We start from the raw sequence: 230,686 nt of genomic DNA, 5'->3' as shown, positions 1-230,686 counted from the left end.
TGTGTTTAGCATTTCTAATCTTTATAGTTCCTTCTGAAGTAAAGATATGACCATTACGAGCATTTCGTGAAGGCATCACACAGTCAAACATATCTACACCACGGTACACTGCTTCTACTAAATCTTTTGGAGTACCCACACCCATTAGGTATCTTGGCTTATCCTCCGGCATTTGATGAGCAGTATGATCTAATATTCTAATCATATCTTCTTTTGGCTCACCTACTGATAACCCACCAATAGCAAAACCATCAAAATCGATCTCCTTTAATGCTTTCAAAGACTCATCTCTTAAATGCTCATACATACCACCCTGGATAATACCAAATAATGCTGATGGATTATCGCCATGAGCGTCTTTTGATCTTTTTGCCCAACGCATTGATAGCTCCATAGAATCTTTAGCTTCTTTCTCAGTTGCTGGATATGGAGTACACTCATCAAAGCACATCACAATATCAGATCCTAGATCTCTTTGTACCTGCATAGATATCTCTGGTGATAAAAATACTTTTGAACCATTAATTGGTGACTTAAAAGTTACGCCCTCTTCAGTAAGCTTACGCATCTTACCTAAGCTAAATACCTGAAAGCCGCCAGAGTCAGTTAAAATAGGTTTATCCCAACCATTAAACCCATGTAAAGATCCATGCTTTTTGATAATTTCAGTACCTGGACGTAACCATAGATGAAAAGTATTACCTAGAATAATATCAGCACCCATCTCCTTTAACTCAACTGGAGACAGAGATTTTACTGCTCCATAAGTCCCTACTGGCATAAATGCAGGAGTTTGAATATCACCCCTGGGAAAGCTTATCTTTCCTCTTCTTGCTTTACCCTCTTTTTTGATTAAATCAAACTTCATCACAGTCATAAAATCAAACCTTTTGAAATAAAAATTGATAAATTAGTTTTTTTAAGCTATCAATCCTATAATAAAGCAGCAAAAATAGCTAGCCAAGATATTGCCTAGATAGTATTATCTCTTATAATAATTTAGATAATTTTTGAAAAAATAAAAATAGAGGATGTTTCATGAGTTTTTTAAACTTTAGTGTTCTAATATTCGCATATCTATTAGGATCAATAAATAGTGCGATTATAGTTTGTTATATTTTTAGATTACCATCACCAAGAAGTGTTGGCTCTGGCAACCCTGGTACAACAAATGTATTAAGAATTGGCGGTAAAGTTCCTGCTATTATCACATTAGCCTTTGATATTTTAAAAGGTTTAGTGCCTGTAGTTATTGCAAAAGTTCTGACAGGTAATGAATTTATCACAGCTTGTACTGCTTTATACGCTATTTTAGGCCATGTATTTCCTATATTTTTTGGTTTCAAAGGTGGTAAAGGGGTTGCAACACTTATTGGAACATTATTTGGCTTTAGCTGGATATTAGGTTTCATATTTGTAATAACTTGGGTTTGTGTAGCTGTAATAACTCGTTACTCTTCACTATCAGCATTATTAGCTACTGTTATAGCAAGTTTCTCTGTAATATTTACATCAGATTTTCAAACAGCTGCTCCTTTTTTAATTATAGCTATTATTATCCTTGTTAAACATAAAGGTAATATTCAAAGACTAATTAGTGGACAAGAGAGCAAAATTGGTGATAAAGCAAAGGCAAAAAATGATACAAATTAAAAATCTAAAAAAAGAATATCGCACAAATAATATTAGTAACCTTGTTCTTGATAATATTAATCTTGAAATAAAGCAAGGAGAAATATTTGGCATAATTGGTCATAGTGGCGCTGGCAAAAGTTCATTATTAAGATGCTTAAATTTACTTGAGCAACCTACTGATGGTTCTATCTTTATCGCAGATGAAAATATAACCAAAAAGAATCCCAAACAATTAAGAGCTTTTCGTAAAAAAGTATCAATGATATTTCAACATTTCAATTTATTATCATCACGAAATGTTTTTGAAAATATTGCTCTACCTCTTGAAATCCAAGGTATACCTAAAGCTGAAATAAAAAAAAGAGTTCATGAACTTTTAGATCTAGTTGAACTCCCAAATAAAGCTACAGCTTATCCTAAAGAACTTAGTGGTGGTCAAAAGCAAAAAGTAGCTATAGCTAGAGCCTTAGCTCTTGACCCTCTAGTACTTTTATCTGATGAAGCTACCTCTGCGCTAGATCCAACATCGACGAAACAAATATTAGCATTACTTAAGAGATTAAATAAAGAACTTGGTCTAACTATAGTTTTGATTACTCATGAAATGGATGTAGTCAGAAAAATATGTGACAGAGTCGCTATTATTGATAAAGGTCGTATTGCTGAAATGGGTAAAACTCTTGATATATTCTTAGATCCACAAGCAGCTGTAACAAAATCTTTTGTTGAAACTAGCATCCATACAAAAGTTCCTGACTTTATGGCTAAAAAGCTTCATGATAATCCATATAGTAATGATCATACATATCCAGTTGTACAGCTAACTTTTTATGGTGATAAAGGTAAGATGCCGATAATTGCTGAAATATCTCGCCAATTTAATGCTACAGCGAGCATTATTCAAGCAAATATTGAGACAATCCAAGAACAGATAGTTGGGATTGCAATTTGTCATATCACAGGCGAGCGCCAAGACTGGGAAAATGCTCTAAGATTTCTTTCAAACCAAGATGTTAATTTAAGGGTGCTAGGCTATGCAACAGCAGACAATATTTAGTTTACATGAGTTTAATCAGATAGCTATATCTACATGGGAAACTATTTTTATGGTTTTCATCGCCACTCTAGTAGCTGTTATAGGTGGTATATTATTAGGTATCTTGTTATATATTACACAAGATAGTAAAAATATCTTAGTTAAAGGATTTAATAAAGGCTTTAGTGCAGTAATTAATATTACTAGAAGTATTCCATATATTATCTTACTTATATTGCTATACCCTTTGACAAAATTAATAGTTGGTACAACTATTGGCACAACTGCATCGATAGTCCCTCTTGCTATAGCGGCTTTACCTTTCTATGCTCGTTTGACCGAATCTGCATTAAGAGAGGTTGACCACGGTTTAATTGAAGCTGCAAAAGCTATGGGAGCAACTAAAAGTCAGATTATATTTAAAGTATTGCTACCAGAGTCTAAAAGCCTTTTAATAGATGCAGCCTCTTTAACTTGTATCTCTTTGATAGGTTTCTCTGCTATGGCTGGTATTGTTGGCGGTGGTGGTCTTGGTGATCTTACATACTTTAAAGGATACAATTACGGTAACTATACATTGCTATTTGGTGGTGTAGTTATGCTAGTTATACTAGTACAACTAACACAGTCTTTTGGCAACTACTTGCTTGCAGCAAAAAAATTAACTTCTCTGTGGGTAATTTCAGCTATTTTATTAGTAGCTAGTGGTACTCAATTATATGTAAATGCAGCTGCAGCTATTAATCCTAATCAAATAACTGTTGGATATATAACGAGTCCTCCTCAAGATAAGATTATGGAGCTAAGTAAAAAGATTGCTAAAGAAAAATATGGTCTTGATGTTAAGTTAGTTTCATTTGGAGATTATAATATTCCAAATAGAGCTCTAAATGATAATGAGATTCAAGCAAATGCTTTCCAGCATATACCTTTCTTGAAAAATCAAGATAAGAAATTTGGTTACCATATAATATCTATAGGCAAAACTTTTCTTTACCCAATGGGCATATATTCGAAAAAATATAAGCATATTGACCAAATTCCAGATGGTGCTACTGTAGCAATACCTAACGACCCAACAAATCAAGGTCGTGCTCTAATGATATTAGAGGATGCTGGATTAATTAAGCTTAAAAAAGGAGTTACTTGGAAAGCTACTCCAGATAGTATAATCAGTAATCCTAAGCATCTAAAAATTATAGCTTTGCAAGCAGATCAAATCCCTAATAATCTAGGAGTTGTGGCTATAGGTGTTATAAATAACGACTATCTATCAAAAGCAGGACTTACACATAAAGATGCTTTATTTGTAGAACCTACTGACTCGCCATTTGCTAATATTATTGCAGCAAATGCGGACCAAAAGAATAATCCTAAGCTTAAAGAATATGTCAAGGCATTCCAAAGTCCTGCAGTTAAAAAACTAGCTGAAAAAGAATATCCAGATGGTGCAGCGATCGCTGCCTGGTAAAAATTAGAAATTATTATTTTATTATCTTATATTTATATGTTTTAATTATTCCTAAGCTATAAATAATAAACTTTATTAGTGATAAGTATAAATAAACAAATTGGCTGTATTTTCTTAATTATTGGTACTTCCCTAGGTGGTGGTATTCTCGCTATCCCTATGATTCTTTCATATTTTGGTATTTTCATAGGCTGTCTAATCATGTTTCTTATGTGGTTATTGATGACGTATTCAACTCTAGCTGTAGCAGAAGCATGTCTACATTTTGAAAAGGGAATTAGTTATTTAGGGCTTGCTCATAAACTTTTTAAAAAACCTGGGATTATTTTAGTATATATTTGTGCGTTTGGCATACTCTATGGCATGCTAGCAGCTTATATTTCTGCCATAGGCTCATCTTTTGAAAGCTTGTTAGATATTAATTATATATTTATAGAAATTGGCTTTGTAATTATTTTCGGTGGTTTTATCCTAAAGGGTACTGGGCATGCTGAATGGTTAAACCGAATTTTCTTAACCTTAAAACTTATAATAATATTATTTACAATTATTCAATTGTTTAAATCTATACAATTAGTAAACCTAGATAAATATGGTTTTAGTAATTTCAAAGAACTTATTATTGCACTACCAATACTCGCAACAACATTCTCAGCACATATAATAGTCCCCACTGTAGTAAATTATGTAGGTCCGTACCCTAAAGATATAAGAAGAATTATCATGGTAGCATCAATGATAATTTTACTAATTTATATTTGCTGGATTACTGCTATCTTTGGCAATATTGCGATCTATGGTGATAAAAATAGCTTCGCATCAATCCTTAGTGGCTCTTTAAGTTCTGAAGATAGCGTTACACAGCTTATCTACATCCTCAAAGCAAATATCAAATCTCCAGAGATAATTACATTAATATACGGCTTTATATCAATATCTGTAACTACAGCATTTATTACCCTTTCCTTGGCTCTAAAAGACCTAATTTTAGATAGGTTTAAGATGAATAGCCTTTCAAAAATAAATAAAAATATACTTCTTAGCTTTTTACTTTTTATCTTACCGATTATTTTAAACTATTACTTTAAAAAATTATTCCTAATAGCTTTATCAGTTGTAGGGCTTTTCTCTCTAATTATGCTTGTTTCTTGCCCTTTAAATATGGTTAGAATTTTACGTAACAAAGATTATAAACTTATATATTCTTCAATGAAAAATAAAACTCTAAATGCAATAGCTCTTATTATTGCTATAGTTATTATAATATTTCAACTTATAAGTTATCTCCTGTAGATATTCTTTTTGGTTGAAGAAAAATATAAAATATCAATTTAGATAAACACAAAGATTAAGGTGATAAATATGCAACATGCCCAAGGATTCTTAAAGAAAGTAAATGAAGCAAAAGCAAAAATACAAGAATGTACAGTTGATGATATTTATGAAATGAACCAAAACAATTCTCTTGATGGTATTTTGATAGATACTCGTGAAGAGTCTGAATTTGCAAATGGCTATATCCCAAATGCAATCCATATAAGTAAAGGAATTATCGAAAGTGCAATTGAATCTGCAATTCCAAATAAAAATCAAAAAATGTATTTTTATTGTGGTGGTGGTTTTAGATCTGCTTTAGTTGCTGAGACATTAAAAGAAATGGGATACGAAAATGTTGTCTCAGTTGATGGCGGCTGGAGAGGATGGAATGCAAAAGGTTATCCTACTAACTCGCCAAATGATGCCAGACCTGTTGAGTTTTTAAAACTTGTAAATAATGCAAAATCTCAAATCAAAGAATGCTCTGCTGGCGATTTATTTAATAAAATGAACTCGGATAACCTTGATGGTGTAATTTTCGATGTAAGAGAAGATTCTGAATTTAATAGATTCCATATTCAAGGAGCAACTCATCTAAGTAAAGGACAAATTGAAGTTAAAATTGAAAACCTAGTACCAAACAAAGATCAAAGAATATACTTATACTGTGGTAGTGGCTTCCGTTCAGCTTTAGCAGCTCATAGTTTACAACAAATGGGCTATACAGACGTTGTTTCTGTTGCTGGTGGTATTCAAGGTTGGTTAAACAATAACTACCCTATCACACAAGGCTAAGATATGTTTAGAATAGGTCATGGTTATGATGTCCATAAGTTTACAGATCAAAAGCAGAATATCATTATTGGTGGTATAGAAATACCCTACCATCTTGGCTTAGAAGCTCATTCTGATGGTGATGTACTTATTCATGCATTATGTGATGCTATACTTGGTGCTTTAGGACTTGGAGATATTGGAAGACACTTCCCTGATACAGATAGTCAATATAAAAATACTGATAGTAAATTCTTCCTAGCTGAAATAAAAAAAATGTTAGATGAAAAAAACTATCATGTTGGCAATATTGACTGCACAATAGTTGCTCAAGCTCCAAAGATGTTACCTCATATTGAGAATATGAAATCTTGTTTATCTAATATCTTAGATATAGAAATTAATCAAATAAATATCAAAGCAACTACTACTGAGAAACTCGGCTTTGTAGGTAGAAAAGAAGGCATAGCTACTCATGTGGTTTGTTTACTGCATAGAATTTAATTTTGCTTTCCATACATGATTTGGAAAATTATAATAGCTTTAAAACGTCACAAAAAAATAATTAATAACACCTATCTTTATCAATTTTTAATAAACTCAGTTAAAAATAGATCAGTTCAAAAGACTAACCCTAACTAATTTTTTGATAGAATTTATTATATGTTGATTTAATAACCTATCCAAAAATGGGATAAGAACTACTGGATATTATCTTAAATAGACAATTAAAGTGGTTTAATAAATATTTATGAAAGAGATGACTATGAAATTACAAAAAATTAGCAAAAGTTGCTACGCTATAATTAATGAAAAAAATAGGATGTGTGACGCAAACTCTGGCTTTATAAATCTAGGAGGAGGCGTACTAATAGATACTCAATCTGATACCAGACACGCTCAAATGATGATGGATCTACTATCTCCCATTTCAAAAGAACATCCAAAATTTATTGTCAATACTCATGAGGATTGTGATCATGTTTTCGGTAATCAATTATTTAGAAATTCTGAAATTATAGCCCACAAATCAGTTCCTGAAAGGATGAAACTAGTTGCCAATCCTGAGCATATGAAAGCTCCATTAGAAAATGATAAAAATAATCCAGGTCTCAAAGCAGTTCAAAAACAACTTGCCGAGGATTATAACTTTAATGATATAGAACTTGTTCTTCCAACAAAACTATTTGATAAGCAATATACTATAGATATTGAAGGAAATAATATAGAGCTTATCTATGTAGGACCTTGCCACCAAGTTGGAGATACTATAGTTTATTTTCCCAAAGAAAAAGTAGTTTTTGCTGGAGATGTTGTCTTTCAAAATAGCATCCCTGTTGGCTGGGTTGGCTCATATAAGAACTGGTTTAAATGTCTTGACTATATTATTTCATTAGACCCAGATGTTGTGGTTCCTGGTCATGGTCCAATTTGTAATAAGCAAGGAGTTTTAAATTTCAAAAATCTATTAAAACATATATTAACTGAATCAAAGAAATATTATGATCAAGGCATCTCATCAGTTGAGGCCGCTAAACATATCGATTTTAAAGAATATAAAGATTGGAAAGGTGCAAACAGAGCATATATGTGCATAGAAAGAGCATATCGAGAATTTAGTGAGATGCCTGAAGATACTCCTTGGAGCATTACTGAATTATTTGATATTTTTTATGATACTGCAAAAAGTAGAAATATTGATATAGAGTTTTAGTAGATATTAGGAAAAACTATGACAAGTAAATTATTAGGTGCTTGGTCACTTGAAAAAGTTTATGCTAAAGATGATAATAATCAAACCACATATCCTTTAGGTATTAAACCTAAAGGGTTATTGATTTATACAGAAAATAAAATGTCTGGAAGTGGTGAACTTAGTGAAGAACTACTAAATGATAAAGACTATTCTCTCAAGCCATTTTTCTACTATTCTGGCTATTATGAAATAAAGGATAATATAATAATTCATTACGTTGAACTATCAAATCAAATGGAATGGAAAAATAGAAAACTTATAAGATATTTTAAATTTATAAATTCTTCAACTGTTGAAATTAGATCTGAGGAAGTGCTAGGAAACACCAAATATACAATGATATTTACTTGGGTAAGATGTTGAAGGAATATTTAAGTCAGTTTTTCCAAATATTCAATAACATCTGGAACTTCTGCTTGACAGCACAAGATAGCTATATCATTATCATTAAGCTTATTAAGTATATATTTAACACCTTCAAGTTCACCATGAGAGATATATGTTTTTGAAGTATCAAAACCTTTATCATCTAAATCTTTACGAATTAGTAAAGGTAACTCCATCGGTTCAGCACCTCTTAAATACATCTCTGTTTCCTTTAGAACAATAAAGTCAACATCATGCTTGATAATAACATCATTAATATCTGATATCAGATTTTTACGATCACCAGTAGTACCTATCATTAGATAAGTTTTGCCACCTTTATAATACGCTTTCATCATATTTAACAAAGCGTCCATACCAGCTTCATTATGAGCATAATCAACTACAGCAACTTTATTATCCCACTCAAAGATATTTGATCGACCTCTGTTTACTTTTGTATCATTAGAGTAACTTCTAAGTGCATTAGCAACATCATCCAAATCAATACCTAACTTAAATGACAAGCAAATAGCAATCATAGCATTTTCTATATTATGCTTAGCAAAACCTTTTACTGTTAATGGTGCATCTGCTACCGGAATAATAGTTGTTTTTAAATCTCCATCAACCCAAATAAAATCGCCATTTTCAACAATACAAGCATAATCAGCTTTTGCTAAATAATACTCCATATCATGATCTTGAGGATTCTGAGTAACTACTATTTTGGCACAATCAAGAGTATCAAACCTTTCTTTCATATATGAGTTATCAAGATTGATAATTGCATGAGAACCCTCACCCATAGTACGAAAGACTATAGACTTAGCCTCAGCAAGCTCAGCAACAGTCTCAACACCATCTTCACCAAGGTGATCAGCAGAGACATTTGTAACTGCAGCAGCATCTACGAAAGTCTCAATTAATCCTCTCTTTAATAACCCACCTCTAGCAGACTCTAATAAGGCAACTTCTACTTTCTTATTTGTCAATACAAATTGGTGGCCTGTTGGACCAGAATAATCACCTTCATCAATTAGCTCATCATTTACTTTAACCCAGTCTGTAGAAGTATAACCTGTAACTTTACCAGCTACTCGACAAATATAATCAGTAAGTCTAACAGTAGTAGTTTTACCATTTGTACCTGTAACTATAACAGCGGGAATATCATAAATATCTTGCCATTTAATTTCATCAATTGAATCTTTAGTTAAATCAAATTCATAACAACCTGTACCAGAACCAATAAAAGCCTTATCTTTATCTCTAAAAGCATTAAAACCTTTTGATTTAGCAAGCTCATATAACTTACGATAAGTTAGATTCTTATCTTCATCAATAGCTGGAATAAGTTCTTTCTTAGCTTCTTCAATGGATTTAAATTGACCAGTTTCAAAACCTTCTCGAGCAGACAACCAAGCAAAATCTATAACATCACAGGCAGGCATTGTTATATCAACTGGAGCCGTAAAAGCAAATCTTACACCATTATTAAAAAACTTATGTGTAATTTTAATTTGCTCCCAACCTAAAGCTGGTAAAAACTTTTCTGCTTCTTGATAGAATAGCTTTGTTAATTCTTCTCTATTTTCTACCAAAGGAACATCCAAGACAGTTCCAGTTTCTTTAAAAAATAGATTAGGACCTACAAGCCTACGTGAATAACCTTCAGGAATCATATTATATTTCTCCATTTAACAGGCCCTAAATTAATCGTTGTCCTCTTCTTCATAAACAACTCTTATACCACTCTCATCAGCAATGATACCACCTTTGATAACTTCTGATATTTCATCTGATAAACTAGCATCTTGAGCTATTACAGACGCAGAGAACATTTCTTTCTTTTCAGGTTTGTCATCTTTATCAGCGTCTTCTTTATCTTTATTAAAGTAAATAATCTGCTTCCAAGTTCTTTTCAGCTTATCTGCAAAGATAACTACTAAATCACCCTCTTCAGCCATAGCTAAAGCAGCATCTACAGCTTCTTTCTCACTTTCTATAGTCTCGATATTATTTGCAGAAACTCCAGACTCAATCAAAGACTCTTTAAGGATTCTTGGCACTTCATCAGGGGCTCTGCCTCTCAAAGTATCATCTCTTTTACAGATAAAGTAATCATAATAAGGAGCTGCAGTAGCTGCTATTTCAACGATATCTTCATCTCTTCTATCGCCTGGTGAAGCTAACACACATATTTTCTTACCTGCAAATTCCATATTATCAACCATTTGGCTAACTAGTTTTATTGCAGCTGGATTATGTCCATAGTCCATTAATACCTTAAATGGATGTTCTTCAAACCAGTTCATACGACCAGGTGCTTGATAGAATGATGTAACAAATGTTCTTAGACCATCTCTAACATCATCTAAACTCATACCCATACTATATGAGATAGCTATAGAAAACATTGAGTTTTGAACATTGTGAATAGCTTTACCTTCCATTGTTGCTGGGATCAAGTGAGTCCATAATACAGGTATATGAATATGATTATCAAAAATTGTAATCATATCGCCATTAACACCCTTTTCAATAATACAAGCTTTACCACCTGCTCGGATATGTTGTTTAACTAAAGCATGTTCTGGGTTCATTGTTACATAGAATATATGCTTAGCTGTAACTTTTGCTGACATTTTTAATACATTAGGATCATCAGCATTTAAGATTGCTACATCTTTTGCCGCTTGCACAACGATACTCTTAACTTTTGCTAGATCATCTAAAGTGTTTACACCTTTTAGACCTAAGTGATCAGATGAAATATTTAAACAAGCACCTACATTACAGTAATCATAGCCCATACCACTTCTAAGCAAACCGCCTCTAGCTGTTTCTAAAATAGCCATCTCTACAGATGGGTCTTTTAAAACCATTTGAGCTGATGCTGGACCTGTAGTATCACCAGATACTGTAAGCTTACCATTTATATACACTCCATCAGTAGTCGTCAAACCAACAATTTTACCTGCATTTTTCCACATATGAGCAACCATACGTGAAGTTGTAGTCTTACCGTTTGTTCCTGTAATTGCAGCTATTGGTATTCTTGCATTACCAAACTCTTTTGGAATAAGCATATCGATAACTGCACCGGCAACATCTCTTGGCTTACCTTCACTAGGAGCCACATGCATTCTAAAGCCAGGAGCTGCGTTACATTCACAAATAGCACCGCCTATATCATGATATGATTGTGAGATATCATCAATAAGAAAATCTACACCACCAACATCAAGGCCTATCGCTTTAATGGCTCTTTCTGCCATATCTTTATTATCTGGATGTACGATATCTGTCACATCTATTGCAGTACCACCAGTTGATAGATTAGCTGTAGATCTTAGATAGAAAGTTTCACCATCTTCTAAAATTGTATTTTCATCATAGCCCGCAGCACTAAGTAATGTTTTAGCTTGATAATCAAGTTCAAGTTTTGTTAGAACTTTCTCATGCCCAACACCTCTACGAGGATCTTCATTAACAATATCTACAAGCTCAGCAATTGTATGCTTACCATCACCTACCACATGACCAGGGACCCTTTTAGCTACTGCTATTAATTTACCATCAACCACTAGCATTCTATGGTCAAATCCAGTTGCAAACTGCTCAATCAAAACATAGCGAGAAACTTTATTTGCTTCAACAAAAGCTTCTTTTATTTCTTCCATAGTTTTTAGGTTTATAGATATACCTCTACCATGATTGCCATCTAATGGTTTAACAACTAATGGAAAGCCTAAGATTTTAGCAGCACGTAATGCTCCTTCTTCTGATGTAACCATTCTTTGTTTTGGCATAGGAAGCCCTAAACCACTTAAAATAGTATTTGTTTGTTCTTTATCACATGATAAATCAACAGCAATACTTGTTGTTTTACCTGTAATTGTAGCTCTAATTCTTTGTTGATACTTACCATAACCAAACTGAACAAGCGAATGATCATTCAAGCGAATATATGGAATATCTCTTTTCTTAGCTGCCTCTACTAAAGAGCCTGTACTTGGACCAAACTCCTTACTTTGAGCAAATTTTATAAATCTAACTTTTTCATATTCAAAATCAAATTTATCATCATTAAAGCCAACTTCTTTCTTAAGGTTTTCTGGCAGCAAAGAAAGTAATAAATCTCTAGCTAATTCCATAGCTCTTAGACCTACGTCTCTTTGCTTATACTCATAAACCATATTATATTGACCAATTTCACCTGTTGATCTTGTACGACCATAAGTTACATCACTACCAGCTATACCTTGAAGCTCCAGGATAACGTGCTCCCAGATATGTCCCATCCAAGTGCCTTCATCTTCCCTAAGCCTACGCACAAAACCACCATGCTCTCTATAAGAACACCCATGCTCATAAATTCCAGGTAAACTTTCTAGGAGTCCATTAATGAAATCTTCACCTATTTTAGCCGAGGGCCACTCTTCTAAAATTCCAAGATCGATTTCATGTCTTATAACAGGAAAGTTTGCATAAATATTTGGACCAACATACACATTAGTAGCCAGTATCTTCATTCAGGTCTCCTTAGAGTTCAATATTACACACGTATACTATATACTTCATAATACATAAAAATTATTTCCAAAAATAGTTTGATTTCTATAAAACTTTAAATTTTAAGGATAACTTAAATGAAACATGATTTTGGCTTTATTGCGATTGGTGATGAAATTACTGATGGTGATATAACTAATACTAACTCAGGAATGTTTGCAAAACACCTCATTGCTAAAGATTTTAATATAGGGTTTCATATTTGTTGTAAAGATAATTCCCAAGATATTATTTCTAGCTTAACATTCTTGAAAGAGAACCATAAAAATATTATAACAATTGGTGGATTAGGACCTACAGAAGATGATTTAACAACTCAAACCATAGCAGATTTTTTTGGTGAAGAACTTATTTTAGATCAAAAATCATGGCAAAAACTAGAAAAAAGAATGCTAGAAAAATATGGCAAAATTACTCTAGGCACTGAAAAACAAGCAACTTTTCCTAAATCTGCAGAAATACTACCTAATAACAATGGTACTGCAAATGGATTTAAACTTAAATTTGATACTGATAGATATATCTATGTTTTTCCAGGTCCACCTAAAGAATGTATTCCTATGCTTGAAAGCTTAAACCTAATAAATAAACAACTTAATAAGAAAATCATTCGTAAAATATGGAATGTCCATAATATTGGTGAAAGTTTCTTAGCTGAGAAATTAGAGACTATAAAAAGTGAATACTCTTTTGTAACCTTTAAATATAGGATTACAGAATCATTTGTAGAACTAAAGTACTTTTATCCACAAGGATGTCCGTATAGTAATGAAATAATGAATAAGGTAGAAAAAATCTTAAAAGACTATCTAGGTTAGGTTTAACTGCTCTTTTTTATCTATAAACATCGCGTCAACATTCCAAGATAAAAGATTTTTAACTTCATCATCAGTATGTACAGAATAAACAAAAACTTTACCGAATCTTTTTTTAATATAAGCAACTCTATCTTTATTTAGACACTCATAATTTATTATTAAAGCAACATACTCATTTTTTACAAAATCTTTGTAAATTTCTGTGCTTAAATATTCAAAATCCCTATCCCAATCAGAAATCTCAAAAAGCTTACCTTTATGATATATGTGATCTTGTTCTAGGATGTTCATAATGACATTTGAAAAACTTGAAATCAATATCTTATCTTTTTGCTCTGGATATTCACTTAAAAGTTTTAAAGTAGCAAAAACTAAATTTGTTTTATATTTAAAACAAGTATTTGTAATTTTAAATTCTAAGTTAGTAAAAACATCGCTTTCTTTAGCCCAGTCAAGATACTCTTTAAGTGTAAGAATTTTGGATTTTTTACCAGTTATTGGGTGAGCTAGCTCTAGTTTTTGCAATTCTGCAATAGTCATTTGTGTAACATTCTTTGTACAATCTGTTAATCTTTGCGCTGTTTTATCATGAAATAAAAATAACACTCCATCAGCACTCATTTGTACATCAGTTTCAAACCATCTAAAGCCATAATCTTTAGCTTCTTTAAAAGATTCAATCGTATTTTCGATAAAATCAATATTATTTCCCCGATGAGAAATAAATTTATCAACTTTCATAAATTTTCACATAATTAATAACAATGGCGATTATACATCAAAGATAGTAATTTGATAAAAGATTTTTTATCCAAAATATTTGTTTTTTTAAAAAATATTTATCATGCTATAATTTTGGTAATAGTATATTTTATTTTGTATTAATGATTAACAACCCTCATATTGATAAGAAGTTAGCATCGTTATTATTGCATCGCAAACTTATAACAAAACAGCAACTTGAAGAAATTAGTTTAGACGTCTCCCTAGCTAAGGAAGGCTTTTTAAATTATGTCATAGATAATGAGTATGTTAACAGCAAAGATTTCATGATTGAGTCTGCTACTTTGCTACGTTTACAATATATTGATTTAACAGCTATTAATATAAAATTCATACCCCAAAACTTTTTTGATGTTGATTTTTGTAGAAAAAATCTTTGCTTACCTCTATATCTTATAAAAGATACCGTTTATGTAGCTGTAGCCAACCCCATAGAAAGCCAGCAAATACTAAAAAAACTTCGTAATAAATATGACTGCCCTTTCGTAGCTATTGTTGGCGAGCTTAATCATCTTAAAGAAAAAATTGAAGAGTATGAGCAGCACCTTAAAGATGAAGGACAAAAAGAAGATGACTCTAAGTTTAATGGGCAAATGGAAAATGCTGAGCTTGACATCGATTTTGTTGAAGAAGGTGAAAGAGAAGGTGATGCGATAATTGGTAGTGGCGAAGATGAAGAAGCTCCAATTATTAGATTTATTAACAATACAATTGTTGATGCTATTCAAAAAGGTGCTTCAGATATACACTTTGAACCATATGAGAAAAACTTTAGAATACGCTACAGGATAGACGGTCTTCTAATCGAAACTTTTAATACCACTAAAAATCTAGGACCAAAGGTTACCTCAAGACTTAAAATCATGTCAAGCTTGGATATTGCTGAAAAAAGAATTCCACAGGATGGTAAGTTTAAAATATCGTTATCGCGTGAAAAAGCAATTGACTTTCGTGTAAGTACATGTCCAATTAGTTTTGGTGAAAAAGTTGTGCTACGTATTATTGATTCTAGTTCAACACAAATACCTATTGAACAACTAGGTTTCTCTGAACATCAAAAACAAACTTACCTAAAGTATATTCAACAACCTCAAGGAATGGTTCTTGTGACTGGTCCAACAGGTTCTGGTAAAACAGTAACACTATATACCGGAATCAATATTCTAAATAAACCTGAAAAAAATATTTCAACTGCAGAAGATCCCGTTGAGCTTGTTGTGAAGGGAATTAATCAGGTTAACGTAATTAATAAACAGGGCTTAACTTTCGCAGCAGCTTTGAAATCTTTCCTTCGTCAAGATCCAGATATAATCATGGTTGGTGAGATTAGGGATATTGAGACTGGTTCTATAGCAATTAAAGCATCACAAACAGGTCACTTGGTTATGTCAACATTACATACAAACAGTGCTCCTGAGACACTAAACAGACTAGTGGATATGGGGCTACCTAGGTATAACATTGCAACATCTGTTACATTAATTATAGCACAACGTCTTACTCGTAAATTATGTCCCAAGTGCAAATTAAAAGATACTGAAACTGAGTTTTCTCTACTTGTTGAAGATAGTGGTTTAAATGATGAAATTATAAGAAAATGTTTTGAAACAACATTTGAAAAAGTAAAAAATGCTACAATATATAAACCAAACCCTAAAGGATGCCCTAGATGTTTTAAAGGATATAAAGGACGACTTGGTTTATATGAAGTAATGCCAGTATCAAGACAAATATCTAAAATGATTCTGGAAGATAAAAACACAATGGAAATCGCCCAACAAGCTCAAAAAGAGCACGTTGCTACAGTTAGACAATCCGCTCTTGTAAGGGTCGCAGAAGGATTAACTTCTATGGAAGAAGCATACCGTGTAAGTTAGAGGGAAAATATAACTATGCTATTTGGTAAAAATAATAAAGAAACAATTACAATTACATCTTGGAAATATAAAGCTAAACTTAAAAGTGGCAAAATTACTAAGGGTGAAATAGATGCTGATACAAAAGAAAAGGCCGAAATACAATTAAGACAAAAAGGCTATTCTAATATAAAGGTCAAAAAACTTCCTAAAGATCTATTACCAAAGAAAGTTTCTTATCAAGATATTACAGATATGACTAGACAACTTGCTACTATGACAAAAGCGGGTATCCCTATAATTAAATCATTTGAGGTTTTTATTATGGGAGTCAAAAAACATCCTCGCCTAAAAATCTTGGCTATGGAATTAAAACAAGCTATAGAAGGTGGGGAGTCCCTTTCAAAAGCTTTAGCTTATTTTCCAAAGATATTTGATAAACTATATATAGGTCTTATAACAGCTGGTGAGGAATCAGGAAACTTAGATCTAATGCTTAATAAAATTGCAGAACAAAGAGAAGCTCTACAAAGTATAAAAAAGAAAGTAAAAAAAGCCCTATCTTACCCTATTATAGTTTGTATAATTGCAGCTGGTGTGACAGGTATCTTATTAACATTCGCCGTACCAGCTTTCTCAGCGATGTTTATTAACTCTGGAAAACCTCTTCCTGCAATTACTCAGCTAACAGTAAATGCATCTAATTTCATGCAAGAATCTTGGTGGAAAATTATTTTATTTATATTTATTGCTGTTTCTGTATTTAAATCTCTAAAATTTAAATATCCTAAGATCCAAATTGCTCAAGATCATTTTATGCTTAAAATACCAATTGTTGGTGAAGTAATTTTTAAATCAGCTTTAGCAAGATTTGCTAGTACATTAGAAATTACTGTCCAATCAGGCATGAGCTTAACAAGAGCACTTGATATGGTAGCTCTTGCAACAGGGAACGCAAAATATGACCAAGCAGCTGTAGATATTAAAAAAAGTATTAGTGAAGGCGCTTCATTTAAAGAAGCTATTGTAGAAACAGGTAACTTCCCTTTTCTAGTAGAACAGATGGTAGCAGTTGGTGAAGAATCTGGTGCATTAGAAACAATGTTAGGCAACCTAAATAGAGTATATCAAGAAGAAGTTGATACTCTTGTAGGAAGTTTAAGCTCAATGTTAGAACCTATAATCATGATTGTATTAGGTGGTGTAGTAGGCTTCTTAGTTGTAAGTATGTATATGCCAATGTTCCAAATGGGTGACGCTATTTAGTAGATATAAACCCTTATATATAAATGATTTTATAATATTAATATTTATTTTTGTGTGTAAGGTTGTGATAAAGATAAAACTTTTCACAGATTTTTAAACGTATAGATAAGTATAAGTACCATATAAATAAAATATCTAAGCTTCATGCTTAAAATCTTTCATAAACTTACTTCACATATAATATACCCATGTACCCATGCTCACATGATTTGAAGATTTTATATTTTTATAAATCAAAAATAAATAAGAATTGATACTACAAGAGTTGCATCTAAAACTTTGCATTACCAGGTGTACGAGGGAAAGGAATAAGCTCACGGATGTTTGGTATGCCTGTTATATAGCCAAGTAGCCTTTCAAAACCTAAACCAAAGCCGCTATGAGGTATAGTTCCATAACGTCGTAGATCACGATACCAGCCAAGAGTACTAGCATCGATATTCATTTCTTCAATACGTTTATCTAGAACTTCTAAACGCTCTTCACGTTGACTTCCACCGATAATTTCACCTATTCCAGGTACAAGAACATCCATAGCAGCAACTGTCTTACCATCATCATTTAGGCGCATATAGAACGCTTTAATATCTTTTGGATAATTCATAATTACAACTGGAGCATTAAAATGTTTTTCACATAAGAATCTTTCATGTTCAGATTGTAAATCAACACCCCATTCTACAGGGTATTCAAACTTCTGACCTGATTTCTTTAAGATTTCTATAGCATCTGTATATTCAACCCTAACAAACCCTTTCTCTGTGACATTTTTTAGCTTATCTAATAATCCTTTTTGTACAAATTGATTAAAGAAATTTAAATCATCTTCACAGTTATTCATTACTTTTTGGATAACTGATTTAAGCATCTCTTCAGCTAAATTAGCATCATCATTAAGATCGGCAAAAGCTATCTCCGGCTCAATCATCCAAAACTCTGCCAAATGTCTACTAGTATTTGAATTCTCCGCACGGAATGTAGGACCAAAAGTATAAACTTTTGATAAAGAACAACAATAGCTTTCAACGTTTAACTGTCCTGATACAGTTAAAAAAGTTTCTCGTCCAAAAAAGTCTTCTTTAAAATCAACTTTACCTTGTTCATCAACTGGAGGGTTAAGGCTATCAAGAGTTGATACTCTAAAAAGTTCACCTGCACCTTCACAATCATTAGAAGTTAAAATTGGTGTATTTACCCAAAGGAAACCCTTCTCACATAAAAAGTTGTGTACAGCATTAGCTAGTTGACTTCTAACTCTTGCTACAGCACCTATAATATTTGTTCTAGTACGAAGATGGGCGACTTCACGTAAATGCTCCATAGTATGACGCTTTGGAGATACAGGATACGTTTCCGGATTTTCTACCCAACCATAAACCTCCACTTTTTGAGCTTGAATTTCAACACTTTGTCCTTTACCTTGCGAAGCGATTAATTCACCTGTAATAGCAACTGAACAGTCTTTTGTTAATTTTAGAACTTCTTCTGAATAGTTTTCAACAGAGTTTGGGACAATTGCCTGGATAGGATCAAAGCAAGAGCCATCATGAACAGCCACAAAAGAGAATCCTGCTTTAGAATCTCTTCGACTACGAACCCAACCTTTAACTGTAACAATTTGCCCAATTAAGTCACTAGAGTTAAATAACTCTTTGTTAGAATAATATTGTGCCATTTAGTTTTTAAAGAAATTATTTATAAGTGGACAAATTATATAACAAGCTTATATTTTTTTATAGACTTTAACATCATATAAAAACCAATATATTATGAATTATTTAAATGAAAATATAATAAATAATAATGTAGAATAAATAGAAATTAATTTAGAAATTTTTAGAAAGATTTAAAGAACTATTTATCTTCTTTTAAAGGTGCTGAAACACTAGCTTGAACGCGTTGATTACGAGCATCAGACTTTTTGATACCTTCTAAAGTATTAGTATAACCAAAACCTTTTGTTATTATCTTATTGCTATCTAAACCTAATTCTTTCATGTAATTAGAAACAGCCTCTGCTCTCTTTTCAGAAAGTTTTTGATTATATAATTCAAACTCTTGTCCTGTTTGACCTTGAGAAGCATATCCTTTAATAGTTACAGACGCTATATTCTTATTTTGCATATACTTAACAAAAGATGATATAGCATTTTTGCCTCTTTGATTTAAATTAGCACTATCGTAAGCAAACTTAGTATCTAAGTAAACTGTTACGTCATTACCATTTACAGTATAACAAGCAACACCATCTTTAGTTAAATTAAAGTTACCTTCACACTGCTTAATACCTTTTGGAAGCTCGTACTTAGTTTCATCTACTGTAGGTATCGCTGCTGCAGTCTCAGCCGCTGTTTTAGCACCATTATCTTGGATATTTGCTGTATCATTGTTTGGATTAGCTTTACCGCCAAAGAACCATGTTAGACCAGCACCAATTACGTTAGTTCCTGCTCTACCATTTTGTCCAGAAACATTAGGAGCCATTGTTTGTATATATCTATAATCAACACTTGCTTGAACATCTCTAGATAATTCAAACTTAAGACCTCCACCAGCATCCCAAGCTCCTGTAGCTTGACCAGCTAAGTTAGCCCAACCAGCACCACCAACCATATATGGTGTAAACATAGTACTATTACTAAAGTTAATAACACCTTCACCTAAGCCAGCAAAATCTCTACCTACTAATTGGAAGTACTGAACACCAAGGTATTTATTTATGTTATAACCAAGAGTAAAGTTAGCCGCTGCACCTGAAGGTGAATTAGGAGTTCCAGCAAGACCACTAGCCCCAACACCTAAATACCATTGACCAGTTCTGTCTTGAGGTCCCCAAGTATTATTTTCATTCGTCAAAGAACTATATGTATTTGCAAAAGGTTTGATGAAAGTATTTGATTCAAAGCCACTATCAGTAGTAGTTGAAGTAGCTGTAGATGTATCAGTCTTAGCTGAAGTATCCATGTTATCAGAGCTAGCTGCAAAAGACATTGTAGCTGTGCCTAATAGCACAGACGTAGCCATAACGATATTTCTTAGTTTCATCAAAAAACTCCCTTTAAAACTTATTTTATTCTTTATATTGAAATACTAGACCTGTGTATCTTACATTATCACAAAGTTTTTTCAAGCTTTTTTAAAGCAATTTTAAGAAACTAATTTATGATATTTTTCTAAAAGTTGTTCTTGAGTTTCTATTTTATCCGGGTCAGTAATTATACATCTAATAGGACAAACTTTAGTACATTGAGACTCTGGAAAATGTCCTACACACTCGGTACATTTATCAGGATCAATCTCATAATATTCTTCGCCTTGGAATATAGCTTCATTTGGGCACTCTGGCTCACAGATATCACAATTTATACAATCATCGGTAATTAATAAAGCCATAGTTTTAACCTTTGCTACTATATTTAGATTCTATTTCTTGGAACACGCATTGTGGTACAAACTCATCAACACGCTTATAATTATGCACGGCAACGGCTCTAACCAAAGTTGAAGATATGCACGAAAATTTTTCACTCGGAGTAAGAAATATTGTTTGAATATCACTATTTAATTTATTGTTCATACTCGACATCTGATATTCATAGTCAAAATCTGAAACTGCTCTTAGTCCTCTAACAATAGCGCAAGCATTATGCTTAACAGCTGTATCCACAAGTAAGCCTTCAAAACTAACCACTTTAACTCTTTGATTATTTTTAAAAACTTCTTTGATCATTTGCTCTCTGTGTTCTAAATCAAAAAGAGTATTTTTACCATATGCTGTTGAGACAGCAACAACTATTTCATCAAAAATATTTAAAGCTCTATCAACTAAATCGATATGGCCATTTGTTATAGGATCAAAAGTTCCAGGATAAATTGCTATCTTACTCATAATATAACTTAAAATAATCCTAACTCTAGCTTTGCTTCTTCAGTCATTAACTCTGAATTCCACGGCGGATCAAAAACCATGACTACATCAACTTTATCAACATTTGGTAACATTGCTACGCGTCTTTCAACATCAGTCATAAGAACTGGACCCATACCACAACCAGGAGCTGTTAGAGTCATATCTATAATAACATGAAAGTTACCATTTTCTAGCTTTCTGCTAACAACATTATAAATCAAACCAAGATCAACAATATTTACAGGTATTTCAGGATCATAAACTGTTTTCATTTGATCCCAAATAGCATCCATATTTATAGGATCTCCTGGTTTAATATTATATCCTTCAACAGGATATTTGACTACTTGCTTACCGATAGCATCGGCATCTTTACCATCTAAATGAAGTAGGTTACCATTTACATTTAGGGTAAAGCTACCTCCCTTATCTTGAGTTACTAAAGCTTCTTGCCCTGGCATAAGTTCTACCTCATTTCCAAAAGGTACAGCTATTGCTTTAACCTGCCTTCTAATTATAGTTACATCTGATGTTTTCATTTAAAATATTCCCTAAACTGTAAAACTCTCACCACACCCACAGCGAGCTGATTCATTTGGATTTGTATACTCTAGTTTATATAAACCAAAATCATGCTTAACATAGTCAATCTTTAGACCATTTAAAAAGTCCATAGACTTATTAGATACAAAAAATTTCAGACCATGTTGGTCAACTTCTGTTGTATTGTCAGGTTGCTTAGATACAAAATCAATATCATAAGCTAAACCTGAACAACCCATAATTTTTGTACCTACATATACCCCTATATTTGTAGAATCTTTAGCTAAATGCTTTTCAAAATGTTTAGCTGCTGCTTGAGTAACTTCTAAAATATTGTTATTAGGATCAAAAACTTCAACCATAAACTTAATCCTCTAAAATTAATTATTGTTTATTTTAATTGAGATATTACTTTTTTCAATGCTTTTATAAATAAGTCAATTTCTTCAAAAGTATTATACATCCCAAAAGACATACGTACTGTTGATGTTACCCCCATTCTATAAAGTAATGGATGAGCACAGTGTTTTCCAGTTCGCACACACATACCTTTAATTGCTAAAAGCTCACCAATATCGCCAGAGTTACATCCATCTACTACAAATGTAATGACACCAGCTTTATTTTGGGCTTCCCCAATTATTTTTAGACCATCGATTTTCTTTAATTGTTCAGTTGCATATTTTAAAAGATCTTGTTCATAACTAGCAATATTATCTATACCTACTGAATTCACATAATCTATAGCCTGACCGAAACCTATAGTTCCAACAATATCAGGAGTTCCTGCTTCAAATTTATATGGAGGTAAAGCAAAGGTTGTTTTATCAATCGTCACATCATCTACCATATCTCCACCATAATTATAAGGAGGAAGTTTTTTTAACAAATCATATTTACCATATAAAACTCCCACCCCAGTTGGTCCATATAGTTTATGGCTTGAAAATACAAAAAAATCACAATTTAGATCCTGAACATCGACCTTTGAATGTATTACTGCTTGAGCTCCATCAACAACAACTAATACATTAGGGTTTATATTTTTAACTTTTTCTATAATTTCTTTGATAGGGTTAATCGTCCCTAGCACATTTGAACACAAAGTTATCGCTAAAACTTTAGTCTTTTCAGTCACCAAAGATAGTAGATTTTTTACATCAAGTTCACCATTGTCATTAACTTTAGCTACTTTGAAATTTAGGCTCTTATCTTCACACAGCATTTGCCAAGGTACAAAATTAGCATGATGCTCCATTTCTGTAACTATAATTTCATCTCCTGGCGAAACTACAGATTTACTGATAGAACTAGCCAAAAGGTTAATAGCCTCAGTGGTACCTTTAGTTATCACGACTTCATCTGATGATTTAGCATTGATAAATTTCTGTACTTTCAAACGTACATTTTCATACTTATCACTAGCTTCTTGACTAAGTGAGTACACACCTCTGTGGACATTGGCATAATTAAACTTATAGGCTTCTGCAACAGCATCTATAACCACTTGTGGCTTTTGCGCTGATGCCCCAGTATCAAAAAAAACAATTGGCTTATCATTTATAGTTTGCTTTAGAAATGGAAAATCATTCCTAACTTTTTTTACATTATACATTCTTAAAATTGCCTATTTAATAATAAATCACCTAAATTATACTAAAATAGTATAATTTTGCCAGTGTTATAATATTTTGATTATTAAGAGATTGTTAAAATTAAAAATTACTAACTAACATACAGGAACATTTATAGCTAGTCCTCCTAGAGATGTTTCTTTATATTTACTACACATATCTAAGCCGGTCTCATACATTACCTTGATAACATAATCTAAGCCAACAAAACGCTTCTCACCACTATCTAAATGGGCAAGTTTAGCTGCATTTATAGCCTGAACAGCTCCCATAGCATTACGCTCAATACATGGAATCTGTACTAAACCGCCTATAGGATCACAAGTCAAGCCAAGATTATGCTCCATTCCTATCTCAGCTGCAGATTCTATAGAATCAATATCTCCACCAAGTAAAGCACAATACCCTGCTGCAGCCATAGAACAAGCAACACCAACCTCACCTTGGCAGCCAACCTCTGCAGCTGATATTGAAGCTCCCGATTTGTACAAAATACCAATTGCTGCACATACTAAAAGATACTTATTTACGACTTTCTCAAATTCACTTTGATTAATAATCTCGTGAGTTTGTAGATAATATTTAAGTACTGCTGGAATTACACCTGCAGCCCCATTTGTTGGCGCTGTAACAACCCTTTCACCACAAGCATTCTGCTCATTAACAGCTATTGCAAAAGCATTTAGATAATTAAAGTCCGTATTTACAGTATTATGCTCTTTTAATTTTTTGATCATACTAGGAGCTCTTTTTCTTACCTTAAGACCTCCTGGTAAAACAGCATCAGCGCTAGTTAAACCTTTTTCAATTGAAGTGTCCATTACACGCCAAATCTCTGCTAACTTTTCAAACGAGTCTTGTTCTCCATAAGCTGTTTTTTCATTTTCAAACATTATTTCATCAATGGTTTTATTATCTCTTTGACAAAGTTCTCTTAATTCAGCCATGCTTGCAAACTTGTATGGTTTATTACATGGGACTTCTGTAGGAATTTCATCTTTCTTAATTTGTTTTTTATCAACAATAAAACCTCCACCTATCGAAAAATACTCTTTCTCACAAAGTAACTCATCATTTTCAAATAAAGAAAAACGCATTCCATTAGCATGTTCTGGTAAAAACTCATCATAATGAAAAATTAAATCCTTATCATAATCAAAATCAACTTTGAACTCTTGATTAATCTGAAGTTGTTGGTGAGTTAAACAATTATTATATAGTTTTTTTGCTAACTCTATATCAACTGATTCAGGTAAAAAACCCATTACACCCAAAACAGCTGCATAATCAGTTTTATGACCCTTACCTGTCAAAGCTAATGAGCCAAACAAATCAATTTTTATGCGAGTTGTACTAGGTAATTTATCTTTATATAAATTAATAAAATCACATCCTGCACGCATTGGCCCAATTGTATGAGATGAAGACGGCCCAACCCCTATAGAAAAAAGTTCAAAAGTACTTTCCATAAAATCTCCTAAAAGATATAGCTTTTGAAAGCTGCAAAATAAGTTAATTATATCTCATTTTAATCTTTTTTCTCTGATTTTCCAATCAGGCATATAGCTTGCTATATAATTATAGAATTCTTTTGAATGATTAGGATGAGTCAAGTGAGCAATTTCATGAAGGACAACATACTCTATCGCTTCGATATCTCTTAAGATCAAGTTAAAATTCAGGTTAATAGTTTTTTTAATATAATTACAAGAACCCCAACGAGTTTTAGTTTTTTTTATAGTAACTCTTTGTATTTCTTGACCTGTTATTTTTAAAAATTTTGCCACAAGATTATTTAATATAATATCAGCCCTATCTTTATAAAACTCCTCTAATAGTTGTAACTTAAATTCTCTATTATCAATAACACTCGGATTTAATAAAAATTCGAAATAATCTTCATACTCACAAATCAAATTCTGCTTTGATGGTATTAGTTTTACAAGATATTCTCGACCTAAGAAATAAATATTAGAACCATCTTCTAATGGGTATTCAGTATAATCATACTTTCTATTAGCTGACAATCTTTTACTATGTTTTTCTATCCATGATTTTTTTGACTCAAGTAATGTAAAAATTTCTTTTTTAGCTACACCTTTAGGAGAGGTTACAGTAACCAAACCTTCTTTATTTAAAGAAATCTTTAGATTTTTGACATTTTTATAAACTATATCAACTTTGTAAGCCATTATTAGTCGAAATTATATGTTTGGTAAGAACCTAAAACCTTAAGAAAAGTACTCTTTTTAAGGACTTCTAATAAAGTTTTTTGAATATGTTCATCATCTTCAGAACCCTCAAAATCAACAAAAAACAAATAATCCCAAGCTCTGTCTCTAGATGGTCGTGACTCAATCTTTGTCAAATTAATATTATATTTACCAAAAATATTTAGAGTGTTAACTAAAGCATTTGGTTTCTCTTCAACAGAGAATATAAGTGTTGTTTTGTATTTATTACTATCTGAATTAACTGTAATTGGATCATAACCCATAAGAAAGAAACGCGTATAGTTAAAATGCTCATCTTCAAACTGATTTTGAAAAATTTTCAAGCCATAAGTTTCAGCAGCTAACTCACCTGCTATAGCAAGATGGTTTCTTTGCTTAGTTTCAAAAATATGCTTCGCTGCTCCTGCAGTATCAACGAAAGCTTCTGGAGTTAATTTCAATCGTTTCAAACTTTTGGTACATTGAGATAGAGCTTGAGGATGTGAAATCACACTCTTTATATCCGCGATCTGCGTATCTGGCAGTCCCATTAGACAGTGCTTAATCTTTAAGATCACTTCAGCCTTTACTTTTAGGCTACTTTTAATTAATTCATCATATGCTGGAACTACAGAGCCTCCTAAAGAATTTTCTATAGGGAGCATCACAAAATTTGATTTGCCTGCTATAGTATGTTCAATAGCATCTGAAAAAGAATGACAAGGTATAGTTTGAAAGTTTTTTATGCCCTGTTGATTTAGAAAACTAGTTATAGCCTGCTCAGAATATGCTCCATGCTCTCCTTGAAAAGAAACTTTAATCATAGAAATAGTTTAAGTAATTATTTAGTAGATAATAATACAGTTTTTTCAAAATTAATAAAATAGTAACATAAGCAACTGAATAGAGAAAAATATAGATTAATGAGCATTCTGTTGATGTAATGCTGAATCTATACCTTGTTGTATTTCATCTGCTGTCAAACAATAATGTTTAGCAATTATACAAGTGATAAAGCTAACAACTAATAAAACAGCTGCTGCTGAATAAAAGTCTAGAAGACCTATTCCACCAAAATCACTCAAATATGATACGATTGATACAGCGACAATATAGAACCAAAACCAAATAGATTGCTTAAAATGCCAAGAAATTTTTTCTGCTTTATCAGCGCCAAAGTTTCTATAAGCTCCAAGCATAAAAATAGCAATACAAATAGCTATACCTGACTTAGATACAATTCCCCAACCACTCCATAAAAAAACTAACGTTGATGAGAAAACTCCTAACAAAGATATTAAAAATACCGCTTTTAGTTTAAAAGGTCTCTCAATATCAGGTAGTCTATGCCTCATTGCTAGAGTTGAAGTTGCACCTGTCAAATACGTTAGAGATATCAAAGATGTTAAAAAGGTTGTCATTGTTTGCCAGCCAGGGAAAGGAGCAAACATTATCATAGCGATCAAGAAGTTAAGAATAATTGCATAAAGAGGCTTATTAGTAACCGGATTTAGCTTATTCAAAAGCTTAGGCATATAGCCATTTGACACCATTGCATTTAGAGAGTTTAAAGCTACACAGAAATATAACAGCCCTGCAACTAATGGAAAGAGTATAGCTCCAAAATATAAGAAGTACATAATCCATGTTTGACCTAAATTTTGGGCAATTAATGCAAATGCTCCAAAGCTAGAATTACCATTAGAGAATATATCCTGCATACCCCACTGATTATTATGCACATATTTAGATGCTATCATTACATAAGCAACTTGCAGGAATATAAAAATAAACAAACAAACAACTATTGTTCCTATAGTTGCAACTGGAATTGCTTTTGATGGATTTTTTGTATTACCAGCCATTTCAACGATAGTCTTAAAGCCTACGAAAGCATATCCAATACCACCTAAAGATATTGCTGAAAATACACCATTTATACCATAGGGCATAAATTCAAAATCCGGTTCAACTGCTTTTGAACTTAACTCAGGTAGAGAATAACATAATGCTAATAGAGCTCCTCCAATAATCATTGGAACAACAACTTTGAATAAGGTAATTATGTTATTAATCTTTACAAGCCATCTTAATGAGTAAAAATTAAAAGCACAGAATATCAATAACAAAACTACTGCTAAAGGCGTTCCATACCCTGATAATGCCCCTGTTTTAACATTTATTAGACTAGGATAAAAAACTGCTAAATATTGAATTACTGCTTGTACCTCGATAGGTGCTAAAACTAAATAAGAAATCCATGTAATCCAAGCAAAAATATAGCTTAATAAAGTACCATGAGTTATATGAGGGATTCTTGATGAAGAACCTTGAACTGGAACAATAGTACAGCTTTCTGCAAAAGTTAGTGCAATAAAAACCATCAAAACTGCGCCGATAATCCAAGATAATATTGAAGCAGGGCCAGCATACTCAGAAGTATATTGTGCTGAAAACATCCAGCCAGAACCCATAATAGTCCCTATACCTATTGCTATAAGGCTACCCACAGTTAGTTTATTCTTTGTCATAAAAGAGGATATTTTTTTATACTATAACTTTCAGTTTATGTCTGAGCAAATCAAAAGTAAAGACTTAATAATAAGTTGGCGCTAAGTTTCTTTTCTAATAATTCTTTGATTTAGCGTTGTTATAATATCATATTCTATTGTTTGTAATTTCTTAGCTACTGCTTTAGCGCTATTTTTTCTTTCAGGCTTATTTGATATTAACTCAACCTGATCTCCAACCTTTATATCTAAAGCATTATTCCCCAAAGATATTGCTAAAGCATCCATATTTATTCTACCTACTATCGGATAACTTTCACCTTGAGCATAAACAACACCTTTGTTTCCTAACTCTCGAGGGAAACCATCACCATAGCCAACTGGTAATATAGCTATATACTCACCTTTCCTGCCGCGATAGCTTATAGAATAACCGACCTCAAACATCTCATCTAACTTTATTAGTTTGACTATTTGAGTAACTAACTTAGCAACTGGCTGTATAGCTTTTAATTTTTCATCGACTCTAAATTCAGGCAAGAAACCATAGCTTAATATCCCTGGCCTTACCATATCAAAACCAATATCAGCCTGTCCTATACACCCATATGAATTAGCTAAATGACATATTATTTTGCTATTAACAGACTTTACAAACTCATGTATTTCTATAAATTTCTCTATTTGAATCTGATTATATGGGTTATCCTTTTCATCAGCGCATGCTAAATGGCTATACACTCCCTCAAGATCTATATATTTGGATGCTTGTACTCTTTCTACAATATCTGCAACATGTTCACAATTAATACCTAACATATTCATACCAGTATTAATAAAAATATGTACTTTCGCTTTTTTAGCGCTCTGTTTTGCATAATGCTCTATTTTATCAATATCTTTAAAGCGATGAACACTAATCCTGATTTCTCGATCTATTAACTCTTTAAGATAACAATCTTCAATAACTCCAAAAATTAATATAGGCTTATTTGCAGAAACCTCATAGACACCTAAAGCTTCACTAGCACATGCAGTGGCATAAAAATCAACAATATTTTGAGTATTTTTAACTACAAGTTGTAAATCATGACCGTAAGCATTAGCTTTGACAGGTAAACATAGTTTTGTTTGTGTATATGCTCTTATTATAGAAATATTATTTCTCAGTGTAGCTATATCTAACTCAAGAAAATTTACATCCATAAAAAATCACCTAAATATTAAATATCTGCTGCATATTATTTATAAAATTAGTTAACTCTAAACCTGCTAAAAAGTTTTGTAGGTGCTTTCCACAGCTCCCATCATATATCATAATGATAAAACTAAAAATAACCAGATCTAGCAAAGATATCTGATCATTTAAACAATACTTTTTAGAGCCTACAAAATCAGCTATTGCTTTTAAATTCTCTTCGGCTTTTGAATAAATTTCATCATTCGTCAGATTAACCACTCCTGCAGCCTTTAACTGGCGCAAAATATTTCTTTTTGCTACTGGATAAATTATGCTAGCCATAGCTTTAGGTAAATTTGTAGATTCTATAAAATCTTTTTTCCAGGTAGAATTATTTTTATCAGCCCAACGACTATATACGCCAACCCAATATAAACTATCTTCGCATAATCTAATAAAAGCTGTCGAAATAGCTTTTTGCTCTAAGTCCAAGTGACTATCTATATTAACTTGGCTTTGTTGTTCAAGCATTTTAATTATAAGATTACTATCAGCAAACTTCTTACCCATAGTTTCTATATAAGGCATTTTTCCTGTTGGAGATTTATTAAACTCCAAATTAAAGTGATTTTTATAGTTAATATCCATAGCTTTAAAATAAAGCTCTAATTTTAAACAGAAAGGACTACAACTGTAGCTTTTATCTTTTAAAGGAGGTAACTGGTGTAAATGAATCATATATGTTCCTAATTATCAAAATCTATAATATTATTTGCTGGCTTTTGTGGTGAATCATACTGTTCTGATATAATGTTTTCTTTAACAATATCTGCTTTTTCAAAATTTGATATAACAATTTCATCAAGTCTACCATTCTTAATAACTATATACCCTCTATATCTCTCATCAGAGGTTGCTGTATTGTAGTCAAACGAATACACTCTATAAAAAACCATCCTTTTACTTTCAAATCTCACAGTAATTTTACGTAAACATACTGTATCATCTAATAAATCTAGATTATGCTTTTGTGATGAACGCTCAGCCACACCTATAGCATATTCTTTGTTTTTCATAAAATTACGCCATGCAAAAAAACATATTGCTAAAAAAATTATTGTATATAAAGCTACCGACATACTATTTAAGTTAAAATATCAATTAATAGGTTATTATATGGTAAAATCTACCCGTTATAAAATATAAGAACTAAGATACTTTGAAAAATTTAAAATATTTTTACGGATCAATTATAGTAACTGCCATAGGCATAGTTCTTGGAGAAAGTCTATATCCATCGATACCACTAGTAACAACATATACTATACTAGTTTTAGCAGCACTAGAAATATCTCTAAGTTTTGACAATGCTATTATAAATGCTAAAGTCCTTGGCCAAATGCCTAAAAAATGGCAAAAAATATTTATTTTTATAGGATTACCTATAGCTGTATTTGGTATGCGCTTAGTATTTCCAATTTTATTAGTGAAATTAACTAGCGGCATTAACTTTATAGATGTTATACACCTTGCTTTAAATGATCCTGCAAAATATCAAAAAATACTAGAACACTCGATGTCATATATATGTAGTTTTGGTGGTAGTTTTTTACTTATGGTATTTTTAAATTTTTTCCTTAGTGAAAATGAGGGACATCACTGGATTCCTCTAATTGAGAATAATAAGTTAATTAGAAAAATTCGTGAATACAATGGTGGTTACATTTTCTTTGCTATAGTAATTGGCCTTATTGTTATTTATAGTACGGGCCCTGCTCACCAAGGTGATTTAGCTATAGCATATCTTTTAGGAATAATTATCCACGAAAGTTTAGGCTTACTTAACTCGTTCTTTGATTCAGCTAAAATAGATACCTTAAATGTAGCTCGTAATGGTTTAATGGGCTTTATTTATTTAGAAATAATAGATGCTTCTTTCAGCTTTGATGGTGTTGTTGGAGCATTTGCAATTACTACAAATATTATAATAATAATGATAGGACTAGGTATTGGTGCTATGTTTGTTAGATCTTTGACTATACTTTTTGTTGAGAAGAAAACACTAGCTAAATATATATATCTTGAACATGGTGCTCATTATGCAATTGGTTTTTTAGCAGCAATACTATTATTAAAAATATTTATTCATATTCCAGAGTGGTTTAGTGGTTCTGTAGGTATTTTAATATTAGCAGTATCATTCATACACTCAACTATCACTAATAAAAACTTAAAAGATTAAATCTTTTAATTGTCCGATATCTTTAGCTATACTATTAGCAACCTCAATAACTTTTTGTCTAGTTACATGCTCTGTATATGCTATAAACTTATTAGCAAAATCAGCCTCATATAATTGATAATCAGTATAACCATCTCCTACTGCAATAACTTCACCTTTAATTAAGCTTTTAGCATTCTCAAACGCGTTTAATTTAGAATCACAAGCACCATTAGAGTTATCAAGAGATACAAAGCTACCGTTGTCATCCCAGTTAATCTCAACCGCAAAGATATTTTGCCTAGCAATTCCTAGATAGTCAGCAAAAGGCTCTATACTCTCTGTTAGCCCTCCGCTAAATATCCAAATCTGATAACCTTTATGTTTCAATGTATCAACTAGCTCTGACATTCCCTGAGTTAGTAGATTTGGACAATATTTATCTGCAAAATCTCTTATACTCTGTTTAGTTGGGCTTGCTATAGCTAACCTTCTTTCTAGAGATTCTCTAAAATCAAGATCTCCTTGCATACCTAAATTTGTGATATTTTCAATTTCTAGTAGTTTCTCTGGAGAGTCTTTTAATAGAGGTTCTAAAATTAGCTCTAGTGATTCTTTTTTTATTAAAGTCGAGTCAAAATCAAATATTATATTTTTCATAAAATTTCTACTTTAGATAAATTCCATGTAGTGCTGGAGGAATTTGGATTGGTAAATATGCTTTATATATTAGACTTAAATCAGTTGCATTTAAATAGGCAATATAACTTAGCTTTTTACTACTATCGATTATATTTACAAAAATTAAACCATCATCTTCGCTCTTTGCCCCAGGATTGGCAATAAAAACAGGTTCTGAAACATAATCATCACCAAAATCATACTCAGAAATACTATTATTATGTAAGTCTATTTTTATTATACTATTAAAGAACTCGGCTTGATCTTTACGGTTTGCCAAATACATAAACTGATAATTTTTAGTCAGAAATTTTTCATTAATTCTCGCAAATTCAGCGTTTCTATCTGCAATTTTTACTTTTTCAGCTAAATTATTTTCAAGGTCTATAATCACCCTACTAATCTGCATTTCAAGCTTACAATCATCGTTATTTATATTTTCAAAATAAAACTTTTTGTAAGGCTCTAAGTTATCTGTATACTCTATAAAATCTAGATGAATCTTTTGATCTTTCTCAAAAGCATTTGCACTATGCAACATAACAAAACTAGGAGCATCAATAAGTTTTGTTTCATGTGTATTTCTATTTACTATTAGCAACTGACACTTTGCATTGTTATCATGAGATATAACTTCTGAAATTGGTTTAGATAGAAAGTCTATTGGATTAGCTCTTAAAGGACCTAAATATAGCACAACGTAATTTTTTGTTAAAAACAAAGTATGATTATAAATAAACTGTTGATTAGAAAACTGGTGTAATATCTCTCTTTCACAACTATCTTTTGAGACTTTATAAAGGCTATATTTACAATCTTTAGAAATATCAACGACGAAATTAAACTGCTCTTTTGTAACTGGATCAACCTGAGGATGTGCGCAACTAAACTGTCCTTTAAGTCCATCAGTAAATTTAAACTCTTCTAATGTCTGAAGATTTTCTCTATCAAACTCAAGCATTGTAGTAACTTCACTAGTAGCTAGTAATTTATTTTTTAAATTAAGAATATTTACATTAAAACTTGGTTTTTCAATTTGTAAACCAAAAATTGTCTTTATTATTGCAGCTATTTTACTAAACTTTGATGGAACCATTGTACCAAACTCATCATATTTCATTCTGCCTTTTTTTGCAGCAAAATATTGCTCTGATTCTAAGTACTTATTTGAAAAGCAAATATCTTTTCCATTACTATCAAATCTATATAACATCGCTAAACCATCAAACCAGTGATTTAACTTCATCTTCCCATATTCAAACTTAGCAGGTCCAATCCGTAACACTTGTCCACTAAACCAACTTGGCAAATTTGATATTTCAGGCTTTAATACATGGTTTAAGAATTCTTGATTGACACTAGTAAAAGCTGAGGATAATTTACTCATTGTTACTCACAAACAAAACATTATATATATTTATTATACCTTTAGTTATTAATTAAGTAAGGTTTATATGATCAAGAGAGCTAAATATCAAAGGAGATTTTTTAACAGGTTAAAAACTATTAAGTTTGTTATTTTTCCAAGAGAGAACCTTATTCATACCAAATGCTTTGTTTAATTTTGGTATAGCATCTTTTAAATACTCCAAAGCTTTCTCTTTATCTTGTTTACTTGATTTCGGATTTTCTAATATCTGAGCATTTTTAATAGCTGCAGCTATAGTACCTTTACGAATAAATACTCCATTAAAAGTATCCCCATCAATTCCGTCTTTTAACATCTTTTCAGGTGTTGCATAATTACTTTCTTTCATTATAACTCCTTACATATTTATAAGCGTGTGATATTTTTTAGCTCACTTAATAGATCAAATACAATAAAATAATCTTACTAAAATTAAGTTTTGCAATTCTTATATATTTAATTTCAATCATATAATTTATTAATTTATTTTTAAACTACTTACTCTAGCAACACTTTGAATTAAAATTTACTTTTTTTCTATACAAAAATTGCTTATTATTAAGCATTCTTATTAAATCTATAGAATCCTAAAGATGCAAAGATCTTCCAAAAAACCCCTGGTTTCTATAAAAAACCTATCTAAACAATTTGATGATGGGCATCTAGCAGTTGACTCTGTCAACCTGGAGGTTTATCCAAAGGAGTTTTTTTCGCTACTTGGAGGTTCAGGTAGCGGGAAAAGTACCCTTCTAAGAATGTTAGCAGGTTTTGAAAAACCAACTGATGGTAAAATTATTATCGATGGTGTAGATATGTCAAATACACCTCCATACAAAAGACCTGTAAACATGATGTTTCAGTCATATGCATTATTTCCTCATATGAATATAAAGCAAAATATCATGTTTGGACTGAAACAGGAAAAATCTCTAAGTAAAGAAGATATCGAGAAAGCTACTGATAGAGCTCTTAAAATTATCAAAATGGATCATCTATCCAAAAGAAAGCCTCATCAATTATCTGGTGGCCAACGCCAACGTGTTGCTTTAGCTAGATGTTTAGCAAAAAGACCTAAGCTAATATTACTTGATGAACCACTATCAGCCCTAGATAAGAATCTACGTGATCAAATGCAATTTGAACTTGTTGATATTCAAGAACAAACAGGAAGTACCTTTATAATGGTAACTCATGATCAAGAAGAAGCTATGACAATGTCTACTCGAATAGGAATTATGTCTGAAGGATGGCTAGAGCAAGTTAGTACTCCTTCTGAAATATATGAATTCCCTAAAAGTAAATTTGTTGCTAACTTTATTGGTAAAAGTACTATATTTGAAGGTCGTGTCGAAGAAGTAGGTAGGACTCGCAGTGTTATAACCTCAGAACAAGCTGGGACATCTTTTGTATTAAATAGGAATATAGAAGCTATTGAAGATCAAGAAATCTGGGTTGGTTTAAGACCAGAGAAAATAGTTATAAGTAAAGAAAGACCAAGTGACTATGACCCTCAAAATCCTGTAAACTGTATTAAAGGTGTAGTTGAGGATATCGCTTATATGGGTGGACTATCAACTTACCATGTAAGAACTACAAATGGTTATATAGTAAAATCTACGGATTTTAATATAGAGAGAAATGCTGATCACCCTTCTTGGGATGATGAAGTATATCTTACTTGGGAATCCGAAAACATAATGGTGCTGTACTCATAATGCAAAACTTAGAAAAAAGCTTTAGACATACAATAGTCTATCTAATACCCTTTGTATGGTTTGTAGTCTTTTTGCTTGTGCCATTTTTATTTGTAATTGGTATGAGCTTTACTTTACCTTCAGATGGGACTCCTCCAGTAACATCTTTATTAGAGTATAAGCAAACGACCCTACATTTCACACTATATCTAAGTAATTATATTGAACTAGCCCATTACAATTTAGTATTTATATCTTTACTTAAATCTTTTAAAGTTGCGTTTATAACAACAGCTTTATGTATTTTAATTGGCTACCCTATGGCATTAGCCCTATCAAGAGCTAAAAAAAATACACAACTTTTTTTCCTAGTATTGATAGTTATACCGTATTGGACTTCTTTCTTACTTAGAACTTATGCATGGGTAACTCTACTTGGTAACCATACTTTTAATAAATTTTTAATGAGCTTGGGTCTTCCTAGTATGGCATTACTTTATAATGACTTTTCAATGTATCTTGGTATGGTATATTGCTACTTACCATTCTTAGTATTGCCTCTATATAGCACTTTAATAAAGATTGACCCAAGCTTGTATGATGCAGCTGAAGATTTAGGTTCTAAACCTATTAACTCATTCTTTAAAATCACATTACCTCTATCTATGCCTGGACTAATTGCTGGAAGCTTACTAATATTTATCCCTGCAATTGGTGAAGTTGTTGTACCTCAGATTATGGGCGGCATGGGCTCTCTAATGATTGGTAATGTTATTTGGGAAGAGTTCTTTACATCTAACAATTGGGGAATGGCTGCAGCAATATCTGTAGTGTTAATAGTTGTTTTAGTATTACCTATTTTATGGATGCAACGTATCCAAACAAAAAGAACTTTTGTATAGAGGAGAATAAACAATGAAAAAATTTACATTTAGTAATATCATGCTTATTGTAGGTTTAATATTTTTATATATCCCTCTTGTAATATTAATTATCTTCTCATTTAGTAACTCACAAATAATCAATCTATGGGGTGGTTTTACTTTTAACTGGTATCATGAAGTAATACATGATGAAGATATTATTAATGCAACATTTACCAGTTTAAAAATAGCAATTATTACTTCTATTGTTTCAACATTACTTGGAACAATAGTTGCATACGCTATGACTAGATTTAGATTTTTCAGATCTAGAACTTTCTTATATGGCCTTGTTGCAACTCCTTTAGTACTTCCTGATATTATTTTAGGTGTTGCTTTATTATTGATGTTTTCAACATTACAACACCTAATTGGTTGGCCTCATGAACGTGGAACAATGACTGTTGTAATAGCTCATGTAACTATGTGTACAGCATATGTAACAATAGTTATGCAATCAAGAATAGCCAGTGTAGATATTTCCTTAGAAGAAGCTGCTTTAGATTTAGGTGCTGGACCTATTAAGACTTTTTTCTCAATTACCCTACCTCAGCTACTTCCAGCTCTTATCACATCAATGCTATTGACATTTACTTTGTCTATTGATGATCTTGTTGTTACAGAGTTTGTTGCAGGAAGCGATAATCCTACTCTACCTATGTATATTTATTCTACTGTTAAAAATGGTCCTACACCTGAAATAAATGCCCTAGCAACGATCATGATTAGTATAATCGTAATAGGTGTTCTAGCAGGTATGTTTATATCAATGAGGTTTCAAAAGAAGAAAAACTAAAGTATAAGATTACTCAAAAATCATTATCACAATAGATAATATAAGCAATAAACCTAGGACTAAATTAAATACTTTCAGATGCTTTTCATCACTCAAAATTCTTTTTACAAGATTTCCTCCAAACAACCAGAAACCTGTACAAAAAAATGAAACAATCATATAAATAATTGATATAACAACTACTTGAAAAAATAAACTTATATTATTGCTAATAACTGTATAAGTAGATATAACTCCAATAGCCATAACCCAGGCTTTTGGATTTACCCATTGAAATAATGCAGCCTGTTTAAAGTTTAGTGGTTTACTATTTTTTTCATCACTATAACTTGATGATGAAATTATCTTCAAAGCTAACCAAATCATATATACTGCGCCTATAACTTTTATGACTAAATGCAATTTTGGATAGCTTGCGAAGATAGATTCTAAACCAAGTCCTATAACAAATACCATAAAAGGAAATCCTAAACATATCCCTAAATAATGAAAAAACGTCCTTCTTATACCAAATTTTATTGATGATATTAATAACATCAAATTGTTTGGTCCAGGTGTAACTGTTGAAGAAACACAAAATAGAACTAAAGGTAAATAAAAACTCATGAAAAATACTTTTAATTAAAGATACTATTATATCTAAAAGATATAAAATAATAGCTATTTTTTATAGTAAATTCTATTGAAAATAAATATTTGTAATTTATTACTTACTAAGAAATTATTTGATTTATAAGATAGATGAATTATGAAATTTATTATTCGTCGATTGAAACAAACTTACGACTTAATGCACCACCAGTATGGAACTTAACAGTACCATCTTTAAGAGCAAATAAAGTATGATCTTTACCACAACCTACGTTTACACCTGGATGAGTCTTTGTACCTCTTTGACGCAGAATGATTGTACCTGCTTTAACAAATTCACCACCATATCTTTTAACACCTAAATACTTAGGGTTTGAATCTCTTCCGTTTCTAGTACTACCACCAGCTTTCTTATGAGCCATTTGTATACTCCTTAAATATTCTTAATAAAATTATAAACTAATAGATGAAACTTTTACCGCTGTAAAATACTGACGGTGACCTTGTTGCTTCATGCTGTGCTTACGACGACGGAACTTCATAATTTTTACTTTCTTGTTACGTCCTTGTTCTACAACTTCAGCTACAACTTTAGCACCTTCTACAACAGGAGCGCCGATTTTAACTTCGCCTTCTGCAGTTTGTCCCATTAAAACTGTATCAAATTCTACTTTTTCACCAATACCAAGATCGAATTTTTCAAGCTTAACTACTTCGCCTTCTTTTACTTTGTATTGCTTACCGCCATTTTTAATTATCGCGTACATTTACTAACTCCATTTATTAGATTTTAAATCCTCAGAACTGCCTATTATTTTTATTAGTAGACTTCTGACTTTTTGTTATTATTTCAACGTGCCTAGACAAAACTAGACATCATATTATAACAAAAATTAACATAATGACAAATACTAGATCTAACTTTTTGATGCTTTATTGAGAAAAACATAAATCAAAATCGCACCAACTAAAACAACTATAGCCACCATATATAAAGCTAAAGATATAGATGCTGTAGTATCAATAATATATCCAACTAAATATGGTGTTACAAAACCTGACAAATTACCTACTGAGTTAATTATAGCTATTGCTATCGCTGCTGCCATACCACTTAATATTGCTGCTGGCAAACTCCAAAATAATGGAATTAATGTCAATATCCCTGCTGTTGCTAATGACATAAAGACTAATGATAAATAGGTATTACCACCAAATAGTCCTATGCCAACAAAGCCTACAGCTGCCATCACACTTACTCCAATTAAATGATATTTCCTTTCTTTAAAATAATCAGAACTTGCTCCCACAACAATCATAACAATCACTGCAAAAATATATGGTATCGCAGATATCACACCAATCATAAAAATATTTGTTATTCCAGAATCTTCAATTAAAGTTGGTAAATAAAAACTAATGGCATATAAGCCGGTAATCCCGCAGAAATAAATTAATGATAACCACCAAACTCGAATATCTAAAAAGATGGCTGACTTCTTATATTGTAAATGTGTTGAACGATCTTTTTCTAATTGTTTATGCAGATAATCTCTATCTTGTTGAGTTAGCCACTTTGCTTTATCTATTGAGCTTAAAATTCTTGGCGCCATTAAACCAAGTATAATAGTCGGAATTCCCTCGATTAAAAATAACATTCTCCAGCCATCATAATGATGTTGATTAAAGATATCCATTATAAAACCAGAGATTGGTCCACCAAATATTCCTGAAAAAGCTGTTGCACTGAAGAAAATAGCTGTTACCTTAGCTCTCTTACGCGAAGGATACCACTCTGATAAATAGTAAATAACACCAGGAAAGAACCCTGCTTCTGCCAGACCTAATGTAAACCTTAGAACATAATATTGTGTGGCTGAGTTAATAAACATAGTACAAGCTGACAGTATCCCCCAAACTACCATCAAAAAGCCTAACCATCGACTTGGTCCAATCTTAACTAGAAGATAATTACTAGGAACCTCAAAGATAAAGTACCCGATAAAGAATATTCCTGCACCAAAGCCATAGACTGTTTCTGAAAGTGATAAATCAGAGATCATCTGTATTTTAGCAAATGAAACATTAACTCTATCTAAATAAGCTAATGTATAGCAAATAAGAAGGAAAGGAACAATTCGCCAACTGACTTTTTTATAAATATTATCGTTCATAATGTAAGAAACTTAATTCTAATAATAACTTTAATTATATGAAATAATTAGCAAAATAAAATACAATTGTTTTTTAAGACCTATAAACATTACAAAGATAAACCCTTATGAAAATTGTAATTGCGCCTGACTCTTTTAAAGAATCATTATCAGCTATTAAAGTCTGTGATGCTATAGAAAGAGGTTTTAAAAAAACATTTCCTAAAGCTACATATATTAAAACTCCTGTTGCAGATGGTGGTGAAGGTTCACTTGATGCGATAAGACAAAATCTATCATTAGCACAAAATATTAGTATAAAAGTAAAAGCACATCTTGGTAATATAATTACAGCTAATTACCTAATAAATAAAGATACTGCAATTATAGAGTTAGCCCAATGTTGTGGCTTAAATTTATATCCGCAAAATCAAAGAGATCCTCTCAGCGCGAATACTTATGGCTTCGGCCAAATTATTAAAGATGCTTTAGATAAGGGGATTAGGAAATTCATACTAACTCTCGGTGGTAGTGGAACTAATGATGCTGGTATTGGTTTATTACAAGCATTAGGAGCAGAGTTTTTAAATGATAACAATGACATTATCACACACTGTTGCCCAAATAACTTATCTGATATAAAAAATATTAATCTGAGCAATTTTGATAATCGAATTAAAGACTGTAGTTTTAAAATAGCTTGCGATGTAAATAATGTGTTATTTGGAAAAACTGGAGCAACACACACTTTTGGTAAACAAAAAGGCATTACTGATGATCAATTAAATAAAGTAGATGAAAAAATAAAAACTTTTGCCGACCTTTGTAATAATAATCTAAATAAAAGTTGTGAAAATGTTCCAGGTGTTGGAGCTGCTGGAGGAGTTGGTTTTGCTTTAGCAACTTTTTTAAATGCTGAGCTAGTTTCAGGTGCTGAGCTAATTTTAGATACTATCGAATTTGATAAGCACTTAAATAATGTTGATATCGTCATTGTTGGTGAAGGTAAAATGGATAAGCAAAGCTTATGTGGCAAGATCCCTATTACAGTTGCTCAAAAAGCTAAAAGTCAGAGCGTCAAAAAAGTAATTGCAATAGTTGGTAGTTATGAACTCAAAGATACTGATTTAAATAACTCTGCTATAGATGCTATATTTTCATGTATAACTCACTATACAGATTTAAAAACTATCCTTGCTCATGCCGCTGAAAATATCGAACAAACCGCAAATAATATTGCAAAACTTCTAATTTGAATATGAATAGCACCAGCAACTTACTAAATGATCATTTACTAAACCTGCTGCTTGCATATAAGCATAAATAATTATTGGACCAACAAAACTCATACCTCGTTTTTTTAGATCTTTTGAAATTCTCTCACTAATAGCTGTAGATGTTGGTACATCTTTGTGAGATTGCCAACTATTTTTTATAGGCTTATGACTCACAAATGACCATAAATAATTACTAAAACTAGCAAATTCCTTTTGAATTTTAAGAAATATTTGAGCATTCTTTCTAGCAGAGTAAATCTTTAATTTATTACGAATAACTCCTGGGTTTGAGCGTAAAGATTCTAATTCAGAATCTGACATCCTTGCAACTTTAATGGGATCAAAGTTATAAAAAGCTTGCCGATAACCTTGTCTTTTCTTCAAGATAGTTTCCCAATTTAAACCAGCTTGAGCTCCTTCAAGTATAAGAAGTTCAAAAAGTTCTCTATCATCATGTTTGGGAACACCCCATTCATTATCGTGATATTCAGCATAGATTTCTTGACCTTGTTTATTACCAAAACAACGACTTTTGACTTCCAAAACATATTCTTAATTTAAAGTAACCATACTTAAATTATAAGTCATTTTTAAATAAAAAAATTACAAAATTTTACAAGTGAGCAACATCTTAGTTACATTTGTTGATTATCTTATATAGTTAGAAATTTAGTAACTATTAATAAAATATTTGCTGTGTAAATATCTATCTAAAACTAAATTTATCAAATAAAATGCAGGTGCTTAAGATTTTTACATTAAATCAACAACATAGGAAAATATAAATGTTTACCCGACAAAAGCTTTTTTTATCTAGCTTTATGCTTACGCTTACCTACACAATTACGTTTGCTATGGAAGACCCTAAAGTAGAGCCTAAAGCTCAGCCTAAACCGGCTGAAACTAAATCTACTCCTGTTAAAGTAGAACCTAAAGCTCAGCCTAAACCGGCTGAAACTAAACCTACTCCTGTTAAAGTAGAGCCTAAAGCTCAGCCTAAACCGGCTGAAACTAAACCTACTCCTGTTAAAGTAGAGCCTAAAGCTCAGCCTAAACCGGCTGAAACTAAACCTACTCCTGTTAAAGTAGAGCCTAAAGCTCAGCCTAAACCGGCTGAAACTAAACCTACTCCTGTTAAAGTAGAGCCTAAAGCTCAGCCTAAACCGGCTGAAACTAAACCTACTCCTGTTAAAGTAGAGCCTAAAGCTCAGCCTAAACCGGCTGAAACTAAATCTACTCCTGTTAAAGTAGAACCTAAAGCTCAGCCTAAACCGGCTGAAACTAAACCTACTCCTGTTAAAGTAGAACCTAAAGCTCAGCCTAAACCGGCTGAAACTAAACCTACTCCTGTTAAAGTAGAGCCTAAAGCTCAGCCTAAAACTACTGAAACTAAACCTACTCCTGTTAAAGTAGAGCCTAAAGCTCAGCCTAAACCGGCTGAAACTAAACCTACTCCTGTTAAAGTAGAGCCTAAAGCTCAGCCTAAACCGGCTGAAACTAAACCTACTCCTGTTAAAGTAGAGCCTAAAGCTCAGCCTAAACCGGCTGAAACTAAACCTACTCCTGTTAAAGTAGAGCCTAAAGCTCAGCCTAAACCGGCTGAAACTAAGCCTAATCCTGCTAAAGTAGAGCCTAAAGCTCAAGTTATTAGTACAGTAGAACCTGAAAAATTAGAATTTAAAGTTAGGCCAACTGATAATAGTCAAGTACAAAATTTTCTAATGGATGGAAAACCTAGTTATATTTCAGAAAATATTAGCTCTCCCCAAGATTATTCTTGGACACAAGAGACTGGAGTGCAAAATATTTTTAGTGCAAATGTTCCACTAATCTCGACTTATGATCCTAATTTTGGAACATTGTGGCCAGCACTCTCTCTTCAAACAAGAGTTGATAATACACTTTTATATTTTGTAGTTCAGCAAAAGTTTGATATAGCTTTAAAGGAAAGTATAAATATTCATAATGCAATTTTTGATGAGAAATATTATCTCAAAAAATATCCAAATATAGCAAAAGCAGTAAGCGAAGGTAAAATTACTGATGGATTTACTCACTATAAAGAATATGGGATAAAAGAAGGAAAAAGTCCAAATGAAAATTTCGAAAAAGCTAAATCAGATAACGTTACTGTAAAATATCATCCTTTGATTGCTGATGGTATAAAAACAGGGACAGGCAAACCAAACAACAAAATATTAAAAGGTAAATTCGATCTTAAAACCCCTGCAGGAGATAGCCTTATAGGTGGTCCTAGAGATATGGCGATAAATGCACATGATAATCGTTGGTCTGGTCCAGAGAATGATGAAGCTTTAAGAAAAATGATTTCTAGTCACAGCTCTCCAGAAAACTCAGTAGTTATTTCTGAATTTAAAGCTAATAATGACAAGGGAAATGCTAGTTTCATTGACCCAGCTAATTTAAATGCTTCAAAAATAATAACTTCACACGTAATTTTGAAAGAAAGTGATTTTAATATTTTTTTAACCGATATGGATAGGTTTGGCATTACTAAAGACAGTCACTTCCTAGAAAAATACTTATTTCATGAAGAAAAGATCGATGCTGTTTGTCAAGGATTAGAACTATATAGAAAAGAAATTACTAATATAAAAAAACCTCTCAAAGCGCCAGAAGCAACTAAGCTAGAGATTCAACAAACTAAAAAACCAACTAAAATAGAAACTCAAGTGAAAAAGTCAGATAAGCCATCTACGTTAGGACAAGAAAGTAAAGCTAAAAGCCATGATTTAATGGCTAGTGCTGACAAATCATCTATAGATAGTAAACTTGAAAGCATTGATCATTTATCACAAAAATCAAAGAAAATTGATGATAAAGGAAGTATCAAAAAGCTAACTCCAATTGAAATAAATCAAAGCTCTAGTTTAGTATTAAGCAGTCCAATGACAGTTACACAACCAATAAGCTCATTAGGAAAAACAAGCATAGATAACCCCGTCAAAACTTCTCAAATCAGTCCCAAAGAGGTTAAAGGTAGTCCGGTGAAGTTAGACGATAAAGTTAAAACCTTCAAATAGATCAGGTATAAAGCATGAATAAAAAAACCAGTATTATCTTTATTGGCTTAATTTGTATACTATCTATTTTTTTGTATACTAAAAAATCACATCATACTATAACTACAAAAAACAAAGGAATTTTAAAAAATAAATTACCAATAGTTGTTGAGGTCGAAAACCTTAAAGAACAAGACTCATATAATGAATTGAATTTATTTGGAAAAACTAGTGCTTATCAAGTTTTTACTGTAAGAGCTAAATCATCAGGGGTAGTTCATAATGTTACTTTTTCTTTAGGCTCTTTTGTAAAAAAAGGAGATTTATTATTATCTTTTGACACGGAATTAATTGACTCCAGAATTCAAATCCAAAAAGAAATATATGAAACTAAATATAAACAAGCTGAAGCAATGAGAAAGCTTGTAGAAAAAGGTGCTGCCAGTAATTTTGAATATAGTAAATTTAGATTGGACTATCTCAATAATAAACAAGAATATTACGAACGTTTAGATGAAAAGGAAAAAAGTTATATATTATCACCCACAAATGGCATAGTAGAATCTAAATATGTCTCAGAAGGCGAATATATAACTGATAAAGATAAGATTGCTACTATAGATAATATTGACAAAATTAGAATATCTTTTGATATGGAAGAGGATGATTATAGAAAGTTTAAAAAGAGTAAAGAAGCTACCATTCAAGCATATGTTCAATCAATAGATAAATTAATTGATGTAAATGCTTTTGAATCTTCTGAAATCTCAAGAGATGGTAGCCATTCAATACATATTGAAGGTGTGATACCTAATGATGATAGAGAATTACTTCCTGGTTTATTTGTCAAGATTAGAGTATTGTTTTCAGATAAAAATAAAATGATATTAGTTCCTAAACAAGCTGTAGTTATGGATGATGATCAATATTTTGTCTACAAATATAACAATGGTACTGCAGAGAAAGTTTTTGTAGAAGTACGTAAAATTTATAATGACTACTTACAAATATCATCTTCATTAGATAAGAATGATAAGGTTATTATTGCTAGTAGTAGAAAATTATATCCAAATGCTAAAGTGAGTTTAGAAAAGTGATTAAGATTTCAAGACTACTACAACATGGAAGTATTTTCTTTGTAATAAATCTTATCATATGCTTACTTGGTGTATATTGTTATTCAAAATTAGAAATCAAACTGACTCCTGAATTACCAGTATCAAGCATATATGTGACTATTGATAATCCAGGAGTAAAAGCTCAGCTTATTGAAAAAGAAATAACAAAGCCAATGGAAGAAATTTTATCTACTATAAACGGTCTTGAATCAATCAGTTCGTTTAGTGAAATTGGCGAAAGTAAAATAGAATTAAATATTAAGCCAGGTAAACCTATCCAAAACTCTATTAATGATGTTAGGGACTTAATTTCTAAAAATAAAAATATATTACCTTATGGTATTAAAGAACCTATAGTCTCAACTGATAGTTTTTCATCTAACCCAATCATGTATATATCTATATATTCTAATAATGGAAAAGAAATATCGAACTCTCAGATTCTTGATATAAAGCAAAAATTGAAATATGTAGATGGTTTCTCCAGAGCCATCGTGTTTGGAAACAAAGAAAAAACTCTTTATGTTAGTGCTTTAATAGATAAGATATTTAAATATGACATATCTGTTGATCAGTTAGTAGCTGAGATATTACAAGCGAACTCTAGCTTTTCTGGGGGAAAAATATCTAACGATTATAAAACTGAATATATTTCTTTTAACAAGTTTGTCAATCTCGTAGAGGATTTTGATAATATCGAAGTCAACAGTAACGGAGTAGCAGTCAAACTAAAAAATATAGCAAAAGTAGAGCTTAAAGACAAAGAAGAAACCAGCCTTGCTTATAGTAATGAAAACAAAGTTGTTTTACTAGGACTAGTTGTTAAGAATAGTTTTAATCCCGTTTCTTTCTCAAAAAATATAAATAAATTTATCAAAAACTACTCAAAAACAAATAGTAATATAAAGTTTAATGTAGTTATCGATGATAGTAGTGAAATATCAAAAGCCTTTAGCGATACTACTCATACTTTGATAGAGACGATTATATTAGTATCAATAATAGTATATTTGCTAATTGGTTCTTTGCGCTATTCATCAATAGTCATACTTGCTATACCTGTATCTTTATCAGGTAGTTTTATAGCACTTTATCTATTTGGTTATACGATTAATAATGTTACTATGCTCGCGATAATATTAGCTATTGGTCTGGTTGTTGATGATTCAATAGTTATTTTAGAAAATGCGGAATACTACTATAACAAGAATAATGATGCACTTGCGAGTATACGCCAAGCTATCAAAAATCTATTTATTTCGATATTAATCTTAATGTTGACATTAACTGTCATCTATATTCCATGTATTTTTATGGAAGGAGAAATAGGAAGGATTTTACAAGAGTTTGCTTTAACTATCGTATCCTCAATGTTTATATCATTTCTAGTAGCATTTACTTTAACTCCTGTACTTTTTCTAAAATCAGCAAAAGTAACTAACCATAATTTTGTAACTAACTTTATTAACATACTCTTTAAAAAAATAACTAAATCATATGTAAAAACTTTGATCAAAATCATAAGAAAACCATTTTTCTTTATAATCATGATTATTGTTATTACACTTTTAGGGTTCTATTTTGCAAAAACAAACTCAAGAGTTGAAATTGAGCCATTTGAAAAGAAAGATATGATTATTATAGAGAATACTTTCTCACCAAATACCAGTTTAAAATACATTCATACTTATATGCAAAAAGTATTCAATACTATAAAATCAGACTCTAATATCAAATCTTCTTTAATGATTGAAGAATCTCCAGTTGCAAAAATCTGGTTAACCCTAAATGATCGGTCAGTTTCTGTAGAAACTCTTGAGAGCATAAATGATAAATTAGCTAAAATCGCAGTTGGAGGAGATATTTCAGCTAGAATTGCTCAAAGTAAAAATGCTGGAAACGCATTAGGTTTTTATGAATTAGATTTTTATATTAACAATTCAAAATCTACAAAAAATCTTCAAACAGTCGCATCTATTATTAACGAAAAAATGACTAATACTTTTGATGATTTTTACACAATTTCTCCAGGAATCGTTCAAGATATTGGCGTAAATTGCAATAAAAATAAACTATTAAAATATGGAATAACTGAAAAAAGTTTTGCTGATGCCTTAGATATATTTCTTAATCAACGCAAAATAGAGGTTTTTGAAAAAGGAAATAATATTTATGATATTATATTTAGACTGGATGATAGTGACTCAAAAGATTTAGCGAAAATAGAATCCATTAGTATAAAAAATCAAAATGATGGTGAAAACGTACAACTTAGACAAGTTTGTAATGTTTTTAAATCAAATGCTCCTAGTAGTATTTTTAGGTTTAATGAGCAATTTTCTTTAAATGCACATGCAATTACTAAGACAAATGTTGATATAAAGCAAGCCATCGACTTTATCGAGGAAATAAATGATAATTTACCTGATGACTCAAGTATTTCATATTCTGAAAAAACGAAAACTTTAATAGAGTTATCAGAATTTTTTATCTTATTTATATCAGTTGCTCTAATAGGTCTTTATTTATTAATGTATGCTAGATTTAATAGTTTATTTATGCCTTTTATAATCTTAGGCAGCCTACCAGTTTGTATAAGTTTTAGCTTATGGGGACTATATTTAATAGCTGGTAGTTTCAATATTTATACAATTCTATCTTTAGTTACGCTAATGGGTTTAATGACAAAGCATTGTGTTTTATTATGTAGTGCTATAGATAGCCGCGAAAAATCTGGAAGTAATCTTATAAACTTTATAATAAACGGTTCAAAGTCTAGAATTAGAGCTATTATGATAACTTCATCAGCTATGTCAATAGGACTAGCATCTTTATTTTTTGATAGTGGTAACTATGCTAATAGTAGATTTCAAATTGCAACAGTTTTAGTTACAGGAATAGTTTTTGGTTCTATTGTAATCTTATATTCTTGTCCAGTATTATACTTTTTGCTTAAAAAGATTCAGATAACCATCGACCATTTATACAAGAAGTTTAAGGATTCTAATAAATATTAGTTAGATAAAAGTAAAGGCTTACCCTAAGCACTTTCATTATTCTTAGGCACCCATAGCTCAGCTAATTGTGAGGAGTCTACTTGTGTAGTAACTTGGTTACTACCATCTACACTACCACCATCAATATCTTCATCAATTGATGTATTTGCTACCAATATCTCAGCCATCTTATTTGCATTTGCTGCTAATTGCATCTGAAACTCATCATTAGTATCTATAATAAGCGAATCATTATTAAATTGTGATTCAAAGTAGTCATCTACAATCAATGATGATAATTGATCATGAAAATTAATCTCAAGATCATTATCTGATCTTGAAAACAATATATCATCTTTTGAAATATCATTTAACTTTAGAGTATCTGTAGAGCCATCACCTGCTAGATTAATAGTATCATTACCATCTCCAGTTGAATAATTATAAATATCTGAACCTGCCCCTCCAGCTAAGACATCATCTCCTTGACCACCAGAGATAACATCATCGCCTTCATTACCTGTAATAATATTATCTCTAGTATTACCTACTAGAGTATCATTATTAGCAGTACCTATTTTGATATCTGATTTACTTAAGATATCTCCATTTGCAAATTCAAACTTATCTACAAACGATCTATACCATGTACTTGAAGCATAGAAATTATTAATCCTCATTCCTTGTGTAGGATTTCCTTGAATTGTAACTGAAAGATTATTACCCTGTTTTTCAAAACTTAGATCTGATTTTTTAATTCCATTTCCAAACAGAACTTTATGATCAAAATTAACATAATTACCAGAAATTTTATCTCTTTGAATTACATCAAAACCATCGCCAAGATTATATTTGTAAGTACTTTTACTAGTACCTAAGCTTGTAAATATTGTATCGTTTCCTTTACCACCCTCTACATAATCATCTGATGACCAACTTCCTGTATAAATAATATCATTTCCTAAGCCTCCATATATTCTATCATCCCCATAACTACCATCTAAAGTATCATTGCCTTCTCCACCAAATAGTACATCATTTCCGTGACCTCCATCTAGATGATCTTCACCCTTTCCTCCATCTAAAATATCATTTCCTCTTTCTCCATACAAAGCGTCATTGCCTTCTTCATCACACAAAATATCATTCCCTTCTCCACCATAGAGAATATCTGACCCTTGACCTCCATCTAAAGTATCATTACCTCTGCGACCATATAAACTATCATCTCCACCATTACCTGTTAAGCTCTCACTTTGATCACTTCCTGATAATACATCTGCATTATCACTACCTTCTATATCAAAGTTAAATACTCCTGATGATCTTGTTAATACGCTACCATCCGTAAACTCAAAACTCTCTACTAATGATTTATATTTATTATTTGTTGAATAAAAGTTTTCTACTCTTATCCCTTGGCTAGAATCACCTTTGATCATCACTATAAGATTATTACCTGATTTTTCAAATTTAATATCTGATTGAGATATACTTTCACCAAATTCTATTTTATGATCTATATGGACTCCATAATATGAATTACTTTCTCGCTTAATTACATCAAAACCATCGCCTAAGTTATATCTATATGTATTTCCTTTTGTTCCATAACCTGAGATTATAATATCATTACCTTGTCCACCTTCTACTTCACTTGTTCCACCTTGACCAGTGTTTATAGTATCATCCCCCGATCCTCCATAGAGCTTATCATTACCAAAGCCACCATATAAATTATCATCGCCTTCTCCACCATATAAGATATCACTCTCACTTCCTCCATCAAGATTATCGTTACCAGCCCCTCCATATAAGATATCCTGCTCTGAACCTCCATTTAAATAATCATCACCTATTCCACCATCTAAAATATCATTACCTTTTTGACCATATAAACTATCATCTCCACCATCACCTGTTAAGCTCTCACTTTGATCACTTCCTGATAATACATCTGCATTATCACTACCTTCTAGAGCAAAGTTAAATACTCCTGATGATCTTGTTAATACACTACCATCCGCAAACTCAAAACTTTCTACTAATGATTTATATTTATTATTTGTTGAATAAAAGTTTTCTACTCTTATCCCTTGGCTAGAATCACCTTTGATCATTACTATAAGATTATTACCTGATTTTTCAAATTTAATATCTGATTGAGATATACTTTCACCAAATTCTATTTTATGATCTATATGGACTCCATAATATGAATTACTTTCTCGCTTAATTACATCAAAACCATCTCCTAAATCATATTTATATACAACATTCTTACTTGAGTATGATGAGTAAATTGAATCATCTCCTTTTCCTCCCTCAACCTCAATATGACTCCCTCTTCCTGTGCTTATAGTATCGTTACCCTCTCCACCATATAACTTATCGCTACCATTTAAGCCTCCGCTTAGATAATCATCTCCTAATCCACCATATAGAATATCATCTCCTTTTCCTCCATCTATATGATCATCTCCTAATCCACCGTATATAGCCTCTGCAGAATCTGTACCTACTAATTCATCAATATCATCTGTACCTATAATTACACGTTTACCATTAAGCTCGTAATTAAGTGAATTTATTGCAGCTATTTCTTCTAATGTGAAATTATCACCATTCATAACATTAGAACTGTTCCAGTTGTCATTAAGTAGAGTATAATTTTCTACTTGGATAACTTTATCTAAAAAGCTTAACCCATTAGATGGATCTGCTTTAATTTTATTAATAATAGTCTCACTGATGCCATCAAAATTAAGTGCTACTTCTCCTGTATCATCTAGCTCAAATGATATATTTTCTAGTAAAAAAGGTTGTACTTCAGTCAAGACACTATTTGTTTGGACTAAATCTTTAATTGAATTTAATGCACTAACATATCCTTGATTAATAACTGTTGTTCTACCATTATCTGCTAACCTATGAAAATCCCAATCATTTAAATTAACAGTATTGCCTTTTACAACAGTAGCTCCACCATCAGCAAAATCAAATACTTCTTCACCAGTTTGAACATATATGCCATAACTATCACCATTATCTCTAATGTTATACTCTAAAATTCTACTACCATTCAGAGCCTCTAGAATCGCTGTTTGTTCTATTACATTTCTAACTCTATCAGATATTCCTACATTTATCTGTGTGCCATCATCTAATGTTACTCCATCTAATATATCTAAAGATGTCTCAAAGTTTTGTGATGTCCTTGCCCATTCAAGCAATACTTCATGAATAGCACTATCTGTAACTGGCGTATCACCTGAGTATAATCCTGTAAGTAGCTCTTTAAGATCTGGTGATAGGCTAGCTGCTTCATGCAAGCTTCTCAAAGCTCCTTGACCTGCCACGTTGATTGAGTTTTGTAACTCTTGGGAAGTTTCTAATACATCTTCAAATTTACTATAGAATTTATTCTCAGCAAAATCCATTGCTCCTACTGCTGTAGTTCCACCATCTGTGTTAGTAGCTGTAGATGTCTTACGTAAGATACCACCCTCAACATTTTGATTTACAGTCTTAGCATTTAGATCAATACTATCTATACCAGCATCAGCTAGACTTGTTAGCTCTCCTTCATCAGTAACACCATCCTGGTCTTTATCTTGCCATACCTTAACTTCTTCATAGGCTGTATCACTACTATCAAAAACATTGTTGTTATTGGAATCTAAGTCATTCAATGCATCAAAGCCATCTACTGCTTTAGTGCCATCTGACTTTATAGTGTTATCACCGAACAATTCCCTACCACTATCAATAGTACCTGAACCATCTATATCTCTAACAAGTAAACCATCATCTGCGTTGACCCACCCAGTTCCAGTTGCTTGGCCGTCGTTATCATGATCGAATAGTACATCACCATTGGCTGATGTGGTCTCAAGTTTGCCGTCTCGGTCGAGATCGACTACTAATGGGTCACCATAACGTTGAGTGGCTGCTTGTTGGAATTTACTTAAAACTAATTCATCAATAGATTGAATACCCATAGAATCTGTAGCTTCTGAGCCTAATACATTATCAAAAACATCACTGTTTTTAAGGGAATCTACAAACTGAGCTTTTTCTTCTGTAGTAGGTAATTTATTTACACTATTTACTATAGCGTTAATTAAAGATTCTCCTTGATGTCCGCCAACTGAAGCTAACATCATATCATTAGCAAGATCAATACTTTGATAATTTGATGCTACATAACCATAGTCATCTAAGTTACCTAGCATATTCTGTAAACCTTGCTTTTCTAATGTAGCTGCTTCTATAAGCTTATATGGATTAGTATTATCTGCCAGGCCTGTATCATTTAATGTCTTAAGCCATATATTTTCAACACTACTATTATTAGCTAATAAGCCTTCTTGACTCTCTATAACATTATCTAAAAGTGTTAATCTATCTGCTAATACTGCCTCATCTAGATTACCATTTGAGTTAAGGTATTTATTATTTTCTGGATTAAATGTACTTTGATTCGCTGTAACCAAATTAGCCATAGCATGCTTATCATTACTAGAAGTATAGATTGTCACAGGGTCAACAAGTTGATTTGTAAATAATATATCTGAAACTGGATCTCCAGCTACACTATAAATATGTGTTTTTGATTTAAGAACATCTATTTGATCTTTATTTAAACCTTCTGTTGCTGAACTTGCAAATCCTGGAGGGTTAAAAGCATAAGTTTCACCCAAAGTTAATCCATCTGTTAGATAAATAACTTTCTCTAAAGCAATTGCAATTGCCCCACCTTGAGAATGGCCTGTTGTTGAGATTTCATTTAAAGTAGGCTGATTCTTCCTAGCATCTATTAAAAGTTGTTTAGATGTCTGAAACTGTAAACTACTTTCTGGAGCTTCAATTCCTAACTGATCCGCAATATTTAAAGCTCCCATCTCAAAATTATTACCCCAGTCATTGGGATGAGTTAAAATATTCTCTGAGCCTCTACTTACAAGTATTCCTTTGTTATTTTGCCCTTTAGGGCTAATTACCATTCCCGCATAACCATCCCAATTATCTCCTGATAATGCTACAACATTATAATCTCTGAGTTTATCCAAAAAACGACTGTTTTCTGCCACTCGTTGATTTTGTAGGTATTGCCTAACATCTCCTGTTATTTCTTTACGAACCTCGCCGTTATCATTATAAAACTGTGCATATAATGTCGCTTGACCCTCTGCATTTACTTTAGGCTTATTTGAGTTTAATGATTCTGCATACATTAACTCACTCAACTCTGCCATAAAGTCTCTTTTTGCTTGAGCTGTATTTAAATCTTGATTTAAGTTATAAGTTAATTGTTGATTAAAATTGTCGGTACTCATGATTATTCCCCTATTACTTCTGATTATTTATTATTTTTTCTAATTGTGGATAATATTTACTATTTTTAAGCTCTTTATTTGCTCTTGATCGAGTATCCCATCTACCATAGCAACCAAGAATTGGATCACACTTATCAGGTTGACCAAAATCATTTACTATATAAAAATCATTAATAATATCATTAAGGTTATATATTCTATCTGCTGTTGTATTTCCTAATACTATTCTTTTTCTTGTAGATAAGTCTTCAACCCCGTACTGAGTATTACAAAATTTCTTAAACTCAGATATTTTTGTACATGAATTGATTTGTAAATATCCCCATGCATATTTTTGAACACCTTCTTCAAACCACCAACCATGTGAGGTTTTAAAACTAGGAAAAACTTTATAATAATATTTTTCTATATTAAAATCTTTGGGTATATCATAAGTAATTACTTCTAACTTATAACTATAAAGATTATATGAGCGTAATTTATTATTTACCTGCTCAATTAATCTAAGAGTCTCATATACGCCCTCTGCTGTTCTTGGTATTGCTATAAATATAGATATTGAACCCGCTATTGCATTATGATCTTCTGCTATCCATTTATTTATATCTACAGGATTACTACTATATAAATCGTGCAAAGCTTTATCTATAGGATCTTTCTTCATCTTTCGCCATTGATAAGGTGATTGCGGATCTAAACTACCAAAAATAAGATTGTTCTTACTTACTTTGTCTACAAGTGGTTGAAACTCATCTATCCATTGATAAGCAACTTTGGTTGTCATATAACTATTAGCTGAAAGAATATCTCGCTTAGATAAATATGATCCTTTATATGTATAATCATACTCTGCATTTATTGGTTTATATTTAAAGTTATATCCTCCTAAGTTATCTGAGTAACTTAAATCCCACACTTCAAACTTATCACCATGATATTTCTGTTCAAGAGCTTTCTCTATCTTTACTTTAACCTCCGGATAACCCTGTACCCAGTCCATAAAACCACAATATCCCATCATTGGGATAGCTAATATAATTGTTAATAGTAGTTTTTTCATTTGAAACCTTATAAAAAAATGATCACTGAAATTTATTCTATGAACTAAAAAATGTTAATTCAATTACTTTTGAAGACTTTAACTTTTATTTTAAATATTCAAAATTTATAAGAAATATAAACTTAATCATTAGTTGGGAAAGTATTAAATGGGCTCTCAATTAGCGTTCTCTTAAACTATTATCAATACCTCGAGTAAGTGGCTCTGTGAAAAAATCTAATACTCGCCTTGTACCAGTTTTAACTTCTGCCACTACAGCCATACCGGGCACTATTTTGTAGTCTTCTCCGCCTTTGTGAAGAGTATTATTATCTAGACTTATTATTAACTTATAAACCAAGCCTAACCTTTCATCTTCTATAGCATCACCAGAAATACCCTCAACTTTGCCATGCAAGACTCCATACTCTGCAAAAGGGAATGTATTTACCTTAATCTCCGCTGTTTGACCTTTTTTTAGATAACCAATATCTTCATTTTTGACATATACTTCTGCTTCTAATTTTTGGTCTAATGGCACTATCTGCATTAATACTTGTGCAGGTGTTACAACTGCACCTATAGTATGTATCTGCATCTCATGAACTATACCATCTATTGGCGATTTAATTGTATTTTTACCATTTAAAGTCGTAGCTTTATGTAGCTCTTGCTCAGCTGTATAAAGATCTTTTTTATCTTGACGGATAGTTTCTAATATCTTTAGATATGTCTCAGACTTATAGCTTTGTAGATTACTTCTTGCCTGGGCAATCTCTGCATCGAGTTTCATATCTTTACCCTTTTCAGTCTCATACTCATAATATGTATTTAGAAACTTTTCTCTATATTCAAGATACTCCATTCGAGCCACAGCTTTTTTCTTGTATAACTTTGTGTATGTTTCTAACTTTTCTTTGATTATCTTTAACATCTCACCTAGCTGATGAGTCCTATTTACACTTATAGCTTTTTCTTGCTCTTTTGATGAGAGTGTTGCCTCTAGTGTCATTAGTTTGGCTATACCAGACTCCCACTCTTGCCAAAGTAGGCGTTTTGACTGCTCAATATCTAGCTTATCAGTTACACCTTCTGGTGGTTTGTAGTCGACTTGATCTAGAGGTATTTGCTCACGCTTATTACTTTTTATCATCTTATACAAAGTCTGCTCACGTGATATTCTTAGCTTATAAAACTCTATATCTTCTTTAAGTTTATTTATATCTGATTGAGTGTATTCAGACTCTAATACAACCAATACATCTCCCTTGTGAACTATCTGGCCATTTTCCACATTTAAATTTATTACAGTACCTTTTTCTGATGATTGGATTGTCTTAACATCTCCAGCGGGGATAATCTTACCCTGACCAGCTGTGATAATATCTATCTTACAAAAATATGCCCAAACTACGACAAACACCACTAAAAATATCAAACAATATAATATTGTTTTTAGCAGAGGATGTGGAGGCTTATCTGTAACCTCCAGAACTCCCGGCAAAAAGCTATATGAATCTGTCTTTGCATTACGTTGTTCTGCTAGTGTTTTACGATTTTGCCAAAACTCTTTTAATTTTTTAGCCTTAAGTAACTGCTTCTTTTGCTGAGAACCTTTTTGCTCTTGATTATCTTGGCTATTATCCATTTGCTACTCCTCGATGCTGAGAATTATACAAAGATGCATAATGACCATTTTTTGCTAAAAGCTCTTCATGGCTGCCATCCTCTAAAATAACTCCTTGATCCATATATACAATACGATCACAACTTTGGACTGTAGATAGTCTATGCGCGATAATAAAAACTGTTCTTCCTTGGGATATCTTTGCCATATTGTTCTGAATAACTTTTTCAGATTCATAATCTAAGGCTGAGGTTGCCTCATCAAAGATAAGTATTTTTGGATTATTCATCAAGGCTCGAGCTATAGATAATCTTTGCTTTTGCCCTCCTGAGAAATTTGATCCCCCCTCTTCGATAACTGTATCATAACCATCTTTAAGCTCTAGAATAAACTCATGAGCACCAGCATATTTTGCAGCTGCTACTACACTATCCATACTTGCACTTGGATTTGTTAGAGCTATATTTTCACGGATCGAACGATTAAACATAAAGCTCTCTTGTAGTACCACACCGATATTCTGACGCAACCACACTGTATCAATAGTCGTCAAATCTGCTCCATCGACAAGCACTTTACCAGATTCAGGTTGATACAACCTTTGGATAAGTTTAGTCAGTGTACTTTTACCACTCCCAGATCTACCAACTATTCCAACTGACTGACCTGCTTTAACATCTAAGCTGACTCCATTTAATATCGGCTTACTATCAGCAGTATATCTAAACTTAACATCCTTAAAACTAACATTTCCTTCAAATGTTGGTAAAGCACTTTTACTTGCTTTACTTGCAGACTCCGTTGGTGAATTTAAAATATCTCCTAACCTTTTTAGAGATACTCCTGCTTGTTGGAACTCTTGCCATAGGTTTACTAGTTTAAGTATTGGCTGTGTTACACGCGCTGCAAGCATATTAAAAGCTATTAGCTGACCTACTGTGAGCTTCCCAGCTATTACCATATGCGCACCAATAAATATAATTGCAATAGTTGTTAACTTACTCACTAACTCTGCAATATTTCCCGCTACATTACCTAAATTTTGCGAGCGAAAAGATGCTTTGACATATTCTGTAAGGTTATCTTCCCATTTACGCTGCATCTGTGGTTCTATTGCACTGGCTTTAACTGTCTGAATACCCGTGATAGATTCAGTTAGAAATGACTGATTTTTTGCTCCTGTTGAAAAGACTTTATCCAGTCTATGTTTTAATATCGGTGTAATAAATACAGATAATATAAAATATATTGGAATAGTTCCCAGTACAATTAACGTCAGCTGCCAACTATATAAAAATAGTACCGCAATAAATATAAAAGTAAAAGATAGATCAATCACTAACGTTAAAGCAGTACTTGTGATAAAACTACGAATGCTATCTAATTCTTTAACCCTTGCAACATTTTGTCCAACTTGGCGTGTCTCGAAGTACGATAATGGTAGTTTCATCAGATGCGAAAATAACTTTGAACCCAAGACAACATCAACTCTAGATGTCGTATGACTAAACAAATATGTTCGAATTGTACCAAATAAAACCTCAAATATAGCCACCACAAAAAACACTATTGCCAAAGTATTCAAAGTAGTCAAGCCATTATGCATAATGACTTTATCCATAACCACTTGAAAGAAAAATGGTGTAACTAATCCAAATAATTGGATAAATAAAGAAGCAATCAAAACATCTTTAAAAATATGTTTATATTTCCATAAAGCTGGTACAAACCATTTAATATTAAAGCTTTCTTTAGAGTCTTTAGTTGCGTCTTTATAGGTTATGAGTATCGCTCTATTGTTATACACTCCAGCCAAATCAGATTCAGATAGTTTCAACAACTCTTTACTTTCTTGTTGGAAAACTAAATACTCATTATTTTGAATTCCCGCTAAAATAAAATATTCACCATTATTATCCTGTAAAATAATAGGCAAAACTCGAGGGTTAATATCTTTAGGTTTAAGTTTGACTGCTTTAGCCTTAAAATTATTAGCTTTTATTGCTCTTAGTAGATTAACCTCACTTATACTACCATCAGTATCACCATATTCATGTTGAATTTGCTTAGCATCAATAGCAATTCTATTAAATGCAGCAATCTGACAAAATGAAAATATTCCCGTATTCATATATACTACTTATTTATAAAAACTCTTAAATTTATAATATAAAAAAACACATGTTATTTAAAATAAAAAAAAGATTTTGCTATAAAAACTATTTACTTTTATTATTTTTATTAATCCCTGGGTATATTTTTGCTATTCCAAGTATTTACTACTGCCCCTCCCCCCAAGCTTTTAAAAAAGCTGATAAAAATCTAACTGCAGAGACTAATTTTCATAATTTTAAATATCATTGGACAGCATCAGATAAAACACCATCACAATTTCCAGAATACCCTCTTACGTTTAAAGGAGCAGATCTTGTTAACTGTAAAGATGGGCTTTGTGAAATAGAGTGCTACTATTTCTCAAATATTGAAGCACACCTAATGACTGCAACTATGAAATCCACCCAGAACTTGCATATTTATCAAAAGCAAAATGCATATTTAAAAAACTTTAGTTGCCAATATACTGAACATGTAGATTGCCCTTTTTTGATAAATTACTTCTAACAATATTAATTTAATGAAAGTCAAGAAATATATCTCTAAACTTTTTACTATAAAGCATTCAAACTATAGTTTCTGTAATTTATAATAGGCATGTAATTTAAAAGTTTAGTTGTCTGGACTATTGGTGGTTTAGCTACAATCTTGAGCCGATACTAATTAGAACAGGGAGTTTTGGTGTTTTGACTAGAGAGCAAGCTTTGGTGCCTTGCACTGACAAAGAAGCCCAACGTTGAAACTATGACACCCACTTGATACCAAAGGGATCAAGAACATTGAGCTAAAACGGTAGCCTGGACAACTATTTATTATTTTTGAGAGTGTCGTTATGGATAAGACTCAAATTCGTAAACACCTACTTAAGATTAGAAATAATTTAGAAAATAAAGATCTCTTATCTAAGAGAATAAATCAAAAAGTTATCAAGTACATTCAAAGCATTTCTAAAAACTTTAAAATAGCTAGCTTTTTATCATTAAAAAATGAAATAGACACTTCTGTAATAAATACTCATTTTGACAACATCTATTTACCAATAGTTCACCCTTTTATAAAACACGGACTATGGTTTACTAGAGACTCTAAAAACTACTATTTAAATAAATATAAAATAAAAGAACCTATTTATAAACCTCAAGATATAGTAGCTGCTTGGGAGCTAGATATAATTATAGTCCCAATAGTTGGATTTACTAAAGATAAATATAGAATGGGCATGGGTGGCGGCTTTTATGATTTCTCACTAAGTTTCAAAAAAAATAAAAAATCACCTATAACCATAGGCATAGCCTTTGATGAGCAACAAAATGATGCTATTATCATTAATAAGCACGATATCAAACTTGATACAATAATTACACCAGAGAGGATTTTATGAGATGGATAGTATTACTGTAACAAATCAAATTAAAGATCTAATACTATCTAAAATAGACCCTCAAGCAAATATAGAAATAATTAACGAAACTCATAAGCATATAAAGCATAAAGGCTATACTGAAGGCAAATATCATTTTGCGTTAAACATCTCTTCTGAGAAACTAAATGCTATGAAAAAAATCTCTTCACATAAAGAAATTTACAGAGCAGTAAATGATCTTATGCCATATATCCATGCTTTATCAATAAAAATCAAACCGGAGTAACTAGATTATGTTTGATTTTATTATACATTTTAATGAGTATATTAATTACTTTATTAATACTCTAGGAATATGGTTCTATGTTCTGTTATTTTTTATAATTTTTTGTGAAACAGGATCAGTTTTAGGAATCTTTTTCCCTGGCGACTCACTACTATTTACAGTTGGTTTAACAGCTGCAGCAACAAACTTAAACATTCACTTAGCCGTGCTATCAATATGCTTAGGAGCAGTTATTGGCGATAGCTGCAACTACATCACAGGCAAATTTATTGGTGAAAAAATGTTTAGTAGCCACGCTAAAATCTTCAAAAAAGCTTATTTAATCAAAACAAAAGACTTCTTAAATAAACATGGTAATAAAGCTATTATCTTCTCACGTTTTATTGCCTTTGTTAGAACACTTACTCCTTTTGTAGCTGGTGTTAGTCGCATGAATTATATCAAGTTTGTTACTTTTGGCGCAATTTCTGCTATGATATGGTCTTTTTCAATAACGTATACTGTTTATTTCTTTAGTGATAACCCTTTTGTCAAAAGATATCTAAGTCTTATAATAATGCTTATAATTGCATTTGTTCTGATACAAATTTCTTATAAAGCACTCAAAAGTAAAATAAAAGCAAAAAAGCCTTAACCTTTTAAGATTATTTTTTTATAATCTAACGACAAATCATTGAAAGGTCATCCTCATGGATACTATCACTGCACTATTACACATTATATTACATTTAGACCAATTCATAAGTACCTATATAAATATTCTAGGAGATTGGACCTATTTATTACTTTTTGTAGTTATTTTTTGTGAAACTGGATTGGTTATAACTCCTTTTTTACCTGGAGATTCTCTTTTATTTGCTTTAGGTCTTACAGGTGCTGCAACAACTTTAAACATACATTTAGTAGCTCCAATCTTAGTTCTTGCTGCTGTGTGTGGCGACTCCTGTAATTATTTCTTAGGTAGAATTGTTGGTAAACGCATTTTTAAAGATGATGCAAAAATATTAAAAACTGCTCACTTAGAAAAAGCCCAAGAATTTTTTAATAAATATGGTCCTCTAGCTATAATTCTCGCTAGATTCACACCTATCGTTAGAACATTTATGCCTTTTACAGCTGGTATGGCGCGCATGAAATATTCTAAATTTGTAATTATGGGTATTATTGGCGCCTTTATCTGGGTTTACTTAATTATTTATATAGCATTTTTCTTTAGTAATAACGCGTTTGTGAAAAAATACTTTGGCTTATTTATAATTTTAATTATCGTTATATCTTTGATACCACCAACAATATCTTTTATAAAAGCCTTAAAAAATAAATTGCTAAATAAAAACTCATCTTCTTTTTAGGTTTAGATAATCAACCAGAAGTTCTCGAGATTTTAATTTTTTATCGCCTAAAACACTATCTATACATACTCGAGTTACTCTAGATATAGCTTTTAAATCATTATCATCCCACATGCTAATAGGTTGATTAATTTTTAAGATACTGCTCCCTTTAACGGTATTTGCTGAAGCATCTATAGCTTTTTTAAAGCCATAAGGGAAAGCATAATAATTACATTCACACTCTATTGGTAAATTCTCGTCATCACAGTCAACATATATCCCCTGCCCTAAACTCTCTAAAAGCTCTAGCTCAAACATTCTTAATAAATATCTGTAATTATTTTCATCAATATTTCTTAAGATAAATGCATACTTATCAAATAAAAATTCCTCTTCATGAGAGTAGCTAAGCAACAAATAGATCAACTCATTAATATATTGTAGCGACAATAAATTAATATATGAATTTTGATAAAATGACTCAACAAATTCGATATTATATATCTTATTAAGTCCACCCTCTTTCTTTGCAAGGCTAATCTGGCCTCTAAGTTTAACTAAAGGTTGGTATAGATTTAATGTTTTTTTATTAGTTCTAACTATAGCTGATAACTTACCAAACTCTTGTGTAAATATACTAACAAGTAAAGTATTTTCTTTATATTTACGCTGATGTAATATGTAGAAATTATAAAGTTGATCTCTCATTTATTTTCTCTATTAGCTCAACTATTTGTAAGGCATTTCTATATTTAACTTCTGGTAAATCAAAATCAGCAATTAAGCTCTCTAAAGTTATATCCTTAAGATTTTGTCTATGCTGTAGTTTGATTTGTAAAAACTTAACCATCGTCATAACATATACATCACCAAAAGCTCTATATGAAACCATATCATCAGAAATATATAACTCTACTGTCGAAAAACTATCTTTAACTTGATATTTTTGTTGTTCAGGTAAGATATTGCCGTCATCAATTGTTATTTTAGATAAAAGATCTTTTACTAAACTATTATACATTTGTTTCTCCTCGTGGAGACAAAGCCCTTAAAAGCTCTACTTGTTGTTTAATACTAGATGCTGCTTGGATAACTTGTTGCTGTGTAGTCTGCAAACCAAACGAAACTCTAATAGTCGCTTCAGCTTGATCTGAAGTTAATCCTATAGCTGTTAAAACATGTGATGGCTCAACTGCTTGAGAGTTACATGCTGATCCCATAGACAAACAAATACCATCCAGCATAGCTAATAAAGTTTCTCCTTTTATACCTAAGAATGTAACACTTAAAATCCCCGGATAACTATTATCAAGATTTGTATTTATTTTTATATTTTCAATCTGATGTATAGTTTCCAAAAATTGATCTCGCATTTTTTTAACATGCTTTATATTTTGCTCTTTTTTAGCAAACATTTCTTTACATGCTTCACCTAAAGCAAATATTTGATAATTTGCCAATGTCCCAGCTCTAAGACTAAACTCTTGAGCTCCACCATGAATCTGCTTGATTAGTTTAATTTTAGGTCGTTTTGATCGCACATATAAAAAACCCACGCCTTTAGGCGCATATAATTTATGTCCTGAAACTGATAACAGATCAATATTCATTTCTTTTGTATTTATATCGACTTTACCATAACCCTGAGCAGCATCAACATGGAAAACGATCCCCTTTTCTCTAGTAATCTTACCAATTTCTAATAAATTATTTTTAGTTCCAAGTTCATTATTAACAGCCATTATACTTACAAGTATAGTCTGATCTTTTATTGATTCTCTTAACTGCTTAATATCGACCTCACCAAACTCATTAACATCAAGGTATGTAACTTCAAACCCTTGTTCTTCAAGAAATCCACAAATATCCAAGACAGCCTTATGTTCTGCTTTTGAAGTTATAATATGATTACCTTTATTTTTATAAGAATATGCCACACCTTTAATAGCAAGGTTATTAGACTCAGTGGTACCAGAAGTAAATATTATCTCACGTGGCAAGACACCTAAAGTTGTTGCAATACCTGATCTTGCTAGCTCAATTTTAGATTTTACAAGTTCTGCTTGCTCATATGTAGATGAACCAGAATTAAAAAAATCATTATCATCGCTAATTGAATCCAACATAGTTTGTTTGACTTTAGCGCTAAGTGGCGTTGTAGCTGCATAATCTAAGTAGATAAGACTCATTTAAAGCTTAATTATTCTTTCATTTAATATTCAATATTGCTATTATATCAAATAATTGCGTACATAGTACTTTAACAAGATCGCAAGTGACATTAAGCATATGATTAGAGATGGTAAATCTAGTCAGTTTCTTACGAAAGATTAGGCTTAAAATATAGCGATTTTAAAAAAGAGGTCATATATAAAAGACCACAAACGAGTTGACTCGTTAAACAGTCAACTATGAACTACATTTATTGAAGGAATTAATAATGAAAAAAATACTAATAAATAGCAAAAGTAGCGAAGAAACTAGAATCGCTACCTTAGACAATGGGAAACTTATAGATTTAGACATTGAAAATGTTGATAGAGAACAAAAAAAAGCTAATATTTATAAAGGTTATATCTCTAGAATAGAGCCTAGTTTAAACGCTATTTTCGTAAATTATGGTGAAGAGAAAAATGGTTTCCTACCATTTAAAGAAGTCTCAGAATACTATCTAAAAGATGTTCCTAATGGTGATAATATCGCTCCTTTACTATCTGAAGGTCAAGAATTAATTGTCCAAATAGATAAAGAAGAGCGTGGCGATAAAGGTGCTGCATTAACTACTTTTATTACATTAGCTGGCTCATATATGGTATTACTACCAAATAACCCTAACGGTGGTGGTATTTCTCGTCGTGTTGAAGGTGAAGACAGAGAAAAATTAAAAAAATACTTAAAAGATCTAAACATCCCTAAAAATATGAGTGTCATCGCAAGAACTGCTTGTGTTGAGTGCTCTTTTGAAGAACTAAAACATGATTTTGATACTCTAGTTGAACTATGGTCTTCTATTTCTCAAACTTATCATAAAATTAAAAAACCAGCTCTTTTACACAAAGAAAGTGACATTATTGTAAGAACTGTAAGAGATCACTTAAAAGAAGATGTAAAAGAGATTATTGTTGACTCTAAGGAGTGCTTCCAAGATGTTAAAAGACAACTTGGTTTACTAAGACAAAGTTTTGATATAAATAAAGTAAAACTGTACAACGAAGATTTACCTTTGTTTGCCCAATTTGGTATAGATCAACAAATTGAGAATGCATATAAAAGAGAAATCCGTCTACCATCTGGCGGTTCTATAGTAATTGATACTACAGAAGCACTAGTTGCAATAGATGTAAACTCATCTAGAGCTAATAAAGCTGAAGATGTTGAAACTACAGCATTTAAGACAAATTTAGAAGCCGCTGAAGAAGTAGCAAGACAGCTTAGAATTAGAGATTTAGGTGGCCTTGTTATTATTGACTTTATTGATATGTCTTTCTATCCGAATAGAAAACAAGTAGAAGAGAAACTAATGGATGCTTTACAACAAGATAAAGCTCGTATCCAAATGTCACGTATCTCTAAACTGGGACTTGTGGAGATATCAAGACAGCGTTTAAGCTCTTCTATCAATGAAAGTGTAATGCAAAAATGTCCGCGTTGCGAAGGTCATGGATTTATAAAAACAACTCAAGCAACAGCTCTTACAATCTTGCGTAAGATTAGAGCAGAAGCTATGAAAGATGATACTAATGAAATCCGTGTTCAAGTTCCTGTAGATATAGCAGCTTATATTCTTAATGAAAAAAGAGATAGTATCGTTAATATCGAAAGAATCTCTGATGTAAGAATAATGATCATACCTAATTTCAACATGGAATCTCCTAAATTCCAAATGCAGAGAATCTGGGGCTCTAGTTATAAATCAAATCGCACAAGCTCTGACTTGATTGAAGATGTTTATAATGTTGAGATTCCAAAAGCTGGCAAGAAAAAAGTAGCAGCTGTAGACCTAAGCAAAGCTGTAGATAAAGAGGTTTCTGCTAAGGTAGAAGACAAGGCAAAAAGCAATGAGCAAAATAACCAAAAACAACCTCCTCGCCAAAAAGAAGAGAATAATGCTCCAAAGGCTAAAGAGCAACCTAGTAAAAAAGGCTTTTTTGCTAAATTAGCTAGCGTTTTCTCAAATAACTCTGAAAAACAAGTTGAGGCACCTAAAGAAACTCAAAAACCTAATAATAAAAATAATAACAAACCTAATAATAATCCTCAAAGAGCGCAAAACAATAAGCCTCAAAGAGATAATAGACAACGTAATAATGATCGTAATGAGCGAAATAACAATAACAACTCAAACGACCAACGTAATAATAAAAATAGAAATAATAAAGCTCAAGATAACTCTCAAAAACCTCAACAAAGAGAGAATAATCAGCGCAATGAGCGAAATAACAATGATAATAGATCAAATGATCGTAATAAAAATAAAAGAAATAACGATAAATTTGACAAAAAACCAAATAATAAAAATAACAGCAGAAGCAATAATATTAGCCTTAATAATGCTGAAGAAGTTATTGATATTACAAAGGTTAAATATGGTAACCAAATATCAGAAAATAACGTAGATAATATCAAAAAGGTTATCTCTAAGAACCCTGATGAATTTGTCTCTGTAATGGTTAAAGATGTTTTAGAAAACTATGATAGCTTAAAAGATGATGGTGCTAAAAAAATCAATACTGAAGAAAAAGTAAAAACACAAAAATACTTAAAATTTAATACTATATCAGTTGATAATGAAATAAGCGCTATTCAAGAGGCTAAAAGAGAGATTGAGAAAACTGTTGAAAAAACTCAAGAAGTTAAAACTACTGCTGTAGAAGAGAAGAAAACTTCTGATAATAAGCAAGAAAAAATAGCCGAAGAAGATAAACTTGCTAAGAAAACAGAAAAAACTCAAGCTCCAGAAGAGAAAAAAGCTACTGGTGAAAAGCAAGAAAAAGTAGCTGAAGAGGTAAAACCTGCCAAAAAAGAAGATAAAACTACTAAAAAAGTAGAAAATAAAGAAGCTAAAAAGAAACCTGCTGAAGCTAAAACATCACCAGCTAAAGAAAAATCTGCTGAGAAAAACACTAAAAAAGAAAGTGTAAAAAAAGATAAGCCTGCTGAGAAAAATACTCAGACTTCTCAACAGTCTGAATATATTAACTACTCTCCAGCTATAGATTTTGAATCTCAAGCACTTATATAAGGCTAAATAATGTTACATTATCCTCATATTAACCCGATTGCATTAAAACTTGGACCTATTGAAATTCATTGGTATGGTTTAATGTATTTATTTGGGATCTTTGCTGGTTGGGCTTTACTCAAATATAGAGCTAAAAGAAAATCTTGGGCTCCTGTAAAGCCAGAGCAAGTTGGAGATTTAGTTTTCTATGTTGCTTTAGGTGTTATTCTTGGTGGTAGAATTGGTTATATAGTTTTTTATAACTTACCATATTATTTCCACAACCCTACTCAGATGTTCTTTATATGGGATGGTGGAATGTCATTCCATGGTGGTTTTATTGGTGTGCTTATAGCATTTGGTCTATATGCACGAAAAGTAGGTGCTAACTTCTTTGATCTAGGTGAGTTTGTCGCTCCTGTAGTTCCAATCGGACTTGGTGCTGGTAGAATTGGTAACTTTATAAATGGCGAGCTTTGGGGACGAGTAACAGACTCCCCTATTGGCATGGTTTTTCCAACAGGTGGGCCTCTACCAAGATACCCTTCGCAATTATTTGAGTTTTTCTTTGAAGGAGTCGTACTCTTTACAGTGCTATGGCTTGTAACTATGAAAAAAAGACTTCGTTATCTAGTTCTAGGACTATTTATGCTTTTATATGGTTGTGCTAGATTTATCTGTGAATTCTTTAGACAACCAGATCCTCAATATGGCTATATTTTCTTTAACTGGATGACTATGGGGCAGATTCTATCTCTACCTATGATTATACTTGGAGCAATAATTTTAATTGTTCTATTTATCAAGTTAAGAGGGAAAAATAAATGCGAGAATATCTAAATTTTCTAAAATATATAAAAGAAAACGGTACTGCTAAAGGTGATAGAACAGGTACTGGTACTAAAAGTGTCTTTGGCTATCAAATGCGTTTTGACCTTCAAAAAGGTTTTCCCTTAGTGACCACAAAGAAAATTCATCTACCTAGCGTTGTTCATGAATTATTATGGTTTTTAAGTGGTAGCACTAACGTAAAATACCTTAATGAAAATAAAGTCCGTATCTGGAATGAATGGGCAACAGAAGATGGTGAACTAGGCCCTATCTATGGCAAACAATGGCGTGACTTTAATGGTCAAGGAGTCGATCAAATAGCTGAAGTTATCGACATGCTAAAGACAAACCCTAACTCACGTAGAATTTTGGTTTCAGCTTGGAACCCTTGTGTTGTACCATCTGAGAAAATATCTCCTCAAGAAAATGTTGCAGAAGGAAACTCTGCTTTACCTCCATGTCACGCAATGTTTCAGTTTTATGTTGCTGACAATAAGCTCTCCTGTATGCTTACTCAGCGAAGTGCTGATGCGTTTCTTGGTGTACCATTTAATATTGCAAGTTATTCGTTACTAACACATATGGTTGCGCAACAATGTGACCTAGATGTCGGCGAGTTTATTTGGTCTGGTGGTGATTGTCATATTTATAATAACCATTTTGATCAAGTTGATGAACAACTTAGTCGTCAACCACTAGAGTTACCAACGCTAAAAATACTAAGAAAACCAGAATCTATCTTTGACTATAAGTATGAAGATTTTGAATTTAAAAATTACAAACATCATCCTGCTATTAAAGCAAAAATATCAATATAAAGGACTATATAGATGAGTCAGTTATCTCTTAATAAAAAGAAAATTCCAATCCTTCTTCTTGAGGGTATTCATCAAAATGCTTTAGAAGCATTTAAAGCAGCTGGTTATGAAAATATTGAGCTACTAAATACTGCTCTAGAAGGCCAAGAACTTATAGATAAGCTTCAAGACTTTAAAATCGTTGGTCTACGCTCACGCACACAGCTAACTAAAGATGTTCTTGAGCAATCACAACACCTTACTGCTATAGGATGTTTCTGCATTGGTACAAACCAAGTAGATCTTAAGACAGCTCATGATCTGGGTATACCTGTTTTTAATGCCCCGTTTTCAAACACGCGAAGTGTTGCTGAACTTGTATTAGCTGAAGCTATCTTACTTACCAGAAATGTTATTGACAAAAATGCTAAAGCACATCGTGGACAATGGCTAAAATCTGCTGATAATGCCAATGAAGTTAGAGGAAAAACTCTAGGAATTATTGGTTATGGCCACATTGGCATGCAACTTAGTGTTTTAGCTGAAAGTATTGGTTTTAACGTAATTTTTTATGATGTTGAAGAAAAACTACCACTAGGAAATGCAACACAAGTAACTAGTCTAGATCAGCTTTTAAGACAATCAGATGTAGTATCATTACATGTACCTCAGCTACCTACTACAGCAAATATGATTTCAACTAAACAATTCGATGCTATGAAAGAAAACTCTGTTTTAATAAATGCTTCACGTGGAAATGTGGTTGATATTGACGCTTTAGTTAAGGTTTTAGAAAATGGTAAATTAAAAGGTGCTGCTATCGATGTTTTCCCTAAAGAACCATCTTCAAAAGGAGAGATGTTTGATAGCCCTTTAAAAGATTTTGATAATGTTTTTTTGACTCCACACATTGGTGGTAGTACACTAGAAGCCCAAGAAAATATTGCTAATGAAGTTAGTGCAAAACTTATCAAATATTCAGATAATGGTTCCACACTAAATGCTGTAAACTTTCCTGAGATATCATTACCAATACATACTGATACTCATAGGGTATTACATATTCATGAGAATATACCTGGTATGATGAATGAATTAAACAAAATATTAGCTGCTAAAAATATAAATGTTGAAGGTCAATATTTAAGAACTTTAGAAAATATTGGTTATGTAGTTATGGATATTCGTTCAACTTCAGATGAGGCTAAAGATCTTGTTGATGAGTTTAAAAAGATCAAAGCTACTATAAAAGCTCGTTATTTAACATAAATGTCTATAGATAAAACTCTTGTTATTAATGAAATAAAAAAGCTCTCTCCTTCTCATATAATTATTGGTTATAGTGGCGGAGTGGATTCAAGTGTTTTATTAAATATTACTAAAGATCTAAATATTCCTGTAATTGCTATTTACATAAATCATAATGTTCATCCAAGCGCTCTAGAATGGCAAGCACATTGCCAAATAACATGTAAAGAATATGATTTACAATTTATTAGCCACTCATTAAGACAAGCTCCTAAAGGCGAAAGTTTTGAAGCTTGGGCAAGTAAACAAAGAATGAGTTTTTTTCAACAAACTATGAAAAATTACTCAAATCCATTACTCTTACTTGGCCACCACCAAGATGATCAAGCAGAAACATTTATTATTCAAGCTATGCGAGGTTCTGGGTTAGCTGGATTATCTGGAATGCCCTATTATAAAAAACTTAATACAGGAGCTGTTTTGCGCCCTCTTCTTAATTATAAAAAAGAAGAAATTGAAACTTTTTCTAAACAAAATAATATCAATCATATTTATGATGATAGCAATTTAGATACTAAATATAGACGTAATCTAATTCGCAATAAAGTGATTCCTATCTTACAACAAGTTAACCCTAATATTAGTAAAACATTATCTCGTAGTGCTAATATTTGTGGACAAAGTAATAATATTATAAATAAACTAATTGCCGAAAAACTTAATCAAATTTCTCAAAATAATAATATTATTATATCTAGGCTTGTTAGCTTAGATGAAGATATTCAAAAAAGTATTATTCATTTTTGGTTTAAGCAAAATACTTCACAGAGTCTTAAAAATAAACAGATTCAAGATATCTATCTTGGGACAAATAAATCATTTACTGGTTGGAAAATTAATATTAGCCAATTATATGATGTATGTATTGAATATGATCAGCTTTTAATAAAAGATGTATCAACTACTACTACATTTTCGGCAAACCATACTGAGATATTAAAATGGTTAAAAACTCAAACTAATAAAGATTATAAATTAGATAAGCTAACTATTCGAGATAGACAAGCTAATGATAAATGTAAATATCCTGGTAGAAATAAAGCCAATAAATTGAAAATATTATTTCAAGAGTTGGGAATTGCAGCATCACAACGCTCAAAAGCTAAAGTTATTTTATATGATGAAGAGATAATAGCGGTATATCCTTTTTTTATCTGTGAGTAGCTATATATAGTCTTACCTGTATCTTTTTCTTCTCCAATTACCAATAATGATTGATCCTATAATCAAAAACATTGCTAATAATTGAGTAAGATTAATAGTTTCACTTAAAAATAACCATGATAAGATTAAAGTAAAAATTGGCATTGATGCTGTCATCATTCCAGTTGTTGAAGCCTCCAAATATTGACTCCCTTTTGTCCAAAACAAATAAAATAAACCAGACACTATACCTAATAATAGGATAATCCAGCACTGAAGACTACTAAGGTTATGCAAAGAATCATAATGCGTAAAAAACATAAATGGTGCAACAAAAACTGCATTAATGATATTAACTAAAATAGCATTTGTTAATGGAGTAATCTTTAGAGGCATAGCTTTTACAAGTACGTAATACATTGCCTCTGGTACCATTGCAAGAAATACTATAAAATCGCCTAAAAGATTTAATCCGGTAATCCTAGGCTGAACTATTCCATTAACATTAATAATAATCAGCCCCAATATAGCTAAACAGACACAGATAATCTTCAAAGGAGTTAAACGTACCCCTAACAATAAAAACATTAATACTAAAACCATTGCCGGTAATGTACTTGTTATCACTCCTGCCATACTAGCAGAAGTAAACTGAACACCTGCTAACATAATTAAATTAAATAATGCGCCACCACCAAGTGCTTGACCAACTAATACTAACCACTGTTTTTTGTTTAAAGTTTTTATAGCAATCAACTCAACTTGTCTCTTCTGTTTACTTAAACAAAGAAACACAATAGCAAGAAATAACGCTCCGATAATAAATCTAGACTCAACTAAAACCAAAATAGGAGTAGTCTCAATAATATATTTAGAACCTGTAATATTTATCCCTGTAACCAGCTGTGCTAGTAGAACAAAAATAATAGCAACAAACACATTAAGCTTAGTAAAATTCTGTTGCTTTTCCATAGACTCACCTTTGCAATTTTATAACTACTTCTACCAATTTACTAACCTATCTGGCTTATAATCATCTTACTAATACAGTTAGACTAACTAGATTATTCAAACTTTCAGAGAAATTAAAGGATTTATATAGCAATGAGCTTTTAAATTTAAAATAATAAAATTTATTTAATTTTCTTGATGACAAATGCACATAAGAACCATAATAATATTGTTATAGATAAAATAACTATAATATGTATAAATAAGTTACTAAAAAGGTGTGCTTGCGTTATCAAATCCATATTGGAAGTTTTTTTAAATGCTGCTAAGTCAGCTACTTTAGCTCCTATAAACCCAGCTACACTTCCTGTAAATAACATATATAATGCTGCTAAAAATCCAGTATGTTTTTTATCTTCTATTGATGTAATCTCTGAAAGAGCAATTGGATCAATAAATAACTCTGAAACACCCAGAAACACTAACGCAATAAGAACAAGTACTACTGATGTCGTGCCATCAACACTCGCATTTTTTGCCGCTATGAAAAATAAAATAAAACATATTAATTGAAATATAAAGCCAAGAGAAAACTTTATCATTTTACCAAAATCATCATCAAGAGATTTTATTTTCTTCCATACCCAAGCAACTATTAAACCGCCAAATAAGATTGATATTGAATTCATAGAAGTAAATGTACTTGCAGGTATATCAATACCTAAAAAGTATGTATCTACATTTCTATGTATAAAAATCTCCACAGATGTATAAAGCTGTTCATCAAACACCCAAAAAACCACACCAAATATAAAAAAAGGTACTAAAATTAAAAGTGATTTTCTCGTCTTACTATCTGCTTTAAAAACTATAGTAATAAAGTATATAGATGTAATACATACTATCGCTGCTAAGAAGTAACCATCGATTAAGTAGGTCAATGCTATATAACTTAATATTACAATTAATAATATACTTGCTAATACTAGAAATATCTTTGATAAATTAGACAGTGCGTTTTCTGGTATTGGACTTGATATATTTTTTTCTCCGATAAGGAATATAATTAATCCGAATATCATTCCAATTCCAGCAACACCAAAACCATAGTGCCAGCCATAATAATGCGCAACTATACCACAAATAACAGGAGCAAAAATACCGCCTAAATTACCACCTAAATATAATAATGTAAATGCAGAATCTTTTTTAACATCATGTGCAGCATATTGCTGACCTAACAAGCAAGAGACATTACTCTTAAAAAAACCATAGCCACTAACTATAAAAGCCATACCAATATATAAGCTACCATCTCCTCCTAAGCCTAGAATAATGTGTCCTATAGCCATTAAGCTTGCGCCACATATAACAGATCGCTTATAACCAAGAACTTTATCAGCAATAACTCCTCCAGCTATTGGTGATAAATAAACAAGAGTAATATATGCACCAGATATAGCATAAGATACGCTATCACCTAGTTTAAGGCTCTCAACCAAATATAAAATCAAAAGAGCCCTCATACCATAAAAGCTAAAATACTCCCACATATATATTGCGATGATATACCATAATGCTTTAGGATGCTTTTGCTTTGAAAGCTCTGTCATTTACAACCCATAATAGTTACTTTCTGCTTATTAAATATAATATAGTAATATCAAAATATAACTAGTACTTAATAGTATAAATCATGTTACTATTGAGATAATGATTACAACTTTAAAGAGATATTTAATGAAAAATCCAGCTAAAAAGTTATTTGTTTGTACACTAACATTACTTATGTTATTTTCACAGTCTCTGGCTTGTACAGCCATAACATTAGTAAATAAAAAAGGAGATGTAGTTTCAGGAAGAACTATGGAGTGGGCTCTCAATTGGAATTGGCAGCTTTTATATATGCCAAAAAATACTCAGCATGATCTTACAGCTCCTAGTAATTTAGATCTACCAAAACATCAATATAAATCCAAATACTCTGTCTTAGCAACAGGACTATCCAAAGATGGGCAGACTCTTGTAATAGACGGTCAAAATAGCCAAGGCTTAAGCCTTAGTGCTAACTATCTACCTGGTTTTACAAAATACCAAACTGTAAACAAAAATGATACAAAGTATGCTTCAGTAATTGAGTCTACAACATTTATATTAAGTCAATTTGCTAATGTAAGTGAAGCAAAACAAGCACTCAAAAAATATAAGGTCTGGTCTGATAAGAGCATAATGATCGATGGTATATCTCCAGAGATTCATTTTTTAATTACTGATAAAAACGGTGCTGGCTTAGTAGTAGAATACATAGATGGAAAAGTTAAGTTCTACAACGTTAACTCAAATGTCAAAGTAATGACTAATGCTCCTACTTATGACTGGCAATTGCTTAACCTAAAAAACTATTTATCACTTGATAATAAAACTCCAACTAATCTTAAAATTAGCGATGTTGTAAATACTGATAAGCATAAGAAAACTCTTCAAGATTTAAGTGGCTTCTTAGGCGGTGGGCTATTAGGAATTCCAGGTGATTATTCTCCGCCATCAAGATTTGTTAGAACCGCGGCTATTGGATATTATTCAAATAATAAGGCTCCTGAAAATGATGCTGACTTAGTTTCAAAAGTTACACATATTTTACATAATGTCGATATTGCTAAAGGTGTCGTTGCTGAGCATCTACAAGGTAAAAAAATGTTTGATCACACAGCTTATGTTGTGATTAAAGACTTAAATAACAATAAGCTTTATATTTCTACATACTACCATCCTAATGATCCGGTAGTAGTTGATCTAAATACTTTAGATAAAGATAACTCTAAAGGATTTGATATTGTTTTAGAAAAACTACCATTCCCAAATAATGATATTACAAATAAATTGGTAAATACAAATTAAAAGTTAGTCAAAGTAATATATCAAGCTACTTTTTTTTATTCAGTAGCTTATCATAAACTTCTTGAATACCTTGAGCCTCATTTTGAATTTTATATTTAGAATTCATTAGTTCATAACCATTCTGAGATATTTGCTCTCTCAAATCATCATCACGTATAAGTGCCTCAAGTTTTTCTTTAATTTGCTGGCTTGATTGAGGGTCTACTAAAAATCCATCCTTGCCATCTGTAATTATCTCAGGCCAAGCTCCTGCTTTTGTAGCAATAACTGCGCACTTAGATGCCATCGCCTCTAAAGCAGGTAATCCAAAACCTTCTTTATGACTAGCACAAACAACAACATCTAAAGCTCTATACCAATCAGGAATTTCATTAGAATCACTTATAAAACCTGTGAAAGTTATTCTATCTTCTAAACTAGCTTCTTTTACTTTTTTCTCTAAACTTTCTTTAAACTCTTGATCGCTAGGTGTTGCCTCACCAATAACTACAGCACTCCAGTTTGAATATTTTTTTAAAACTTGCGTTACCGCATCAATAAACTCTTTTGAGCCTTTTGATTTTCTAATTCGACCAAAAATCCCTATACTATATTCGCCTACTAGATTTTTTTCCTTTCTAATTTGATTTTTATCTTTTGCTGGATAAAAAACTTCAGTATTAACACCATGAGGAACAATATATGGAGTTTTCTCAAGATATGATGCTGATATCTTAGATGGACAAATAACAGCACTCATTCTATTTATATAAAATCTTGTAAGCTTCTTATGATGACGCTGTGCTACAGAAGTAAAAACTAAAATTATTTTATAACGAAAAATATACTTAAGTATTATACCAACTAGCATATCAATATTTCTACGTGCATGCCAAATGCGCCATTTATCACGCCAACATCCAAATAGAAAATCTCTAAATCTAATAGTCTTGATATCTTTAGCTTCAATATTAAAGCCCATCGCAGCAATATCAACTAACTTATTCTGCTCTGGCATCACAGCTAACATACTGGCATTAATACCAGAAAAACGACGTCCTAATGATAGTGCTATAACGTCAATATTCTTAATATTTTTAGTTTTCACAGTTTTAATTATAATAAAAGATTTTATACCTATGATACTAAAACAAACGAATAATATTTACAAGTTCTCATTTATTTTCAGAGCTATTGTAGAATATAGCTAAAAGCTAACAATCTTAATTTACTATATTTCTCTTATTACTCTATACTTACTGGGTATTGTTATATGTAATAAATAAATGCTGGGTTGATATATTTATATTATTTTTTTGATTTTTCATAGCCAATAACTCTAGATATTATTCTACTTGCCAATAGAGGTCTTAAAATACAAGACTTCAAAGCAAATAACCTCGCTTTTTTAACATCTTTAATAAGATACAAATAATCTACAATAAAAAACTCTTTTTTGCGTAAATAATATTTAGATTTAGGTAAGTTGTTATTCTTTATATAACACCTGGCATTAAACCAACATATTGGATAGCTTTTGGCCAACTCACGACCTGCATATAATTCTTTGCGATAGCCCTTATATGAACTTTTAGCAAACTCTTGATCATTTCGATCAATAATAGATTTATCACGATATTCTAATAACTCAAAACTCAAGTTACTAACATTATGTATACCTGATCTAATTTCAGAAGTTGCAGGTTTATTACAACAAATATTAATAGCTTTACCTAGCAAACCAGGGCCTGTAAGACATAGTGGATCATTCCCATAATATCCTTTTTGAGAATTACTTACTATCATTTCAATGACTTGTTTAAAAAATGGATGCTTAGGTTTAGCACAGAGAAAGGCTTGATATATATAGCCATTAAATTCGTAATATTTATCATGTTTATCTTTAATTGATAAAAATTCCGTATCCTGAGTAATAATATTATTAAGGGGTTGTAAAGGTACTATTTTTATATCTGTATATACACCTCCGTATACATAAAGAGCACAATATCTAAACAAATCAGCTTTATATGCTTTAGGAAGTAAATTGTTATATGCATCAATTACTTCTTGATCAAAGTTAGATTCTATAAATTCTATACATTCCTTATCATCATATAACCTAAGCTCCCATTCTGGATTTTTTTCTATCCATAACTGGATATTATCATACATGTCATTACTTAGTTGATGCGAGTCCCATGTCATAAAGATTTTTTTAGGTATATGACCATCATTGCTAAAGCTAGATTTTGGCAAATAAGATTGGAAGTGTTTCATTTATTACATCCTTTCTATCAATAATAATTTATTATTAGATAATGATTATTTATTTTTATTAAAAATTTTCTTTAATATCTTTACTATCTTAACAAAGTATACATAACGCAAAGTATATGTAAATTTGTTCTTTAAAAAGTACTTTTTCTTTGATTTAGGTTTATGTGATTTAATATAAGCTCTATTAATAAACCAACATGCATTATAGCGTCTTGCTAATTCAAAACCACTATGTAACTCTTTGCGATAGTCACTATATCTATCCAAAATAAGTTGTTTGTCATTCTTATCAACAATAGCACTATCACCATGTTTCAACAACTCAAAATTAAAATCATTAATACAATGTATACCTAATCCAATCTTAGAAGTTTTAGATCTATTACAACAAATATTTATAGCTCTACCCAATAAACCTGGGCCTGTAGGACATAAAGGATCATTACCATAATAACCAGTTTGAGAATTTTCAACTATCATTTTAATAGCTTGCTTAAAAAACTGATGTTTAGGTTTAGCACAGAGAAAAGCTTGAAATATATAGCCATCAAATTCAAATCTATCAAACAGCCTATCTTTAGCTGATAAGAAATCAATACCTTTTGTAATAATTTCAGAAAGTGGCTCTAAAGGTACCATTTTAACATCTGTGTATACCCCTCCATATATGTAGAGTAAACAATATCTAAATAAATCTGCCTTATATGCAGTAGGGAATAGATTATTATATGTGTCAAGGACATCTTGATCAAAATTAGATTCTATAAACTCTATACATTCCTGATCATCATATAAATGAAGTTCCCAATCTGGATTTTTTTCTATCCATAGTTGAATATTATTATACATAGTGTCGCTTAACTCATGCGAGCTCCATGTCATGAAGATTTTCTTAGGTATATTACCCTCTTCTATTACAGAGTTGTTTTTTGGTAAGTAAGATTTAAAATATTTCATACACTATAATTCCTTATAAAATTATTTCCTCTGATTATGAAGAATCTTGGCTATATATATAGATAAAATACTGAAGATTGTAGCCGTAAATGATTGATATGACATTCCTCTATCAAACAAGCATAACACAAGAAACCCTAGTAGTAGTACTCTCATACAACTGCTATCATACTGATCAAGCTTTTTTGACCCATAAAATAGAAATATGAAAAACAATATTTCCAGTGCGCCAGCTAATATACCTGCTTTAAAAGTGTAATATAAGAAATCATCATGAGGATGATCATATGGCATATACGAAAGATTTGAAAAAACTCTATTACTTTTTTGAATATTTGGATTTTTTTGGACAACCTGTTCTACACATTTTTCAAAATCAATAGTATGCTCAGCTATAGGACAACCTAGCAAGAAAACTTTCAAATCAGATTTTAAAACTATTACCGAAGTTGTATAAAATAGCAATCTAATTCCTGTAGATGTATTTTCTAATTCATTACGCTGGCTAGTAGAATAGTTATTAGAGAAAAAATCATTTAAATTAGTAACCATAGGTGTAACTTTATCATGTAGTATATTTGAATCTTTGTATATAGTTGTAAATGCTGTTAGTAATACACCTAAACTAATCAATAATATTAATAAAACTTTTTTTATACTTAATTGATTATATTTAACAACCTTTTTTATCAAAAGTATAAAATAATAGATAAATGCAACTGCTCCTATTATGTACCCCATTTTGCTAGTATTAATAAATAAAGCTGTAAAGACTAAAATAAACACAAAAACAAAAAGTACTATCTTTAAAAGAAGCTTATCTTTATTCAAACTAAAAGCTTTCACAGCTAAAAAGAAAGCACAAAAAGGTAGTAAGATAGCAAATATGAACTGCTGACTTGTAATTTCATCCATATTTTGCACAACGTAATTTTGCCCATTTAAGAGATATACAAAAAATAATAAAAATCTAAATGTAGCGATAGATACTACTATAAAGGCTAATATATATAGCAAATAATTGGCATACTTAATATTCTTAGATAACATATGACTAGATGCATATAGAAATATTAGTAGTATCATTGGATTAGCAAAATATATTAAATCTTTAAAATATGAACTAGTTTTATTTACAACCATCAAATAAATTAGATTGAAGCAAATAAGGATTCCCATTCCTAACAATGGCCAAAAAAAATTATTTTTCTTAAAGTCTATTAAGGAAAAATCTTTGTTTAATAAATATGTAGCTATTACACCAACCCATCCAATAGATATAAATGCTTGCAAGTGTCCAGCGACTCCTACAAACATAAAAATAATAAATATGAAATTTAATTTTATAAGAACATCAGATGATACTTTCATGTATTAAAAACCAGTATATAATATTTAAAACATTATACATAAAACTTATACTTTTTTCGTTTTAATCTACTTTTAGCTAACATATAATTCTTTCAAAAACTTAAAAATCTCTTTAAAAGACTTTCTCGGCTTGTTTTTTTCTACTTCTTTATGATGATTTCTAATCAATTGCCTTAATTTTTGAATATCTAATTCAGGAAACTCCTGTATTAGTTTTTCAATGGTTTGATTTGTTTTATCAGGATATAAAAGATTATCTCTAATATTCTCTAATCTTTGAAACTGTAAATTTGCTTGTTTATCTTTATTTACAAGAATATCATAAGCCTTGTGGATCTCATCAATATTATCTGCTTTTCGTAAAAGCTTACCTATAAATTGAATTTGTCTTTTTAAAGCTATCTTTTGTAGATTTTTTGCTGAGATAATATTAGCTTTTAAAGTATCAGATATTGGTAGCTTATCTAATTGTTGATTATTTAATTCTGTAAGAGATCTACCAAAGTCTGTTAATTCCAATACATCTTTTTTTATTGTCGTTTTACTTTTCACAGCTTTATAGTGAGAATTCTCTTCTTCTCTTTCTAAGCGCTCTATTTCATCAAGGTCAATAACTTTGCTCATAGCTTTTATTTAAATTATTTCTATATACATATAATATAAGTTATAATTTTAAACGTTTAATTTATTTTATCCACCTAAAAAATATCAGGAGATCACCAAATATGTTTAGCTTTGAAAAAAATAGCTTAAAAAATACAGATAAAGAAGTTTTTGAGGCTATAGAACTTGAGGTTAAAAGACAACATGAGCATGTTGAACTTATCGCATCAGAAAACTATGCAAGCCCAGCTGTTATGGAGGCTCAAGGGTCTCAACTTACAAATAAATATGCCGAAGGCTATCATGGTAAAAGATACTATGGTGGTTGTGAGTTTGTTGATATTGCTGAAAAACTAGCTATACAAAGAGCTCAGAAGCTTTTTGGTGTTGATTATGCAAACGTACAACCACATTCTGGTTCTCAAGCAAATGCAGCTGTATATAATGCTGTTTTAAAACCAGGTGATACTGTACTTGGTATGGATTTAGGTGCAGGCGGACACTTAACTCATGGTAGTAAAGTTAATTTTTCAGGAAAAATCTACCATTCTATTCAATATGGTTTAGATGAGAATGGTGATATAGACTACAAACAGGTAGCTGAACTAGCTAAAGAGCATAAACCAAAAATGATTATCGCAGGGTTCTCTGCATTTTCAGGAATTATTGACTGGGAAAAATTCAGAGAAATCGCTAACTCTATTGATGCTGTTTTAATGGCAGATATTGCTCATGTTGCTGGTTTAGTGGCTACAGGATTATATCCTAATCCATTCCCACATGTAGATGTTGCTACAACTACTACACACAAAACATTAAGAGGTCCTAGGGGAGGCTTAATACTTTGCAACAATAATCCTGATTTAGCAAAAAAATTCCAATCTGCTATTTTCCCAGGCATCCAAGGTGGACCATTAATGCATGTGATTGCAGCAAAGGCAGTAGCATTTAAGGAAGCTTTAGAGCCTAGTTTTGTTGAGTATCAAAAGCAAGTATTGAAAAATGCTAAAGCTATTGAAAAGGTATTAAAAGAACGTGATATTAACATCATCTCAGGTGGTACAAATAATCATCTACTACTTCTTGATATTACAAATACAGGATTTTCTGGTAAAGAAGCTGAAGCAGCTCTAGGTAGAGCAAACATAACCGTTAATAAAAACTCTATACCAAATGATCCTCGCTCTCCTTTTGTGACTAGTGGCTTAAGAATCGGAAGTCCAGCTATTACAACTAGAGGATTTAAAGAGAAAGAATGTGAGCTTATCGCTAATCTACTTGCTGATGTAGTTTTTAACTGTGGTGATGAAAAAGTAGAAAAAGATACTGCTAGGAAAGTTTTAGATCTATGTGATAGTTTCCCTGTATATAAATAGAAATATTAAGAAATATCTATTAAATTTGATACTTAATTAACACTAGGTATTTGAGTATAAAAGGAAAAATAATATGAAAAAATTAATTATTGTACTATCTCTATCTATATTTGCACTATCGGCATATGCTGATAGTGGGGAGAATGCTTTACTTGCATTAAAAGGCAAAAATGCTTTTGAATATGAAAAGCTTTATAGAAAAAATTTAGTTGTTCATAACTGCGCAAAAGATGGTAATATTGCAACAAAGCAAGGTGTAAAAGAACCTAAAAGATGTCAAGAGCATTACAAAGATATGATAAGTAGTATTAATAAAGATTTTGGTATTCCTGGAGTAACTGTCAAAGACATAAACTCTAATAAAGTTAATAAACATATTAATCAAGAGGCTGATAAGTACATGAACCAACATCTAAATGAGTTTATGAACAAAAAAGATACAAGCAGTTAGCATTTATAGAGTTTTATTAATATAAAGAATAAAACCCTTAATTCTTACACATTCCTCCATCTTGCCAATACTCACTACCAACACAATGATGACAATAGAATAATCCTTGTGGATCATATTTATTTTTGATATTTAACAAGTGTGAATAGTTATCTCCCCAAAATACTTTTTGCCAATCTTTTTGAAAGTAATCAGCTTCATTAGCATAAGTACCCGCATTTGGAGCTAAATTTTGAATCATTGACATAGCTTTATAGATATCGTCAACTTTCTTTTTAACATCTGGAGACATCTTTGATTTATCAATTTGAGGCTTATCACTACTATAGCTCATAATAGCTAAAGCTCCTGCATCAAAAACACCAGGATGCATAGCTGTCTGTTTAGTAAGCTCTACAGCCTGTTTAGATGCTCCTGCTAAACCTTTATTTATCTGTATTGATACAGGTGCTAAACGAGATACTTTATAAAAGGTTTCTGCAGTTTTTGAAATGTTTTCAGAATCAAATAATGATTCAGGCAAGTACCATGATTGATAGGTATACCAATAAGCAAAAACTTCTCCTGTATTTGATGCCCACCAGAACTCTCCATCACGAGCATCTGGTCCAGTGTTTTTAACAACCATATTTGGATAATTTTTATGCCAAAAATCATAACTCCAAATTTGTGCTGGAGGTATATCAATATACTTAACCTTATAGTGTAAGTCCTGTTGGTTGTTTACCCAGGATTTAAAAGATTTCCATACATCTAAGGCTTTCTCTTGAGTCAAGTTTTGAGTAACCATGGCAATAGTTAGCTTATCATTTGGACGAAATGCAAACTGTTCACCCCAATGCTTATTGTTTAAATCTGAGTAATAGAATGAAAGGAATTTTTTGATCAATGATTTGTATGCTTTATCATTATCTGCAACTATTTCACCACTCATTAAACCAAAATATTCAGGGAGCTTATGTGTTCTTAAGGTTAGATTGGTAATTACACCAAAGGTTCCCCCACCTCCTCCTTTAATCGCCCAGAACAAATCTTGATTTTGACATTCATTAGCAATGATTACTTTACCATTTGCTGTAACAATCTCAGCTTGAACTATTCCTGCAGCACCAGTACCAAATTCTTTTGACCAACTTCCAAAACCTCCACCTTGAGTAAATCCGCCAGCAGCTCCAACAGTTGTACAACCACCTCCTTGAACATATTCATGATGTTTATTTGTAACAACATTATATGCTTCAAGCCATCTTGTCCCAGCACCAACTGTTACGGCAGAATATTCTTTAGATTTAGTACAGTTTTTTGGATGAAAATGCTTATTGTATGTGATATCTCGCATATTATGAGTCCAAATTAATAAAGAGTCTGGAGCATTTGAACGTCCTAAATAATCATGTCCTGCACCTTTAATAACTAAACGTAGATTATGTTCTCTAGCAAAATCAACAGCCTTAACGATATCATTAGTATTTGCTGCTTCAACAGCATATGTACTTGCTTTATTACTCCATGCTCCATACCAACCTTGAGATTCATTTCTGCCTGGATCAGACTGTAAATAAAAGGGATTTTTCACCCTTGCAAGAGATTTTTTACATTTTTCACTGTTTATATCTGATTTACATTTATCTAAAGATGTTGAAGGCTGAATCAACTTTCCTTTCAAATAGTTTGCAAATTCACTCCATTGCTGTTTAGTTGGCCAGCAAGACTGTGATGGTAAACAACGACAACTATTAGCCGACTTATCTTTAGCTAATAATTCATTACCGGCATATGCATATGTTAAAGAAGAAGCTAGCAAAGAGTATGTTAATAATTTTTTATACATAATGCTAAGAAATCATTAATTTGTTATATAAAACAATATAAATTATTAATTTCTGAAAAAAAAGGTTCTTTTGATTATAAGACTAGGATTTATAATCAAAAAAATAAACTGAAAATAAATAAAATTGCTTCTATTATTGAATAAATGATTTAATAAATTTTTATAAAAGTTTAATTAAAACTATAACCATCCAAACCAACGATCATACCAAGTAGGTTCTTCTGTACCATCAGGTCTTAAATTCTTCAAGAACTTATTCTTAGGATAGTTTTTCTTAAGGACTTTGATATTATCCTTAGCTTGATCATATAGTCCAAGCTTATTATAAGATCTTATTGTTAACACGAATGCATCCTGAACCACTGTACTTTGAGGATATCTTCTTATTACTTCAGCAGCCCTATCAATAGCGGCATTATACGCACCTCTTTTATAATAAAAGTGAGCAATATCATCATAATGCTGCGCAATAATATTATTAGTAAATACCATTCTACGCTTAGCATCTGGTACAAAACTACCTGTAGGATCTAGTAGTATTGCTTTTTGAAAGTTCTTATATGCATCTTCATAACCTGTAGGGTCATGATAATTCATATCATATGGCGCATAAGTTTGTAATAACCCTCTGCCATCCTCAAAGCCTACTACCCCAATCATATAATAAACATAACCTTTATATTTACTATACGGATACATCTTAATGAATTGCTTACCTAACGCTAAAGCCATTGTTGACTCATCATCCATATAATATACATAAACTAGATCAACCATACCCTTCTCAGCTAATGGTGTAAATGGATACTGCGCAACAAGAGACTTGTAAGAGCGAATAGCATCAAAATACTTCTCATTCTGCATCTGTTGATGAGCTTTTGCATAAATAAAGCTTGCTGTATACCCAGTATAAACTTGAGGTAATTCACTATCTTTTTTAGGCCCGCAAGAGCTTAATGATAAAACAACCAGAATAAACACTATTAAATATAAAAACCTAGTCATTAAATTAACTATCCTTAGAATTTTCTTATATAATTCTTGTTAGAATTATTATTTTTTATAAAAACACATAAAACATTTAACATGCCAAATAATACACTATCTAACGAATTTCATCAAAAGATTATTCTACAACCAGAAGATGCTGGTAAAAGAATTGATGTAGCAATTAATGATTTATACGACCAGTTTTCTCGCTCTCAAATACAAAAATGGTTAAAAGAAGGCTCTATAACAGTTAATGAACAAGTTATTAAGCCTAAATATATAGTGCTAGGTGATGAACATGTTGATATCAATATAGAACTTCTACCTACGAATGAGTGGCTCCCTGAGGATATCGAGCTAGATATAGTTTATGAGGATGATGATATTGTAGTAATAAATAAACCTGTAAATATGGTTGTGCATCCTGGTGCTGGAAATATGTCAGGAACGATATCAAATGCTTTATTACACCGCTATGAAAATCAAGATAAACTGCCTCGCGCAGGTATAGTCCATCGTTTAGATAAAGATACATCTGGATTAATGGTAGCAGCTAAAAGTAGCGTTGCATACCATAGTTTAGTGCAGCAATTGTCAAGTAGAGAGGTATCGCGTAGATATTTAGCTATCGTCGAAGGTGAAATATATTATGAAGGTACAATTAATGAACCAATAGGCCGAGATCCTAATAATCGTACAAAAATGGCTATTAACTATAAAGGTAAAGAAGCTATTACAAATTATACTCCTATTGAGGTTTATGAAGGATTTACTCTAGTTGAGTGTAAACTTGAAACAGGTAGGACTCACCAAATAAGAGTTCATATGAAAAGCATAAAACACCCTTTAGTTGGTGATCAAACATACAACAAATCATCTGTAAAATTAAAAAAACTTGGTATCGAAGATATACAACGACAAGCTCTGCATGCTTATAAACTATCTTTTACTCATCCTACTACAGAAAAAATAGTCAGGTTTAAAAGTAAGCTTCCTAATGATATGCTAAGCTTAAAAAATCAACTTAGAGAAACTATAGAGTATTTTGATGAAGAAGATTATGATTATGATGAATAAAAAATCTTTTTTAAAATATTTTTGTATTTCTCTATCTTTAATATTACTTGCAATAATTTTATCTTTTGAACAAAAAGTCAAATACCCTACCGAAAAATTTTTTATAGCATCTAGCAATTATCAAGAAATTCAAAAGCCTGACTTTTCAAGTATTGAAGACCCTACAAAGAAAAAAGCCGCTTTTATAGAATATATGCTCACAGCAATAGAGATTGCAAACAAAGAAATATGCTTAGAAAAAAAGCAAATTCAGAATCTTAAAAAGGCTTATTTAAGAAAACAAGCTTTCAATAAAAAAGAAGCTGGCGTATTAGATGAATACCTAAAATATTATAAGATAGAAAAGAAGCATCCCCCCTTAGACCAGCTTAAACTTTTAGAGCTAAAAATAAATACTGTTCCAACCAGCTTTATTCTAGCTCAAGCAATACTAGAAAGTGGCTGGGGAACATCAAGATTTGCCAAAGACTACAATAATTACTTTGGTCTACACTGTTATTCTAAAGATTGTGGAGTAAAAGCCCTAGATGCAAATGTATACCTAGAGGCATTTAATAATGCAACTGATAGTGTTCTTGGCTATTATCACAGACTTAATACTGGCTCAAACTTTAAAGATTTTAGAGTTATAAGAAATAAAGTAAATAACCAACAGCTACCAGTCTCAGCATTATTTGACACTCTAGAAAGCTATTCAGAAATAGGCTCACATGAATATAAACAACGACTTACTAGTATTATTAAACTAAACAACTTAACACAATATAATTCTATCAAATATTGTCAATAACATTATCATAGCTATTGGTATTAGTGAGCTTTTTTAGTATATTTAAGATATTGAGGCTTAAACTTTTGTGTATAGCACATGGATTTAAAAATAGATAAAGACACTATTTATTTTGAAGGCTTGCTAACTCTTAAGCAAGTTAAGCCAAAATCAATTGATAAAAAGATTAATAAAATAAAAAATGATATAAAACATTTAGATATTTCAAAAGTTGATAATCTAGATACTGCTGGTGCTTACTTTATAATCAAATTAGCCAACTCTCTAAAGCTAAGTAAAAAACAAATAATAGTTAATAGCGAGAAAAACAAAAATTTAATTGATATCGTTTTTAAAAATTTCCCTTGCCAAAAAGATGAGGAACTTGTAAAAAAAACTAATAACGTTGTCTTTAATAGCATCTACACTCTAGGTAAAAACACCAATGACCTTTTATCAGAGATTAAAGCTAGTATTGGGTTTCTTGGTGCAATATTTATTGGTTACCTGACTCTTATTCGTAAACCATATAAATCTTTTTTTTCTATCGTACTAAATATTACTTATGACTCAACAATTAAGGCATTAAGTATAGTTATACTTTTATCATTAATTGTCGGGCTAGTTTTAACATATCTACCACTTGGATTAATGCAACAATATGGAACACAGATATTTGTTGTAGATATGTTAGGAGTTTCATCTTTCAGGGAGTTTGCTCCATTATTTACAGCCATTATAATTGCCGGTAGAAGTGGTTCTTCTTTTACATCTGAAATAGGTATTATGAAAGTTAATGAAGAAATAGATGCACTGCAAACGATTGGCGAAGACCCAATACAACGCTTAGTTTTACCAAGAATTACAGCTCTAGTTATAAGCTTACCTGTACTTACAACTATAGCAATGGTTGCTAATATAGTTGGCGGTATTATAATAATGGATCTAATTGCTGGAATATCACCTTTACAGTTTATTGATCGACTATTTACTTATGTTAGTGTTAATCATTTTTACATAGGACTACTTAAGACCCCTTTCTTTGCTTTAGTAATTGCAGGAATTGGTTGTCACCAGGGTATTTCCGTAAAAAGAGACTCGCAAAGTGTTGGTAAAGCGACAACTACAAGTGTTGTTTATTCAATATTTTTAATAATTGTCGTTGATGCAATTTTTGCCGTGGCATTAAATGGGTCTTGATAAGGGAGTATTATAATGAATGAAAGCATTATTCAAGTAAGAAACCTCTGTACTAAATTTGGTAAGGAATGGATTCATAAAGATTTAAATCTTGATATCCCCCCAGAAAAAATAAGTTGCATTATTGGTGCTAGTGGATGTGGTAAAACTACTCTAATGAGAGAAATCCTTATGCTACAGCCTATTTATTCTGGTAAAATTTTTTTACTCGGTCAGGAAATATCAAAACTAGTAGATAATCCAATTAAACGCAAACAAATTTCTAGCAATATGAGTATGATGTTTCAACATTGTGCTCTTTTTTCATCATTAACTAACTTACAAAACGTAATATTTCCTTTAAAACAACATACAAACCTTCCTATGGACATACTTACAGATATAGCGATTATAAAACTAAGAATGGTTGGTCTTAAAGAAGAGGCTTTTAATAAGTATCCTTCTGAGATAAGTGGTGGTATGTTAAAAAGAGTTGCTTTAGCAAGGACTATTGCATTAGATCCTAAAGTTGTTTTTTTAGATGAACCACATGCTGGATTAGATCCATTTTCAATAAAAGCAATGGACGAACTTATTTTATATTTAAAGGAAGAATTGGGAATATCTGTAGTTATGATTACTCATGATCTAAACACTATTTGGCGAATTGTTGATGATATTATATATATGGATGAAAAAAGAATAATGTTACATGATACTGTTAAGTTTGTTTCTCAGCAAACTCAATATCAAAGTATAAGAAATTTTTTTGATCCACATAATGAGGGTAAATATTAGGAGCTTATATAATGAATGAAAATAGTATAAAGAACCTTATCGCAGGATTATTTGTGATTTTCATGGTATTTGTGATGATCTTTATAGGATTCTTCTTATCAGGAGGGTTTAAAAATCAATCAACAACTACTTATATGACAAATTTTTCTAGCATCTCTGGTTTAAATGTTGGTTCAGCAGTTTCATATAAAGGTTTTGATGTTGGCAAGGTTAGCGATATATCTATTAATGAGAAAAATCCTAAACTAGTTAGTGTATATATGAAAATAGATAGTAGTATTCCGATATATAAACAAACAGTTGCAACTCTACAAACTGTAGGAATCACAGGTCAATCAGTGGTGGAATTATCTTTAGACATTGGTAAAAATGATGTAGGTCTAGATTTGATAAACAAACAAAAAGATAAAATAAACATTATTAAATCTAAACCATCACAACTTAAAAATATTATGAAAAAGGTTGGAGCAATAGCTGACTCTCTAGAGCAAATATCTGCTAAGTTTAATAAGATGCTATCTCCTCAAAATTTAGATAAATTTAATGAGTTTACAGATAGTATAAATATACTTCTTTATAATCTGAGTAATTCATCTATCTACTTTAATAAAACACTTATGAACTTTAATGATACCATGACTGAAAGCCAAGAAACTATTACTCGTTTAAATGATGTTATGCGACTACTTCAGTATGATCCTTCAATTATTGTTAGAGGAGTTGAACATGATAATTAAAAAAAATATTAAAAAATATTTACTAACTAGCTTAATTATAATTTTACCTTTAAAGCTATTTGCTTTTTCTTTAGTTGGAGATCCTGTAAAAGTTCCTAATGAGAAAGAATACATAATTTATGGTAAACAAATTGAGGAAAAATCTCTTCCTAATACAAAAAATGCTGATATAAATACAACGCTACTTGTGTATAACATACAAACCCAAGTATCAAAATCAACACAAATGTTTTATGTTGAAAATGATCAACTACATAACTTCAAAAATAGTGTATGGGCTATGCCAGTATCTAAAATGCTCACTGTAGCTACTTTTGAATATATACTAGATAATAATATTGTTAATAATTTGGCATTCCAAAATATTAATATTCGTCAAGACTTCACTCTATCTGGCACTACTCCTTATGGTCCTGTATTAGATTTAGATCATAATCAGTTCTTCTTTTATATAACTTTTTATCTAAAAAATGAAAAAACTGGTACAGCAGTTATCAAGACAATAAAATATAATCGTAAAATTACAAGTAACGATGTTAGTGCGCGTAGATATGCAGAACTAACAAATATAGCTTTAGCGCATATTCTTTCTGATCTAAAGCCTTGGTTAATTAAAAATATTAGAGAACAAAAAGATAATAGCAAAACATTAAAGTCTAAACCACCTACTCTATTTAATGTAACTACTAAACAATAAAACTAGCTATTAGACCTATTAATCCTCCAAATACACCTCCCCAGACAACAAGCCAGCCAAGATGTTCTCTAATAATTCTTTGAACTATTTCTTTTATCATTTGAGGCGTCAACTCCTCTAGACGCATATCGATAAGTTTCTCTATCTTTTGACTAGTCTTCTTTGAAAGAGTCTCACTATCTATTTTTAAACCATCAACAAGTTCCAAAATTTTTGCATCTAGCTTTTCTATAAAAGGCTGCCTTAGACCTTCTAAAGCATCCTTACCTCCTAAGAACATTTCTATCATTGATCCATATTTACTAGTCATTAACATATCGACAAAACTATCAAAAATCTTATCATAACTAATCTTTGAAGTTATTGTATTGCTAAGATACTTTTTGATCTCATCACTTGCCAGAAACTTATCTAAATTTTCTGGAGAAAAAAATTGCTCCATAATCATTTTCTTTATAGCCTTTTTAAAACTCTCAAACTTATTTGGAATAATTCCTGAGCCATATAAAAATGGAATTTTCTCAAATAACATGTATATAGCAATCCAATTAGTCAATGCTCCAGATAAAGCATAAAAACCAATACTCTTTATATGATCATTTGCTAAATACCACCCAAGCAACGCTAAGAACAGAGCAATTAAGTTTGTTATAAAACTTTTATTAAATATTTTCATAGTTTTCCTACTTTTTAGTTATCTTAAAACTTATAATAAAGGATAAATATTTTAACAAATTTTGATCATATGAGAACTATTAGAGGTTTTTTTGCTAAAATTTCAAACAATACAAAAAATCTTTCAATATCTGGAGAATACTATAATTACTTTAAGAATGTTCTTAGACTTAAAAAAAACGATATAGTTGAATTATTTAATGATCTAGATGGTCTGCAATATAAAACAAAAATACTAAATGTAAATAATAAAAGCATCGATCTTGAGGTAATTTCTTCAAAAGAGATAAAAAATGAAAACCCCTATCAAATAAACTTATACCAATCACTAATTAAAAATGAAAATTTTGAACTTGTAATTCAAAAAGCTACTGAGCTGGGAGTAAATAATATATACCCAATAATTACAGAATTTACAAATCATAAATTTGATAAGAAAGGATTTGATAAAAAAATAGAAAGATGGAATAAAATAGCTATATCTGCAACAGAACAATGTGGTCGTGTATTTATCCCTAAGTTACATACACCTACAAATTTGCATGATATAGATATAAACACAAGATCTTTAAACTTTACACTTTGTCCATACTCTAGAACTATTGAAGATATTAAGTATCAAATTGAAAATCATTCTGAGTTTAATATATTTATTGGACCAGAAGGAGGCTTTAGTGAAAATGAAATGAGCTATTTCAAAGAAAGTAATTTCTCCATGATAAATTTAGGCAAAAGAATACTCAAAGCTGAAACAGCACCTATAAATATAATATCAATAATTAATTTTCTTAAACAATCTTTCTAAGCTTATTTATCTGATTATTATAAATAACCTACCTTTTCACTTTATTAGTTATTTTGAAAAATAAAAATTTAACTTTTATAAGTTCCATTTATTGGAATATATAATCCAAACTTATTTCAATAAGATATTTTTTTGCTAAAATAACTTTTAACTAATTAATTTTAATTTTTGTCATGAGTAAATTTTCTAAAAAGACTTGGTTGTCTAATTATCCCGAGAATACACCTAAAGATATAGAACCAAATATATACACTCTTTTAGACTTGTATGAAAAAGCTATACTTCAATATCCTTATCGAGATGCTGTATCTTGTCACGATGTAAATCTATCTTTTTCTCAAGTAGATGATCTAGCAACAAAAATAGCTAGCTTCCTTCAGAATGACTTAGGTATTGAAAAAGGTGATAGAGTTGCGATAGTTTTACCAAACTGTTTACAGTTTACTGTTTGTTTATTTGCATGTATAAAGATAGGAGCAGTATTTGTTAATATTAACCCACTTTACAAAGCTGATGAATTAGAAGCTATTTTTAACAACTGTAATGTCAGAGTTGCTATTGTAATGGATATGTTTGCTCACCATATTCAAAAAGCAAAAATCAATATTAACTCTTTAGAAAATATAATTGTCACAAATATTGCTGACTTATATCCATTCCCTAAAAAGCAAGTTATAGGATTAGTTTCTAAGCATCTAATTAAAGATAAGCCTAAATATAATAAAAATATATTTATACAATTTACAAACGTGATAAAAGCAGATAAAAGATTGTATAAAAAACCAAATATAACTAAAGATAATATCTTATGTTTACAATATTCAAGTGGTACTACAGGCAAACCTAAAGGTGCAATTCTTACGCATGATAATGTTGCCTCAAATATCCAACAAGTCTGGGCTTGGATAAAACATGATATGAATGTATTTGAGCAGGTTCTTATTACAGCACTTCCGCTTTATCATATATTTTCACTAAGTGCTAATTTGTTGTGTTTCTTTTTTGCAGGCGCTAAGAATGTCTTAATCCCAAATGCTCGAGACATCAAAGATCTAATCAAAACGATGTCAAAAAATGAGTTTACTATTTTTAATGGTTTGAACACTCTTTATATGGCTATGTTGGAGCACCCAGATTTTGAAAAAATTAATAAAACAAGATATCAGTATTCTCTAAGTGGTGGAATGCCTATCTCGCGTAAAATCTACTTAAGATGGTTAGATCGAACTGGTGTTGAGCTTAAAGAAGGCTATGGTATGACAGAGATGTCTCCTGCGATATCTTTAAATAAATTTAATGAATCAGAAGAAGATTACTTTGGTACATGTGGCTATCCTATTCCAGGCACTCAACTAAGTATTAGAAATCTAGAAACTTCTGAAGAGATCGATGAGTGCTTCAAAGAAGGAGAAATTTGGCTAAAAGGTCCCCAACAATGCCAAGGCTTCTGGAATGATGAAAAAAATAATGAATTATATTTTACTGAAGATGGCTGGCTAAAAACAGGCGATGTTGGTTATATCGATAAAAAAGGTCGCTTAACAATATCTGATAGACTCAAAAATATGATTATTGTATCTGGATTTAATGTATATCCACGTGAAATAGAAATATGTATTCTAAAATTAGAAGATATCAAAGAGGTCGCTGTAACAGGGATAGAATCTAAGACATCTGGAGAAAGAGCAATTGCTTTTATCTCATTAGAAAAAGGTTCTAAATTAACCGAAAAAGATATAATTGATCATTGCCGGGAAAAATTAGCAAGCTATAAGGTTCCAAAAACATGTATTTTTGTAAAAACTTTACCCAAAAACAATACTGGTAAAATTGATATCAAAAAACTTAAAAACGACTTTTTATAATCTTATTACTCATCTCTACTCGAAAAATACTGCTTAGGTGTTTTGCCAAATGCTCGACGAAACATTGCTATAAAGTTACTTGATGATGCGTAGCCTAATGAATCTGAAACTTCAGTAACTGGTATATCTTGTGCTAACATATCTAAACCATGAGCTAGTTGGGCTTGTTGACGCCAACGCGAAAAACTAAGACCTGTTTCAGTTAAAAAAGCTCTTCTTAAAGTACGTGATGACATAGCTCCAAACGAGGCCCATTCCTCTAAACTTTTATCAAGAGATGGATTATCAACTATAGCATTTGCGACTTTTATTAGTCTATTTGATTTTGGCATTGGTAAATGTAATGCTTCTTCTGGTGCTCGTCTAATTTCATTACAAATTATAGTTGCTATATATTCCTGCTCTTCTGTTAGGGTTTGTTGTTTATCCCATTCGACTGCTCTTAGTGCTAATGCTCTTAATACCTGACTCATTGGGATTACACGAGAAGTATCTGGTAGAGTCTCACAGATACTAGGTAATATAAAAATTACCCAACCATGAACAATACCACTAATACGTATCTTATGTGAAGTATTGGGAGGCACCCATCCTGCCCTATTAGAAGGCAAAACCCATGAGCCATTTGGAGTACTAACATGTACTAGACCACTTTCCACACAAAATATCTTACCTCGTGAATGATGATGCCAATCTGTCTCTTTAGAGTTGATTTGATTTTCGCTATCTGGAGAGTTTCCACCTTTAATTGCTACAATTGATGGGCCATCTAACCAGTCACCAAAAGAGAGAATTTCTGTATCAGAATAATTTTGGCCAGTTTTCAATATTTTTTGTCCCTATAATGTTATAATACATAGCGTAAATTGTGCAATAATTCTAAAATAATTTAAACACCTAAAATATTTTTTATTCTATCTACTTAAATTTGGTAGTAGTAAGGGTTATGTTTTTGTAAAAATTAAGTAATATTTTCAAGCTATGCAAACAAATACGACTAATACAACAGGATTCTGGAGCCAAAAAAGATCTATAGTTGCAATAGCAATAAGCTTACTTGCTCTAGCTGAAATTGTTGACTTAACTATTGTTGCCGTTGCAATACCTCAAATTATGGGGGCTATTGGTGCAAATGTTGAAACAATAGCTGATGTTACTACCGTGTATATTGTTACTGCAGCAATCTTTATTTTATTATCTGGACTTGTAATAGAAAAATATGGAATTAAGCGTGTTGCCTTAATCTCTTCGGTCATCTTTGGTGTCTCATCGATAATGTGTGGATTATCAACATCTTTGACAGAGATGATTATCTTTAGAGCTTTTCAGGGTTTAGGAGGAGCATTCTTACCATCTGTTGCTCAAACCTATATATCAACAAGCTTCAAAAATGAAGAATATAATAAAATGATGACTGTATATAGTATGGTTATCGTTATGGGACCTATTGTTGGGCCTGTCTTAGGTGGTGCAATTTGTGAAAACATGTCATGGGAATGGATATTCTATGTAAACGTCCCTCTTTGTTTGATAGCTTTTGTCATAATTGCCTTTATGATGGAAACTACTAAAATTAAAAAAATTAAAATAGACTATATCAGCTTTGGATTTATGGCTATTGGTGTCGGCTGTTTAGAATTTTTCATAGATAATGGTAATACAGATGGTTGGTTTGATTCTATTAAAATAATAATCCTACTTGCTATATCAATAGTTTCTCTGGGCTTTTTCATATGGCGGGGATTAATTTATTCATCTGTTGTTAAATTTAGAATCTTCAAAAATATGAATTTTGTCATAGCTTGTTTCTTGTGCTTTATGTTTGTACTTTTATTCTCTGCAGCAATGGCATACTTACCAACAATGTTACAGCAAGTTTATGGTTATCCCGTTGATTTAGCCGGATACATAACTGCTCCTAGAGGTATAGCTGCTGTTATTGGTGCCGGTCTAACGCAAACAATATTAGTAAAAAAATTAGGTGTTCGAAAAACTATTAGTTTAGGAATGATAGTATTTGGAATATCTTGTTTAATGCAAGCAAGTTTTTCTGCTACAGCTAGTGAATTTGATATTATTCTTACTACTGCTATTCAAGGTTTTGGAATGATGATGTTCTTTATCCCTTTTATGAGTGTGCTTGTTGTTGGTGTTGCTGATGAAGATATGGGCGATATGTCAGGATCATTTAACTTCTTTAGAAATTTTGGAAGCTCTGTTGGAACAGCTTTTGTTGCGACATTTATATCAAGAAATCAACAAACTACTTATCAAGAGCTATCACAGAATATATCTTCTTTAAACCAAAATTTTCAGTCTTGGGCTCACTCTTTACCTATGCCTGAGGCATCAACTATTGCTATAGCGAAGCAGCAAATATTACATCAAAGTAGCTTATTAAGCTATATTAACTCTTTTTACGTTGTAGGTATATTAAGCTTAGCTTTAGCTTTTGTACCATTTTTATTAAAAGAACCACCTAAAGATGCTCCTGTTCCAGTGATGCATTAAAAATCATTATAGGATTAATCAGAATGTCAGAAGAAAATTTACAAGAAACTCAAACTGAGAACACAAAAAACGAATCTAAGTTTTCGCCTAAAAAAATAGCGATAGGTTGTACTATAATAGCTTTGACTGCTTTAGGAATATATGGATACTATAAGTATAATAAAATTTTTCCAAGTACAGATAATGCCTATGTAAGTGCTGATGTTATTAAAATATCCCCTAAAGTTGGTGGCTATATACAAAAAGTTTATGTGCAAAATAACCAATTTGTACATAAAGGAGATAAATTAGTCCAAATTGATCCGAATGACTATCAGCTGCAAGCGTCTCAAGCAAATTCAAAAGTTATTCAGGCAAAAGGCAAACTATTTGTAGCACAAGAACAAGTTAGTTTTGCAAGATCAAACTTAATTAAAGCTAAAGCTTCTTTAGATACTGCCACAAAAATGGCTGATAGATATATTAAGTTATACAAGTCCGATGCTGGATCATTACAAGATGCTCAAAAATATATTGACCAAAAAATCCAGGCTGAAAAAGCTAAAGACCAGGCGGCATCATCTTTAAAACAAGCACTTATTCAAGTAGAAATTGCCAAAGCACAAGTCGGTGCTGCAAAAGCTGGTTACGATAATGCTAACTTAAACCTTGGCTACACTACTCTTAGAGCTCCTGATGATGGCTATGTTTCGAATATGAAACTATATAAAGGTCAGCTTGTTTCTCCAGGTCAATCACTATTTGGCTTTATTGACAATCAAAAATGGTGGATTGATGCTAACTTTAAAGAAACAGATTTAAATAGAATCAAGCCAGGACAGAAAGTTGATATTGAATTAGATATGTATAATCATACTTATCAAGGCACAGTTGATAGCTTGAGCTATGCAACTGGATCAGTATTTTCACTACTTCCTCCAGAAAATGCTACAGGAAATTGGGTAAAAGTTACGCAACGCTTTCCAGTAAGAATAGCTATTAAGAATGACCCTAGCTATCCTCTTAGAGTCGGAGCAAGTGCAACAGTTTCAATAGATACATTATAGGTGGCAATAAAATATGATTAAAAGAAATATTTTTCGTACAGCTCTAGTTGCTACTATATTATTAACTTCCAGCTGTAGCTTTTTTGACCCAAAATATGAAAAGCCTAAAGTTAAAGCTCCTGCTCTTTGGAATAGCCAAAGTAAAGCTGCTGGCGAAGTTAGTAAAAACTGGGATCTAACACAGATAGCATGGTGGCGCGAGTATGATGATCCAACATTAAATAACCTTGTAACAACAGCACTAAAAGACAACAATAAAATTCAAGTTAGTATTGGTAATGTTTTACAAGCTCAAGCTGAAATTAATAAAGCTGACTACGGTTGGTTACCTACAGCAAGTGTCGGTGGTGGTGGTTTTATTGCCCAAACATTTGCTACTAACTCTAGCGTAAGTGTGCCTAATGTAAATCCTCCAAGCTCATCTTTATTTGGAGGCTCTCTTGCCGGTGTAATTCCAAGTTATACAATTAATATTGTTAGAGAATTCCAATTAGGTAAAATAGCCAGATTTAGTGAAAAATCTCAAAGAGATGTTTTAAATGCGACTCGCTTGACAATAATCACTCAAGTTACAGGAGCATACTTCTCTTTAATAACAGCAAAAGAACAGTTAAAACTACAAAATCAACTTGTTGATAAAATGCAAACTTTATATTACTATGCTGAGCGTCAACATCAACTTGGTGCTAGTTCTCCTTTAATACCAGAATTAATTAAGCAACAATTAGAAGCTCAAAAAGGTAAAGTTGCTACGATAAAAAATGATATTACGCATTTTAATAATACTCTTAAAATTTTAACAGGTAGAAACCCAGGAGAAATTAATACAGCTCGAACTCTTGATCAGATAAATGCTAATATTAAAAATCCTGTTAACTTACCATCACAAGTATTAGAAAACCGTCCAGATGTTGCTATTGCTGAGTATAAGTTAAAAATAGCTAATGCCAATATTGGTCTAGCAAGATCACAATTCTTCCCAAGCATTGACCTTACTGGAACATTTGGTAATGCTACTTTAGCCCTAGGTCAGCTTGCTACTTTTAATGCCTGGGCGTGGGCAGCTCAAGCTGTTGCAGCGGTACCGATATTTAATTTAAGTATTTTAGCTGATAGTGATAAAGCTAAATCTCAATTCTATCAGGCATATTACGATTATATCAATACCTTACAAAAAGCGTTCGAAGATGTTGATAATGATCTATCACAAAGAGCTGCTGATAAGAAAAACTATAATAAACAAATGCTTTCTCTAGAGTCAACTAGAAAACAAGAACAAATCCTTAGAAGAAAATATCAGCTAGGCGCAATTAGTAAAGCTCAATACCTTGGAATTTATATAAATGTTCTTAATCAACAAATGCAAGCTAACCAGGCTAAATTAAAATCCTTAATTAGCGTTTCAAACCTATACCAGTCTCTAGGTGCTGGATATAACGTTGATAACTATGATAAACCTCATATGAATAATCCTGCTTTCTCTAAATAAAAAGCATCTTATAAATGGTTGTATCAAATAATGATATAATAGCCCTATAATATAAAATCTAACTATAATTTCTAATGAACGATTGCGAATTTATACTTAAAAAGTCTGGTAAAATAGCCAGGCTTACTGATAAAACATTTCAACTAGATAATAAAATATCAACAGGTTTTTATTCGGCAAAATATTTTATAAAAACTCAAAAAATTCTAGAAAATTCTACGAATATTGTTTTAATGCAATTCTTCCAACGCTATGATGAAACTATACTTTGTGGTGTCGATGAGTCTTTAGTTTTAATCAAAAAATTTGCTCTAAATTATCAAGATTTAGAAATACAAGCTCTTAATGATGGTGATAAAATTTCTGCATTCGAGCCAGTATTAGCGATAAAGGGAAAATATAAAAACTTTGGATTTCTTGAAGGTATAATTGATGGTATCTTAGCTAGAAGAACAAGCTTAGCAACAAATGCATATAAATATACAAAACTGCTCAAACAAGATCAAGAAATAATATTTATGGGAGACCGTGAAGACATCTACCTAACTCAACCAGGTGATGGTTATGCGGTAAATATAGGAGGAATTACTAAAGTTGCAACTGATGCTATGGGAGCATGGACTGGTCAGCTTGGTATAGGAACTATGCCTCACGCTTTAATACAAAGCTTTGATGGTAATCTTATAAATGCTTGCCAAGCATATATCGACACATTCCCTGAGGAACCTCTTATTGCTTTAGTTGATTATAATAATGATGTAATTTCAGATTCACTTGCAGTAGCTAGAAAATTTACTGATAAATTATTTGCTGTTAGAGTTGATACCTCTCCAAATATAGCTGACAAATATTTCCAAGAAAATCCAACTCTAGCGGAGGATTCTAAATATAATGGTGTAAATCCAGACCTTATAAAGGCTTTACGCAAATCTCTTGATGCTGAAGGATTCCAACATGTCAAAATTATTGCATCAGGAAACTTTGACTACAATAAAGTGAAAAAGTTTAATGCAGAAAATACACCTGTAGATATATTTGGTATTGGAAGTAATTTATTAAAGGTAAATATTGGCTTTACCGGTGATTGTGTTGAGTTAAATAATACTCCTCAAGCAAAAGTCGGTAGAAAGAAAGCTAACTATGATAGATTAAATTTAGTAAGTTAAATAAAGGATATAAAATGAATATTGCAAAAAATTTTAAAGTCGATGATTATTCAAATAAAATTATAAGCTGGTTGAAAGAAAGCTGTTTAAACTATCCTGCTGAAGGTTTTGTAATAGGTATTAGTGGTGGAATAGATTCAGCTGTAGCATCTTCTTTAGCTACTAAAACAAACCTACCAGTAACAGCACTAATAATGCCTTCAAAAAACAATCAAGACCAAGATATGCACGATGCGATAGAGCTTATTGATAAATTAAATATTCCTTACTATACAGTTCCAATACAACCAGTATATGAAACATTCTTAGAATCTACTCAGGCTTTTACAAATTCAAAAAATGATCGTCAACACGTAATAAAAGGTAATGCTCAAGCACGTTTTAGAATGATGTATTTATATGCTTATGCACAACAAAATAATCGTATTGTAATTGGTACAGATAACGCTTGTGAATGGTATATGGGGTATTTTACAAAATTTGGTGATGGTGCTGCGGATATTCTTCCACTTGTTAATCTTAAAAAGTCTCAAGTTTTTGAGCTTGGTAAATATTTAGAAGTCCCTCAAAATATTTTAGATAAAGCTCCTTCTGCAGGATTGTGGCAAGGTCAAACTGACGAAGATGAAATGGGTGTCACATATGCTGAAATTGATGATTTCTTAGATGGTAAAAAAGTATCTGACAAAGCTTTAGAGAGAATAAGCTTTTGGCATAATCGCAGCCATCATAAAAGAACCCTTGCACTAACACCAAGTTTTTAATCATACTATCTCTAATAAACTTCATTAATATAAAATATTTGCAAAATACTTTTAGGCTTTACGGATAGTACTCTATAATTCCCATATACTTTTAATATGTTTTAAAATAACTAAAAGATATGAAAACCAATATTAATGACATAAAAGTTGAGTCCTTTAAGAAAGGTGTTTCTAAAAAGCTACTTGCAAGAGATGAAAACAGAAACTTTCAGATAGATTTTATTCGCTTAGATCCTTGTGCTAAATTAAGCAAACATATTCACCCTGATGTAGAGTGGGTATATGTTATAGAAGGCTCAATGAGTGATGAAAGAGGTAATTTTAATACTGGTGATTTTTTTACTAATCCAATAAACTCAGAACATTCCGTAACCTCTGGACCTGATGGCTGTGACATATTATGTTGCTGGTGCGGGGAAATAAAGATTCTTTGAACAACTATATAGATAAAAATTTAGATTTAATAGAGAATGAGAATGATTAATTACTCAAAGAAACTCTTAGCATAATCTTTCATATTATCAAACCAAGACTTACTTTTTGGTGAATGTTTACTTTGATAATCTTCACCTAGACTATCTGCAAACTTTTCTAAGAGATCTTTCTGTTCTGCATTTAAGTTAACAGGTGTCTCTACTACTACTTTACAAAGTAAATCGCCTCTTCTATGCCCTCTTAGAGATTTCATACCTTTTTCTCTTAAACGAAAAACTTTACCAGTTTGAGTTTCAGGTATTACTTTAAGAGTTACCTCACCATCTAAAGTTGGAACTTTAATTTCCCCACCTAGACAAGCTTTTGTAAAACTTATTGGCATCTCACAGTAAAGGTTCATTTCTCTTCTTTCAAAGATTTTATGATCTTTGATTAAAATCTGAACATAAAGGTCACCATTCATGCTTCCATTAGAACCTGAATCTCCTTCGCCATGAAGTCTGATTCTATCTCCGCTATCAACACCTTCTGGTATCTTAACCTTTAGAGTCTTCTGTTTTTTAACTTTACCATTTCCATAACATGCATCACATGGATCTGAAATATTAGACCCAGAACCATTACAAGCTGGACAAGTTTGCTCAAAAGCGAAGAAACCTTGCTGTCTTCGGATAGTACCTTGTCCGTGACATGCGTGACAAGTTGTTTTACTTTTAGATTTTGAACCAGTACCCTCACAAGTATCACAAGCAGCCATTCTTGGAATAGTTATCTCTTTTTCTACACCAAAGAAGGCTTCTTCTAATGATATCTCTAACGTATACTCCAGATCACTACCTCTAGAAGCTCTAGATCTACCAGCACCTCCTCGAGAAGCACCACCACCAAAGAAAGTATCAAAAATATCTTCAAAGCCACCAAAACCACCAGCACCTGCTCCAGCACCACCTTGTTGGTTAACACCTGCATGACCAAATTGATCATATCTTGATCTTTTTTGGTCATCGCTTAATATCTCATAAGCTTCAGATACTTCTTTGAATTTGATCTCAGCTTCTTTATCATCAGGGTTACGATCTGGGTGATATTTCATTGCAAGCTTTCTATAAGCTCTTTTAATTTCAACACCTGAAGCTGTCTTTGATACATTTAGAATTTCATAGTAACATTTCTGTTGCATTTTAATTAACCTAAAATTTTGGAACGTATAATTATAACAAAAAGATAAGTGTGGATAAACCACACTTTAGTGATTACTTAAGAATTAATTATTTTTTATCGTCTTCAACATCTTCAAAATCAGCATCAACGACATCATCATCTTTCTTAGGCTCTTCAGCTTGAGCACCATCTTGAGCTCCTGCTGCTTGAGCTTGATCTGCGTATGCTTTTTGAGCTACTGGAGCAAAAGCTTCTTCTAAAGTTTTAGTTTTAGCTTCGATAGCATCTTTATCATCACCTTTAACTACTGATTCTAAGTCTTTACAAGCTTCTTCGATCTTCTCTTTTTCTTCAGCAGTTACTTTATCACCTAATTCACCAATTGCTTTTCTTGAGCTATGGATTAGGTTATCAGCAGTGTTTCTAGCTCCTACAAGATCATGGAACTTTTTATCTGCTTCAGCGTTAGCTTCTGCATCTTGTACCATTTTTTCGATCTCGTCTTCAGATATACCACCACAAGATTTAATCACAATATTTTGCTCTTTACCTGTAGCTTTATCTTTAGCTGATACATTCATTATACCATTTGCATCTACATCAAATGTCACTTCAATTTGTGGCATACCACGTGGTGCTGGTGGTATATCTGCCAAATCAAATCTACCTAAAGATTTGTTTGCTGAAGCCATTTCACGTTCACCTTGAAGTACATGAATAGTTACTGCTGGTTGGTTGTCTTCTGCTGTAGAGAATACTTGTGACTTCTTAGTAGGGATAGTTGTATTTCTCTCAATAAGCTTAGTCATCACACCACCCATAGTCTCAATACCCACAGATAAAGGAGTTACATCAAGTAAAAGTACATCTTTAACATCACCAGAAAGTACACCACCTTGGATAGCTGCGCCAACTGCTACTGCTTCATCAGGGTTTACATCTTTACGTGGCTCTTTACCAAAGAACTCTTTTACTTTCTCTTGTACTAGAGGCATACGAGTTTGTCCACCTACTAATAGTACTTCTGTGATATCAGATTTGCTTAAACCTGCATCTTCTAAAGCTTTTTTACACGGCTCTAAAGATCTAGCTACTAAATCACCAACTAAAGACTCAAACTTAGCTCTAGTTATTTTGATATTTAAATGCTTAGGTCCTGTAGCATCAGCTGTAATATATGGTAGGTTTACATCTGTTTGGCTAGCAGATGATAATTCTACTTTAGCTTTTTCTGCAGCTTCTCTAACTCTTTGTAGAGCTAACTTGTCATTATGAAGATCAATACCTTGCTCTTTTTTGAACTCATCAATTAAGTAGTCCATTAAAGCTAAATCGAAATCTTCACCACCTAAGAAAGTATCACCATTTGTTGATAATACTTCGATTTGGTTATCACCATCAACATCAGCAATCTCAATGATTGAGATATCAAATGTACCACCACCTAAGTCATAAACTGCTACAGTTTGCTCACCTTTTTTAGAATCAACACCATAAGCCAATGCTGCAGCTGTAGGCTCGTTGATAATTCTTTTAACATCAAGACCTGCAATTTTACCAGCATCTTTTGTAGCTTGTCTTTGACTATCGTTAAAGTAAGCAGGTACTGTAATCACAGCTTCAGAAACTGTTTCACCTAAAAACTCTTCCGCTGTTTTTTTCATTTTTCTTAAGATCTCAGCAGATACTTGAGGTGGCGCCATTTTCTTACCTTCTTTAGTAGAAACCCAAGCATCACCATTATCAGCTTTAACTACTGCATAAGGGACTTTCTTTTTGATATCATCTTGTACAGCTTTGTCATCATATTTACGACCAATTAGTCTTTTGATAGCAAAGAAAGTATTATCAGGGTTTGTCACAGCTTGTCTTTTAGCAGATTGACCTACTAATATTTCACCACCATCAGCATATGCTACTACTGAAGGAGTAGTTCTGTGACCTTCAGCATTTTCAATAACTTTAGCATTCTTACCATCCATGATAGCAAGACAAGAGTTAGTAGTTCCTAAATCTATTCCTATTATTCTTCCCATTTGATTCTCCTGTTTTATATTTATTTCTTTAATTTAGTAATTTTTAAAACCATCTAGCTAATAGATGGATGTAATTTATTTTTTTTCAAGAATTTTTTTAATTTTTTACAACAATAACCTTAGCAGCTCTAACTACACGACCATTTAACAAGTAACCTTTTTGAAAAACTTCAAAAACAGTATTATCTTCTAGCTCAGGGTTAGGTATCATTGCCATAGCTTCATGAATATTTGGATCAAACTTTTCTCCTTTTGGATCAAGCTCTTCTAAGCCATTATTTTTCAAGATATCAATAAGCATTTTAGCTGTAAGCTCTATACCTTCTTTCATAGCTACAGCCTCTTCTAGCTTCACCTCATGCTTTAAAGCTTGATCTATGCTATCAGTTACTGGCAAAAGCTCTTTAACAAATTTTTCTACGCCAAACTTACGTGCATTAGAAACTTCTTTTTCTGCTCTTCTACGAATATTTTCCATTTCTGCTTTTGCTCTTAAAGCTTCATCTTTCATAGCATCACAAGTTTCTTCAAGCTCTTTTATGGCGTCTTTTGATCTTTCTAATTGCTCTTCTACAGATAATTCCTCAACAGTATTAGTAGAAGCTTCTTCTTGTGCTTCTGCTTCATTATTTAGGTTTTTATCTTCTACTTTATCTTTTTCATCTTTACTCATAAAACAACCTTTTACTTTTAGTCCTGTTAATACTACAATTTGTTAGATGTTTTATAGATAGTGATTATTTCGATATTTTCAAGAAATTATTGGTGTTTTTTTTAATATGAGTATTAAACTAACAATGAAAACTTTTAAAAATATAAGTATTATTTTACCTTTCATACTTATATCAGGATGTACAAATATTACTTCTAAGGATATTACGACAAGCCTAACAAACATAACCTCATCTGAAAAATCAGATAATACGAAAGTAAAAAGTTATCTAACAGAAAAATATTCAAACAAAGTTACATATATAAAATCCTCGTTTAAAGATTTGCAAAGCTGGAATAATGCAAATCAACTTAAATCCCTAAATGCATTAAAATTATCTTGTGACAAAATACTTGAAGAGAAGAAGCCAGAATATAAAAATTGGTTTAACATCTGCGAAAAAGCAGAGAAAACAAACTTTAAGAAAGCTAAACAAGCGAGATTATTTTTTGAAAAAAACTTTTCCCCATATCAAATAATTTATAAAGATAAAGATACAGGACTCTTCACTGGCTACTACGAGCCTACAATAAAAGGAAGTCTAGTAAAAACTCTGCAGTACAATGTACCCATATATAAAACACCTAATGATTTAATAAAAAAATCAAATGGTGACGATAGCTACTCATTTGGAACATATAACAAAGATGGTGAGCTAGTTCCATACTATTCAAGAGAACAAATATCTGAAGGCAATCTATTTACTAATAAAGATGTACTAGTTTGGGTAAAATCAAAAGTTGATCGTACTTTTTTACAAATCCAAGGCTCTGGAAGGATACAAACTAGTAGTGGTGATATACTTCTAGGATATGACAGCCAAAATGGCCACCCTTATAGACCAATAGGTAAATATCTACTTGAGCATAACTATATGTCCGCAAAAGAGATGTCTATGCAATCGATAAAAAAATGGCTAAAGAACAATGAAGATAAAGTAGATGAAGTTTTAAATTATGACCCGTCATTTGTCTTTTTTAGATATATTGATCGTAAAAATGCTGTAGGAGCTCAAGATGTTGAGCTAACTCCGGGCTACTCTTTAGCTGTGGATCATGTATATTATCCTTATGGTGTACCATTATGGTTAGAAACAGATTATTATAAACAAAATCATAAGAACACTGTTCCTCTTGATAGATTAATGATCGCACAAGATACCGGTGGGGCTATTCGTGGGGCTATTCGTGGCGATGTTTTTTGGGGTCATGGCAAGCAAGCAGAGTTTAATGCTGGTCATATGAATAATAGAGGTAAACTATGGATATTATTACCAAATGAATAAAGTTAATACAGTAATTATAGGTGGTGGAATATCTGGAATTAGTTTTTCACAAAAGTTAAATAAAGCAGGGGTTGAGAATCTAATTATAGAAAAAGATAAAAATGGTGGTTGTATCGATACTCAAGACTACAAGGATTTTTGGTTTGAGATGGGAGCCCATACGATATATAACTCTTACTCAGATACTATAGATTTTATAAAAACCAATAATCTTACAGATGATATTATTACGCGTAACAAACTACCTTTCTTATTAGTTAAACCAAACAATAGAATTGAAAGTATCTTTAAAAATCTAAACTTCTTCAGCCTTGCTTATAACTATATTAAAAATAGAAAAATGTCTAAAAATGATAAAACCGTAAAAGAGTATGCTTCAAAACTTTTCGGCAAAGATAATTATGATAATACATTAAAATATTGTTTTAATGCGGTACTTTCTCAAGATAGCCAAGATTTCCCTATGGAATATCTTTTTAAAAAATATGATAGAGATACAAATATACCACGAAGTTTTACATTAAAAAATGGACTTTCAACCATAATAGAAAACTCACAAGTAAATTCAATTAAAGATAATGTTTTAAAAATTTCTTATACTGAAGATAATAAGTGGTTAATTACTACAGATAACACTAAATATACTGCTCAAAAAGTTTGCTTAGCAACCCCTTGGAGTACTACACAAGAACTAATTAAAGATATATTACCAAATATAGCTGAACATAAATATTCTCCAACGATATCTGAACTTATAAGCATAGCTATAGTTGTTGATAAACATAGACTTAGTCATATTAAAGATTTAGCTGGTTTAATTGGTAAAGAGCAATTTTTCTTTTCTGCGGTTTCTAGAGATGTTGTTGATCATCCTAATTATAGAGCTATAGTTTTTCATTGTCATTCTGATGTCTCTACAGAAGAACTAATTAACAAAATCTCTAAACTTCTAAAAATAAATCCAACTGATATTCTATATTCATATCAAAAAACAAACTTACTACCCTGCTATCACCGTAATCATAATATTTTCTTAAAAGATTTAGAGAAAGAACTTTCACAAGTACCTAGTTTATATATCACTGGAAACTTCTTTGATAGATTAGCTATTGAAAATTGTATTAGAAGATCAAACAAAGAAGTTAATAGATTGCTTTCATAGAATCTAACAAAGCTTCTTCGTATTAATACTCTAAAAGCATTGTGATTTTACCTATAACTACAATTTGTTAAAACAAATTATGCAAAAGAAGCTAATAAAAATTTACAAACATCCTTGAGAAAATAACTCTATAACTGAAATTCAGTATAAATATTCGTAGACTTTACAAACTTTTACAAACTTGTAATATCTGAGTTACATTCTCTCAATACTATTAATATTTGATAATATTACCAATTAATATTTAATAACAAAATGGGAGAGTAAATTATGACTATAGGTAACTTTGATCATGAGTATAGAAAATTGACAGTAAATAAAATAGTGGCTGAGAGTAACCTTTCAAATAGGGTACGCAAGAGTATAAAATTTGCAATGCTTAAAAATATTTGGCCAATGGAAACAATAGTAAAGTTTAGAATGCATCCTAACAAAGATATAGCTAATAAACAAAACTATAAAAAATTAAAAGAATATTTAAGAAAAAAATCATCTATTGCTAGTTTTTGGCTAGAAAACTGGCCATCAAAAGACCTCTTTTTACAATTCTTAAACCTTGAAAAATTTAAAGAATGTCTTACTAAAAATCTAAGTACTAGAGCTACTTTCGAAGTTATTGAGCAATTCTTAGTATTTGATGACGGTGATGTTTCTAAATATGATGACAATATCCTCAGATCCCTTGAAAAACTAATTTTATGTGCAGATAATAACGGAAAGTTTTTGGTAGCTGAAATGATTAAGTATAACCTAGTAGCTTATTACTCAACAGATGAAAAATCAATTCAACATACCGCTGGTCACTTAGGAGCTCTTTTAAATTATATTTGGAAAGCAGTTTTAGATATAGTTTCTGATCTTAATCTTCAACTCGTAATGGGTCACGAAGAATATAGTAGATTTAAAGTTAGAATTTTAGATACTTTTGAATTGATAGGTCGTTCATGCAAAACAAAAATATATAAATATCAAGCACAAAACTATAAAAGTATGATGAAAATGAATGATGAGCATTTTTTCAAACTACTTACAAAATTACGATTATCACAACGAGTTACAACACAAGAAGCAATCAAAGATATAGAAGAAGACTATAAACTATCTAAGAAAAAAGGATATCGAAAAGACCCCAAGTTTGCAGCTTATGTAGCAAATACTTTGATTGATTGCAATAAAATATTGTTAGTTGGAAGAGCTACTATAGTAAAAGCTGAAATGAATAAAGCATGTACAGAAGGTGTAGAAGCAGATTCAAAGTTACTTGAGTGTGGCTCTGTAATGTTCAACGATAGTGCTTGGTATACAAACAAAATAATGCAAATTCGCTCTATGGAACTAGATATTCCACTTAAAATCATGAAGTATGGCTATAAAACAGGAAAATCTATTTTTAAAGCAGGAAAAAAAGCTACTGAATCTAACGCTGGTGGAGCAGCAGCTATCTTAGCTTCATATTATAGTTTAGATATGGTACTAGGAGCAACATTTGGCATTGGTCTAGCACCAGCAGTTGCAGCAGGAGCTGGTATAGCTCTGGCTGCAGGATATGTAGCAAAAACTGCCTTAGAAAAAAGAGCAAATTATTCAAGATATAATGAACTACAAAAAGCTTTACCATTACAACAACAGTCTTTATTAATCCATCGACGTCGTTATTATTTTACAAAAAGTGCTCTCGATTATCTAATCTTATCTGGATATAGAACAAATGGAATGGAAGAACTTGCGAAACTTGAAAAAAAACTTGAAGAGAAAGTCAAAGAAATAGAAAAAACCACCAAAGAATTAGAAACTATGGATGCTGATACTTACAACATCATTCAAAAAAGTATTTCTGAAAACTATCAATACGCTCAAGAAAAAGTCAGTGGAGGCTATAAATATGCTCAAGAAACAGTCAGTGGAGGCTATCAATATGCTCAAGAAACAGTCAGTGGAGGTTATCAATATGCTCGAGATACAGCTTCTCAAGGATATAACTATCTTATAAAAAGTATTTGGGGATAGTAATAACAAACTCTCTTATTCTTTGATTTTTTTTCGACAAGCATAAATCATATATAACTTTCTCATCACAATCACAATTATTTATAAACTTTAGAAAAAACTGTCACAAACCTTATAGTTTATATTCTACCAAACTAAAGCAATTGAAAATTACACGCAAAGGTATATTATAGAAACTAAGCTAGTTATTATATAAACTTGGAATATACTTGTGAAAAAAATAATACTCTCACTAACTTTATTAATTACTTCAAACCATTTATTTGCTTTTAATACTATTTATCAAGCAGGAAATATTACCTCTTTAACAAGAAGCATATATTCTAGTGATATAACTCTAAAAAATTTAGAAAGTAAAGGTCAATATGGTCTTGGTACTATACAAGGCGCTAAAGGTGAAATGATAATATTTAAAGGTAAGGCTTATCTTAGTGACGTCAGTGGTAAAGCAATACCTCTTAAAAATGACATAACAGTACCTTTTGCTGATGTGTTTAGCTTTTCAAAACCACAAATAAACTCTAATTATAACGATCTAACCATTCCAAAGGTATTATCCATTATCAAAGACAAACTTTATGGTGACAATTACTTTTATATAATTAAAATTAAAGGAAAATTCTCAAAAATTCACGCTAGAACAATCCCTCCAGCTAAAAAAGGATATACTCTAAGTCAGTGGATCGCTGAAAATCAAAAGTTTCATGACTTAAAAAATGTCGAAGGTACAATGATTGGTATATATAGTCCTAAATATTTATCTAGCATTGCAGTCCCAGGCTTTCATTTCCACTTTATTACAAAAAATTTATCACATGTCTACCACGTATATAGCTTTAAATCTGCACAAGTTAATGCCCAGATAGAAAAAATGAATAACTTTACAATCATGTTGCCAGATACTAAAGAATATCAAAATGCTACTATAGAAACATTTAGCCATGATACAATTAGTAAAATGGAAGAAGGAAGATAAATATATTTCATAAACAATTTATATATCTAGATAACAAAGACATTAGTTAAGGATAACTAAAACTCTCAGTTTATATCAAAAAATTAACCTACTACTCTGCTATCATCATAATTATAACCTTTTCCTACAATATTCAGAAAAAGAGTTTTTATCACTACCTAGCTATATCTCTAGAAATTTCTTTAATAGATCAGTTTACTGAGTTAAGTAAGCTTATTTTAAATTATTTATATCTAACTTATAATAAAATCATACAAACTTAAAAGTTAATTAGAGTTTTATAATACTCTAATTAACTTTTATTATCAGAACATATGAGAAAATGGTTGTTAAAGAAGATTAAGGTACAAAATTATGAAAGAAATAATTATAGCTGTAATAAGTTTTTTAGGTGGAATATTTGCACATAAGACCTATGTCTTGAAAGTTAAAAAGAAAGATTTAAGTAGTAAACAATCAAATAAAATTTCAACAATTATAGGGTCAAATGATAGCAACACTATCATTGGTACCCAAAATAATAATTGTATAAATAAGAATGATGAAAATAATGTTTAAGTTATCTACTATTTTTGGTTCAAACAAAAACAATACTTTTATTGGTAAACAAGACAATAATAATTCTTCAGAAATTGAAACTTTATTAGATAGTATTAATGACTTTTTTTATAGTGGAAATATTATAAAAGCTTTTGAAAAACTTGATAAAGCTTTAAAAGAACACACACATCGAAAATCAAAACATGGATTTTTAGTAAAAAAAATAGAGTTTTACTTAGAGTTATCAAATATTGATAAAGCAAAAAGCCTAGCTGAAACTATAAATGAAAATTATTCTGATTATAGTAGTAATAAATTTAATGAATGCATGCTAGTTTTGCTATCTATAGATAACAAATATGAAGAGTTTAATAAATTAATCAAATATCTAAAAGACGAGGAACAAGTAACTAAGTCAGATAACTATTTTGAGCTTATTTTTGCAGTGTATTCAAGCAATTTAGAAAAAGTAAAAGGTTTATTTGATCAACTACCCACAAAAGAAAAAGAAGATATTTTTTTAGCTGCAAATGTTTTTCTAAGCTCATACTATAAAAATAATAATCTTGATGATTTACAACAAGCAGAAAAATATTTTCAGCTTGTTCTAGAAAATTCTCCAAAATTTTTAAACAAGTTTCATGCCCAACAGTTTTTTGTAGAAAATATCATTAATAATTCTCTTCAATCGTTTAATAAATTTGATAAAAAAAGCCTTACTACTTTTCTAGACTCATTGAGTAATATTTTTAGCGCTAAAGAGCACTTTAGTGAAGTTGTGATAAATCATCTTATTAATTTAAATGCTTTTGTATTACTTCTTCTAGAAATGAAAGATGAATATATTGATTTCTATGAAAAAAATGAAAATGTTTTGTTTGATAGGCATTATTTGCAATACTCGGCTATAAAAGATATTCCTATAGACAATCAGAGAATACAGACAAACTTAAGTAATGATAATAGTAACAAAGCCTTATTAATAAATTATGTATCTTTGTTATTAAAGCCAGAATATAAAAATGCAAAAGATTTTTTTGAAAACAATATTGGGCTCATAATTGATATAGATTATGCAATATATTGTTATGTAATGAGTTGTGTTAATCTAGGTTCAAATATTAACGATGATGTCTTAAAGAAAATAAAAAATGATAAAAATGAAAGTTTTGAGTTGTTTTTATCATATTTATATATAAAAAATCATAATAAAGATACGATTACAAAAGATGATGTAAATGTCTTAAATAAGTTTGTTAAAAATGAAGATATTAAGTACATAAAAGTAGTAAGTGCTATTGAATTGTTCGAAAAATTAAATATGTCCACTGAATATATTAATGTAGCAATATCAAAAATAGATAAATTTGATAGTATGTCATATTATGTATTGGAAAAATGTAAAAATGATAAGTCTTTGCACATAAATGATTTTGAGAACCTTTTAGAATATATAGATCAAAATCAATATTCTGATTACATAGGAGATATTTATATTGACTATAATATGTACGATAAAGCATTTGAATATTTCTTAAAGAATTGGAAGGTTTCTAAAACATTAAAAAGTGCTAGGCTTTTATTATCTTCTGCTTACAATCATTTTCATAAATTCTCAATAAGGATTAATGAAACGGTTGAAAAAGAAGCTTTAGCATTTTTATTAGCACATAAAAAAGATTTAGAGTTTTATTTTATTGGCACAGTTTCATCATTTATCTTGTGTGTAGAGAAAGATTCTAATAAAGCTATAGAAGTTATTAATGATATGATTTTATCATTAAACATCTATAACCTAAGTCACTCTAAAAAAGAAAATTTATGCAAACTATATTTTGACTTAATAATTAATAATGAAAATAAATATCAGGATATTATTAGCGAGAGTAATAGTATTTATTATAAAGATGGAAAGTACTATCTTGATTCAAATATTTTCACGAAGATTGATAGCGTTTATTATGAAAAGTTTAATTTGGAGGCAGTGAATAGTACAAGAATTAATGCTATTCGATTAAATGATAGTTATGAAAAAAAATCATTATTTCACACTATTACAAATATAATAATTTCAAATATTGAAAATTCAAGGTTTGTTAAACCAATTCAAATAGATTTAGAATCAAAAAATCCTTTTAGTAAATTATTATTAATGCTTGAGGAAAACAGTAAGTACAAAGAAAATAATCTTAAAAATCATAGTGATGGTACTAATATCTCGTTTTGGAATCTTGCTGGAAACTACGATAAATATCTAAGTTTAATAGCTGTCTTGCTGGAAAGACCTGAATTATCTTTCAACTCTTGTAATATTAATTACCACACTAAAGAAGTGAAAAAATTACTTACATTATCATCTATCCTTTTTCTAAATTATAACGGTAAGCTTGAAGATATTTTTAAAAGAGAAGATGTTTATATTCAAGAAACAAGCTATGCCTGGCTCTGTGATTATATAAATAATCTAAATAAGCAAGATGAACTATTAAGTATTTCCACAGAAAATGGAAAAATTTTAAGCTCATCATTAGGTAAAACACAAGTAAAACAATTATCAGAGCATCTGAAGAAAATAATATTTAATATTGATCATTCAAAGGTGGTTGACGATACTGAAATATCTTTACCATTTAAAATAGGAAATGATCTGGCTTCAGCAATTGGACAACAAGAATTACAAGCTTTAGCACTAAGCTGGAAGGAAAATTACCAGATAATAACTGAAGATAGAATCTTTGAGGTAATGTTTGAAAAACTTAGACTTAATCTTACCATGGTTAGTAACTCTCTGGCACTTATCAATGAAGATAATTTTATCGATACTATATTAGAATTACACGAGAAAAACTATAGATATGTTATTAATAAAGGGGTATTAGATGTTTTGATAGCTCTTATAATAATCCAACCAATTACAAATAACTTACCCAACACTTATGTTCATATTATTAAAATAATGGATAGCTATGGTTGGCTTGATGATATTAGGAAATACTATATGAATGTTTTACATGGAAAAATAGAGCCTCCTCCAGCTAAATACATTATCAGAAATATAGAATATGTAATTAAATGTATATTTAAGAACATTTAGCCACGATACAATTAGTAAAATGGAAGAAGGAAGATAAATATATTTATCATATAATTACCTTAAAATATTTAAATAAACTATTTGCTTATCTAATATAGAAAATGTATTATATAGACTGCTTAAATTTTTAAAGTAAGACGAGCTATATTTGTTCGCAAAATTAAGAATTTTTTGCAAAAACTGAGTAATTGACAACAATAAATAAAGGAAAAAAGATGAAAACGTTTACTGCAAAACCATCAAATATCAAGAGAGAATGGCTTTTGATTGATGCTACAGATAAAACTTTAGGTCGTCTAGCTACAGAAGTAGCAATGATCCTAAGAGGTAAAAACAAACCAGAATATACTCCTCACATGGATACTGGTGACTATGTTGTTATCGTAAATGCTGAGAAAGTAGCTGTAACTGGTAACAAAAGAAAAGGTAAAATCTACCACCATCACACAGGCTATATTGGCGGTATCAAATCAGTATCTTTTGAGAAGCTAATAGCAACTCATCCAGAAAGAGCTATTGAAAAAGCTGTAAAAGGTATGCTTCCTAGAACTCCACTAGGTCGTGCAATGTTCAAAAAGTTAAAAGTTTATGCTGGTGAAACTCACCCACATACAGCTCAACAACCTCAAGCTCAAAATATTTAATAAAGGATGGTAAAAATGTCAGAATATAATTATGGTACAGGTCGTCGTAAAAGTTCTGTAGCTCGTGTATTTATGAAAAAAGGTACTGGTCAATTCATCGTTAATGGTCTTCCATTAGAGCAATACCTATGTCGTGAAACAGATTGCATGGTTGTTAGACAACCTTTAGACTTAACTAACAATACAGATAGCTTTGACTTTAAAGTAACTGTAAAAGGTGGTGGAACTACTGGTCAAGCTGGTGCTATCCGTCTTGGTGTTACTAGAGCTCTTATCGAATATGATGAAGATCTTAAACCAGCTCTTCGTGAAGCAGGTTTCGTAACTCGTGACCCACGTAAAGTTGAGCGTAAGAAATTTGGTCTTAGAAAAGCTCGTAGAAGAAGACAATTCTCTAAGCGTTAATATACTTTATTATATTACACTCTTTTATTATTCTTTTTATTTTATCACTAGGAGGATAAAACCTTGGTTTTATACACAAAAAAGGATGATATCTATAGCGACATAGTCCGTATGATACTATCTATCAAAGGTGCTAATGCTAAAATCATAGATGTTTCAGATCAAGAAAACTCAAAACATTTAGAAGAATTAAATATCATTACACCTAATGGTAATATTCCTACATTAACTACAGAAGACTTTGCTGTATATAGACTTAATGTAGTTATTGAAGCCATTGAAGACTTATACCCTTTCCCTCCTATGTTTCCTGTTTTTCCAAAACAGCGAGCAAATGCGAGAATCCTATTGGAACACGTTAATAAAACATTCTTACAGAACATCATTAAGCTTCAAGATCCTTACTTAGGTGACCAAGAAGCTGAGCAAATAAAAAAAATGATGCAAAAGGATTTAATTAGTACATATAGAACAATCGTTAATGAAAGAGAAGTAAATGCTGAGAGCAATCCCGATGCTCAGAATATCAATGTTTTAACTCTTATAATAACTTTTGTTTTTTATTATTTTATTAAGTTAAAGATCTCTATCCCAACTAAAGATAAAAATATTATCAAGGAAATAAAAGATCTACTTAGTGAACCTAATTTCATCAAAACTATCAAAGGAGAAGGAGCTTAATATGGCTATGCTTAGAGCCTATATAGTTAAGGCAACATATGAATGGTTAGTTGATCATGGTTTTACTCCATATGTACTTATTGATACTGAGTACGAAGATGTAGTGGTTCCGACAAACTATATAGATGAAGATAAGAAAATACTGTTAGATTTATCTCCACAAGCAATTCAAAATCTAAATATAGATGATAACCATATAACATTCGAAGCTACTTTTGATGGTGAGCCTCTATCTGTAAATATTCCTATGGAAGCAGTTTTAGAAGTATTTTCTAAAGAAACTGAACAAGGAGTTTATGCTCGTGAATTCGGTTATGGAATCAATGTAAATGAAGGTGAAGATGACGAAACAGCTAACCCTAAAAAAGTTGGTGAGTCAGACAATGATAACATTCTTACCTTAGATTAAATCTAAAACATATCTTTATTTGAACTTCTCTTATACTCTTCTCTAAGAATAGACATTATATGAAATGACTCATATTCATTTTTTATAATATTAAACTCACAATCTCTTAAAGTACCTTCTATAATAAATCCTATAGATTTGTAAATATGGATAGCTCTATAGTTAAAATCTTTAACATCTAACCAGACTCTATGAGCCTGAGTATTATTAAAGATCCAATTTAATATAAGCTTTAGAGTTTCCTTGCCGTATCCTTTGCCTTTGCTAGATGAATCTATAGTAATACGTTTGATATGGATAGAATTATGCTCATTAAATAAATCAGTAAGTATCACATATCCAACATCTTTAGATAAACTATCTTGGATTATAAAATATACTATATCTTTATTTTCTAAAGCTAAGATGTGAGTCTCATTGTCCCATTTACCAATATATAAGTTATTATCAGCATCATTTTCTAAACTAACTATAAAGTCTACATCATGTCGAGTAGCTTTTCTTAGATTAATATTTTTACTATCTGATAATATTTTCATAACTTCTTTAATCTAGCTTCAATAAATTAGCAACAGGCTTATAGCTTTTTCTATGAATATCTAAAACTCCATGCTGCTTTATATTTTCTAAGTGTACTTTTGTTGGATAACCTTTGTGCTTAGCAAAACCATACTCTGGATAGATTTTATCATGCTCTAAACATATCTTATCCCTATGTACTTTTGCTAATATTGAGGCAGCGGATATTTCTAAGATTTTAGAATCGCCTTTTACTATTGCTTCTGAATTATAATTCCACTTAGGAAGCTTATTACCATCAACCAAAACTTTATCAAACTGTCCTACTAAATTATCAGCAACTTGTTTCATTGCTTTTAATGTAGCTTGCAAGATATTTAAATCATCTATCTCTTGAGGTGAAATCTCGACTATTGAATAAGCTTTTGCTTTAAAAATAATCTCTTCATATAGTAATTCACGTTTTTTATCGCTGAGTTTTTTAGAATCGTTAAGACCTTCAATAATTTTATCATTATCTAATATAACTCCCGCAGCAACTACAGGACCTGATAAAGGACCCCTTCCAGCTTCATCTATACCTAATATAATCATTTAAAATTGTTTATCCCTTGTTATCTAGAGAACTTAAAAAACCTCTCAAAATATTTACTTCTTGACTTTCTAGTTCGCTTCTTTGGAAGAGCCTTTTTAACTTATCCATAACATGTCCTGGCTTATTTTTATCTAAAAAGTTAGACTCTATCATACTATTCTCAAGATGCTGATAAAGACCTTGTAGCTCTTTTGTAGAAGCTTTTTTATGTAGATGGTTATATTCTGGAACACTCTTAGCATATGTAATTTCAATCATCTGCTTATGTATTTCATAAGCAACTAGCTGAACTGCTTGAGCTAAATTTAAGGATGTATAACCTTCATTTGAAGGAATATATGCATGAACATTACTCATCAAAAGCTCTTCATTCAAAAGACCTGTTCTTTCACGACCAAAGAGTATTGCAATCTTTTCATCAGATTTTTGAATTTTATCTAGAATATTTGTAGCTACTTTTGATATAGGTTCTATTGGTAATGAGACCCTTCTTACTCTTGCACTTGTTCCAACCACATAATCAATATTTTCTAATGCTTTATCCAATGAATCAACTATCTTTGCACTTTTGACTACCTCTGTAGCATGACAAGATAACGCTATAGCCTCATCATCTATACCTTTTTTTGGGTTCACAAGCCATAAGTTTGTTAATCCCATATTAAGCATTGCTCTCGCTGTAGAGCCAACATTACCACTATGAGATGGTTCAACAAGCACTATTCTTATATTTTTTAATAATCTATCCATTATATGTACTAGTAATTAACTTATATAAATCATCAACAGTTTTAACCTGTTCAAAATATCTTTGTGTTCTATCTGTTTTTAAAAATAGAGCTAACTGTTTTAGTAACTCTATATGAATTTCAGAAATATTATCAGGGAAAAATACTCCTATTGCCATTTTTATATCTTCATCAATAGAGTCATCATGATAACCTTTTTTGAGTGTTACTATAATTATTTTAGTAGTATCAAGATTTTTAACTCTACAGTGAGGAATATAAATATTTTTGCCAATGTAAGTATTACCTATTCTTTCCCTTCTATAAATACTACTTAACACCGAATCTTCATCGATCTCAGGATAAGATACAGCAAGCCTATTAGCTATAAATTCCATTAAACGTTTTTTGGATTCGATATTAAGATTTAAGATAATATTTTTTTTATCAATAAGAGCTTTTAGATTCATAAATTATGATTAAATAAGGTTTGAAATATAGAAAGAACTATTCACTATGGCCAGTGCCATGATTACATCTCATTTTATTTTTGTGCTTTTTAAGCTGACGCGCTAACTTATCTTCTAGCATATCAATAGCAGCATAAAGATCTTTATCTTCAGCCTTTGCCACAAACTCACTACCAGGTACAATTACTATAGCCTCCGCAACTTGCTGCTCTTTTTCTACAGCTAAGATAACTTTTGTAGATGTTATATGATCAAAATAATGCTCTACTTTTCCTATTTTTTCACCGACATAACTTTTGATTGGATCAGTAACTTCTACATGCCTACCAGTAATTTGAATATTCATACATAAACCTCCAGTTTTTGAACACCGAACTCCTAAGTTATTTATACAAACTTATATAGAGCCCTTTTTATAATAACCACTAAAGTGATATAATTACATTATACTAGCTAAATATTATAAAGAAAAGAATGAACAACAATGTGAAACAAATTTTAACGTCACTAGGTCTAATCGCAGTCGCTGTGATATCTTTTATAATCTTTGCACCAATCTTTGTATTCTTGATAATTTTTTTAATGATCTCATCATTCATCTTACGTAGAAAAATAATGAAAGAAAATGCTGATTTCTTTAAAAAGAATAGTCGCAAAAAAGGTAGAATTATTGATCAAGATGAAAATTCGCCTAATGAATCTAACTCAAACGAAAAACTTAAGTAAAGAATGTATACAAAAGATACTATTGTTGCGATAGCAACTCCTCAAGGCAATGGAGGCATTGGCATTATTAGAATATCTGGTTCAGATGCTCTAGAAATATCAAAAAAACTTACTCATAAGCAGTTGAAACCACGCTATGCAACATTTTGTACCATTTACGATAATCAAGAAACTATTGATAATGGTATTGCAATATACTTCAATGCTCCTTTTTCATATACAGGTGAAGATGTTGTTGAGATTCAAGCTCATGGTAACCCTTTTGTACTTAATTTAATCATAAAGGCAGCTTTAAATTGTGGTGCTCGCATGGCTAAGGCCGGAGAATTTACAGAAAGAGCATTTCTAAATAACAAACTTGATTTAGCACAGGCTGAAGCTGTAGCAGATATTATAAATGCATCATCTGAGATTGCTGCTAAATCTGCAGCTAAATCTTTACAAGGTGACTTTTCTAAAGAGATAAATAATCTTCTAGAGAGACTAATTTACTTAAGAATGTATGTTGAAGCTTCTATAGACTTCCCTGAAGAAGAAATAAACTTTTTAGAAGATAAAAAAATACATACTAGTTTAGAGCAAATATATAAGACTATTTTAGACGTTAGAAACAGCTGTAAACAAGGTGTTATCTTATCTGAAGGAATAACTCTAATACTAGTTGGTAAGCCCAATGCTGGTAAATCAAGCCTTTTAAATGCTTTAGCAGGTAAAGAATCTGCGATTGTAACATCAATTGCAGGTACGACTAGAGATATTGTTAAAGAGCATATTCAAATCAATGGCGTGCCAATGCATATAATTGATACAGCTGGTTTACGCAGTAGTGATGATATTATTGAAAGCGAGGGTATTAAAAGAGCTATTGCTAAGATTCAAGAAGCAGATCAAGTGCTTTTTGTAACTGATGACTACACAAATAGTAATGTTAAATTTAGTGATATTAAAGAAATAATACCTGAATTTTATAATCAAATACCTAAAGATATTGATATTACATATGTTCATAACAAAATAGACTTACTTAAAAATACTCCTGAAAATCAAGATAATCACATATACATATCTGCAGGAAATAATATTGGTATTGATAAACTAAAAGATCATATACTAAAAAAAGTAGGCTATACCAATCAAAATGAAAGCATCTATACAGCTCGAGAGAGACATGTAACCGCTATAAATAAAGCTTTTGAACATATAACTCTAGCAAAAGAACAATTAAATCTTGGTAATGGTGAACTACTTGCAGAAGAGCTTTTGATAGTTCAAGAATATCTAAATACTATTACTGGAGAGTTTAGTTCAGATGATTTATTAGGAGAAATATTCTCAAGCTTTTGTATCGGAAAATGATTTATCGATAACTATGTCTAACAGAAGAAATTCTATCTTCCATATCCTTTCTCTGAGCACATATAGAACTAATATTTTGTTCAGGTAAAAAGCTTATCTCTTCATATCTATCACGATTGTATGTTGTCCCTCTTGTACTAGCATAGCAAAATGGTGTTATGAAAACTAATGTAACTAATAATAACTGTTTCATGTAATATTTCCTTGATGATCTTTAATATTTATCTATACGTATTTTCTCACCGAACAACCTTTAAGAAAAATCTATATTCTTTATGTATTTTATTAGTTTTACTTATATCAAATCAGTAAACCTGCTTAGATAAAAATAATTTCTCTTAATTAGAGATAATTATTTTGTAAACATTTTGTTAGAATATATTAGTTTTAAACCTATCATAATAAAATATGCTATCTTTAATTGGTAACACCCCTATTATTAAGCTTAGAAATTTAGATACTAAACATAATATTTTTGCAAAATGTGAATGGCTAAATCCTACAGGCAGTATTAAAGATAGAGTTGCAAAATATATATTGGAAAAACTTATTGAACACAATGAAATACAACCAAAACAAGCTATAGTCGAAGCAAGCTCTGGTAATATGGGAACTTCATTAGCAGCTATTGGAAAACTATATAATCATCCTGTACATATAACTTGCCCTGAAAAAACAGGCTCAATGAAAAGAGCTATGATAGAAAGCTTCGGAGCAAACCTATCTATATGCAAAAATACCTCAGACCATCAAGATCCAGAGTTCTATGTAAATAAAGCAAAAATGATAGCTAATGAAACAAATGGTATTTTAATAAATCAATACGATAATAAGCTAAACACACAGTGTCACTATGAAACTACAGGTCAAGAGATTGTTGATTACTTTTTAGAGCAAAACGTAGATATTGATTATTTCATAACTGTTGGGGGCTCTGGAGGAACTATTACAGGCTGTGCAAGAAAAATAAAAGAAACATATCCAAAAACTAAAGTTATTATGCCTGACCCTAAAGGGTCTGTTTATTATGATATTTTTTATAATGGCAAACCTAACCTTCAAAATATCTATAGCTATAAAGTTGAAGGTCCTGGTAATCCAGTTTTTTGTAAATCCATGAATTTAAAGTATATTGATGAAATTATCCAATTTACAGATGAACAAGCAATAAATGGCTGTTTAGAACTAGCTAATGAGCAAGGAATATATGCCGGTCACAGTAGTGGAGCTAACTATTTTATTGCTAAAAATTTATTAAATTTGATCCCTCAAGACAATTCATATAATATTCTTATAATGATTTTAGATAGTGGTATGAAATATACTTTTCATTAATTAAAAAACCTCTAGAATATATATAAAACAATTTGATTAACTTATGTTATCATTACATATGAAATTTATTATAGGAGAATAATCTATGCCTGGTATATTGATAAGCCTAATTTTATTACTAATTTCTGTAATAACAGCTTGGTTTAATCGTCGTGGAGGAGTAGTAATTTTTACCATATTTTTAATTGTTGCAAGTTTAGTATTTTTACATCATGCAACTGAACAATTATCAATATATTTATAGGAGTTTATCATGACAAGATCCGCTGTAGAAGATTACATGAAAATTTTAAGTGTCCTAGAAGTTGTAGTCATAACTGCAATTATAGCAATAGAATTCTATTTCCAATTTAGCGTACATAACATGCCAAGGCCTATTTCTCTTATATTATTGCAGAGACTAGGTTTACTTGCTATGGGATTTGGTTTTTTACTTAATACTCACTTTCATATTCGCCCAAGTCATTATGCATTGTCATTATTGGCATCTGTCTTTACACTACTTGTTTCTTTGAAGATAATAAGCATTCACATGCTCGACCCTATTGGCATTGGGCCAAAACTTTTTGGAATGCATATGTATAGCTGGGTATTCATAATATCAATTATTTATATAATATATATCGCTATAGTTATGTCATTTTCTGGCCAATATGATCTACATCAAAGAACGTCTTCAGAAATATCTGAGTCTAGCAATAAAATTATACGCATCATTACACATATTGTTTTTGCAGTATTTATTTTATTAACAATAATAAGTATAGGTATAACTTATTATGAGTGTAATGGTGGTAGTTGTGTAGCACATATTGATCAAGCAACACAGGCAGCTCCAATATTACAATAATCATCAATATTCTTCCTCAGTTTTTAATATAATTCCTATCAATAAATTAATCCTCATATATTAAATAGACTCATTAATTGCTATGATTAAAGTGTGTAACACTTCATTAGGAGAAAATCATGCCAGGTATATTAATAAGTTTTTTCTTACTTTTAATCTCAATGATAACTGCTTTTTTCAATCGTCGTTATGGAGTAATTATTTTTAGCATATTTCTTATTATTGCAAGTCTTGTTTTTTTGCATCATGCAACTAACCAATTATCAATATATTTATAAGGAGGCATGATATGAAAAATTTAACATCAAAAGACTTAGTTAAAGCTATAAGTGCTATTGAAGCTATAGGTATCGCTGTAATTATAATAGCAGCTTTTTTCTTTCAATTTGTAATGGGAGAACTACCATGCCCATTGTGTCTTTTACAGAGATTAGGATTACTAGCAATAGGTTTTGGATTTTTACTTAATATGCGTTTCCATGTACGCCCTAGCCATTATGCTTTATCGTTATTATCAGCTGTTTTCACTGCTTTTGTATCACTTAGACAAATTGCTTTACATATTTCAGACCCTGTTGGTTTTGGTCCTAAGATCTTAGGTATGCATATGTATAGCTGGGTATTTGTAGTATCTATGGTGGCAATTATTTATATAGCAATAGTTATGTCTTATCCAAAGCAATACGAGATCCGTCAGGAGCCTCAAGAAATATCAGAAGCGAAAAATAAAAAGATTCGCTTATTTGCAAATATCGTTTTTTTAATTTTTATACTAGTTGTTTTTGCAAATTTTATATCAACATTTTTTGAATGTGGTTTAACCCAGTGTCCTGATAATCCTGTAAAATATCTCTTAGCATAATATAATAATAACTATCTCCTATCAGATTTATATTTTGGGGTATTTTCGCTAATTATATCCATAGCCTGTTCACAGTCTTGAAGTCTTAATCCTTCCATTCGACAGGTATTATTAGGGATCCCTCGCATTAATTCTCATTGCTTTACTAATATCATATATAAAGACCTTAACCAAAGAGTTTCTATATAATATTTGATCTAAGATTAATACCATCTATATTACGATATAAAATATATCTACGATTAAGATATAAAAAGCCATATTAAGAATAAAGCGTTGATTTGTTATTATATAACTATAACCATTAATAACTTATCTAATAAAAAGTCAAGCTACTGTAAAATATATAACTAATAATATTAGTTTTATTTAATTTTGAAAAAAATATTACAGCAATAGCTATAATTAAAAATAGAAACTTCTTTAGCTATAAAGTTACGAATTTTAAAGTAGTTATGAAGTTAATAAATTTATAAAGTATTAGAAACGAAAAAGCCCCAGATTTCTCTGAGGCTTTTGGTATTGCTTATCACGATAAGTCTTTTATTTGTAATAAGATGGCGACTACCTACTTTCACCTGGGCAAATGCCAGACTATCATCGGCGTGTTGTAGTTTCACTTCTGAGTTCGGAATGGGATCAGGTGGTTCCTACAAGCTATCATCGCCAAAACTGTGTTTTGGGTTATATATCTTTTTATAAAGATATTTAACAATTCAGCATAGAAATAGACTTAAGTCTCTCGGATCATTAGTACTGGTAAGCTTCATACATTGCTGTACTTCCACACCCAGCCTATCAACGTCGTAGTCTCCAACGTTCCTTACTAGCATAGCTAGAGAGATCTAATCTTGAAGGAGGCTTCACGCTTAGATGCTTTCAGCGTTTATCCCGTCCGAACGTAGCTACCCGGCAATGCTTCTGGCGAAACAACCGGAACACCAGTGGTTCGTTCACTCCGGTCCTCTCGTACTAGGAGCAACTCTTCTCAAATCTCTAACGCCCACGGCAGATAGGGACCGAACTGTCTCACGACGTTCTGAACCCAGCTCGCGTACCACTTTAAATGGCGAACAGCCATACCCTTGGGACCTGCTTCAGCCCCAGGATGTGATGAGCCGACATCGAGGTGCCAAACTCCTCCGTCGATATGAACTCTTGGGAGGAATCAGCCTGTTATCCCCGGAGTACCTTTTATCCGTTGAGCGATGGCCCTTCCATACGGGACCACCGGATCACTAAGACCTACTTTCGTACCTGCTCGAGCCGTCACTCTCGCAGTCAAGCGCACTTTTGCCTTTATACTCTAGGTATGATTTCCGACCATACCGAGTGCACCTTCGTACTCCTCCGTTACTCTTTGGGAGGAGACCGCCCCAGTCAAACTACCCACCATACACTGTCCTCGAATCTCTCCTGAGTTAGAACTCTAAATATTCAAGGGTGGTATTTCAAGGACGACTCCACAATCACTAGCGTGACTGCTTCAAAGTCTCCCACCTATCCTACACATAAATATTCAAAGTCCAGTGCAAAGCTGTAGTAAAGGTTCACGGGGTCTTTCCGTCTAACCGCGGGTACACTGCATCTTCACAGCGATTTCAATTTCACTGAGTCTCTGGTGGAGACAGTGTGGCCGTCGTTACGCCATTCGTGCAGGTCGGAACTTACCCGACAAGGAATTTCGCTACCTTAGGACCGTTATAGTTACGGCCGCCGTTTACTGGGGCTTCGATCCAGAGCTTCGCTTGCGCTAACCCCTTCAATTAACCTTCCAGCACCGGGCAGGCGTCACACCCTATACTTCATCTTACGATTTAGCAGAGTGCTGTGTTTTTGATAAACAGTCGCAGCCACCTGGTATCTGCAACCCCCAACAGCTCAAAGAGCAAGTCTTATCACCATCAAGGGCACACCTTCTTCCAAAGTTACGGTGTCATTTTGCCTAGTTCCTTCACCAGAGTTATCTCATAGCCTTAGTATTCTCTACTTACCCACCAGTGTCGGTTTAGAGTACGGTCGCTTATACAATATACTTAGAAGCTTTTCCTGGAAGCTTGGTATCAATAGCTTCGTCAAACAAGTTTGACTTCGTCTCGTATCTCAGATCAACAAGATGCCGGATTTGCCTAACATCTCTACCTACATACTTTCACCTGGACAACCATCCGCCAGGCCTACCTAACCTTCTCCGTCCCTCCTTCGTTCATATAAGCGGCACAGGAATATTAACCTGTTTCCCATCGACTTCACTCTTCAGCTACGCCTTAGGGGCCGGCTTACCCTACGTTGATTAACATTGCGTAGGAAACCTTGGGTTTTCGGCCAATAAGAATCTCACTTATTTTACGTTACTCATGTCAGCATTCGCACTTCTGATACCTCCAGCAAACTTCTCAATTCACCTTCATCGGCTTACAGAACGCTCCCCTACCAATATATACTATATATTCCGCAACTTCGGTGCATAGCTTAGCCCCGTTAAATCTTACGTGCAGGCCGACTCGACCAGTGAGCTATTACGCTTTCTTTAAAGGGTGGCTGCTTCTAAGCCAACCTCCTGGCTGTCTGGGCCTTCCCACTTCGTTTCCCACTTAGCTATGACTTGGGGACCTTAGTTGGCGGTCTGGGCTGTTTCCCTTTCCACTACGGACCTTAGCACCCGCAGTGTGTCTCCCGTGATTGAACTTCATCGTATTCTGAGTTTGCATCGAGTCAGTAAGGTCGTAAAACCCCCATCGTCGAAACAGTGCTTTACCCCAATGAGTTATACACGAGGCACTACCTAAATAGTTTTCGGGGAGAACCAGCTATCTCCGTGCTTGATTAGCCTTTCACTCCGATCCACAGCTCATCCCATAATTTTGCAACATTATTGGGTTCGGTCCTCCAGTTAGTATTACCTAACCTTCAACCTGGCCATGGATAGATCGCGCCGGTTTCGGGTCTACTCCTAGCGACTAGTCGCCCTATTAAAACTCGCTTTCGCTACGGATCCCTTATTCAGTTATCCTCGCCACTAAAAGTAACTCGCTGACCCATTATACAAAAGGTACGCAGTCACATTACTAAATAATGCTCCTACTGCTTGTATGCAAGCGGTTTCAGATTCTATTTCACTCCCTTTATAAGGGTTCTTTTCACCTTTCCCTCACGGTACTAGTTCACTATCGGTCATTCAGGAGTATTTAGCCTTGGAGGATGGTCCCCCCATATTCAGACAAGGTTCCACGTGCCCCGTCCTACTTGTTCGTATGCTTAGTTCCACTGTGATTATTTCGTATACGGGACTATCACCCTCTATCGTCAAGCTTCCCAACTTGTTCTACTATAATTACAGCTAAATCATACCAGGCTCTTCCCACTTCGCTCGCCGCTACTATGGGAATCTCAATTGATTTCTCTTCCTAAGGGTACTTAGATGTTTCAGTTCCCCTCGTTCGCTCTACACTCTATGTCGAGTGAGTACCTAACTTGTGTTAGGTGGGTTCCCCCATTCGGAAATCTCCGGATCAAAGATTATTTACCATCTCCCCGAAGCTTATCGCAGATTATCACGTCCTTCATCGCCTCTGAATGCCAAGGCATCCACCGCTTGCACTTATTTTCTTAAGTCTATTTCTATACTAAATTGTTAAATATCTCTATCATCATGCAAATAAAATAGTGGTGGAGCCAAGCGGGATCGAACCGCTGACCCCCTGCGTGCAAAGCAGGTGCTCTCCCAGCTGAGCTATGGCCCCAACTAAACCTAATATACTGGTGGGTCTGAGTAGACTCGAACTACCGACCTCACCCTTATCAGGGGTGCGCTCTAACCAACTGAGCTACAGACCCGTATCTTATTTACACTAAAATATATTATCTACAAACACTAAGCTAAATCATTTAAACATGTAATTAGAGCTTATTCTTTTTTTCGTATTTCCGTTAAGGAGGTGATCCAGCCGCAGGTTCCCCTACGGCTACCTTGTTACGACTTCACCCCAGTCATGAATCACTCCGTGGTAAACGCCCATTCGTTAAGCTATCTACTTCTGGAGCAACCCACTCCCATGGTGTGACGGGCGGTGTGTACAAGACCCGGGAACGTATTCACCGCAGTATTCTGACCTGCGATTACTAGCGATTCCGACTTCATGCAGTCGAGTTGCAGACTGCAATCCGGACTAAGAGTACCTTTCTGAGTTTCGCTCCAGCTCGCACCTTCGCAGCCCTCTGTAATACCCATTGTAGCACGTGTGTAGCCCTGGTCGTAAGGGCCATGATGACTTGACGTCGTCCCCACCTTCCTCCGCCTTGTCAGCGGCAGTCTCAATAGAGTACCCAACTTAATGATGGTAACTATCAATAGGGGTTGCGCTCGTTGCGGGACTTAACCCAACATTTCACAACACGAGCTGACGACAGCCGTGCAGCACCTGTCACTGCGTTCCCGAAGGCACCAATCTATCTCTAGAAAGTTCGCAGGATGTCAAGACCAGGTAAGGTTCTTCGCGTTGCATCGAATTAAACCACATGCTCCACCGCTTGTGCGGGTCCCCGTCAATTCCTTTGAGTTTTAGCCTTGCGGCCGTAGTCCCCAGGCGGAGTACTTAACGCGTTAGCTACGCCACTAGAGCCTTTACACCGACTCCAACAGCTAGTACTCATCGTTTACAGCGTGGACTACCAGGGTATCTAATCCTGTTTGATCCCCACGCTTTCGTCCCTCAGTGTCAGTATTAGTCCAGAATGTTGCCTTCGCCATTGGTGTTCCTTCTGATCTCTACGCATTTCACCGCTACACCAGAAATTCCCCATTCCTCTACTATACTCTAGTTTGCCAGTATCAAATGCAGTTCCAAGGTTGAGCCCTGGGCTTTCACATCTGACTTAACAAACCACCTACAGACCCTTTACGCCCAGTAATTCCGATTAACGCTCGGACCCCCCGTATTACCGCGGCTGCTGGCACGGAGTTAGCCGGTCCTTATTCTTTGGGTAACGTCCTTCTCATGAGCTATTAACTCATAAGCTTTCCTCCCCAACTAAAGTGCTTTACAACCCTAGAGCCTTCTTCACACACATGGCATTGCTGGATCAGGCTTTCGCCCATTGTCCAATATTCCCCACTGCTGCCTCCCGTAGGAGTTTGGGCCGTGTCTCAGTCCCAATGTGGCTGATCATCCTCTCAAATCAGCTATAGATCGTAGCCTTGGTAGGCCCTTACCCCACCAACAAGCTAATCTAACGCAGGCTCATCCATCTGCGGCAGCACAAAGGCCACCTTTAATCCGCAGATATTATGCGGTATTAACAGTCGTTTCCAACTGGTATCCCCCACAGATGGGCAGATTCCTACGCGTTACTCACCCGTCCGCCACTCGACGCCTACTAGCAAGCTAGTATCGTTTCCGTTCGACTTGCATGTGTTAAGCATGCCACCAGCGTTCAATCTGAGCCAGGATCAAACTCTTCAGTTTAATTCTCAAATTCTGACTCTAACTACTGATACTCAAATTCTTTAACAAAGTGTTTGTATATAATATATCTATTAAATATCTTAAAAGCCTTAGCTTCCTACCGTTGACATCACTCGTCAGCCGGTGAAGACATATAATACGCATCACTCCTCATAATTGCAAGTACTTTCTTAAAAAAAATCAAAGTTTTTTAGATTTTCCTATTTTTACCTATATTTAGACATATCTGAATACCTAAATGACCATATAAATAGAAGATTCTTATAAAAAACCAAGAAAATTAGATTCTGTTTAAAGTATCTATACTCATCATTTATTTTGTAGAAAATTATAATTAAACTTAATAGCCTGTAACTATTTGGAAGATAAGATAGATTTGAGAATAGACTTAAAGAAAGATTCAAAATAATTTTTTAGATTAAATTTAGAGTTTATTTTTTATAGCTTTTCCCATACGCCGCCATCTTTTGGATTATCACCACTAGTCCACCACTTAGCTTTATATGTGTTTCCATCTAGAGTTACTGTTTGACCTCCAGTGTACTCTTCATCTGCATTCCAGTCTGATCCAGCGACATAAGGACTATCCCAAGGCCCACCATTAGATGGCTTATCACCCTGCGTCCACCATTTAGCTGTATATGTTTGACCATTATATGTTACTTCATCACCTGTAGTGTATACCTCATTGGAGTCCCAAGTTCCTGAAGCTGTAGTATCATCTCCACCTTGATTTTGATCATCTCCACCTTGATTTTGATCATCTCCACCTTGGTTTTGATCATCTCCACCTTGGTTTTGGTCATCAGTTTGACCTTCAACTACTCTCCACACACCCCATTTTCCAGATTGTGTAGGGTTTTCACCTTTAGTCCACCATTGAGCCTCGTATGTTACTCCATCAACCTCTACTTTCTCACCTTTAGTATAAGCCTTATTCGAATCCCAGTTTCCTGTAGCTACATCTCCACCTTGATTTTGATCATCTCCACCTTGATTTTGATCATCTCCACCTTGGTTCTGGTCATCTCCACCTTGGTTTTGATCATCTCCACCTTGGTTTTGATCATCTCCACCTTGATTTTGATCATCTCCACCTTGATTTTGATCATCTCCACCTTGGTTTTGATCATCTGCTCCAGCTGTTATAAATGATATGCTATCTTCTCTAGACTCACCTGATGCATTAGCAACAACTTCAACACTATAGTTAGTTGCTTTATCTAAATTAGTTAATACATAACTTTGTGATGTAATATTTTGAGCAACTACATTTCCATTTAACTTGATTGTATATGTAATATTTCCATCAAGTTCTGGCTTATTCCAAGATATTGTTGCAGATGTCTCTGTTACGCTATCTACAGATACATAAACACTATCTGATTCATAAACTTTAGCTACAGCATTTATTAATGATTTACTATCATCTACAGAGTCACCATCTGCTTGCCAGAACATTGTTCCGCCAAGCCCTCTGCCCATAGCATATTCTGTTTTCTGTGTTACAGACCAAACATCATCATAAGTTATAAATGACTTAGTAGATGGACTATATGCCCATGGCTGCATCGCCACTTTACCATATTTATCAAAAATGCTTACATTTGATTTCTCATCATAAAACTGTAAATCTGATAATCCACTTACAGGTTTTGATGTTCCACATCCAGTTACTGGATTATTAACTGGGTTAACTAAACATTTATAGTCAAATACACCTTTCTCATAATCACCAAGACCAGGGCCTGTGATTGTTTGGAATAAACCTCCATCCTTAGCACTATCAACAGCCATTGATCTTGCATATAAAGGTAAACCAACTATTAATTTCTTAGCTGGAACTCCTGCTTTAATATATGCATCAATAGAATCTTGGATTGACCATCCGCCATCTAAACCTATAGATTTACTTAATGTAACATTACTACCAGAGCTATCAGTAACGTTATCTTGTACATCACTTGATACATCTCCTGCACTATAATTACTATTACTAACTCCAGATACATCTGGGAACTTCGCAGATGCTTGGAAGTATGCAGGGAATCCAGTACCCCATGCACCTTGATAGTCATAGTTCATAACATTAATTTCATCCATTAGCTCACCAGTCTGTTTCCAGAAGTCTGATACACTATTTGGATTACTTGGATTTTCCATAGCCTCAATACGGCTTCTTGCTCCATTAACAGCTATTGCAAGATAATACTTCTTACCATCTTCTTTACCAGCTTTATCTAACTCAGCACGAAGTACTTTAAAGAGTGCTAACATCTTCTTAGCTGGTGCTACATCATTACCATAATCAGACCACCATTCCCAATCTATATCTATACCATTAAAGCCAAGTTTACGCATAAGCTCTACAGACTGCTTAGCAAAGTTTTCCATACTTTGCTGGTTTGAAGCTAACTTCTCAAACATCGGTGCTGTTGTAACACCATTATTTGTCCAACCACCAAATGATAAGAATGATTTTAGATATGGGTATTTCTTAGCTGCTCTAGCTGCTGCTGAAAGTCCCCAAGAATCTGCTGAAGCATCAAGTGTTTTTATATTACCTGTACTTCCATCAAAACCTATAAATGCATAGATTAATGTATTTAACTTATTATATTTAAAGTCATATGGATTATATTTACGTCCCCATACTGCCCATTGTGCATAATATGCCGCATTTGTATAGCCAGGAGCTGGATCTTTACATACATTGCCAGCACATGGTCTTTCAATCTCAAGATCCTTACCGTCAACTTTAAGATCACTAACTATTGGAACTACAACACCAGGTAATACAGCAGCATTCCCAGAATCTGTTCCCATAATGTCACAAGATTGTGTTAAATCAAATGATCCATCACTATCTTTTAATGTCATCTTCGTTACGTAATCACCTTTGCTATTTTCTGTGCTAACAAAGTTAACTAAATCAGCTCTAGTCCCAAAACAGTTACCCCAGCCAGTTTTTGGCTTAAAGTTACTTGTAAACTCAATCGTCTTCGCTGATGATACATTATTAACCTTTAAAACTATTTTATTATTATAATCTTTAAATGGCGCCTTAAAATCATATGTCTCAACATTATTACTCGTAGCTGCTTCTGCCATGCCAAATGAACCTAAGCCCATCAGTATATATGATATCGCAGTTGCTAACTTCTTCTTACCGCTCATGTTATTCTCCTTTTTAAGTATTTAGAAATTTATTCTATTAAGCTCATTATCAATTCTATAAAGGTAAAAATAAAAAATACAACAAAAAGTTTAATAATCCATCATTATTAGCATTGCTTTTAGGAAACATTAATTTTTTATTATGATTTACAAAAAAATAATATAATTTCACTATTTTTAGCACAAAAAGGCTCTTTTGATTAATAAGACATATTCCTTAATTTTTTAGAGCTTAAAATTCAGTAATAATCGAAAAATTTAATAAGATCTTTTGTGTTAGTGTAATTTTTAAACATTCTAGCATTTAAAAAATTCCAAATCTGAATATTCTTATATATATTAGAGTGAGGGTATTTAAGAAACAATTAAGGATTTAATTATGAATAAAGATTTCTACAACAATATCAACAATAAAATTCAAGAAATAAAAGATGCTGGCACTTATAAAAGTGAGAGAATAATTTCAACTCCTCAAGAACCAGTCATAGATTTAGAAAATGGTGAAACTCTTATTAACTTTTGTGCAAATAACTATCTTGGTTTTGCCAATAATCCTGAAATTGTTGCTTATGCTAAAGAGCATATTGAAGAATGTGGCTATGGAATGGCTTCTGTAAGATTTATCTGTGGCACAAATAGTGTTCACAAGCAACTTGAGAAAGAACTTAGTGATTTCTTTGAGTTTGAAGATACTATTTTATACCCGTCTTGCTTTGATGCAAATGCTGGTCTTTTTGAAACTTTACTTACAAAAGAAGATGCTATTATTAGTGATTCTCTTAACCATGCAAGTATTATTGATGGTGTTAGATTGTGTAAAGCTATGAGATTTAGATACAACAACAATGATATGCAAGACTTAGAAGAAAAACTAATCGAAGCTGATAAAGCTGGAGCAAGATTTAAAATGATTGCTACTGATGGAGTTTTCTCTATGGATGGTATTATAGCTAACCTTGAAGCTGTTTGTGATTTAGCTGATAAATATAATGCTATTGTAATGGTTGATGATTCGCATGCATCTGGTTTTGTTGGTAAAAATGGTAAAGGCTCTATAGAACACTGCAATGTAATGGGTCGCGTAGATATCCTGACTGGAACACTAGGAAAAGGTTTAGGTGGAGCATCTGGTGGCTATATATGTGCTAAAAAAGAAATTGTTGATCTGTTAAAGAACTTATCTAGACCATATTTGTTTTCAAATTCACTAGCTCCAATAATTGCTAAAACATCTTTAAAAGCATTAGAAATAACTAAAGGCTCTAATGAGCTAAGAGATCAACTACAAGCTAACCAACAACGATTCAGATCTAAAATGACAGCTGCTGGATTTGATCTAATACCAGGTGAACACCCTATCATCCCTGTAATGATCTATGATGAGAAAAAAGCAGCTGAGTTTGCCGACAAACTTCTAGACTATGGTATATACGTAATCGCATTTTCGTACCCTGTTGTTCCTAAAGGTAAGGCTCGTATTAGAACACAGATGTCTGCAGCACATACATTTGAACAGATTGATAAAGCCGTCGAAGCTTTCACCAAAGCTGGCAAAGATCTAGGCATAATCTAATAGAGTAATAGAATTATTATTTCTTCTACTTAATTTCATTTTCAAGGAATTAAACTATGAAAGCATTAGCTAAATTAAAAAGAGAACCTGGTATATGGATGATAAATGACGCCCCAATACCAAAGTACGGATACAATGATGTATTAATTAAAATAAAAAAAACAGCTATCTGTGGCACAGACCTTCATATATACAACTGGGATAAATGGTCACAAGAAACAATTCCTGTACCAATGATCACAGGCCATGAGTTTGTTGGCGAAGTTGTAGCTAAAGGTGAGAGTGTAACAGGACTTAATATTGGAGATAGAGTTTCCGGTGAAGGTCATCTTGTTTGTGGTCATTGTCGTAACTGTAACGCAGGTAAACGCCATCTTTGCCGAGAGACTATGGGGATTGGTGTCAATGTACAAGGAGCATTTGCTGAATTTTTAGCAATGCCCGCATCAAATGTATTTAAACTTCCTAATGCGATTACAGATGAGATTGCTAGTATATTTGACCCTCTTGGTAATGCAGTTCATACAGCTCTTTCATTTAACTTAACTGGTGAAGATATACTTATAACAGGGGCTGGTCCAATAGGATTGATGGCTATAAAAATAGCTAGATTCTGTGGTGCCCGTAGAATAGTCATTACTGATGTAAATGAGTATCGCTTAAAAAAAGCTCAAGAGTTTGGTGCAACTGTAGCACTAAATGTTGCTCCATATAAAACTCAAGAAGAACTAACTACACAGATGCAAAAAGTAATGTCTGATATTGGCATGAGCGAAGGTTTTGATGTTGGTCTAGAAATGTCTGGAATTAATTCGGCTATATCAATGATGCTAGATGTTGTAAACCATGGAGCTAAACTCTCATTATTAGGAATTGCAGCAGGAAATGTGTCTATAGATTGGGGAACTATACTATTTAAAGGGCTAACTTTAAAAGGTATTTATGGCAGAGAAATGTTCGAGACTTGGTACTTAATGTCCAGCATGATTCAGTCAGGTATGGACATAAGTCCTATAATAACGCACATGCTACATATAGATGACTATCAAAAAGGATTTGAAATAATGAAAAGTGGTAAATGTGGCAAAGTAATACTCGACTGGAGTAGCTCGTGAAACAAATAAATCACTCAAATTCTAAAAAAATTGATCTTCAGTGGATTTTTACTTTATTTGGTACGGCTATTGGCGCCGGATTACTATATTTGCCTGTTCAGGCTGGAGATAGTGGTTTTTGGGCATTATTAACTGTAATGATATTTGCTCTACCTCTAACATACTATTCACATAAAAATATGGCAAATATTGTAATTAGTTCAGAGGATGGCGGTATTACAGATGTTTTTACTCATAATTTAGGCAAATTTTTTGGCTTAATATGTGTTATTCTTTATTTCTTTGCTATCTTCCTAAATATGCCAATGTATTCAATTGGCTTAAACAATGAACTAAGTAACTTTTTATTAAACTATCATCTTACACAGACAAATTTGTCGACAAATATTTGGTTTAGTTTCAGTATATTAATTACTCTACTAGCAATAGTTTCTCTAGGTATAAATATTATTTTAAAATTTATGCAATTCATTGTAGTTTTTCTAATAACATTAGTAGTAATATTATCAATTTATATTATACCTTACTGGAACTATAGCTTTATTACAGATAGTCATTTTGAACTAACTCAATATATTATTGGTATTTTAATGGTTTTACCAATATTAATATTATCTATGAATCACTCCCCTGTTGTTTCTAGCTTAGTTGTTTTTTATAAAAAATATGTAAAAGCTAGCGATAATGAAGAGAAAATAAAAATCTATAAAATACTTAAAATAAATGCTTTGATACTTTTTATTTTTGTATTACTTTTTGTAACATCGTGTCTACTTAGCACAACAGCTACAGACTTAGCTAGAGCTAATGATAATAATCTATCTATAGTAACCCTAATTCAAGAGCAACATCATAGCACTATACTTGATATTTTGGCTCCCATGATCGTTTTTACTGCTATTATAAGTTCATTTATAGGCTGCTATATAGGCTCAAAAGAAGCTTTGAAATATTTGTTTAAATATTTTTTTAGAAATGTTTGTAACAAAAAAATATCAGAGTCGATTATAAACAAAACATGTACTGGATTAATATTTATAGTTTTATGGATATGTACAATATGCAATTTCAAAATACTTAATATAATAGGTATTCTTGTGGCCCCAACAGTAGCATTTCTACTCTATATTTTACCTGTAATAATTATCTATAAAAATTTTAAATGTAAAGCTTATCGACGAGTTATTCTTGATTCGACTTTATTTATAATGGGATTAATAATTATATTTGGATATGTAATCGGATTGTTAATAAAATAATATTATTTATTTAGCTGCCAGTTAGCAAAATCTAAATCATCTTGAGTAGTTATCTTAATATTTTTTCTACTACCTTCAATAACTATTGGGTTAATACCATATAGTTCCAAAGCCGAAGCTTCATCAGTTATCTTATCTATAAGATTGTTTGAGTAACAAAAATCAAAAGATCTTTCTAATTGACCTAGTCTAGATAACTGAGGAGTCTGAGCTAACCAAATATTATTACGATCAAGAGTATTAACTATAATATTTTTAACGCCTACCTTCTTAACTGTCTCAAATGCTTTAACAGCCAATATACCTGCTTGAGAATGAGAAGTTTTTGTTTGTTCATACAGATCTACAATATTTTGAATATCAACACAAGGTCTAGCAGCATCATGGACAAACACCCAATCATCACTATTACCTTTAATAGATTTCAAACCGCTATAAACGCTTTCAAAGCGAGTTTCACCACCTACACAAGTTTTAATTTTAGGATGATTATAGTAAATAGACTGACTCCAGAATTTATCTTCAGAGCCTAAGGCTAAAAATATACGATCAAAAAAGGGACTATCAATAAACTTTTCTAAAGTGTTATCAAGAATAGTTTTATCATTAGATAACTTGCAGTATTGTTTAGGAATATCTAATTGCATCCTTGTGCCAACACCAGCAGCAGGAATAATCACATATTTATTTGACACTGTAAAAAACCTCTCCCTTCTTAATTAGGCCCATATTTTCACGCGCTAAACTTTGTAAAACTTCATTATTTTTACGTAGTGATACAACTTCTGAATATAGTTGGGCATTAGTTTGAGATTTTTGTTTGACCTCTTTTGATTGAGTAGCAACGGCTTTTTTTAGCTCATTATATTTAAAAATACCAGTATTACTAAACCAAAGATCATATTGTAATATAATAATTAACAATATGACAGCTGAAATAAAAAAGTAAAAAAAGAAGTTTGATTTTGTATTCATGAAATGACTATTATTCTTCTACCTGAACTACAACTTTTTCAGTTTCACTTTCTTCTACGATGATTTCTTGTGCATCATTAGAATCTTCTTCTGAACTAAATACAAAAGACTTAAGTCCTGGATAGATTGCATTTTCACCTAACTCTTCTTCTACTCTTAGTAATTGGTTATATTTAGCTATACGATCAGACCTTGAAAGTGAACCAGTTTTAATCTGACCTGAACAAGTTGCAACAGCTAAATCAGCAATAATAGTATCAGATGTCTCACCTGAACGATGTGAAACTACACATGTATATCCAGCTTGACCAGCCATAGCCATAGCTTCAAATGTCTCAGTTAATGAACCAATTTGGTTAAGCTTGATCAATATTGAGTTAGCAACACCCATCTCAATACCTTTAGCTAAAATACTAGGGTTTGTTACAAATAGATCATCACCAACTAACTGAACTTTTTTACCTAATTTTTCAGTCATTAGTTTCCAACCATCCCAATCTTCTTCAGCCATACCATCTTCAATAGATACGATCGGATATTTCTCAACCCATTTAGCAAAGTATTCAACCATCTCAGCTGAAGTTAAAGATTTCCCTTCTGATGCAAGTTCATACTTACCATCTTTATAGTACTCACTACTTGCAGGATCTAATGCTATAAATACATGCTTACCAGGCTCATAACCAGCTTCTTTAACAGCCTTTAAAATTGCTTCAATAGCAGCTTCATTTGATGGAAGATCAGGAGCATAGCCACCTTCATCACCAACACCAGCTACACTGTAACCATCTGCAATTAGAACTTTCTTAAGTGTATGGAATACTTCTGTACCACATCTAAGAGCTTCTGAGAAAGTCTCAAACCCAGCCGGCACAATCATAAACTCTTGCATATCAACATTATTATCAGCATGAGAACCACCATTGATAACATTCATCATTGGTACTGGCATTAGATACTCTTTAACATCCATTAAATAACGATAAAATGGCTTTCTTAGATGAGACGCTGCTGCTCTAGCTGTCGCTAATGAAACACCTAAGATTGCATTTGCACCTAAGTTCTTCTTGTTTTCTGAACCATCTAACTCAATCATAGTTTTATCAACTAATCTTTGATCTAATGCATCTAGACCTTTAACTGCCTGAGCAATTTTTGTATTTACATTTTCTACTGCTTTATAAACACTTTTACCAAGAAAAAGTTTCTTATTCCCATCTCTTAGTTCTAACGCTTCTCTAATACCTGTAGAAGCACCTGATGGCACAGCTGCTCTACCAAAAGCACCACTTTCTAAAACCACATCTACTTCAACAGTAGGATTACCACGTGAATCTAATATTTGTCTTGCAAAAACTTTACTTATTTGTGATGACATAACTATAAACTCCTTAAGATATGTTAAGTCTTTCTTGTATTTAAACAAACTTCTGTAATTATAAGCTAGCTGGGTATGCTTTGCAATTTGAATATAGATCTTTAAGGCTATTCTTCTTCTGATGATCTATCTGAAAGAATCTCTTGTGCTTCACTGAAGTTAAGACTCTCAGGAGTTGCAGCTGTAAATTGTACAGTATCTGTTGCTGATTTTCTTTTAGTCATTCTATAGACAGAATAAACACATAAGCTAGCACTTAGTAAAGCTGTTATTATAAAGAATCCAAATGGTCCAATGATAGACATCGTACTAGATATAATAACTGGACTAATTACAGATCCTAAACCATATGCAATTGTTAGAACACCTATTGCCCCTAATATTTCACCTTCATCAAGGAAATCACTAGCATGAGATATTGATAAAGGATATATTACAAAAGCACACCCTCCAAATATAAAAATTATTATAGAAAATACAAAATATGAAGTATGGAAAGCAAATATTAATGTCGAAGCTAATAAAATACCAATACCAGCTAATAAGATAACCTTTCTTCTATCTATAATATCTGATAGTTTACCCATAGGCACTTGTAAAAGCATCCCACCTAAAATAGTAGTCATCATTAAAACTGATACCATGTTAGCATCACAATCAACTCTAACTAAAAATATTGGCAAAATAGTATAAATTGATCCTAATAAAGATCCTCCTATAACACTTGCAACCATAGCCAAAGGAACTTTTTTCATAATTGCTATAGGAGAGCAAATCTCTTCTGAGTGTGGTACTGGAGCTACTGTTTTAGTAAATGCCATTAGCACGATAGCAATACTACATAATGAAGATATAAAACAATAAGCCAACAATCCTTGACTAAAGTGTATATTTATCATTAACTGTGATAATGCTTGTGAACCATAGTATATAAGAAGATATATTGAAAATACCAGCCCTCTATTTTTCTTCTCCGAAGATAAGATACACCAACTCTCTATAATGATAAATAAAGCAGCTAGTGAGAAACCACAAACAAATCTAAAAAATATCCAAATAGGAACCTCTTTGAAAATACCTACAGTCAAAGTACTTATAGCCATTAATGATGCAAACAATACAAATGCTCTAATATAACCGACTCTAACAATTGTAAACTGTGAAAAATAAGACCCTGCAGTCATACCAAAAAAGTAAGCCGCTGAGATTAAACCTATCATTAAATTAGAGCGTCCAAGACTATTTAACTCAATAGATGAATACGTTGTAAAAAATCCATTCCCAAACGATAAAACACACATTGCTACTATCGGTGTAAGAATCAAAAATAAAGTTTGTCTAACGGTCATGAGTTAACTCCCAGAAATCTAATCAATGAATAAGGCTGATTATATAGGAAGCTAGATACTAAGTTAAGGAGATATAGAAAGTTTAAGAATTTTTTTGTAATTTTTTCCAATTTATATAACCATATATAGCATTAAATAAATAAATTAACCACATAGCAAGAAAAGCTATACCATCACCAGATCCTGAAATATATTGCTGTAACCATATAATTGTTGAAAGAGTATTAATAATTATCCATAGCGTCCACTGTTCTAAATATGCTTTTACCATAAGTATGATAGCAACAACAGAAACAACACCTGTCAATGAATCTGCAAAAAGCCCAACTTGCTGATTAAATATACCTTTTAAGATAAAACTACCATATAAGATAGCTGAAATAATAATACCTACAGATAAATATATTCTCTGCTTATTAGTAAGACTTTTTGTCACAATATCATTGTTTTCATCCGTGCTTTGAGGTTTCGTCCAATTATATAAACCATAGAATTGCATTGGGAAAAAGAAAAATGCAAAAAGCAGGAACTGACCAAAGATACCTTGTTGATAGCAAACATAAGCATATGTTAAATTATTAATAAAAGCGAAAAAGTAATTAAGAGTTTTACCTTTCGCAATTAAAAAAAGATTTAGCATACCTGTAACTGTAGCAATAGTTGTCAAAACTAAATACTGATCAGTAGTTAATATACTTATTAGACCAAGTACTCCAACAGAGCATATAAGCCATGTAATCTCAAAAGAATTATAATCATCAAAAACTCTTTTAAAATCTATATTTTTAAATCCTTTAAGATAGCTAGATACTTGTGAGAAAAAATTATAAACAATCTGGTTAACCATTTTATATCCAAAATAAATGAACTAGTTAGCGACCAATTCCATAGCACCATATATGCCTGCTTGATCACCTAGTTTTGCTAATTTAAAATCACATTCAGCATAAATATCAGCAAATGAATTTCGCATAGCTGCTCTTTTTATTTGCGGAAGATACTTCTCTCCAACTGCTTCCATAACCCCTCCACCTAAGACTACCATAGATGGATTAATCATATTTAAAGCACTTCCTAAACCGACACCTAAATATTCCATAGCTTCTGATAAAATATCTAAAGCAATTTCATCATTATCATCTAGTGCTTTTTTGATATGACTACTTTTAAGTTTGCCATTATTTTCAGTAACTAACTCAATTAGTGTACTCTTAATTCTCTTTTTGGCTAAATTTTCTATTTTCTTTTCTATACCTACTTTACCAGCATAAGCCTCTAAACAGCCTTGAGAACCACAACCAGGGCAATATGAGCCACCTTGTTTAATTATAGTATGTCCAAGCTCTGCAGCTAAACCACTATTACCAGTATATAGTTTGCCATTTAACACTAAGCCTCCACCAATACCAGTACCTACAAATGCTCCAACAATATCATCACAGCCTACACCTGCGCCATATTTAGCTTCACCTAAGATACCAACATTAACATCATTATCTATCTCAGCAAGTACACCATATTCTTCTTCTAAAACATGCTTTAGATTAACTCCATCAATGTTAATATTAACACTTCTACGAATTACAGATGTTTTTTTATCTATTAGACCCGCAATTCCAATCCCAATACCTTCAAGCTTTTTATCTTTAGGAATTTCAGCTGTCAATTTATTGATAACTTTAAATAATTGACCTATTACAACTTCTGTTGCTTCTTTTGCTTTTGATTTAACTTTAGCTGTTGTTACTAACTTTCTATTTTTATCAAATAATCCAGCGGCCATATTTGAACCACCAATATCTACACCTATAAACATTACCAATTTCCTTCTAATCTATTAACTGCTATATCCATAGCTCCATATACACCTGAATTATCACCTAAGGTTGCAACCTTTAGCTGACAAGCATCTAACATTGTTTTAAAAGCATATTTTGAGCAAGACTGATAAATAGTCCCTAAATAATCCTCACCTATAGCCTCAATAACACCTCCACCAAAAAGAACTAATGATGGATTCATTAAATTTATATAATTAGCTACAGCTACACCTAAATTAGTCATTGCTGTATTTGCTATATCAATAGCAACAGGATCTTTAGCTTCTAACGATTTCTTAAGATGGGAACTTTTTAGCTTGCCGTTATTTTCTAGTACTGAATCAATAAGCATACTTTTAATACCCTTTTTATGCAGATTCTTGATTCTGTTTTCAATACCAACTTTACCAGCATATGTCTCAACACAACCTTGCGAACCACAGCTTTGACAATATGGACCTTGAGTATTTATAGTTACATGACCAACGGCTCCAGCACCACCTGTTTCGCCATATAAGAATTGATCATTTACAACAAGCCCACCGCCTATGCCAGTACCTACAAAAATACCTACAATATTTCTGTGACCTCTACCAACACCATACTTCCACTCACCAATGACACCAACATTAACATCATTTTCAAGAAATACAGGTACATCACCAAACTTTTGGCTCACTTCTTTAGCAATATTAATACCATTTAGATTTATATTAGCGCTAAATTTAAGTACTCCTTGCTTTGAATCAACAAATCCAGCTATGCCAATACCAATAGCTTTGATCTTATCTTTATTTGAATCATCTACGAGCTTATTAATTACCTTAAAAACTTGCCCTAAAACTATATCTGTATCACTTTTACCTTTTGATTTAACTTTGGCCGTAGTTAGTAAATTTTTATCTTGATCAAAAAGACCTGCAGATATATTAGTACCACCAATATCCAAACCTATATACATAAGCTTCTCCATTAAACTTTTTCAAAAACAGCTATAGACTCAACATGCATAGTATGTGGGAACATATCCATTACACCAGCACTTACTAATTTATAACCCTTTTGATTTACCAAGATGCCAGCATCTCTTGCCAAAGTGGCTGTACTACAAGATACATAAACGATTCTATCAACATTAAATTTCTCAATAGCTTGACAAACCTCCTGAGCTCCTGCTCTTGGAGGATCTAAAAGCATCTTATTGTATTCAAAATTATTAAACCACTCTTTATCCTCAAAACCCTCAAAAAGGTTTGCCGCATAAAACTTAGCATTTGAAATATTATTATTTTGTGCTGTTTCAATAGCCCTTTGAACCATTGTTGACTCACCTTCGACACCAATCACAGATTTTGCATATTTTGATATAGGTAAGCTAAAATTACCTAAACCACAAAATAGATCAATAATAGAGTCATCTTTTGATATATCTAAAAGATCTATAGCTTTTTTGATCATTTTTCGATTAATATCATTATTTACTTGAGTAAAATCATTTGGCTCAAAACCAATCTCTACTCCATCTATTGGCTCATAGCTTAGCTTAGTTGGCGCAATATCTCTATCTGGATAAAGCCTATAGATAGTATCAGGACCTTTTGATTGCAAATATATCCAATAATTATTTTCTTGCCCAAAATCTCTTAATTTAGCTAAATCTTCATTTGTGAATGGCTCTAAATGCCTAACAATAATTGCTGGACGATGATCATCTATAGCGATTTCTAATTGAGCAATCTGATTATATATCGACAAAGTTTCTATAAATTTAGCAATATCATTAATCTTTTCACCAACTAATGGATTAAGAACTATACACCTATCAATTTCAGCTAAAAATCTGCCATTACGTTCTCTGAAGCCAACAAGAACCTTACCTTTCTTATTAACATACCTAACTCCTAAACGTGCCTTATTACGATAACCTTCGGTATTATCTGTTAATAAAGGTTCAAGAATATTTTCAGGCTCCACTCCTTCACCAATATATTTAAGTTGGTTTAATAATGTTTCTTGCTTATGCTCAATTTGAGCACTATTAGACATATGTTGCAAATTACAGCCACCACATAATTCAAAAAAATCACATTTTGGTGTAATTCTATCTGGTGATTTTTTAACATACTCTACAACTTTAGCTTCATCAAACTTAGCTTTTGAAAAAGTATATTCAAATTTGACTAATTCACCTGGTAATGTAAAAGGTATAAAAGTTGTTTTACCATCTACTTTTGCTATACCTCTACCATCGTGACTTAGAGATACAATTTCAGCTTCAAAGATACCTTCTTTGAGCTTTCTTCTTCTGGCTCTTCCCATAAATAATTTAACTAAAATATATTAGGATAATTGTATTTAATTAAGTAGTTAAATACAACTTAAAGGAAATATTTATTTTATAATCATTTTCTTATCACCATAGGCTGATACATGAGGTGGTATAAATTTGTAAACTCCAGCTTTAGAATGTGAGAAAATCATATCAATAGTGCCATTATCTGCAAGGTTTGCTACTTTTTCAGGATATAGAACAAATTCAACCTCTCCTAAAGATGATGCTAGAACATCAATTTGACCTTCCTTCGGTTTTGTATCAAGCGGCTTTGTTGGGCCATATCCGCCACCAACATTCGCAAAGACATTATATTTAACATCATTACCATTAGATTTTTGTGGAACAAATATAAACATATTAGCTCCTTTCATTGTTGGAGCTCCGAAACCTGCTGCAAACCAGCCACTACCCTGGTTTTTCCAAGCCTTATTTTTATCAAGATTAACTTTCAAAGTAGCACAAATATAATCGTTATATTTAGCATATTTAAAATTCATATCTTTCATATTTATGTTTTTATATTTTAAATCGCTAGGGCAGATATTACTTTTTGGACTATCTGCATAAGCAAGTGTTGAAATAGATATAGATAAAAATAATGATGTTAATATTAATTTCTTCATAAAACTCTCTTTTTTACTGATGATCTAGATAAAATTCTAGCATGTTTAAAAAGATTTAGTTAGAAGATAAATAATTAACTAAGATAATTTATTAGAAACAAAAAAGGCGGTATAAAACCACCTTTCGTATCGTGGTGGGTGCAGAGGGGTTCGAACCCCCGACCCTCGCCTTGTAAGGGCGATGCTCTCCCAGCTGAGCTATGCACCCGATAGAGTCATATTATATAGAGCTTTCTAAGTAAGTCAATATATTTTTTAAATATCTCCGAAAAAACTAACCCTCTACTTCATTTCTAAGAATTTGCTCAGCTGTTATCTCTGATTCAGCAATTTCTCTTAATGCTACAACCGTAGCTTTTTCTTTTTTTTCATTCTCTATAGACTCTGAATAACCTTTTTTTAAAATATTATTCGCTCTCATAGAAGCTAAAACCACTAAGTCAAACCTTGTCTCTACTTTGTCTAAACAATCTTCAATCGTTACTCTAGCCATTTTTTACTCCATTTCTTTTTAATAATTGTCTTACTTTATTATATATTACATCAATAACAGTTTTATTTTGAGCCCCATCAGGAATTATAATATCAGCTTTTCTCTTCGATGGTTCAATAAATTTAATATGCATCGGTCTAACAGTTTCTAAATATTGATTAATAACACTATCAACACTTCGACCTCTTTCATTTTGATCACGCATCAATCTTCTAATAAAACATAAGTCAGATGGCGTGTCCATATAGACCTTAAAATCCATCATTTTCAGAAGTTTACGGTCATTAAAGAGCATAATACCTTCAATAATGATAACACTTACACCACCAGCGATTTTTTCAGCTTTAGATTCTACTCTAGAGTGAGTTGTATAATCATAATAAGGAATATGTATATCATTGCCTTGTATCAAGTTATCTAAATCTTTTCTTAATAGCTTATGATCAAAGGCATCTGGATGGTCATAGTTTATTTTACACGCTTCTTCGAAGCCAACCATTTCACCCCAGTTTTTATAGTAACGATCTTCTGAAATTACAGCTATTTTATTTAAATGTTTCGATTTTAACTTTTTAATAATAGCGTTTGAAAATAATGTCTTGCCTGAACCTGAACCGCCAACAATTCCTATTATAAAAACATCTTCTTTACCAGCCATGCTAAACCTTATAATTCTATTTTAGGTTGATTCTTCACTAAATTATCTAATTCCTGAAGCAAACTTAGAAATTCTTTTATCTTATACATCGGGAATGAATTTGGTCCATCACTTTTAGCTTCATCAGGCTTTGGATGAGTCTCCATAAATAATCCATCAATACCAACTGCCATAGCAGCTTTTGATAAAACTGGTACAAATTCTCTTTGTCCTCCCGAAGAAGTTCCTTGGCCACCTGGTAGTTGTACCGAATGAGTAGCATCAAAAACTACAGGACAACCAGTATCTTTCATGATCTCAAGAGAACGCATATCTGAAATCAGATTATTGTAACCAAAACTTGCACCTCTTTCACAAACCATAATTTGCTCATTACCTGTAGTTTTAGCTTTAGCTACTACATGTTGCATATCCCATGGAGCTAAAAACTGACCTTTTTTAATATTTACAGGTCTACCTTGTTTACAAACGTCTAAGATAAAATTTGTTTGACGACATAAAAAAGCAGGGGTCTGTAGAACATCTACGACCTCAGCTACTTCAGCAAATGGTGTATCTTCATGAACATCTGTAACAACAGGAACATTATAAGCTTTTTTGACTTTTGATAAGATCTCTAATCCTTTATCAACACCTAAGCCTCTGAAACTATTTATAGAAGAACGATTTGCTTTATCAAAAGATGATTTATAAACAAAATTAATTCCAAGATCTTCAGTTACTTCTTTAAGATAACCTGCTGTGTCCATTGCCATCTGCTCAGATTCAATCACACATGGTCCAGACATTAGGAAAAATGGCTTACCATTCCCTACTTCAAAATTAGCGATTTTCATACAAATCTCTTTTATTTGGAAATATTTAATTTAATTATACAGAAAAAGATGAGCCACAACCACAAGTAGTTTTCGCATTAGGGTTTCTAATTACAAAGTATGCGCCTTCAACATCATCTTTATAATCAACATCAGCACCAACTAAATATTGGAAGCTCATTGAATCAACAAGAAGACGTACGTCATTTTTTGTAATAACCATATCATCATCTTTTACTTCATTATCAAAAGCAAAAGCATATTGAAAACCAGAACAACCTCCGCCTGTGATATATACTCTAAGGCTAAGAGATTTATCGCCTTCCTCTTCAATAAGCTCTTTTACTTTTAAAGATGCTGCATCTGTAAAGTTTATTGGATCTACACTTTGAACTTCTTCGCTCATAAAAATTACCTCGCTACTATACCAACCTTAACTCTACCCATCTTATCAATAGCTTGAACTACAACTTCAAGACCCTGACCTTCAACTAAAGAGTTAGTTTTAATACCTGCTTGTTCAACATCTGCAAAAGGTAAATAACCATCTTGCTTTCCAAATAAGTTCACAAAAGCCCCAGAATCTAAAAGCTTAACAATCTTACCTTTATATACTTGACCTTCTTCAGCTTCAGCAACTATTTCTTCAACCATTGCAACAGCCATATCTAAAGAAGCCTTATCTTTAGCAAAGATTTTAACTTCCCCTGAATCATTAGTGTCTATTTGTGCACCAGTTTTTTCTACAATGCCTTTTACAACTGAGCCACCACGACCAACTACATCTTTAACTTTTGCTGGATTTACATTCATAACATGAATTTGCGGAGCAACATCAGAAACTGCTTCTTTATGCTCTTTTATCACTTCATTCATGATACCTAAGATATGTAATCTACCAACTCTTGCTTGCTCTAAAGCTTGCTCAAGAATTTCTCTAGAAATACCTTTTATCTTAATATCCATCTGTAAAGCTGTAACACCATATCTAGTACCAGCTACTTTAAAGTCCATATCACCAAGATGATCTTCATCACCTAATATATCTGACAATACTGCATATTTTGAGCCATCTTTGATAAGCCCCATAGCAATACCTGCTACTGGCTCAGCTATTGGCACACCTGCATCCATCATAGATAAAGATGAACCACAAACAGTTGCCATAGAACTTGAACCATTTGACTCTAAAATCTCAGAAACAATTCTTACAACATAAGGGTATGCGTCCTGGTTAGGAAAAACAGCTTGTGTCGCACGTTTAGCCAAGTTAGCGTGACCAATCTCACGACGCTTTGGTGCCATACCTACCATACCACACTCACCTACAGAATATGGAGGGAAGTTATAATGTAGCATATATCTAGATTTTTCCATACCATCTAAAGATTCGACTAATTGAGCATCTCTATCACTACCTAATGTAGTAACAACTAATGCCTGAGTTTCACCTCTAGTAAATAAAGCTGATCCATGCACACCTGGTAAAACCCCAACTTTAACATTAATAGGTCTTATAGTTTCTGTACATCTACCATCTATTCTAGGTTTACCTTCTAGGATATTTGCTCTCACAAGATCTTTTTCTATATCATGGAAAGCTTCAAGAATTTCTTTTTCACTATATTCCCCACTATCAACATCGCTAGAGAATATAAACTCTAAAACACTTTTTCTGATTTCATTAAGCTTGATATTTCTTTCTTGCTTAGATGCTATAGTGTAAGCATTTTTTATTTCACCAAAAAACTGTGATTTAATCTGTGATTTTAAAACTTTATTTATTTGATATACAGAATATTCCATACGTGGCTTAGATGCCACTTTAGCAAGCTTATTAATAGACGAAATGATAGTTTTTAAATGTTTATGAGCATATAAAATACCACCTAGCATAACTGATTCTGGCAAGCTGTTTGCTTCTGACTCAACCATTAAAATAGCATCATCAGTACCAGAAACAACTAAATCTAAAGCTGACTCTTTTAAGTCTTCTTTATTAGGGTTAAGTATATATTTACCATTTATATATCCAACTCTTACACCAGCTATAACATCATCATAAGGCGCACCAGTAATAGCTAAAGAAGCTGATGCTCCAATTAATGCTAATATATCTGGTGAAAATGAACCATCATAAGATACAACAGTAGCAACTATTTGAATCTCATTAAAAAAACCATCCGGGAAAGATGGCCTAATAGATCTATCTATCAACCTAGAAATAAGTATTTGCTCTTCTGAAGGCCTACCTTCTCTTCTTAAAAAACCGCCAGGTATTTTACCAGCAGCGTAAGTTTTCTCTAAGTAATGTACCGATAATGGGAAAAAATCTTGACCATCAGCTACAGTTTTTTTAACTACTGTAGTAACTAATACAACATTATTCCCACAACTTACCGTTACTGACCCATCTGCTTGACGAGCCATTCCACCTGTTTCAAGAACAATTTCTTTGTTTCCTAATTCAAAGACTTCTCTAAATATTTTCACAGTTTAACCTTATTTTTTGATTTTATATGATGTAAGAACAACTAAGATGAGATTTGATTATCTACGTAGATTTAATTTTTTGATTAGGCTACGGTATCTTTCTACATCTTTACCATGTAAATAATCTAATAATTTACGACGTTGGCTTACAAGTCTTAAAAGACCTCTTCTTGAGTGATTGTCTTTTTTATGAGTCGCAAAGTGACCTTGAAGATCATTAATTCTAGCAGTTAAAAGTGCAACTTGAACTTCTGGAGAACCAGTATCACCTTCTGACTGTTGATTTTCTTTAATAATATTTTGCTTATCTTGTGCTGTTAACATAACTTTTCTCCGTTTGTTTTTGATTATAATTAACTTTGGATAAACCGCACAAAGGAACAGTTTACCAACGCGTAATTATATACTATAAAGATCTAAAAAACAAAAGTTTTAGTTATTAAGATTATCAGGCTGAATACCTAAGATTTGTAAACTATTTAAAGCAACATCAGCAAATATTGGTGCAGCAACTGAACCACCGCCATAATGATCGCCTTTTGGATCTTTAATTGTCACAACAATTGCTAAATCAGGATGACTCGCTGGAACCATTCCAACAAAACTAGCTAAATATTTAGCCCCATAAGTTCCACCTTCTAGCATCCTGGCAGTACCTGTTTTACCTGCTACATGATACAAAGGAATTCTAGCTTTTGGACCAGTACCTCCCAATCCTTCAACAACAGACTCCATCATACTTATCATTTCTTTAGAGTCTTTTTTCGAAAGAACGGGCCTAGAGTTAATTTGCTCGCCTGGTTGTCTCTTTAAAATAGTTGGTTTAATATACTGACCATCATTTGCAATAGCAGATACTCCAGCAACTAGTTGTAAATCTGTAGCATTCATTCCATAACCAAAAGATAAAGTTGCTAACTGAAAGTCACCCCACTTATCTTTTACGGGAACATACCCCTCTCTTTCTCCAGGAAGTTTTATTCCTGTTTTATCACCAAAGCCAAAGTTTCTTAGAGAAGACTCTAATATAGTAGGATCTGTTAGGCTCAGAATCATCTTAGAAATACCAACGTTACTAGATTTCATCAAAATATATCTAAGATCTGCATCACCATAATCTCTCTCATCTCGGACAGTGTTTTTGCCTATACGATAAAATCCTGGGTGAGTGTCAATAATTGGTTCACTAGCACTTACATTATCACCATATGTAAGTGCTGTAGCTGCAGCAAAAGTTTTCATTACTGAACCTAATTCATATACGTCAGTTACAGCCCTATTTCTGCGTCTATCAGGATATGCATCTGCCATGCTATTAGGATTATATGAAGGGTAATTTACCATTGCTAATATTTCACCAGTGTGAACATTCTCAACAATCACTGAGCCTGCTTCTGAGTTAGTTCGAATCATGCCTTCTTTTAGATACTTATATGCAATATATTGAATTCTAGAATCAATACTTATCTGTAAGTTATGACCATTTTTTGGCTCAACATATTTATCTTCATTTTTAGATGCAACCCCACCATGAAGATCTTTCTTATACTCAAAGTAACCATCCTGGCCTGTTAGGAATTTATTAAATTCAAGCTCAAGTCCCTCTTGCCCCTTTCCATCAATATTGGTAAATCCAACAATCTGTGATGCCACCTCTGCTAAAGGATAGTAGCGCTTAAATTCACGTATAACATGAATACCTGTTATATCAAGATCTTTTACTTTTTGTGATAAATATGGTTGAACTTTTCGCTTAATATAAACAAAACCGCTACGCCCTTCTCTAGGCTTAACTTGTCTTTCAATCTTTTCTTTTGTTTTTTTAGACAAGTTTAAAATATTCATGACTTGCTCTAGCTGAGGACTATCAGCCTTTACATAAAATGGATCAACCCATATAGTATCAACCGGAGTACTAATAGCTAAAGGGTTACCATTTCTATCAACTATAATACCTCTATAGGCTTTGATATTTATACTTCTATCACTACGATTATCACCTTCTTGCTTTAACTTTGGATACTGAATAGTTTCCATATAAACAAGCTTAGTGAATAAAACAATAAAGCTTATAACAAGAAGAACAATAACAACAAAATGCCTAAGCTTAGGTCTATAACTACTCATTATTAGAATCCTCATCTTGCTCATTCAAAAAACGTAAATCTTTCTTTGTTGGCAAAGACATTTTTTCTTTTTCGGCAAACTTCTCAACTGCTGTTGGGGCAGCTAATGAACTATACTCTAAAACAATCTGGCTCCATTCTTCATCTAACTTAGAATCCTCAACAATTAGCTCTTTCTGTTGATTTAATTGAAGCTTATACTCAAAACGAACAACAATTAAGCTAAAAGCAGTTATTAACAATATAAGAAGCAACACAAAAGATATTCCCACTGTCTTTCTAAAAAAACTATTTTTAAGAGATTCAAAAAGCCTTATTCTAATCTGTCGATTTGTTAACATCATAGCTTTTCTACCACCCTTAAAATAGCACTTCTAGAACGTACGTTTTGATCAAGTTCATCTTGATTCGCTTTTGTTTTTTTAGTAATCCATTTTAATTTTATATTGCTGCTATCTTGAGGCAGCATCCTTGTAATACGATTAATTTCTTGTTTAGGATTAATTAAAGAGGTAAATTTTTGTTTGACGATTCTATCTTCTAGAGAATGAAAAGATATTGCTGCGATCCTACCGCCAACTTTAATGACGGCTAAGATATTCTCTAACAAATCTTCCAAATCTCCCAATTCATTATTAACATAAATACGTAAAGCTTGAAAACATCTAGTTGCAGGATTTTTTTTCTCTCTTTTACCTATTGTCTCTCTTATTAGATTAGATAGCTCTAAAGTAGTTTTTATACTACCATTTTCTTGTATATATGTTTTTATCCTCTGAGCAATCTTTTTCGCAAAACGCTCTTCACCATAAACTTTGAATATATAAGTAAGATTTTCTACAGACAAACTATCTAAAGCTTCACTTGCTGTCATCCCATCAGTAGTGTTCATACGCATATCTAATGGACCATCATACATAAAACTAAAACCTCTATCAGCATTATCTATCTGCGGTGAAGAAACCCCAAGATCCATAATAATCCCATCAACCTGGCCAAGAAGATTATTTTGCTGACAATATTCATGAATTTTAGCAAAGCTTGTATGGACTATTTCAAAATTCTCAAAACAAGAAAACTTCTCTTTAGCATAATCAATAGCATCAGGGTCTTTATCAAAAGCTATCAAACGCCCCTTATCAAGCTTACTTAAAATTGCTTTAGAATGCCCACCCCTACCAAAGGTTGCATCAATATAAATTCCATTTGGATTTATATTTAAGTCATTTATCGACTCTTGTAACAATACTGAGAAATGCATTTTTTATGCCTTGACTAATTCATTAGTTAGTTTTTTAGCCTTTGAAAAATCTGTCTTGCCTGATCCTAGTTTAGGTATATCTATAACTTTAAAATAATTTGTTGGCTTATATAAGTTCTCTATACCAGAATGCCTTACAATATCTTTCAAATCATTTGGCTCCAAATCCTCTAAAGTATATAGTAAGCTAATTATCTCTCCTCGTTTTGTATCTGAAGTAGCTACCGCTAAAACCTCAAAATCTATTTGATGAGAATCATAGCCTTTTTCTCTTAATGCATCATAAACTTTCTGCTCAAGAAGACCTAAGCTTACCATTTCCCCTGCTACTTTAGCGAATCTAGAGTACCTATCGACAACAGTTAAGTATCCCTCACCATCAATTTTACCTTTATCTCCGGTTATATACCACATATGACCATATTTCTCGATCATAACCTCATTTGTTTTTTTAGGGTCATTGAGATAATAGTCCATTTTATTGACACCTCTATAGATAATCATACCTTCTGTGCCATTTGGAAGCTCTTCATGAGATTCTGGATGTATAATTTTAAACTGCCCACCAGGCACAGTAAGCCCTACAGTGCCAATTTTATTTGGTGATTTGCTTGGCCTATTTACTGCAGCAACTGGCGATAGCTCTGTGGTACCATAGCCTTCATTTATTACCTTATCAAACTTCTCTTCAAACATTGAGCGAACTTCTTTTGATAATTTCTCTGCCCCAGTAACAATAAGCCTAATAGTTGCAAAATCTTCTTTTTTAACTGATTTATTTTTTGTATAGATTCTTAAAAATGTCGGTGTTGCACAAAGTACTGTAGTTTTATTCTTTCTGATTAGGTTTGCTACACCTTTTGCATCTGTTGGATCTGGATGGCAAGCAATATAGCCTCCCTGGAAAAGTGAAACCAATGAGATAGTCAAACCAAAAGCATGGAAAATCGGCAATATGCCAGCTACTGAATCGCTATCTTTACACTCAATAACATTTGTACTTTGGTAAACATTTGCTAATAAGTTTTTCTGCTTAATAGCAATTCCCTTTGGTACACCTTCACTTCCACTACTGAAAATTATAAAAGACAAATCTTCTAGTTTTGTTGGTTTAATATATTTCTTAACAAGCCAATCTGCTGGTAGCATTTTAATGCTAAGAAGTGTTTTAATAGCTTCGGCTTTTTTAATTTTTGCTTTAATATCTTCTAGGTAAACTATTTTACAAGTCGAGAATACCTCCTCGACAAAGAAACCTTTATGTGTGAGTTTTTCAACAAATGCCTTAGAAGTTATAATAGTTTTTATGTCAGCATTTTTTATTGCATGTCTTAAAGCTTCTTCTGAAGCTGTATAATTAAGATTAACTATAGACTTAGCACTTATCATAAGCGCTAAAATTGCTAGATAGCCACCTCCACTTGTAGGTAGACATATTCCAACATTATCTTCTTGCTTTGTAATCTCTTGAAGTTTTTTAGACATTAAAACAGCGCCTGTAGCAAACTTATGGCCATCTAAGCTTACACCTGTTGTATCAGTTAAAACTAAATTATTCTTAGCATTAAGCATTTGTCTAAACCATATTTCTGCTGGAGCTTTAAGTAGACACAGGTACTCCTCCCACGCTTTTACAGAAAGGTCTTCCATCTCTTCATTTAGAGTTCTTAGACTTTGTAAGCTAGATATATCAAAAAATACTTGCCTATCTAGATTCTTACGTTTAGGAAAGCTAGGCATTTCAGGCCCACAAATAAACATCAAAAATCTATTGTCATTTTGCTCTACTTGTGAAATCAGGTTTTTATTAACTAGTAGCACTCCTTGATGATCCCAAAAACTAATATGATCAACAAAATCAATGCCGATCTTTTCCATAGTTTTTTCTAAACCTTTCGCACGCTCATCAAAAGTACCCAATACTGTTACACTTTGATTATCTAGAAATGTTTTTAATGCCAGAACACTAATTATGCTAGTATCATTAGCAACAATTATCGAACCGCTCTTAAATTGTCTAAAATCAATTTCTTTATTACAATCATATATATAAGATTGATTAAGTCTTTTATGTATAGAAGATTTAAGCTGATTTAGGCGCATTTTTATCCTACGTTAATTGACAATGTAAACTTACTGCATAGCATATTATGTTATCATATACTCACATTAATTTTTATAACAATATAAAATTTATGCCAGAACTTCCTGAAGTAGAAACTGTAAAAAGAGGCTTAAACAAAAATATTATTAATAAAAAGATCATAGATATAGAGATAAATACAGATAAACTGCGCTACCCTATACAAAAAGATCTATTTTTAAATATCAAAGATAAAGTAATAAATGACATTCAAAGAAGAGGAAAACACCTTATTGTAACATTAGCAGAAGATTTACAACTAATAATACACTTAGGAATGTCTGGGGTAATCAAAGTTAAAGAAACCAATACATATAGCAAAGTCAAACATGATCATATAATTTTACGACTTTCAGACAACACTAGCCTGATTTATAACGATCCACGTAAATTTGGTTACTGGCTAATTAATACTAATCACTCACCTCTTGAACATAAGGTTTTAGCTTCTCATGGTGTTGAACCCCTAACAGATGATTTCAATTCTAAATATTTACTTGCGAAACTTTCAAAAACATCTAGAAAGATTAAACAAACAATTATGGATAACTCCATAGTAGTTGGTGTTGGCAATATCTATGCCAGTGAAGCACTTTTTGATAGTAATATATTACCTACTAGAGCATCTAATACCATTACTAAAAAGGAAGCTAATAAACTTGTAGAATCGATAAAAAAGATATTACAAAAAGCTATAGCAGAGGGTGGTACTACTCTTAAAGACTATAAAAACACTGAAGGAAAACCAGGCTACTTCACTCAACAACTTAATGTCTACGGTAGAGTAAACCAAGAATGTTATACCTGTAATACAAAAATTCAAAGTTTAGTTATTGGCCAAAGAAATACTTTTTACTGTAAAAAATGCCAAAAATAATTTACATATTTAAGAAGTACTGATGAATTGAAAAATCATTTGTTAGCTCCGGATGAAAGCTGCTAACCAGAATATTTCCCTGTCTAACTAAAACTGGCGATTGATTATAATTAGATAAGATATCCACACCATCTCCAACAGCTACAAACTTAGGAGCTCTAATAAACACTCCTGATACGATTTTATCATTAAAATCAAGATCTGTAACAAAACTATCTAGCTGTCTGCCATAAGCATTACGCTCAACAGTTAAATCAATCAAACTAAGATAGTCTTGTCCTTTCGATAAAATAATACTTCCAGCGCACGTACCAAACACAGGATTTTTGCTACTGAAATCATATAGTTTATCAAATAGTGAGTGTTTAGCTAGTACATTTAAAAGTGTAGTACTCTCTCCACCTGGTATAACAAGCCTATCAATATCGTCAAAATCATTATTAGATTTTACTAATTTCACATCCACCCCCAAAGACTTAAGCATATCTGTATGCTTTACATAAGCCCCTTGGATTGCTAAAACGCCTACTTTCTCTGACATTACCATCCTCTTTCTGAGAATTTTTCAAAATCACAATTAATGCCAGTCATAGGTTCACCAAGATCTGTTGAAACCTCAGCAAGTAATTTAGGATCATCATAATAAGTAACCGCACTAACTATAGCTTTCGCTCTTTTAAGAGGATCTGCTGATTTAAATATTCCTGACCCTACAAAAACTGACTCTGCTCCTAACTGCATCATTAATGCCGCATCTGCAGGAGTAGCAACACCACCAGCTGAGAAGTTTGGTACAGGCAATTTACCTTCTCTATGAACATACCTAACAAGCTCATATGGTGCTTGCATATTTTTCGCGATAGACATCAACTCCATGGGATCAGCATTTTTAATATAATTTATATCTCTAGTTACTTGTCTTAGCTGTCTTACAGCTTCAACAATATTTCCTGTACCAGCCTCACCTTTTGTTCTAATAAGAGCAGCTCCTTCACCTATTCTTCTTAGAGCTTCGCCAAGATTTGTACAGCCACAGACAAATGGTACTTTAAATCTCTGCTTATCGATATGATTTATTTCATCTGCTGGACTTAAAACTTCACTTTCATCAATAAAATCAACACCTAGAGATTCTAAGATTTGAGCTTCAACAAAATGTCCAATTCTTGCTTTTGCCATCACAGGTATAGAAACTACAGACATTATTTCTTTAATAAGTTTAGGATCAGACATTCTAGCTATACCACCATCCTTTCTGATATCTGCAGGCACTCTCTCAAGAGCCATTACAGCTACCGCTCCAGCTTCTTGAGCTATTTCAGCTTGTTGTGCATTCACAACATCCATTATAACTCCACCTTTCAACATCTCTGCCAAGCCTATTTTCAAGCTAATTTCAGACATTTCGAATACTCCTTTTTAGTTTATTAAAACGAAATAGCAGGAAGCATTATAGTATTTTTAGATGCTATAGATAATTAATTTTCGTTAATAAAATTATTTATTTATCTTATCCTTTTTCATTAAGTCACCCGGTAGTCTTAGATATAGTCAATCCGACTGTATTGTGTACTTTTACGAAGTCATTCTGAACTTGATTCAGGATCTCTTCATTTAGCTAGGAGATTCCGGATCAAGTCCGGAATGACAGGCTTTATTTTACATGAGTCATTCGGATTAAATATAGATAAATCTCAACCTAAGTAACGAACCAGATTACTGTTACAAATTATTACAATTCATAAATATTCTAGACAAATACATTAATTAACATATTTATTATAAATATATATTTAAGCGGGAGTTAAAATTAAATAAAAGAAGTAAATAATATAAAGGGGAAATATCATGGAAATAATCAAATTTATAAGTGCTGAAGCGATAAAACAGGCTTTTCTTGATGCTATTGAACAATATCAAATGTTTAAAGCTATTCAAGATGGACAGTGTGACTTAAAGAAATATTTAAGCACAGTGAAACTTAGTGGACACTTAATATCTAACAGCGGAATAGAGGCCTCCGAACAATGGCGTTTACAAATGGATATGGCTCAGGATAATACTAGTATAATATCTGTATTAAATGATTTTCTAGTTTATAATGGCGCCAATATCAAAAACTATGCTCTTAAAAGAGCAAATTATTTTAATTTTTCAAGCTTAAATCCTGAGAATAAAAGTATCTCTTCTGAAAAACTAACCTCACTAACAACTTTTGTTTATCTAGCAGTAATTCATCAAGCTTGTTTTTTTGAGGACAATAACAATGATTTAAATAAATACATATCAAGTGTAGCTAAAGTTAAAACAGGTAATCAAATATATTTTAATACTGGAGAAGCCTTAGTTAATTTTATAAATAAAAGTCCAAATAACATAGATAAACTTTTCATCAATGAGGCAGCTCAAAAACCAAACCTTATATCAGAAAGTGATAAAATCAACACTGTTTTAACTTACCTTTTATCACAAACAGTTAATGGTAAAATGTTTCTTAAAAGTTTATTTTCAGAACGACAACAAATTCACTATAAAAAGCTAGCAGAAAAACTAGCTTCACAAAAACTCTCAACTTCTTCAGACTATGGCTTACCACAAGGTGAAATAAGAAATTTTAATAAATTAATGGCCGATATTCAAAAAGCAATACAAGAATATGCCAAAAAATTCAAAAGAAGAATTGATACTGGGGAAAAAGGTTGGAATAAGTCTACTCTAACAAATCCAATTAATATAAGTACTGATATTCCTTATGTAAATACAATTATCTCACTCTACAAAGGCGTTGCCAATATACTTCTTGAAACAAATAGTTATGGTTTTACCCAATACCATGGAGTTGACGGTCAAATGAGAGCATTCCTTTTTAGCAATGTCTGTAAAAATATTCTTATTTATATAAATAATATAAACGACTTTCTTTATCTTGATACTAAAGATGGTGATCTTAAAAAATACAGTATGATACTAAAAAATTATTTAAATACATTCTTAAATAGTTATAGGGAGTTTCTAACTACGATACCAAACAAATCAGGCTCATTAGGAACATTTTTAAACATATGGGCTGAACCAACTTCATTATATAGCTATACAGGACCTAACAGAAGTAAACTAACAAGTTATAACAACACTAAACTTAGTAAGGATATAAAGTAAATTAATAGATCTTAAGTAAAAGTATATTTCAATAGCATTATTATCCACTTAACTAATTATTGGTTGCTGGAGATAAAGTTTTAATAGTCTTTTCATCTGCATTAATCTCAGCATTAACACCTATAGGAATAGTAAAATTATTTTCACCATGACCAAAACTAGCGCCCATAAAAGAAGGAATCTTATCTTTAACCAAATAATATTTAAGTATATCTTTTAGTGTTTGTTGTCTTTTGATTGGATTTTCACATTTCGTACACTCTCCAAAAACAAAGCCATTAATCTTACTTAAAACACCAGCTAAATATAGCTGATTCATCATTCTATCTATTTGATAGTTCTTTTCACCAATTTCTTCTACAAATAGTATCTTACCTTTCCAGTTAGGTTCATATTTAGTTCCAATTAAAGCCACAAGATTACTTAAGTTACCTCCTAAAAGAACACCTGTAGATTTTCCTGGGTAAATAGTTTGGACATGAGCTACATTTTTAAAAGTTACCCTTTTAGAATCAAATAGAATTTCTTTCATAGACTCAACAGCAAAATCTGGCCAAGGTTGTACACCTACTGGCCCATGAAATGTAACCAATCCAGCTTCTTTATTTATAGCTATTAGTAGTGAAGTAATATCACTAAATCCTATTATAATCTTAGGATTATTCCTTATCTGATTATAGTCAATTAGTGGTAACAATTGAGCACTGCCCCATCCGCCTCTAACTTCAAAAATAGCTTTAATCTTAGGGTCAGAAAATGCATTCTTTAGATCTTCTGCTCGATATTTTGCATTAGCTGAGAAATAACCATCTTGGTAAATAGTATTAACATAGCGCCCTAACTTCACCTTTAGTCCCAGAGATTCTATTTTATTTATGGAGTCTTGAATTTGCTCATTTGTTACAGCTGACGCGGAAGCTAAAAGTGCTACAGTATCACCCTTATGCAATGCTAGAGGCTTAATAACATCATCTGCAATAGCAACGAAAGGAAGGAAGAATATTAGAAGAATAAGTTTGTTATATTGGTTGAGCATAAAGCGCTCCAAAAAGATTTAAACTAGATTACCTTGTTATACATCTAAATTTATAACGTTTAAAGCATTTGATTCAATAAAGTTTCTACGTGGCTCAACCTCATCACCCATAAGAGTTGTAAATAAAGCATCTGCCTCAACAGCATCTTTTACAGAAACCTGTAGTAATATCCTATTATCCGGATCCATAGTTGTCTCCCAAAGCTGATCAGGATTCATCTCACCAAGACCTTTATAACGCTGAACATCATTACCTCTTCTCGCTTCCTGTAGTAACCAATCAACCGCAGACTCAAAATCATCTACATATTCTTTTTTAGACCCTCTTTCCACATATGCTCCATCAAAAGATATATCAGATAATACATCACCATATGTAACAAGATCTTCATAGTCTTTAGTTGTAAAGAAACTATTTTTGACTATATAGTCAGTATCATAGCCGTTTATATAATGATTAACACCATAAGAAATACTCTCTTGATCATCACTATCAATCTCTTTTGACTCTATAAGTTCAAATCTTTCATAAGATAATGCTTTTTCATTACACTTCTCAACAATAGCTTCCCACCATTGTTTAATATCAACGTTATCATCAACATATTTTGCACTATATGCCATAACTCTAAGCAACTTCTCAGGATATGTTTTTGCATATTTCTTGATCACTTTTTCAGACTTTTGGTAAAGTTCATAATAATTTGCCAAAATCTGACCAGATATAACATTGCTATTACTAAGATAAATATTAGCTCCTTCAAGACCAATATTACCAAGATATTCTGCTAAGGAATCTTCATCTTTCAAATATGTTTCTTGCTTACCTTTCTTAACTTTATATAAAGGAGGTTGTGCAATATATAAGTAACCTCTTTCTACAAGCTCTGGCATTTGTCTATAGAAGAATGTCAAAAGCAGTGTTCTAATATGAGATCCATCAACATCGGCATCCGTCATCAGGATAATTTTATGATATCTTGTTTTATCTGGATTATAGTCTTCTGCACCAATACCACAGCCTAAAGCCTTAATAAGTGTCGCAACCTCTTGGGAACCAAGCATTTTATCAAAACGTGCTTTTTCAACATTTAGAATTTTACCTTTTAAAGGCAATATTGCTTGAGTCTTACGATCACGAGCTTGCTTAGCTGAACCTCCCGCTGAATCACCCTCCACCAGATATATTTCTGATAAAGATGGATCCTTTTCTTGACAGTCTGCTAGCTTACCTGGAAGACCCGCAATATCTAAAGCTCCCTTACGACGAGTCATATCACGAGCCTTACGCGCAGCCTCACGAGCTTTTGCTGAATCTAATATCTTCTCGCAAACAATTTTAGCTTCTTTAGGGTTCTCTAAAAGAAACTCTTGTAACTTCTCATTAACTAATGATTCTACAGCTGATTTAACATCTGAAGATACTAACTTATCTTTTGTTTGAGATGAGAACTTTGGGTCTGGAACTTTTACAGATAATACCGCAGCTAAACCTTCTCGAGTATCTTCACCAGTTAGAGACACTTTAAGTTTTTTATTTAACCCTTCTGATTCAATATAAGAGTTCATTGTTCTAGTAACGGCAGCTTTTAAGCCTGATAAGTGAGTACCACCATCGCGCTGAGGAATATTATTTGTAAAGCAAAATATTGACTCTTTGTATGAGTCATTCCATTGTAGAGCAAGCTCTACTTGGATATCATCTTTGATTCCATTTACAGCTATAACATTCTCATGAATTGGTTTTTTACTCTTATTCAAATACTCAACAAAAGCTACAATACCACCATCATATTTAAAGACTTCAGATCTGTTATTAATCTTATCAATAAGCTCTATTTTTACACCAGAGTTTAAGAAAGAAAGCTCTCTAATTCTCTTCATCAAAATATCATAATCAAACTCAACAAAAGAGAAAGTATCTTTACTAGGCTTAAATGTAATTATCGAACCACTTTTATCCGTCTTCTCAAGTTGCTTTAATGGATACTGCGGCACACCATGAGTATATTCTTGAAAATATCTATAACCATTACGACAAATATCTAGAGACAATGATTCAGATAATGCATTTACTACAGATACACCTACACCATGTAAACCACCTGATACTTTATAAGAGTTATCATCAAACTTACCTCCTGCATGGAGTATAGTCATTATAACCTCAGCAGCTGATCGACCTTCTTCTTTATGTATATCTGTCGGAATACCTCGCCCATTATCAGAAACTGATACTGAGCCATCTTTATTAATGATAACCTTAATGTCATCACAATGCCCTGCCAATGCCTCATCGATAGCATTATCAAGAACTTCAAAGACCATATGATGTAGGCCACTACCATCATCAGTATCACCAATATACATTCCTGGTCTTTTTCTAACCGCATCTAGACCCTTGAGTACTTTAATACTCGATGAATCATAAGCTTTATTCTCAGACATTAATAAGCTCCAAGTTACATTTTTTATAAACTCAATTAGGTGCCATTATAGCACAAATTAACACTTATATTAATTATGATTCATCAATGAATTATTTAAAACTTCCTTTTGATAGAAAAACATGTATAATACGCAATTTAAAAGTTTTGCATTTAAATATTTTGAAAAAAGTCACCACAAAAATATCACTAATTATAGCATCTATTGTAGCACCCATACTAGTCATTTTAGTCTACATTATTTTTAGTGGCTTACTTGAATCTGAAAGAGCAGAATCTATCAATAAAGTAGATTTTAATATCACTACGAACTCTTTAATGCTACAAGATTCGTGACGGTTACATTATTTATATAAAGGCTTAGGTTTTTTATTTTATATGGAAATGGTAATATTTAGGGAAATATAAAAACCATCTTGTCTAAAGTTTTGAAAAAGAAAAATATATTAATAGCTATTATAATTATCGCAATAGTTTTATTAAGCTTCATTATAGGTAAAAAAACTGGTTTTGAGAAAGCAACATCTATACATGAAAGTGAACTACAGATATTAGAACAAAATAAGCTTTCACAAACTCCTGAAGATACTACAAACTGTCGCCCTAATGTAAGTTCTAAGAAGAAAAACTATGTTATTGGTTATGGAAGCCTTATGAACAAAGACTCCAGACAAATAACTGTGCCTGATGCCACATATGCTGCTCCTATATTAGTAAGTGGTTTTGAAAGACTATGGGCATCGCGCGGAGAGAAATCACATGCAACATTTTTACTTGCAGTACCTAATCAAGGGTATGCAATGAATGCTATATATTACAAAGCGACTGCTGGTGATATATCTGCTACAGATTTAAGAGAAGCCTCTTATTGTAGAGTTAAAGTTCCTCGCAAGGATATTGTTCCTTTAGGAGTAAAAAGCTTACCTAAAGGAGACTTCTGGATGTATGTAAAAGATTTTAAGGATGCTGAATTCCCAACAAAAAAATACCCCATTCTGCAAACTTATGCTGATGTTTTTATGACAGGCTGTTTACAAACTCAAGCAGAATTTAATCTAACAGAATTTGGTAAACTTTGTTTCCAAACCACATATGGCTGGGACTTAGCAAACTGGTTATACGATAGAGCAGACCCTCGCTATGCTAGATATTCAAAAAATACTGAAAAATATCGCACTCCTATAGATAAAATAATTCATCGTTTAAGTTATAATAACGATCCAATATAACTAATTAATTATATTATTAAGAATGAACCAAAGTAGTAGAAAAATATGTATTGCTCCAATGCTTGATTGGACAGATAAACACTACCGTTACATGATGCGTTTGATAACAAAAAAAACAATGCTATATACTGAAATGGTTACTTTAAACGCTATACTTCATGGAAATAAAGATTTTCTACTAAAATATAATCCTGAAGAAAATCCTGTCACTCTTCAACTTGGAGGGTGTGTACCCGAAGATTTTATAACATGTGGTAAACTAGCTGAAAAATTAGGCTACGATGAGATCAACATAAACGTTGGCTGTCCTAGCGAGAGAGTTAAAAAAGGCAACTTCGGATTATCTTTAATGGCTGAACCAAATCTAGTAGCTGATTGTGTCAAAGCTATGAAAGATAGTATTAACATTCCAGTATCTGTTAAATGCCGTATAGGTTATGACCATAATGATAGTTATGAAGAGTTGTATAACTTTGTTGACAAGCAAGTTCAAGCAGGTGTTGATTTTGTGTGTATTCACGCACGCAAAGGTTGGCTAAGTGGTCTGTCACCAAAGGAAAACAGAACAATTCCTGAACTTAAATATGATACTGTCTACAATATCAAAAAAGACTTTCCAAACTTAGAGCTTGGTATCAATGGTGGTATCACTTCTATTGAAGATACTCACAAACATCTAGAGCATGTTGATAGTGTAATGATTGGACGTGAGGCATATCATAATCCTATGATATTTAGAGATTTTGATCATGAATTCTACAATCAAGAGCAATCACAAATAACCCCGCTTGAAGTCGGATACAAAATGGCTGAGTATATCACTCAGCAAATGCAAAAAGATCCTTTCATTAAGCTTAACAATATAACAAAGCATACCTTAAATCTTTTTAATGGCTTACCAAATGCCAGAGTTTATCGCCGATATCTAAGTGAGAATGCTACTAAGAAAGATGCAAATATTGATACTTTTTTAGCGGCCTTAAAAGTCTTTGATAAGTAAGAGTCAAATTTTAATCGAAAGTTATAATAAAACGAAGCTCCATACTACTTCTAATATCAACACCCTCTGATAGTCTTACTGCTGAGTGATAAGTTACATCATTATGATTTTGATAAGCTTTAGCTTTTTCACTATCAAATTGTTTAAAAACCACTAGCTCATTAATATCAAGGTCATGGAAATATCCCCAAAAGTGATTAGAGCTATCTTTTAACCTATAGCTTGAGTTCTTAAATTCTTCTGATTTAACCTCTATAATGCCCATATCTGCTGCTTGTGCATATTTACCAGACATAAAGACTAACGTCGAAGTTTGAGACTTTTGATTCACATGCATCCATGCATTTACAAATATATATTTCTGCCCTTCTTTTAGTAGTCCTTTTTCTATCAAAGAGTTTCGACATTGTGCTCCAGATGAACAAGTAAAATCAGAGTGTGCTGAACCAATACCTTTATCATTAGAATCTTTGACAATGTTTCTAACCAGAGCTGATCGTAATATTATCTTATCTGCATCTGAAAAAACCTTATTAACATTTTTAAATATATCATCTAGATAAGGTTTGATATTTTCATAAACATCTCCGTCCAGATCCAAAACAATAGGTTTTTCTAATTTTACTAATTCAACACCATAGTGTTGCATATTTACATCATCTACATTTCTAAGGTTGTACACCCTCTTTTCTGATGTTGGTAGATGTTTATTTGCCTCTGAATAATTATTTGGAGCTTTTACTTTTTCTGAAAACTGTCGCACATCACTATTAGGCTCTCTAAATGCTATTTGTAACAGAATAGAATTTTTATCACTAAAATCAGTTTGATTAAACTTTTTTAAAGGCTGCTGTTGAAAATTTTTTTGCCAGAACCTTAACTCAGAAGTATCGTCTATTGGTACGGTATTTGCCTCATCAGCATAACTACGTATATCATTTACTATAAATTTTTCTTTCTTAACCGAATTGTCGACTAAAGGCTCAAAGTCTTTATTTAGTAGCTTTGCAAGCATTTTAAACATCCTTATTTTAAATAAAACTATCTTATCTCATTAACCATACTATCAAAAATTGACAAATAAATATATACAAAAAATAACAAGCTAAAATAACATACTTAATGATAATCTTATACGTAACATATACAATAAAAGCTAAAGATAATAGAAAAATCCAAATATAAAAATGAAATGGAAAATATCAACCGTTTTCTTAAGAAGAGTTTTAGAAGTAAAAGTCAGGAATGATTTAATAGAAATCATCCTTGGAGAAAAATCAATTAAGGTAAGTAAACATAAGCTAAAAGGAAGTAGAATAAAAAAGGGAGACATTCTTCTAATTTATGGAACAAACTATGAATATAAAATAAAAAGCCAAATTATTTATAACATTTCCCAGAAAAAATATATAGAAAAAGGTATACCTAATATACTGAATCTTTTAGTAACACTCTTTTTGATTATAGTATTGGTTTATCTTTATTTTACAAATATGCTATTACATACTATTGGACCTTTTGAAAGAGTTTTTACTATATCAATTTTTATATATCTTCATTTTATATTATTTGAATGTGCCAAGGGATTTATTCATGTAAAGCTATACTTATTGAGAAATAAATCAAGAATAAAAAACATACATAACAAATTATGACATGCTTAAATCGCCTCTAAGCAAAGTAATGAAACCACGATAAATAACTGAAAATAGAATAAACATGAAAATAAAAATTGTAGATTTAAAACTTATAAATTTAGCTTTTATTTAATGCCCTTCAACTCTGTCTTTATCTTATCAATAGACCAATCAACTGATTTATGATAATCTTCAGCATCACTTGGCTCATTAAAAGCTATGACACATATTTGACTAACATTATCTTCTAATTTTTGTGAGCCCATTTTTGCTAAATCTGTTGGTAAGACAATATATGAGTGAGGTCCTTGAAAGCCAATTAATTTAGCTACTTTTTTTGTCTTTAGCTCTTCTTCTGCTGCTTGTTTTTTAAGCTCAGGTTTATTTGCTTTGATGTTTAACTGCTTAATAGCATTATCAATATCTTCATTTGTTAATTTACCATTTGCTTCACGCTCAGTGTAGATGATCTTATTATATTCACTAAAGAGTTCTGGCCCTCCTTGCAAATACGCTTCGTTAGCAACCAACGATGCATAATTAGCAGCGTCGTCATCTGCCTTTAATGAAGGATAAGCTTTAAATATAAATCTCACATCGGGTTCTTCTTTAATCAGCTTAGACATTTTTTCATATGTTTGGGTACATTTATCACAACCATAATCATAGAAAACGACTACAGCCTTTTTAGCGTCTTTAGGACCAATAGATGGAGTCATTTTATCATTTAACAATTCATCTAAGACAGCTGGAATAGCAATGATTTTTGCGTAATCATCCGTTCTTTTACTAATACTCTGCGTATTATTATCTGCTTTTGCAGCCTCATGGTAGGTAGAGCAACTCGATAACGCTAATGCCGAAAAGCTTAAAATAGCTAATAATATTTTTTTCATGTAAATATCTCCAAAATCTCAAATCTAATATAATCAGTTTTAAACTAATTACATTTACAAAACAAACTTCTTGCTAAAAAACTAAATAAATACAAAATATACAGCTTACATTTGAATCTTACCCAACAATGATAAACCATGCAAAAAAATTAAGCAGCAACTTAGTAAAATATTTTTTTATACAAGTCTAAATGAAATTAGGATAATTAGAAACAATAAATAGTTGAAAATGAATTATTTTACCCCATTTTTAGAAAAAAATGATTTCTCAATAGTTGTTCGCTGAGAGAATAAAACTTAAGAGATAGATTTTAGATCTGAACACCAAAACTAGATGCTAAGTTTTTCACATCTTGATGATTCAAGTTTTTTATATCTTGTGAATTTAAGTCTTTTATTGATTTGCCATTTACGTTTATATCTTTTAATGATTGGCCATTTATTTTAGTCTTATCTAAAAATTGCTGAGCTTTTTTATCCAACCCAGTTTGCTTAGCTACTTGTGAAGCTGTATTTTTCACAGTATCAACGCTTAATAGATTTTTCAATGATGATGTATCTACACCAAATCCAACATTATTTAAATCACCTGAAATGATACCTTTTAATGTCAAGTCAGATATATTTTGTTTAAACTGATTAAAGTTAATGCCTACATCTTTAAATTTTAGCTGTAATGGAATATTGAACATTACATTTCTAACCCCACTAAACTGCCAAGTACCACTACCAGAAACTGCTAAACTTTCAGCATCTAAGCCTATACCTTGAATTGTTAAACCTTTTATTGCATCGCCTGCAACATTATCTAAATCAAATTTGACTGTATTATCAACATTTGGCTTATTAGAAATAACAATATTAACATCAAGATCTTTATTGTTAGTTGATTTAACACCCACTCTAGTAGGTTTTCCTAAAAGCTCCGGATTTGTTGATATATTAGTAATGACAGCATCATACAAAGTATCACCATCTTTATAATTCTTGATATCAATATTTTGAACTACAAAACTAGGATATTTATCGCGTAAATCTTCATTTCTAACATTTGCATAACCATAAACCTGTGCTTGATCTTTAGGGGTAATAATTTTCTGCTTAACTTGAGAATCTGTTACCTTAGCTTCGCTAGATCTAAAGCTTGATAGAAACTCTACTGCTTCTTTTATATTCCCTGCAACATCTTTGACTTCTTTAGCATTATCTTTTAACTGCTGTAAGTCTACTTGTTGTAGATCTCCACCCATTTTTTTAATTTTATCAATAGCTTGCTTTTTAGCTGCTTCAGAAGCTTTTTGACTTTCTTCTTTCGACGCTGCTGGCTCAGTACTATTTATATATAACTTACCCTTAGACTTTCTTTTTTTATCTAGAGATACTCCCTCAACAACAACATCTTTTAATGTTATTTGTCTTGTCAGTAAATGTGAAATATTTATACTAGAACTAATAGATTTAGCATAGAATCTGTCTTTATTAAGATCTGCTGGATCTGCTGCTCCTAACCCAGTTATTTTAAGTCTTGCATCAGTCAAATCTAATTTTAAAGAACTATAATCAACAGTTGCACCATTAGCTTTTGTTAGCTGTTGTTTGATGATATTTGATACTAATGAAGTCTCTAGGATCTGTGGCGCGTAAGCTACAGCTGCAATAATCAAACCAACCAAAATAACTCCCGTTATTCTAAATGGTTGTCTGAATTTGCGATTCTTCATCTTAACCCAATCAATTTTTGCAACATTTTTACCTAAGAAAATCCAACTAGCAATTTTTACAAAAAAGTTTTTTGTGATTTTGTTATATAATTCTGTACCAGTTTGAATTGCTGACATTTTAGCAACTATTTTTTTGTAAACTTTGGCGATAATAACTCCAAAGATCAAACCTAAAATAATCGAAAGTACAAAAGCTCCAGCAACAAGATAATAGTCAAAACCAGCATAAGCTACAATTGGAGTATTAACTAGCGTTTTAAATATAGGCTGGGTAAATCCATCAAGTAAAAACTGCCCTAATGAAAAGCTAACAGCCTCTAAAATAAATGAAAGAGCTTTTGCTATTATTGCAATGAATACGAATACACCTATATTAATTCTAAGAATGATAACTAAAAATATCACCCCTATAAATAATAGTGGTGAATATGATATTCCTGGAATAAAACCAAATACAAATGCAAACAATGATGTTAAAAGCAATTGAAATGGCGTAATCTTTGAAAAAATAGTCGATTTTATCTTATCAAATATATAACCAAACATTTTATCTACCTTATTTTTTTAAACTTATTAAACTAACATTACCATATTATAGGAAAATCAAAATATTAAAATAGTATTTTTATCGTAAAAGACAAACTAAATTTTTCATCTAAGTAGCAAAATCGCTTATTATAAAAAATAACAGAAATAGCAAAGATACTAAATTTGTCTATCTTAATAAATCACGACTATTTGCAAGTACAAAATAAATACCATACAATACGAGTAATAGGGAATATTAATGATTAGGCTAAAGGCTTTATCTAATTGAAAGTTTTATGCTGCTTTTTATTAGAAAAAATAAAGTAAATGCGTTATTATTTTACCTGTTATTTACAAAATTTTCGTCAAACGATCAAATAAGGAAGAAAATCGATGAACTTACATGAATATCAAGCTAAGGATCTTTTAGAAAGTTATGGTCTAAAAGTTCAAAAAGGTATCGTAGCTCATAATCCAAATGAAGCTGCTCAAGCATTTGACCAAATGGGTAGCAAATTTGCAGTTGTCAAAGCTCAGGTACATGCTGGTGGTCGTGGTAAAGCTGGTGGTGTAAAAGTTGTTAAATCATCTCAAGAAGCTCGTGAGGTAGCAGAAAGTCTTATCGGAACAAATCTTGTTACATTCCAAACAGACGCAGAAGGCCAACCTGTAAATGCTGTTGGTATATTTGAAGATGTATACCCTGTAACTAATGAATTATACTTAGGTGCTGTAGTTGACAGATCAAGCCGTAAAGTTACTTTCATGGCATCAACTGAAGGTGGTGTAGATATTGAAGAAGTAGCTCATAACACTCCAGAAAAAATCCTTAAAGTGGAAGTTGATCCATTAGTTGGTCTTCAACCATTCCAAGCTCGTGAAGTAGCTTTCAAACTTGGTCTAAAAGGCAAGCAAATCAACGATTTCGTTAAAACTATGCTAGGTGCTTACAAGGCATTTGTAGAATGTGATTTTGCATTATTTGAGATCAACCCTCTTGCTGTAAGAGAAAACGGTGATATCGTTTGTGTTGATGGTAAAATTAACCTTGATTCAAACGCTCTTTATAGACACCCTAAGCTGTTAGCTCTAAGAGATAAATCTCAAGAAAATGCTAAAGAACTTAAAGCTTCTGAGCATGAGCTAAACTATGTAGCTCTTGAAGGTAACATCGGTTGTATGGTAAACGGTGCTGGTCTAGCGATGGCTACTATGGATATCATCCAATTATACGGTGGTAAGCCAGCTAACTTCCTAGATGTTGGTGGTGGAGCTACTAAAGAAAGAGTAATCGAAGCTTTCAAACTAATCCTAGATGATGAGAATGTAAAAGCTGTTTTAATTAACATCTTCGGTGGTATCGTTCGTTGTGATATGATCGCTGAAGCAATTATCGAAGCTGTTAAAGAAGTAAATGTAACTGTACCAGTAGTTGTTCGTCTAGAAGGTAACAATGCAGAAAAAGGTGCTAAGATCCTATCTGATTCAGGTTTAAAACTTATCCCTGCTGATGGTTTAGCTGATGCTGCTGATAAAGTTGTGAAATCACTAGGTTAATAAATTAAAACAGTTAAAAGGATATTAAATAATGAGCGTATTAATTGATAAAAATACAAAAGTTCTAGTACAAGGTTTTACTGGTAAAAACGGTACTTTCCACTCAGAGCAAGCTATTGCTTATGGTACAAACATCGTAGGTGGTGTAACTCCTGGTAAAGGTGGTCAGACTCACCTAGATAGACCAGTTTTCAATACAATGGAAGAAGCTGTAAAAGCTACTGGTGCTGATGCATCTGTAATCTATGTACCAGCTCCATTTGTAAAAGATTCAGCAATCGAAGCGATTGATGCTGGTGTTAAACTAGTTGTAATCATTACTGAAGGTGTTCCAACTCTAGATATGCTAGTAGTTAAAGAATACTTAAAAGGTAAAGATGTACAAGTAGTTGGTCCTAACTGTCCTGGCGTTATCACTCCAGGTGAATGTAAAATTGGTATTATGCCTGGTCATATTCACCAACCTGGTAGAGTTGGTATCATCTCTCGTTCTGGTACTTTGACTTATGAAGCAGTTGCTCAAACTACTAAGTTAGGTTTTGGTCAATCTACTTGTATCGGTATAGGTGGCGACCCAATCCCTGGTATGAACCAAATCGAAGCTTTAAAACTTCTAGAAAACGACCCTCAAACAGAAGCTATAATCCTAATCGGTGAGATTGGTGGTACAGCTGAAGAAGAAGCTGCTGAATACATTAAAGATAATGTAACTAAGCCAGTTATCGGGTATATTGCTGGTGTTACAGCTCCTCCAGGAAAGCGTATGGGTCATGCTGGCGCGATCATTTCTGGTGGTAAAGGTACAGCTGATGAAAAATTCGCTGCATTTGAAGCTGCTGGTATTGCTTATACTAGATCACCTGCAGAGTTAGGTTCTAAGCTTAAAGAAGTTACTGGTTGGTAATTTTTTATTTTCTAAATAATTTTTTCTTTTATTTATATTTCAATTTCATAATTTTCAAAAATCTAATTTAAAATGATAATATAACTTAATATAAAGTTATTAATTAGTGAATTATGATTAAAAAGGTAATCTTATTTTTTAGTCTTACAACACTACTCCTAACTACCAATATAGGATATTGTTTGTCAGAAAATAAAAATATAAATCACCCAGTACCAAAAATATTAAAAAACAAAAGTCATAAGCAAAAAAAAGACTGCAATACAATATCAACTACTCTTATGAGCCCTATCTCAGTAGTTGGTATAGGTGTAGGAACTATTTTGATGATACCTGTAGGTTTGCTGGGAGGAGTCGTTGGTGGAGCTATGAAAGGCTGTTGAGTTAATCTAAGACCTTTTTCATGTCTCTTAATCTTGAGTATTTTTAGAGAAATCTGACTTTAAAATCCTTATTTTGTGTTTCATATCGGCATTTTGTACCGATATGAATACACCTATCCTAGTTAAGCCATTAAATTGACAGCTTTTAATGCGTTAAAACATATAGCTTTTAACAAAGCTTGTGCACTTACTTTTACTGTAGAGAAGTAACTAGCTCTAGTAAAGTTAAACTTTCTTTTCATCGTGCCAAAGCATTGTTCAACCTTATATCTAACTTTAGATATAAGAATGTTTCGTAATTTTTGTCTCTTAGTTAGTGGTTTATTTCTAACTGCTTTTTTAAGTACACGATTATTAATTTTGTTAGCTTTTAGTAATTCTCTATTAGCAGCAGTATCATATGCCTTATCTGCTAATAACTGTTTACAGTTAATATCTTCTAACATTGTTTCTAATCTATGAGCCTCATAGACTTCTGCTGACTCTGTATGTATTGTTTGTATGAAACCATACTTATCATCTACACTAGCAAAAACTTTATAGCCATAATGACTCTTATTACCTTTCTTAATCCATCTTGCATCTACATCTTTACCATATGAAATATCAGGAATAGAGGTTTTGTCTTCTTTTCTATCTTCTACTGGATTATCCATATGCTTATTAGGTCTGCCTGCAGATTCAACTAAGGTAGCATCTATAATTGCACCTTTGGCATTATTTATCGATAAGCCTAATGCTTCTAGCTGTTTGTTAAATTCTTTAAGTAGCCTTTTATATTTTTTCTTTTCTATTAATAAGTTTCTGAACTTATTAATAGTACTATAATCAGGTAAGTTAGACGTTGGCGTAAAACCTGTGAAATACATGAAATCAATTCTTAGCCTTAAACTAGATGCTAATTCTCTATCGCTTAGACTATACCACTGCCCTAGTAACAAAAGTTTAAACATCATTATACTATCATAGGCGGGTCTACCTTGCCTTGTCATATCTTGAGTATAGATACCTTTAAGTGTTTTCCTAAACTTTTCAAAGGTAACTAACTTGTTTAGCTTTACAAACTTATTATCACTACCTAATGATTCTTCTAATCCTAAAAAGAAAAAATCCATAACTGTTAAAATATAAATATCTACTGTTATAGCTATATTTTACAAAATTCATAAATTTATTGGCAGATTAAATCAACAGTCTTAAATAGTTTTAACGTCATTGCAACCTGCCGTAACCCAGCTAAAGCTGACAATTTGAATAAACTTGCTGCCAAATATACAAATCTTACTATAGAAAAGCTTGATGTTACTAGTTCAGATGAGCAACAACAATTATTCCAAAAATATAAAGATAAAACTCTCGATATCTTAATCAATAATGCAGGAGTTTATCCAGAGCATCATAAGAGAATAAGTATATCAAATACAGACCCTAGCTGGATAAATGATGCTTTTCAAACTAATTGTTTAGGAGCATTCTACCTTATTCATAACTTTAAGGATAATCTACTAAAATCTGATAATCCAATAGTTATCAACATGGCTAGTCAAGCAGGCTCGATAGAACAAACAAAGGTTGGATTTGGCTATTCATATCGTATATCTAAAGCAGCTTTAAATATGTTGACAAAAACTTTTGCTGCCGAATACCCAGAAATAGTAACAATAAGCCTACGTCCTGGTTGGGTTAAAACCTATATGGGAGGTGAAAATGCCTCTTTAGAAGTAAAAGATAGTATCACAGCTATGACTAAGCTTATTAGCTCGCTTACGTCTAAAGACTCAGGTAAATTTCTCAATGCTCAAGGTAACCAAGAAAAATGGTAATTGAGCTATTAATAGTTTAACAAGCCCTATTATACTGTTATTCTTATAAAATATAAAAATTGTATTATTGCATAAAAAATGAATTCATATTCAATAATTAAAAAATTAAGTATTACTTGTCTAATTGGAGCATTAATTATATGGGTACTCTACCCTTTTATTTATCCAATTCTATTTGCTGCCCTTTTGGCTATAATACTTGCTCCTCTACAAGTAAATCTAGAAAAACATATAGGTAGACATAAAAGTAGCTTTCTTATAGCTATGGGGATTTTATTATGCATTTTCATTCCTATGCTAATTGTAATCTCATACGCTATTACTGAGGTTATTTCATATTTACAAAACTCTGAATCCTTATCGCAAACGTTTGCGCAGCTTAGTAATTCTATAGCAAAGATCCCATATATTGGCGAATATCTACAGCAGCATTTTGATAAACTAATAACTGCAATTAAACATGATAAAGAAAAGATTATTTCTAACCTTGGCCAGGTTTTACCTGCTATTAGATATATAGGTGCTACTTCAATTAGCTTACTAACAGATTTTTTAATAACGATATTACTGGTATATCAATTCTTAGTAAGTGGTTCAACTGTAGAAAAATTCTTTAAAAAAGTTGTCTTAAAAGACTTTCATGATAGTGATAGTTTTATTTCAACTGCGATTATAACAACACGCAGAGTTAGTTTAGCAATATTCTTAACAGCTATGCTTGTTGGTGTAACTATGGGAATTACATTCTCAATCTTATCTATACCAAGTCCAATACTTTTTGCCTTTATCTCTGCTATAGCTTCAATGGTTCCATTTATGGTTGGTATTGTTTATATACTTTTGGCAGGAGCAGTATTTGTAATATATGGCGCTACAAAAGCTATTGCTATTTTGATAGTTGGTTTTGCACTTAATATTTTTACAGACAATATTATGCAACCAAAAATTATTAATAAACAAGTTAAGCTTAGCTTTGTAGCTTCGTTAATTGGTATTATGGGAGGAATCCAAGCCTTTGGTTTTATTGGAATATTCTTAGGCCCTGTAATATTTAACGTAGCTTTTGTCGGTATTGAAAAACTAATGGATGGTAAAGAATATTAGTTTCACTAAGCTTGAGGAAAAGCCTCAAAGCTATGCACTTTATCTAAATCATTTTCCCAATTAGCCTTACTTGCTGTAAAAATATGTGCTGTTGGCTTAATTGATATCTCATCATCTAAGCTTCCAGCCGGGACAACAACTAAACCTAATTCAGGCACTTCAATAGGCATCGCAGAGCCACATTCACTACAAAAACTCTTTGTATGTCTAGTTGCTGGTAGCTTAAAGTTTTTAACTAACTCCTGACCAGAGTTCCATTTTAATTTTGCATTTTTTGAGAAAAGATTAGCTCCATGGGCTGATCCAGTGTCTTTACGACAATAAGAGCAATGACATAAGAAAAAGCTCTCAAAGTCACCTTCAATTTCAAAATTCACATTATCACACAAGCATGATCCTTTAACACTCATACATTCAAATCCAAATAATTTATATAGATATTTGATTGATTATATGCCTTAAATTTACAGACCTCAAATGCTAAATTAATAATGACTTACAAAAAAAGTTTGGATAGAATGAATTTTACTGTTTTTTATTTTAAATCATAAAATGGAATCTCTAAAACATCCTAAAGGACTCAAATTTTTATTTTTCGCAGAAATGTGGGAACGCTTTAGTTTCTATGGATTATCAGCAATTTTAATCCTATATATGACTCAAAGATTAAACTTCACAGAAGCTAATGCTGCTTTGATATTTGGTAGTTATGTAACTTTTCTTTATATTACCACAGCTGTTGGCGGCATATTAGCCGATAGAATAATAGGCTATAGACGCTGTGTACTAATAGGCGGTATCTCGATTATATCTGGGCATATAATTATGGCACTGTCAGGATCTAGTGATATAGCTTTATTTTTAGGTTTAGGATGCATATCCGCTGGAACTGGTTTTTTCAAATCTAATGTTTCAACAATGGTTGGTAGACTCTATGATGATAGAGAGGCTCTACGTAATAGTGGTTTTGCTTATTTTTACACGGGTATAAATATTGGATCTGTAATAGCAACCTTTGTTGTTGGTTTTGTTGGTGAAAAAATTGGCTGGCATTATGGTTTTAGTTTAGCTGCTTTTGGTATGGGACTTGGATTAATATGTTTTGAACTTGGTAAAAAGCATTTCCCTAAAAGCTGTGATGAGCCTAACTTTGAAATTATGAAAAAGAATTTATTCTTAGGCTTAAATGTTTGGTATACCATAATATTATTTGTAATAATTTCAGCATGTGTTTTTGCTTATCTGATAGCTCATCCAACAGAATCAATGGTGATAATTTCACTATCAGGAATAGTTTTATTAGTTTATCTAATCTCTCTATGGAAATCACTTGGAAAAGCTCAAAAAACTAACATCGCGATCTTATTGATACTTTCAATATTTATGCTATTTTACTGGTCACTAAGTAATCAAACCTCTATCAGTATACCTTTATTTATAAAGAGTAATATTGATCTACATATTTTAGGTTTTGATATGCCTGTTACTACACTTATGGCAACTCAACTAACATTATTGGTAATTATCAATCCTTTCTTTGGTGTTCTATGGCAAAAGTTAGGTCAGTATAAAAAAGAACCATCTGATGAATTAAAGTTTGTTTTTAGTTTAGTCTTTCTAGCGTTATGTTTTTTCTTTTTAAGCACAGCTGGATCAATAGCCGCTCAGACTGGACATGCTAATGTGATATGGCTATTGCTATGCTACTTAATGCTAGTATTTGGTGAACTCTGTATCTCACCTGTTGGTTTAGCACTTGTTACTCGACTAGCTCCAGAGCATCTAAAGTCAACAATGATGGGAGTATGGTGGACAATTAGCGCTTATGCAGGGTTTTTTGGTGGCGTAATAAGCTCACATATTGCTGTTACAAAAAATACACCTGCTAGCAGTTTTGCATCTGGATACTTTAAACTTTTTATTGCAGCAATTATTATGGCTGTTATATTGTTTGCATTAACTCCAATATTAAAGAAACTTACTAAACTTAGGGTATAAAAATGATTCTAATTGCGAATGATGAAGGTCGTAGTGGCGTACCTGAAGCTTTTAAACGACTCCAAAATAAAGAAAATGGTCTTAGATCTATAATTGAAGGTATTAAACTTGTAGAGAATGATACAACAATCAAAACAGTTGGTAGAGGATCTTGGCCTGATATCTTAGGTAATGTAACTCTAGATGCTTCTGTAATGGATGGTGATGATCTACGTACAGGCTCTATTGGTGCTCTCAAGGGTTATGCTAATGCTGTTGAAGTTGCTTATGAAGTTATGCAAAGATTACATCATGAGATATTAGTTGGTGAAGGTGCCAATAAATTTGCTAATGAAATCAATGCTACAAAAATTGATAATCTGCTACCTGAAATCAAAAAAGTATGGCAAGAACATTTGGATAAACATTTAACAGCTAAACAAAAAGCTAACTTTCCAAATATCCCATTAATTGAGCTAAGTAAGTTTGCTATAGACCCTGAGAAAGTCTTTGATACTACTGTATATTTATCAAAAGACCACAACAATACTATATCATCAGCAACAAGTACTTCTGGTTGGGCTTGGCGCTATCCTGGTAGATTAGGAGATAGTCCAATTATCGGTGCTGGGTCATATGCTGACTCTAGATATGGTGCTTGTGCTTGTACTCACACTGGTGAGATGGCTATTCGCTGTAGCACTGCTAGATCTGTAGTTTTATATATGAAAATGGGAATGTCTGTAAAAGACGCTGTATTAGAAGCAGCTAAAGACTTGCGTCATCTAAAAACTGGATATTTAGATGAATTAACTATTCATGCTATTGATAACCAAGATAATCACTATGTAGCTAGTTTTAAAGGTAGCGAACCAGTTTATTACTGGGTTTGGACTGATAATATGCTTGAGCCTATTAAGAAACAAGCTAGGCTAATTCTGTAATTTTATATGTCTTCTATATCATTTAATAATGCGATTAATGATCTTCCTATAGCATGTGCCAAATTTACAGGAACAGCATTTCCTATTTGTTTATATTGAGCAGTAATTGGACCTGTAAACATCCAATCATCAGGAAAAGTTTGAATTCTAGCATATTCTCTTATTGTCAATGGTCGAGTTTCTTCAGGATGACATCTTTCCGTTTGCTTTTGTGCTGGCGCACATGTAAGAGTTAAACTTGGCTCACTCCAAGATAATCTTCTTGCCATACCAGTTTTACCTCCTCCAAGGAAATAACTCTTCTTCATATATTCACGTTGTAAATGATCAGGCAAATCCTTCCAATACCCTCCCTGAGGTACTTGAGATAAAATTTTTTCTTTAACTAAAGGGTATTTTTGACCTAAAGAGTCAGGAACATCTTTGTCAAACAATGCTCCTTTTTTTAATGCATCTCTCATCGTCATGATTTTAGGATATGGAGATGGCCATTTAAAATTAACTTTTGAAGCAATATCTTTTCTAATCGCTATAAAAAATAACCTTTCTCTTTTTTGAGGAACTCTATAAAAGATAGCTTTCAAAACTCTTGGATTAACTAACTTATAACCAATTTCATCAATAATATTAGAAATTGATGCTAAGGTTTTACCATTATCATGTTTTAGAAGCCCTCGCACATTCTCTGCTACTATTACTTTGGGATTAACTTCTTTTACAGCTCTTGCAAATTCAAAAAACAAAGTACCTCTGACATCTTCGAAGCCTAATTTTTTTCCAGCATATGAAAATGCCTGACATGGAAATCCTCCTGAAATAATATCGACCTCATTTCTATATTTTGTAAAATCAATGTTACATATATCACTTTGAATAACATTCCAATTAGGTCTATTCTTTTTTAAAGTATTACAGGCATGTTTATCGATTTCATTTAAAAGTACAGAATCAAAACCTGATTTTTCAAAACCTAAAGCAAGGCCTCCAGCTCCTGCAAAAAGCTCTATTAATTTATATTTCTTTTTTGGCACTATTTTGTTTTCTTTATTCCAATTATCATTAAAAAAAATTTGCCCTTGTTCAAAACCCTCTATTTGAGACCGATGATAAACTCTATAATTATTATTATGATGTCTTTCAGGAATCAGTTTCCCATTGTTATCCCAACGCCTTAAAGTTTCTTTAGAAACCCCAAGTATGTCCGCAACCTGTGCAATTGAATAATATTCTTCAACCATTATACTATCAACCTAATACAAAAGGTTAGTCATGGTTATTAATATATAGATATCTTTTTATATTGTCAAACATTGGTCATGGTTACTAGAAAAATATGCGTCAAAAAAGTATTTGCTAAAAATATCTTTATCCTGTATCGTAAAATTTTTAACTCCATAATCCGTTCTAAAAATATCCTCAATAACACAAGGTAAAACACAATAAAACTCTTGCAAAGCAAATTTCTTTCCTGTTACAAGAGTATAAAAACTAGCTCCGTCAATTAATCTTATATTTTCATTCTGAGGACATCTTATTCCACTATTATTATCAGACGGTTCAAAGTATGTATCATATCTTTCTGGTTTTTTTGGAATTATATTTACAAAATAAGCTTTGTAATTTTTGTATTGGCTTGCTTTGGGAGTGATTAGCTTTTCCAATGAGCGATACTGATCTGCTAATTTACTACCTGTTACTGTATTAAACTTATTTTTCACTTCCGCAATTATTTTTCTATCATGACAAACAAGATCAATAACTCCTCCAGTGCCTAAATCTGCCCAACCATCCACATTACCTAATATTTTCTGATGCAAGTTTCCTATATGATTCGTGAGTGTTTTTTGACATTGACGCACTTTCTCTGAATTTTTCCAAGTTTCATGATTGACTTCTGAAACTGCCGCGTCAAATAATGAAGCAAAGGGATCAATAACATTCTTATTAAAATTCTTTTCCACAGTTTCTTTTCTCGATCGTCCAATATCCAAAACATCTTTAACAAGGCTTATCAGAATGTCATCATCAATATAATCTAAATAAGGCATAAAAATACACTAGAAATAAATAATACAATACTATTATTCTATTTATAAGATTTCTAGTCTAATAACTATAATTTTTAAATATCTATCTAAAATATTATCTACCCAATCACCCTATACCCAAACCAATCAGGTTTTAAATTATACTTTTCATCACTTAGATTTAAATGGATATACTTACCACCTATAGAGCTAAGCTCTAAACAATCATCAACTTCCATAAGATTATCTTTGTGCTGATGTAATGAGTTTTTTAGCAAACTTTTCTTAGCTTTTTCTTTTGCCTCTACCTTATCCGCAGCAACAAATAATGCAAACTCATGCAGCTCATTTAGCTTAGATTCATCATAACCACCAAGGTTGACAAAATATAACTTTTTATCAAAGTTTTGAGGTTTATCTTGTATAGATATCTTATAGCCATCTGCTCCTTTAATAGCCTTATAGCTGTCTAAGTGTAAGCCTTTGACTGTGCCAAACCAGTTTTGTCTAAGCTGTTCGTAAGTATCTTCGATAGTATTACCAATTACAAACTGTACATCATGTAACTCGATATTTCCCTTTGGCGCACTGCCACCGAGATAAACTATAAATAATTGACTCATAAAAAACTCTATAAAATTAATTTTCTTAGAATCATTATAGCTAAACTATGAGAATAATGTCATGTTGAATTTATCTTACAATTAAACTATAGCCTACTACTTTTATAGTTAATCCTAAGGAAATATGCCATTCTACAATCGGTTGCTGAGAGGATGATTATAGTCAATCCGAATGTATTGTGTAATCTTATGCAGTCATCCTGAACTTGATTCAGGATCTCTTCACTTTGGCTAGGAGATTCCGGATCAAAGCCTGTGCTGAACTTGATTCAGTATCCGGAATGACAGGTTTTATTTTACATAAGTCATTCAGATTAACTATAAAATGATTTCAAAAGACGTTCGATATATGTTTTTATCTATAGATGAAAGTATTTACTTAGACTATTTTAGGGACTAATTTACTGTCATATACCAAACTTTCATATGCTTACGGTATTCCTTATACTTACTATCATAATCTCCGTTATTAGCTTTTACATTAAAAGCATACAAATTAGAAAAAACTACACTTAAGAAAATTATACAAAATATTTTTTCATTATTACTACCCCTTATTTTATTAAATTTACAGCAAAATTTTTAAACTTAATGTTTTTATAACTTTGACCTTTTGAAACTAAAAAAAATTGTAAGACAGAATATAAATTTTATGTATAGACAATAATAAACATCAATGTGCAATTTTGATCATGTACTATCGCAAGACCCCACAATAACTAGTTTATTAACTGTATTGAGCTATAATATAACAATAAATTTATAATGCTATTTTTTAATAAATGACAATTCTAGAAATCTGCGTAGATAACTATCAATCAATCCTAAATGCTCAAGAAGCTAGTGCAGACAGGCTTGAATTATGCTCAGCATTAGGTGTTGAAGGACTGACACCCTCACCTAGCCTAATAAAATTTGCTAAAGCTAACTTTAAAGGCTCTCTACAAGTCATGATTCGTCATCGTGCCGGAGATTTTTATTATGATTCCATAGATCAACAAATCATGCTAGATGATCTAAGAATGATGCTTGATCTAGATGTAGATGGAATAGTTATTGGAGCTCTAACAAAGCAAAATCAAATTGATAAAGATTTCTTAGCACCATTTATTAAATTAACAAAGCAAGCTAAGAAAGAGCTAACTTTTCACAGAGCTATAGATCTAGTTAATGACATTCATGCAAGTACTCAAGAAGTCATTGAGCTTGGCTTTGATAGAGTTCTCACTTCAGGGGCAGGCACGAATGTGCTAGCTGGATTAGAAACTCTAAAATCTCTGCAGCAAAGTTTTGGCAACAAAATTCAGATAATGCCAGGTGGTGGAATCAACTCTCAAAATGTAAGACAAATATTAGAAGTCACAAAAGTTACAAACATCCATTGTTCTGCTTCTAAGAAGATCTTACGCGATACTAGAACTACTGCATTCCCTAGCTCTGCTTTAGAGATAAAAACCAGTCAAATTGATGAAGTATCTGCGATAAAAGCAAAGCTTAGTGGTTTATAAAAGTATCTAGTAGATTAATTATTATAGAATCACTAGCTACGTATTAATAAATTTTATTCTAGATTTTGATAACACTTAAAGATAATCTTGTAATCTAAGTTTTCTAATAAGTTTTAAATCATGATAAAAAATATATTCTTTGATCTAGATGGCACTCTTGTAAATACTGTAGGAGATATTACAGCTGCTACAAATGAAATGCGTAAACATTTTGATCTTGATAAAGTAGATGAAGATGTCTTGGCTAATATTGTTGGTAAAGGCTATCCGACAACTGTTAGAAAAGTATTATCTCTAGATTTTGATGATAAGCAATATATTGAGTCTATCGCTGATGAGTGTGTCAAAATTGTAAGCCAAACATATAAATCTCTGAATAGCATAAATAGTCAGGTATACCCTAATGTCTCTGAAACACTTGAGTTTTTAAAAAGCAAAGATATCAAGATGGCTGTAGTTACAAATAAGCATGAAGATGATGCTATACAGTCTCTAACCCATTTAGGCTTAATTGATTATTTTGAAGTTATCGTTGGAGGAGATACTACATCTAGCTATAAACCTTACCCAGAGCCGCTACTTTTTGCTATGAGTAAACTAAATGCCAAAGCAGAAGAAAGTCTAATGATTGGGGACTCTATGAATGACTTCTTATGTGCAAAAGAAGCAAATGTAAAAACTATAATGGTAAGTTATGGCTATCATAATGGTGTTGATCTTAAAGCTTTAGATAGCTTTGCTTATATTGATGATTTTGCTGAAATAAAAAATCTTGTCAAAGAAATAAATTCACAAGCTAAGAGATCCTCGTATCAAGTACGAGGATGACAATGTTTTTTTGTTAGATCTAACTTCAAAATTTCACTTACCCAAGCTCTATGCTATAATTTTGCCATAATCATATTTTGAAGAACTTTTTAAAATGGCAAATCATCATAAACTAATAATTTTAGGATCTGGTCCTGCTGGATATACTGCAGCAATCTACGCAGCTCGTGCAAACTTAAACCCTGTAATAATCACAGGTATGCAACCAGGTGGACAACTTACAACAACAACAGACGTTGACAACTGGCCAGGTGAACCAGATGGTATCATGGGTCCTGATCTAATGGAAAAGCTGCAAAAGCAAGCTGAAAGATTTGATACACAAATCACACATGACACTATCAATTCAGTAGATCTACAAACTAGACCTTTTAAGTTAACCGGTGAAGTAGATGAATATACTTGTGATGCCCTAATTATCTCAACTGGTGCTACTGCTAAATACTTAGGTCTAGAATCAGAAGAGAAATTCATGGGTAAAGGTGTATCTGCTTGTGCTACTTGTGATGGCTTTTTCTATAAAAATAAAGATGTTGCTGTAGTTGGTGGTGGTAATACAGCTGTTGAAGAAGCTCTATTTTTATCAAATATTGCTAAATCTGTAACACTAATCCACCGTAGAGACTCACTTAGATCGGAGAAAATACTTATCGATAATCTTATGGAAAAAGCACAAAATGGTAACGTAAATATCATTTGGGATACTACATTAGAAGAAGTTCTTGGTGATGATATGGGGGTTAATGCTCTACGTGTTAAAAATGTCAAAACTAATGAAGAGTCTCAAATTGATGTTATGGGTGTGTTTATTGCAATTGGTCACACTCCAAATACAGGCATTTTTGATGGTCAACTTGATATGGAAAATGGTTATATCAAAGTCAAATCCGGCCTAACTGGTAATGCAACTCAAACAAGTATTGAGGGCGTATACGCAGCTGGTGATGTAGCTGATCATGTATACAAGCAAGCTGTAACTTCTGCTGGTACAGGTTGTATGGCTGCCTTAGATGCTGAGAAGTATTTAGATAACTTAAACAAATAAACTCTCAATTTATAACAGTTTAATCTCATATCTCTGTAAGAACATCACTATTCATTTTAAAATATAATTATTGTTTATACTAAATCTTAGACACTTAAGCATATTTCATTTTACTTTCTTGCATTTTTATCTATAATATTTATAAATAAATTAACGGATAAATAAAATGAGTAAAAATATAAAGATACAAATATTCATTATAGCTTTATTGTTTACTATGGTTTCAGGCTTTTTGCAAGTAGCTCCTTGTGTCAATAGTGACTTTATATTGCCTCAAATTGATATTAATGAAAACCTATTCCTAAAAATAGTAACATTATTCTTCTTGTCTTACGCTATCTTACAAATACCTTGTGGATTTCTCTTAGATTCTAGAGGATTTAGAAAAATTCTTCCTATCTCAATATTTTTAGTTTTCATTGGAACTACTATATATAGCTATTCTCATAACCATCTTTTGATTGGTTTTGGAAGAATAATAACTGGAGCTGGTTGCTCAAGCTCATATATATTAACTGTCTTTCTTGCTACTAAATATTTTAAGAAATCTATAATCCCTTTATTAATAGGATTAGCTGAAATAGCAAACGCTACGGGAGATTTTATCGCTGATAATATTTATCTATATACTATAAATAGCCTAGGATTACATATTTCACATTTAATCACAGTCTCTATAATCTTTTTTCTATTTTGTTACTCTCTAATTATAGTAATGAAAACTGAAGAAGTAGAATACACATCTACAAATAGTATAAAAATATCAGCTAAAAATGCTCTACAATCTATGCTCAAAATACTTAAACAACCAGCAAATATAGCTGTTTTGTCATATTCTTTCTTTACATGGGCTATATTGATGGGATTCCCAGGATACTGGGCAAAAAACTACTACATTCATATGCATAACTATACCAAAGAATATGCTCTATCAATCCCTGAATTTTTCTGGATAAGCTTCTTAATATCTACTCTAGCTATTGGTGCATATACAAAAACCATACAGCAAGCAAAAAAATATATATTTGCATTATCTGTACTTGGTGTTGGTGTTTATTTATTAATGGTAATACCAATTTTATTTAGCTATTTTTTTATTATTTTTATAACAATACTATCTGGTCTTTCATGCGCTGGCATTACATTAGCCTTTTTCATAATCCAATATAACACTAAGCCTAAAGATAAAGCTCTAGCAGTCTCAATAAATAACTTATTTATAGTTTTTGGAGCAATGTTTGGGCAAATACTGTTCTCTTATGCAATTTTGTACGATTTTAATAAAATCTATAAACTATCAAGTGAGATACACCCTTATTTCTACAGTGGTATTATGATGATCTTATTATGGACGATATTAGCATTAATATCTGTAGTCTTTATTTTGCAAACTTCTAGAAAGATGAAACCTATAAAGGTTTGATATAATTAATCCGAATGTATTTTACAGTTTTTTCATCCCACTTAGCCACTGAGTATGTTCGACTACGCTCATGAAGAGGATCATAGAACCTATTAATCATAGATCTTAAAATTAGAAATATTTATAAGTAAGATGAAACTAGGGCAATATTTATGTAACTTATATTTCAACATATAAGTTAAAAAGGTATATCCTCATCATAATCATCAACTTTAATATATTCTGATTTCCACTCACTTGGAGTATATACCTTAAGTTTCTTTTCACTATCCATTATTTCTTTACTCACACGAAGATAAATATCCTTGCCTTTTCTTCTCCAACTATAAAACCCATCGGTTCCCCAATTATCTACAAACTCCTCTTCATCATACTGCCTTGCTTTTACTAACTGGTTAAGTTCATCGTAATTTTGAAATATTACTCTATAAGGAATACTTATTTTTCTTCTTAACTCATCAAAAGCAGGATGGTTACTTAATAAAATATCTTTTATGGCAGTATCTCCTCTTGATTTTTGATCAATCAAGTATGATACAAGTTGATTTAGCGTTTTTGACGTACTTTTCAAGTCTTCAATAATATTAACCTCTTTTTGACGAGCATTTTCACTTAAAAGACTCTGAAAAAGTCCCGACCATTGCTCTTTGAGATATTGATTAATTTCTTGAACCATATCAAAGCCTTTGATTTGATTATTTAGAGGCAAAGAATATATTTCTTCTATGAATTTAAAGACTCTTATATCATCAACAGATATATAATTTACTGTGTCATTTTCTTTATTAGATTCATACGTCTTATATTCATTTAGTATTAAATTCTCAACAAAAATATAAACTTGTTTTCCCTTATCTATAGCAGTTTTTAACTCTAAGTTTGAAATAGAATAGTTATCTTCTCTTGATTCTGAACCAAACCTTCCACCAACTATTGAAATTAGAATATCTGACAGTTCAATTTCTTTATAACAGTATTCTTCTAATTTTTCAGTACTTCCATACGGGATATGTCCTTTCTCATTAAGAATAGGTTCATAACCTTGGTCACGAATAAATCTTTCGAGATCGGCTCTTATATGCTTTAAATCATAGTATGTTGAACTGACAAATATTCTTGGTTTAGCCATATATTTAGTTATTTACTTTTGAATTCATGTATTTAAATAGTATAGCACATCAGCGACAAGTAGTTTCAAAAGCAAATGGTTAGAAAATAAAACTGTTTGAACGAAGTGAGTTTTTTATTTTCCATTTGTTTTAAACTACGATAGCGTAGTGCTAGGCAGTTTTGCATACTTTTTCTGCCATGAAAAAAGTATGTCGCTATAACTTACGTAGTAAGTAGCGAAATAAAAAAGATTGAACTACAATTTTCTATTATAATGATTAGACAAGTCACGACTTGTCTCTACGAAAAATTTAGGGTTATCGCCCTCTTAAAAAGAAATTATCTAACTGTGCAAAACTCAACCTTACCCAAGTTGGTCGACCATGATTACATTGACCCGAGTTTTCAACAGTTTCCATTTGTCTTAGTAGATGATTCATCTCCGGAATACTTAACTTATCATTTGCTCGTACAGCCGCATGACAAGATACTGTCGCTAAAATATGATTTAAATAAAACTTAACGCTCTTTGTCTTACCCGAAGATACTAACTCTGTAGCTACATTTGATATTAACTCTTGAATATCTTTATTTTTGACATAAATTGGTACTGCCCGCACAAGCACAGCATCATCTGCTACTATTGATATTTCAAACCCTAGCTTCTCAAAGACTTCAATATTTTCATCAATAGTCGCAACTATACTACTTGATAACTGACAAGTTAAAGGCACTAAAAGATTTTGTTTAAACTTATCAGTATCAGCATGCCACGTTTTTTTCATCTCTTCATAGAGGATTCTCTCATGGGCTGCATGCATATCTACAAGTACCACACCATCATCTACTTGCGAGAGAATATATATACCATGGATCTGACAAATAGCCTGCCCTAAACCACTAGATTTAGGTTTTTGAGAGATATGAATTTCATTTTCTTGAATATTTTGATTATTCAGATATTTATCAAGTAAACTAGTATTTGATTCAGATTCCTCTTGATCATCTTCAACACTAATATCCAAGCTCATATTACCAATATTAAGCGGATTATTTACACTGCTTGATTCTTCATAGATATCCTCCTGAAGAGCAGACTTATCTACTTCAACATCAGCGCTAGTAGTTATAGCTTTATTTACAGTACCAAAAAGAAAATCATAGATAAATTTTTGGTTTCTAAAGCGTACTTCACTTTTAGCGGGATGAACGTTTACATCCACCTCTTTATAATCCATATCAAGATAAAGTAAAAATGCTGGATACCTATTACCATACATGACATCTTTATAAGCATTTTTTATCGCATGAGTAACGATTTTATCTTTGATAATACGCCCATTGATATAGAAACTCTGCATATCTGCTCTAGCTCTATTAAACCTTGGGCTAGCAACCCAGCCCCATAGATGAGCATCACCAACTTCTTTATCTATATAGATAGCATTTTCAATAAAGTCACGACTATATAAATCTAAAACGCGATTATATTTAAGTTGTGCATCTTCTGCTAAAAGTAGATCTTTAACCTCTTTACCATTATGGATGAGCCTAAAGGCTATACCAAAATAACAAAGCATATATTTTTTAAGTAAATCAGAAATATGTAGAAACTCAGTATTGTCTTTCTTTAGAAACTTACGGCGAGCTGGAGTATTGTAAAATAACTCACTGACCTCAATAGTTGTACCTGTAACATGCGCTGCAGGAGTAACTTCTCTAGTTTGGTTATTTATTTGCCAAGCATCATCTAGGTCTTGATGTTTTGAGATAATCTTTAGCTTTGAAACAGATGCTATACTTGCTAAAGCCTCACCACGAAAGCCCATACTTGCAACAGATTCTAACTCATCAAGAGTGTAAACTTTACTTGTTGCATGAGGAGCTAAAGCTAATTGTAAATCATCATGAGTAATCCCTTTACCATTATCCCTAATTCTAATTAGAGATTTACCACCTTCTTGGATTTCAATAGTTATCTCAGTTGCTCCAGCATCTATAGAATTTTCAACAAGCTCTTTGACTACAGAAGAAGGTCTTTCAATAACTTCTCCAGCTGCTATTTGATTCGCTAAGTTTTCTGGTAGTATCTTTATTTGGCGATAATCACTCATTTTCACATCTTAATTTATATAGGATCTTTTACAAAATCTCTAGTTGAGCACTCTTTAAAAAGTTTTTGATTAACTACTTTGCCATCTTTATTTTCATAAGGATAAACATTATTTTTAGTTAAGCCACATAGTTTTTTTATTTTTTTAGCTTCTAATTTTGAGATTCTTTCCCAATACTCATTTTTACCCAAAGGTCCCCAAAATGCTCTAACATATATTTTCTTACCATCTTCAATAGTTTGCGCTTTTACATGATAATATTTACCATCATGAGGATTTAACACTGCACCATCCTTATATAAAGGCCCCTTATTATTATTTTGATTTGAAACGTTTTTTTTCATATTCCAAACAAACTCTAGTCCTTGATACTTATCTTTACCACTAGAGTAATCATACTTATTGCCATAAGCGTTACCTTTGCCACATTCTTTACAATAGATAATTGGAGCATGAACTTTACCATAATCAACATTTGATAAAGGAACATAAATTTCGGCATTCAAATTGCCTTGGGAATTATTATATGCATGAATAACTGAAACATTAGTACTTGTAGATGTATCTTTTTGTAACCAATAGCCATCAGCTAGGAGTTTTTTTCCACTAGCATAACTGTTAACGAAGCAAAATAATAAAAATAATAATATGATTTTTTTTAGCACTATAAATATCTAATTTAGAAAATAGTATTAAGAGAAAGTATAAAGAAAAAATGTAATTATACAATTAGTTAAACAGGACTTTTAACTCCAAATTGTGCCACTGGATAGTTAGTACATTTACTTGTTACTTTTTTATCTTTATTTGTGTATTGACCACTAGCTGTTACACCACAGTCTGCTTTAACTTTTTCATAGTCTGCTTTTGTGATTCTCTTCCAATGAGCTGCTTTGCTACCTAACTCTTTACCCCATACAATATATGCAGCTTTAGAATACATAGTTTTACCATTATCTTGAATCTGTGCTGATGCAGCATAAACCTTACCATCGTTAGGGTTTATAACACCACCATTATCATACATAGGGCCTTTAACAGGTGGTTTACCTGTACCTTTTTGCTCTTGCATATTCCCTGCAAAGACAAAATCCTCTAAAGGAGCATTTTTACCTTTGTAATTAAAACCATTATAAGATCCATTTGAACAGTTATTACAAGTAGCTTTTGGCTTACTAGGCTTACCATTAGCTACTGTCATCAATGGAACAGCTATCTCCATTTGTAGAGTTCCTTTCTTACCATACTTACTATCTTTAGCAAAATAAGTATGAATAATACCCTCTGGCATACCGCGACCTGCATCAGGATCTTCATCAAATTGTACCCAATAGCCTTCTGGCGAAAGATTATCTTTTGCATCTGCTTTAGTATTATCTGCTGCATAAGATACAGACGTCCCTAGCGCAGCTAAAGCTATTAAACTCAAGATTTTTGTTTTTTTCATTTTATCTCCTTTTTATTAATATAAAATCCAAAAGACTTTTTTGATAGTAGCAAAGAACTTAATCTTATTCAAATAACTTGATAGTTATTATTAACAATTTAATTAATAAAGCTTATAATAAATTTTAATAATAAATAATTTTATCTACATCTTTGCAAGGAAAAATCATAACAAATTTTGGCGGTAACATTTTAGTTAAGTTATCCAATAATGAAAAGGTCTCAGCTCTTTATCGTAGTAACTTCAAAGGCGAGCTAACTGTCGGTGATAATGTTGAGCTTGAATATACTAATTCAACTTATGTAATTACAAAACTATTAGAAAGAAAGAACCTAATATCTCGTCCTAACCAGTATCAACGCAAAAATAAAAATGTCGCGGCTAATATTGATTATGCTGTAATTATCATTACCCACTCACCCGCTCCTGTTGAACATTATATAGATAGGTATTTAGCTGCTTTGCATAACAGTAATATCGAACCGATAATAGTAGTAAATAAGACAGATAGCCAAACACCCGAAGATAAAGAATTTATAGAGAATCTAGTAAGTGTATATAAAGAGATCGGTTATAAAGTTTTTTACATCTCAGCAAAAAACAATATTGGTATCGATAAGCTTTTAGAAACTCTTAAAGATAATACTTCAATATTTTTAGGACAATCAGGAGTTGGTAAATCTGAAACTTTAAATACTATACTAGGAGAGAAAATTACAGAAACTACAGCTGTTTCTAATTCCACAAAGAAAGGACGTCATACAACTACTTGCTCAACTCTTTATGAGATTGATGATGATACTAGTATTATTGACTCACCAGGGATTAGGGAGTTTGGACTATGGCATATTTCTAAAGAAGAACTTTTTGATGGTTTTTTAGATTTCAAAAAATATAAAGGAATGTGTCAATTTAGAAACTGCTCTCACGAAGAAAATTCAAAAGGATGTGAAATAGTTAATCAACTAAAGCAAGGCAATATAGATTCTACTCGTTTCAAAAATTATCACCGAATATTAGCTGAAATTAAATAGCTACAAAAACTTTTGTAAAACAAAAATTAATTATTACTATTACTACTTCATTACCTTTGTCTTTTTTTGACAAGGACTGTCAAAAATAAACAATTTACTTTTGGCCAAAATTAATCTCAAATAAATAGCAATGTAACGTACTTTATTATAAGAAAAATAAACTTAATTATAAAACTCTAAACTGTATCTCTGTACACGACAAAAAAAGTTGAGTTAGCTGACTAAAGCCTTATATATTCATTATTTGGAACAGATGAAAAAGCACCTTAATCAGCTAACAGGAAGTTTATCTAAAATATTTGATTGGCACAAGTCAAGAGTAGATTAGACCTCTTGCGAAATACTACTTCAGAGGCATTTTATTTCTAAGTAGGTATTTTCTTTTTAGAATCCGTTTTGTAAATTAACTATTCCAGCCACTAAATTAAACCTAAGATTAGCTTTTTTACCAAAACTTCTATAGGTTTCACCCAGTATACGAAACTTTTTAATTTCTGCAATTTTATGCTCAACATAAATCCTAATCTTACTAAGCCATTTATTATAATTCTTCTGCTCTATACTTAAAGAACCTCCTTTGGGCTTTTTATAGGGGAGTTTTACTTTAGTAGATTCATTTTGAATACCTTGGTAGCCATTGTCACAATATTTATCAACATCACGAGCTAATTTATCTGATTTTCTGCGAACAGTTATATCATGAACACTGCCTGGATAAACCTTCGAAACATTAACTATTTGACCTGCTTCACTGATAGCTATTTCTACTTTCTGTGTATGGCTTTTTTTCTTCCCTGAATAGTTAGCCTTTCTTCGTTTTAATTTCTTAGGTCTCTGGATTGGCTGTTCTGTTGCATCTATTAAAAGTCTTTCTACTTTTTGATTAGTCATGCTTCTATCTTTTTTTATATGTATTTCTTTAACTAGTAGTAACTCTACTCGTCTAATTAGGCGATTTACATTTGATTCATCTAATCCTATCAAGTAGCCTAAAAATTCTTGTGTCATATAGCAACGATAATATATTAAAACTAACAATAATCTATCTGCATGATTATCAACTTTTGGCTTTCTGCCAATCCTTGGAAATCCTTCATCTAAGGATTTTGAGGCATCGGTTAAGATTTTATTGAAATGTTTTAGTTTTAAACCTGTTAGTTTTCTAAATATTCTGGCTTTCTTTGACAATATTGCGTAGCTTATTTGCATTTTTATGGATCTCTTAAGCAATCTTTCTATATATATGGTGAATAATTAGTATTTCGCAAGAGGTCTATTGCTTTAGCAATCTATTACTTGGACTAATATCAGCTCAAACTGTTAATCTATCGAAGATAGCTAGATACTTTAAAAATAATAATCTGATAGAGTCAAACTATAGAAGAATCTACCGTCTTGAAAATCAAGCACTAAATTGCATATTTTGCTTAACCATAGCATTGAGAGTTACAAGCATTTTTCTCATAACAGCAACTATAGCAACCTTTTTGATTTTACCATTTTCTAATAAACGATTATAAAAATCCTTCATCCTAGAGTTAAACCTAGTAGCTACTAATGCAGCCATATACAATGTTTTGCGTACTTTAGAGCGACCATACTTAATTGCAGAATAGCCGCTTTTCATACCACTCTGATTTGTAATAGGTGCTACACCAACTAAAGCAGCTATTTCTTTATTGTTAATTCTGCCAATTTCAGGTAAATCACATACAATACAGCAGGCAGTATTTGCACCAATACCAGGCATCGATGTTAATATGTCAAACTTGTTAGCTAGTACTTTATCTTCATTTATGATTGCCATCATGTGTTGCTCTATTTTCTCTATCTCTTTCTTCAGGTATTTAAGCATTCTTTCACTCGATGATTTCAAGATTTTATCTTTAACCAAACCTAAACGACAAGCCTCTTGATGATGAGTCTCTTTAAGCTGACCTAGGCGAGAGCTTAGTGCATTCAACTCTAGATCTTGATCGCTAGGTAAGCCTCGTATATCATCGTCTTTAATAAACGCACCATAAGCCTTTAGTACTTTTGCATCTATAGCATCAGTTTTTGCTAAACATCCCATGGCTTTAGCAAATGAAACCACCTTGTTAGGGTGAGCTATGTGGACTTTTATGCCAAAGCTTTCTAAACATTTTGCTGGCAGAACTTCATAACCTCCAGTACTTTCTAATACTGCTAAAACAGCTTCGTTTTCTTCAAAATGCTTTTTTATGAAAGAGTTGATGCTACTCTTTTTCATGGCTATACGCTTAACTTTGCCTTTATCGCCATAGCAAACATCTATCCACTTTTTTGATATATCTATTCCTAAATACTTTATTGTTTTATCTGTCATGTTTGGTATCCTTTTTATTAGGCTCATAATCGCGGGATTGTACATTCGGTCTTTGATGACCTTTCTACCGTTCGCGTTTTAAAGTCGTGATTGAGATGAGCTTTTTGATTCTCACGGTTTTCAATAACCAATCCAAGGTCAAAGTCTCATCTCTTTCTTATATTTTATCAAGGATGATAGAATACAAGATTAATCACTGTTTATAAGATACAATCCAAAACTTCTTCAAGGAAGTAGAGTTTGATATTGATGATATAGCCCAATTCAGTATACAACATCTTTTATCAACTAAAGATAAATTATATCTAATTCTTGATAGGACAAACTGGCAGTTTGGAAAAACAGATATAAATATTCTAGTTCTATCAGCTGTGTATGAAGGTATAGCAATACCATTATATTATGATTTATTAGATCATAGAGGTAATTCTGATTCTGGATTTAGAATAGATTTAGTCAAAAAGTTTATTGCTAAATTTGGTAAACAACGTATTGGTTGTATATTAGGAGATAGAGAGTTTATAGGTCAAGACTGGTTAAGTTGGTTAGAATCTCAAAGTATTGATTATGTTGTTAGAATCAAAAACAACCTTATGACAACTAACACTAGAGGTTTCAGCGCTAAGGTCTCAACACTATTTGATGACTTAACTGTTCATGAGCATAAGGATCTTAGAGATCAAAGAAGTATTTGTAACCAAAGTGTTTATCTATCTGGCACTAGATCGCATACTGGTGAACTACTTATTGTAGCTAGTAATTCCAATAGTATAAAGAGACTGATACCTATTTATGGTATGAGGTGGGAGATTGAAAATTTATTTCAAGCTTTTAAGGGCAGAGGATTTAATCTAGAAGATACTCATTTGACTGATACTAATAAAATATCAAAGCTAATAGCTTTGATATCTATAGCCTTTGTATGGGCTCATAAGGTTGGAGAGTATAAAGATGCTAAAATAAAACCTATTCCTAGAAAAAAGCATGGAAGGTTGCAGAACTCTTATTTTAGGTATGGTTTGGATATGATTATTAATGCAATTCAAAAGATAGCCTTCTCTGTAAAAGACTTTTCTCTTTGCTTAAGAGTACTCAATAAAACAAATAAGGAACTCAAAATATGAAAATCATCGTGTACAGAGAAACTGTATAGATTCTATTATTCTTTTTATATAGTATTAGAGTTTTATGATTTTTAAATAAAGGGAAAAGAAATTGGCTATATATATTGGTTTAGATATTGGTGGAACAAAAACTTTAGTTCATAGTGTAAATAAAAATGGTAAAGAACTTAAACGTACAAGAAGAGATACTCCTTATGAATTAGCAGATGGCTTAGAAATGTTATTTGAGATGATTGAGGAAGTTAGCCAAGGCTCTCAGATACTAGGAATTGGTGCTGCTATAGGAGGACCTTTAGATGTTAGCAAAGGAACTGTTTCTCCATTACATCAGCCAACATGGCGAGATGTCCCTTTAAAGAGGATCATAGAAGATAAGTATAATTGCCCTTTTTATTTTGATATTGATACTAATGTAGCTGCATTATCTGAATATCATTTGAAAGGTTATAAGCAAAAGACTTTCTTATATATAACACTTAGCACTGGCATGGGTGGCGGCTTTTTAATTAATGGCTTAGTTTACAGAGGCCTTTCTCATCCAGAAATTGCTCACCAAAGTATAGAGTTCAAATGTAGCCACCCAGAACGTATCAAATGCGCATGTGGTGCTAGGAACTGCTTATCAGCTATTGTCTCTGGTACAGGTATTTCTAAAATATACGATAAGCCAGCTGCAGAACTATCTATAGATGAGTGGAAAGAAGTTGGATACAACTTAGGTCAAGGATTAAGAAACATCGCATGTATTTTATCTCCTGAAATTATTGTTTTTGGCGGTGGAGTAATTACAAAACAAAAAGATATCTTACTAAAAGAAACTGAAAAAGTTATGAATAATGATCTTAAAATAGTTTCTCCTCCAAAACTAAAGATATCTGATTTTGATTATGATACTGCTCTTTATGGAGCTAGCCTTATAGCAAAAGAAGGCAGAAAATTTTATGGGGAGCACAACTAATGTTACTTTCTTTCGCTATTTTATTAGCACTAGTTGGAGGTGCTTTAAATGGTAGCTTTGCAGTCCCATCTAAACTAATAAACAATACATCAAAGAATCAGGTATGGTTTCATTTCTCTTATTGGGCATATGTAATCATACCGATTCTAACTTTATATCTTTTTTGTAACGATTTTGCTACTTACTACAGCTATATCTCGACAAAAGTCCTACTTACCCTTTTTATTGGAGGTTTTATTTGGGGTGCTGGAATGATTTGCTGCCTTGTTGCATTCAAGCATGTTGGGATATCAATAACTTTTGGTATAAATATCGGACTTGCTACAGCAGGTGGTTCAATTCTTCCATTAGTTATCTTAAATCAATCTAAGTTACTTACTCCATTTGGAATAATAATAATCTTAAGCTTTATCCTATTTATAATAGGTGTAACACTTGTAACTATTGCAGCTAGAATACGCGATAGAGATATCGGAGCAACTCTTGATAAGAAGAGTAGTAGCTTTATCATTGGTATAATATGCTGTATTACTGCAGGTATTGGATCAATGACCCAAGCTTTTGTTTTTAATTATGGAGTAAGCTTCTTTATGAAAAATCCAAACCTTGATAGTTTATCATTACTAACAAAAAGCAATATGCCTTGGGTGATAATCTTTTTAGGTGCATTTATTCCTAATATTCTCTACTTTAAATATAAATACAATAAAGAGAAAAAACTCTTACCTAAAAAATATAATACATTCTTATTCAAAAGTTTTATTACAGAAAAGATAGCTATTATCGCTATGGCTTTTATGTTTTTTGAATGTATTATATTTTTTAGTATTTCTGGTACTTTACTTGGAGGTCTAGGAATAATAATTACCTACCCTATCTTTATGGTTTTCATTATATTGACATCAAATTTCTGGGGGTTCTTTTTTAAAGAGTGGTTTTATAGTAGTAAAAAAGCTAAAACCTATATGTTTTTTGCAATAGCTGTATTAATAATTGCTGTACTATCTCAAACATCAGCTTACTTTTTCACTAACTAACTCTACTAGCTCACCTGATTCATAAGCTTTCTTTTAAACGGCGATAGTTTAAATGATAATAGTGAAACTATAATTATTACAACTCCAATAGATAAAAAGAAATTAGTATAATCAACCAATGATGTATTTAAGGTCATATTTATTGCCTGATTTTTATCAATAGCTGTTAGCTGAGCAACGATACCCCCTAATATTGATGCAAATGCTAAAAACACCCACCAAACACCTACCATAAAACCATTTACTTTCGCTGGAGCTAACTTAGTAAACATTGATAGGCCTATTGCTGAAATCAAAAGTTCTCCGAGCGCTTGAAGAGCATAGCTAAGTACCAACCAATACGCAGAAATAACTCCATCAACAGCACTAAAACGAGAAATATACAATACTATAAAAGAAAAACCTATACTAAACAAGCCTATAGAAAACTTAGTATATACATTTATATCAAACTTAGAATTTTCCGAACGAACATAATAAAAAGCCAATATTGGACTTAAAACGAATATCCAAAAAGGATTAAATGACTGGAAAGTTTCTGGAGCTATAGTTAAACCTAAAATAGAATGATCTGTATTTTTTATGGTAAATAAATTTATTGAAGAAGCCATTTGAATATAAGAGACTTTATATACCATCGCTTCACACATTAAAATTAACGCTAACATCATTTTATAAAAATAGCCTTCTTTCTTATACAGGTAAGCTAAATATATATAAATGCAAAATGATAATATGAAAGTTAAAACAACTATTAGTTTAGCAATTAGTATATACGCTAATAAAAACTTAACTATATATATCATAATAGCCACACCTACGATCACAAAAAACAAATATTTATAATTTAATTTCTTACCTCCAGCATATGTATAGATATTTTTCATAGTAAAACCGAAGCCTACAAATGTCATAATTGCTAAAACAAGAGCCATTGAAATAGCTATAAAACTAGATGAATAGCCAAAGTTTTTTGCTATGGTTGGAATCATTAGCATACCTAATAACGAGCCAATATTTATCGCCATGTAGAATAAAGTAAATGCATTACTAATTTTCCCAGAATCACTATTTACATAACATTTAGCTAGCAAACTAGTTGGATTAGATTTAAATAGCCCGGTACCAACACATATAAAAGATAAGCCCCATAAAGTTGATTCCTTATCCTCAAAAACTAATAGAGCATAACCACTAAGAAGTATAATTAAACCAAGCAATATTGTCCTTTTTGCACCAAGGATCATATCACCAATATAACCCCCTAAGACAATAAAAGCATAAACTAAAGCTGCAAAAGCTGCATATGTTGCTATAGCCCCACTTTCACTTAAATGAATTCCACCTATTTGCAAATAAACAACAAGTATTGCAACTAAAGCACCATAGCCAAAGCGCTCCCATATTTCTAACATAAAGATGGTATAAAAAGCTTTCGGCTGATTAAAAAAATTGGACATTAAAACTTCCATATATTCTTTGCTAACTAAAGAAAAATTATATACTAGATTTAATTCATAGTACTCCTGAATTTTGAAAAAATACTTTAGTATATTATTTTCTTACTACTTAGATATAAACTGGAAAATGTAAGAATTTGATATGATTAAAGTATTATTACATTCTCTCAGGAATTGAAATACCTAATAAGCCAGCAGCTATAGTCATTGCTTTTACAGTTGCTAAACATAAAGCTACTCGAGTATTTTTAGCTGTCTCATCATCAAGACTTGTAATAGGACAATTAACATAAAATTTATTGAAACTATTTGCTAAAGAATATGCATACTCACAAATATGGTGAGGCTGGGAATTTTCATAAGATCTAGCAACAGCAATTGGAAACTGTAAAAGTTGAAGCTGTAATTTTTCTTCATGCTCATTTTGTGCAGGTGCTATGTTAAAATCTTTAATTAAAGATTTTATGCAATAATCCTCACCAAACACTTTTCTAAGAATTGATTTAGCTCTTACAGCTGTATACAAAAGATAAGGTCCAGTTTTACCTTCATATTGAGCAAATTTCTCTAAATCAAATATATAATCATTTGAGTAGTTATTGACCAAGTCACCAAATTTAATTGTAGCCATAGCTATTTGATTTATAACATGCTCATTTTTTTCTTCTGGCATCCTATCTCTAGCACATTGTTTTGCTTGAGAAATCAAATCTGATAAGCGCATCACGCCACCTTCTCGTGTCTTAAAAGGCCTACCATCTTTACCATTTACTGTACCAAAAGCCACATGTTTAAGTCTACATTGACTATTTACGACACCTGTTCTCTCTGCAACACTAAAGACTTGCTTAAAGTGTAAAGATTGTCTTTTATCCACAACATAAATAACTTCATCAGGATTGAGATCTTTATTACGCTGCCATAAAGTTGCTAAATCTGTCGTGCCGTACATAACGCCGCCATCACTCTTAACGACTATAAGAGGAGGAACATCTTCTTTATTAGTATCTATAACCCAAGCACCTTCATCCTCATAAATAAAGTTTTCTGCTTTAAAGTGAGCAATCATTTCATCAACAAACTTATTAGCATCACTTTCACCTAGCCATAAATCAAAGCTAACATCTAAACTATCAAAATCTTTTTTGATAGCCTCTACAGAAATTCTGACAAAATGCTGCCATAACGCAACATATCCTCTGCGACCTTGCTGTAATTCAAAAGTAGCCTGTCTAGCTTTTTCCATCTCTGTCATATCTGATTTACATCTTTTTGAAGCTCTAGGATAAATTTCTGCAAGCTCTTTGACTGTAACAGGCGACTGCTCGGGATATTCTCCTGTAAAGTTTTCATCAAAATAAACCAAATCAGGAGATTCTAATTTAATTTCTTCAATCAGCATACCCATCTGAGTACCCCAATCTCCTAAGTGTACATCTGAAACCACATCATCATTATAAAAACGATGTATTCTTTGTAGTGCATCACCTAGTAGTGCAGATCTTATATGCCCAACATGCATCGGCTTAGCAACATTGGGACCTCCAAAATCTAAGACGACTTTTTTTGGATCATTATTATTTTTTGCACCGAACTTCTCTGCATTTAAAAATTCATTAGTGATCTTTGCTAAAAAATCACTAGATAAGGTCATATTAATAAACCCTGGTTTCGCAACTTCTAGCTTTGCAAAAATACTCTTATCATCAATACTATCAATAATATCTTGAGCAATAATGAATGGAGCTTTTTTTGCAAATTTTGCTAATGGCATAGCCCCGTTACATTGAAAGTGTCCTACACCTTCACGAGTTGAAACCACAACTTTAGCAAAACTCTCAGCGTATCCCAGTTTTTGAAAAGCTTTAGCAAGCATTTCTGATAAGTAAGTTTCTATATTCATTTAGCAATCCAGTATGTTAGTTTTGTTTGTATTTAAAAATTAAAATGGAAAATTTTAGTAAATGTGGATATAATATCATGATTATTTTTAAAAACTCAATAAATTAGGGCTATCAAAGGTCAAATATGCTAAAGGGGATTCGTAAGTATTTATTGATATGCTTTGGTACTGTATTGTGTACAGTACAAGCTAATGCTGCGCGCATTCTTGATAAGAATCCTATTAAAGAAGACTGGAAATGTAAAGTTGTTGATGGTCAATGGTCATGCCAACGTTCTAAAAAACCAAAGAATGTTTTTAACAAAGAATTAAAACCTGCTCAAAAAGAAAAAGCCCTAGCTGATGATTTAGGCTGGGTAAACAAGCCTGATTATTTCGTCGGTGGCTACTACAGTAATGATAGCCAATTCACTAAAGCATTATGCGAATCAAAAAGAACTGATGTTTCTTATGAAAATGCCGAATATGATACTGATGGAACATTAATCGCTTCTGGAAACGTAGAAGTACTACAATGTGATCAAGAGCTTTATGGTAATAACGCCATAGTTAATTTTAATACCGATAGAAGCTCGATAAAATCATTAGTAATGACTGGAGATGTAATCGCAAGACAGCCATCAACCGGTATTGTTTTACGTACAAAAGAATTAGACACAAACGTTAATGATGGTACTTTTAGTGCTGGAGAGACCTATTTTAGAATGGCTCGCAAAACTCCTGATACACGTATTTATAACAAAGATAACTTCAGTGGATATTTAAGAGGCTACGCAAAAAGCTTTAAGAAAGAAGATGCTAATAACCTAATTTTATCAGATGGTTATATTACATCTGGTGGACCTTATGATAATGCCTGGAAAATAACGGGTAAAAATATTGACATAGATACTAAAGAAGAAATGGCTTACGTCAAAGGCGGTTACTTTGAAGTTGAAGATGTCCCTGTCATGTATTTACCATATTTCTCTCATCCGATAAGTGATAAGAGACGCTCAGGCTTCTTAATGCCTAGCTTTGCCCAAAATGGTAATTCAGGTCTTGCTTTATCAGTTCCTTATTACTTTAACCTTGCACCAAACTATGACTTACTTTTAAACTCTATATTTTGGACAGATCGAGGTCTAATGGAAGATGGTACATTCCGTTATAAGTCAGAATATACTGAGAACCAATTTGAGGGATCTATTGTACCTTATGATTTCCAAGCACAAAAAATGCGCGGAGCATTCTCACTTTCTAGTAAAGGAGACTTTGAAAACGGTATAACAACAAATTTACAATATGATTACATAAGTGACTCTCAATATTATAATGACTTCTCTGCTGGTAATGTCAATCTAGTTACAAAAACACTATTAGATAGAGAGTTTGATGTCAATTATACAAATGATAATATTGACTCAAGTGTTACAGTTTTAGACTATGGTGTAGTAAACCCAGATATTGACTTAGCTAACATCCCTTATGGTAAATTACCTGAAGTCAAATTTAATGTAACCTCTGATGGTTATACTCCTGACTACTTAACAGTAAGCATGGATACTCTTAATACATTCTTTTATAAAGCAAAAGGAACCATAGAACCATTAAAAGATGCTACAGCTCAAGGTACAAACGTTAATGGCTTCAGATCTGTAGAAGCGCCTAAAATCACAGGTAATTTTGCAAATAGCTGGGGGTATATAAACCCATCTCTGGAGTTGCCTGTTCGTTACTACCAATTAAATAATCAAGCTTCAGATGTAGTTAAATTTAATCAAAATTCTGTAACCAGTGTCTTACCGATATTTAATATAGATGCTAGTGCATACTTTGACCGTGATTATACTACTGATGATGGTGCTTATACTGGAACATTAAGACCTCGCCTATTCTATACATATATACCATACCAAGATCAATCAAATATTCCTTTATTTGATACATCGCAACAAAATGAACAATATATGCAGATGTTCCAAGTTAACCGTTTCACTGGTTGGGATAGAATTAACAATGCAAACCAGCTTACATATGCATTAGAGGCATCGACAACAAATCAAGCTGATGGCAGTACAGTAGCATCGGCAAAAATAGGTCAAATGATGTTCTTTGATGATAGAAAAGTTAGCCTTTGTCAAGGACAACCTAATTGTAACCCATCAACATTCGATCCATATGCTAATGATACATTCTCACCTATTATGTCATCATTTGAGTTCCAAGTAATGAAACATATTTATTTATCAGCACAGATAAACTATCGTCTACAGAGCCAAAAATTTGACTATCAAGTTTATCAGCTTTCATATAAAGATGAGAATGAAAACATATTTAATATTTCTTTTAATAATATTGATAGAGACTGGAACGCTATAACTCAGCAACAGATAAACCAAGGTATAGCACCTCCATCTCAAGAAACTATTACACTTTCAACAATATTAAATATTACTGATCATTGGGGACTTACTGCTTTATGGAACTATAATTTCAAACAAGCCAAAACCTCAAACGTATTTGCAGGTTTCCAATACAACGCTAAATCTTGGGCTATTAGAGCTTTATGGCAGGCTACTGCTTACACTAACGAAGATCCTAATAATACTCAAGCATTAGGAAGCTTAACAAACACCTACTTACTAGAGTTTGAACTTAAAGGTCTTGGTGGAGCTGGCGCAAGTAACCTAGCTTCTAGATTAAATCAAATCAATGGCTATGAATCTGGTGAATGGGGAGTAGGTACATAATGAAAAAAGTATTTATTTTTATACTGTCTATATCAATATTTACTTATGGTTATTGTGATGTCTCATCAAGCCTATTCCAGAACGCTTTTGGTCCTGGAGCAAATAATAGTACCCTTAGTCAACCAACACCATCATCAAACAGCAAACAACTAATTAATAAGACTGTAGCTATAGTAAATAATAAACCAATAACTTCTTTTGAGTTAAATGAAGAAGTGGCAAAACTTCAGGCTGCACAAGGTATTAATCCCAACTTAACTCCTGCGTCACTTGATTTAAAGAGAAAAGCTCTGCAAAGCTTAATAGCTCAGGCTGTACTAGTTCAACTTGCCCAACAGAATAATATTAACGTTTCAAATGCTCAAATCGATAACACCATAAAAGATATCGCCGCAAAAAATGGCATTTCTGAGGAATCATTAAAATTAAATATAGAAGCTGCAGGAATGTCTTTTGATAGTTATAAAGATAGAATTAGAAAGCAACTTATGGTAAATCAGCTACAGAAGCAAGCTATCTCCCAACAAGTATATGTTTCTCCAGAAGAAATCCAAAAATATATAAAGAAACATCAAGAAGAATTTGATAGAGAAATGCAGCCTATCAAAATCTATACATTAAAAAACTTTATCGTAGCCTTACCAGATTCAAAAAAAGCACGTCAAAAGAAAATTGATCAATTCAAAAAGCTTGCTATTGCAGTAAACAAAGGGCTTATTGACTTTTCTGAAATGACAAAACAGTTTTCTGAAGCGCCAAATGCTAGCTCTGGTGGCCAACTAAGCCAACAAGTTAAGTTTGACTCAATACCAGAGATATATAAAAGTCATGTAAAAGACCTTAAGGATCATCAAGTCTCACAGCCTTTTGTAATTAATCATACTTTACAAATGATTTATATTGATAATTTAGATGAGCACGCACCAATATTAAGTAAAAATGTAAAGAAATATTATGTTCATGCAATTGAAATTAAACTAAGTAGCGGTATGACAGAAAAAGGTGCTAAAGATGCTCTTGATAGGGCTCGACTTGCTATTCAAAGTGGACAACCTTTTTCACAAGTTGCTGAAAAATATAACCAGGATTATGACCATGCGGATGGAAACTTCAAGTGGGTTTCTAAACTAGACACGCCCCCTTCGATACCACCAGCTGCATTTGCTCAATTAGGACAGCTAAAAAAAGGAGAACTTTCCGAAGCATTCCAGGCAGATGCAAAAACATGGATGATTATTAAATACACAAAAGTCAAAGAATATGATGCAGTTAAAGAGCTTGAGGAACAGAAAGCTTTAGAAGCTATCTTCGCAAATAAAGCTCAAGAAGTTTATAAAACATGGCTAACATCAATAAAAGATGATGCTTATATAGAAATCTTACAAAAGAATCTAAAAACACCTGAGCTTTATTAAAATGCAGTATAAAACAAAAGCTAAAAAATCCTTAGGACAAAACTTTCTCCAAGATGAAAATATTATTCAAAAGATTGTCAAACTTGCAAATATAAAAAAACAAGATACTGTTTTAGAAATAGGCCCAGGCTTAGGTGCTTTAACAAGACACTTACTCTTGGCAAGCTCTAATGTAAATGTAGTTGAGTTTGACTCTAGTGTTATTGATACTTTGATTGAGAATTGTGAGAGGTATGGCCAACCTAATGTATACCATGCAGATTTTCTAAAATTTGATATAAATAAAATCTCTTCAGAAAAAATCAAGCTAATAGGTAACCTTCCATATAATATTTCATCACCTATTTTATTTAAAGTCATTGAGATGAGTGATAAGGTTATAGATGCTCATTTTATGTTACAAAAAGAAGTTGTTGAAAGAATAGTATCCTCTCCAAATAGTAAATCTTATGGTAGATTATCAGTAATTCTACAATATCACTTTGAGTGTAGTATGATTCTTAAAATACCTCCCGAAGTTTTTTATCCACAACCCAAAGTTGATTCCGCTATTCTTCGACTAAAGCCAAAAACAAATAAAAGCTTTTTAAAAAATTATACTTTTTTTGAAAAAATCGTTAAACAAAGCTTTGCGCAACGCAGAAAAACCTTGCATAATAACTTAAAGGATATATTTAAAAACAACAACATTGACGTAGACACTCTGCCTATTAATACTAAATTAAGAGCAGAAAATTTGAGCGTTGAGGACTTTGTTTGTTTAGCAAACTTTTTAAGTTAAGGTGTATAAAAAATGGCTACATATGTTATTGGTGACGTACAAGGCTGTTATGATGAGCTACAACAGCTTTTAGATAAAATAAATTTTGATAAACAAAAAGATAAGCTAATATTTGCTGGAGACATTATCAATAAGGGACCCAAGTCTCTAGAAACCCTTGATTTTGTAATGTCGTTAGGTGATAGTGCCCAAACTGTTTTAGGTAATCATGAGATACTTTTTTTAGCTGTTAGCTATAACTATTTACCATCAAGTAATAAAGATACTTTTGATGATCTTCTTAAAGCCCCTAATCTAAAGCAAATACAAGAATGGTTATGTAATCAAAATCTTTTAATAAAAGTTGATAATGTTTTTATAACTCATGCAGGTATTCCTCATATATGGTCCCCTAAAAAAGCTATCAAACGTGCTAATGAAGTAGAATTTGTTTTAAAAAATGAAACTACAAGAAGACTTCTACTAGCCAACCTGTTTAATGATGAAAGCAAAAAGTGGAATAAGGAGTCCGAAGGTATTGAAAGATGGCTATGTATACTTAATTATTTCACGAGAATGAGAACAATTGATAAAGAAGGTAAATTAAACCTAAAATTTAGCTCAACTTTAGATAAACTTCCTGAGAATTTCAAACCTTGGTTTAAAACTAAGCATAAGAAACTTAAACCCTTTCATAAAATTGTTTTTGGGCATTGGGCAGCTATCAAAGGAGAAACTAAATCTGACAATATAATAGCTTTAGATACAGGCTGTGTTTTTGGTGGTAAACTAACATGTTATTGCCTTGAGACAGATCAAAAATACTCAGTTAAAGCAAAAAAAAGCTACAAGGATATTTAAATGAGCATTTTAGTAATTAACGGACCTAATCTTAATCTACTTGGCTCTAGAGAGCCTGAGACCTATGGATATAAAACACTTGATGATATAAACAAAAATCTTGCCGATACTGCTTATAAAAACAACGTCTCAATTGATTTTTTCCAGAGTAATCATGAAGGTGAGATTGTGGATATGATACATAGATCTTCTGCCGATATGGTAATAATAAACCCTGCCGCTTACACACATACAAGCGTTGCAATAAGAGATGCTTTTTTAGCCACAAGTAAGCCTTTTATTGAAATACATTTATCTAATATATATAATAGAGAAGAATTTAGGACTAAGTCGCTTCTATCAGACATAGCTTATGGATGTATATTTGGGTTTGGGGCAAATGGTTACACACTAGCGTTAATAGAAGCAATAAACTACATTAATATGAAAGGAGAGTAGAAAACTATGGATTTATTAAAGGCAATCGACAAAGTAGCTGAAATTCTTAAATCAAGCGACATCAGAGAAATTAAAGTTAAAGATGGTGGTTCAAGCATCTTTATGACAAAGAATGACACAGCTACAACAAGCGTTGTTTCAGCACCTGTAGCTAGCAATGTTGCTCCAGCTACTACTGTAGCTCCAGCAGCTAGCAGTGCACCTGCTTCATCAGCTCCTGAAGCTCCACAAGCACAAGAGCCACAAGAAGTTAGTGGAGAAGAAATCAAATCTCCTATGGTTGGTACTTTCTACAGTGCTCCTTCACCAGATGCTGCTCCTTATGTTAAAGAAGGGCAAGAAGTTAAAAAAGGCGATGTATTATGTATCATCGAAGCAATGAAAATCATGAACAAAATTGAAGCAGAAAAAGGCGGGAAAATCGTTAAAATTCTTGCTACAGATGGTGATGCTATCCAGTTTGATCAACCTCTATTTATAATCGAGTAATATTACATAGAGAATAAAATTTCGTAAATAAATTATAAAATTTTGAAGGTAATGGACAATGATTAAAAAAGTACTAATTGCCAATAGAGGTGAAATAGCTCTTAGAATTCTAAGAGCTTGTAGAGAATTAGAAATTGAAACTGTAGCTGTATATTCTACTGCCGATGCTGATCTTATGCATGTTAAACTAGCTGATGAAGCAGTATGTATTGGTCCAGCTGCACCTAACCTTAGTTATTTAAATATTCAAGCAATTATCACTGCTGCTGAAATTACAAATGCTGATGCGATACACCCTGGTTATGGTTTCTTATCAGAAAATGCTCAGTTTGCTAAAGCTGTTGAAGAAAGTGGTTTCATCTTTATCGGTCCTCGTGCACAAAATATCGAAGTAATGGGCGATAAAGTAGAAGCTATCAAATGGATGAAAAAAGCTGGTGTTCCTTGTGTTCCTGGTTCTGGTGGCCCATTAGGCAACGATGATAAGAAGAACTTAGAAATTGCAGAGCAAATTGGTTATCCAGTGATCATCAAAGCTGCCGGTGGTGGCGGTGGTCGTGGTATGAGTATTGTTAGAAAGAAAGAAGATCTAATAAGCTCTATTTCACTAACTAAGAGTGAAGCAAGAATAGCTTTCAATAATGATATGGTATACATGGAGAAATTCCTAGAAAATCCTCGCCACATCGAGATCCAAGTATTTGGTGATGGTGAAGGTGAGGCTGTATATCTATTTGAAAGAGATTGTTCTACTCAAAGAAGACACCAAAAAGTTATTGAAGAAGCTCCAGCTATAGGACTTACAGATGAGCAAAGAAAACGTATTGGTGAGCAATGTGTTAATGCTTGTAAAATTTTAAAATATCGTGGAGCTGGTACATTTGAATTCTTATATGAAAATGGTGAATTCTACTTCATCGAAATGAATACAAGAATTCAGGTTGAACATCCAGTTACAGAATCTATTACATCAACTGACCTTATTAAAGAGCAAATCAAAGTTGCTAGTGGTCAAGGCTTAAGTTGGAAGCAAGAAGAAATCTCTATCGTTGGCCATGCTATAGAGTGTAGAATTAATGCTGAAGATCCAGAAAGAATGATCCCATCTCCTGGAAAAATTAATATGTATCACCCACCTGCTGGACCTAGAGTACGTGTTGATTCACATATCTACTCTGGATATACAGTACCACCAAACTATGACTCAATGATTTCAAAAGTAATTGTTCGCGCCCACAATAGAGAAACAGCTCTACAAAAAATGCGTGCAGCACTTGAAGAAATGGTTATCAATGGTATTAAGACAAATATCCCATTACATCAAGAAATTCTTAATAATGAAGAGTTTATTAAAGGTGCAACTAACATTCATTTCTTAGAGAAGATGTTAGAACAAAAAAATAAATCTAAATAGTTAAATCTAACTTTTAAATATCTACATTTAATTTTCTATCATTTTCTTATATAATGCATACAAGAAATTAATTTTAAAGATTCTAATTGATATGCATAACTTTCAATCTTTTATTAAAAGTGCTCGTGAATCTAAAGAACTTAAACGAGATACTATTGCTGATGCTATTAACTTATCTGAAGATACTATCCAAATTATAGAAGAAGCAGATAACGATACTTTATTACAAAGCTCCAACAGCTTACTTAAAAACCAAATTAGAAGGTATTGTGAATATCTTGAGATTCCTGAAAAAAAGATAGTATCAATTCTGAATAAAGTTGATATCTTACACTATAAAAAATCTCGCTACGGAAAACTTAAAGCTTTCGACTATATAAATAGGCTAGCAATAATAATTATTATTGTTGCTATTGTTGTATTGGCTGTTAAGCAAGTTAAAGAGAAAATGGATGTTGCAATATCAGACCCTCAAGTTTCAAAATCATCTATTATCTACACTCCTATTGAGTATGATAGAAATAGTTATGGCGAACAACAAACTGCAAAAACTACAAATAATAACAGTAATACTTCTGTAGAAAAAACCTCATCCAACAATGATACACAATCGAATACATCACACTCATCAACTTCTGTTGCACACCCTCCTGCAACAGCTAATATGAGCAATATGGTTATTGATGCTCCAAGCGACACAAGTGCATCTAGTATCAAAATACCTACTAAACAATAAATCTATACAAATATTTCTTTTTCTAAATATATATCTCTACCTCAAAATATATTAACATTGATCTAATAATTAAATGTATAGATTGATAAAGCTATGAACGTTTTAAATAATATACTTCTAAGGATAGAAAATTACTCACCTGCTTATATTCTATTAATAGACTTTGTAATATGTCTGATTGCTAGCCTAATCATATTTCTCTTAGGCAGTTTACTTATTATGAAACATAAGAATACTATAAGATTTTCGTTTATAAAATCCCTAAAGCTTATACTATATCTCGTAATATGGTCATATTTTATAAAAACATGTATAGATCTGCCTGTAATTGCATATTTACCTAATTATAAGAATTTAATAATCCCTTATTCTGATAAAATTTTTGATTTTTGTGTTTATTTAGCAATTATAATTAGTCTTTTTAGATTCATATCTAAAAGTAAGCAAATAGCTATTGAAAAGAAAAAACAAGAGAACAAAGACGGTTATGATGACTTTAGAGATATAAATGCTATATTTAAAGCTCTAGAGCTAGGAGCTATAGTCATCTCTATTATCTTAATTTTAACAGCTTTTCGCGTTCCTCCTACAGCACTAGGAGCATTTAGTGGTGTTGCTATAGCAGGTCTAACATTATCACAGAGTACCCTTCTTACAAATCTTTTTGGTGGACTATTTGTGATATTTAACCGTAAATATTCCGAGGGTGATATTATATCCTCGGATATAAACTCATCAACGAAGTTTAGTGGTACAATCAAGAAAATTGGTATTTTAACGACTCAAGTTAATAGCTATGAGACTGCTCCTATGCACATACCTAATTCAGTATTTCTCAATACCTGTATTACAACAACATCACGCCGTACTCATAGACGTATAGTCCAATTCATAACTATTGATTATAAATACATTGAGAAAGTTGATTTAATCAAGCAAGAAATACTTTCAATACTTAAATCATATCCAAATATCGATCAAGATAAAACTATAGCAGTATCTCTAGTATCTGGTAACACTATGATTGGTAATAAATCAGAAGGTAGTTTTGGCTCAAATGGAATTAACCTACAAATTTATGCCATGGTTAATAAAGTGCTTTTTACTGATTTTATTAATACTCAAGATGATATATTTTTAGCTATAGCTAAAAAACTTAATTCATTAAATGTTGAATTTGCAATAAATCCTGTAACTATTAGAAAAGAATACTAAAAAATAGACAGCTGTCTTATATCTTTAACTCCTTCTAGGCTCATCAATAATCTTTCAAACCCTAAAGCAACCCCAGAGCATTGCGGAATATTTTCTAAACAATTGAGAAGTTTTATATCTATATCCAAGATTGGCTTACTTTGCTCTTTCCTAATTACTAAGTCATTTTTAAAGCGCTTTAGCTGCTCTTTTTTATCTATAAGCTCATAATACCCATTAGCAAGCTCAACTCCATCATAAAAGACTTCAAATCTTGCAGCAACTTGCTGATTATTTTTATCGAGAACCTTTCTAGCTAATGCTGACTGGTGAATTGTATAATCATATATAAAATATACAATATTTTGTTGATTAAGATTCTTCTCAATTTTATAACTAAAAAGTATATCTAAACAATCTGCTATTGTCGGATTTTCTAAACCTTGAATCTTACCTAAATTTTTCTCAACAATATTTTCTAGCTCATCTAAAGAAATGGTATGAGGGTTAAAATTATAATATCTTTCAAAAGCCTCTTGATAGCTTAAATAGATAAATTGAGTATCTGGTTTAACAGCTAAAAAAAGAAGCTCCATCTCTTTCATTAGATCAAAATAATCAATACCTACTCTATACCACTCTATCATGGTAAATTCATGATTATGGTACTGCCCACAAGGCTCATCACGAAATGCTTTGCATATTTGATAAATACTACCACTTCCCGCAGCAAGTAGTCTCTTCATAGCATACTCAGGTGAGCTTTGTAGATATCTCTTGCCCGTAACAGTAGCTATTTCAAAAACATCAATAAATGGATCTGTCACACCATAATTATAAGCTAATGGCGTATCTACCTCCAAGACTCCTAATTTTCTAAAATACTCGCGAATTTGGGCTAAGTATTCTGAACGCTTTTGGATATTTTCTAGACTCATTTTACTACTCTAATTTTACTTACATTTGCTAATTCAAACTCAAGAGGCTTATTATCATCACTTAAAATATTTAACTTAAGCTCTTTTGAGACTCCTTTAGCAATTCCTTGTATTAACTGATTATCGTATTTAAAAGTTATTTTCTTATCCAACGTATAATCATATTTAGATAATTCAACCAAAGCTTTCTCATCACTTAGGTCAAATAAAGATATCATTTGCTTTACTAAACTAACTATTAGTTGTGATGAATCTACTTGCTCATTATTTATAATTGCCAATGATGTCCACTCACGATCAATATTCTCATTTAAATCAAACATATTGACATTTATACCCACACCAATAACAATATCAAAACTATCCTTTTTAATATTCTTAGTTTCTATTAAAATACCTGCTAACTTCTGATCTTTAAAGTAAATATCATTAGGCAGCTTAATCTTTAGATACTTTTTTTGTTCAGGATGTATATATTTTTGAATAGCTTTTAGAACCCCTAATGCTATTTTAATGCTTTTAAGAGAGTCTTGGCAGATATTAAATTTACAATTTAAACCAAGAGAAGCATAAATATTATCTTTGCCTTCAGCTATCCATTTTCCCCCTCTTCTTCCACGTGCTTTTGTCTGAATATCTGCATAACAAAAATGATATTTAGCAATAAACTCTTTTTCTAAAAGACAATCATTAGTAGAGCCTATTGTCTCAAAATATTCTATACTTATATCATCTATTTGCTGAGCAAGATTTTGCTGTATATATTTATGATTTTTCATATATTTTTATTTCCAGATCAAACCGCTGAATACTAGATGTTTTCAGCCCAAAACATTTATTACAAATAACTACTTTCATTTTCAATATAAAGCTATAATTTTTCTAGTGCTTTTATATTCAACGACAAATTAACCTGCCCAAGAAACTCTTCTTTTTGCAACTGATAACATACTCGCACAGTATCACCTATAGCTATCTCATCTACTACAGCATTATCAGTGGCATTAAACCATATTGCTTTTATAGATGTTGTATTTTTATAGCGTAAAACTAATTGTGCATGATTTTTATCTTTACCTACTAAACGGATTTGTTCTATAGAGAAATCATTACAAAAAATAGGTTTATCAAACTCTCTACCATACGGTTCTAAAGATTCTATTTTTGTTAAAGTATCTAGATTAAAATCATCTACACCAAGTTCAAAATCATATTCAATACAAGGTTCAAGAACTATATTTTCACTATTTACAATATTCTCAACTTGGCTTTCAAAAAGATCATAAAATTTAGCAAAATCTTGATACTTAATAGTTAATCCTGCAGCTCCCTTATGTCCACCATACTTAAGCATTAAATCAGAATCTAAGTTTGCTATCTTATCCAGTACTTGCTTAATATGAATATCATCAATACTTCGAGCCGAGCCTGATATTAAGTTTGGGTCATTTTGAGTTTGGGAGAATATTATCACAGGTTTACCAAACATCTCTTTGATTCTACTAGCTGAGATACCATGAATACCTGAATGACCATTCTCAAGTAGGATACACAAAGATTTTTTAGTATTATTTAAATCACTAGCTTGAACTATAGCTTCTTGAGTAATTTGTTTTTGGATATCCTTACGTTGGTTATTCTGATCTTTAAGATTATTAAAAATATTCTCAATTTTCTCATCATCTTCTTCTAGCAAAAAGCTTACTGAACCTAATGCATCTGATACTCGTCCATCACTATTTAAAATTGGTGCTATACTAAAACCTATATACTCGCTAGATAATTTATCCCTATCTATAAAGTCCCAGCATAGGCGATCATTTTCTTTTAGCTGCTGGATACCTAGTTTTGTAACAATACGGTTATTATAACTATTTGCCATACTCACACAGTCTGCAACTGTTCCAATAGCGACAAAATCCAATAGGTTACTCAAGCCATATGATTTAGATACTGGTTTATTATTTTGAATATATTTTCTTCTTAAAGCCGCCATAAAAAGCCAAGCAACCATACAACCAGCAATTGCTTTATCAGGATAATTACATCCGTTCTGTGTTGGATTAAGTACTGCTATAGCACTCTTTGGAGCTCCCTCTGGAGGTATGCCATGGTGATCTGTTACAATCGTATCTATGCCATTTTGTTTAAGTACCGCTATTCTTGGCTCGTCTGTTGAACCATTATCTGCTGTTATTATTAAACTTGGTCGGACATCATCTGTTAAAATACGCTTCATCAAAGATTCTGATAGACCATAACCCTCTTTCATTCTATGACCTATATAAGAACGAATTTTATCTTGAGAGTAACCAAAAACTTTTGTTAATGCTTCATGGAAGATAGCATGAGAAGTCTGACCATCACAATCATGATCTGTTTCTAATCCTATAACTTCATTATTTTGTAATGCTACATAAAGCCTATCAACTGCCTTATCAATATCTTTAAATAAAAATGGTGATGATAAATCTTTCACAGAACCTTTTAGAATTAAGTCTATATTACTTATATCACTAACTCTTGCAGCAATAAGCTTAGCTAAAAAGCCATCATACTGATTAGCTAATAGATGATCTAAAACTTCTTGATTAAATAATCGTTGTTTAATTAACATAAATTTATCTTGGCAGGATCTTTTTTGCCTTTTTGATGATTTCTAAACATATTTACTCCTGAGATAAAAAGTAAACCTAGAGGTATCGCAAAAAACACTCCCCATAAGCCCCACATTCCACCAAATATTAATATTGCAGAAACTACTCCAACTGGATGCATATTTAGAACTTCTGAAAACAATAATGGTACCAACAAATTACCATCTAAAGCTTGGATAATAAAAAATACTGTTAGCATCCAAACTAAGGTAATACTAAGCCCATATTGTAATATTCCAACCATAACTACAGGTATAGTAATCATCACCATACCAACATATGGAATAATTACAGATAAACCAACACCAACAGCCAAAAGAATCGAATAATTAAGATCAAAATATGCAAAACCAAGATATGTAACAATAGAAACAATAATAAACTCTATTGCCTTACCTCTGACATAGTCAGCAAGTTTAGGTTTTAAGTCATTCCAAACAAAAAACAATGCATTATTATCTTCTGGTAAAAATGACTTAAACCAACCTATGATTTTACTTTTATCTTTTAGAAAATAAAACACCATTAAAGGAACTAAAAATAAATAGATAAGTATGGAAAATAATACCGGTAATGTTGTAGCTGTATTTTGTAAAATAAAAGATCCAATACTTGAGCTTATTTTTTTCCAATCAATGCTATCAAACCAACTAACTATTGAATCAATCCTATCAACTGTTAACAATGTAGGATACTGTTTAGATAAATGCTCTAAACTTGTTTTTAAGCTCGAAAGAGTATGTGATGCTTGTTTTATAAAATCTATCATCTGATTAACTATAATTGGCAGCAATACAAAAATCACAGATAATAGAACAATCAAAAAAATTATATAAACAAAATAGACTAATATAAGCCGATTTATCTTAGTTGCTTTATGGAGAATATTCACAAATGTATCAAGTAAATAAGCAATAACAAGTGCTGCTAAAATAGGAGCAATATAATTACCTAAGAAAGTCAGTACTAAATAGAAAAATAACATCAAACCAATAAACACTATTGGCTCATTGTTTTGGTATCTATCTCTGTACCAATTTTTTATAGTTTTGAAAACCATTTAATATAAGAGCTAATTAAAACTGTTAATATTTTAACAGTTTTAATAAATATTTGAATATTTTTAAATTTTAAAGAATCTTTATTGGACTATATATCCTTTTTTATTGTAATAATTGCTGGGATAATTAATGCTACTACTACCCCGACTATCAATAACATATCAAACTTAGTCACCGACATATCAATATTATCTATAGGAATAAACCCTACTATTATTGCTACAACACAGCCGACACACCCTAAAATTGCCATAACTATAGTACCAATAGATCCTTTAAATATTTCATATTGTCCCTCTTGTAGAGGCTGACTAATTTTAAGTTTAACTGCTGTTATAAACATTAATATATAAGCTATTACAGCTAACTGAGCAGTTAAATCACTAAGATACCAATATGCCTCATTTACTGACGGCATAAAAATATATGAAAAACAAAATACTGTAAATACTAGTGCTTGAGTAATTAGCATAGTATCTGGAGCATCATTTTTATTAGTTCTACCAAAAATCTGCGGTAAGATATTATCATTACTCACCACCATAAATGCTCGCGATAAGCCCATAATCCAAGCAGATGTTGTTGTAAAAGCACCAAATATCAATGTGATAGCTATAATATAAGTCATCCATGGCATATTGATCTGACTAAAGAAATAATGAAAAGAAACCATCAATCCAGTCACAATATCAACATCGCCAATCTGTAACTGGCTACTTACTAATATCACAGCTATATTTGATAAGATAAGTGAACCTAAAATAACAGAACCTGATATCAACAATGCTCTTGGAAAATTTTTCTTAGCATTTGTCACATTTGCAGCGTGTATAGCACTCATTTCAAGACCAAATAAACTAAACATTACTGTTATAAATAAAGCCCAACTACTTATATTATTTCCTGATGGAATAAAATCAGAGACACTCGGTGCTACAATCTCAGAACTATGAGATAGTGACCAGATAATAGCTATTATAATAATCATAAACATTGGCAAAAGCGTACCTATAATAGCACCTAATGTACTTACTGTACTTGATGTTTTAACACCAAATAAATTTATAGCTGTAGCACTCCAAAACATTACTAAACTCATTGATATCATATACCAAGGGTTAGCTACCAACTCATTTGCTGCTTGACCTGTAAAAGGTGCTATGACATAAGCTATAACTCCAGCAAAAAAACCACATATAGATGGAAACCATACTAAGTTATAAACCCATTGCAACCAAATAACCAAGAATCCTAATCTTTTGCCAAAAGCTTTTTTAACCCATATATAAATACCTCCTGTCTCTTGAGATGAGCCAGTGGACATTTCAGCAGTTAATAGAGCACATGGTACTAAAAAGAAAATACCAGCTAATATATAGAAGGTTACAACTATCCACCCTGCTTGAGCTGTGATAGAAATATTTCTAAGACTATCTACCGCAATGATATTTATCATTACAAGTCTTATTAAACCAAATTTTTTACTACTTACGATCTGTTCCATTACTTATTTTTTCTTTAGAAAATAACGCGCTTTAGTATATACTTAAAGTAATTTTATAACAACTACAGTTGCATTTACTTTTATGAAACTAAAGCTTTTTGCTATTGGTGCTTTACTAAGTATTACAAGCTTATGCTATGCTGATAATGATTCTTATATTTGTAGTAATAAGATACTTAAAAATCCTATTATTCCTACTAAGAATAAAACTCCTCTTAATTTCACAAACTGGGCAGATTATATATCGCCAGATATAATTCCATGCTTCTCAAAGCTCTCAAACACTAGAGTAAAGTATATTTATACATCTGATGATAATATGACTAGAGCAAAAGTTATGACAGGATCATCTGGTTTTGACCTAATTGAACAAGGTGCACTTTATCTAAATAGTGAAATAGCTTCAAATGCTCTTATAAAGTTAGATAAATCAAAACTACCAAACCTAAAGTATCGTAATAAGGCTATCTACGATAAAGTTTCAGAAATAAATGATCCAGGTAATAAATACGCTGTTGTCTATAGCTATGGAACTACAGGCTTGGCTTATAATAAAGAAGAAATTGAAGAACGCCTAGGCAAAGGAGTTATTCCTAATAGTTGGAAATATGTTTTTAATAAAAAATATCTAAAACAAGTTTCAAAATGCGGTGTTTCACTTCTTGATGAGCCAGAGCAAATCTTTGGTAACTATTTTCATTATTACGGCATTAATCCAAATACAAATAGCAAAGCTGAATATGAGAAGGCTGCGCTAGACATTATCAAAAATATACGTCCTTATATTAAGTATTTCGATAGTAATAAATACCAAAATGATTTTACTGCAGGAAACTTATGCTTAGTTATGGGATATTCTGGCGATGTAGTTCGTTCGGTCCAAAGAGCTAAAAAAATAAACCCTAATGTAACTCTAGCTTATGTAATACCTAAAGAAGGTACAAATATCTGGTTTGATATGTTAATGATTCCTAAAGGTGCTAAAGATCTAGATAAGTCTTACGCATTAATGAACTATATTTTAGATCCTTATGTCTCAGCTCAAAATAGTAATTACTTATACCAGCCAAATGGAGTAACGCAAAATGCAAAATACATGAGCAAAATGTTTGATGATACAAATATTCGACCTACTGATGAAATGATTAAGAAAATGTATGTCTTAAATATTCATGATGCTAAAATGCAAAGTTTTATAAGTAGAATGTGGATGAATGTAAAATATGGTATAGAGTTTACACCTAAATACTATAAACCTAATCAAGGATAATATCTATAATCTCTACTCAAAAGTACTTTTCTAAAGTAGCCATATCTTTATTGTTTTTATTAAAGCCATGCACTAATACTAATGCTTTATCTTTATTCATTAATATTTTTTCTCAAAAATAACAGGTATAAAGCCAACTATGAAAACAATAGGAATACATACAAAAGCCCAATAAAAGATAAATGTTGCTTGATCAAAAGTAAAATATAACATTACTGCAATAACTATCCCTATGATAGTACTTAAAACTGCGCCTATAAAATTTTTGCTCTTACCATAGAAACCATATATTAGACTAAAAGATAGTGCCGCTATAGGTATATTAAAAAGTAACATTTTATCAAGAATATGATCAATAAAAAATGTTGCTATTAGGTAACTCAATATAGCTATAAATAGCACTAAAATTCTATTTGAATTAGTAGTTTTTGTTTGGCTACTATGAGCAAAAATTACTGAAGCCATAGTATTCCATAAAGCTGCTATAGTTGTTGTAGCAATCAAAAATATCACTATATAAAAGTAAATCTGAATAGCTAAAGGTAATTTTCTTGCAATAATACTTGCTAATGCTAAATCTGGATTTGCTAGATCTAACTGTTTAGAAAAAGAAGCTGTAATAAAAATAGCTATTACATAGAATAAACTAACTAAGATTGCTGTAACAAACATTGAGTAAAAAGCTACTTTAGATGATTTTGCAGAGAAAATCTTTTGGCCATACCATGGAGACAAAATATAAGTAAAACAAGTCAATACTACTAGAGATAAGCTAAATGAGACTGGCAAACTTGCATGACTTTTGGCATTTATAACAATACCTTGCTGACCATATTTGTAAAAATAAAAGCCTAAAAAAATAAATAATACCAAACATAAAATGAAACTTATCTTATCAATCTGGATGATTGATTTGAGTCCTGAATTAATAGTTGCTATAAACATTACCAAACAAGCTATAAAAGTAATTAATGCTTTGGAATATCCGGGAAATATCACCTCTAAACATACAGTTATTGAATGAATAAAGTTTGCTCCAAAACCTAACATTGCAACCCATAGACATATAGCTACAAAAATACCAAAAGCTTTATTATAGCGATAGCCAAAATACTCTGTAACACTTATTGCATCAAAATTCTTCCATTTTTTTGCTACTGTAATAGCGTAGAAAAATAATCCAAACAAAAACACTAAGCCAAGTGAAATTGCTGAAAAACCATAATTATAACCAAGACTAGAAAAGCCAATAAGTGTTGAAGTATTTAACTCAGTCATAACTAAAGTTGCTGTTAGTGCAAAAAAGCCTACTTTTTTACCTGCTGTATAATAATTTGATACTGGTGAATTATTATTTTTCATAAATAGATAGCTGGTTTAAATTCCAATTATAATTTTGATAATAGATAGTTTTATTTTCATTCAATATTGCTTCTTTTTTAACTTTGCTTGTTAGATATTTAGCAATAAACTGACGCATATGTGTCTGATTACCAAAATCACTACCATACCAATCAAATATTTTTGATATATAAATATTATTATTTCTTAACTCAAAGCCCTTGGAACTATTTACCCAAGTAGCAAAAGACTTGTTTAATTGTGCATTTATTTGACCACCTTGATATGCCTGTTTAGATAAATTTGGACAACTAATAGAAGCACAATTAACAGCAGAGTGAACTCTTGGATCATGCCATATTGGACGAACAATCCGATGTTCAATATCATTTAGAGTTAATTCTTTACTATTAATTTTAACAACATTTTGATCCCATACTTTTGAATATCCGAACCAACTTTTATCAATATCTGTGATTGATTTAACTGGGTAGTGTTGCAAAATAACTCGGATAGTCAACATATTGTACATATTTATCCAATACGCTAACTGTTGGTTTTTATTATATTTTAAAATATCCAACTTAGAATAAGTATTTATTGCCTTATTAAGGTTTTGCTTATCTTTTTTTGAAACATCTCTATAGTTAACAAATGTTTGATCTCCCTTTTGTACAACATACTTATCTAAAAATGCTTGCCATGATTTAAAATCAATCTTTGCTTGTGATGATTGATCTGACTTATCCCAATAGCCCCACAACTTTGCACTTGGAGCAGCATTCAAAGATGTAGCTATCAAAGCCAGTATTACTAACATAAAATATTTGGATATTTTTATTTTTTTCATTCTAAACCTTCGCTTGCTTATAAAATTCATAAACTCTATAAAAAGTTGTCCACAACACTAAAATAGTAAATAAAATTCCAAGAGGCAATACAGTCGATGGCAGTAAAATCATCACAATAAAAAATATAAAAGTTTCAGCTCGCTCCATTAATCCTGGTGAATAGTAAAAACTCTTTGATGATTGTTGCTGACTAAATATTCCAACAAGTAAAAAACTACTTACACAAACAATTATCGACATCATCATTATCAATCCAACCCAAGCGATATCTGGCTGATAAATAAAAATAGCGATAATAATAAAAGACTCAACAAAACGATCAGACAGAATATCAAGCATCGTACCTAATGGTGAATTAGATTTTTGCAATCTTGCAACACTACCATCTAAAACATCTAAATAACCTGAGATTAATAGAAATATCACAGCTAACCATGGTATCCATAAGACTAATATAGCACTTATAAAACCTGTAATAAGAGATAATATAGTTAAAGTATTTGGCTTTATATTTAAAGCTGACAATGATGTTGCTACAGCATTTATAAAATACTTTTGAAACCAAGGCCTAACACTTTGCTCTAACATAACACTCCTAAATTAAAACTTTAATAAAAAGCGCACTATCTTTTTAACTTTCTCACTATAAAGAGACGGCGTAAAATATGATCCAGCTATACGTTTATTTAATTCACTAAGAGTTGGATATGGCACAATATGTGAAGCCATTTGCTTAATTTTCAGTTTATTTTTAATAGCTAAAGTCCACTGAGTAATAAGCTCGCCAGCCTGCTCTCCAACAATACTAGCTCCTAGAATATAACCTCTTTTATTAACAGCTACCTTAAGCATGCCATTTGTTGAAAGATTTGCCTGAGCTCTATCATTACTCTCATATGGTAGTGTTAATATTGTTGCACCAACCTCTTCAGCTTGCTTAATAGCAATGCCGGTATGAGCTATCTCTGGAGTTGTATATACAGCCCATGGAAAACTTGAGTAGTCAACTTTTGCAGGCAACTTAAATAAGATATTTTGAATAACAATTCCAGCATGATAACCAGCTGCATGCGTAAATTGATATTGACTAGCTAAATCACCAATTGCATATATATTTTTATAATTAGTTCGTAACCTCGTATCAACATTAATTCCCTTAGCAGAATATTTAATACCAACTTTATCTAAATCAAGCTTTTCTATATTAGGCTGCCTTCCCGTTGCCACCAGTAGATGAGAGCCACTATAGACACCACTATTAGTTTCTAGCTGTACTTGATTATTTTGTTTTGATACTTTTGTAACCTTAGCATTAGTAACTACATCTATATTAAGCTTCTTAAACTCATCTAATAATATCTGTCTACAGTCATTATCAACTGGTCCTAATATAGTAGATTCTGCTTCAAGGATTGTTACTTTCGAACCTAACAAAGCATAAGCTTGGGCTAACTCAACCCCAATCGGCCCTCCTCCCATCACAAGTAAATGCTCTGGCTGTTTATCTAAACTAAAAATTGTTTCATTTGTTAGATAATCAATATCTGCTAGGCCTTCTATGGGAAATACTTTTGCCCGTGAACCAGTCGCTAAGACTATATATTTTGCTTTAATTTGTATATCACCAGCTTGGACAGTTTTCTTATCTATAATATGAGCATAATCTTGGATAACATCTACACCTAATGATTCAAATCTCTCAACAGAGTCATGCGGTTCTATCTTTGCTATCACATTAGCAACATGGGCTTGTACTTTTTTATAGTCAGCTTCAATGCTCTTAATATCAATGCCAAACTCTTTAGCTTTATGGAAATTGTGTATAATTCTTGAAGCTTCAATTATTGCTTTAGATGGTACACAACCATAGTTTAGACAATCACCCCCCATTTTACCACCTTCACAAAGTACAACTTTTGCACCCATTTGCACCGCTCCGGCAGCAACAGATAAACCACTTGAGCCTCCACCAATAACACAGATATCTGTTTTTATTTGCTTCATGATCTAGCTCCTTTAATCTTTTTATATAGAACTGGCACAAGTGACAATATAGCCAGAGCAATTATAGGTAAGATAAATTGCGGTGCAAAAATAATACCCATATCCAAATCTTTACCTTGGTTTAATACAAAACCTAATCCTGTACCAACCCAAGAGTATATTAGTGATCCAGGTATAATACCTAGTAAGGTCGCCCAGAAAAATGTCGATAAACTGATATCAATAGCCCCACATGCTATATTAATAGCAAAAAATGGAAATAAAGGTATTAGACGCAATGTTAATAAATAATTAAAAGCATTATCCTCAAAGCCTTTGCGTAATTTTTCAATACTGCCTTTTGCTTTTGATTTCAGCACTTCACCAAAAGCTGTTTTTACAGCTAGAAATATCAAACAAGCACCAATTGTTGCACCAATTACCACCCAAATAGTACCAACAACCAACCCAAATAAAAAACCTCCTAACAGAGTCATAACAGTAGCTCCTCCAGGTAATGAAAATGCTACGATCAGAATATAAGCCAAAACGAAAACTAATGAGCTAAGCCAAAAATACGAATGCGTCCAAGCAACTAGATCTTGATAGTGCTGTTTGACTGCTGCCAGTGACAAATATTTCTGCCCATTTAAAGAAATAAATATAACTAAACCTAGTATTAGAACTAGAATAGGAATATAGCGTTTAAATTTACTCATTTGATATAACCTTAACTATATAAAATATAAAAACTTAATATTCTAAATAGTATACTAAATTAGTCTAAAATATAGTTAAATTATTGAGTACGGCTTAATGATAATATAAATATTTGTATTATTTAGATTTTTAATCGCTATTTTCTACAGCATGAATTTTACAATACTCAATAAACTTTTGATTTGTTGCTACTAAATAGAAAATAGCTGAAATAATTCCAAACAAATAATAGTTAGAAACTAAGCAAATTAAACCTACATATAATAAAAATGGAAATATCAAATAGACTAAATTCTTAAATCCAACTCTATTATACTCTGTGCTTGCATATATAAGCATTAAAATTACAAATGATACAAACATGTATATTTTTGCTTTTGTTGATAACGTAATTAAAAGTAAACTTATTACTATAAAAACTACTAACCCAAATAATCTTGATTTTGGGATTAATGCTCCCATACTAATTGGTGCAGCTAAATAACCAATAAGATTATAAGCAGTAACTAATAACATCATTCCAGCCCAATTATCAGAAAACATTAGAAAAAATACTGCTAGTAAAAAGTTAGCAATTAATGAGCGTCTTGAAACATCAAATACCGGATGCAGATTAGCAAAATATTTTGGCATTTGACCTTCAGATGACATACCATATAGCATCCTTGATGCTGTACCTAAATATACATATCCAGTTCCAGATGGACTAACTATACTATTAAGTAACAGCAACATTGCTAAATAATTTAATCCCAGTATTGTTGCAACATCTAATAATGGAGAAGAGAAGTCTAAATTAGCCCACCCTCCATGACTAACTAAATAGCTATGAGGCACTCCATCCATATATCCATATTGAAGAGCTAAGTATAATCCCAAAGCTATAAGAATTGAAAATATTAATGATAAAGGTACATTTCTTGTTGGATTATCAATTTCAGAAGCATAAGATACCGAAACTTGGAAACCGTTAAAGGTATAGATTAATCCTCCTGCTACAACAGCACTAAAAATACTTCCTATACTAAAGTTATTATTTGGTATCTGGGTAAAATTCGATACCCCATGATTATTTGATAGTCCATAGATAACAAACAATATCACAATAATAATAGGAACTATTATTTTAAAAGCAGTAATAGCATTATTAATTTTCGATAAAAATTGAGCCCCAAAATAATTAACTAATAAATATATACATAGTATAAATAAAGATACAAGTTTCCCATATATAGTTAAACCCTTTGGATCAACCAAAAAATTAAGAGAATTAATACCTGATAAATACTGAGTGGTCGCTAAAGCCTCAGTAGCAAAACATACCACAATTCCAAACCAGTTCGCAAAAGCAAATGGCATTGCAAATATAGAGTTGTGAGATATTGCAGAAATTCTCGTTGTAGCGCCTCGTAGCGGATGTATGGCTACAATCTTAGCGTAACACAAGCCAACCAACAGTATAATAAAAGCTGCAAGTATCCAGGCTAGAAATGAGTAATTACCCGCCTTTGCAGCTACTAACTGGGAACTAAATAACCATCCAGACCCCATCATAGCGGTAACACATAATAAGGTTGCACTAAATAGGGTTACTTTTTTAGTTACTTCTTCCTTCATAATAATTCACCTGTACATTTTAAAGCTTTAAAATAAAATTTAACTCATATAATCAAACAGACATTAATTACCTATAGTTTTCATTATAACTCTAAAATTTTTTAAAAAACATATCTCAAGAATATAGTTGTGATTGTGATAATTTGAGAATCTAATACTAAAACTAAAGTAGGTATATAAGTATCTTATAGTAGTTAGTTATCCAATAAAGAGTCCTAATTAAAATTATTACTAACTTTTATTCATACCTCTCTTATATTCATTATTGACACATATATAGTTATAATTCTTACTATTATTTATTAGTGATTTGATCAAAGTCTTTAGTAATATCTTTCCAAGCAATATAACCTTTTTCTCCAATCGGAGAATATTTAATACTATTGCATTGCTGAGATTTATTATTTACACATTTAAATCTTCTTTGATTAGCTACAACAATCTGACCTAATTTATAATTGCCAATATAGTTAGGATACTCTGGCATTTTGCTTATTCTTTTTTGTCGCTGATTCAGTTGATTTGATAATCTCTTTTTATTAACGTTATCAAGTCTGTGCCATACTAAATTACCCAAAAATCCATTAGGTATATATTTTTTATCATTGCATAGTTTTAATTCCAAACTAGAAATACATTTATATTTACTACCTTGATAATTAACTATAGTATCTTCAGTATATAAGCCTATATCATCTGGATAGTTGATGATATCCATACTTACAACTTTAGTAACATTTTTCATATATGGATTTTTAGCTTCTTTTATATCTTTTTCATCAAAGTTAGAATAAGAAGTTGGTAACTTTATATCTGTTATAATATCTGTAGTCTCCCAGGGTATATGAGTATAGTTTTCTCCAAGATCTCCTTCCTCGATATATGTGGAGTCAAAGCCTAAATCCCAAATAGCAAAACCTGCAAATGATGCTTTATGTTTTTTCATTAAAGAGATTGCATTATTAATATTTTGCTTATTTGGTATGTAAGTCATTTTACTATCTACAGCACCTTTAGTTGCCGGAATCAAAAGTACCAGCTTATCAGCAGGTACTCTAAATGGTTTATTAAGGTCATATTTAAGCATATTAACATCATATCCTTGTTTTGTTGTTAAAGCCCATGCCAAGGAAGATAAAAATTTGTCATACCCATCAATCGGTGTAATTTTTATATTTTTTCCATATTTATCTTTATAAAAGCTAAGAATCCCATTAGTAGATCTTTTAGAGTATGTCTTTAACAAAATATAATTTATATTCTCGACCCCTATATTATTAATTAATTCAATATAAGCACGATTACTAAAAATATTATCTTTACCATTTTTTGTTAATGGAAATACTATGTAATACCATTCTGGAGAAAATGTTAGCCAAAAATTTGGATTCTTTTGTCTTAATGAACTTATTAATTTTTTTATCTTCTTAGTTGCTAAAGTAGATAATCTTTTTTCTTTAGGAATTTCCGTTTCAGTTAAATCAAAATTTAACCCATCAAATCCATAGTCTTCTATAATTTTCTTAAGATCGTTTAAGTCTACAGTTGTCCAATCTATATGAGACTTTTCTCCTCCTGTAGATACTAATACATATTTACCTTTTGACCTCATATAATTAATAAAGTTTTTTAGCTCTCTTCGATTGTATATCTTTTTCGAGCTTGAGTTTCTTTGTCTAAAAGATAATTCAAAACCTCTATCTTTAGTGTAAGTTAGATATACCGCTATTATGACGTTATATTTACAAATCATATGATGCTGATTACAGTATTCTTTATCTTTTGATACTTTTATATCTATTGGCTCAGTACTTATTTGATGCCAGGAAATATTATAAGAAATACTTTTACCCCATAGTGGTAGAAATCCAGCAATTACAGGACCTTCTATTTTATTATGTCGAGGGACTATACAAGTATCCTTATAAAGACAGTTCTTAAAATTTTTTATAGAAGAGTTCAATATATTTTTCTTATTAAAATTATAATTAGTATTTTGCATCGATTTCCCAGATGTAAACAATACAATAAGTAAAAATATAAATAGAGACTTATTAAAAAAAATTTTCATATATAATTCCTAGTCTAGATATAGTAATATGACAAGTTGATACTTTTAAATAGACTAAAATTATATTTGACCTCGATTTAGTTTCAAAAATCTAAAAGTTCACATAAAAGTGAAATCTTAAAATTTGATCAAAAAGTTAAGCCTAGGAATAACATATCTACTCTAAAGTTTTTACTTTAAAATAGTTATTACCTTCTTATTCTAAAAGCATTACAGACTACTTAATATAAATTTTATTTACAAATCAAATTTTAAATTAATGCTATTTTCCAAAGGTATGAACAATATTCACTCAACACTAAGTCAAATTTATACTTCATAAAAAAGTAATTCTTCTTTAAATATAGTACAATACTTTTAGTTAGCATAAGTAAAATAGATAAAATAATTATGTATTCAGATTTTTTAAATGATGCTAAAGTATTTATTCAAGTAATTCAATTAGGTTCTATTTCTGCCCTATCAGATAGAAATGGGGAGCACAGAACCACCATCTCTAAACGTTTATCAAGAATAGAGGATCATCTATCAGTTAAGTTAATAAAAATGGAAAAAGGTAAGATTAGCTTAACTGATGAAGGAACCCCAATATTTTTTAACTTAAAACATCTTATTGATGACTTAGAATTTAAATTTGATGAAATATCACAAACATCTTTAAAATCAAATTATCATATTAAATTCTTAAATAGTACTGATATATATAAATCTTTTGGCATCCCTATTATTGCAAATATCCTAAATAAAAATCCTTCCGTCTCATTAGAAGCTAAAGCTTATACTCAATACCAACTAACTAATTATGGAACAATGCTAAGACATTTATTTAATGAAATTGATATAATCGTCTTAGCAGAAGAATTTATGCATCTAATTGATGATCAGGAGTGGATCCTTAAGAAAAGACTCTCAACAGTTAAAAGAATTTATGCTTCACAAAAATATATACAAGATCACCCAAATGTAAGAAACTCTTCAGATATTAGCAAACATAACTGCATTATAAACAAATATGAAGATCCTAATTACTGGACATTAAAAGATAAATCTAACACCATACATAAAATAAAAATTAATGTTAGGGCATCAATAGATACTTTTAATTTCCAGCAAATGCTAATTGAAAAACACTTAGGAATTGGACTATTACCAGAATCAGTTGTTAGAGCAAGCCCTAATAAGCTCCAACATATATTTACAGATCTTTCTGGAAAAGAAATAACATCGTATATATTAGTAAATAAATACTCCTTAGAAAAAAAACCTATACTAAATAAAATTGTAAAAGAAGTTATTGATGAAGTAGATTCACTAGATTACTGGGAAGAATATTGCGAATAAAATAACATTATTATGAAAATCTCATAAATAATTAAGGGATTTCTTTGCTACTAAATAGGCATTCACATACTTTAATATAAAAAAGTCTCCTGTTTGTGATTTAATTATTCTCACAGCCGTAGATACAGTTTCCCCTCTATCAATAAGATTATGAAATTGTTTAATAAGATTATTTTTTCTTGCGTTACTCATAACTTATATATTTTAATTTTGAATAAATATGTACTTATTATAATCACATATTCGCTGTAAAAAAATACTATTTAAACTTATATAAAGCTGGGTACTTTTAATATATCTGAAGAATTAATATATAAAGACTTTTTGAATAATATAAGGAATATTATATTATTTGAATCAATGGTGCCGGAGGCCGGACTCGAACCGGCACTCTGTTGCCAGAACCGGATTTTGAATCCGGCGCGTCTACCAATTTCACCACTCCGGCGTATTATTAGATATCCTCAGGCCAGTTATCTATAGCTGTACCAAGAGATAAACCTAACTCTGATAATTTTTGCTTGATCTCTGTTAGAGATTTCTTACCAAAGTTTGGAGCTTTTAGAAGTTCATTTTCAGTTTTTTGTACAAGTTCACCAATAAATCTAATGTTTACTGCTTTTAAACAGTTAGATGATCTAGCTGTAAGATTTAACTCTTCAACATGCTTTAATAGTATAGGATCAATATCTTTTGTTGGATCTTCAACAAAAATACCTTGATTGATCTCTTCAACATCAACAATATTTCTTAGTTGATTTTGAATCTTTGTCGCAGCTAATCTTAAAGCTTCTTCACAAGTAATGTTACCATTTGTCTTAATGTTAAAATTAAGCTTATCAAGATCCGTACGTCTACCTACACGAGCATCTTTAACTTCAAAGTCACAGAAAGTAACAGGTGAAAAAGTAGCATCTAAAAGAAACTCTCCATCTTTGAAATTTTCAACTGTTTGTCTGTAGCCAACACCTTTTTCAACTTTAGCTTCTATTTTAAGTTTTCTGCCACCATTATAACTACAGATAAATACTTCTTCAGTTATCTTTAAACCTTCTGATAATTTAGCCTCTTCAGAAAAAACTTCTTCTTCAGAACCAGAAAGTTCAAAAGTTATTTTACCAGCTTCAACATTATCGGCTAATGTTACAGGAAGAGCTTTTACATTTAAGATAATATCAGCAACAGTCTCATCACATGGAATCACATCTTCTAGAGATGTAATTTTACCATCATTAATTTTTATACTAGTAACGCATGCACCACCAACAGAATAAAGCATAGTTTGCTTAAGAGCAAAACCAAGTGTATAACCAACACCTCTTTCTAGTGCTTCAAAAGAAAACTTAGTCGCATTTTTAGCATAGTCATCAATTTTAATATTAGTAGGATGTAGTAAATTTTCTAGTGCCATAGCAGTTTTAAAACCTAGTTATTATTTTATTCGATATAATTTAATTCCAAAGATTATAACATACAAATGTAAAATTTTAATAGATTTATTATAACTTCTTGATTTTGTTTATACTATCAAGCTTTGCTTTAATCTTACCTTCAAATCCACTTCCAGATGGAGAGTAAAAAGTTTGTCTAATATTTTCAGGTAAATACTGCTGATTAACATATGAGTTTGGATAATTATGTGGATATAGGTAGTTACTATCTTTATAGTTTTTTAAATGTTGCGGAACTTCTATATGACCTAAGGCTTTAGTTACTTGCTGTGCCTCTGCTAGTGCTTTATAACAAGCGTTACTTTTAGGTGCTACCGCCAAATATATAGCAGCTTGAGATAGCACTAAGCGCCCTTCTGGGAGACCTAGTTTTTCATAAGCATTCCAAGCATCTATTGCAACTCTCAAAGCTTGTGGGTCAGCATTACCAATATCTTCTGATGCTATACACAACATTCTTCTAGCAATAACTAATGGATCTACGCCATTATCAAGCATTAATCCCAACCAAAATATTGCAGCATCTGGATCAGTACCTCTTACAGATTTATGAAAAGCAGAAAGTTGTTCGTAGAATTCTTTACCCTCACGATGAAAATCTCGCGATGCTTCACCTACTGCTTGATCAAATAAATCTTTATTTATAGCAATATTCTCTCCTTGATTACTAATCAAAAACATTCTCTCAAGCAAATTTAAAATTTTACGGCAATCACCTTCACTGTAATTATGGATAGCATTATATAAATCTTCGCTTATTTCAAAAGAATGCTTTGCTAAAATCTTATCCTGTTTCAATGCTCTTTGGATAAGCTCTTTAGTTCCTGTGATACATAAACGTTTAAGACGTAATACAAAAAGTCTCGAAATTAAAGCGTTATTTAAGTAATATGTCGGATTCTCTGTTGTTGCCCCAATTAGAATAATCTTACCCGACTCGACATATGGTAAAAGTAAATCTTGTTGTGATTTATTAAAACGATGGATTTCATCCAAAAATAGCACAAAACTATCTAAATCCTTATTATCTGCAATAAGCTTCTTAACTTCTTTGACACCAGAGTCCACTGCTGATAGCTCAAAAAACTCTAGATTTTTAGAACTCGCTATAACTCTTGCTAATGTAGTTTTACCAACCCCCGGTTTACCACATAAAACCATTGAACAGATACCATCACCAACGAGTATTTTTCTTAACACCCCATTATCTGATAACAAATGTTCCTGACCTATAATATCATCGATTTTCATAGGTCTTACTCTGGCTGCTAATGGAATGTATTTCATTTACTAAATCTCATTATTTTTTGATTTTCACAGCACATTGCGATTAGCTGTTGCGATATCAATGAAAAGTTGCTACAACTGTCTGAACATAGTGAGTTTTGTAGCCACCATTGATTAGCAACAAAGCGATAGCTAAGTGCTAAGCAGTTTTGCATACTTTTTTCTGCCATGAAAAAAGTATGTCGCAATAACTGGCAAAGCCAGTTGCGAAACTATTAACATAAACCTTATACCTAGTCCATGATTTTCTAATTAATAACAATCTTATATTTACTTTTAACAAGCTCATAAAGCATACCCTCACGTACTGCGCCATTTGATAACTTCATTTCAGCAATACCCAAACAATCAAATATCGCATATAGGATGGCAACACCTCCAGCAAGGACACTTTCACGATCCTCTCTTAAACCTTCAAAACGTATATTCTCAACCTGCCTTTTGTCCATCATCATAGTTATTAGATCATTTAAGAACTTCTGTGTAACAATCGAGCTTTCATTAAGCATTTCAGATATATTAGTAACTGAAATTATCGTACCAGAAGAACCTAAAATATAATTCCAACCTATTTTTTTATATTTTGATAATATTGGTTCAAGTGTCTGCTTCGCTTTTGCCGTAGCAGCATAAAAGTTTGCGAAATCAAGTTTTTCATTCGCAAAGAAGTCTTTTTGCATACCTACACAACCCATATCTAAGCTACGAGCTATCAATATTTTATCGCCTCGGCCTATTACAAGCTCTGTTGAACCACCGCCAATATCTATAACTAAAGTTTTTTGTTTTATATCATGATTATCTCTAGCACCAACGTATACAAGTCTAGCTTCCTCTGGCCCAGAAATGATTTTAATCTTAGCTCCTAAAGCTTTATCTAATTTCTTTTTAAAACCTTTGATATTATTTTTTGCTTTTCTAAGTGTGTAAGTTCCTACTGCACGTACATGCTCAACTCTATATTTTTGTATTTCTTGGGCAAAAAATTCTAAACACTTAATTGCTCTTTCTTGAACGTCCTTGCTTATGGTTAGGTTATTATTTAAACCAGCTCTTAATTGGACTTTTTGTTTTTGCTTAGATAATGTAACAACCTCACCATCA

204 protein-coding genes, 4 tRNA genes, 3 rRNA genes, 1 other RNA gene and 2 pseudogenes (2 of these 214 only partly in view) are annotated in these 230,686 nt (G+C 31.8%); 98 read left to right on the top strand and 116 right to left on the bottom strand.

The features are described 5' to 3' along the window. Nucleotides 1-877, bottom strand: the 5' portion of a protein-coding gene (gene tgt / locus F7310_RS03945; RefSeq protein WP_072711934.1) for a tRNA guanosine(34) transglycosylase Tgt. Its footprint begins 227 nt before the window's first position; the window shows 877 of its 1,104 coding nt (coding positions 1-877); its start codon is at nt 875-877; its stop codon lies off the left edge, out of view. Nucleotides 878-1,038: 161 nt separating this feature from the next. Here tgt and plsY point away from each other — a divergent pair, with 161 nt between their 5' ends. From plsY to F7310_RS03905, 8 genes are all read left to right on the top strand, one after another. Continuing rightward, a complete protein-coding gene (gene plsY, locus F7310_RS03940) occupies nt 1,039-1,653 on the top strand; it encodes a glycerol-3-phosphate 1-O-acyltransferase PlsY (RefSeq protein WP_072711932.1) in 615 nt (204 codons plus the stop codon). Then, nucleotides 1,640-2,692 carry a methionine ABC transporter ATP-binding protein gene (locus F7310_RS03935; protein WP_072711931.1) on the top strand — a complete coding sequence of 351 codons (1,053 nt, stop codon included), beginning with the start codon at nt 1,640-1,642 and terminating at the stop codon, nt 2,690-2,692. Before plsY ends, F7310_RS03935 begins: the two co-directional genes overlap by 14 nt. After that, nucleotides 2,670-4,142 (top strand): MetQ/NlpA family ABC transporter substrate-binding protein, encoded by a 1,473-nt coding sequence (locus F7310_RS03930; RefSeq protein WP_072711929.1) that lies wholly within the window; start codon nt 2,670-2,672, stop codon nt 4,140-4,142. The genes F7310_RS03935 and F7310_RS03930 overlap by 23 nt, the downstream gene beginning before the upstream one ends. Before the next feature lie 78 nt (nt 4,143-4,220). Further along, a complete protein-coding gene (locus F7310_RS03925) occupies nt 4,221-5,435 on the top strand; it encodes an aromatic amino acid transport family protein (RefSeq protein ID WP_072711928.1) in 1,215 nt (404 codons plus the stop codon). 69 nt (nt 5,436-5,504) lie between these two features. Further along, complete coding sequence (locus tag F7310_RS03920; protein WP_072711926.1) at nt 5,505-6,254, top strand: rhodanese-like domain-containing protein; 750 nt, start codon at nt 5,505-5,507, stop codon at nt 6,252-6,254. A 3-nt stretch (nt 6,255-6,257) separates the two neighbouring features. Further along, a complete protein-coding gene (gene ispF, locus F7310_RS03915; protein ID WP_072711924.1) occupies nt 6,258-6,737 on the top strand; it encodes a 2-C-methyl-D-erythritol 2,4-cyclodiphosphate synthase in 480 nt (159 codons plus the stop codon). A gap of 262 nt (nt 6,738-6,999) precedes the next feature. Further along, nucleotides 7,000-7,947, top strand: coding sequence for an MBL fold metallo-hydrolase (locus F7310_RS03910; RefSeq protein ID WP_072711923.1), 948 nt, complete (start codon nt 7,000-7,002; stop codon nt 7,945-7,947). An 18-nt stretch (nt 7,948-7,965) separates the two neighbouring features. Further along, nucleotides 7,966-8,352, top strand: a complete 387-nt coding sequence (locus F7310_RS03905) for a lipocalin-like domain-containing protein (RefSeq protein WP_072711921.1) — start codon at nt 7,966-7,968, stop codon at nt 8,350-8,352. Between the two features lie 8 nt (nt 8,353-8,360). On the opposite strand, the gene F7310_RS03900 is transcribed toward F7310_RS03905, so the two are convergent. Both F7310_RS03900 and cphA read right to left on the bottom strand, forming a co-directional pair. Further along, nucleotides 8,361-10,040 carry a Mur ligase family protein gene (locus F7310_RS03900; protein WP_072711920.1) on the bottom strand — a complete coding sequence of 560 codons (1,680 nt, stop codon included), beginning with the start codon at nt 10,038-10,040 and terminating at the stop codon, nt 8,361-8,363. A 30-nt stretch (nt 10,041-10,070) separates the two neighbouring features. Continuing rightward, nucleotides 10,071-12,893: a cyanophycin synthetase gene (cphA, locus tag F7310_RS03895; protein ID WP_072711919.1), complete on the bottom strand. Its 2,823-nt coding sequence runs from the start codon at nt 12,891-12,893 to the stop codon at nt 10,071-10,073. Nucleotides 12,894-13,010: 117 nt separating this feature from the next. On the opposite strand from cphA, the gene F7310_RS03890 reads away from it, so the two are divergent. Further along, entirely contained in the window at nt 13,011-13,751 is a 741-nt protein-coding gene (locus F7310_RS03890; protein WP_072711918.1) for a competence/damage-inducible protein A, read from the top strand. On the opposite strand, the gene F7310_RS03885 is transcribed toward F7310_RS03890, so the two are convergent. Then, a complete protein-coding gene (locus tag F7310_RS03885; protein WP_072711917.1) occupies nt 13,743-14,492 on the bottom strand; it encodes a glycerophosphodiester phosphodiesterase family protein in 750 nt (249 codons plus the stop codon). The two genes, F7310_RS03890 and F7310_RS03885, sit on opposite strands and share 9 nt — an antisense overlap. Nucleotides 14,493-14,635: 143 nt before the next feature. Here F7310_RS03885 and pilB point away from each other — a divergent pair, with 143 nt between their 5' ends. Further along, complete coding sequence (pilB, locus tag F7310_RS03880) at nt 14,636-16,411, top strand: type IV-A pilus assembly ATPase PilB (RefSeq protein ID WP_072711916.1); 1,776 nt, start codon at nt 14,636-14,638, stop codon at nt 16,409-16,411. A 15-nt stretch (nt 16,412-16,426) separates the two neighbouring features. Next, complete coding sequence (locus F7310_RS03875; protein ID WP_072711915.1) at nt 16,427-17,656, top strand: type II secretion system F family protein; 1,230 nt, start codon at nt 16,427-16,429, stop codon at nt 17,654-17,656. Nucleotides 17,657-17,927: 271 nt separating this feature from the next. Here the strand turns inward: F7310_RS03875 and asnS are convergent, their stop codons facing one another. From asnS to F7310_RS03805, 14 genes are all read right to left on the bottom strand, one after another. Then, on the bottom strand, nt 17,928-19,331 hold the full coding sequence (gene asnS, locus F7310_RS03870) for an asparagine--tRNA ligase (protein WP_072711913.1): 1,404 nt from the start codon (nt 19,329-19,331) through the stop codon (nt 17,928-17,930). A 179-nt stretch (nt 19,332-19,510) separates the two neighbouring features. Next, nucleotides 19,511-20,701 carry an OmpA family protein gene (locus F7310_RS03865; protein WP_072711912.1) on the bottom strand — a complete coding sequence of 397 codons (1,191 nt, stop codon included), beginning with the start codon at nt 20,699-20,701 and terminating at the stop codon, nt 19,511-19,513. Between the two features lie 102 nt (nt 20,702-20,803). Continuing rightward, complete coding sequence (locus F7310_RS03860; RefSeq protein WP_072711910.1) at nt 20,804-21,049, bottom strand: YfhL family 4Fe-4S dicluster ferredoxin; 246 nt, start codon at nt 21,047-21,049, stop codon at nt 20,804-20,806. A 4-nt stretch (nt 21,050-21,053) separates the two neighbouring features. Next, complete coding sequence (gene coaD, locus F7310_RS03855; protein ID WP_072711908.1) at nt 21,054-21,545, bottom strand: pantetheine-phosphate adenylyltransferase; 492 nt, start codon at nt 21,543-21,545, stop codon at nt 21,054-21,056. 8 nt (nt 21,546-21,553) lie between these two features. After that, entirely contained in the window at nt 21,554-22,105 is a 552-nt protein-coding gene (gene sufT / locus F7310_RS03850) for a putative Fe-S cluster assembly protein SufT (protein WP_072711907.1), read from the bottom strand. Between the two features lie 12 nt (nt 22,106-22,117). Beyond that, a complete protein-coding gene (locus F7310_RS03845; RefSeq protein ID WP_072711905.1) occupies nt 22,118-22,471 on the bottom strand; it encodes a HesB/IscA family protein in 354 nt (117 codons plus the stop codon). 29 nt (nt 22,472-22,500) lie between these two features. Continuing rightward, nucleotides 22,501-23,724, bottom strand: a complete 1,224-nt coding sequence (locus F7310_RS03840) for an aminotransferase class V-fold PLP-dependent enzyme (RefSeq protein WP_072711904.1) — start codon at nt 23,722-23,724, stop codon at nt 22,501-22,503. 114 nt (nt 23,725-23,838) lie between these two features. Continuing rightward, the gene (locus tag F7310_RS03835) at nt 23,839-25,212 is read right to left on the bottom strand and encodes an L-serine ammonia-lyase (RefSeq protein WP_072711902.1); all 1,374 of its coding nucleotides are present in this window, start codon (nt 25,210-25,212) and stop codon (nt 23,839-23,841) included. Between the two features lie 54 nt (nt 25,213-25,266). Next, a complete protein-coding gene (locus F7310_RS03830; RefSeq protein ID WP_072711901.1) occupies nt 25,267-25,935 on the bottom strand; it encodes a M48 family metallopeptidase in 669 nt (222 codons plus the stop codon). Between the two features lie 2 nt (nt 25,936-25,937). Continuing rightward, entirely contained in the window at nt 25,938-26,780 is an 843-nt protein-coding gene (pheA, locus tag F7310_RS03825) for a prephenate dehydratase (RefSeq protein ID WP_072711900.1), read from the bottom strand. 96 nt (nt 26,781-26,876) lie between these two features. Next, nucleotides 26,877-28,487, bottom strand: coding sequence for an APC family permease (locus tag F7310_RS03820; RefSeq protein ID WP_072711899.1), 1,611 nt, complete (start codon nt 28,485-28,487; stop codon nt 26,877-26,879). 81 nt (nt 28,488-28,568) lie between these two features. Beyond that, the gene (alr, locus tag F7310_RS03815) at nt 28,569-29,672 is read right to left on the bottom strand and encodes an alanine racemase (RefSeq protein WP_072711897.1); all 1,104 of its coding nucleotides are present in this window, start codon (nt 29,670-29,672) and stop codon (nt 28,569-28,571) included. A 10-nt stretch (nt 29,673-29,682) separates the two neighbouring features. Beyond that, nucleotides 29,683-30,384, bottom strand: coding sequence for a glutathione S-transferase family protein (locus F7310_RS03810; protein WP_072711896.1), 702 nt, complete (start codon nt 30,382-30,384; stop codon nt 29,683-29,685). An 8-nt stretch (nt 30,385-30,392) separates the two neighbouring features. Further along, a complete protein-coding gene (locus tag F7310_RS03805; RefSeq protein ID WP_072711894.1) occupies nt 30,393-30,785 on the bottom strand; it encodes a DUF3301 domain-containing protein in 393 nt (130 codons plus the stop codon). Between the two features lie 80 nt (nt 30,786-30,865). Here F7310_RS03805 and F7310_RS03800 point away from each other — a divergent pair, with 80 nt between their 5' ends. Beyond that, entirely contained in the window at nt 30,866-31,888 is a 1,023-nt protein-coding gene (locus tag F7310_RS03800; RefSeq protein WP_072711893.1) for a DUF475 domain-containing protein, read from the top strand. Here the strand turns inward: F7310_RS03800 and F7310_RS03795 are convergent. The 3 genes from F7310_RS03795 to F7310_RS03785 all read right to left on the bottom strand — a co-directional run bounded on the left by F7310_RS03795 (nt 31,877) and on the right by F7310_RS03785 (nt 34,305). Continuing rightward, nucleotides 31,877-32,527 carry an HAD-IB family phosphatase gene (locus F7310_RS03795; RefSeq protein ID WP_072711891.1) on the bottom strand — a complete coding sequence of 217 codons (651 nt, stop codon included), beginning with the start codon at nt 32,525-32,527 and terminating at the stop codon, nt 31,877-31,879. The genes F7310_RS03800 and F7310_RS03795 overlap by 12 nt on opposite strands. Before the next feature lie 7 nt (nt 32,528-32,534). After that, the gene (locus tag F7310_RS03790; protein WP_072711889.1) at nt 32,535-33,935 is read right to left on the bottom strand and encodes a carotenoid oxygenase family protein; all 1,401 of its coding nucleotides are present in this window, start codon (nt 33,933-33,935) and stop codon (nt 32,535-32,537) included. 109 nt (nt 33,936-34,044) lie between these two features. Then, complete coding sequence (locus tag F7310_RS03785; RefSeq protein ID WP_072711888.1) at nt 34,045-34,305, bottom strand: hypothetical protein; 261 nt, start codon at nt 34,303-34,305, stop codon at nt 34,045-34,047. Between the two features lie 244 nt (nt 34,306-34,549). Between F7310_RS03785 and F7310_RS03780 the strand changes: the two genes are divergently transcribed. Genes F7310_RS03780 through F7310_RS03770 form a run of 3 tightly spaced genes read left to right on the top strand, consistent with a single transcriptional unit; the run spans nt 34,550 to nt 37,369 of the window. Continuing rightward, entirely contained in the window at nt 34,550-35,671 is a 1,122-nt protein-coding gene (locus tag F7310_RS03780; RefSeq protein WP_072711886.1) for an ABC transporter ATP-binding protein, read from the top strand. Further along, nucleotides 35,671-36,552 carry an ABC transporter permease gene (locus F7310_RS03775; RefSeq protein ID WP_072711885.1) on the top strand — a complete coding sequence of 294 codons (882 nt, stop codon included), beginning with the start codon at nt 35,671-35,673 and terminating at the stop codon, nt 36,550-36,552. Before F7310_RS03780 ends, F7310_RS03775 begins: the two co-directional genes overlap by 1 nt. Before the next feature lie 13 nt (nt 36,553-36,565). Further along, the gene (locus tag F7310_RS03770) at nt 36,566-37,369 is read left to right on the top strand and encodes an ABC transporter permease (RefSeq protein ID WP_072711884.1); all 804 of its coding nucleotides are present in this window, start codon (nt 36,566-36,568) and stop codon (nt 37,367-37,369) included. Nucleotides 37,370-37,378: 9 nt separating this feature from the next. Here F7310_RS03770 and F7310_RS03765 read toward each other — a convergent pair whose 3' ends face one another. From F7310_RS03765 to F7310_RS03745, 4 genes are all read right to left on the bottom strand, one after another. Beyond that, the gene (locus tag F7310_RS03765) at nt 37,379-37,975 is read right to left on the bottom strand and encodes a LysE family translocator (RefSeq protein WP_072711882.1); all 597 of its coding nucleotides are present in this window, start codon (nt 37,973-37,975) and stop codon (nt 37,379-37,381) included. A gap of 152 nt (nt 37,976-38,127) precedes the next feature. Further along, nucleotides 38,128-38,382: a 50S ribosomal protein L27 gene (rpmA, locus tag F7310_RS03760; RefSeq protein WP_072711881.1), complete on the bottom strand. Its 255-nt coding sequence runs from the start codon at nt 38,380-38,382 to the stop codon at nt 38,128-38,130. 30 nt (nt 38,383-38,412) lie between these two features. Beyond that, on the bottom strand, nt 38,413-38,727 hold the full coding sequence (rplU, locus tag F7310_RS03755) for a 50S ribosomal protein L21 (protein WP_072711879.1): 315 nt from the start codon (nt 38,725-38,727) through the stop codon (nt 38,413-38,415). A 150-nt stretch (nt 38,728-38,877) separates the two neighbouring features. Further along, a complete protein-coding gene (locus F7310_RS03745; protein WP_072711878.1) occupies nt 38,878-40,134 on the bottom strand; it encodes an MFS transporter in 1,257 nt (418 codons plus the stop codon). A 107-nt stretch (nt 40,135-40,241) separates the two neighbouring features. Here F7310_RS03745 and F7310_RS03740 point away from each other — a divergent pair, with 107 nt between their 5' ends. Further along, nucleotides 40,242-41,369, top strand: coding sequence for a glycerate kinase (locus tag F7310_RS03740; RefSeq protein WP_072711876.1), 1,128 nt, complete (start codon nt 40,242-40,244; stop codon nt 41,367-41,369). Here the strand turns inward: F7310_RS03740 and F7310_RS03735 are convergent. Beyond that, the gene (locus F7310_RS03735) at nt 41,361-41,933 is read right to left on the bottom strand and encodes a DNA-3-methyladenine glycosylase I (RefSeq protein ID WP_072711875.1); all 573 of its coding nucleotides are present in this window, start codon (nt 41,931-41,933) and stop codon (nt 41,361-41,363) included. The genes F7310_RS03740 and F7310_RS03735 overlap by 9 nt on opposite strands. Nucleotides 41,934-42,175: 242 nt before the next feature. Here F7310_RS03735 and F7310_RS03730 point away from each other — a divergent pair, with 242 nt between their 5' ends. Genes F7310_RS03730 through F7310_RS03720 form a run of 3 tightly spaced genes read left to right on the top strand, consistent with a single transcriptional unit; the run spans nt 42,176 to nt 48,548 of the window. Then, on the top strand, nt 42,176-44,434 hold the full coding sequence (locus F7310_RS03730; RefSeq protein WP_072711873.1) for a hypothetical protein: 2,259 nt from the start codon (nt 42,176-42,178) through the stop codon (nt 44,432-44,434). A gap of 14 nt (nt 44,435-44,448) precedes the next feature. Next, on the top strand, nt 44,449-45,510 hold the full coding sequence (locus tag F7310_RS03725) for an efflux RND transporter periplasmic adaptor subunit (RefSeq protein WP_072711871.1): 1,062 nt from the start codon (nt 44,449-44,451) through the stop codon (nt 45,508-45,510). Continuing rightward, on the top strand, nt 45,507-48,548 hold the full coding sequence (locus F7310_RS03720; RefSeq protein WP_072711869.1) for an efflux RND transporter permease subunit: 3,042 nt from the start codon (nt 45,507-45,509) through the stop codon (nt 48,546-48,548). The genes F7310_RS03725 and F7310_RS03720 overlap by 4 nt, the downstream gene beginning before the upstream one ends. 23 nt (nt 48,549-48,571) lie before the next feature. On the opposite strand, the gene F7310_RS10830 is transcribed toward F7310_RS03720, so the two are convergent. The 4 genes from F7310_RS10830 to F7310_RS03700 form a co-directional block, all read right to left on the bottom strand. Further along, on the bottom strand, nt 48,572-53,866 hold the full coding sequence (locus F7310_RS10830; RefSeq protein ID WP_072711868.1) for a calcium-binding protein: 5,295 nt from the start codon (nt 53,864-53,866) through the stop codon (nt 48,572-48,574). Between the two features lie 13 nt (nt 53,867-53,879). Further along, nucleotides 53,880-54,926: a hypothetical protein gene (locus F7310_RS03710; protein WP_072711866.1), complete on the bottom strand. Its 1,047-nt coding sequence runs from the start codon at nt 54,924-54,926 to the stop codon at nt 53,880-53,882. 160 nt (nt 54,927-55,086) lie between these two features. Then, on the bottom strand, nt 55,087-56,553 hold the full coding sequence (locus F7310_RS03705; protein ID WP_072711865.1) for an HlyD family type I secretion periplasmic adaptor subunit: 1,467 nt from the start codon (nt 56,551-56,553) through the stop codon (nt 55,087-55,089). Continuing rightward, the gene (locus F7310_RS03700; RefSeq protein ID WP_072711863.1) at nt 56,546-58,663 is read right to left on the bottom strand and encodes a type I secretion system permease/ATPase; all 2,118 of its coding nucleotides are present in this window, start codon (nt 58,661-58,663) and stop codon (nt 56,546-56,548) included. Before F7310_RS03700 ends, F7310_RS03705 begins: the two co-directional genes overlap by 8 nt. A gap of 50 nt (nt 58,664-58,713) precedes the next feature. On the opposite strand from F7310_RS03700, the gene F7310_RS03695 reads away from it, so the two are divergent. From F7310_RS03695 to F7310_RS03670, 6 genes are all read left to right on the top strand, one after another. Continuing rightward, complete coding sequence (locus F7310_RS03695; protein ID WP_072711862.1) at nt 58,714-59,154, top strand: hypothetical protein; 441 nt, start codon at nt 58,714-58,716, stop codon at nt 59,152-59,154. A gap of 107 nt (nt 59,155-59,261) precedes the next feature. Next, nucleotides 59,262-59,455, top strand: a non-coding RNA gene (gene ssrS, locus F7310_RS03690) — 6S RNA. 24 nt (nt 59,456-59,479) lie between these two features. Next, the gene (locus F7310_RS03685; protein WP_072711860.1) at nt 59,480-60,028 is read left to right on the top strand and encodes a 5-formyltetrahydrofolate cyclo-ligase; all 549 of its coding nucleotides are present in this window, start codon (nt 59,480-59,482) and stop codon (nt 60,026-60,028) included. Between the two features lies 1 nt (nt 60,029). Then, nucleotides 60,030-60,296, top strand: coding sequence for a BolA family protein (locus F7310_RS03680; protein WP_072711859.1), 267 nt, complete (start codon nt 60,030-60,032; stop codon nt 60,294-60,296). A gap of 7 nt (nt 60,297-60,303) precedes the next feature. Then, nucleotides 60,304-60,930 (top strand): VTT domain-containing protein, encoded by a 627-nt coding sequence (locus tag F7310_RS03675; RefSeq protein WP_072711857.1) that lies wholly within the window; start codon nt 60,304-60,306, stop codon nt 60,928-60,930. A gap of 55 nt (nt 60,931-60,985) precedes the next feature. Then, nucleotides 60,986-61,648 carry a VTT domain-containing protein gene (locus F7310_RS03670; RefSeq protein WP_072711856.1) on the top strand — a complete coding sequence of 221 codons (663 nt, stop codon included), beginning with the start codon at nt 60,986-60,988 and terminating at the stop codon, nt 61,646-61,648. Here the strand turns inward: F7310_RS03670 and recO are convergent. From recO to F7310_RS03655, 3 genes are read right to left on the bottom strand one after another with little or no spacing between them, the layout of a single operon-like run. Continuing rightward, nucleotides 61,634-62,338 carry a DNA repair protein RecO gene (gene recO / locus F7310_RS03665; RefSeq protein WP_072711854.1) on the bottom strand — a complete coding sequence of 235 codons (705 nt, stop codon included), beginning with the start codon at nt 62,336-62,338 and terminating at the stop codon, nt 61,634-61,636. The two genes, F7310_RS03670 and recO, sit on opposite strands and share 15 nt — an antisense overlap. Continuing rightward, nucleotides 62,319-62,651: a hypothetical protein gene (locus F7310_RS03660; protein ID WP_072711852.1), complete on the bottom strand. Its 333-nt coding sequence runs from the start codon at nt 62,649-62,651 to the stop codon at nt 62,319-62,321. Before F7310_RS03660 ends, recO begins: the two co-directional genes overlap by 20 nt. Further along, nucleotides 62,644-63,819 (bottom strand): cysteine desulfurase family protein, encoded by a 1,176-nt coding sequence (locus tag F7310_RS03655; protein ID WP_072711851.1) that lies wholly within the window; start codon nt 63,817-63,819, stop codon nt 62,644-62,646. Before F7310_RS03655 ends, F7310_RS03660 begins: the two co-directional genes overlap by 8 nt. Before the next feature lie 251 nt (nt 63,820-64,070). Here F7310_RS03655 and F7310_RS03650 point away from each other — a divergent pair. The 5 genes and pseudogenes from F7310_RS03650 to tilS all read left to right on the top strand — a co-directional run. Then, nucleotides 64,071-66,426: pseudogene (locus F7310_RS03650) on the top strand (Rne/Rng family ribonuclease); the annotation flags it as partial. 455 nt (nt 66,427-66,881) lie between these two features. Beyond that, nucleotides 66,882-67,691, top strand: coding sequence for a prolipoprotein diacylglyceryl transferase (gene lgt / locus F7310_RS03645; RefSeq protein WP_072711847.1), 810 nt, complete (start codon nt 66,882-66,884; stop codon nt 67,689-67,691). After that, nucleotides 67,676-68,500: a thymidylate synthase gene (locus F7310_RS03640; RefSeq protein WP_072711846.1), complete on the top strand. Its 825-nt coding sequence runs from the start codon at nt 67,676-67,678 to the stop codon at nt 68,498-68,500. Before lgt ends, F7310_RS03640 begins: the two co-directional genes overlap by 16 nt. Nucleotides 68,501-68,512: 12 nt before the next feature. Continuing rightward, nucleotides 68,513-69,748, top strand: a complete 1,236-nt coding sequence (gene serA / locus F7310_RS03635) for a phosphoglycerate dehydrogenase (protein WP_072711844.1) — start codon at nt 68,513-68,515, stop codon at nt 69,746-69,748. Further along, nucleotides 69,749-70,951 carry a tRNA lysidine(34) synthetase TilS gene (gene tilS, locus F7310_RS03630; protein ID WP_072711843.1) on the top strand — a complete coding sequence of 401 codons (1,203 nt, stop codon included), beginning with the start codon at nt 69,749-69,751 and terminating at the stop codon, nt 70,949-70,951. A gap of 12 nt (nt 70,952-70,963) precedes the next feature. On the opposite strand, the gene F7310_RS03625 is transcribed toward tilS, so the two are convergent. Together F7310_RS03625 and F7310_RS03620 are read right to left on the bottom strand one after the other, a co-directional pair. Then, a complete protein-coding gene (locus F7310_RS03625; RefSeq protein ID WP_072711842.1) occupies nt 70,964-71,902 on the bottom strand; it encodes a DMT family transporter in 939 nt (312 codons plus the stop codon). 161 nt (nt 71,903-72,063) lie between these two features. Beyond that, nucleotides 72,064-73,494 (bottom strand): peptide MFS transporter, encoded by a 1,431-nt coding sequence (locus tag F7310_RS03620; protein WP_072711841.1) that lies wholly within the window; start codon nt 73,492-73,494, stop codon nt 72,064-72,066. A 127-nt stretch (nt 73,495-73,621) separates the two neighbouring features. Here F7310_RS03620 and F7310_RS03615 point away from each other — a divergent pair, with 127 nt between their 5' ends. Continuing rightward, nucleotides 73,622-74,779, top strand: coding sequence for a linear amide C-N hydrolase (locus F7310_RS03615; RefSeq protein WP_072711840.1), 1,158 nt, complete (start codon nt 73,622-73,624; stop codon nt 74,777-74,779). A gap of 25 nt (nt 74,780-74,804) precedes the next feature. On the opposite strand, the gene F7310_RS03610 is transcribed toward F7310_RS03615, so the two are convergent. The 5 genes from F7310_RS03610 to yjgA all read right to left on the bottom strand — a co-directional run bounded on the left by F7310_RS03610 (nt 74,805) and on the right by yjgA (nt 79,990). Then, a complete protein-coding gene (locus tag F7310_RS03610) occupies nt 74,805-75,866 on the bottom strand; it encodes a glycosyltransferase family 4 protein (protein ID WP_072711838.1) in 1,062 nt (353 codons plus the stop codon). Between the two features lie 200 nt (nt 75,867-76,066). Further along, complete coding sequence (locus tag F7310_RS03605) at nt 76,067-77,038, bottom strand: glycosyltransferase family 32 protein (protein WP_072711837.1); 972 nt, start codon at nt 77,036-77,038, stop codon at nt 76,067-76,069. Nucleotides 77,039-77,083: 45 nt separating this feature from the next. Next, nucleotides 77,084-77,995, bottom strand: a complete 912-nt coding sequence (locus tag F7310_RS03600) for a glycosyltransferase family 32 protein (RefSeq protein WP_072711835.1) — start codon at nt 77,993-77,995, stop codon at nt 77,084-77,086. A 21-nt stretch (nt 77,996-78,016) separates the two neighbouring features. Beyond that, nucleotides 78,017-79,366, bottom strand: coding sequence for an O-antigen ligase family protein (locus tag F7310_RS03595; RefSeq protein WP_072711834.1), 1,350 nt, complete (start codon nt 79,364-79,366; stop codon nt 78,017-78,019). Nucleotides 79,367-79,438: 72 nt separating this feature from the next. Then, a complete protein-coding gene (gene yjgA, locus F7310_RS03590; protein WP_072711832.1) occupies nt 79,439-79,990 on the bottom strand; it encodes a ribosome biogenesis factor YjgA in 552 nt (183 codons plus the stop codon). Between the two features lie 101 nt (nt 79,991-80,091). Here yjgA and glyA point away from each other — a divergent pair, with 101 nt between their 5' ends. Together glyA and F7310_RS03580 are read left to right on the top strand one after the other, a co-directional pair. Next, nucleotides 80,092-81,345 (top strand): serine hydroxymethyltransferase, encoded by a 1,254-nt coding sequence (gene glyA / locus F7310_RS03585; RefSeq protein ID WP_072711830.1) that lies wholly within the window; start codon nt 80,092-80,094, stop codon nt 81,343-81,345. Nucleotides 81,346-81,418: 73 nt separating this feature from the next. Further along, a complete protein-coding gene (locus tag F7310_RS03580) occupies nt 81,419-81,796 on the top strand; it encodes a hypothetical protein (RefSeq protein WP_072711828.1) in 378 nt (125 codons plus the stop codon). Nucleotides 81,797-81,833: 37 nt separating this feature from the next. On the opposite strand, the gene F7310_RS03575 is transcribed toward F7310_RS03580, so the two are convergent. After that, entirely contained in the window at nt 81,834-83,627 is a 1,794-nt protein-coding gene (locus F7310_RS03575) for an FAD-binding protein (protein WP_072711827.1), read from the bottom strand. A 180-nt stretch (nt 83,628-83,807) separates the two neighbouring features. Then, on the bottom strand, nt 83,808-84,632 hold the full coding sequence (locus F7310_RS03570; protein ID WP_072711825.1) for an outer membrane protein assembly factor BamD: 825 nt from the start codon (nt 84,630-84,632) through the stop codon (nt 83,808-83,810). Nucleotides 84,633-84,713: 81 nt separating this feature from the next. On the opposite strand from F7310_RS03570, the gene F7310_RS03565 reads away from it, so the two are divergent. The 6 genes from F7310_RS03565 to F7310_RS03540 all read left to right on the top strand — a co-directional run bounded on the left by F7310_RS03565 (nt 84,714) and on the right by F7310_RS03540 (nt 89,874). Beyond that, nucleotides 84,714-85,694: an RluA family pseudouridine synthase gene (locus F7310_RS03565; RefSeq protein ID WP_072711824.1), complete on the top strand. Its 981-nt coding sequence runs from the start codon at nt 84,714-84,716 to the stop codon at nt 85,692-85,694. Next, nucleotides 85,684-86,484 (top strand): glucosaminidase domain-containing protein, encoded by an 801-nt coding sequence (locus tag F7310_RS03560; RefSeq protein WP_072713530.1) that lies wholly within the window; start codon nt 85,684-85,686, stop codon nt 86,482-86,484. Before F7310_RS03565 ends, F7310_RS03560 begins: the two co-directional genes overlap by 11 nt. Before the next feature lie 78 nt (nt 86,485-86,562). Then, complete coding sequence (locus F7310_RS03555; protein WP_072711822.1) at nt 86,563-87,663, top strand: MlaE family ABC transporter permease; 1,101 nt, start codon at nt 86,563-86,565, stop codon at nt 87,661-87,663. A 15-nt stretch (nt 87,664-87,678) separates the two neighbouring features. Continuing rightward, complete coding sequence (locus F7310_RS03550) at nt 87,679-88,440, top strand: ABC transporter ATP-binding protein (RefSeq protein WP_072711820.1); 762 nt, start codon at nt 87,679-87,681, stop codon at nt 88,438-88,440. Nucleotides 88,441-88,451: 11 nt separating this feature from the next. Next, complete coding sequence (locus F7310_RS03545; RefSeq protein WP_072711819.1) at nt 88,452-89,177, top strand: MlaD family protein; 726 nt, start codon at nt 88,452-88,454, stop codon at nt 89,175-89,177. A gap of 7 nt (nt 89,178-89,184) precedes the next feature. After that, nucleotides 89,185-89,874, top strand: coding sequence for a hypothetical protein (locus F7310_RS03540; protein WP_072713529.1), 690 nt, complete (start codon nt 89,185-89,187; stop codon nt 89,872-89,874). Here the strand turns inward: F7310_RS03540 and F7310_RS03535 are convergent. Further along, nucleotides 89,864-90,550 carry a DUF445 domain-containing protein gene (locus tag F7310_RS03535; protein ID WP_072711817.1) on the bottom strand — a complete coding sequence of 229 codons (687 nt, stop codon included), beginning with the start codon at nt 90,548-90,550 and terminating at the stop codon, nt 89,864-89,866. The genes F7310_RS03540 and F7310_RS03535 overlap by 11 nt on opposite strands. A gap of 69 nt (nt 90,551-90,619) precedes the next feature. Between F7310_RS03535 and F7310_RS03530 the strand changes: the two genes are divergently transcribed. Continuing rightward, entirely contained in the window at nt 90,620-91,354 is a 735-nt protein-coding gene (locus F7310_RS03530) for a 16S rRNA (uracil(1498)-N(3))-methyltransferase (protein ID WP_072711816.1), read from the top strand. A 173-nt stretch (nt 91,355-91,527) separates the two neighbouring features. Next, the gene (locus F7310_RS03525) at nt 91,528-93,219 is read left to right on the top strand and encodes a long-chain-fatty-acid--CoA ligase (protein ID WP_072711814.1); all 1,692 of its coding nucleotides are present in this window, start codon (nt 91,528-91,530) and stop codon (nt 93,217-93,219) included. A 5-nt stretch (nt 93,220-93,224) separates the two neighbouring features. Here F7310_RS03525 and F7310_RS03520 read toward each other — a convergent pair whose 3' ends face one another. Beyond that, nucleotides 93,225-94,046, bottom strand: a complete 822-nt coding sequence (locus tag F7310_RS03520) for an AraC family transcriptional regulator (RefSeq protein ID WP_072711813.1) — start codon at nt 94,044-94,046, stop codon at nt 93,225-93,227. A 154-nt stretch (nt 94,047-94,200) separates the two neighbouring features. Here F7310_RS03520 and F7310_RS03515 point away from each other — a divergent pair, with 154 nt between their 5' ends. The 6 genes from F7310_RS03515 (at nt 94,201) to F7310_RS03490 (ending at nt 100,629) form a co-directional block, all read left to right on the top strand. After that, complete coding sequence (locus F7310_RS03515) at nt 94,201-95,730, top strand: MDR family MFS transporter (RefSeq protein ID WP_072711811.1); 1,530 nt, start codon at nt 94,201-94,203, stop codon at nt 95,728-95,730. A gap of 23 nt (nt 95,731-95,753) precedes the next feature. Further along, nucleotides 95,754-96,776 carry an HlyD family secretion protein gene (locus F7310_RS03510; protein ID WP_072711809.1) on the top strand — a complete coding sequence of 341 codons (1,023 nt, stop codon included), beginning with the start codon at nt 95,754-95,756 and terminating at the stop codon, nt 96,774-96,776. A 13-nt stretch (nt 96,777-96,789) separates the two neighbouring features. Further along, entirely contained in the window at nt 96,790-98,265 is a 1,476-nt protein-coding gene (locus F7310_RS03505) for a TolC family protein (protein WP_072711808.1), read from the top strand. Nucleotides 98,266-98,339: 74 nt separating this feature from the next. After that, on the top strand, nt 98,340-99,431 hold the full coding sequence (locus F7310_RS03500; protein ID WP_072711806.1) for a nicotinate phosphoribosyltransferase: 1,092 nt from the start codon (nt 98,340-98,342) through the stop codon (nt 99,429-99,431). A gap of 14 nt (nt 99,432-99,445) precedes the next feature. Next, entirely contained in the window at nt 99,446-100,195 is a 750-nt protein-coding gene (gene nadE, locus F7310_RS03495; protein WP_072711804.1) for an NAD(+) synthase, read from the top strand. Nucleotides 100,196-100,314: 119 nt separating this feature from the next. Further along, nucleotides 100,315-100,629, top strand: coding sequence for a cupin domain-containing protein (locus tag F7310_RS03490; protein ID WP_072711803.1), 315 nt, complete (start codon nt 100,315-100,317; stop codon nt 100,627-100,629). Between the two features lie 50 nt (nt 100,630-100,679). Here the strand turns inward: F7310_RS03490 and dnaJ are convergent, their stop codons facing one another. The 3 genes from dnaJ to grpE all read right to left on the bottom strand — a co-directional run bounded on the left by dnaJ (nt 100,680) and on the right by grpE (nt 104,500). Next, the gene (gene dnaJ / locus F7310_RS03485) at nt 100,680-101,810 is read right to left on the bottom strand and encodes a molecular chaperone DnaJ (protein ID WP_072711801.1); all 1,131 of its coding nucleotides are present in this window, start codon (nt 101,808-101,810) and stop codon (nt 100,680-100,682) included. A gap of 88 nt (nt 101,811-101,898) precedes the next feature. Next, nucleotides 101,899-103,827, bottom strand: coding sequence for a molecular chaperone DnaK (gene dnaK, locus F7310_RS03480; protein ID WP_072711799.1), 1,929 nt, complete (start codon nt 103,825-103,827; stop codon nt 101,899-101,901). Nucleotides 103,828-103,924: 97 nt separating this feature from the next. Next, complete coding sequence (grpE, locus tag F7310_RS03475) at nt 103,925-104,500, bottom strand: nucleotide exchange factor GrpE (RefSeq protein ID WP_072711798.1); 576 nt, start codon at nt 104,498-104,500, stop codon at nt 103,925-103,927. Nucleotides 104,501-104,606: 106 nt separating this feature from the next. Here grpE and mltA point away from each other — a divergent pair, with 106 nt between their 5' ends. The 10 genes from mltA (at nt 104,607) to mglB (ending at nt 115,742) form a co-directional block, all read left to right on the top strand. Further along, nucleotides 104,607-105,824, top strand: coding sequence for a murein transglycosylase A (gene mltA / locus F7310_RS03470; protein ID WP_072711796.1), 1,218 nt, complete (start codon nt 104,607-104,609; stop codon nt 105,822-105,824). Further along, nucleotides 105,817-106,986 carry an NAD(P)-binding protein gene (locus tag F7310_RS03465; protein WP_072711795.1) on the top strand — a complete coding sequence of 390 codons (1,170 nt, stop codon included), beginning with the start codon at nt 105,817-105,819 and terminating at the stop codon, nt 106,984-106,986. The genes mltA and F7310_RS03465 overlap by 8 nt, the downstream gene beginning before the upstream one ends. A 270-nt stretch (nt 106,987-107,256) precedes the next feature. Then, on the top strand, nt 107,257-108,993 hold the full coding sequence (locus F7310_RS03460) for a hypothetical protein (RefSeq protein WP_072711794.1): 1,737 nt from the start codon (nt 107,257-107,259) through the stop codon (nt 108,991-108,993). A 211-nt stretch (nt 108,994-109,204) separates the two neighbouring features. Then, nucleotides 109,205-109,969, top strand: a complete 765-nt coding sequence (locus tag F7310_RS03455) for an acetolactate decarboxylase (protein WP_072711792.1) — start codon at nt 109,205-109,207, stop codon at nt 109,967-109,969. A gap of 354 nt (nt 109,970-110,323) precedes the next feature. Then, complete coding sequence (locus tag F7310_RS03450; protein WP_072711791.1) at nt 110,324-110,527, top strand: hypothetical protein; 204 nt, start codon at nt 110,324-110,326, stop codon at nt 110,525-110,527. Next, a complete protein-coding gene (locus F7310_RS03445; protein ID WP_145951722.1) occupies nt 110,520-113,603 on the top strand; it encodes a hypothetical protein in 3,084 nt (1,027 codons plus the stop codon). The genes F7310_RS03450 and F7310_RS03445 overlap by 8 nt, the downstream gene beginning before the upstream one ends. 215 nt (nt 113,604-113,818) lie before the next feature. Then, entirely contained in the window at nt 113,819-114,247 is a 429-nt protein-coding gene (rplM, locus tag F7310_RS03440; protein WP_072711788.1) for a 50S ribosomal protein L13, read from the top strand. A gap of 15 nt (nt 114,248-114,262) precedes the next feature. Beyond that, complete coding sequence (rpsI, locus tag F7310_RS03435; protein ID WP_072711786.1) at nt 114,263-114,652, top strand: 30S ribosomal protein S9; 390 nt, start codon at nt 114,263-114,265, stop codon at nt 114,650-114,652. A gap of 63 nt (nt 114,653-114,715) precedes the next feature. After that, the gene (mglA, locus tag F7310_RS03430; RefSeq protein ID WP_072711784.1) at nt 114,716-115,333 is read left to right on the top strand and encodes a transcriptional regulator MglA; all 618 of its coding nucleotides are present in this window, start codon (nt 114,716-114,718) and stop codon (nt 115,331-115,333) included. Between the two features lies 1 nt (nt 115,334). Further along, entirely contained in the window at nt 115,335-115,742 is a 408-nt protein-coding gene (gene mglB, locus F7310_RS03425) for a transcriptional regulator MglB (RefSeq protein ID WP_072711783.1), read from the top strand. A gap of 2 nt (nt 115,743-115,744) precedes the next feature. On the opposite strand, the gene F7310_RS03420 is transcribed toward mglB, so the two are convergent. From F7310_RS03420 to hpf, 5 genes are read right to left on the bottom strand one after another with little or no spacing between them, the layout of a single operon-like run. Beyond that, entirely contained in the window at nt 115,745-116,281 is a 537-nt protein-coding gene (locus F7310_RS03420) for a GNAT family N-acetyltransferase (RefSeq protein ID WP_072711781.1), read from the bottom strand. 7 nt (nt 116,282-116,288) lie between these two features. Beyond that, complete coding sequence (rnhB, locus tag F7310_RS03415; protein ID WP_072711780.1) at nt 116,289-116,855, bottom strand: ribonuclease HII; 567 nt, start codon at nt 116,853-116,855, stop codon at nt 116,289-116,291. A gap of 10 nt (nt 116,856-116,865) precedes the next feature. Next, nucleotides 116,866-117,606 carry an RNA methyltransferase gene (locus F7310_RS03410; protein ID WP_072711778.1) on the bottom strand — a complete coding sequence of 247 codons (741 nt, stop codon included), beginning with the start codon at nt 117,604-117,606 and terminating at the stop codon, nt 116,866-116,868. Continuing rightward, on the bottom strand, nt 117,599-118,054 hold the full coding sequence (locus tag F7310_RS03405) for a PTS sugar transporter subunit IIA (RefSeq protein ID WP_072711776.1): 456 nt from the start codon (nt 118,052-118,054) through the stop codon (nt 117,599-117,601). Before F7310_RS03405 ends, F7310_RS03410 begins: the two co-directional genes overlap by 8 nt. 37 nt (nt 118,055-118,091) lie before the next feature. Next, nucleotides 118,092-118,400 (bottom strand): ribosome hibernation-promoting factor, HPF/YfiA family, encoded by a 309-nt coding sequence (gene hpf, locus F7310_RS03400; protein ID WP_072711774.1) that lies wholly within the window; start codon nt 118,398-118,400, stop codon nt 118,092-118,094. A 128-nt stretch (nt 118,401-118,528) separates the two neighbouring features. On the opposite strand from hpf, the gene F7310_RS10510 reads away from it, so the two are divergent. Continuing rightward, on the top strand, nt 118,529-118,780 hold the full coding sequence (locus F7310_RS10510; RefSeq protein ID WP_072711773.1) for a DUF2852 domain-containing protein: 252 nt from the start codon (nt 118,529-118,531) through the stop codon (nt 118,778-118,780). Between the two features lie 3 nt (nt 118,781-118,783). Further along, on the top strand, nt 118,784-120,136 hold the full coding sequence (gene mnmE, locus F7310_RS03390) for a tRNA uridine-5-carboxymethylaminomethyl(34) synthesis GTPase MnmE (RefSeq protein WP_072711771.1): 1,353 nt from the start codon (nt 118,784-118,786) through the stop codon (nt 120,134-120,136). 1 nt (nt 120,137) lies between these two features. On the opposite strand, the gene F7310_RS03385 is transcribed toward mnmE, so the two are convergent. Continuing rightward, complete coding sequence (locus F7310_RS03385; protein ID WP_072711769.1) at nt 120,138-120,329, bottom strand: hypothetical protein; 192 nt, start codon at nt 120,327-120,329, stop codon at nt 120,138-120,140. Nucleotides 120,330-120,544: 215 nt separating this feature from the next. On the opposite strand from F7310_RS03385, the gene F7310_RS03380 reads away from it, so the two are divergent. From F7310_RS03380 to F7310_RS03370, 5 genes are all read left to right on the top strand, one after another. Continuing rightward, entirely contained in the window at nt 120,545-121,471 is a 927-nt protein-coding gene (locus F7310_RS03380; protein ID WP_072711768.1) for a cysteine synthase family protein, read from the top strand. Between the two features lie 85 nt (nt 121,472-121,556). Further along, nucleotides 121,557-121,715: a DUF5993 family protein gene (locus F7310_RS10550; RefSeq protein ID WP_173647413.1), complete on the top strand. Its 159-nt coding sequence runs from the start codon at nt 121,557-121,559 to the stop codon at nt 121,713-121,715. Between the two features lie 9 nt (nt 121,716-121,724). Then, the gene (locus F7310_RS03375) at nt 121,725-122,321 is read left to right on the top strand and encodes a hypothetical protein (protein ID WP_072711766.1); all 597 of its coding nucleotides are present in this window, start codon (nt 121,725-121,727) and stop codon (nt 122,319-122,321) included. Between the two features lie 119 nt (nt 122,322-122,440). Further along, nucleotides 122,441-122,599 (top strand): DUF5993 family protein, encoded by a 159-nt coding sequence (locus tag F7310_RS10660; RefSeq protein WP_257786356.1) that lies wholly within the window; start codon nt 122,441-122,443, stop codon nt 122,597-122,599. Nucleotides 122,600-122,610: 11 nt separating this feature from the next. Beyond that, nucleotides 122,611-123,183 (top strand): disulfide bond formation protein B, encoded by a 573-nt coding sequence (locus F7310_RS03370; protein ID WP_072711765.1) that lies wholly within the window; start codon nt 122,611-122,613, stop codon nt 123,181-123,183. A gap of 555 nt (nt 123,184-123,738) precedes the next feature. Here the strand turns inward: F7310_RS03370 and rrf are convergent. The 6 genes from rrf to F7310_RS03340 all read right to left on the bottom strand — a co-directional run bounded on the left by rrf (nt 123,739) and on the right by F7310_RS03340 (nt 131,825). After that, a 5S ribosomal RNA gene (gene rrf, locus F7310_RS03365) occupies nt 123,739-123,854 on the bottom strand. 58 nt (nt 123,855-123,912) lie between these two features. Beyond that, a 23S ribosomal RNA gene (locus F7310_RS03360) occupies nt 123,913-126,798 on the bottom strand. A 52-nt stretch (nt 126,799-126,850) separates the two neighbouring features. After that, nucleotides 126,851-126,926, bottom strand: a tRNA-Ala gene (locus tag F7310_RS03355). A gap of 17 nt (nt 126,927-126,943) precedes the next feature. Further along, a tRNA-Ile gene (locus tag F7310_RS03350) sits at nt 126,944-127,020 on the bottom strand. A gap of 94 nt (nt 127,021-127,114) precedes the next feature. Then, a 16S ribosomal RNA gene (locus tag F7310_RS03345) occupies nt 127,115-128,648 on the bottom strand. Together the 16S, 23S and 5S rRNA genes with 2 tRNA genes alongside form the textbook arrangement of a ribosomal RNA operon. A 438-nt stretch (nt 128,649-129,086) precedes the next feature. Further along, nucleotides 129,087-131,825, bottom strand: a complete 2,739-nt coding sequence (locus F7310_RS03340; protein ID WP_072711764.1) for a glycosyl hydrolase family 18 protein — start codon at nt 131,823-131,825, stop codon at nt 129,087-129,089. A 379-nt stretch (nt 131,826-132,204) separates the two neighbouring features. Here F7310_RS03340 and F7310_RS03335 point away from each other — a divergent pair, with 379 nt between their 5' ends. Genes F7310_RS03335 through F7310_RS03325 form a run of 3 tightly spaced genes read left to right on the top strand, consistent with a single transcriptional unit; the run spans nt 132,205 to nt 135,772 of the window. Further along, entirely contained in the window at nt 132,205-133,398 is a 1,194-nt protein-coding gene (locus tag F7310_RS03335; RefSeq protein WP_072711762.1) for a glycine C-acetyltransferase, read from the top strand. A 56-nt stretch (nt 133,399-133,454) separates the two neighbouring features. After that, entirely contained in the window at nt 133,455-134,513 is a 1,059-nt protein-coding gene (tdh, locus tag F7310_RS03330) for an L-threonine 3-dehydrogenase (RefSeq protein ID WP_072711761.1), read from the top strand. Next, on the top strand, nt 134,510-135,772 hold the full coding sequence (locus tag F7310_RS03325; protein WP_072711759.1) for an amino acid permease: 1,263 nt from the start codon (nt 134,510-134,512) through the stop codon (nt 135,770-135,772). Before tdh ends, F7310_RS03325 begins: the two co-directional genes overlap by 4 nt. Nucleotides 135,773-135,774: 2 nt before the next feature. On the opposite strand, the gene ispD is transcribed toward F7310_RS03325, so the two are convergent. The 20 genes from ispD to migR form a co-directional block, all read right to left on the bottom strand. After that, nucleotides 135,775-136,467, bottom strand: coding sequence for a 2-C-methyl-D-erythritol 4-phosphate cytidylyltransferase (ispD, locus tag F7310_RS03320; RefSeq protein WP_072711757.1), 693 nt, complete (start codon nt 136,465-136,467; stop codon nt 135,775-135,777). Next, nucleotides 136,457-136,747 (bottom strand): FtsB family cell division protein, encoded by a 291-nt coding sequence (locus F7310_RS03315; RefSeq protein WP_072711756.1) that lies wholly within the window; start codon nt 136,745-136,747, stop codon nt 136,457-136,459. Before F7310_RS03315 ends, ispD begins: the two co-directional genes overlap by 11 nt. 10 nt (nt 136,748-136,757) lie before the next feature. Continuing rightward, complete coding sequence (gene eno, locus F7310_RS03310) at nt 136,758-138,125, bottom strand: phosphopyruvate hydratase (protein ID WP_072711754.1); 1,368 nt, start codon at nt 138,123-138,125, stop codon at nt 136,758-136,760. Between the two features lie 107 nt (nt 138,126-138,232). After that, on the bottom strand, nt 138,233-139,474 hold the full coding sequence (locus F7310_RS03305; protein ID WP_072711753.1) for an MFS transporter: 1,242 nt from the start codon (nt 139,472-139,474) through the stop codon (nt 138,233-138,235). An 82-nt stretch (nt 139,475-139,556) separates the two neighbouring features. After that, on the bottom strand, nt 139,557-140,321 hold the full coding sequence (gene pnuC / locus F7310_RS03300; RefSeq protein ID WP_072711751.1) for a nicotinamide riboside transporter PnuC: 765 nt from the start codon (nt 140,319-140,321) through the stop codon (nt 139,557-139,559). A 21-nt stretch (nt 140,322-140,342) separates the two neighbouring features. Beyond that, nucleotides 140,343-141,290 (bottom strand): ROK family protein, encoded by a 948-nt coding sequence (locus F7310_RS03295; RefSeq protein WP_072711750.1) that lies wholly within the window; start codon nt 141,288-141,290, stop codon nt 140,343-140,345. Continuing rightward, a complete protein-coding gene (locus F7310_RS03290) occupies nt 141,290-142,255 on the bottom strand; it encodes an ROK family protein (RefSeq protein WP_072713528.1) in 966 nt (321 codons plus the stop codon). Before F7310_RS03290 ends, F7310_RS03295 begins: the two co-directional genes overlap by 1 nt. A gap of 11 nt (nt 142,256-142,266) precedes the next feature. Beyond that, entirely contained in the window at nt 142,267-143,613 is a 1,347-nt protein-coding gene (rlmD, locus tag F7310_RS03285; RefSeq protein ID WP_072711748.1) for a 23S rRNA (uracil(1939)-C(5))-methyltransferase RlmD, read from the bottom strand. A gap of 72 nt (nt 143,614-143,685) precedes the next feature. Then, entirely contained in the window at nt 143,686-144,252 is a 567-nt protein-coding gene (locus F7310_RS03280) for a hypothetical protein (protein WP_072711746.1), read from the bottom strand. A 132-nt stretch (nt 144,253-144,384) separates the two neighbouring features. Next, nucleotides 144,385-144,460: transfer RNA gene (locus F7310_RS03275), tRNA-Val, on the bottom strand. Between the two features lie 66 nt (nt 144,461-144,526). Next, on the bottom strand, nt 144,527-144,745 hold the full coding sequence (gene rpoZ / locus F7310_RS03270; RefSeq protein ID WP_072711744.1) for a DNA-directed RNA polymerase subunit omega: 219 nt from the start codon (nt 144,743-144,745) through the stop codon (nt 144,527-144,529). Next, on the bottom strand, nt 144,738-145,403 hold the full coding sequence (udk, locus tag F7310_RS03265; RefSeq protein WP_072711742.1) for a uridine kinase: 666 nt from the start codon (nt 145,401-145,403) through the stop codon (nt 144,738-144,740). Before udk ends, rpoZ begins: the two co-directional genes overlap by 8 nt. Before the next feature lie 8 nt (nt 145,404-145,411). Then, nucleotides 145,412-146,239: a 3-deoxy-8-phosphooctulonate synthase gene (gene kdsA / locus F7310_RS03260; protein ID WP_072711740.1), complete on the bottom strand. Its 828-nt coding sequence runs from the start codon at nt 146,237-146,239 to the stop codon at nt 145,412-145,414. A gap of 34 nt (nt 146,240-146,273) precedes the next feature. After that, nucleotides 146,274-146,624: an iron-sulfur cluster insertion protein ErpA gene (gene erpA, locus F7310_RS03255; RefSeq protein WP_072711738.1), complete on the bottom strand. Its 351-nt coding sequence runs from the start codon at nt 146,622-146,624 to the stop codon at nt 146,274-146,276. 5 nt (nt 146,625-146,629) lie between these two features. After that, a complete protein-coding gene (gene pnp, locus F7310_RS03250) occupies nt 146,630-148,711 on the bottom strand; it encodes a polyribonucleotide nucleotidyltransferase (protein WP_072711736.1) in 2,082 nt (693 codons plus the stop codon). A 57-nt stretch (nt 148,712-148,768) separates the two neighbouring features. Next, entirely contained in the window at nt 148,769-149,035 is a 267-nt protein-coding gene (rpsO, locus tag F7310_RS03245) for a 30S ribosomal protein S15 (RefSeq protein ID WP_072711734.1), read from the bottom strand. Nucleotides 149,036-149,143: 108 nt separating this feature from the next. Beyond that, nucleotides 149,144-150,838, bottom strand: coding sequence for a peptidoglycan D,D-transpeptidase FtsI family protein (locus F7310_RS03240; RefSeq protein ID WP_072711732.1), 1,695 nt, complete (start codon nt 150,836-150,838; stop codon nt 149,144-149,146). Continuing rightward, the gene (ftsL, locus tag F7310_RS03235) at nt 150,831-151,181 is read right to left on the bottom strand and encodes a cell division protein FtsL (protein WP_072711730.1); all 351 of its coding nucleotides are present in this window, start codon (nt 151,179-151,181) and stop codon (nt 150,831-150,833) included. The genes F7310_RS03240 and ftsL overlap by 8 nt, the downstream gene beginning before the upstream one ends. After that, nucleotides 151,178-152,098, bottom strand: a complete 921-nt coding sequence (gene rsmH, locus F7310_RS03230; protein WP_072711729.1) for a 16S rRNA (cytosine(1402)-N(4))-methyltransferase RsmH — start codon at nt 152,096-152,098, stop codon at nt 151,178-151,180. Before rsmH ends, ftsL begins: the two co-directional genes overlap by 4 nt. A 3-nt stretch (nt 152,099-152,101) precedes the next feature. Then, the gene (migR, locus tag F7310_RS03225) at nt 152,102-154,201 is read right to left on the bottom strand and encodes an iglABCD operon regulator MigR (protein ID WP_072711727.1); all 2,100 of its coding nucleotides are present in this window, start codon (nt 154,199-154,201) and stop codon (nt 152,102-152,104) included. Between the two features lie 92 nt (nt 154,202-154,293). Between migR and mutM the strand changes: the two genes are divergently transcribed. Beyond that, complete coding sequence (gene mutM / locus F7310_RS03220) at nt 154,294-155,118, top strand: bifunctional DNA-formamidopyrimidine glycosylase/DNA-(apurinic or apyrimidinic site) lyase (RefSeq protein WP_145951721.1); 825 nt, start codon at nt 154,294-154,296, stop codon at nt 155,116-155,118. Nucleotide 155,119: 1 nt separating this feature from the next. On the opposite strand, the gene pdxT is transcribed toward mutM, so the two are convergent. Together pdxT and pdxS are read right to left on the bottom strand one after the other, a co-directional pair. After that, nucleotides 155,120-155,659: a pyridoxal 5'-phosphate synthase glutaminase subunit PdxT gene (gene pdxT / locus F7310_RS03215; protein WP_072711723.1), complete on the bottom strand. Its 540-nt coding sequence runs from the start codon at nt 155,657-155,659 to the stop codon at nt 155,120-155,122. After that, nucleotides 155,659-156,522: a pyridoxal 5'-phosphate synthase lyase subunit PdxS gene (gene pdxS / locus F7310_RS03210; protein ID WP_072711721.1), complete on the bottom strand. Its 864-nt coding sequence runs from the start codon at nt 156,520-156,522 to the stop codon at nt 155,659-155,661. Before pdxS ends, pdxT begins: the two co-directional genes overlap by 1 nt. Before the next feature lie 444 nt (nt 156,523-156,966). Here pdxS and F7310_RS03205 point away from each other — a divergent pair, with 444 nt between their 5' ends. Next, nucleotides 156,967-158,277, top strand: coding sequence for a hypothetical protein (locus F7310_RS03205; RefSeq protein ID WP_072711720.1), 1,311 nt, complete (start codon nt 156,967-156,969; stop codon nt 158,275-158,277). A gap of 52 nt (nt 158,278-158,329) precedes the next feature. Here the strand turns inward: F7310_RS03205 and F7310_RS03200 are convergent, their stop codons facing one another. Both F7310_RS03200 and gyrB read right to left on the bottom strand, forming a co-directional pair. Next, entirely contained in the window at nt 158,330-159,313 is a 984-nt protein-coding gene (locus tag F7310_RS03200; protein WP_084645177.1) for a S66 peptidase family protein, read from the bottom strand. A gap of 36 nt (nt 159,314-159,349) precedes the next feature. After that, nucleotides 159,350-161,761 (bottom strand): DNA topoisomerase (ATP-hydrolyzing) subunit B, encoded by a 2,412-nt coding sequence (gene gyrB / locus F7310_RS03195; RefSeq protein WP_072711717.1) that lies wholly within the window; start codon nt 161,759-161,761, stop codon nt 159,350-159,352. Nucleotides 161,762-162,188: 427 nt separating this feature from the next. Between gyrB and chaC the strand changes: the two genes are divergently transcribed. Together chaC and dusA are read left to right on the top strand one after the other, a co-directional pair. Further along, a complete protein-coding gene (gene chaC / locus F7310_RS03190; RefSeq protein WP_072713527.1) occupies nt 162,189-162,989 on the top strand; it encodes a gamma-glutamylcyclotransferase ChaC in 801 nt (266 codons plus the stop codon). 22 nt (nt 162,990-163,011) lie between these two features. Next, entirely contained in the window at nt 163,012-163,989 is a 978-nt protein-coding gene (dusA, locus tag F7310_RS03185) for a tRNA dihydrouridine(20/20a) synthase DusA (RefSeq protein ID WP_072711715.1), read from the top strand. 10 nt (nt 163,990-163,999) lie between these two features. On the opposite strand, the gene F7310_RS03180 is transcribed toward dusA, so the two are convergent. After that, the gene (locus tag F7310_RS03180; protein ID WP_072711714.1) at nt 164,000-165,004 is read right to left on the bottom strand and encodes a hypothetical protein; all 1,005 of its coding nucleotides are present in this window, start codon (nt 165,002-165,004) and stop codon (nt 164,000-164,002) included. A 172-nt stretch (nt 165,005-165,176) separates the two neighbouring features. On the opposite strand from F7310_RS03180, the gene F7310_RS03175 reads away from it, so the two are divergent. Next, entirely contained in the window at nt 165,177-165,644 is a 468-nt protein-coding gene (locus tag F7310_RS03175) for a hypothetical protein (protein ID WP_072711712.1), read from the top strand. 107 nt (nt 165,645-165,751) lie between these two features. On the opposite strand, the gene F7310_RS03170 is transcribed toward F7310_RS03175, so the two are convergent. After that, nucleotides 165,752-166,522, bottom strand: coding sequence for a thioredoxin domain-containing protein (locus F7310_RS03170; RefSeq protein WP_072711711.1), 771 nt, complete (start codon nt 166,520-166,522; stop codon nt 165,752-165,754). A gap of 311 nt (nt 166,523-166,833) precedes the next feature. Then, a complete protein-coding gene (locus tag F7310_RS03165; RefSeq protein WP_072711709.1) occupies nt 166,834-168,789 on the bottom strand; it encodes a TIGR03546 family protein in 1,956 nt (651 codons plus the stop codon). Between the two features lie 375 nt (nt 168,790-169,164). Here F7310_RS03165 and sucC point away from each other — a divergent pair, with 375 nt between their 5' ends. The 3 genes and pseudogenes from sucC to F7310_RS03150 all read left to right on the top strand — a co-directional run. Then, nucleotides 169,165-170,328 (top strand): ADP-forming succinate--CoA ligase subunit beta, encoded by a 1,164-nt coding sequence (gene sucC, locus F7310_RS03160; protein ID WP_072711708.1) that lies wholly within the window; start codon nt 169,165-169,167, stop codon nt 170,326-170,328. 31 nt (nt 170,329-170,359) lie between these two features. Further along, the gene (gene sucD, locus F7310_RS03155; RefSeq protein ID WP_072711706.1) at nt 170,360-171,232 is read left to right on the top strand and encodes a succinate--CoA ligase subunit alpha; all 873 of its coding nucleotides are present in this window, start codon (nt 170,360-170,362) and stop codon (nt 171,230-171,232) included. A 113-nt stretch (nt 171,233-171,345) separates the two neighbouring features. Further along, a pseudogene (locus F7310_RS03150) lies at nt 171,346-171,603 on the top strand (hypothetical protein); the annotation flags it as partial. Nucleotides 171,604-171,737: 134 nt separating this feature from the next. On the opposite strand, the gene F7310_RS03145 reads toward F7310_RS03150, so the two are convergent. After that, nucleotides 171,738-172,730 carry an IS5 family transposase gene (locus tag F7310_RS03145; RefSeq protein ID WP_072711704.1) on the bottom strand — a complete coding sequence of 331 codons (993 nt, stop codon included), beginning with the start codon at nt 172,728-172,730 and terminating at the stop codon, nt 171,738-171,740. A gap of 54 nt (nt 172,731-172,784) precedes the next feature. Between F7310_RS03145 and F7310_RS03140 the strand changes: the two genes are divergently transcribed. Further along, on the top strand, nt 172,785-173,438 hold the full coding sequence (locus F7310_RS03140; RefSeq protein WP_072711702.1) for an SDR family oxidoreductase: 654 nt from the start codon (nt 172,785-172,787) through the stop codon (nt 173,436-173,438). Nucleotides 173,439-173,516: 78 nt separating this feature from the next. Next, complete coding sequence (locus F7310_RS03135) at nt 173,517-174,542, top strand: AI-2E family transporter (RefSeq protein ID WP_072711700.1); 1,026 nt, start codon at nt 173,517-173,519, stop codon at nt 174,540-174,542. 5 nt (nt 174,543-174,547) lie between these two features. Here the strand turns inward: F7310_RS03135 and F7310_RS03130 are convergent, their stop codons facing one another. Next, on the bottom strand, nt 174,548-174,952 hold the full coding sequence (locus F7310_RS03130; RefSeq protein WP_072711699.1) for a GFA family protein: 405 nt from the start codon (nt 174,950-174,952) through the stop codon (nt 174,548-174,550). 142 nt (nt 174,953-175,094) lie between these two features. Here F7310_RS03130 and F7310_RS03125 point away from each other — a divergent pair, with 142 nt between their 5' ends. Beyond that, nucleotides 175,095-176,540 carry a peptide MFS transporter gene (locus F7310_RS03125; protein ID WP_072711697.1) on the top strand — a complete coding sequence of 482 codons (1,446 nt, stop codon included), beginning with the start codon at nt 175,095-175,097 and terminating at the stop codon, nt 176,538-176,540. Nucleotides 176,541-176,542: 2 nt separating this feature from the next. Next, nucleotides 176,543-177,463 (top strand): glycosylasparaginase, encoded by a 921-nt coding sequence (locus F7310_RS03120; protein WP_072711696.1) that lies wholly within the window; start codon nt 176,543-176,545, stop codon nt 177,461-177,463. A gap of 2 nt (nt 177,464-177,465) precedes the next feature. On the opposite strand, the gene dcm is transcribed toward F7310_RS03120, so the two are convergent. The 3 genes from dcm to F7310_RS03105 form a co-directional block, all read right to left on the bottom strand. Beyond that, nucleotides 177,466-178,701 carry a DNA (cytosine-5-)-methyltransferase gene (gene dcm / locus F7310_RS03115; RefSeq protein WP_072711694.1) on the bottom strand — a complete coding sequence of 412 codons (1,236 nt, stop codon included), beginning with the start codon at nt 178,699-178,701 and terminating at the stop codon, nt 177,466-177,468. A 57-nt stretch (nt 178,702-178,758) separates the two neighbouring features. Next, nucleotides 178,759-179,511, bottom strand: a complete 753-nt coding sequence (locus F7310_RS03110) for an Eco47II family restriction endonuclease (protein WP_072711693.1) — start codon at nt 179,509-179,511, stop codon at nt 178,759-178,761. A gap of 98 nt (nt 179,512-179,609) precedes the next feature. After that, nucleotides 179,610-180,113: a DUF1543 domain-containing protein gene (locus F7310_RS03105; protein ID WP_072711691.1), complete on the bottom strand. Its 504-nt coding sequence runs from the start codon at nt 180,111-180,113 to the stop codon at nt 179,610-179,612. Between the two features lie 782 nt (nt 180,114-180,895). Here F7310_RS03105 and F7310_RS03100 point away from each other — a divergent pair. The 4 genes from F7310_RS03100 (at nt 180,896) to F7310_RS03085 (ending at nt 184,917) form a co-directional block, all read left to right on the top strand. Further along, complete coding sequence (locus tag F7310_RS03100; RefSeq protein ID WP_072711690.1) at nt 180,896-181,621, top strand: copper homeostasis protein CutC; 726 nt, start codon at nt 180,896-180,898, stop codon at nt 181,619-181,621. A 120-nt stretch (nt 181,622-181,741) separates the two neighbouring features. Next, on the top strand, nt 181,742-182,449 hold the full coding sequence (locus F7310_RS03095; RefSeq protein WP_072711688.1) for an HAD-IA family hydrolase: 708 nt from the start codon (nt 181,742-181,744) through the stop codon (nt 182,447-182,449). Nucleotides 182,450-182,543: 94 nt separating this feature from the next. After that, nucleotides 182,544-183,494: a thioredoxin-disulfide reductase gene (trxB, locus tag F7310_RS03090; RefSeq protein ID WP_072711686.1), complete on the top strand. Its 951-nt coding sequence runs from the start codon at nt 182,544-182,546 to the stop codon at nt 183,492-183,494. A gap of 166 nt (nt 183,495-183,660) precedes the next feature. Further along, nucleotides 183,661-184,917, top strand: a complete 1,257-nt coding sequence (locus tag F7310_RS03085) for an MFS transporter (RefSeq protein ID WP_072711684.1) — start codon at nt 183,661-183,663, stop codon at nt 184,915-184,917. Nucleotides 184,918-185,095: 178 nt separating this feature from the next. On the opposite strand, the gene F7310_RS03080 is transcribed toward F7310_RS03085, so the two are convergent. From F7310_RS03080 to F7310_RS03065, 4 genes are all read right to left on the bottom strand, one after another. Next, nucleotides 185,096-186,046, bottom strand: coding sequence for a DUF4062 domain-containing protein (locus F7310_RS03080; RefSeq protein WP_072711683.1), 951 nt, complete (start codon nt 186,044-186,046; stop codon nt 185,096-185,098). Between the two features lie 298 nt (nt 186,047-186,344). Further along, complete coding sequence (mutL, locus tag F7310_RS03075) at nt 186,345-188,141, bottom strand: DNA mismatch repair endonuclease MutL (protein ID WP_072711681.1); 1,797 nt, start codon at nt 188,139-188,141, stop codon at nt 186,345-186,347. Between the two features lie 14 nt (nt 188,142-188,155). Beyond that, complete coding sequence (locus tag F7310_RS03070; RefSeq protein WP_414654039.1) at nt 188,156-188,794, bottom strand: DUF2147 domain-containing protein; 639 nt, start codon at nt 188,792-188,794, stop codon at nt 188,156-188,158. 80 nt (nt 188,795-188,874) lie between these two features. Continuing rightward, entirely contained in the window at nt 188,875-189,588 is a 714-nt protein-coding gene (locus tag F7310_RS03065; protein ID WP_072711678.1) for a DUF2147 domain-containing protein, read from the bottom strand. 152 nt (nt 189,589-189,740) lie between these two features. On the opposite strand from F7310_RS03065, the gene rsgA reads away from it, so the two are divergent. Further along, complete coding sequence (rsgA, locus tag F7310_RS03060; RefSeq protein WP_072711676.1) at nt 189,741-190,622, top strand: ribosome small subunit-dependent GTPase A; 882 nt, start codon at nt 189,741-189,743, stop codon at nt 190,620-190,622. A gap of 384 nt (nt 190,623-191,006) precedes the next feature. Here the strand turns inward: rsgA and F7310_RS03055 are convergent, their stop codons facing one another. Together F7310_RS03055 and F7310_RS03050 are read right to left on the bottom strand one after the other, a co-directional pair. Then, nucleotides 191,007-191,831, bottom strand: a complete 825-nt coding sequence (locus tag F7310_RS03055) for a transposase family protein (protein WP_072711046.1) — start codon at nt 191,829-191,831, stop codon at nt 191,007-191,009. Nucleotides 191,832-192,024: 193 nt separating this feature from the next. Next, nucleotides 192,025-192,969 (bottom strand): IS110 family RNA-guided transposase, encoded by a 945-nt coding sequence (locus F7310_RS03050; RefSeq protein WP_072711322.1) that lies wholly within the window; start codon nt 192,967-192,969, stop codon nt 192,025-192,027. A gap of 212 nt (nt 192,970-193,181) precedes the next feature. On the opposite strand from F7310_RS03050, the gene F7310_RS03045 reads away from it, so the two are divergent. From F7310_RS03045 to F7310_RS03035, 3 genes are all read left to right on the top strand, one after another. Further along, the gene (locus tag F7310_RS03045; RefSeq protein ID WP_084645175.1) at nt 193,182-194,093 is read left to right on the top strand and encodes an IS4 family transposase; all 912 of its coding nucleotides are present in this window, start codon (nt 193,182-193,184) and stop codon (nt 194,091-194,093) included. 91 nt (nt 194,094-194,184) lie between these two features. Further along, nucleotides 194,185-195,051 carry an ROK family protein gene (locus tag F7310_RS03040; protein WP_072711674.1) on the top strand — a complete coding sequence of 289 codons (867 nt, stop codon included), beginning with the start codon at nt 194,185-194,187 and terminating at the stop codon, nt 195,049-195,051. Next, the gene (locus tag F7310_RS03035) at nt 195,051-196,088 is read left to right on the top strand and encodes an L-rhamnose/proton symporter RhaT (RefSeq protein WP_072711673.1); all 1,038 of its coding nucleotides are present in this window, start codon (nt 195,051-195,053) and stop codon (nt 196,086-196,088) included. The genes F7310_RS03040 and F7310_RS03035 overlap by 1 nt, the downstream gene beginning before the upstream one ends. A 5-nt stretch (nt 196,089-196,093) precedes the next feature. Here F7310_RS03035 and F7310_RS03030 read toward each other — a convergent pair whose 3' ends face one another. Further along, complete coding sequence (locus F7310_RS03030) at nt 196,094-197,548, bottom strand: peptide MFS transporter (protein ID WP_072713526.1); 1,455 nt, start codon at nt 197,546-197,548, stop codon at nt 196,094-196,096. A gap of 157 nt (nt 197,549-197,705) precedes the next feature. Beyond that, nucleotides 197,706-199,451 carry an arginine--tRNA ligase gene (gene argS / locus F7310_RS03025; protein WP_072711671.1) on the bottom strand — a complete coding sequence of 582 codons (1,746 nt, stop codon included), beginning with the start codon at nt 199,449-199,451 and terminating at the stop codon, nt 197,706-197,708. A gap of 125 nt (nt 199,452-199,576) precedes the next feature. Between argS and F7310_RS03020 the strand changes: the two genes are divergently transcribed. From F7310_RS03020 to F7310_RS02980, 9 genes are all read left to right on the top strand, one after another. Next, on the top strand, nt 199,577-202,183 hold the full coding sequence (locus F7310_RS03020) for an LPS-assembly protein LptD (RefSeq protein WP_072711670.1): 2,607 nt from the start codon (nt 199,577-199,579) through the stop codon (nt 202,181-202,183). Then, entirely contained in the window at nt 202,183-203,598 is a 1,416-nt protein-coding gene (locus tag F7310_RS03015) for a SurA N-terminal domain-containing protein (protein ID WP_072711668.1), read from the top strand. Before F7310_RS03020 ends, F7310_RS03015 begins: the two co-directional genes overlap by 1 nt. Before the next feature lies 1 nt (nt 203,599). Next, a complete protein-coding gene (rsmA, locus tag F7310_RS03010; protein ID WP_072711666.1) occupies nt 203,600-204,379 on the top strand; it encodes a 16S rRNA (adenine(1518)-N(6)/adenine(1519)-N(6))-dimethyltransferase RsmA in 780 nt (259 codons plus the stop codon). A 12-nt stretch (nt 204,380-204,391) separates the two neighbouring features. After that, the gene (locus F7310_RS03005; protein WP_072711665.1) at nt 204,392-205,219 is read left to right on the top strand and encodes a symmetrical bis(5'-nucleosyl)-tetraphosphatase; all 828 of its coding nucleotides are present in this window, start codon (nt 204,392-204,394) and stop codon (nt 205,217-205,219) included. Then, nucleotides 205,220-205,657, top strand: a complete 438-nt coding sequence (aroQ, locus tag F7310_RS03000; protein ID WP_072711663.1) for a type II 3-dehydroquinate dehydratase — start codon at nt 205,220-205,222, stop codon at nt 205,655-205,657. 6 nt (nt 205,658-205,663) lie between these two features. After that, nucleotides 205,664-206,146, top strand: coding sequence for an acetyl-CoA carboxylase biotin carboxyl carrier protein (gene accB, locus F7310_RS02995; protein WP_072711661.1), 483 nt, complete (start codon nt 205,664-205,666; stop codon nt 206,144-206,146). Between the two features lie 58 nt (nt 206,147-206,204). Continuing rightward, nucleotides 206,205-207,560, top strand: coding sequence for an acetyl-CoA carboxylase biotin carboxylase subunit (gene accC / locus F7310_RS02990; RefSeq protein ID WP_072711659.1), 1,356 nt, complete (start codon nt 206,205-206,207; stop codon nt 207,558-207,560). 91 nt (nt 207,561-207,651) lie between these two features. Next, complete coding sequence (locus F7310_RS02985) at nt 207,652-208,296, top strand: helix-turn-helix domain-containing protein (RefSeq protein ID WP_072711658.1); 645 nt, start codon at nt 207,652-207,654, stop codon at nt 208,294-208,296. Nucleotides 208,297-208,389: 93 nt separating this feature from the next. Continuing rightward, a complete protein-coding gene (locus F7310_RS02980) occupies nt 208,390-209,511 on the top strand; it encodes a mechanosensitive ion channel domain-containing protein (RefSeq protein ID WP_072711656.1) in 1,122 nt (373 codons plus the stop codon). Here the strand turns inward: F7310_RS02980 and epmA are convergent. From epmA to gadC, 5 genes are all read right to left on the bottom strand, one after another. After that, the gene (gene epmA, locus F7310_RS02975; protein WP_072711654.1) at nt 209,508-210,428 is read right to left on the bottom strand and encodes an EF-P lysine aminoacylase EpmA; all 921 of its coding nucleotides are present in this window, start codon (nt 210,426-210,428) and stop codon (nt 209,508-209,510) included. The two genes, F7310_RS02980 and epmA, sit on opposite strands and share 4 nt — an antisense overlap. Then, the gene (locus tag F7310_RS02970) at nt 210,425-211,207 is read right to left on the bottom strand and encodes a biotin--[acetyl-CoA-carboxylase] ligase (RefSeq protein ID WP_072711652.1); all 783 of its coding nucleotides are present in this window, start codon (nt 211,205-211,207) and stop codon (nt 210,425-210,427) included. Before F7310_RS02970 ends, epmA begins: the two co-directional genes overlap by 4 nt. Before the next feature lie 92 nt (nt 211,208-211,299). Continuing rightward, complete coding sequence (gene recJ, locus F7310_RS02965; RefSeq protein ID WP_072711650.1) at nt 211,300-213,045, bottom strand: single-stranded-DNA-specific exonuclease RecJ; 1,746 nt, start codon at nt 213,043-213,045, stop codon at nt 211,300-211,302. Then, nucleotides 213,039-214,145 (bottom strand): AI-2E family transporter, encoded by a 1,107-nt coding sequence (locus tag F7310_RS02960; RefSeq protein ID WP_072711648.1) that lies wholly within the window; start codon nt 214,143-214,145, stop codon nt 213,039-213,041. Before F7310_RS02960 ends, recJ begins: the two co-directional genes overlap by 7 nt. Nucleotides 214,146-214,234: 89 nt before the next feature. Beyond that, nucleotides 214,235-215,650: a glutamate transporter GadC gene (gene gadC / locus F7310_RS02955; RefSeq protein WP_072711646.1), complete on the bottom strand. Its 1,416-nt coding sequence runs from the start codon at nt 215,648-215,650 to the stop codon at nt 214,235-214,237. Between the two features lie 82 nt (nt 215,651-215,732). Between gadC and F7310_RS02950 the strand changes: the two genes are divergently transcribed. Then, on the top strand, nt 215,733-216,920 hold the full coding sequence (locus F7310_RS02950) for a polyamine ABC transporter substrate-binding protein (RefSeq protein ID WP_072711645.1): 1,188 nt from the start codon (nt 215,733-215,735) through the stop codon (nt 216,918-216,920). Nucleotides 216,921-217,019: 99 nt separating this feature from the next. On the opposite strand, the gene F7310_RS02945 is transcribed toward F7310_RS02950, so the two are convergent. The 7 genes from F7310_RS02945 to F7310_RS02915 form a co-directional block, all read right to left on the bottom strand. Next, on the bottom strand, nt 217,020-218,282 hold the full coding sequence (locus F7310_RS02945; protein ID WP_072711643.1) for a sodium:solute symporter family protein: 1,263 nt from the start codon (nt 218,280-218,282) through the stop codon (nt 217,020-217,022). Further along, nucleotides 218,272-219,111 (bottom strand): DUF547 domain-containing protein, encoded by an 840-nt coding sequence (locus tag F7310_RS02940; protein WP_158513247.1) that lies wholly within the window; start codon nt 219,109-219,111, stop codon nt 218,272-218,274. Before F7310_RS02940 ends, F7310_RS02945 begins: the two co-directional genes overlap by 11 nt. A gap of 1 nt (nt 219,112) precedes the next feature. Further along, nucleotides 219,113-219,700 (bottom strand): CDP-alcohol phosphatidyltransferase family protein, encoded by a 588-nt coding sequence (locus F7310_RS02935; protein ID WP_072711641.1) that lies wholly within the window; start codon nt 219,698-219,700, stop codon nt 219,113-219,115. Nucleotides 219,701-219,712: 12 nt separating this feature from the next. Further along, the gene (locus F7310_RS02930) at nt 219,713-221,116 is read right to left on the bottom strand and encodes a dihydrolipoyl dehydrogenase family protein (RefSeq protein ID WP_072711639.1); all 1,404 of its coding nucleotides are present in this window, start codon (nt 221,114-221,116) and stop codon (nt 219,713-219,715) included. Beyond that, nucleotides 221,113-221,814, bottom strand: coding sequence for a TVP38/TMEM64 family protein (locus F7310_RS02925; protein ID WP_072711638.1), 702 nt, complete (start codon nt 221,812-221,814; stop codon nt 221,113-221,115). The genes F7310_RS02930 and F7310_RS02925 overlap by 4 nt, the downstream gene beginning before the upstream one ends. A 130-nt stretch (nt 221,815-221,944) precedes the next feature. Continuing rightward, nucleotides 221,945-223,432, bottom strand: coding sequence for an APC family permease (locus F7310_RS02920; protein ID WP_072711637.1), 1,488 nt, complete (start codon nt 223,430-223,432; stop codon nt 221,945-221,947). 295 nt (nt 223,433-223,727) lie between these two features. Beyond that, a complete protein-coding gene (locus tag F7310_RS02915) occupies nt 223,728-225,503 on the bottom strand; it encodes a glycoside hydrolase family 18 protein (protein WP_072711636.1) in 1,776 nt (591 codons plus the stop codon). Nucleotides 225,504-225,893: 390 nt separating this feature from the next. On the opposite strand from F7310_RS02915, the gene F7310_RS02910 reads away from it, so the two are divergent. Next, nucleotides 225,894-226,844, top strand: coding sequence for a LysR family transcriptional regulator (locus F7310_RS02910; RefSeq protein ID WP_072711634.1), 951 nt, complete (start codon nt 225,894-225,896; stop codon nt 226,842-226,844). Nucleotides 226,845-227,205: 361 nt separating this feature from the next. Here F7310_RS02910 and F7310_RS02905 read toward each other — a convergent pair. The 5 genes from F7310_RS02905 to F7310_RS02890 all read right to left on the bottom strand — a co-directional run. Further along, a tRNA-Leu gene (locus F7310_RS02905) sits at nt 227,206-227,292 on the bottom strand. A 6-nt stretch (nt 227,293-227,298) separates the two neighbouring features. Beyond that, on the bottom strand, nt 227,299-228,255 hold the full coding sequence (locus F7310_RS02900; RefSeq protein ID WP_072711632.1) for a DNA-directed RNA polymerase subunit alpha: 957 nt from the start codon (nt 228,253-228,255) through the stop codon (nt 227,299-227,301). Nucleotides 228,256-228,343: 88 nt separating this feature from the next. Further along, nucleotides 228,344-229,582, bottom strand: coding sequence for an AAA family ATPase (locus tag F7310_RS02895; protein ID WP_072711630.1), 1,239 nt, complete (start codon nt 229,580-229,582; stop codon nt 228,344-228,346). Beyond that, nucleotides 229,579-229,737, bottom strand: coding sequence for a hypothetical protein (locus F7310_RS10545; protein WP_173647408.1), 159 nt, complete (start codon nt 229,735-229,737; stop codon nt 229,579-229,581). The genes F7310_RS02895 and F7310_RS10545 overlap by 4 nt, the downstream gene beginning before the upstream one ends. A 93-nt stretch (nt 229,738-229,830) precedes the next feature. Then, nucleotides 229,831-230,686, bottom strand: the 3' portion of a protein-coding gene (locus F7310_RS02890; RefSeq protein WP_072711628.1) for a Ppx/GppA phosphatase family protein. 71 nt of this gene lie beyond the right edge of the window; 856 of the gene's 927 nt are visible here — the last part of the coding sequence; its start codon lies beyond the right edge, outside the window; its stop codon occupies nt 229,831-229,833.

This window comes from Francisella uliginis (assembly GCF_001895265.1).
In the GTDB taxonomy this organism is placed as follows: domain Bacteria; phylum Pseudomonadota; class Gammaproteobacteria; order Francisellales; family Francisellaceae; genus Francisella; species Francisella uliginis.
This window is presented reverse-complemented; position numbering and strand designations above follow the sequence as displayed.

Excerpts from the sequence above, each read along its gene's own strand:
- plsY (WP_072711932.1), top strand. The coding sequence starts at position 1,039 with ATGAGTTTTTTAAACTTTAGTGTTCTAATATTCGCATATCTATTAGGA.
- F7310_RS03935 (WP_072711931.1), top strand. The coding sequence starts at position 1,640 with ATGATACAAATTAAAAATCTAAAAAAAGAATATCGCACAAATAATATT.
- F7310_RS03930 (WP_072711929.1), top strand. The coding sequence starts at position 2,670 with ATGCAACAGCAGACAATATTTAGTTTACATGAGTTTAATCAGATAGCT.
- F7310_RS03920 (WP_072711926.1), top strand. The coding sequence starts at position 5,505 with ATGCAACATGCCCAAGGATTCTTAAAGAAAGTAAATGAAGCAAAAGCA.
- ispF (WP_072711924.1), top strand. The coding sequence starts at position 6,258 with ATGTTTAGAATAGGTCATGGTTATGATGTCCATAAGTTTACAGATCAA.
- F7310_RS03910 (WP_072711923.1), top strand. The coding sequence starts at position 7,000 with ATGAAATTACAAAAAATTAGCAAAAGTTGCTACGCTATAATTAATGAA.
- F7310_RS03905 (WP_072711921.1), top strand. The coding sequence starts at position 7,966 with ATGACAAGTAAATTATTAGGTGCTTGGTCACTTGAAAAAGTTTATGCT.
- F7310_RS03900 (WP_072711920.1), bottom strand. The coding sequence starts at position 10,040 with ATGATTCCTGAAGGTTATTCACGTAGGCTTGTAGGTCCTAATCTATTT.
- cphA (WP_072711919.1), bottom strand. The coding sequence starts at position 12,893 with ATGAAGATACTGGCTACTAATGTGTATGTTGGTCCAAATATTTATGCA.
- F7310_RS03890 (WP_072711918.1), top strand. The coding sequence starts at position 13,011 with ATGAAACATGATTTTGGCTTTATTGCGATTGGTGATGAAATTACTGAT.
- F7310_RS03885 (WP_072711917.1), bottom strand. The coding sequence starts at position 14,492 with ATGAAAGTTGATAAATTTATTTCTCATCGGGGAAATAATATTGATTTT.
- pilB (WP_072711916.1), top strand. The coding sequence starts at position 14,636 with ATGATTAACAACCCTCATATTGATAAGAAGTTAGCATCGTTATTATTG.
- F7310_RS03875 (WP_072711915.1), top strand. The coding sequence starts at position 16,427 with ATGCTATTTGGTAAAAATAATAAAGAAACAATTACAATTACATCTTGG.
- asnS (WP_072711913.1), bottom strand. The coding sequence starts at position 19,331 with ATGGCACAATATTATTCTAACAAAGAGTTATTTAACTCTAGTGACTTA.
- F7310_RS03865 (WP_072711912.1), bottom strand. The coding sequence starts at position 20,701 with ATGAAACTAAGAAATATCGTTATGGCTACGTCTGTGCTATTAGGCACA.
- F7310_RS03860 (WP_072711910.1), bottom strand. The coding sequence starts at position 21,049 with ATGGCTTTATTAATTACCGATGATTGTATAAATTGTGATATCTGTGAG.
- coaD (WP_072711908.1), bottom strand. The coding sequence starts at position 21,545 with ATGAGTAAGATAGCAATTTATCCTGGAACTTTTGATCCTATAACAAAT.
- sufT (WP_072711907.1), bottom strand. The coding sequence starts at position 22,105 with ATGAAAACATCAGATGTAACTATAATTAGAAGGCAGGTTAAAGCAATA.
- F7310_RS03845 (WP_072711905.1), bottom strand. The coding sequence starts at position 22,471 with ATGGTTGAAGTTTTTGATCCTAATAACAATATTTTAGAAGTTACTCAA.
- F7310_RS03840 (WP_072711904.1), bottom strand. The coding sequence starts at position 23,724 with ATGTATAATGTAAAAAAAGTTAGGAATGATTTTCCATTTCTAAAGCAA.
- F7310_RS03835 (WP_072711902.1), bottom strand. The coding sequence starts at position 25,212 with ATGGAAAGTACTTTTGAACTTTTTTCTATAGGGGTTGGGCCGTCTTCA.
- F7310_RS03830 (WP_072711901.1), bottom strand. The coding sequence starts at position 25,935 with ATGGCTTACAAAGTTGATATAGTTTATAAAAATGTCAAAAATCTAAAG.
- pheA (WP_072711900.1), bottom strand. The coding sequence starts at position 26,780 with ATGATTAAAGTTTCTTTTCAAGGAGAGCATGGAGCATATTCTGAGCAG.
- F7310_RS03820 (WP_072711899.1), bottom strand. The coding sequence starts at position 28,487 with ATGACAAAGAATAAACTAACTGTGGGTAGCCTTATAGCAATAGGTATA.
- alr (WP_072711897.1), bottom strand. The coding sequence starts at position 29,672 with ATGGATGTAAATTTTCTTGAGTTAGATATAGCTACACTGAGAAATAAT.
- F7310_RS03810 (WP_072711896.1), bottom strand. The coding sequence starts at position 30,384 with ATGATTCATTTACACCAGTTACCTCCTTTAAAAGATAAAAGCTACAGT.
- F7310_RS03805 (WP_072711894.1), bottom strand. The coding sequence starts at position 30,785 with ATGTCGGTAGCTTTATATACAATAATTTTTTTAGCAATATGTTTTTTT.
- F7310_RS03795 (WP_072711891.1), bottom strand. The coding sequence starts at position 32,527 with ATGAAAAATATAATATTTGATTTTGACTCGACTTTAATAAAAAAAGAA.
- F7310_RS03790 (WP_072711889.1), bottom strand. The coding sequence starts at position 33,935 with ATGAGTAAATTATCCTCAGCTTTTACTAGTGTCAATCAAGAATTCTTA.
- F7310_RS03785 (WP_072711888.1), bottom strand. The coding sequence starts at position 34,305 with ATGAAAGAAAGTAATTATGCAACACCTGAAAAGATGTTAAAAGACGGA.
- F7310_RS03780 (WP_072711886.1), top strand. The coding sequence starts at position 34,550 with ATGCAAAGATCTTCCAAAAAACCCCTGGTTTCTATAAAAAACCTATCT.
- F7310_RS03775 (WP_072711885.1), top strand. The coding sequence starts at position 35,671 with ATGCAAAACTTAGAAAAAAGCTTTAGACATACAATAGTCTATCTAATA.
- F7310_RS03770 (WP_072711884.1), top strand. The coding sequence starts at position 36,566 with ATGAAAAAATTTACATTTAGTAATATCATGCTTATTGTAGGTTTAATA.
- F7310_RS03765 (WP_072711882.1), bottom strand. The coding sequence starts at position 37,975 with ATGAGTTTTTATTTACCTTTAGTTCTATTTTGTGTTTCTTCAACAGTT.
- rpmA (WP_072711881.1), bottom strand. The coding sequence starts at position 38,382 with ATGGCTCATAAGAAAGCTGGTGGTAGTACTAGAAACGGAAGAGATTCA.
- rplU (WP_072711879.1), bottom strand. The coding sequence starts at position 38,727 with ATGTACGCGATAATTAAAAATGGCGGTAAGCAATACAAAGTAAAAGAA.
- F7310_RS03745 (WP_072711878.1), bottom strand. The coding sequence starts at position 40,134 with ATGAACGATAATATTTATAAAAAAGTCAGTTGGCGAATTGTTCCTTTC.
- F7310_RS03740 (WP_072711876.1), top strand. The coding sequence starts at position 40,242 with ATGAAAATTGTAATTGCGCCTGACTCTTTTAAAGAATCATTATCAGCT.
- F7310_RS03730 (WP_072711873.1), top strand. The coding sequence starts at position 42,176 with ATGTTTACCCGACAAAAGCTTTTTTTATCTAGCTTTATGCTTACGCTT.
- F7310_RS03725 (WP_072711871.1), top strand. The coding sequence starts at position 44,449 with ATGAATAAAAAAACCAGTATTATCTTTATTGGCTTAATTTGTATACTA.
- F7310_RS10830 (WP_072711868.1), bottom strand. The coding sequence starts at position 53,866 with ATGAGTACCGACAATTTTAATCAACAATTAACTTATAACTTAAATCAA.
- F7310_RS03710 (WP_072711866.1), bottom strand. The coding sequence starts at position 54,926 with ATGAAAAAACTACTATTAACAATTATATTAGCTATCCCAATGATGGGA.
- F7310_RS03705 (WP_072711865.1), bottom strand. The coding sequence starts at position 56,553 with ATGGATAATAGCCAAGATAATCAAGAGCAAAAAGGTTCTCAGCAAAAG.
- F7310_RS03700 (WP_072711863.1), bottom strand. The coding sequence starts at position 58,663 with ATGAATACGGGAATATTTTCATTTTGTCAGATTGCTGCATTTAATAGA.
- F7310_RS03695 (WP_072711862.1), top strand. The coding sequence starts at position 58,714 with ATGTTATTTAAAATAAAAAAAAGATTTTGCTATAAAAACTATTTACTT.
- F7310_RS03685 (WP_072711860.1), top strand. The coding sequence starts at position 59,480 with ATGGATAAGACTCAAATTCGTAAACACCTACTTAAGATTAGAAATAAT.
- F7310_RS03680 (WP_072711859.1), top strand. The coding sequence starts at position 60,030 with ATGGATAGTATTACTGTAACAAATCAAATTAAAGATCTAATACTATCT.
- F7310_RS03675 (WP_072711857.1), top strand. The coding sequence starts at position 60,304 with ATGTTTGATTTTATTATACATTTTAATGAGTATATTAATTACTTTATT.
- F7310_RS03670 (WP_072711856.1), top strand. The coding sequence starts at position 60,986 with ATGGATACTATCACTGCACTATTACACATTATATTACATTTAGACCAA.
- recO (WP_072711854.1), bottom strand. The coding sequence starts at position 62,338 with ATGAGAGATCAACTTTATAATTTCTACATATTACATCAGCGTAAATAT.
- F7310_RS03660 (WP_072711852.1), bottom strand. The coding sequence starts at position 62,651 with ATGTATAATAGTTTAGTAAAAGATCTTTTATCTAAAATAACAATTGAT.
- F7310_RS03655 (WP_072711851.1), bottom strand. The coding sequence starts at position 63,819 with ATGAGTCTTATCTACTTAGATTATGCAGCTACAACGCCACTTAGCGCT.
- lgt (WP_072711847.1), top strand. The coding sequence starts at position 66,882 with ATGTTACATTATCCTCATATTAACCCGATTGCATTAAAACTTGGACCT.
- F7310_RS03640 (WP_072711846.1), top strand. The coding sequence starts at position 67,676 with ATGCGAGAATATCTAAATTTTCTAAAATATATAAAAGAAAACGGTACT.
- serA (WP_072711844.1), top strand. The coding sequence starts at position 68,513 with ATGAGTCAGTTATCTCTTAATAAAAAGAAAATTCCAATCCTTCTTCTT.
- tilS (WP_072711843.1), top strand. The coding sequence starts at position 69,749 with ATGTCTATAGATAAAACTCTTGTTATTAATGAAATAAAAAAGCTCTCT.
- F7310_RS03625 (WP_072711842.1), bottom strand. The coding sequence starts at position 71,902 with ATGGAAAAGCAACAGAATTTTACTAAGCTTAATGTGTTTGTTGCTATT.
- F7310_RS03620 (WP_072711841.1), bottom strand. The coding sequence starts at position 73,494 with ATGACAGAGCTTTCAAAGCAAAAGCATCCTAAAGCATTATGGTATATC.
- F7310_RS03615 (WP_072711840.1), top strand. The coding sequence starts at position 73,622 with ATGAAAAATCCAGCTAAAAAGTTATTTGTTTGTACACTAACATTACTT.
- F7310_RS03605 (WP_072711837.1), bottom strand. The coding sequence starts at position 77,038 with ATGAAACACTTCCAATCTTATTTGCCAAAATCTAGCTTTAGCAATGAT.
- F7310_RS03600 (WP_072711835.1), bottom strand. The coding sequence starts at position 77,995 with ATGAAATATTTTAAATCTTACTTACCAAAAAACAACTCTGTAATAGAA.
- F7310_RS03595 (WP_072711834.1), bottom strand. The coding sequence starts at position 79,366 with ATGAAAGTATCATCTGATGTTCTTATAAAATTAAATTTCATATTTATT.
- yjgA (WP_072711832.1), bottom strand. The coding sequence starts at position 79,990 with ATGAGCAAAGTTATTGACCTTGATGAAATAGAGCGCTTAGAAAGAGAA.
- glyA (WP_072711830.1), top strand. The coding sequence starts at position 80,092 with ATGTTTAGCTTTGAAAAAAATAGCTTAAAAAATACAGATAAAGAAGTT.
- F7310_RS03580 (WP_072711828.1), top strand. The coding sequence starts at position 81,419 with ATGAAAAAATTAATTATTGTACTATCTCTATCTATATTTGCACTATCG.
- F7310_RS03575 (WP_072711827.1), bottom strand. The coding sequence starts at position 83,627 with ATGTATAAAAAATTATTAACATACTCTTTGCTAGCTTCTTCTTTAACA.
- F7310_RS03570 (WP_072711825.1), bottom strand. The coding sequence starts at position 84,632 with ATGACTAGGTTTTTATATTTAATAGTGTTTATTCTGGTTGTTTTATCA.
- F7310_RS03565 (WP_072711824.1), top strand. The coding sequence starts at position 84,714 with ATGCCAAATAATACACTATCTAACGAATTTCATCAAAAGATTATTCTA.
- F7310_RS03560 (WP_072713530.1), top strand. The coding sequence starts at position 85,684 with ATGATGAATAAAAAATCTTTTTTAAAATATTTTTGTATTTCTCTATCT.
- F7310_RS03555 (WP_072711822.1), top strand. The coding sequence starts at position 86,563 with ATGGATTTAAAAATAGATAAAGACACTATTTATTTTGAAGGCTTGCTA.
- F7310_RS03550 (WP_072711820.1), top strand. The coding sequence starts at position 87,679 with ATGAATGAAAGCATTATTCAAGTAAGAAACCTCTGTACTAAATTTGGT.
- F7310_RS03545 (WP_072711819.1), top strand. The coding sequence starts at position 88,452 with ATGAATGAAAATAGTATAAAGAACCTTATCGCAGGATTATTTGTGATT.
- F7310_RS03535 (WP_072711817.1), bottom strand. The coding sequence starts at position 90,550 with ATGAAAATATTTAATAAAAGTTTTATAACAAACTTAATTGCTCTGTTC.
- F7310_RS03530 (WP_072711816.1), top strand. The coding sequence starts at position 90,620 with ATGAGAACTATTAGAGGTTTTTTTGCTAAAATTTCAAACAATACAAAA.
- F7310_RS03525 (WP_072711814.1), top strand. The coding sequence starts at position 91,528 with ATGAGTAAATTTTCTAAAAAGACTTGGTTGTCTAATTATCCCGAGAAT.
- F7310_RS03515 (WP_072711811.1), top strand. The coding sequence starts at position 94,201 with ATGCAAACAAATACGACTAATACAACAGGATTCTGGAGCCAAAAAAGA.
- F7310_RS03510 (WP_072711809.1), top strand. The coding sequence starts at position 95,754 with ATGTCAGAAGAAAATTTACAAGAAACTCAAACTGAGAACACAAAAAAC.
- F7310_RS03505 (WP_072711808.1), top strand. The coding sequence starts at position 96,790 with ATGATTAAAAGAAATATTTTTCGTACAGCTCTAGTTGCTACTATATTA.
- F7310_RS03500 (WP_072711806.1), top strand. The coding sequence starts at position 98,340 with ATGAACGATTGCGAATTTATACTTAAAAAGTCTGGTAAAATAGCCAGG.
- nadE (WP_072711804.1), top strand. The coding sequence starts at position 99,446 with ATGAATATTGCAAAAAATTTTAAAGTCGATGATTATTCAAATAAAATT.
- F7310_RS03490 (WP_072711803.1), top strand. The coding sequence starts at position 100,315 with ATGAAAACCAATATTAATGACATAAAAGTTGAGTCCTTTAAGAAAGGT.
- dnaJ (WP_072711801.1), bottom strand. The coding sequence starts at position 101,810 with ATGCAACAGAAATGTTACTATGAAATTCTAAATGTATCAAAGACAGCT.
- dnaK (WP_072711799.1), bottom strand. The coding sequence starts at position 103,827 with ATGGGAAGAATAATAGGAATAGATTTAGGAACTACTAACTCTTGTCTT.
- grpE (WP_072711798.1), bottom strand. The coding sequence starts at position 104,500 with ATGAGTAAAGATGAAAAAGATAAAGTAGAAGATAAAAACCTAAATAAT.
- mltA (WP_072711796.1), top strand. The coding sequence starts at position 104,607 with ATGAGTATTAAACTAACAATGAAAACTTTTAAAAATATAAGTATTATT.
- F7310_RS03465 (WP_072711795.1), top strand. The coding sequence starts at position 105,817 with ATGAATAAAGTTAATACAGTAATTATAGGTGGTGGAATATCTGGAATT.
- F7310_RS03460 (WP_072711794.1), top strand. The coding sequence starts at position 107,257 with ATGACTATAGGTAACTTTGATCATGAGTATAGAAAATTGACAGTAAAT.
- F7310_RS03450 (WP_072711791.1), top strand. The coding sequence starts at position 110,324 with ATGAAAGAAATAATTATAGCTGTAATAAGTTTTTTAGGTGGAATATTT.
- F7310_RS03445 (WP_145951722.1), top strand. The coding sequence starts at position 110,520 with ATGTTTAAGTTATCTACTATTTTTGGTTCAAACAAAAACAATACTTTT.
- rplM (WP_072711788.1), top strand. The coding sequence starts at position 113,819 with ATGAAAACGTTTACTGCAAAACCATCAAATATCAAGAGAGAATGGCTT.
- rpsI (WP_072711786.1), top strand. The coding sequence starts at position 114,263 with ATGTCAGAATATAATTATGGTACAGGTCGTCGTAAAAGTTCTGTAGCT.
- mglB (WP_072711783.1), top strand. The coding sequence starts at position 115,335 with ATGGCTATGCTTAGAGCCTATATAGTTAAGGCAACATATGAATGGTTA.
- F7310_RS03420 (WP_072711781.1), bottom strand. The coding sequence starts at position 116,281 with ATGAAAATATTATCAGATAGTAAAAATATTAATCTAAGAAAAGCTACT.
- rnhB (WP_072711780.1), bottom strand. The coding sequence starts at position 116,855 with ATGATTATATTAGGTATAGATGAAGCTGGAAGGGGTCCTTTATCAGGT.
- F7310_RS03410 (WP_072711778.1), bottom strand. The coding sequence starts at position 117,606 with ATGGATAGATTATTAAAAAATATAAGAATAGTGCTTGTTGAACCATCT.
- F7310_RS03405 (WP_072711776.1), bottom strand. The coding sequence starts at position 118,054 with ATGAATCTAAAAGCTCTTATTGATAAAAAAAATATTATCTTAAATCTT.
- hpf (WP_072711774.1), bottom strand. The coding sequence starts at position 118,400 with ATGAATATTCAAATTACTGGTAGGCATGTAGAAGTTACTGATCCAATC.
- F7310_RS10510 (WP_072711773.1), top strand. The coding sequence starts at position 118,529 with ATGAACAACAATGTGAAACAAATTTTAACGTCACTAGGTCTAATCGCA.
- mnmE (WP_072711771.1), top strand. The coding sequence starts at position 118,784 with ATGTATACAAAAGATACTATTGTTGCGATAGCAACTCCTCAAGGCAAT.
- F7310_RS03385 (WP_072711769.1), bottom strand. The coding sequence starts at position 120,329 with ATGAAACAGTTATTATTAGTTACATTAGTTTTCATAACACCATTTTGC.
- F7310_RS03380 (WP_072711768.1), top strand. The coding sequence starts at position 120,545 with ATGCTATCTTTAATTGGTAACACCCCTATTATTAAGCTTAGAAATTTA.
- F7310_RS10550 (WP_173647413.1), top strand. The coding sequence starts at position 121,557 with ATGCCTGGTATATTGATAAGCCTAATTTTATTACTAATTTCTGTAATA.
- F7310_RS03375 (WP_072711766.1), top strand. The coding sequence starts at position 121,725 with ATGACAAGATCCGCTGTAGAAGATTACATGAAAATTTTAAGTGTCCTA.
- F7310_RS10660 (WP_257786356.1), top strand. The coding sequence starts at position 122,441 with ATGCCAGGTATATTAATAAGTTTTTTCTTACTTTTAATCTCAATGATA.
- F7310_RS03370 (WP_072711765.1), top strand. The coding sequence starts at position 122,611 with ATGAAAAATTTAACATCAAAAGACTTAGTTAAAGCTATAAGTGCTATT.
- F7310_RS03340 (WP_072711764.1), bottom strand. The coding sequence starts at position 131,825 with ATGAGCGGTAAGAAGAAGTTAGCAACTGCGATATCATATATACTGATG.
- F7310_RS03335 (WP_072711762.1), top strand. The coding sequence starts at position 132,205 with ATGAATAAAGATTTCTACAACAATATCAACAATAAAATTCAAGAAATA.
- tdh (WP_072711761.1), top strand. The coding sequence starts at position 133,455 with ATGAAAGCATTAGCTAAATTAAAAAGAGAACCTGGTATATGGATGATA.
- F7310_RS03315 (WP_072711756.1), bottom strand. The coding sequence starts at position 136,747 with ATGAATACAAAATCAAACTTCTTTTTTTACTTTTTTATTTCAGCTGTC.
- eno (WP_072711754.1), bottom strand. The coding sequence starts at position 138,125 with ATGTCATCACAAATAAGTAAAGTTTTTGCAAGACAAATATTAGATTCA.
- F7310_RS03305 (WP_072711753.1), bottom strand. The coding sequence starts at position 139,474 with ATGACCGTTAGACAAACTTTATTTTTGATTCTTACACCGATAGTAGCA.
- pnuC (WP_072711751.1), bottom strand. The coding sequence starts at position 140,321 with ATGGTTAACCAGATTGTTTATAATTTTTTCTCACAAGTATCTAGCTAT.
- F7310_RS03295 (WP_072711750.1), bottom strand. The coding sequence starts at position 141,290 with ATGTTTATAGGTGTAGATATTGGTGGTTCAAATATGGCCGCTGGATTA.
- F7310_RS03290 (WP_072713528.1), bottom strand. The coding sequence starts at position 142,255 with ATGTATATAGGTTTGGATATTGGTGGTACTAATATATCTGCAGGTCTT.
- rlmD (WP_072711748.1), bottom strand. The coding sequence starts at position 143,613 with ATGGGAAGAGCCAGAAGAAGAAAGCTCAAAGAAGGTATCTTTGAAGCT.
- F7310_RS03280 (WP_072711746.1), bottom strand. The coding sequence starts at position 144,252 with ATGAAGAAATTAATATTAACATCATTATTTTTATCTATATCTATTTCA.
- rpoZ (WP_072711744.1), bottom strand. The coding sequence starts at position 144,745 with ATGGCTAGAGTAACGATTGAAGATTGTTTAGACAAAGTAGAGACAAGG.
- udk (WP_072711742.1), bottom strand. The coding sequence starts at position 145,403 with ATGGCTGGTAAAGAAGATGTTTTTATAATAGGAATTGTTGGCGGTTCA.
- kdsA (WP_072711740.1), bottom strand. The coding sequence starts at position 146,239 with ATGAAAATCGCTAATTTTGAAGTAGGGAATGGTAAGCCATTTTTCCTA.
- erpA (WP_072711738.1), bottom strand. The coding sequence starts at position 146,624 with ATGAGCGAAGAAGTTCAAAGTGTAGATCCAATAAACTTTACAGATGCA.
- rpsO (WP_072711734.1), bottom strand. The coding sequence starts at position 149,035 with ATGTTAACAGCACAAGATAAGCAAAATATTATTAAAGAAAATCAACAG.
- F7310_RS03240 (WP_072711732.1), bottom strand. The coding sequence starts at position 150,838 with ATGAGTAGTTATAGACCTAAGCTTAGGCATTTTGTTGTTATTGTTCTT.
- ftsL (WP_072711730.1), bottom strand. The coding sequence starts at position 151,181 with ATGATGTTAACAAATCGACAGATTAGAATAAGGCTTTTTGAATCTCTT.
- rsmH (WP_072711729.1), bottom strand. The coding sequence starts at position 152,098 with ATGCATTTCTCAGTATTGTTACAAGAGTCGATAAATGACTTAAATATA.
- migR (WP_072711727.1), bottom strand. The coding sequence starts at position 154,201 with ATGCGCCTAAATCAGCTTAAATCTTCTATACATAAAAGACTTAATCAA.
- mutM (WP_145951721.1), top strand. The coding sequence starts at position 154,294 with ATGCCAGAACTTCCTGAAGTAGAAACTGTAAAAAGAGGCTTAAACAAA.
- pdxT (WP_072711723.1), bottom strand. The coding sequence starts at position 155,659 with ATGTCAGAGAAAGTAGGCGTTTTAGCAATCCAAGGGGCTTATGTAAAG.
- pdxS (WP_072711721.1), bottom strand. The coding sequence starts at position 156,522 with ATGTCTGAAATTAGCTTGAAAATAGGCTTGGCAGAGATGTTGAAAGGT.
- F7310_RS03205 (WP_072711720.1), top strand. The coding sequence starts at position 156,967 with ATGGAAATAATCAAATTTATAAGTGCTGAAGCGATAAAACAGGCTTTT.
- F7310_RS03200 (WP_084645177.1), bottom strand. The coding sequence starts at position 159,313 with ATGCTCAACCAATATAACAAACTTATTCTTCTAATATTCTTCCTTCCT.
- gyrB (WP_072711717.1), bottom strand. The coding sequence starts at position 161,761 with ATGTCTGAGAATAAAGCTTATGATTCATCGAGTATTAAAGTACTCAAG.
- dusA (WP_072711715.1), top strand. The coding sequence starts at position 163,012 with ATGAACCAAAGTAGTAGAAAAATATGTATTGCTCCAATGCTTGATTGG.
- F7310_RS03180 (WP_072711714.1), bottom strand. The coding sequence starts at position 165,004 with ATGCTTGCAAAGCTACTAAATAAAGACTTTGAGCCTTTAGTCGACAAT.
- F7310_RS03175 (WP_072711712.1), top strand. The coding sequence starts at position 165,177 with ATGAAATGGAAAATATCAACCGTTTTCTTAAGAAGAGTTTTAGAAGTA.
- F7310_RS03170 (WP_072711711.1), bottom strand. The coding sequence starts at position 166,522 with ATGAAAAAAATATTATTAGCTATTTTAAGCTTTTCGGCATTAGCGTTA.
- F7310_RS03165 (WP_072711709.1), bottom strand. The coding sequence starts at position 168,789 with ATGTTTGGTTATATATTTGATAAGATAAAATCGACTATTTTTTCAAAG.
- sucC (WP_072711708.1), top strand. The coding sequence starts at position 169,165 with ATGAACTTACATGAATATCAAGCTAAGGATCTTTTAGAAAGTTATGGT.
- sucD (WP_072711706.1), top strand. The coding sequence starts at position 170,360 with ATGAGCGTATTAATTGATAAAAATACAAAAGTTCTAGTACAAGGTTTT.
- F7310_RS03145 (WP_072711704.1), bottom strand. The coding sequence starts at position 172,730 with ATGGATTTTTTCTTTTTAGGATTAGAAGAATCATTAGGTAGTGATAAT.
- F7310_RS03135 (WP_072711700.1), top strand. The coding sequence starts at position 173,517 with ATGAATTCATATTCAATAATTAAAAAATTAAGTATTACTTGTCTAATT.
- F7310_RS03130 (WP_072711699.1), bottom strand. The coding sequence starts at position 174,952 with ATGAGTGTTAAAGGATCATGCTTGTGTGATAATGTGAATTTTGAAATT.
- F7310_RS03125 (WP_072711697.1), top strand. The coding sequence starts at position 175,095 with ATGGAATCTCTAAAACATCCTAAAGGACTCAAATTTTTATTTTTCGCA.
- F7310_RS03120 (WP_072711696.1), top strand. The coding sequence starts at position 176,543 with ATGATTCTAATTGCGAATGATGAAGGTCGTAGTGGCGTACCTGAAGCT.
- dcm (WP_072711694.1), bottom strand. The coding sequence starts at position 178,701 with ATGGTTGAAGAATATTATTCAATTGCACAGGTTGCGGACATACTTGGG.
- F7310_RS03110 (WP_072711693.1), bottom strand. The coding sequence starts at position 179,511 with ATGCCTTATTTAGATTATATTGATGATGACATTCTGATAAGCCTTGTT.
- F7310_RS03105 (WP_072711691.1), bottom strand. The coding sequence starts at position 180,113 with ATGAGTCAATTATTTATAGTTTATCTCGGTGGCAGTGCGCCAAAGGGA.
- F7310_RS03100 (WP_072711690.1), top strand. The coding sequence starts at position 180,896 with ATGACAATTCTAGAAATCTGCGTAGATAACTATCAATCAATCCTAAAT.
- F7310_RS03095 (WP_072711688.1), top strand. The coding sequence starts at position 181,742 with ATGATAAAAAATATATTCTTTGATCTAGATGGCACTCTTGTAAATACT.
- trxB (WP_072711686.1), top strand. The coding sequence starts at position 182,544 with ATGGCAAATCATCATAAACTAATAATTTTAGGATCTGGTCCTGCTGGA.
- F7310_RS03085 (WP_072711684.1), top strand. The coding sequence starts at position 183,661 with ATGAGTAAAAATATAAAGATACAAATATTCATTATAGCTTTATTGTTT.
- F7310_RS03080 (WP_072711683.1), bottom strand. The coding sequence starts at position 186,046 with ATGGCTAAACCAAGAATATTTGTCAGTTCAACATACTATGATTTAAAG.
- mutL (WP_072711681.1), bottom strand. The coding sequence starts at position 188,141 with ATGAGTGATTATCGCCAAATAAAGATACTACCAGAAAACTTAGCGAAT.
- F7310_RS03065 (WP_072711678.1), bottom strand. The coding sequence starts at position 189,588 with ATGAAAAAAACAAAAATCTTGAGTTTAATAGCTTTAGCTGCGCTAGGG.
- F7310_RS03055 (WP_072711046.1), bottom strand. The coding sequence starts at position 191,831 with ATGCAAATAAGCTACGCAATATTGTCAAAGAAAGCCAGAATATTTAGA.
- F7310_RS03050 (WP_072711322.1), bottom strand. The coding sequence starts at position 192,969 with ATGACAGATAAAACAATAAAGTATTTAGGAATAGATATATCAAAAAAG.
- F7310_RS03035 (WP_072711673.1), top strand. The coding sequence starts at position 195,051 with ATGTTACTTTCTTTCGCTATTTTATTAGCACTAGTTGGAGGTGCTTTA.
- F7310_RS03030 (WP_072713526.1), bottom strand. The coding sequence starts at position 197,548 with ATGTCCAATTTTTTTAATCAGCCGAAAGCTTTTTATACCATCTTTATG.
- argS (WP_072711671.1), bottom strand. The coding sequence starts at position 199,451 with ATGAATATAGAAACTTACTTATCAGAAATGCTTGCTAAAGCTTTTCAA.
- F7310_RS03020 (WP_072711670.1), top strand. The coding sequence starts at position 199,577 with ATGCTAAAGGGGATTCGTAAGTATTTATTGATATGCTTTGGTACTGTA.
- F7310_RS03015 (WP_072711668.1), top strand. The coding sequence starts at position 202,183 with ATGAAAAAAGTATTTATTTTTATACTGTCTATATCAATATTTACTTAT.
- rsmA (WP_072711666.1), top strand. The coding sequence starts at position 203,600 with ATGCAGTATAAAACAAAAGCTAAAAAATCCTTAGGACAAAACTTTCTC.
- F7310_RS03005 (WP_072711665.1), top strand. The coding sequence starts at position 204,392 with ATGGCTACATATGTTATTGGTGACGTACAAGGCTGTTATGATGAGCTA.
- aroQ (WP_072711663.1), top strand. The coding sequence starts at position 205,220 with ATGAGCATTTTAGTAATTAACGGACCTAATCTTAATCTACTTGGCTCT.
- accB (WP_072711661.1), top strand. The coding sequence starts at position 205,664 with ATGGATTTATTAAAGGCAATCGACAAAGTAGCTGAAATTCTTAAATCA.
- accC (WP_072711659.1), top strand. The coding sequence starts at position 206,205 with ATGATTAAAAAAGTACTAATTGCCAATAGAGGTGAAATAGCTCTTAGA.
- F7310_RS02985 (WP_072711658.1), top strand. The coding sequence starts at position 207,652 with ATGCATAACTTTCAATCTTTTATTAAAAGTGCTCGTGAATCTAAAGAA.
- F7310_RS02980 (WP_072711656.1), top strand. The coding sequence starts at position 208,390 with ATGAACGTTTTAAATAATATACTTCTAAGGATAGAAAATTACTCACCT.
- epmA (WP_072711654.1), bottom strand. The coding sequence starts at position 210,428 with ATGAGTCTAGAAAATATCCAAAAGCGTTCAGAATACTTAGCCCAAATT.
- F7310_RS02970 (WP_072711652.1), bottom strand. The coding sequence starts at position 211,207 with ATGAAAAATCATAAATATATACAGCAAAATCTTGCTCAGCAAATAGAT.
- recJ (WP_072711650.1), bottom strand. The coding sequence starts at position 213,045 with ATGTTAATTAAACAACGATTATTTAATCAAGAAGTTTTAGATCATCTA.
- F7310_RS02960 (WP_072711648.1), bottom strand. The coding sequence starts at position 214,145 with ATGGTTTTCAAAACTATAAAAAATTGGTACAGAGATAGATACCAAAAC.
- gadC (WP_072711646.1), bottom strand. The coding sequence starts at position 215,650 with ATGGAACAGATCGTAAGTAGTAAAAAATTTGGTTTAATAAGACTTGTA.
- F7310_RS02950 (WP_072711645.1), top strand. The coding sequence starts at position 215,733 with ATGAAACTAAAGCTTTTTGCTATTGGTGCTTTACTAAGTATTACAAGC.
- F7310_RS02945 (WP_072711643.1), bottom strand. The coding sequence starts at position 218,282 with ATGAAAAATAATAATTCACCAGTATCAAATTATTATACAGCAGGTAAA.
- F7310_RS02940 (WP_158513247.1), bottom strand. The coding sequence starts at position 219,111 with ATGAAAAAAATAAAAATATCCAAATATTTTATGTTAGTAATACTGGCT.
- F7310_RS02935 (WP_072711641.1), bottom strand. The coding sequence starts at position 219,700 with ATGTTAGAGCAAAGTGTTAGGCCTTGGTTTCAAAAGTATTTTATAAAT.
- F7310_RS02930 (WP_072711639.1), bottom strand. The coding sequence starts at position 221,116 with ATGAAGCAAATAAAAACAGATATCTGTGTTATTGGTGGAGGCTCAAGT.
- F7310_RS02925 (WP_072711638.1), bottom strand. The coding sequence starts at position 221,814 with ATGAGTAAATTTAAACGCTATATTCCTATTCTAGTTCTAATACTAGGT.
- F7310_RS02920 (WP_072711637.1), bottom strand. The coding sequence starts at position 223,432 with ATGAAGGAAGAAGTAACTAAAAAAGTAACCCTATTTAGTGCAACCTTA.
- F7310_RS02915 (WP_072711636.1), bottom strand. The coding sequence starts at position 225,503 with ATGAAAATTTTTTTTAATAAGTCTCTATTTATATTTTTACTTATTGTA.
- F7310_RS02910 (WP_072711634.1), top strand. The coding sequence starts at position 225,894 with ATGTATTCAGATTTTTTAAATGATGCTAAAGTATTTATTCAAGTAATT.
- F7310_RS02900 (WP_072711632.1), bottom strand. The coding sequence starts at position 228,255 with ATGGCACTAGAAAATTTACTACATCCTACTAATATTAAAATTGATGAC.
- F7310_RS02895 (WP_072711630.1), bottom strand. The coding sequence starts at position 229,582 with ATGAAATACATTCCATTAGCAGCCAGAGTAAGACCTATGAAAATCGAT.
- F7310_RS10545 (WP_173647408.1), bottom strand. The coding sequence starts at position 229,737 with ATGCAAAACTGCTTAGCACTTAGCTATCGCTTTGTTGCTAATCAATGG.